Consider the following 229,093-nt stretch of genomic DNA (forward strand, 5'->3'; position numbering starts at 1 on the left):
CGACGTGCTGACGCAAGCTGGCGGCTACGACGGATGCGTCTCGGAGTTCGTCCGCGTGACGGGCTCGTTGCTTCCCGCGCGAACCTACGAACGTGAGACGCCTGAGATTCGCAACGGCGGCTATACGGCCAGCGGCACGCCGATGACCATCCAGCTCCTCGGCAGCGATCCGGAATGGCTGGCCCGCAATGCGGCATACGCGGCAACCCTCACGCCGCATGGCATCGACCTCAACTTCGGGTGCCCCGCCAAGGTCGTGAACCGCCACGGCGGCGGCGCCATGCTGCTCGCCACGCCGGAAGTGCTGTACGACATCGTCCATGCCGTGCGGGCCGCGGTGCCGGCCAATATCTCGGTGACGGCGAAGATGCGGCTGGGCGTTTCCGATACGTCCCGCGCGATTGACTGTGCGACGGCGCTGGCGGAAGGCGGTGCGGAATCGCTCGTCGTGCATGCCCGCACGCGTGACCATGGCTACCGTCCGCCTGCGCATTGGGATTGGATCGCGCGCATCGCCGACGCCGTGAGCATTCCCGTCACCGCCAACGGCGAAGTCTGGACTGTGGCCGACTGGGAGCGCTGCCGCGCCGTCAGTGGCTGTAGTGACGTGATGATCGGCCGTGGCGCCGTGTCCGACCCATTCCTGGCGCAGCGTATCCGCGGGCAGATGGACGAGGCGCCGTCCGCGGCGGAATGGCCGATCGTGCTCGGCTATCTCGCCGATTACCTGAAGAAACTGCATGCGCGCATCTCGGCCAAGCACGAGCATGGCCGCGTCAAACTGTGGCTGAGCTATCTGAAGCGGACGTGGCCGCAGGCCGCAGAGCTGCACGATGCCATTCGCAGGCTGCAGGACGCGCTGGAAATCGAGCGCGTGATTGAACAGATGCAGCTTCGGCTTGGTCGCCCAAACGCGGCGAACGGTTAAAATACGCAACCGCGCGGCACACCCCACGTGCGCAGCGCAAATCCTCTCCCACATCAGGTTGTTCCCATGTCCGACGTCAGTACCCAGAGCCCCAAGGTGGGGTTCGTCAGTCTCGGTTGTCCCAAGGCCTTGGTCGATTCCGAGCAGATCATCACCCAACTGCGCGCGGAGGGGTATGAGATCTCCGGCACGTACGGCGGGGCGGACCTGGTGGTTGTCAACACCTGCGGCTTCATCGACGAGGCCGTGCAGGAAAGCCTGGATGCAATTGGCGAGGCGCTGGCCGAGAACGGCAAGGTGATCGTGACCGGTTGCCTGGGCGCCAAGAAGGACGCCGTGGGCCAGGACATCATCACCAGCGTGCACCCGAAGGTGCTGGCTGTGACGGGCCCCCATGCGCTGGGCGAGGTGATGGAAGCGGTGCACACGCACCTGCCCAAGCCGCATGACCCGTTCATCGATCTGGTACCGCCGCAGGGCATCAAGCTCACGCCCAAGCACTACGCGTATCTGAAAATTTCGGAAGGCTGCAACCACCGTTGCAGCTTCTGCATCATCCCGTCGATGCGCGGTGACCTTGTCTCGCGCCCGGTGGCCGAAGTGATGCTGGAAGCGGAAAACCTGCTGAAGGCCGGCGTCAAGGAGCTGCTCGTCATCTCGCAGGACACCAGCGCCTACGGCGTCGATGTCAAATTCCGCATGGGCTTCTGGAACGGCCGCCCGCTGAAGACGCGCATGACCGAGCTGGTCGGCGCGCTGGGTGAGCTGGCGTCGCAGTACGGCGCCTGGGTGCGCCTGCATTACGTCTACCCGTATCCGAGCGTGGATGAGGTGATGCCGCTGATGGCTGAAGGGAAGGTCCTTCCGTATCTGGATGTGCCGTTGCAGCACGCCCACCCCGACGTGCTCAAGCGCATGAAGCGCCCAGCCAACGCCGAGAAGACGCTGGACCGCATCCGCGCCTGGCGCGAGGTGTGCCCCGAGCTGACCATCCGCAGCACCTTCATCGCCGGTTTCCCCGGTGAAACGGAAGAAGAGTTCCAGACGCTGCTCGACTTCATCGCCGAAGCCGAGCTGGACCGCGTGGGCTGCTTCGCCTATTCGCCGGTCGAGGGCGCCACCGCCAACGACCTGCCGGGCGCATTGCCCGACGAGGTGCGCGAGGAGCGCCGCGCGCGCTTCATGGAAGTCGCCGAGCGCGTGTCTGCACGCCGTCTGCAGCGCAAGGTGGGCAAATCGCTGCGTGTGCTCGTGGATGAGGTGAACCAGGACGGCGGCATTGGCCGTTCGTCGGCTGACGCGCCCGAGATTGACGGCCTGGTCTATATCGCTCCGCCGTCGAAGCCTTACAAGCGCTACAAGGCGGGCGATTTCGTGTCGGTCAAGATTACCGGCGCGGATGGCCACGACCTGTGGGGCGAGGTCTGACCCGCTTAGGTAGTCGTACCTAAATTTTGCGAACGGTCGTGCGTTTATACTGGCCGCCATCCAATTTCGATGGCTCAGGAGACAGCAATGGCACGTGAAGTGGTGGTGGTCAGCGGCGTTCGTACCGCAATCGGGACGTTTGGCGGCAGCCTGAAGGATGTGGCGCCGTGCGAACTGGGCGCGCTCGTTGTGCGCGAGGCGCTGGCCCGCGCAGGCGTGAAGGGCGAGGAAGTCGGCCACGTGGTGTTTGGCCACGTGATCAACACCGAGCCGCGCGACATGTATCTCTCGCGCGTGGCCGCCGTGAACGGCGGGGTGTCGGCCGAAACGCCTGCATTCAACGTGAACCGCCTGTGCGGCTCGGGCCTGCAGGCCGTGGTGAGCGCCGCGCAAACCGTGCTGTTGGGCGACGCCGATGTCGCCATTGCCGGCGGTGCGGAGAGCATGAGCCGTGCGCCGTACCTGGCGCCTGCTGCCCGCTGGGGTTCGCGCATGGGCGACGCTAAGATGGTCGACATGATGCTCGGCGCGCTGCACGACCCGTTCCACACGATCCACATGGGCGTCACCGCAGAAAACGTCGCCCGCGAATTCGGCATTAGTCGCGAGCAGCAAGACCAGACCGCGCTGGAATCGCATCAGCGCGCATCGCGCGCCATCCAGGCCGGCTACTTCAAGGATCAGATCGTTCCGGTGACGATCAAGTCGCGCAAGGGCGATATCCAGTTCGATACCGATGAGCATGTCCGCCACGATGCAACCATCGACGACATGACCAAGCTCAAGCCGGTTTTCACGAAAGAAAACGGTACGGTCACGGCAGGCAACGCTTCAGGCCTCAACGATGCAGGCGCGGCGCTGGTGCTGATGGAGCGTTCGGTGGCCGAAAAGCGTGGCCTCAAGCCGCTGGCCCGGCTGGTGTCTTACGGCCATGCGGGGGTGGATCCGAAGATCATGGGCATCGGCCCGGTGCCGGCGACGCGCAAGGCGCTGGAGCGCGCAGGCCTGTCGGTCAACGATCTGGATGTGATCGAAGCCAACGAGGCGTTTGCCGCCCAGGCCTGCGCCGTGACGAAGGAACTCGGTCTGGACCCGGCCAAGGTCAACCCGAACGGCTCGGGCATCTCGCTCGGCCACCCGATCGGCGCAACGGGTGCGCTTATCACGGTCAAGGCGCTGCACGAGCTGCAGCGCATCGGCGGTCGCTACGCGCTGGTGACCATGTGTATTGGTGGAGGACAGGGCATTGCGGCGGTGTTCGAACGCATCTGAACGCATTTTCTCGATTGAACGTCTGATTCGGCCAACCGGCGCGCTGTTTGCGCTGGTACTGGCCGCAGGCGTGGCGCCGGTGTCTGCGCAGACGCCGGCTGCCGACAACGGCTACGACGTGTCGACCGGCAGCACGAACGTGCAGCCCGGCGACCTGGGCCTGAACCGCGCCATTGCCGATGGCGACAAGCGTCGCGCTCAGGCCAGGAAGGGCGACAACGGATTCTCGGCGCAGACCCCGCCGCTCCGTGTGCTGCAACCCCAGCCCGACTACGCAAAATATCCCGTCTATACCGGCGTGATCGGCGACATGCCGATCCGCATGCGTCTTGGCCGCAAGGCCGGTGAAATTGACAGCGTCCACGGCGAATACGTCCCGGGCAATGCGGCGGGCGTGCGTCTGGTGACCGGTGAATACGAAAACGGCGGCTTTCTCATGGAAGAGTCCGATGACGGTACGCACGTCACCGGCACGTGGGAGGGCGCCATCGACGGTCACGGCGTCGTGCGGGGCACGTGGACGGACGTCGCCCACGACGGCCATACGCTGCCGTTTGTGCTGCGGCCTGTCGCGGTGGTCGTGATTCCGCCGTACGATGCCGCAGCCAACAGCAATGCGGCGACGCCAGCCACGCCAATGACGCCGCTGGTTCCGGCCGGGCCGGGTCAGATCGCGCCACCCCGCGGCAATCCAACACGATCAAGCGCGCATTGGTAAGCCGCCCCAAATCGCTCATACGCCATCAAACAGGAAACCACGTGACCGACGACACCAAGCTCCCGCCGATGTTTCCCGCAACCCAGGTTGTGCATCCGGACCTGCATATCCCGCCGGGCTTCACGGCGTTCTCCCATGCGACGCATCGTGCGTCGACGGTGGTGTTCAAGAATCTCGCCGACATGCGCGCCTTCGGCAGCGGCAGCGTGGTGCACTGGCGCTATGGGCTGCATGCCACACCCACTTCCGACACACTGTGCCAGGCACTGGCGCAGATCGAGGGCGGCTCGCACACGCTGCTGCTCCCTTCAGGGCTGGCGGCGATTTCGCTGGTGTACTTCTCGCTGATCAAATCGGGCGACGACGTGCTGATTCCGGACAACGCCTATGGTCCGAACCGTGACCACGGCGAGTGGATGGCGCGCCAGTTTGGCATCACCGTGCGCTATTACGACCCGATGATCGGCGCCGGCATTGCCGACCTGATGCGCCACAACACCAAGCTCGTGTGGCTCGAAGCGCCCGGATCCGTCACGATGGAAGTGCCCGACTGCACGGCCATCGCCGAGGTGGCGCGCAAGGCCGGCGCCATCACCGCCATCGACAACACCTGGAGCGGCGGCGTGTACTACCAGCCGTTCGAGCACGGCATCGACATCTCCGTGCAGGCGCTGACCAAGTACCAATCAGGCGGCAGCGATGTGCTGATGGGCGCCGCCATCACGAACGACGAAGCGCTGCACCACAAGCTGCTGGCCACGCGGATGCGCATGGGCTGGGGCGTTTCGGCGGACGACTGCTATTTCGTGCTGCGTGGCCTGCCGAGCCTGCCGACGCGCCTGGCCGCCCATGACGCGCATGCCCGCGAAGTGGCCGAATGGCTGGCGGACCGCCCTGAAGTCGTGCGCGTGCTGCACCCGGCCCTGCCCGATTGTCCGGGCCATGAAAACTGGAAGCGCGACTTTACCGGCGCGAGCGGGTTGTTCTCGATCGTGCTGCATGAGCGCTATTCGCAGGCGCAGATCGACGCCTTTATCGAAGGCCTGCGCTACTTTGCGATTGGCTTTTCGTGGGGCGGGGCGCACAGCCTGGCATTGCCGTACAACATCCCGTCGATGCGCACAGCGACCGCTTGGCCTCCGGCCGATTGGGAGAACGCGGGCGGTTTTGTGCGGCTGTATATCGGGCTGGAAGATCCGCGCGATTTGATTGCGGATTTGAAGCAGGCGATGGAGACGCACCTGCGGGCTTGACCTTTCAAACTTTGGAAGGCGGTGATGGCGGGGCGTGCGAGTTGATCGTGACCCCGTTTTCAATGGCCGTGACTACAGCGTTTCAAGCAGGCGCGCAATGGCTTCCGGCGATGGCAACTGGTCTTGTAGCTCCTTCGGCAAGCTCTTGGTGATGGCGTAAGTCGCGACACCGATCGGTTTCCTTGCGTCGCGCAGCGCGTATTCGACGATGGTGCGCTTCTTTTCCTTGCACAGAATGATGCCGATGGACGGGTTCTCATCGTCCTGGCGAACCTGATCGTCGAGGGCGGCGAGGTAGAACTGCATCTTGCCGACGAACTCGGGCTCGAATTTGCCGATTTTCAGTTCGATGGCGACTAGGGAGCGCAAACGGCGGTGGAATAGAAGCAGGTCGATGAAATACTCGTCGCCGTCGACCTCAAGCCGGTATTGGCTGCCCAGGAAGGCGAACATGCCGCCCATTGCGCGCAGGAAGTCTTCGATGCGGATGATGAGTGCACGCTCCAGCTCCCGCTCACTGTGCCGGTCGCCGAGTTCGAGAAAATCGAAGGCGTATTCATCTCTGACCGCCAACTTGGCTTGCGCGCGCAGGGCGGGCGTCAGCGCTTTGTCGAAATTGGTCTGGCCCAGGAGCGATTTTTCGTAGCTCTGGTTATCGATCTGATGAGCCAGAACGTTTTTCGACCAGCCGAATTTGCGGGTCATGCGCAAGTAGAACTCGCGCTCTTGAGCGTCTTTTCAGCGCTCAAGAATGAGCAGGTTATGGCTCCAGCCAATTTCTCGCACCAGTGGTGCGAGTCTTGCCGCGTTGCAGTACGTTTCGAAGAAACCCTTCATCCGCCACAGGTTGGATGCGGAAAAGCCGCCCGTGCCGGGAAAGCTCGCCTGCAGGTCTGTGGCGAGGTGCTGCACGACAGCTTTGCCCCAACCCTCGGTTTGCTGCCGTGCCACGATCAATTGACCGATGTCCCAATACAGGCCTACCAGTTCTTTGTTGACTGCTCGCAGGGCAGCGTATTGCGCAGCCTGAATGCGGGCCCTGATCTCGGTCAGCAGCGCAGCGTAGTCTTGCGCGTCTACCGATTCTCGCACCATCGGTGCGAGTTTCCTGCTGGCAGGTTGGCGTGTCGCCATCGCGGCTTATTGCTGCGGAAACAGATTCAACAACCCATCCAGGCCGACAACGTTGAACGCCACGTCGGCCTGTGCCTGCACGATGGGCTTGGCGCGGAACGCGACCGACAGGCCCGCCACGCCCATCATCTTCAGGTCGTTCGAGCCGTCGCCCATGGCGATGGCGTTATGCGGCGACACGCCCAGTTCCTGGCAGAACGCCTTGAGCGTCTGCGCCTTTACATCCGCGTTGACGATCTCGCCGAGTACGCAGCCGGTCAGCTTGCCGTCCACGATTTCCAGCGTGTTGGCGCGCGTGCGATCCAGCCCAAGGCGCTCCTGCAGGCGCGAGGTGAAGAATTCAAAGCCGCCCGACACCAGCAGTGTGCGAATGCCCAGTGCCTGCACGGCCCTGAGCATCTTTTCCGCGCCGAGGGAGAGCTGCAGGCGCTCGGCGTAGACCCGCTCCAGCACGCTTGCATCCAGGCCTTTGAGCAGTTCGACGCGGCGCGTCAGGCTCTCGTTGAAATCCTTGATCTCGCCGCGCATCGACGCTTCGGTGATGGCGGCTACTTGCGGCTTGAGCCCGCAGAAATCTGCGATTTCGTCGATGCACTCGATGGTGATCAGCGTCGAATCCATGTCCATCGCCAGCACACGGAAATCGCCGAACGTCCATTCGTCGGGAATCCACGCGTAGTCCAACTTCAGGTTGGCGCAGATGGCATCAAGCTGGACGCGCAATTCGCTGGGCAGTTCGTGCACCCATTCGATGGCCGCGACGTTGGGCGCACGCATCTCATAGGTGGCGCTGCCGAACAGGCTGCGGATGGATTCAATGTCGCCGGTCGACAGCGACGACAGGCTTTGCAGAATGACGGGCATGGAGTGACAGGAGCGGGTGCGGCAGTTCGGCGCCGGGGAAGCCCGCTATTGTAGCGAACGCCCCGGGCGGCATGCGCCCCACCAAAAGGTGAGGCGTTGCTGTGTAAGCGTTAGGCGGACGCGGTTTCGACCATCAGGCTGCGTGCCACCTTGGCGAGGAAGCGGTCGCAGGCGTCGAGCTGGGCCAGTTCGACGTATTCGTTGGCCTTGTGCGCCTGTTCGATGTTGCCCGGACCGCACAGCACGGCCGGAATGCCGGCGCGCTGGAAGAGGCCGGCTTCGGTGCCGTAGGCGACCTTGCGCTTGTCGTTATCTTCGGTCAGCACGCGCACAAGCTGCGTGATGGCCGCTTGCTCCGAGGCATCCAGCGACGGCGCGGCGGCAATCTCGTCGAGTTCGATGCGGGCATCCGGGTGCTCGCGCTGCATGGCGGGCTCGATGGTTTCACGCACATAGCGCTCGACGCGCGCGCGGATGGCCGGCGCATCCACGCCCGGCAGGTTGCGGAATTCGAATACCAGCTCGCACAGCGCGGGGATCGTGTTCAGCGCAATCCCGCCGTTGATGAGACCCGTCGATGCCGTGGTGAAGGGCACGTCAAACGCGTCGTCGAACGGGCCCTTGGCGCGGAATTCATCGGCAAGGTCACGTACGAAGCAGATGATGCGCGCGGCGTATTCGATGGCGTTCACACCCTGCGGCGTGAGCGACGAATGCGCGGCGCGGCCGTGCACGCGGCAGCGGTAGGCGTTGATGCCCTTGTGGGCAACGATCGGGCGCATGGAGGTGGGCTCGCCGACGATGCAGCCGGCGGGCTTGATGCCGCGGGCGATCAGGTCTTCGATCATGCGTGGGGCGCCCACGCAGCCGACTTCCTCGTCATACGACAGCGCGAAATGCACCGGCTCGCGCAGCTGGGCCTGCAGCAACGACGGCACCAGCGCCAGCGAGGAGGCGATGAAGCCCTTCATGTCGCAGGTGCCGCGCCCGTACAGCTTGCCGTCGCGCACTTCCGGCGCAAACGGGTTGCTGTCCCATTTCTGGCCGTCCACCGGGACCACATCGGTATGGCCCGACAGCACGATGCCGCCTTGCACGCTGCCGTCCGCGGCCGGAATCGTGGCGAACAGGTTGGCCTTGTTGCCATCGTCGTTGTGCGACAGATGCGATTCGACGCCGACGCCGCGCAGGTAGTCGCGCACGGTTTCGATCAGCGCCAGGTTGGAGCCGCGGCTCGTGGTGTCGAAGCTGACGAGCTTGGTTGTCCAGTCGAGGGTGGAGAACGGGGTGACGGCGGTGCTCATGGTGGTTTCCTTGTTCTGATCGGCGGATGCTACCGGATCACGCCAATTGCCGCATGGCATGGCGAATCGTCTGCGTCAGCGCGGCGAATTCGGCCGGAATGTTCTCGATGCGCAAGCGATCCTGCCCCGCCAGCTTGATCTGCCGGTTCTTCTGTACGAGATCGATGATCTTGATGGCGTCAACGGGCGGGTTCGGGATGAACTGCAGCGTGACGGCATTCGCGCCCGTGTCGATCTTGCGGATACCCAGCGGCGCGGCGGCAATGCGCAGCCGGTGCGTTTCGATGAGCGATTGCGCCTGCGGCGGCAGCTTGCCGAAACGGTCGATCAGTTCCTCCTGGATGTTGTCGATCGTTTCGCTGCTTTCGCAGTTGGCCAGGCGCTTGTACAGCGACAGGCGTTCCTGGACATCGCCGCAATAATCTTGCGGCAGCAGGGCGGGCGTGCCGAGGTTGATCTCTGTCGTGGCCGCGAGGGGCGCCATCAGGTCGGGTTCCTTGCCGGCCTTCAGCGACTTCACCGCCTGGTTGAGCATGTCGGTGTAGAGCTGGAAGCCGATCTCGGAAATCTCGCCCGATTGCTTGTCGCCCAGCACTTCGCCGGCGCCGCGGATTTCCAGATCGTGCATCGCCAGGTAGAAGCCCGCCCCCAATTCTTCCATCTGCTGAATGGCTTCAAGGCGGCGCTGCGCCTGCTTGGTCAGACCGTCGACGTCGTGCACCAGCAAATACGCATAGGCCTGGTGGTGCGAGCGCCCGACGCGGCCGCGCAACTGGTGCAACTGCGCCAGGCCGAACTTGTCGGCGCGGTGGATCAGGATCGTGTTGGCGGTCGGCACGTCGATGCCGGTTTCGATGATCGTCGTGCACAGCAGGATGTTGGCGCGCTGCGCCACGAAATCGCGCATCACGCGCTCCAGCTCGCGCTCGTGCATCTGGCCGTGCGCCACGACCACGCGCGCTTCCGGAATCAGCTCTTCGAGCTTGGCGCGCTTGTTCTCGATGGTTTCGACCTCGTTGTGCAGGAAGTAGACCTGGCCGCCGCGTTTCAACTCGCGCAGGATGGCCTCGCGCAGCACGCCGTCTTCCTCGCGGCGCAGGAACGTCTTGATGGCCAGACGCTTTTGCGGCGCCGTGGCGATCACCGAGAAATCGCGCAGGCCTTCGAGCGCCATGCCCAGCGTGCGCGGGATCGGCGTGGCGGTGAGCGTGAGCACGTCCACCTCGGCGCGCAGCGTTTTGAGCGCTTCCTTCTGGCGCACGCCAAAGCGATGTTCTTCATCGATGATGACGAGCCCCAGACGGTCGAACTTCACGTCCGGCGAGAGCAGCTTGTGCGTACCGATCACGATGTCGATCGTGCCGGCGTTGATGGCTTCGATCGCGGCGTCGATCTCTTTCTTGTTCTTGAAACGCGAAATCTCGGCAATGCGCACCGGCCAGTCGGCAAAGCGGTCGACCAGCGTCTGGTAATGCTGTTCGGCCAGCAGCGTGGTCGGCGCAAGGATGGCCACCTGTTTGCCGCCCATCACCGCAACAAATGCGGCACGCAGCGCGACTTCCGTCTTGCCGAAGCCGACGTCGCCGCAGACGAGGCGGTCCATCGGCTTGCCCGACGTCATGTCGCCGATCACCGCTGCGATGGCGGCGGCTTGATCGGGTGTTTCTTCAAAGCCGAAGCTCTCGGCAAACGTGGCGTAGTCCTCCGGCGTGAGCGGGAACGCGAAGCCCTGGCGCAGCGCCCGTCGCGCGTACAGGTTCAGCAGTTCGGCGGCCGTATCGCGAATCTGCTGCGCCGCCTTGCGCTTGGCCTTTTCCCACTGGCCGGAGCCGAGCGAATGCAGCGGCGCGGTTTCCGGATCGGCGCCCGAATACCGCGAGATCACGTGCAGTTGATGCACCGGCACGTAAAGCTTGCTGCCCTTGTCGTAGTCGAGGTGCAGGAATTCTTCCTCGCCGTTGCCCATGTCGATGGACACCAGCCCCTGGTAGCGCCCGATGCCGTGTTCGCTGTGGACCACGGGGTCGCCGATCTTCAGCTCGGCCAGATCGCGCACCATCGAATCGACGGCGGTGGCCTGTTCCTGCTTGCGGCGACCGGCGCGGCGCACGGTTTGCGCGTACAGCTCGGTTTCGGTAATGAGCGCGATGCGTTCGTCGCCGAGGATGAAACCCTGGTACAGCGGCGCCACGCCCAGCACGAACTTGGCATCGCCGCTCATCAGGTCGGCGAAGTCCGCGACGCTTTCAGGATGCAGACCGCTGGCGGCCAGCATTTGCGCAAGTGTCTCTCGGCGGCCTGCGGATTCGGCGCAGATCATCACGCGGCAATTGCTGCGCATCAGGAACGATTCCAGATTGACCAGCGGGTCTTCCGCGCGGCGGTTGACGGCCACGTTCGGCAACGGCAGCGAAAGCGGTGCATCGCCGGGCTCCGCGCGCAACACCAGACGTGCGTGCGGCTTGGCGGCGACGAAGAACGCCTCTTCGTCCAGATACAGCGCCGACGGCTGCAGCAGCGGCCGCTCGCGGTCGTGGCGCATGAAGTTGTAGCGCTGCGTGGTGTCGGCCCAGAAGCGGCGCACGGCGCCTTCGATGTCGCCAACGAAGGCAAGATGTGTGGCGCCCGGCAGGTAGTCGAACAGCGTCGCGGTCTCTTCAAAGAACAGCGGCAGGTAATACTCGATGCCGGCGCTCGGTACGCCATTGCCGATGTCTTTATAGATAGGCGAGCGCGTCGGGTCACCCTCGAACACCTCGCGCCAGCGACCGCGGAAGGCCGTGCGCGAGGCCTCGTCCATCGGGAATTCGCGGCCCGGCAGCAGGCGGACTTCGTTGACCGGGTAGAGGCTGCGCTGCGTATCGGGGTCGAACGAGCGGATGGTCTCGATTTCGTCGCCAAACAGGTCAAGCCGATATGGCAGCGGCGAGCCCATCGGGAACAAGTCGATCAGGCCGCCGCGCACGGAGTATTCGCCTGGGCGCATCACGGCGCTGACGTGCTCGTAGCCGGCCAGCGTGAACTGCGCTTTGAGCGCCGCCTCGTCCAGCTTTTCGCCCTTTTTGAAGAAGAACGTGTAGGCCGCCAGGAACGATGGCGGCGCCACGCGTTGCAGCGCCGTGGAGGCCGGCACGAGGAGGATGTCGCACGCACCGTTCTGCAGGTCATGCAGCGTCGCAAGCCGCTCGGAGATCAAATCCTGGTGCGGCGAGAAATTGTCGTATGGCAGCGTTTCCCAGTCCGGTAGCAGCTTCACGCGTGCCTGCGGGGCAAACCAGCGTAGCTCCTCCGCCAGGCGCTGAGCATCGACGGCATTGGCGCAGACCACCGCCAGCATCGGCACGGCGGCGCGATGCTGCTCGAGGTAGCGCGCCAGCAGCAGGGCATCTGCCGCCCCCTGCAGGCCGCTGAAGACGAAGCGCGAGCCCGGTTTGACGGCGGGCAGGGCGGAGAGCGAAAAATCGGACATGAGGCGTGAGGTTGTGTGGGGCACGACTGCAAGACAAAGCACGACACCCCGCCGGCATGTGCAGGCGGGGTGTCGTGACGCAGACCGCTATTATAAAATCCGCGCCAGTCGCGCGCTTGGCGAGGGCAAAACCCACGCAAATGCTGCGCCCACGTTCACTTTCCCGCCTGTCATGTCGATTTCCCACCCTGGCCGACGCCGTTTTGCGCTGATTCCCTCGGCCGGCACCGGCTCGCGCGCCGGCGGCGATCTGCCCAAGCAATATCAGGCGATTGCCGGGCGGCCGATGCTCTGGCATACCGCGCAGGCGTTCCTGGCAAGCCCCGAAATCGACACCGTGCTGGTGGTGACGACGCCCGGCGCACAGCCGCTGGTGCAGCGCTTTCCCGACGGTGGTTTCGATGCGCCCAAGCTGGTGGAGGTCGATTGCGGCGGCGATTCACGCCACGCATCCGTCACGCATGGGCTGGCGGCATTGCGCGGCCTGGGTGCACACGATGACGACTGGGTGCTCGTGCACGATGCGGCGCGCCCGGGCCTGACGCCGGGCCTGATCGCGCGTTTGGTCTCGGTGGTGGAGGCCGAAGGCACGCAAGCTGCGGGGGGCATCCTTGCGCTGCCCGTGGCCGACACGCTCAAACGCGCCGACGCAGCCCAGCACATCGACGCGACCGTGCCGCGCGACGGCCTGTGGCAAGCGCAGACGCCGCAGATGTTTCCACTCGGGCTGCTGGAGCGCGCCTTGCGGGAAGCGCTGCTGCAACATCGCATCGTCACCGATGAAGCCAGCGCGATTGAAGCTGCCGGTCACTCGCCGCTGCTTGTGCCGGGGGCGCTGCGCAACTTCAAGGTGACGTATCCCGACGATTTCGCGCTCGCCGAGGCCATCCTCGCGCAGGGCGCACAACCGAACGAGGCATCGCAAGCATGAACTGGATGGACATCCGCATTGGCCAGGGCTACGACGTGCACGCGCTGGTGGAGGGCCGCAAGCTGATCCTGGGCGGCGTGGAGATTCCGCACACACGCGGGCTGCTCGGCCACTCCGACGCCGATGCGCTGCTGCATGCGATTACCGATGCGCTGTTCGGCGCCGCCGGCCTGGGCGACATTGGCCGGCACTTTCCCGACACCGATCCGGCCTTTGCCGGCGCCGACAGCCGCGTGCTGCTGCGCGAAGCCGTGCGCCGCGTGCACAAGGCCGGTTATGCGATCGGCAATGTCGATGCCACCGTCATCGCGCAGAAGCCGAAGCTCGCGCCGCATGTGCCCGGCATGGTGGCCAATCTTGCGGAAGACTTGGGCATTGCGCCCGAGCGTTGCAACGTCAAGGCCAAGACGAACGAGAAGCTCGGCTTCGAAGGCAAGGAGGAAGGCATCGTCGCGCAGGCGGTGGTGTTGATCTATCGCGCAGAAGCCGCCGAGCAGGACTGAGTTCCCGCCGCATCGCGCAACGCAAAACGGCAGCACCGGAGCGAATCGGGCTGCCGTTTTTCGTTTGTGCAATCGGCGCGTTACTCGGCGGCGATGACCTGCGCCGCCGCGTTGATGACAGCCGCAATGCGGCCGACATCGCGCAATTGCTGCGCGCTCATGCCCTGGTGATTCTTCAGCAAGTCGTAGTGCGATTTGATACAGAAATGGCATTTGCCGATGATGGACGCGGCGAGGGCGTACATCTCGAACCTGCGCTTGTCGACGCCGCCATTGTTGGCGTAGGCGTTCATCCGCAACTCGGCTTTCTGCTGCGCCAGGTCGGAATCGTCGGCCATCTCGACGTACGGATACCAGACGTTGTTCATGCCCATCAGGGCAGCCGCGGTCAGCGCGCCGTTCACCTCCTCGGGCGACAGCACCCCGGCATTGCGGATGGCGTCGGTCAGCACCTTGCTCTTCGCGGCAAACGCGGCCGCCAATGCGACGCCGACCGGATCATTGCCTTCCAGCGAAGAGCGTGCAATCGTGCCGTCCAGATTCAGGCGGATGTCTTTGGCGTAGTCGGGAATCCGGCTTTTGAGCGTCTGCAAAAATTCCATGAGTGCCTCCCGTCAGCAGCACCGAAAAGGAAAGCCCGCGGCAAAAGCGGGCTTCGGCTGAGTAGGGCGCCGCGCGGCCGTTACAGCGTCGAGCCGCCGACTGCGCGGTTGCACGGGCACAGTTCGTCCGTTTGCAGGCCGTCGAGAATGCGCAGCACTTCGTCCGGGTTGCGGCCTACGTTGAGGTTGTTGACCGACACGTGCTGGATGACGTTGTCCGGGTCGACGATGAACGTGGCGCGCAATGCCACGCCGGCTTCGTGCTCGCGTACGCCAAGCTGGTCGACCAGGGCACCCGTGGAATCCGCAAAGGACCACTGGTTGAGCTTGTTCAGGTCTTTGTGCTCGCGGCGCCATGCGAGCTTGACGAATTCATTGTCGGTGGAGCCGCCAAGCACGATCGTGTCGCGGTCGGCAAAGTCGTCGTTCAGTTTGGCGAAGGCGACGATTTCGGTCGGGCAGACAAAGGTGAAGTCCTTCGGATAGAAGAAGATGACTTTCCATTTACCGGGGAACGAGGTTTCGGTGATGTCTTCGAACGCCGACTCGCCGTTCTCTTCGTGATTGTTGAACCCGGGCTTGACGCCGACGACCTTGAACGGTTCGAGCTTGTCACCAATGGTCTTCATGAGCTTCTCCTGGAGTTGTGTGGCAATGGGTACGGAACCCAAACGGGGATTTGCAGACACACGCTCACCGGCCGCCCGGGGTCCGATTGGGGAAACGGACGGAGACGAAGAACGCGCAGGCGCGCAGCCTGGCGGCTGGAGTATTGGCGATGATTTCAAAACCGGCCAATTGATATTCTCAACGCCAGCCATAGCGCTGCCTGCCGCCGCACCTTATCGGCGACGCATGACAGTGGTGGGAAGCAGGGGGTGTGCCCGGATGTGCCGGGAAGCGCCAGCCCGGCGGTGTGCGTGATCAGGCGCGCGAGTAGCAGGCGCTGACGAGCAGTCCGGTTTCGGGCGGTGTGCGGTTCTCGAGCGCAAGCCGGCCGCCGCTGCGCTGCAAGATGCGATTGACGATCGACATGCCAAGCCCGGCGCCCTTGGCTTCGCTGCGTGCTGATTCGAGGCGGTAGAACGGCCGGGTGAGCAACGCAAGCTGATCCGTCGGCACACCCGCACCGCGATCGGCCACGCACAATACAACCTCGTTGCCTTGCAGGAACGTGCTGACGGTAATTTCGGCGCGGTTCGTGCCGGGCGTCTTGCCGTAGCGCCGTGCGTTTTCGATCAGGTTGTCGAGAATGCGCTGCGTTTCCATGCGGTTGCAGCGGGCGATGGCTTCGGGCGCGAGTTTGAGCGTGAGGTCGATGTCGTCGTGTGCGGAGTAGACGGGCGCCGTGTCGCGCACGAGTTCGGTCAGGTCGACGTCTTCGAGCATCTCGCCGCTGGGGCGCGCGTAGTCAAGGAACTGGCCGATGATCGCGTCCATCTGCTCGATGTCGGCCACCATCAGTTCGCGCGTCTGCTCGTCGACCGGGCTCATCTCGGTTTCCAGGCGCAGGCGGGTGAGCGGCGTGCGCAGGTCGTGCGAGATGCCGGCCAGCATGACGGCGCGGTCGGCTTCAAGCTGCTTCAGGTCACGCACCATCTGGTTGAAGCTGTGATTTGCCTGCGCCACTTCGGTGCCGCCGCCTTCGGGCAATGCCTTCGGGTCCTCCCCGGCACTGATGGCGCGCGCCGTATCGGCCAGACGCTTGAGTGGCTGGTTCACGCGTGACGTAATGAACGCCGCGCCCAGCACCGACAACACCAGCGCTGCCATCGACCACCACAGCCATTGCAGCCCAGGCACGTGCTCGAAACGGTCCGGGCTGATGGCGACCCAGTAGTCGTCGCCCTCGATCTGGAAGCTCACCCACACGCCCGGGATGTCGTTGACGGCCGTGGCGATCACCGCGTCGGCACCGAGCCGGTTGCGGATTTCCTGCTGGACAAGCTGCGTCAGATACGGGTTGGTGTGCGGTTCGCGGTATTCGTCTTCCTTCTCGCGCGGGTAGACCTTGATGCCCTCGTTCTGCACGAGATCGAGCAAGAGGAAGCGGCGTCGCGACGGATCCGAATACAGCAGTGCCGCCCGCGTGAGCTTGACCACGCTGACCACCTGCATGGCGATCTGCTGCGCGCGCGGCTCACGCTCGAAAATACGGAAGCTCTGGAACCACACGCCCAGAGAGATCGCGATCAGCAATGCGATCAGCATGAAGGTTCGCCAGAACAGCGAACCAAACACACTGATCAGCAGACGCCGCAACGCGGCCGGACGCGGGATGCGCAAGTCGGATGCGGAAAAGAAGGGTTGCCCGGACGCTTACTTGGCGCCGTCGGGAATGAACACGTAGCCCAGGCCCCACACGGTCTGGATGAAGCGCGGGTTGCTGGCGTCGGGTTCGATCAGCTTGCGCAGGCGCGAAATCTGCACGTCAAGGCTGCGGTCGAACACTTCGTATTCGCGGCCGCGCGCCATTTCCATCAGCTTCTCGCGCGATAGGGGTTGGCGCGGATGGCGTGCAAACACCTTGAGCACGGAGAATTCGCCCGTCGTGAGCGTGATCTCTTCGTCGTTTTTCTTGAGCGTGCGCGTGGCCAGGTTGAGGACGAAATCGCCAAAGGCGAACGTTTCCGGCGTCTCCGACGGCGCACCCGGGATTTCGGCCGGGCCGCGGCGGCGCAGCACGGCGTGGATGCGCGCAATCAGTTCGCGGGGGTTGAACGGCTTGGGGAGGTAATCGTCCGCGCCCATTTCAAGGCCGACAATGCGGTCGACGTCTTCGCCCTTGGCGGTGAGCATGATGATCGGCGTCTGATCGTTGGCGCCGCGCAGGCGACGGCAGATCGACAAGCCGTCTTCACCGGGCATCATCAGGTCGAGCACCAGCAGGTCGAAGCGCTCGCGCAGCCAGAGTTTGTTCATGGCCGTGGCGTTTTCCGCCACCAGCACGGTGAAGCCCTGTTCCCCCAGGTAGCGGCGCAGCAAGTCGCGCAGGCGGGGGTCGTCGTCGACGACGAGAATCTTTTGACCGGAATTTTCCATGGCGCTTATGGTAACGACAAAAACATGGGCCCAATCGACAACAGGAGGCAGTAAAAGCCCAATTGAAACAGACGGTTACATTATTTACCGAGTCACGCGAACAGTCTGTAGGACGCGCAGCTACACTGCCTTGGCAGTTCCTCGCAACGGTTTGGGGTCTGTTTCCCCCCTGCGGAGGGGACTGGCGTGCAATGCGGTTGCCTGTTATCGATTGTCGCGCAATGATGCATGGCGCATCGGTTTCCAGCAACAAAGACGTGGCTTCTCAACTCCCTTTTTCGAATCGCTTAGTGATGTTTCGGCGGCGCGCGGCGCTGTTGACCTGTGTTCTTGCCCTCTGTGCGGCCGGCTCGCAGGCGCACGCGCGCGGCGATCGCGGTGGCTTTGGCGGATTCGGCGGCTTTTTCGGCGGCGGGCATGCGATGCAGGCCGGCGCACAGGAAAAAAGGGGCGGGCAGGGTCCGGCGCGCGGCCATGGCGGCGATGAACGTAGCCGCCGCGCCGCTGCGATGGAAAACCGCCGTGGTGAGAATGCCGATCGTGGGTCTGGGCAACGCAAGCTGTCTCCCGAGGAACGCAAGCAATTGCGTCAGAACATCTATGACGTCACGCGGGATATCTACCACCGTGGCGGCTAGATAGGGGCCGAGGAACGGCGCACGAGTCGCTGCCCCGGCAAAGCGGTAGGGTCGTTTCGGGGGACCGACATGCGAATCCGTAGCACCACGATCTTCTTGGCGCTGGCAGCGGCCGGCGCATTCTCACTGCAGACCGCGCATGCGGTCACGCAGGGCAAACAGCATCGCCACACCGCGCAGGGCAAGGCACCCGCTGCCGACGAGCAGCGCCTGGACCGCGACGATGCGCGCTATTTCCTGACCCGCGTCGGCTTTGCGCCTTCCGAGAACGAACTCGATGCCTACGCCGGGCTCACGCACCGCGAGGCTGTCGATCGCGTCCTTGCCCAGACGGGCACCGTCGCCACGCAAGCGCCCCCGGCGTGGGTGAACGAGCCGATCGTCCCCTACAACAAACTGCCCGATGAAGACGCCCGCAAGGCGGCGCGCCAGAAGAATGCCGCGCACGAGCTGGAATTGCGTGCCTGGTGGATGGGCGAGATGATCAAGACGCCGTCGCCGCTGACAGAGCGCATGACGCTGTTCTGGCACAACCATTTCGTTTCCAGCTCGCAGAAGGTGCCGTTCGCGCAGTTGATGTATCGGCAGAACGTGCTGCTGCGGCAGAACGCGGTCGGCAACTTCGGCACGATGCTGCACGCCATCGGCAAAGACCCGGCGATGCTGATTTATCTGGACGGTGCCGAGAGCCGCAAGGGCAAGCCGAACGAGAACTTCGCGCGGGAAGTGATGGAGCTGTTCACGCTCGGCGAGGGGCATTACACCGAGCAGGACATCAAGGAGGCCGCGCGCACCTACACGGGCTGGAGCATCGATCGCGAGCACGATTTCGCCTACATCTGGCGGCCGCAGATTCACGACACGGGCGTGAAGACGGTGTTCGGCCAGAGCGGCGATTACGACGGCGACCAGATGCTCGACATCCTGCTGTCTCGCCCAGAGACGGCCAATTTCATCGTCTCCAAGCTCTGGCGCGAGTTTATTTCGCCCGATGTCGACGCAGCACAGGCGCAGCGCGTGGCCGACGCGTTTCGCGCGAGCGGCTATGACATCAAGGTGGCGCTGCGCGGGCTGTTCTTGACGCCGGCGTTCTGGGCGCCGCAATCGCATGCGACGCTGGTGAAGTCGCCGGTGGAGATGATCGTCGGCACGCTCAAGCAGTTCAACGTGCAGTACACCGACCCGACGCCGTTTGCCATCAAGTCCGCGCAGCTCGGGCAGAACCTGCTGGCCCCGCCCAACGTGAAGGGCTGGCCCGGCGGCGATGCGTGGATCAACGCGACGACGTTGCTGGGGCGCAAGCAGTTTCTCGATCAACTCTTCCGCTCGACGGAGATGAAGGCGCCGTCAGCCCAGCAGCAGGCCCAGCAGCAAGCCCAGCAACAGAAACCCGGCGTGATGATGGCCGCCATGCGCGAAGACCTGAAGCAGGGCGGCGCCGTGCAGGGTCTGGGCCAGGCGCTCAAGGGCATGGGGCAGGAGGGCCGCTTCAAGCTGGCGCAGTCGCAGACGATGGTGTCGTTCAACTCGGCCAAGTGGCTCGCACAGTTTGGCGCGGATGGCGATGATCCACCGCAGCTGGCGCCGCGCATTTCGATCCAGCGCGCCGTGTTGCCCATCGAACCGACCGCGCCGATTCCCGTCAAGCTGGCCGGTACGGCGTACCTGCGTACGCTGATGATGGACCCGGCTTACCAGTTGAAGTAACGCCACCGCCGCAGGAGCACACATCATGGAACGTCGCGATTTTCTGAAGGCAGGCGCCATGCTCGGCATGGGTGGCGCAGTACCGGGGATTGTCTTCGCGCAAGGGCAGGATAAGCGCAAGGGCTACGGCAACCTCCTCATCCTCATCGAACTGAAGGGCGGCAACGACGGACTGAACACCGTGGTGCCGTACACGAGCGCGCAGTATTACGCACTGCGCCCGCGCATCGCCATCAAGCGGGAACAGGTGCTGCAGTTGGATGACCGCTACGGGCTGCATCCGTCTTTGCAGGCGATGATGCCGCTGTGGCAGGCGGGGGAATTGTCGGTGGTGCAGGGGTTGTCGTATCCGCAGCCGAATCTCTCGCATTTCCGCTCGATCGAAATCTGGGACACGGCGTCGCGCTCCGACCAATACTTGCGCGAAGGCTGGCTGACGCGAGCGTTTGCCGCGCAGCCGGTGCCGGCATCGTTCGGCGCCGATGGCGTGATCATCGGCAGTGCCGACCTGGGGCCCCTCGACGGCGGCGCACGCGCGGTCGCACTCGCCAATCCCGATGCATTCCTCAACGAAGCCAAGCTGGCGATGCCTTCGCACGCAATGGGCAACGCCACGCTCGCGCACGTGCTGAAGGTCGAGGCGGATATCGTCAAGGCGGCCGACGGACTGCGCCCGAAATCCGGCAAGTTCGCGTTCCAGACGCGCTTTCCTGACGGCGGTTTCGGCAACTCGATCAAGGCGGCGATGCAGGTGGTGGCGGCCCCGGGCCATGGCGGCGCGGACGTCGCCGTGGTGTGCCTGTCGCTGGGTAGCTTTGATACCCATACCAATCAGCAAGGCACCCAGGCGAACCTGCTGCGGCAGTTGGGCGACGGCATCGCTTCACTCAAGAGCGCGTTGACCGAGTTGGGCCGTTGGAACGACACGCTGATCGTCACGTACTCGGAGTTTGGTCGCCGCCCGCGCGAAAACCTGAACAGCGGTACGGATCACGGCACGGCGGCCGCGCATTTCGTGGCCGGCGGCCGCGTGAAGGGCGGGCTGGCGGGACAGGGGCCAATGCTTGAACGGCTGGACGGCGGCGGCAATCTCGACCCGTCGGTCGATTTCCGCTCGCTTTATGCCACGGTGCTGGAGCGTTGGTGGGGGATGGATTCGCAGCCGGTGCTGGCGGGGCGGTTTGCGCCGCTCGATCTCATCAAGGCCTGATCAACCGCGGATCTGCGTCTTCCAAGCCAGCCACAGCTTGCGCAGCGGCGTCAGGTCCGTGCGCTGCGTGAGCACCTGGAAGCCGTCCGCTTCCACCTCGTCGAGGAGGCGCATGGCGAGCACGCCGCGAATCAGCGCCGAGCGCTGGGCGCGGCGGTCTTCGGCCGGCAGCGCGGCGAGTGCTTCCTTGTACGTTGCCCGGGCGCGCTCAGCCTGAAAGGTCATCAACGGCTTGAAGCCTTCTGCATACCGGCGATTGAACAGATCGGCGGCCGGTACGTTGAAGCGCTGCAGCTCATCCACGGGGATGTAGACGCGGTTGTGCCGCACGTCTTCGCCCAGGTTCCGGATGAAGTGGACAAGCTGTTCGGTCAGCGCCATCAGCCGCGCGAATTCCAGTGTGCGTGCATGCGTCTGTCCGGCAATGCGAGCCATCAGCCGGCCTGCCACGCCTGCTACCTGATCGCCGTGGCGGCGCAGGTTGGGCCAATCCAGATAGCGGTTCTGCATGGCATCCGCCTCGACGCCGGCCAGCAATTCACCCAGATGCACCGCGCCGATGTCGTAGCGGGCCAGATGCGGCTGCAAGGCTTTTGCGGCCGGATGCTCGGGGCGGCCCTCGAACAGCCGCGCAAGCTCCTGTCGCCACCACTGCAGTTTCGATTGCACGACCGCCGGGTCGCTGGCGTCGCGCACGGCGTCTTCCAGCTCACGGCGCACGGCTTCCAGGGCGATCGTCGCGCGGCGGCGTTCGGGCGTCAGAAACAATACGCTGTAGTACACGTCGCTGCCGGGCGGTGCGGCCTTGTCGGCGCAGTAGTCGTCGGGGGTCACGGAAAGGGCCGTCGTGGTGAGGTTTTAAGCAGGGCGGCCATTCTACAGCGCGTTGCGGTGCAGCATGCCGTAAAGCCTTGCCTGAGCACTTGCCAAGAAAAGTCAATCGGACGCGGCCGTGTCGTTGACCCTGCGCATTGCCGTGGGTATATTACTGACCGGTCAGTTATTTACTGAGAGCGTGTCATGCCAGCGTTGCGTTTGCCGTACCCGCATTCCGACTTCACCGGTTTCTCCGACACGCGGTCTCGGCCGCGCCGGCGTTCATTGCCGACAGCGGTATCGGTGGCTTTGCTGACCGGCGCGGCGCTGCTGGCCGGCTGCAGCAAGGATGCGCCCAAGGCGCCCGACGTGCGCCCCGTGCGGACCATGACGGTGACCAGCGAGCAGGGCGCCGGCACCGCGGAATTCTCCGGCGACGTCCGCCCGCGCATCGAATCGCGCCTGGGCTTCCGCGTGCCGGGCAAGATCGTCGCCCGGCTCATGGACGTTGGCGCCACCGTCAAGAAGGGCCAGGTGCTCGCGCGGTTGGACCCGACCGACCTGGCACTCGCCCAGCAATCGGCTCAAGCGCAGTTGTCGGCTGCCAAGACCGACCGCGATCTGGCCGCAGCCGATCTCAAGCGCTATTCCGAACTGTTCGCAAAGGGCTTCATCAGCGCGGCGGAACAGCAGCGCCATCAAGCCAACTATGACGCCGCGCAGGCCCGCTACGAGCAAGCCGGGGCCGGCTATCGCAACCAGGTGAATCAAGCCGGCTATGCCACGCTCGAAGCCGACGCGGATGGCGTGGTGACGGGCGTCGACGCCGAAGTCGGGCAGGTGGTGTCCGCGGGTCAACCAGTCGTGCGTGTGGCCCAGACGGCCGAGAAGGAAGTCGTGGTCGGCATTCCCGAGGATCAGGTCGATACGCTGCGCAAGTCGCCCGAGGTGAGCGTGAAGCTGTGGGCGGATCAGTCGCGCAGCATTCCGGCCAAGGTGCGTGAGATTGCGCCAGCGGCTGACCCGGTCACCCGCACTTACACCGTGAAGATTTCGGTACCGAACCCGCCGCCTGAACTGAAGCTCGGCATGACGGCGGTGGCGACGTTCGTGCGGCCCGGCGGGGGGGGTGATAGCGGCGGCATGGGCGTACGCGTGCCGATCAGCGCGCTACTCCAGGATCAAGGCAAGAACGTCGTGTGGCTGTACGACGCTGCATCGCAGACGGTCAAGCCTGTGCCGGTGACGGTGGGTGCGCCGCGCGATAACGTGCTGCTGGTCACAAGCGGGCTCCAGCCCGGCCAGACCATCGTGACCGCCGGCGTGCACCTGCTCAAGGCAGGTCAGAAGGTGATGCCGATGGCGCCAGCCGATCAGCCGTCGGCGCAGTCCGCCATCACACCGCGCCGGTAAGCCGCAACCGGCTCCCGCCCCAACACGCCAACCTTCGCGCGTATGGAACATTCCCGTTTCAACCTGTCACGCTGGGCGCTTGAACATCAGCCGCTCACGCGCTTCTTGCTGGTGGCGCTGTTGCTCGGCGGCATCTTTGCGTATTCCAAGCTCGGGCAGGATGAAGATCCGCCCTTCACCTTCCGCGCGATGGTCGTGCAGGCCTTCTGGCCCGGCGCCACGGCCGAGCAGATGTCGCGCCAGGTGACCGACAAGATCGAGAAGGCGCTGCAGGAAGTACCGTACGCCTGGAAGATCCGCAGCTACTCCAAGCCTGGCGAAACGCTCGTCACCTTCCAGCTGGCCGACACGTCGCCCGCCAAGGAAACGCAGCAGCTTTGGTACACGGTGCGCAAGAAAGTGGGCGATATCGCGCCGACCTTGCCGCAAGGCGTGCGCGGGCCGTACTTCAACGATGATTTCGGCGACGTGTATGGCTCGATCTATGCGCTGTCCGCCGATGGCTTTACGTACCGCCAGCTCAACGACTACGCCGATGCGATCCGCCAGCAGCTGCTGCGCGTGCCGAACGTCGCCAAGGTGGAACTGCTGGGCGACCAGGACGAAAAGATCTACATCGAGTTCCAGCAGGCGAAGCTGTCGCAGATGGGGCTCGACATCAACAGCATCGCCACGCAGATCAGCCAGCAGAACAACATCGGCCCCAGCGGCGTGCTGGTCACGCCGACTGACAACGTGCAGATCCGCCTGTCGGGCCAGTTTTCGGACATCCGCGATCTGGAAAACCTGACGCTGCGCGGCCCCGGCGGCACGACGAATATCCGCCTGGGCGACATCGCCACGGTCAAGCACGGTTACGTAGACCCGCCGCACGCCAAGATGCGCTTCAACGGCAAGGAGGTGATCGGCCTGGGCATCTCGATGACCAAGGGCGGCGACATCATCCAGCTCGGCAAGGACTTGCGCGCCACGGTCGACAAGATCCGCGCAAAGCTGCCGATGGGCATCGAGATGCAGCAGGTGCAGAACCAGCCGAAATCGGTGCAGAGTTCGGTGGGCGAGTTCGTGCACGTGCTGATCGAGGCGGTGGTGATCGTGCTGGGCGTGAGTTTTCTCTCGCTCGGGTTGCATACCAAGCCGAAGCTGCGCATCGACGTGTGGCCGGGCCTGGTGGTGGGCCTGACGATCCCGCTGGTGCTGGCGGTGACGTTCTTGTTCATGAACATCTTCGACATCGGCCTGCACAAGATCTCGCTCGGTGCGCTGATCATCGCCCTGGGCCTGCTGGTGGACGACGCGATCATCGCGGTCGAAATGATGGTGCGCAAGCTGGAAGAGGGCTTCTCCAAGATGGAGGCGGCCACCTTCGCGTACACGTCGACCGCCATGCCGATGCTGACCGGCACGCTGATCACCGCCACGGGTTTCCTGCCGGTGGGGCTGGCGCGCTCGACGGTGGGTGAATACACGTTCGGCATTTTTGCGGTGACGGCGCTGGCGCTGGTGCTTTCGTGGTTTGCGGCAGTGGTGTTTGTGCCGTATCTGGGTTTCCTGCTGCTGCGGACGAAATCGCATGTGGAGGGCGGCGGGCACCACGAGCTGTTCGACACGCCGTTCTACAACCGCTTCCGCGGCTGGGTGAACTGGTGCGTGGAGTACCGCAAGACGGTGATCGTCATCACGCTGGTGGCGTTCGGGCTGGGCGTGTTCGGCTTCAAGTATGTCGAGAAGCAGTTCTTCCCCGATTCGAGCCGCCCGGAACTGATGGTCGAGCTGTGGCTGCCGGAGGGCTCCAGCTTCAACCAGACCGAAGCCGAAGCCAAACGCTTTGAGGCGCTGATGCGCAAGGAGCAGAACGTTGACAGCGTGACGCTGTTCATCGGCTCCGGCGCGCCGCGCTTCTACCTGCCGCTGGACCAGATTCTTCCGCAGACGAACGTGGCGCAGGCCATCGTGATGCCCACGTCGCTGGAGGCGCGCGAGGGTGTGCGGCAACACGTGATCGGGTTGCTCAAGTCGCAATTCCCGCATCTGCGCGGCCGCGTCAAGCTGCTGCCGAACGGGCCGCCGGTGCCGTATCCGGTGCAGTTCCGCGTGATGGGCCCGGACATTGGCGGGGTGCGCAAGATTGCCGATCAGGTCAAGGCCATCATGAGCGCCAATCCGAACACCGTCGGCGTGAACGACAACTGGAACGAGAACGTCAAGGTGCTGCGCCTGGACATCGACCAGGACAAGGCGCGCGCGCTCGGCGTGTCGACCGGCTCCATCTCGCAGGTCACGCAGACGGTGATGTCCGGCGCGCCCATCGCCCAATACCGCGACGGCGACAAGCTGCTCGACATCGTGATGCGTCCGCAGGAAGACGAGCGCAACACGCTCGACGCACTGCAGCGCGTGCAAGTCCCGACCGGCAGTGGCCGCACGGTGCCTCTGACGCAGGTGGCGCGAGTTGGTTTTGCGTGGGAACCCGGCGTGATCTGGCGCGAGAACCGCGACTACGGCATCACCGTGCAATCCGACGTGGTGGACGGCGTGCAGGGCCCGACCGTAACAGCGCAGATCAACCCCTTGCTGGATAAGATCCGCGCCGACTTGCCGCCGGATTACCAGATCAAGATTGCTGGCGCAGAAGAGGAAAGCGCCAACGCGGGTGCGTCCATCGCTGCGCAGATGCCGCTCTGCATCTTCATCATCTTCACGCTGCTGATGCTGCAGCTGCACAGCTTCTCGCGCTCGGTGATGGTGTTCCTGACGGGGCCGCTGGGGCTGATTGGCGCGGCAGCCACGTTGCTGCTGCTGCGCGCGCCGATGGGCTTCGTTGCGCAACTCGGCATTACTGCGCTGATCGGGATGATCATCCGCAACTCGGTCATTCTGGTGGACCAGATCGAACAGGATGTGGCGGCCGGCGTGCCGACGTGGAACGCCATCGTCGAGGCAGCCGTGCGTCGGTTCCGTCCGATCATCCTGACCGCGGCGGCGGCCGTGCTGGCAATGATTCCGCTGTCGCGCAGCGTGTTCTGGGGGCCGATGGCCGCCGCCATCATGGGTGGTCTGATCATCGCCACGGTGTTGACGCTGTTGTTCCTGCCGGCGCTGTATGCGGCGTGGTTCCGCGTCAAGCGGCCCGAGGCGCAAGCGGCGGCCCCGACGGTCTGACTGACGGTCGAGCCCGGCAGCCGGTGCGAGGGAGGGGACTCGAACCCCTACACCACGCCAAATAGCGCAGGGGATGGAAACCCCCGAACGACTGCGATATAATCGCGGGCTTCCTTTCCGGCGCTCCTGCTCAGGGGCGCCGCGATCCATCCGGCGAGGGTGGCGAAATTGGTAGACGCACCAGGTTTAGGTCCTGACGCCAGCAATGGTGTAGGGGTTCGAGTCCCCTCCCTCGCACCACCGACCTCAACTCGAGGTTTCCCCAATCTGTCTCATTTGCCCGCAAAGCCATATCCTGCAAGGGATCACGGCGGATGTGCCGTTTTGTGCGTTTCCGCTTTTTCTCGCTAAAACACACCTTAGAATCCGCCGCTTTCCCCAAAAATTACCCAAGGCTTACCCATCTGATGGCATCAATCCAAAAGACGGTGACGGGGTGGCGGGCGCAGGTGGCCGTGAAGGGCAAGCGCGACAGCCGCACGTTTGATACGAAGGCGCAGGCGCAGGAATGGTCGGCACGCAGGGAGACGGAGCTGCGTTCGATTCAGACCGGCCTGGGAAGTAAGACGCACACAGTCGGCGACGTGCTCGACCGGTATGAGCTTGAGGTCTGTGATTCGCACCGTGGAGCACGGTGGGAAAAGCTGCGACTGGCCTTAATTGGGCGGCAGATCGTGGAGGGCACGCAGTTCCGGCATATCCGCCTGGCTGAACTCAGGTCGAGCCACATCACAGCTTGGCGCAACGTCAGGCTACGAGATATTTCCGGTGCCAGTGTCTCGCGGGAGATGACGCTGCTGTCCAATGCGCTGCGCTATGCGCGTGAGGAGTGGCACTGGCTTGTGACTGACCCGATGACCGGTGTTCGAAGGCCGCCGGATAACCCACCCCGCGAACGGCTGATATCCAGTGCCGAAATCGACGCGCTTCTGATTGCGATGGGGTACGCGGAAGAGCAGCCCGTTATCCGATCAAGCCAGCGCGTGGCGGTGGCGTTTCTGGTGGCAATTGAGACGGCGATGCGGTCAGGGGAACTGCTTGGCCTGACAAGCCGGACGGTGGACTTCGAGCGGCGCGTCGCCTACCTGCCCATGACAAAGAATGGCAACTCCCGCGAGGTGCCGCTTTCCCGGCGAGCGGTTGAGCTTCTGCAGAAGCTGCCAGCGGTCGAGCCCGGCGAGCCAATGTTTGCCCTGGCCGCTGCGAGTCGGGATGCGCTGTTTCGCAAGGCAAAAGAAAAGGCCGGTATTGCCGACCTTACATTTCATGATTCCCGCCACGAGGCCATCACACGCCTTGCTGCAAAGCTCCAGCCGCTGGACCTCGCGCGGATGACGGGGCACACAAACCTCAACGAACTGCTGACGTACTACAACGCCAGCGCCGCCGACATTGCGCGCCGCTTGGGCTAGTTGTGATCCGGATGGCCACCCAGCGCGCGGCCCCGGTGCGACTCCGCCCAGGCGATGACTTCAGCAGCTTTCCAAAGCGGCTGCCCCTTGTTCCCGGTGGTAGTCGGTAGGCGAATTGCAGTCGGAAAGCCGGGTAGGGTTACAACGCGTTCAAGTACGACAGACGGCGCGCGATGCAGGTACGCCGCTACCAGTTTGCAGTTCCAGAGGCGCACATTGAGAGGCACGGTAGGCTGTACACGCTCTGCCACGGCTTCTGCCAGGCGGTCGATCAGATCAACATTGCTCATGGTGTCTTTCATGGGTGGGACTGAGATTGCGGAAAGAGGGCTTGGGCGCGTTTCAGTACGGCTCCGCGCCCCGAGCGGGGATTAGGGGCGGCTGGCTTCAAACACCCAACACTTCACCGTTTCCGGCCGCTTGGGCTGCGTGATGTATTCCCGGTTGAAGTGCGCATTGATCGCGCTGTTGACGGCGCGGATGTCGACAAACTTGCGTTGGCGCGAGGTCTTGAGCACGCGCTTGAGGTCCGCGATCGGGGGCAGTTCGATGCGGCGTTCGCCGGCGACTTGTTCCATGTGCTGCAGGTTGATGGCGATGAGGCCGTCGCCGCGTGCGTGGTTGAGGATCGGGCGGTCGTCGTCGGCGGACTCGATGTACTCGTACACCTCCCAGAACTGCTGCACGTGCTTGTGATCTGCGCTGATCGCCTGCTGGCGCGCTGCGGCCATGCGGCCCAGCTCGTTCAGGGCGGCGGCGTGCTGCTCGTCGGTGAGCGGCAGCACGTGGCGCATGCTGTCGACCATGGCCATGATTTGCGCGTGGTTCTTGGCGATACGCACGGTCTTGATGTCGGGGCGTGCCATCAACGCCTGTTCGTGGACCGACACGCGGGCGGCGAAGGTTTCCAGCACTTTGGACTCGGCCATGACGGTGGCGAGCAGGAATGCGGACACATCCTCTACGGGGATGCGCTCGAGCGCTTCGGCTGCGGCGCGCGTGGCTGAGGTCTGCGCCGAGCGGTCGCAGTAGATGTGGACGATCCGCTGCAGCACGGCGTCGCTGGCGCTGACTTCCGCGTTTTGGCTGATGACGATGGCGCCACGGAAGGGCGGTTCGTACGTCTCGTTGCCACCGTTCTTCATGCCGCGCGCGCGGGTGCTGCGGCCGTTGTAGGCGGTCTTCAGCTCGTCCCAATCGAAGCCGCGTTGCTTGGCACCTTCGTCGCCGCGGTCGCCCTCGATGAGCACGACGGGCAGGTTGGCCACCTGGGCGAAGTTTCGGGCCCGGGCCGCGAGCGATGACTTGCTCGGGTCAAAGCCTTCGTAGTCGCGCCGGCCGCAGAGCTTCCAGAGGAATTCAATGAGCGTCGTTTTGCCGGCGCCGGGCTCGCCCACAAGCTCCAGGAACGGGTAGCTCTTGTGCTCCTGGCGGATCTGTTCTGCGAACAGGCTGCCGAACCAGAACGCCAGCGCGGCCAGGCCCTTGGCGCCGAAGGCCTGCCAGAGCAGCGGCAGCCAGGTCGTCTGCATGCCCTGCACGTCGGTAGAGAGCGACAGCGTTGCGGCTTGGCTGATGGTCTTGATGGAAAGCTTGCCAATGTCGAAGAAGTCTTCGTCGTTCAAACGGAAGAGCTTGCCGCCTTTGACCGCCACGTCGCCGTAGACGTAGCAGCCGTGTTCCTTGGTGTAGCCCACAAAGTCGATGGTCTGCACGGTTGGGATGCGGGCGAGCTGGCGCGCGAGATAGCCGTCGAGCTGGTGACCGCTGCCGGTGTACATGGCGCCCGGCGCAACGCCCAGCAGGCGCTTCTTGAACTCGCTGCTGCTGGCGATTTGCGCGCTGGTGAAGGTGGCCTTGATGGGCTGGCCATCGTGCGGGAAGGCGACGCGGAAGTAGTACCAGGACTCGTCCGTCTGCGGGCTGGCCTGGTAGTAGAGCGCCGTGGGCAGGCAGTTGGCGATGGGCTGCACGACGCCGGCGCGCAGCAGCGCCTGCTCGCGTATCTGCTCGTCGTTCTCGCAGATGTTGGCCTCGCGCACGGCCGTTGTCTCGCGCTGGAAGGCGTCCAGCTCCAGCTTGAACCAGTAGAGGCGGCTGCGGTGCTCGAATGGGAACTGCGCGTCGCCGGTGCGGTTGTACATTAGCCGCGCCTTGTCTGACGGCGTGGGCGCGGTGAACAGGTCGCCCAGGTAGCGGTATTCCTTCAGGTCTTCGGCCGACAGGCGGTCGCGCATGTGCAGCTCGTTCCAGTCGAGCTTTGCCCGGCCGGTCTGCTTGGGCAGCGCGGCGGATGCTGACCAGCCATCGTTCTGCGCGCGCTCGATGTGCTTGAGCGCGTAGCGGCGGCCGGCGGCGTCGTTGTCCAGGGCGAACACCAAGTGCGGGCGCCGGTGGCCACCGGCGGCGCATTGTTCGGCCAACGCGGCCAGTGCGGCGGTCGGGTAGTGCGAGCAGGAGAACGTGGCGACAGCGGCTACGTCGTGATGCAGCAGGGCGATGGCATCAAAGATGCCCTCTACCAGCCACAACTCCTTTGGCTGGGCCGGCAGGGTGGGCGGTTGCCACCAGGTGCCCGCGTATGACCCGCTGAAGGTGGCCTTGCGGTCCCCAAAGCGCTCGGGCTGGTCGATGATGCGTTCCCAGTAGCGGCCTTCGCTCAAAGGGAATCGGACGGTTGCGCTGCCAATCTTCAGCTCGTGGCTGTAGTAGCTCTCTTGCGTGTACCAGCCGGCGATGCGCGCCAGGTCAAAGCCGCGTGCGTCGCGCATGTAGGCATCGGCTGCAGCGTGGGGCGCTTCCGGTGTTTTGACGTAGCGGTCGCTCCAGGAGGCGAAGAGATCGGGGTACAGCTCTTTGGCGTGGAATTCAGCCGCGCAGTTGTTCAGCCGGTTGCAGCGCACGACCCAGGGCGCATCTGCAAAGGCCCACAGCGAGCGCTTGCCGCACGAGGGACACGTGCCGTTCTCCAGCTTGTTCGATCGTTCCTTGAAGCCGTAGTCGTGCACCAGGCGCGACGCAAGGGCGGAGGAGAGGTCGAGGTTCATTGCGATCAGGGGGATGGGTCAATCGTCGACGTCGCCGGCGGCGCGGCGTTTGAGGTCGACGGTGGATCGGTTGGCGCGGCGGCGCTCGCGCACCGTTGCCATCGCCTTTGCGGCGGCGGTGACAGCGGCGCGCAGCGGCGGCGGCATGGCGTCGTAAGGGGTGGTCAGACGCAGGAAGCGGTGCATCCGGCGCACGTCCACATCGGTCACGACCGGCTCAGGCATGGCGGGCGCTCCTGCAGAAGAAGCCGAGCCACACGCCGCGCCCGTAGCAGACGACAAAGAACACCGACGCAGTGAACATGCCGGCCTCGCCCGTGATGTGCGTGAGGTAAAGCCACGCAGGCTGGCCGAGCAGGCCGACGACAGCGCCCCAGCGCTGCGTGCGCGGGCTGTAGTTGAGCAGCGCCACGGAAACGAAAGCCGTGAGCAGCATCCAGAGATTGACGAGGGCGAGCATTACGCGGCCTCCGCAAAGACGCCGTAGGCCATCAGACCCGCGACGACAAACGCGCCGCCGATGCACACCACAGCAAGCCACAGCAGCACCCGAGCAAGCCCGTTGAAGGGCTTCGGCTGCACCGTGTATCCGTTGACGGTCGGGTCGTTCTTGCTGCGCCAGGCGAACAGGAAGCCCACGGTAGCGGCCTGCACGGCGAGGGTAGCGAACATGGCAACGAGCTGCAGGACGTTCATGCGGGCCTCCCGACCAGGCGGGCCGAGCCGGCGCGTGCGGCCAGGCCGAGTGCTTCAGCCGTGCGCAACACGGTCATGAGTGCATCCGTGCTCGATGCGGCGATGGTGTGGAAGGACAGGCGATGGCCGCCGGCGGCGACGCGGACGAGGTAGGTTTTCATGCCGGCCCCCTTAAGCAATGCCCTGCAGGCTGTTCTGGCGCGCCACTGGCGCGAGCACGCCAATGGGCTGCGTTTGCATGCCCAGCAGCCGGGAGACGTGCTGCAAGTTGGCGTACAGCTCAACCGCGAGCGAAGCCGTACGGGCGTTGGCCAGCTCTTTGGCCAGGGTGCCGCGATAGCGCAGCGCTGCCAGCCGCTGCGGCACGGTCATGCGGCCAGTCTCTTGCGGCACCAGGCGGCCTTCCAGCACGTCGAGCACCCAGCGGCGGAACGCCTTGGCGCGCTCGGTGCGCGCCAGCATGCCGAGCAGGTAGCAGCCGCGCGGGCTGAAGATGCGAACTTGCTGACGGCCGCCAGCGGTATCCAGCTCGACGACCTGCGTCATTTCATCTGTGAACTCGTCAGCGCTACGGGCGTACAGGTTCTGGATGTCCGACGTTGGGTTTCGGTAGCCCAAGGCACTTGCAACTTGCAAGCCCCTTAGCCACGGGGTGTTGTGGATGTCGACCACATCGAAGTCGACGTTCTCAAAGGTCAGAACAGCGTTGGTTTGCATACGGGCCTCGAAAAAAATGGGCAAAAAAAGCCCCCCGCACCCCGGACGGGGAGCGTGCCAAAACGGATGCGAGGGGAAGGGGGTAACTGAAGCCGCTGGCGCCTATTCGGGCAGCAGGCTCAATTGGCCGGTGCCGTTGGGCAGCACACGCGTGCGGCCAACGGGCAGGTAGGCCAGCGGGTTGGGGTTGATGCTGGGCGCGATGGTGCTGATGATCGACAAGATGGCCTTGCCGGTATAAGCGCAATGCTCTTCAGGGCAGCGCACGTAAAGCTCGCGCGACGTGAGAGAAACGGCGCGGCTGGTGCGGATATGCAGGCGGGTGCCGCAGTGGGGGCAGAGGTGTTTCATTTCGTGCCCCCTTGCGGGCGACCGCATTCGCCAAGGCCCTCGCGCGCGCACTCGCAGAACATGCCGACCTCGCCCAGCGTGGCAACGGCATCCATGTACTTGCGCGTAACAAGCACGTAGCCGCAGACGCCAACGAGCGTATCCAGCTTGTCGATCAGCACGCCTTGTTCGCCGCTCAGGAAGCGGCTCATGGCGCCTTTGTCCCAGCCCATAGTCTGCTGCACGTCTTGCCGCGATGGGCCAGAGAGCTTGCGCCGCAAGGCGTGTTCGATTCGGTGTTGGGTGTGCATGGTCAATCCTCCACAACGGATGTTGCGTGCCGTTGGGGCACGTCTTGCTTAAGCTTGTTTGGGCTCGGTTGAGCCAGGGCGCTGAGGATCAGGACGCGGCCCATGTTGCCGAGTGACCGGCCTTCAGTGACGGCGCGGGCTTTGAACTTTTCAAGCTCCTCTGGCCGTAGGCGGATATAGATGGGCTTGTCAGTCACGACGCCAATTGGCGCGCGACGTTTCGCGACATTTCCACGGGGCATGGCGGATATACTCGTGAAAGAGAATCTTGCATAACATGAGCATTCTAGTAATCAAACGAATATCCATGAAGTCAATTTGTGTCAAATTGGTCTTCAAATGAATACTCGACAAATAGCCGAAAGACTCCGCGAGGAGCGCAAGCGCCTTGGCCTTACACAAGAGCGGTTTGGGGCGGAGGGAGGCGTCGGAAAACTGGCGCAGCTCAACTACGAAAAGGGCGAGCGTTCGCCGGACGCTGCTTATCTTTCTGCCATCGCGCTAGCTGGCGTTGACGTGTCATACGTGCTCACTGGCGAACGGGGCGGCGCTTTGGCGCCAGACGAAGCCGCGCTGCTCGCCGCGTATCGCGCGCTTGACACTCGTGGCAAAGCGGCCGCTGTTGGCGCAGTCGCAGGGCTGTCGGTGCAGCCGCATCTCGGTGGCACAGGAAATCATTCGCAGGTCGTTGTCGGCGGCTCCCACAACGTCCAGGTGGGCACCGTAAAAAAATCGACCAAGAGAAAGGCAAAGCGCGATGGTGAATAGGCTCTACGATCCGCTCGAAAAGTTGCCGGACACGCTTGCCGAGCTGCAATCAATTGTGGCTGCGTCGCTTCGCGGATAAAGAGGAGAGGGGAATGGAAAAAGCACCGCGCCATAAATGGCCAGTCGCAGTGTTGTACGTCGCGCCGTTGATCTTGTTTGTTGTCGTCCTGTACTTCCCCGCGATGCTGGACAGGCTCGGAGCTTGGCCCAAGCCACCTGCCGAGTGGCAGTTTCGGATGATGAGGCTGTGGTTCTGGATCGCGGGGGGCGCGCCTATTGCCCTTCACATGTGGCTGGCACACGTAATGGGGGCACGCCGCCATCTTTGGCGTTTGCTCGCCATGCTCGTGGTGCTGCACTACGTGCTGACGCTGATACCTGTCACGGTCGCGCTCAGTGCCGGGGGGCAGCTCTCTTTTGGCGGATTGGGCCAGGTGAGTTTGATGCAGGTTGGCCTGCAGGCCATGGTCGCGGTTGCGTGGGCTTTGTTGATCGGGGTGGCGTTGCTGATTGAGCGAGTTGCGCGAGCTGTTGTTCGTCCTTAGTGAAAGCGAGATGGGCTAGCTATCGACATGAACACCACCACTGTCTTTGACGCACTTGAAGCAACTGTCGACGAAGCATCTTTCTTGCAGTTTGTCGATGCGTTGCTGTCTGAGCGGCGACGTGCCGATGGACTGCCCCTCGAGCTAGATGGCTTTCAGGGGGAGTGGGCAAACAATACGGTTTCCGAGTTCCTGAGCGCTGCGAAGGCATGGGCGGAGGATTCTGATTTCGGTGCGCGACCAGGCCCAAAGAGTCTCAACCCTTGGCGGTTGTTTGCTGACTTTCTGTATGCGGGGCGCGGGTACGAGTAGGTTGCTGGAAATCCGCCCTAGAGCCGCAGAAAGAATATGAAATGGACCCCCGCGCCGCAAGGCGATAACCCAGCGCCTCAGTGGCTTAAGACAGCCGTAACACTGGCCTACCGTGCCTCCCTGGTGCTATTGGCCCTCGCTGCGCTGGTATTCCCCGTGATACAACTTTTCAGACTGCCTATTGAACTGGATTCGCTTCGGTTGGCTAGGTTCGGCGTGCTGGATTGCGGCTTCATGGCGGTGGCACATGCATGGCGAATTTGGCTGTTGCGCTTGCCTGTCCCGATCCGCTTCTCAGCGCCCGTGCCGTATGGCTATCCGGGGTGGCGGACCATTCTCCAATCTCAACTTGTTTCCGGGTGCGTGCTTCTCGCGTTTGGTGCGGTGCTCTTTCTCCTATGACCAAAATCCACTAAGGGTGCCGTCTTGCTCACCGTCAATGAACTGATCGACCGCATAGACGAATTCAACGGCAAGCCTGTCGAAGTGATGGGGCTTTTGACGTTCGAGTTTGAGGACACCTCGCTTAACCACTTTCCGAAGTCAGAGCGTCGCGATGTTACGGAAGAGGCAGATTTGCCGTTCTATCGATCAAGTGTATGGCTGGCGTTTGGGGGAGGGAGTATTCGCCCGAATGAACAGGTGCTCACGCAATGGCACGGCAAGCGCGTACGGGTAACTGGAATCGCCTATAGGCCCCACGTCGGCGGATGTGGCCATTTTGGCGGCCGGGGTTGCGAGATTGAACCCTATAGCATTGAGCGCGTTTGAGGTCTACCGGTCTCGTTCCAGCACAGCAATTCTTATAGAGCAGTAGCCGCGCGGGGGGCGCGGTATACGGCCTTCTTATCAATCTGGAAACGGGGTGATTCAGAGGAGCAGACGTGCAGGATGCGTTTGCCAGCTTTGGCGTTTTCGTCGGCTATGTTTGGCTGACTGTTTGCGGATGGATTGACTTGGTGCGTGGTCACGTTGCCCGAGGTGGGCCACCGTGGCGCGGACACCTAATTGCGCTTTTTGCCGCGCATGTTCCCGGCTTCATGTTTATCTGTGCGGCGGTAGCTTCAAGCGCCGATGATCTGGGCGCTGGCGGTAAGTTGCTAATGTGGCTATGCACCTTCGGAGCTTGTTGGGCATATCACCGATATGGCCAGGGAGAGACGAAGGCTCCAGGACCGGCGATTCAGCCAGTTTTGCGACCCGTTTCAGGGCCATTGCGCGAGCGGCTCGGTGCGTGGTGTCGGGAGCTCAATTACGTGCCCGGCGACGTGCGTCAGATGTCGCCGTCTAGCCTTCCGACCAGCGCAAGTGCAACTGGCACGAAAGCGAGTGGTGCGCCGACCATTCAGTCTGATTCGGTTCAGCCGCCGAGACGGGCTACGCCGGCAGCAAAGTCGAAGGGCAGGGAACCGGAGATCTACCTGTCGGCAACTGTCGAACCGATCCAACTGCCCGACACAATTTCATTCCGGTATCGCAAGGCCGATGGAACGGAGCAGAGACGCACGGTGACAGCGTTTCAGGTGGTGGACATAAAGGGCAGGCCATACATGGACGCGCACGACCATGATCGGAAGGCGACGCGCTCTTTCCTGATCCACCGCATTGTTGGCTCGGTTACCCGCTCAGAGACGGGGGAAGTCATGAGCGCAACCTCTTGGCTTTCCGCTGTAGCGATGTCGCCGGATTCGACCAAGCGGAAGGAAAGAGGCCGGCGCAAAGCAGAGGCATGGGATTGGCAGACAGCGGTGGTATTCGCCGGCCTGCACCCCACTCGACGCGACGCCTTGGAGGCGCGCGCGTTGGATGTCGGCTGGGATGTGCGAGAGAGAATCACTAGGACCGTGACCTATGTGGTTGCCGGGCCGTTGGTGGGACACAAGCAGCTTGCTCAGGCCGAGGCGCTGGGGATTCCTGTAATGAATGAGGACGAAGCGATCGCGCTCATGATGCAGTAGCCGCAGGGCGATGAGGCCCGGCGAGCTTAGTCACCATAGGCGACAGCGTGCGTTCTGAAGCATTCCAATAGAGCAGTAGCCGCGCGGGGGCGCGGCATACAGCCTTTTTATCAATCCACACAGACGGGAAGGTAGAAAGGAGCAGTAAATGAAAGTAGTGAAGTGGCTGTTTGGCCTGGCGATTGCCGCCATCGTGATTGGCATTCTCAGTGACCTGACTGACCCGAAACCGAAGTCGACGAGCGCATCCACACCGGGCAGCGCGATAGAGACAGCAGAAGCGGCCGAGCCACCGTTGCCAGTCAAGGCAGATGCGCTGTTCCGCGCATATGACGAGAACGAGGTGGCCGCCGATCAGAAGTACAAAGGCGAGAGCCTACTGGTGACCGGCACGGTGCAGAGCATCGACAAGGACTTCACAGACAGCATCGTGGTGAAGCTCGCGTCTGGCAACCCGTTCATGGCGGTGCATGCGTATCTGGACGATCAGCATGCGGCCATGGTGGCTTCGCTGAAGAAGGGGACGAAGGTGGCTTGGGTGTGCCAAGGGGATGGGCGGATTGTGGGCAGCCCGATGTTGAAGGGGTGCGGGCCGAAGGGGTAGAGAGTACGAGTCCCCGCATCAGTTGCGGGGCTATTCCTTAGACCGCTTGCGCAAATAGATGCTCATCTGCTCCTGGTTGACAGGCATGGTGCGCGAGAACGCTGAAGGGTCGTCGCAGACCTCTTTGTATGGGCTGCTACCGGAATTGGTCGTAGGCCAGGCACACATCGAAGTGCCTGCACCTCCCCAACCCATCAGGGGCTCGAATATGGTCACGCTGGCAACAGAGGGGCCGCCAAAACAGTCATCGCCGAAGGTCACATCCTTAAGGATTTCCTCGTCATCCCTGGTGAGGTTCAATTTGATTGACGGTTGCTCGCCGCACATCCCGGGGGAGTAAGGGTCTTGTTGTTTCGTTGTGAGACGGTATACGGCGTCTCCTACTTTGCACTCGTAGTGGAGATCCGAGGGTACGTAAAAGCCATGTTGTCTCCAGATGGCCTTCCGCTCTTCCATGCGCTTGTCGTCGTATTGAGCGTCGGACCAAGCGCTGCTGCCGTCGAGTCCAACCCATTCGAAGCGGAAGAAGCGTGCATCCGGGTTGCATGAAATTCTGACGAAGTCTTGTGTCCAGTCTGCCATTGCTGGTTTGGCGGACAGCGTGAGCAAGATGGCCAGGAGGGCAACACGTGCGAACTGTGACATAGCACTGGTCGTCGTTATAAATCAGGGGTGGGGCGCTGCTTCGCAACGCATCGCGGGGAGGCGGGGCTGGGCAGCCTGCATCTTCAACACGGCATCATTCGGAAACCAATTATCTTCACGCAATGGCTGTGTAACGTGCCAAACGATGGTGTCTCCATCCCTGATCAACGTTGCTTGGCCCATTTCGCCTGTACGCGCGCTTTTGAAGGTCAGGGTCACCACGTTTCCCGTGGCAGTGCCTATCACTGACGGCCCCGGTCCGGCGAGGTCTCCTTCGTCGACCCTGTTGCCAAGCTGACCCGTCGCGAGGTGGTACCCGCAGACTCGTCGCCCTTGCTGCAAGAGGCTCAAACGGAATTCGTCGCGCGAGCCTTGCTTGCAGCGGTCCGCGTACGCGCCGGTAGCGGTTTCGCAGGAGTAGGTGAACGCCCATTCGCCGTCAAATGGTGCCGGCGCATTCTGGCCCCACACAGGTGCCGTAGCGAATAGCGTCCCGACAAGGGCTGGTAGAAGCTTGGTGCCAGGCATCGTCGCTGCTGCTCCTGTTGTTGGTTTCTCACCCTACGGCCGGCTACGCTGTATGGACCTGCGCCCAATAATCTCGCCAGTCTGCCACGGTGACCCAGAGTGCTGCTCGCAGTTGCGCGTCTGTCATTGAGCCCAAGCAAGAAGCACCATACCGGCGCTCGCACAGTTCCATTGTGGCGGCCCGCAACCCACCCCGAATACCCCACATCCGCATGATCTCCCGAATCATGCCGGTACGCGGAAGGTTGTCACCACGGGCGCAGGCTAACCAGCCGTCCAGGTAAGACCGAGCCGCCCAAAACTGCTCGTGCGACAACTCGGTGTTGTCTCGCACTTCCTCCAGGCCTCGCCCGTTGAGGTGGTTGCAAAGGGCCTTCCAAACGGTGCCGGCGTCTATGGCACCTTCCTCTGCCAATTCGATCTGCAATGCGATGTGAGTGAGTTCTGCCCGCTGCTCGATGGTCATGCGTTCTTTGGCTGGCGCCGGCGGAGTGGAGCAGCGTGGGCGGGCGGCCGACCCGCATAGGATGACCTGGCCGATTTGCACGTTGCCATTGCCGGCGGAAATGCTCTGCTTGATGTTCGTCTTGTTGCTCACTTACGTATCTCCCACAGCGGCGCGGGGCCGCGTGGGGAGGCTACGGCGGGGTGGCGGGGCTGTGGGTTAACGAGTGTGGCAACGCGTTTGACGTTGAGCTTAGTGCGGGGGTTGGCGAAGTTGAAGGGCGGGGGAGGTGGTGTAACGATGGTTTGCGATTGAGTGAGCCGTTTTGCTGGACGTGAAAGTAGGTGTGTACGCAGATGTCGAGCTTATAGGGCCTTGGAGGCGCGTTCGACGGACGAGCGGCGTGGGAGCCGTTACTGTGTGCTGCCTCGAAGGGAAACGACCTCTGAAGGGCCGGAAGAGGTTAGCAGCGACTGTTACTATCTTGCTCGTCTGTCTCACAACCTGCGCATACAGTCCCAATGGCGACCTTCCACAAAAGCGACATCGCGCGATCTCAGCTAGAGACCGCTGTGGACATTTTTTTTCGCCGCCTTAGCTTCCATTCCGTGATCACCCTTGCAGGAGCAGCCAGTGGGATTCTGAGTGGTCTCGTACACGCTGCGGGCAAGGAGACGTTCGTGGACTATGCGCGGCGCGTTCACGAAGGCATGCGGGGGTTCACCCCTAAGCGGAGCTCATACGCCCACCATATTGAGCAATTTCTTGGGATCTCCGCACACAAGCATCTATCTGAGAGCGACACGGAGACCATCGAGCTGGACTTGGAAGAGCTGGCGTCGGACGCGCTGGCTAGAGCGATCGCGGATTATGTGACGCTGTATGGACAGAGCGAACCCTTCGTGAGGGCGTATCTTCAGTGGGCGTGGGAGACAAAAGATGGCCCCGGACTGATGACTCGGTATGAAGCCGTACCGGCGGGCATGAGGCCCAAGTCAGAATGACTACCAGGACCTACACTCGGCTCGAACTGGCGGCAGATCAGCTCTATGCGGCGGTCTGCCTCTTCGTCGCTGGCCGCGATCGTTTCTCGGTGATCACTCTAGCAGGGGCGGCGGACGTGATTCTTTCCCGTCTCGTCCTCAACACGGGGCGAGAAAACTTCACCGACTCCATCATTCAAATGGAAGTCGAGAAGGGGGAGCCCAAGCGGACGCGGGAAGATGCAGGCAAAGCAGTTAACGACATGCTGCTTATCAACGCATTGAAACACTTCGATCCGGGCGAGGACGGTGTCGTAACAGTGGACGATCTGGAGGAATGCGCGTTTGCCGCGGTCCTCAAGGGGATCGCCAATTACGTCATGCTGGCCGGTCCAAATGAAGACTGGGTAAAGGCGTTCTTACTGTGGGTGAAGCAGAACATGGATCCGAACAAATACAACGTCAATTGTGATCCAAACTGGCAGCCCCCAAAGCGGGCTTAACAACCTCAGCCGTCGAAGGCCGGCGCGGCCGGCAAGCATAGTGCGGGGGTGGTTGACCTTGAAGGGTGGGGGAGGTGGTGTAACGATGAATTGCGACTACCCGGCCACGAGGGGCCGCCGGGGGCCGGACTCATCAGCCTATGCATTCGTGTGTTCGGAGATTATCTCAGATCAGGGCATTCCGAAGCTCCTCAGCAGAGGCGCATGCGTGCCATCCAAATATGGACTTCTGGAGGGTGGCTGCCGTATTCGAGTAGGCGACGAATGGCGTGCATACCACTCCGTGTATTTCGCGGTACCCGGAAAAATCGAAGTTGTCCCCCCTTGGGTTGTTGCGGATGTCCTCAATCTTGGCGTTCCAATCGGCAACGGCCTTGTCAATGGTTGACTGAAGGTTCTTCACCACCCGGAATACGCCTTTGTCATAGTCGCCGTCGTAAACGAGGCTCTTGCACGAAACCAGCAGCAGTTGGCCATCCCGGCAGCCGATGGCGTCGACATCAGTGATGTTGTCTCCATTACGCCTTAGCTGCCTTCGGCGCTGTTGCTTAAGCGCATCCGGCGGCATCCACGAGCTTGCATCGATCATCTCTTGGCACTCATCCTCGAAGATGCCCGCTCGCACGTTCCCTATGGTCGGGTCTCTATCAATTTGCTGCCTAGCAAGTAAGGAATTGGTCGCTGCTGAAAAATCTATGAGCGTAATGTCCCCCAGCTTTCGCAGGACGCCTCCCGATTTCAGAGGCCATAGGGTTGGTTCAACAGAGTTAAGGCTGTTGATCCAGTCGTCGTACTTGCCGGGCCAGGCAATCTCAGCGTAACGCTGTGAGAGCTGCCCAGCGACATGCTCTAAGTTCTTATCTGCCCATGCGCGAAGCTGCGCATCCATAGTTAGAAAGTACCCACGTTGCTGAACGGTCGAAAACGCCCACGGGAATTCAACGAAAAGTGAGGGCAGCAAGATCAGGAGCTGCACCAATGCAGACAGTTGTTGCACATAGGCGGGAGTTGGTCCGTGTCCTGCTAAAAACGGGCGGATGATACGGTCGACACTTGCGGATTGAAGAATAAACCGCGTCGAGACAAGCCCGGCTACAAGCTGTCCTTCATGTGGAAAAATTGTTGGGGCGTCTATCTTGTCGCCATGGAAGGCGAACACAAGGTGCGCTCGAGCTATGTCCGGCTCAGTGAAATGTTCCGGATCCGGGAAGTCAGTATTTCCTTCAGCGATCCCAAGGCGACCACCATTGTGTTGTCTCGCTGCGTCATGCCGCTCGTCATAGAGATTAATGGCGGCCTCTGTTGCAGCATCAGTATGAGCACGTACTTCCTTTGAATTGACCGTCAGTCTTGATCCCTTTCCAACCCGCCGATATGCAATGTGAAGCTGCGAGAGCAGCTTGATCCTTCCGATGAACCTTGCGAGGTGTCTTGCAACTGACTCATCGCATTTGAACGCGAGTGGACTGCCCGAGGGGCTGGCGCCAGCTTGCGGGCAGTACCAAGATAGCGACTCCGCTAATGCGAGGTCGTACGCAAGCGTCGTATGGTAACTACCCATCAAGGGAAACTCAGGCATTCGACGGATGTACCAGAGCCATTGCACGGCGCCGTATGCCTGCTGTTTCTTAATGATGGCGGTTTGCGCTAGAGGAATCAGCCCCTCAAGGAAGGTCGCTGCCAATTCACCTTCCATCTCCTCGGCAGGGGGCGGAGCTTCCTTCAGTATTTCGGCAAGCAACTCGTCACTGGCACTGAAGGCCAAGGATGCGAACTTGATGTCCGAGAAGTGGTGTTCAAGCTTGGTGGCAGCCGAATCAGTAAGACGCATGAGAAAAATCCAACCGAAAGTTGGATTTCATTATCGACTCGTATGCAGAAGTGGAGAATCCCCCACTGCAGGTGGTGTCCAAGCATTGAGCAAACTAAAACGGTTAATACTTTGTTCCTCGATGGTCAACTAGATCCGATGGAAACGTCTGAAGTTCGATGGTTGTCATGAAGCCGGCGTCATTCAAGCTGTGAACGACACGTCCGACAGACCAACCCGTCCCATCAATCTGCGGCTTCCATCCGCTGACCTGCGCATGCAGCGAGGGAAACAACTCCGCCCGCCCACGTGCCAGCGTGATGTTGAACGTCGCCACCCCGCGCTGAATCTTCTGCCACTCTGCACGCGCGGCGCGCTCTGCGTTGAACCGTGACGCGTACGTGTGCCGCAGCACCTTCACGTTGTCCGGGTTCGGGCTGGCCTGCACCATCTCCGGCTTCTTCTTTTTCTTTTTCCCTTTGGCGGTCCGCTGCTCCTTGGTCGCCACGGCGTTGGAAGCGTCGATGACCACCTCGCCGCGCACACCGGCGCGCGTGTCCTGGTAGTGCGCCTTCACGCCGTTGTAGTTCTCCCGATCGGCAACGCTGAAGGTGTGGGTGTCGCCGGATGCGCGGGTGATGCTGACGGTGGGCAGCGGCAGGCCCGATCCGCTGGTCGGCTCGCCGGCGGGAATGAACAGCAGCGTGCCGTTCTTGACGGTGGCAATGGCGTCGAACTCTTTCGCCAGGCGCGAGAGGAAGTTCGCATCTGACTCGCCGGTCTGGTCGACGTGGGTGATGACCTGGCCGGCCAGCTTCTTGCCGACCAACCAGGTGAACGTGTTGCGCAGGGCGATGGCCTGGACGACTTCAGCGACGGTCTTGCCGGCGTAGGAGTCTTCGCGGCGGGTGGTGAGGCCGCCGTCCATGTCGGCGCTGCGGGCGCGGATGACCAGGCGATCCGGCGGGCCGGTGTGCTCCAGCTCGTCGACCTTGTAGGTGCCTTTGTCGACCAGGCCGGTGCCTTCCCACCCGAGCGAGAGCGACAGGCGTACCCCTTTCTCGGGCAGGTCGAGCTTGCCGTCGCTGTCGTCCAGCTCGATGTCGAGCTGGTCCGCCTCGAAGCCGCTGTTGTCGGTGAGCGTGAGCCCGATGAGCCGGCCCTGGAAGCGGCCGGTGATGTCTTTGTCGCCCACCTTGATGCGGTAGGCGGGGCGCGGTGACAGGTCGGCAGCGGTGTTGTCCGTCATTGCAGCAGGCCGGTTGCAACGCTGGCGACCTGGGAAAGCAGGCCATCATCCACGCGAGTCAGCTTGAGGGTGAAGTCGCACGCGCGGGCGGCGCCATCCTGGAAGAAGTAGGTACGGGTGGTGTCCAGGCCGTTGATGACGAACTGGCCGTAGTAGTGGCCGGTGCCCTCGATGAGGGTGTAGGCGTCGCCACTGTCGGCCATCAGCTCCAGGGCAGAGAGGGTCCATTCGCCGCCCGTCAGCTCCGGCAGCAGCTTGCCGGATAGGGTGATGGTTTCTTCGTCTGGCCCGAGAAATTGGTACGACGGCCGGCGGCCGACGCGGTTGTTGCTCGGATGGCGCCAGCCGACCTGGCGTTGGAATTCAGAGTAGGGCGCCGTGTCCAGGCTGAACACGAACAGGCCCAAGGCCATCATCATGGTCAGTCCCTGTCTGCGAGGCGCGAGCGCTGACGGGCGGCTCGCTGGTTTTCGATCTGGCGCAGCTCGTCGCGCACCAGGCGGGCGATGGCCTGCGGGTCTGCGCCGGCGGGCGGGTGGATGTGGATGGTGATGGGCGCGGCTGCAGCAGCCGGCGCCGCGGCTACCGCGCTGGTGGTGAGCGGCGGGCGCGTGTCAAAAGAAATGGGTGCGGCCACCGCTGCCGTGCTGCCGATGGCGATGCCGGCGCCGATGCCGGTCAGCTTGGTGGCCAGGCTGTGCACCGCCTGCAGGGGCGCGTTCTGGCCGTCTTCCAGGCCTTGGGCGAGGCCTGCCATGGTGAAGCCGCCCAGTATGGCGAACACGCGGCTGGGGCTGTGAATGCCGAGCTTTTCCTTGAACCACGTTGCAACGCCGTCCGCCAGCTCGCCCACCTTCTGCTTGAGCGCGGCCCATCGCTCGGAGATGCCGGAGAGCAACCCGTCGACCATGGCGCGGCCGGCGTCGAGCAGCTTGTCTTTGGTGGAGGTGAACCAGTCGGCAATGCCGCTGGCCTTCTCTTTGATCCAGTCCCACGCGCGGCCGAAGGCGTCTTTGATGCCTTGCCAGAGGGCGGCGAGCTTGGGGCCGAGGGTCTCCCAGTTCTGCCAGATGTAGATGGCGCCGGCGGCGATCAGGGCGATGACCGCCAGGAGCGGGTTGGCGAGCGCCAGGCGGGCGACCCACATCAGTGCCTTGGCGAGGCCGCCCGCGCACTTCATGAGCAGGTTGAAGGCGCCGGCAAACAGACGCATGACGATGGAGCCACCCTTTGCGCCGCCGGTGAGCGCGGCCATGATCGTCCGCAGCTTGGCGAGGGGCCACAGCACGGATGCAATGGTGAGCAGGATCGGGCCAATGGTGAGGAGGGTTGCCGCCAGCACACCGACGCCCACCGCCATGGCCTTCGCCACGCCCGGGTTCTCCTGCATGAACTTCGTCACGCGGTCGGCGGCATCGGCGACCCATTCCAGCGCACGCGCGTAGAGCGGCATGACCTTGTCGCCAATCTCCTTCTGCAGGTCGTGCACCTTGGCGAGCATTTCCAGCTCTTTGCCCTGCGGCAGGCGCTTGGCTGCGGTGTCGAGCTGGTCGATGCCGGCGGCGCCCTTGTTGAGGCGCATGTTCTTGTGGATCTGATCGCGCTGCAGATACATCTGCGACATCAGGTTTGACGCCGTGCGGTTGGAGAAGATGCTGCCGATGGCGTCCAGCACCTGGTCTTTCTCGGTGATGCCCTTTTCCTTGAGGGTAGGGAGCAGCACCTGCTCCAGCCAGGCGAATTGATCCTTGCGGAAGATATCGGCGCCCTTGAGCGCGCCGGGGTCCATAAATGAGACTTGGCCGGCCTTGTCTTCCTTGACCTTGCTGCGGTCTGCAATGAGGCCGAAGCGGTCCAGGTTGCCGAGCGTGCGTTTGGTGGTCTTGCCTTGGTAGAGGTTTTGGTACGCGCTCATCATGGCGGTGCCGACGGTGTTGCCGCCCATTTCCTGCACCAGCGGTTCCAGGGTGTAGTAGAAGGCTTCGCTCTCCATGCCCTTGGCGGCTAGGCCGCCGCGCTTGATGACGTTGAGCCATTCATCGGCCTGCACGCGGCCGCCGGTGGCGGTGATGACGCGTTGAACCATATCCGCCTGGTTGCGGAATTCCGCCTCGCTGGCCAGGCCGCCGCGCAGCTCGATGACCTTGAGCAGGTCCATGAACATGCGTTCGTTGTCTGCCCCCTGCGCTTGGCCGAAGACGGCCTTGTTGGCGAACTTCATTTTGGCGAGGGTGGGCAGCACCATTTCTGCATGGTGCGCATCGGCAAACGTGCTCAGGGCGTCGCGCATCAGCTCGGCCTTGTCGACCTGGCTGACGCCGTAGGCCTTCATCTGCTTGGCGAACTCGATGGATTCCTTGGTAGCGGCGTCGCCCAGGCCGAGCGCGCCCATGCGGGTCTTTTCCAGCTCGTAGTGCTTGGCTTCGCCGAGGCCTTTCCAGATGGGGGCGGCGGTGGCGGCGCCCGTAACGGACGCGCCGGCGCCGGCGGCGGCCAAGTTGCCGGCGTGCGTGCGCATGCGCTCGGCCGCTTGCTGACTGGCGGCCATTGCCCGCGCCCGCGCGTTGTGGGTCTTCAACTGTGCGTCCTGCTTGGCAAGCGCCTGTGTCGCTGCCGTCGTGGCCCGCTGTAGGTGCTCCTGGTACTGCGCCATCGTCATGGAGCCACGACCGGCCTGCTGAAGCTTCTGGCGCACCTCCGCGAGCTGCGTCTGCTGCGTGCGAAACTTGTTGGTCAGCCTTTCCGCCGTGGCAGAAGCACGCTTGAAGTTCTCCGCGAGCTGCCCGCTTGGCGCCTTGGCGTTCTTCAGCGCCTGCTCCAACCGCTCCACGCGCTCGCGCGCCTTGCGCATCTCGCCCACGGTTTCGCGGATGCTGCCGCGCAGCCCATCAAACTGACCTGTCAGACCCTTGGCGCGCTCCAGCGCTTTGAGCTGGTCGCGCGTTGCCTTGACTGTGCGGGCCAGGTCTTTGTTGGTGTTCAGCAGGCGTTGAAGCGGCCGCGTGGCCTTGTCGACAGCCTGCAGCACAACCTCCAGGCGCAGGCGGCGGGCGTCGCTCATTCCTGCGCCTCGCTGCGCTCACGGGCGCGCTCCCGCCATTCCATCAGCTCGGTAATGCTCATCGCGTACAGCTCCTCCAGGCGGAAGCCAAAGATCACTGCAACGTCTGCGGCGGCGTTTTCGACTCGGTCAGGAAGGCGTCCTCCCGATCCTGCTTCGAGAGCAAAAAACCGGTCACTTCAGTGGCGATCTTGACCATGTCGGCCAAGTCGAGCTTGCTCACGTCTGCGGTGGTGAGGGTGGGCGCGGTGATGCGCGGTAGGACGGTATGCAGGGCGGAGACGTCCATGCGCATGAGGTCCATGAGGCTGACGCCGCGTAGCTCGCCGCTGCCGGGCTTGCGCAGTGTCAGCACGCTGATGACCTGGTCGCCGCGCTTGATGGGGGTGTCGAGGGTGATGTTGCTGGTGAGTTGGTCCATTGTGGTCAGGGCTCAGAAAGTGGAGGGGATGCCGGGTGGCGGTGTAGTCGCCGATTAGAGGCCGATGGCCTTGCGCTGCTCGGCCAGGCGGTCGACGCCGAACACACGCTCGATGAAGTTGACGTGGTCGATTTCGATCCAGTCTTCGCCGTTGACGGTGAGCTTGTAGTACGAGAGCGACGACTTCACCTTGAAGGGTTCTTTGCCGCCAGCCTTGGCGTTGCCGAATTCAAGTTCGGTATGGCGGCCGCGCACGGTGATTTCCACGGCATCAACGGCGCCGGTGTCTTCGGACTGATAGGCGCCGGCAAAGCGCACGAGGGCGCCGTCCACGGTGGTGGTGCCGTACTGCTTGAGGATGTCGCGCATCAGGCCACCGTAAGTGGTTTCCAGCTCCAGCTTTTCATTGCCGAGGTCGACATCGATCGGGCCGTTCATGCCGCCGGCGCGGTATTCCTCCAGCTTGCGGGTGAGCTTGGGCAGGGTGATCTCTTCCACCTCGCCAGCGTGCGAGTTGCCGTCAGCAAAGACGTTGAAGTGTTTGAGGATGCGAGGGAGTGCCATCGTGGTTCCTTATCAGTTTTGTGCGCCGCTCAGGCCGCGCTGACGGCGTCGGCGAACTGCATGAGGTAGCGGTCTGTGATGCGCTGGCGGAAGGTGAGGTCTTCCAGCGGAGGGACGGGCGTGTAGTCGTAGTCGATGGCGAGCTGGCCAGCTTTGAGCGTGTCTTTGCCGTTGGCGGCGGGGTCGAACCACGCTGTGCCACCGAGCAGGTAGCCGTTACGCACCAGGCTGCGCAGCTTGGCGTTGACGCCGGCTAGGATGTCGCGCACCAGAGATGGCGTCATGGGCAGGTCGTTCGCCCACATGTGCGCTTCGGCCATGGTGTCGGCCAGCACCTGAGCGGTGCGGGTGTAGTTCTCAAAGGCGAAGAGCTTGTCGGCGCTGCAGGTGCGTGAGCCCCAGAAGCGGAAGCCGTTCTGGTGGACGAGCGTGGTGACGTCGTGCGAGTTGAGGTAGCCGGCGTCGGTGGCCGGATTCTGCAGATCCCAGTACACGTCACGCGAGAGCCCCGTGACGCCATTGACGGGCACGTTGGAGAGCGTCTTGTGCCAACCGGTCTCGTTGTCGATTTTGGCGCGCAGGCCGACGGCGCGGGCCGTGGCCCATAGGGTGCGCTCGGCGTTGGCGGCGCTGTCCCAGCCCACAAAGTCGGGCCAGAGCACCATCAGCTCCCGCGCGCCGAAGTTCTGGCGGTAGGCGACGACGTCTTCCTTGGTGTTGCAGCCGGCGGCGCTGACGTAGGCAAAGGCGCGCAGCTTTTGCGCGATGCTGGCCAGCTCGGATGCCACGGGCAGGGAGTCGAGCCCAGGCGCTGCCAGGATGCGCGGCGTGACGCCGAAGCGGTTGCGGGCGGCGAGCAATGCTTTCATGCCGGTGTAGCGGCCCTGGTCGTTGGTGGTGCCGATCAGGTTGCTGGTGGTTTCGCCTTCGGCCTTGCCTTCAGCCACGCGCACGACAACGGTCAGCGGGCTGGTTTGGTCTGCGATGGCCTGCAGCGTGCGGGCGAGCGTGCCCTTGTCGCCGGCCTTGCCGATGGCGCCTTGCACGTCGGTGAGCAACACGGGGGTGTCGAGCGGGAAGGCGGCCGCATCCGCGTCGCTGGCCGTGCACACCACGCCGGCGACGGCGGTTTCAATGGTGCGGATGGGGCGTGTGCCTTCGTTGATTTCGATGACACGGACGCCGTGGTGGTAGTCGGTGGGCATGCATTCCTCCGGGGTGAGCCGACGTTGGATCAGACCCGGCAAGGATGCGGCGCGCGCGCGAGCGTGTCGCGCGCTGGGTGTTGTGGGGGAGGGGGTTACAACAAGACTGGCGTCAGGTGGCGTCCGGCGGGTTCGGCCAGGTGAAGTCGAGCGGGAAGCCGGGCAGCGATGTCACGTCTCGCAGCGCCTTGCGGTATTGGCCGGCCAGGCGCATGCCTTCTGTATCGCCCGCGTCCATCGCCTTGTAGACCAGCGCGTCAGCCTCTGTCAGGCGCCGGTCGCGCTCGATACGTGCGTCGCGCGCTGCAATGTGGGTGCGCGCTGCGTCGCCATGTTTGCGCACCAGCGCCTGCAGTTCTTCTTCGGTGGGCTCTGGCTCCGTGGCGTGCCAAGCGGCGATGCGTGCCGGTTCAATCTGGGCGCCGGTCTCGCGGGAGACGGTGTGGCAGACCCAGAAGTGAACGCCGTGGGTGAGGTGCGGATACTGTTTCGAGATACAGAAGCTGAGTTCGTCGTGCGTGAGCATGGCGTTATTGCTGGGTGAGGTAGGTACCGCGCAGGTAGATGATGGTGGTGTTGCCGACGTTTCGCAGGCCGCACATGACGTAAGGGGCTGGCAAGTCCAACGTCTGGTTCCCGCCCTTTGAGATGTCGATGTAGCTGAATTCGGTCACGGCGTTCACCTGGGCGGTTGCGCCTTTGGTGGCCTTGCCGTTGTTCAGGCTGAAGAGATAGTCGGACAGCCACATTCCAGCCCACTGCATGTAGACATTGCCGTTCTGAGTGAACTTTCCGCCAGTGCTCATGTTCACGTCGCCGCCCAACCATAGGTGCCGGGTCACTGTGGCGTCGCCATAGGCGTCAAATCTGAATGCGTTGGTGTTGGTGCCAACATGGAACGAGATGTATGGCGGCGTGAGACCGTTACCACCCGCATAGCAGTCAATGGCACCCAGGTGTCGCTTGCCCCACTCCGTCCACCGGATGCCCATGTAGGCGGCTTGGTTGCTGGGGCAATCGACTTGCAGGGCGGGCGTCCGGCTGGCGTTCCACTCAACGAAGGCACCGCCGATGGAGTCCGTGCCATTCGAGGACACCTGCAGCGCGTACCTGCCGTAGCCAACGCCAAAATTGAAGCCCCGTTGTGCCGTCAGCCAGCCGCCGTCTGTCGTGAGCGGATTAGGCAGGTTGGCTGAATCCCATGGCGTTGCGCCGTTAAAGGATGGACGCGTCGCAAAAACAAACTTGCCCGACACGTAGTCGATATAGAACGGCTGGTGCCTGTTTGTCCCATCGGTGTTGTAGCTGTTGAGGATGAGATTGCCGCTGGGGCCATGCATGAACAGGCGCCAGATAACGGTATCGCCACCGAACTCCAGGAAGCCCCGTCCGTCGTCGTTGTGAGCCGGTAGGTTGACGTTGGCCTGCGTCCGGATACCGCCTCCGGTGAGCATGCCTGGTGCGGCCACGTTTCCATTGCCGTCAATCCAGCACATTCGCGCGTAGGTGGAGAACGAGCCATCGGGCGCCGTGTTGCGATCAATGATGAGCTGGCCGGAGTTGGAGACAACCCGGAAACGGCCGATCGTGATGGGCTGCTGGTTGTCGGTGAAGCGCAGCTCGTTGGACGGCCCCGTCATGTCGATGATGCCGGTCATGTCACCGCCAGAGCGCGGAAGGGCGGCCTTGGCGGTGGCCAGGGCATCGGTGGCTGTGTCCTTCGCATCTTTGACGGATGCGGGTGTTGCATAGCGTTCGTCAGCCTGGCCGAGTGGCACGGCATGCTCGGTTGACGTCGCCGGCGCCACTGAAAACACCTGTTTGGGGGAGCCGGCAAGGTCGGCCTTCTTGGCGAGCCGCTGCGCCAGCTTCCGGGGTGTGACAGCCTTCCCGTCATCCTTTCCGCTCACGATTTCTGCCTCGGTGGCGAGCTGCACCAGGCCGGTACGGTCTTCGGTGCCTGTGCGGGCGTTCAGGCTTGCCGGCGTCACTGCGCGCTGCGCGTCGGCGCCTTCTACCGTCTCCGCAGCGGTTGCCAGCTCAACGACGCCTTGCCGTTCGGTTGTTGCCGGCGGGTTGGTGAAGGCGGCGTCGCCAAACGACAGGGCGGTCACATCAAGCTGCTTGAAGACCATGTCGACGGCGAGCAGCAGGATAGCCACGGGCGCTTTTTCCATGATGGGCGTGGCCTGGCAGTAGGTGCCCAGCAGCACGCCGTTATCCAGATACAAGCCGAAGCCATAGGTGGTGTACTGGTCGGCGCTGTCGTCGCGGATGGTGGCGTGGACGGTGTCGGCGGCGATGGTCTCGCCGGAGATGGTGGTGAGGCGCTTGAGCTCATTGGGCAGCGCCTGCAGGCCTGCGTCGAACGTGAAGGGCGCGGTGGCGATGCCGGCCTGCACGATCTTGCGGGCGGCGGTGCCGGTGTGGTCTGCGTTGACCAGGGCGGCGCGGCCGGCGTCGGTAATGTTGATGGTGGTTCCAGCCATGTCAAACGTCCGAAAGTGAAAGGCGGGTGAAGAGCGCGGGGCGGATGGCGGCGGCGATGCCGATGCCGCCTGACTGGTTGAAGCCTTGGGTAAAGGTGTAGTGCGCGCGTACGGGCTTGGTGCGGTCGATCTCGGCAACGATGTCGCCGATGAACTCCGCGGTCGGTGGGTTGCCGTCGCGTGCGCTGACGGTCATGACCAGGTCGAAGGTGCCCGGCGGCCCGGGCGGGTCCATCTGCCACCACTCGCGCAAGGCAATGTTGGCGCCGAAGGAGGCGACCACGGCGCGCACGGCTGCTGCGGTGCCCTTCTTGCGGGCGATGGGAATGGCTGCCTTTACGCGCGCGCGCTTGATCTGCTCGGGCCAGTAGTCCTTCCAGGTATCAATGCCGAGATGCCAGGCGAGCCAGGGCAGAAGGCGAGCGGGGATGGCGTCCGGGTCGATGAGGGCGCGCAGCGGCACGGGCAGGTCGCTGATGGCGCTGTTCGTTTCTGCGAGCCGGCGTTCCAGTGGGGTGGCGTTGGGCGGCAGGAGGTTAGCCACGGATGCCCCCGTGCTTGATGTCGGCCGCCGTGCAGTACGGCGCCTGAGTCGCATCGGCAGTGATGTTGGCCGTGGGGGACCGCAGCTCGACGCGTTCCACGCCTTCCACGTGCAACGCGGCGTAGACGCCGGAGAGGGTGACTTCACGGCCAAGGCGATGGCAGGCCTCGACGTAGGCAGCCAAGCGCTTGAGTGCGAGCTGCAGCACGACGCCGGAATCGGGGCCGGGGAACGTGTAGATGGTGGCGTCGACCTGGTACCGCAGGATCTCCGCGCCGCGTACGGTGACGAGGTCTGTGAGCGGGCGCACGTCATCCGCGCGCAGGCTGGCGGCCACGCGTTCCAGAAGGTCCGCCGGCGCGGTGCCGTCGCCTTCGCGCGAGAGCACGGTCACCAGCACTTCGCAGGGGCGCGGACTGGTGGCGGAGGCGTCGAGCACGCGACCGTCTGAGTTGAGCGCGTGCGAACGGTAGGCGCCTTCCGGTCCAGCCACGGAGAACGACTGCGGCGCGAGCTGGACGCGCATGCGCAGGTCGGCGTCGTCTTCCATGACCGCCGGGGTGCCTGTGACAGGATCAGCCGGCTTGACGACCAGGCGCTGCAATTGGAAGAGGGCGGCAACGTGTTCCAGGTCGTTGCCCTTGGCGTAGGCGAGCATCACGGCCTGTGCAGCTTCATTGATGCGCTGGCGCAGGACCAGCTCGCGGTAGGCGTTTTCCTGCAGGGCCTTGGTCAATGGCTCGGATTCCAGCTCCAGCACTGCTGCAACGGCGTCCCGCTGTTCAGGCGGGTGCAGCTCGATGAGCCGCGCTTTACGCCCGGCAAACAAGGTCTCGAAATCCAGGCTTTCCACCACGTCGGGCGGTGGGAGCTGGGAGAGGTCGATCAGGCTGGCCATGTTCACACGCTCCGCAGCGGCACACTCAACGCGCCAAGCGCCTCGCCGCGCGGGCCGTCGACGCGGTCTGCCTCGATGTCGAGCGCTGCGCTGCCGTCAGCGCCCACGGAGAAGCGTACGGACGCAATGCGGATGCGCGGCTCCCAGCGAACGAGGGCGGAGACCGATGCGGACATCAGGCGCAGGCGGGTGGCAGGGTTCGCGGGCTGGTCGATCAGCTCGGGAATGAGCGAGCCGTAGTCACGGCGCATGAGGCGGGAGCCGATGGGCGTGGTGAGGATGTCGCGCACGGATTGGCGGATGTGGGCGACGTCGCTGACGGCGCGGCCGGTGGTGGTGTTCATGCCGGTCATCGTGTGCCGTCCGTCCAGCTTCCGCCTTGCTTGATGCCGCCGTGGCCATGGTCGTCCAGCACGACGCCGTTGGAAGACAGCTTGCCGTCTCGGTGCGTCAGGTCGCCGGTGATGACGTTGCCGTTGTCACCGCCCTGGCCGGCTATGCCGTTCATGAAGGACAGCAGGCCTTTGACCGTGACCGCGCCGTCGAAGGTGGTGTCTGGGCACTTCACCAGCACGCTGGTGGCGGCTTCCAGGAAGACGGTTTTAACGCCCTGCACGGTGAGCAGGCCTGCGGCGTGGTCGTACTTGGTGAGGGCGCCGTCCGGGTAGAGCGTGACGGTTTCATTGGGCGAATGGCTCGGCACGTCGTTGGCGGCTGACGGGATGGCGCAGAGAACGATGCCGTTGGACGGGTCGCCGCTGGGGCAGAGCAGTACGACCTGCTCGCCCTTGGTGGGTGGGTTCCAGGTGCGGGTGCTGCCGGCGCGAGCTTCGCACCACGGGCGCCAGGTGGTGGTGATGCCACCGGTGCGCACGCGTACGGCCGGCGGGTTGCCGTGGCGCACATCGGCCACGGTGCCGATGCGGATCAGGTTTTCGATGAGGCGGGCGAGTTCTGCGAGGTCCATGCCTGCAGAGTGCCGTGCGCGCGCGTGGGGGTCACGCTGGGGATGTTGTGGCAGTACTGGTCACAACGAACGGTCAACAGCTCGACGGGATTGGTCGGAAAATGCAGCTTTACTGAATATCAAACTCGCCCCAAGCCGGAATCTTTCCGGCCTTGATAACGTTGCATAGGATCTGCGCACACAGCCGAATGGCATCATCTACCAACTGCTGCGGCGTGTATGTTGTGTCACCTATCTGCTTGTTTTTGGTCTCGTCGATTCCCGTGTGGACGAGCTTGCTTCGGGCGTTGTATATCCAGGCCATTACTGCGGCATTGTGCTCCCGCTCGGTAGTTGATCCCCCTAGCAACCGAACCGAGCGGACCTTGACTTTGTGCGTCATCTCGCTGTTGCCGCCGTCGCTCAAAATAGTCTCAAACGCTGTTGCTAGTTCGACGCACTGGTCACCGACGCCGTGGCGATATTGCGCGAGAGAGAGGCGCTTTAGCGCGATGCGAACCTTGTTTCTTATTTCCCCACTTAAGCCTAGGAACGCTTGAACCACATCTTTCGCTTCGCCCCCCTCAAGCACCGGGTATGTTGGGGATCGTAGAGGCAATACTTCCATAAGGGGGGAGCGACGGAAGGAGCCATTTATCGCGAGCTCCAGGTCAGGATCGTCGAGGGTAAGCCATTGCGCTGCAATGGTTACGACGCGCGGGCCAACAACTGTCAGCGCTAGCGAGACATCGTTGAGCATCTCGCAAAACTTCACGTATTCTGCGTTTGCCTCGGCTCCATCGTCGTCGGGGCCCGCGATAAAGGGACGAACTGTATGCCGAGCAACTATCGCAGACTCCACGGGTGTGAAATCGAGTGCAGATGCCACTGACGACTGCCTACGATGTTCGCTAAGCCATGTCTTATTTCTGCTTTCCGGAATGTCGTTGATTGGAACGATGGACAAATGAGGCGTCAGCCTGACCTCGCTGGACACTTGCAGACCCCAAAGGGCACACACTACGCTACCACTGGCCTCAGTGGTCGAAAGAACCTTCTGAAGCCATTCAATCGCAAGCCGTGGCGACCGCTTTTGGACGAGGGCGCGCACCATTGGCGCTCCAATAAAATTCGGATAGAACCCCATTCGCCCGGCATCCAAACAGATCATTCGAACGTTGTCGCCGGGAAATCGATCATCCCGCATGAAAAGTGCAGGTATTTCCTGGGCGATGTTGTCCGCCATTAACCAGGCATCAAAGTAATCTTCGTCCAAGTCCGTCGGAGGACGTCGCAATACGTCCATGACGCGTTCTGGAGATCGCTGTATCTGAGCCGCGTCTAGTTCACTATATATGGACGTCAGTTGGGACAACAGTATGTCGTCTTGCTTTTGCATGGTGTTGTCTACCGCAGGCCGAGTTCAAGAATGCTGACTTTACCGCTGTGTTTTATGCAAGTCCCCAAATGCCTGACTAACGCTCTCGTGTTCCCTCAATCTACGCAGCAAAATGGTCTACGACTATGGCAGTGATGTAGTCGATCTCTTTGTCTCTAAGGCCCAAAAGCTCCCGGGTAGGATACTTCGCAGTCAATCCGTTCTTGTTGACTCGATCCCGCAGCCCAAAGTGATGCACCGACGCGATCCGCCGCACCTTCCCAGCGAACGTGATGACCGCCGCGTTCGGACTCGCCTCAACACGCATGTACTTCGCCATCCGCAGCCGCGTGAACATCGAGCGCCGGATGCCGCCGCGCTTGTGCCGTAGCTGCGGCTTGCGAGGCTCGTAGGCGGTGCCATCCGGATTACGCTGCGCGGCGATGCGGGCCGACTGCCGGCGGCGCAGCTCCACTGCAATGGCGCGGGCCAGCGCTCGGCGCTGCGGTGCTTCCAACTTGGTCAGCAGGCCGACCAGGTAGGCGTCCAGTTCGTGCAGGTCGCTCAAGCAGGCCTCCACGTCGCAGGGTCGTCGTATTCATTGACCGGTTCCGGGTGGTGTTGCACCTGGTAGCCCTTGCCGTCCACCTTCACCGTGACCCGCTCGGTCAGCTTCAGCTTGATGGAGATATCGGCCGTGCTGTGGTTCAGGATTTCGGCCTCAAACTTGAAAGCGTCTTCGCGCTTGTCTGGGTTGGTGAAGGCGTCGGGCTGGTTGGTGCGCAGCCAGGCCAGGACAGGCACGACGACGGTGTCGGAGCTGTCCGGGTAGTCCGTCACGATCAATGTGAGCGTGTATCGGTATTCGAAGCCGAGCGACCGCGCGCCGGTGCCGACCACGTTTCCTTCATCGACAAAGACATGCAGTGCATCGGGGTGCGCAGCCAGGTAGGGCACGGCGGCCGTCAGGGCTTCGCGCAGGCTGTTGGGCTTCATCATGGCGCGGCGGGCTCCCCAATGATGGTCACGCCCTGATCGCGCAGCGTCTGCTGCAGGCTGGTCAGTCGCGCGGCGTCGACGTGGCAGTCGGTGTAGTTGGCTGCGACGGTGCCGGCGACGGCAGAGAGCGCAATGCCTGCGGGGGCCGCATCAGCATCTCCGGTATCTGGATTTGGCACGGTGCCGGCGGCTGCGGCGTCGTGCAGGCGCACAAAGCCGCGAGGAACAACGCAGGCAGCGTCAGCTTGAACGGGGACATAGCGAGGCACTTCCTTGATGATGGTGTCGCCCTTGAGGCGGATGACGCGCTCGCGGTCGACGTACTGCGTGACGGTGACGGTGGCGGCCTTGGCGTTGGCGAGCTGTTTGCGCAGGGTGGCTGCGGTGGACTCGGCCAGGGCGGCGCTTTGGACTGCGGCGTTGTAGCTGGTGGTGGCCCACCAGGCGAGGCCTGCGGCGATGGCTAGCAGCGCGAGGACGGCGGCAGCGCGCTTCATGCCGCGACCTCCGCTTCGGCCTGGTAGCGGTCAAACGCTCGGGCGAGCTTGACGTCGTATAGGTTGGCTTCGTAGGCGGGGCCGTTGTACAGCCTGGCAAAGGTGGGCCACTTGCGGGCGCGCAGCGCCTTGAGCAGGGTGGGGTCGGCTTTGACGAAGCGCACGAAGGCATCGAGCTGCGCGGCCTCGCTGGTGCGCATGGAGGCGACGAAGTGCTGCACGCTGGGGTAGTCGAGCAGGTTCCAGTGAAACCCCATGATCTGGAAGGCGCCCCAACTGGCCGAGGCGAGGGCACAGTCTTCGTCTATCTGGATGGCGCGGGCCAGGCGCATGTGCTCGCCGGCATTGCCGACGTAGCCGCCGCGCTTGGGGTTGACCAAGTTGGGGAACTGGCGGGCCAGGGCGTCGGCGTCTTTGCCGGCGCGTGTGAGCTGGCGATGCATGATGTGCCGCTCGAACAGGATGACCGGGCGGCCGTCCGGCAGGAAGCCGTTGCCGAGGCTTTCGACCTCGTTGACGGCGCGGATGGCGGCCAGGGGCACGTCGAGCGTTTCAGCGGCGGCCTGCAGGTCGGCGCCAGTCAGGTGGCGGATGTCGCGCGCGCCGGACTGCAGCGCTGCCATCGTCTTAGGGCCTGCAATGCCGTCGACGACCAGGCCGAAGCGGATCTGTGCCACGCGCACGGCGGCGGCGGTGTCTGCGCAGTAGACGGCGGTGTCCGGGGCAGTGAAGCCGTTGGCGGTGAGCAGCCGTTGCAGCTCCAGCACGGCGGCGCCGACCATGCCTTCTCGCAGGATCGTCATGCGGACCTCCGCAGGATGCGAACAAACCACCCCTGACGCGCACCGCCCATGCGGAACAGCTCGACCACGTTGCCGCGCACGGCGTAGACGGCGATGCACAGCACGGCGGTGATGCCGTTCTGCGCGGCGAGCGCCCAGTCATACCGGCCGAACAGCACGCTGATGGTGACGGCGCCGGCGAGCACGACAAGGCCGTACGCCAGGCGTGACGCCCAGGGCCGGTGCGCGGCGCCGTTGCGCTTGAAGAGCAGCAGGCGCAGGGCGATCAGGGCGCACAACGCGGCCTGCACGATGAAGAGCGTTTTCATGGTTGCTTGCCTCCCTTGTCTGCGCCACCCTTGAGTGCGGCGAAGAGGCGGTCGCTGTTGTCTGCCAGTCGGATGAGGGCCAGGAGCAACTTGACCACTACGGTGGAGGCGACCAGTGCACCCACGGCATGGCTGACTTCGGTGTTGGTGGGCAGCGCCTTGGCGATGAGCGCGGCGGCCAGCGGGGCGGACAGCAGCCCTGCGACGATGGATGCGGCCAGGAAGCCGAGCTTTTTGACGGTGCCAAGCTCGCCGCTGTTGAGGACGAAGACGGCGGCGCCGGCGAAGGCGCCCAGCACGGTGCCGGGGTCGACGCCTGGCAGCAGGGACAACGCGCCCACGCCCGTGACGGCGAGGGTGGCGGTGGAGCCGGTGGAGATGGGTTCAGCCATTGGGTTCCTTGTGGTCAGTCCCAGAGCTGGACCATTTGCATGGCCGGCTGCGGGGAGATGTCGGGCATGACCAGCTCGGTGCCGTGCGGCAGCACGGGGCCAAGGTCGGCAATGCCCGGGTTGGCGGCGAGGACGGCCTCTGTGACGCCTGCGGTGCGGCCGTAGACGCGGTGGCAAATGGCGTCGACGGTGTCGCCCTGGATGGCCCGTACGCGCATCAGATGAGCTCGACGGTGGTGCGGGCGACGCCCTCGATGTCGCTGATGGCCCAGCGGGCGTCACGGCGCAGGTCTTCAACGCCGAGGTTTTCGGCTTCGGCCTTGCGGTCGCCGGCGGCGGTGGCGTCGATGGTGCGGTAGCGCTCGATGAGCCAGGCGGCGGCCAGGCAGTGCACCGCGCGCCGGTAGCGGTGCAGGTGTGCGCTTTCGCCATCGATCTTGGGCGCCGGCACTGCGGCCAGCGTGTTCCGGCCGAACGAGACCTGCGCGACCTTCCAGGCCTGCAGCTCGTCATTGACGGAAATGACCGCCTCGACCAGCGCGGCGCGCATGCGTTGCTGCGTGACGGTGCCATCAAGGCGCATGGCGGCGTAGGCCTGGTCGACGTCGATATCGGGGAAGAAGCCGTCGTTGGCGATGGGCGGGCCGCCTGCCACGGCGGGCTGCGGTACAGATGCGGCTGCGATGAAGGAGGACATGGGTTCAGTGGGCTGGGAGGCGGTGGACGGGGCGAGGCTTCGCGGCACGCCGGAAGACTGCCCCGTGCCGCCTGATGCGCGGGGTCACGCTCGGTGTCAGCTCTTCCCGTCGCCGGGCTTAGCTGCGTTCTTGATGTCGCGCTCGATGCGCTCGATGTCTTTTTTCACGCCGGATTTGTCGTGCAGTTCCAGCGCGCGGCGCAGGTGCGCGAGGGCTTCTTCGCGGCACGCGTTGGCGGTGGCCTGGTCGTGGCCGGTGGCCACCGCCGCGATGACATAGCCCAACGCCTTGTGCAGCTTGGCGCGGACTTCATCGGGCATGTCCTGGTCGCGCACGAGCGCTTCCACCGCGATGAGCGCTTCAACGTCGGCCGACTGGATGGCGGCCGGGTCTTTCAAGACCATGTTGGCGAACTCTTCTGCGATGAGGCAGGCGGTGGTGCGCTGGTACTGGTCGGGCATCGCCAGCTTGTGGCGGATGGCGTAGTCGGCCAACGGCAGGGCGCCGGCGAAGTCGCCCACGTCGATGCGCCAGACGAGCACGGTCATGAAGATGTCGTCTTGCGTGCCGCTGTCGGCCTGCAGGACGCCTTCCACCCACGCCGCGTACTCGGGGAGCATGCGGCGTTTGGTGTCTGCCTTGCGCTCGACGGACTGCACCTGCTTGAGCTGGCGCTTGTGCTCGGCGAGCTGCGCGAGCATGAGTTCGTAGCCGTTGGCGTGGCGCAGCGGGTTGGCTTCCTGCTCGGCCTGCGCCGCCAGGGCGGCGGAGGCCCGCAGGAAGTGGTTGCGGGCGGGGCTGGTCATTGCGCACCGATGGCGATGTTTTCGACCAATGCAGCGCAGCCCAGATCCTCGATGACGTATGCGTCGTTGCTCGACTCATAGTTCTCGATGCGGTCACGCTTGGCGTTGTCGACGATGGTGCGGCGGCGCGCGCCGTCCTGGTAGTAGATGGACAGGTTGTCCAGGCGCGTCACGAGCAGCCCGTTGGCGGGGAAGTACGGCACACGCACGGCGGGCAGATTGCCGATGCGCTTCTGGCTGACGATCATGTCCACCGCCAACGTATCGGTCGGCCGGTTGGGCTGATTGATGATCGGGAAATACTTGTCGGCCAGGAGCTGACGGCCGCACACGACGACCAGCTCCGGGTCCTCTGCATACCACGGCTCGACCAGGTGATTGACCACATCGAAGACGAGCGCGTCGAGGTTGCCGTAGTCGCCGCCGGCGCCGACGATGATCTTTCCCGCGTCCTTGCCGTCTTTCATCACGCGCTGCGGCGCCAGGTCACGCAGGTATTGCAGCCAGCCCCGGTTCACGTCCTGCAGCAGAGGATTGGTGGCGCGGTCGGAGGTGGGCACACGCTTGACGCCGTTGAAGCCGATGGTCATGCGGTCCAGCGCCTGGCGCTTGATGATGGCGTCGCGGATGCGCGTTTGGAAGTCTTTGAACTTCGCCCAGGCATCCAGCTTTTGGTACGTGATGTGTGTATCCGAGTTGGTCTGCTCGCAGCGATAGCGCAGGCCGTCCAGCGTGGAAATGTCGGCGGTCTGGCGGTCTTGCTTGGTGGTGTCCGTGGTGCTGGCCACCGGACCCGAGACGCCCAGGCCGACCTTTTCGGCTTCCTGTTCAGGCACGCCATAGACGTTCACCTTGGACAGGAATTGGCTGGATTCTTGGATCTTCGTTTCGAGGCGCTGCTGCACCGTCGCGTTGACGGAAAACTTGGTGTCGACGCGGTCAACGCCGTTCAGCTTGGCAACTTCGGCGGTGTAGGCATCGTAGAGGCGGCGGGTTTCATTGCGCATGGGGTGCTCCGGGTGTTGGTCGGGGTTGTGCGGCGTCGGCCGGGTCAGCAGTCGGTCTTGATGTCGGCGGTGCCGTCGCCGCCGGTGGCGGGCGGCCGGGCGCTGAAGGCGGGCGTGGTTTCGAGCCCGTGCTTGAGCGTGTTGAAGGCCTTGTCGCGCTCGTCAGCCTGGGCCTTGAACTCGGCCAACTGGTCGTTGATCGTCTTGAGCCCTGCGGTGAACTGGTCGCCCAGCGACTGCACCTGCGTGGCGATGATCTGCACGGCGTCCTGCACGTCAGAGAAGCGGGCATCGTTGCCGGTCTCGGCTTTGGTCTGGCGCGAGAACAGGCGCTTGATGCTGTCGGCCAGGCCTGCGGTAGCGCTGGGCTGCTCGGGGGTGAAGTCAAGGTCGACTTCTACGGCTTCGGTGAAGAGGTTGTCGGGGTCTTGCTTGCGCGCGGCGAGCGGGTTGACCTTGGCGGTGGCGCTGAACTGCAGGACTTCACAGCCGAGGCTTGCCGGGTTGTCGGTGACGGCCAGGCCGACGAGGTAGGCCTCTTTGGTGTCGGCGAAGCTCGGCTGCACTTCCATCGACGAAAAAATCTTCTGGCGTGCCTTGGTGAGCGCGATCAGCTCGTCGGTAGGGTCGAGCTGCGCGTACAGGCCCATCTTGCCGTCTTGCTCTTCCGCTTTCAGTGCGATGACATCGCCGTACGCCTTGAAGGGGCCGGCCGGCGAGTAGCCGCGGATGTGCTCCATGTTGATGCGCGCGGAATACGTCTTCGGGTCGTAGTTGTTCGCCATCTGCACGAGCATGTTGCGATCAATGACGCGGCCGTCGCTGGTGGCGCCTTCGGTGGCGATGCGGAAGAACCTGTTGGCCTTGGTGCCCATGTTGTCCTCGTTGGTCGGTGGTTCGTTGGTGCTGACATCTTCAGCGCCGTGCATCGCGCGGGCAACGCGTTGGTGTTGTGCGAACCCGCGCCACAACAGGCAGCGCGTGGCACGCGCGCGCGCGGCCGGTAGCGTTGCGGCATGACTACGTTGCCGCCTATCGCTTCTCTCTCAATCGACCCGGAAATGGACCCGCGCCGCGTGGCGCGTTCGCTCTACTGGCAGGGCTACCGCGTGGCGCGCATCGCGGAAATGCTCAAGGTGAAGCCGGTGACGGTGCACAGTTGGAAGCGCCGCGATGCATGGTCGGATACGACGCCCGATGAGCGCGTGGCGCTCACGATTGAAGAGCGCTTGATGCGCCTGGTGACGAAGGAGCAGAAGGAAGGGCGCGATTTCAAAGAGATCGACCTGCTGAATCGCCAGCTCAACAACATCGCGCGCCGGGAGCGGTACCGCGACGGCGGCAACGAGACCGACCTCAACCCGAAGGTGGCGAACCGCAACGCAGGGCCGCGCAAGAAGGCGGAGCGCAATGCGATGAGCCCCGAAGAGCAGGAGCAGTTGCAGGAGGCCTTCCGCGATTCTCTGTTCGGGTATCAGGAGGTGTGGCACCGCGTGGGTGAGGCGGAGCGGATTCGCAACATCCTGAAGTCACGCCAGATTGGGGCGACCTGGTATTTCGCGCGTGAGGCGCTGATCGATGCGCTGACGACCGGGCGCAACCAGATCTTCCTTTCCGCCAGCAAGGCGCAGGCGCACGTGTTCAAGCAGTACATGGTCCAGTTTGCGAAGGACGCGGCCGGCGTTGAGCTGAAGGGCGACCCGATTGTGTTGCCGAACGGCGCGACGCTGTACTTCCTGGGCACGAACGCGCGCACGGCGCAGAGCTATCACGGCAACCTGTATTTCGACGAGTACTTCTGGGTGCCGCGCTTCCAGGAGCTGCGCAAAGTCGCCTCCGGGATGGCGATCCACAAGCACTGGCGGCAGACGTATTTCTCGACGCCTTCCAGCCTGGCGCATGACGCGTATCCGTTCTGGTCGGGCGCGCTGTTCAACCGGGGGAAGGCGAAGGACAAGCAGGTCAAGATCGACGTGAGCCATGCGGCGCTGCGCGATGGCCTGCGCTGCGCGGATGGGCAGTGGCGCCAGATCGTGACGGTGGAGGATGCGCTGCGCGGTGGCTGCAACCTGTTCGACCTGGATCAACTGCGCCTGGAGTACAGCGAGCCGGACTACGCGAACTTGCTGATGTGCCAGTTCGTGGATGACACGGCGTCTGTGTTCCCGCTGTCGATGCTGATGCGGGGGATGGTTGATAGCTGGGAGCTGTGGCCGGACTTTCGGCCGTTTGCGCCGCGTCCGTTTGGCAGCCGTGAGGTGTGGCTCGGGTATGACCCGAACGGGGGCGGGCCGACCGGTGACAGCGCTGCGATTGTGGTGCTGGCGCCGCCGGCGGTGCCCGATGGCAAGTTCCGCGTGCTGGAGAAGCACCAGTTCAAGGGCATCGATTTTGAGGAGCAGGCGAACGCCATCCTCCGCGTGTGCGACCGCTACAACGTTGCCTTCATCGGGATCGACCGGACGGGCGTGGGCGATGCCGTCTACCAGCTCGTGACGAAGGCCAGGCCGGATGCCCATGGCTTCTCGTATTCCGTGGATGTGAAGACGAACCTGGTGTTGAAGGCGTACGACGTCATCAGCAAGGGCCGCCTGGAGTTCGATGCCGGCTGGACGGACTTTGCCGCGTCGTTCATGTCGATCAAGAAAACCGTTACTGCCTCCGGCGCACGCGTCACCTACCAGGCGGGACGCTCGGAGGAAACCAGCCATGCCGATCTGGCGTGGGCCTGCATGCATGCGCTTTCCTACGAACCACTCGAAGGCACGACCTCGACCAATACCAGCTTTATGGAGTTCTTATGAGCCGCAAGAAGAATCGGCGCGCCACTGGCACCGCGACGCCCGCCGCGCCCCTCAACGACCACGCGGCCCGCCCGGAGGTCTTTTCGTTTGGTGACCCGATGGAGGTGCTCGACCGGCGTGAACTGCTCGACTATCTGGAGTGCATGCGGATGGGCAAGTGGTTCGAGCCGCCCCTGCCGTGGGATGGCCTGGCGAAGTCGTTCCGGGCCGCTGCGCATCACAGCTCGGCCATCTATGTGAAGCGCAACATCTTGGTGAGCACGTTCATCCCGCATCCGCTGTTCCCGCGCGCGGCATTCGAGCGATTTGTGCTCGATTGGCAGGTGTTTGGCAATGCGTATCTGGAGAACCGGTTGAGCTGGGCGGGCTCCAGCATGGGGCTGGCGCCTGCGATGGCCAAGTACATGCGGCGGGGTGTCGATCTGTCGACGTACTACTTTGTGCAGGGCGCAGGCGAGCCGCATGAGTTCGCGCGTGGCACCGTGTTTCATCTGCAGGAGCCGGACATCAACCAGGAGGTGTATGGGTTGCCGGAATACCTGTCGTCGCTCAACGCGACCTGGTTGAACGAGTCAGCGACGCTGTTCCGCCGGAAGTATTACAAGAACGGCTCACACGCGGGCTTCATCCTGTACATGACCGACGAGGCGCAAAAGATGGAGGATGTGAAGGCGCTGCGCGACGCGATCGCGTCGTCGAAGGGGCCGGGCAATTTCCGCAACGTGTTTATGTATGCGCCGAAGGGGAAGAAGGACGGGATTCAGCTTCTGCCCGTGTCCGAGGTGGCGGCGAAGGATGAGTTCTGGAACATCAAGAGCGTGACGCGCGATGACCAGCTCGCTGCGCATCGGGTGCCGCCGCAGCTCATGGGGATCATTCCGTCGAACACCGGGGGCTTTGGCGATGTGGAGAAGGCTGCGCTGGTGTTCGCGCGGAATGAGGTGAAGCCGCTGCAGGATCGGCTGTTGGCGATTAATGAGTGGGTGGGGGAGGAGGTGGTTAGGTTTGAGGAGTATGGGCTGAAGTGACGGCGCTCTGCGGCGCGTTTGTGCCCCGTATTACTCGCTGTCGGCCGCTAACGGTATGGCGACGGTTGTGCACCGTTCCAGGCTCTCAACCGATCTTGTGATCATCGGTGATTCGTCTACAGTGAAATCAGCACCAGAGCAGCTTGCCCAATAGGCGAAAGCCCCGGGGTCGTTGGCGCGGCCCGGGGCTTTCTGGTGCCAACCACTTGTCGGTTCAAGAGGAGGCTATGGACAAGGATAGCAAAGAGGAGTTGCAAGTAAACCGGTGTCGGAAGGGGTGGACCGCCAAAGCACTGGTATTGGCGCAGGTCTGCTTTGGAATTGCTGCGGTGTTGAAGGCGGCGACACCGATGCTCAATCGACTCTTAGGAGGGTAGTCCGCTTCGGCCGCGACCAGCTTACGCAATTGGTCGTGGCCCTTTCGATCCTATTGCTTTTCCGTTGTTGCCAGCTTCGTCCTGAAAAGATATCGCACGTCAAATGAGGACCATCTCCGGATGGCTTATTGACGTTCGTTCTGAGCCTGCGGAGAGACGAATTCGATCTTTACGAGATAGACACCAAGCGTGCTGACCTTTTCGGTAACGCTGATCGTGCCGCGTTCCGGTAAGGCGTCGAGTTTCCAGAGCGATGCGCAGGTCTGGATAGTTCCGGCACCGCCCGGATCGACAAACTGGAGCGCCCAGTGGCAGCTTTTCGCCCCTCGTACCCTAGTAAATTCCGTTTGGGCGCTGACCACGCGATCTGCGGTGAAACGCGGCAGTGCTGTCGCCCATGTCCACGTCGTGAAGGCCCCGTACAGCGCAAAGAAAACAAATTGCTCCACCGGCCCGATTCTGCGTCTGGACGAGGTGTCCGATGTTGGAAAATCAAGTATGGCAAACAGCGTTGCCACAATTACCCCTCCAGCCAAGGCGATATAGACCCTCGGAAATAGGGACGGCGCGTAGCAATCGCGGGCAAGAAAGAACGCCGGGTAGACCGACAGCAAAAAAAGGAACAGCAGAGACAGGTCTAGGATTGCTTTGTGGCGGGCCAGCATTTCGAGTGTTCAGGGGGAGCGTGTGTCGCCGAAGGCGGAAGGATATGCTGCTGCGCATCTGCCAGTTCTTCGGCCATGGGTCAGCGAGGCCGATAGAGCGCAGCGTGCTCGAGCTCATAGCTCGGCAGAGGGCCCTTGCGAATCAAAGCTGACAACAGTTGATCGTGCGGTTTGACGTATACAAAAGCGCGGGTGAAATCGTTGGCCCCTGCGCTTTGAGCTGGCGTCACGTCTATCTCCCGGCGTCGATAGCCATCTGCCGCGCTGATCCTCTCCAGCCTGTCCATGTCAGCTAGCACTTGGCCGTCGACGATGAACAGCTGACCCGTAATGTGTTCACCTTGCCCGGGAGTGTCGATCATCCACGGGGAGTGACGATCTCCAACCAAGTACAAGGGGTACCGTTGCACCGTTCGATACTCTCCGGGAATGCGCTGGCCCCGATTTGTCGCGAAGTTGGGGAATCCCTCCTTCAAAGTCCCAAATACGAAAACGATGGACTTATCGGATTCGCTCATCTCTCACTCCCTCCGCATTTCGATCAACGTTTATCTGTGAATGATTGTAGCCCCCGGGTTTCGTGCTTCGTGCGCCCGTTGCTTCCCCGGGCCGGCTTCAGGTCAAAACAAGCGTCAAGTCGCAAGCCGGTGTGTGTAATACGGCCGCAGCTTGTCCTCAAGAATCGCGTCTATCGCATCGAGGTCGCGCGGCCCTGGGTTCAACCACGCATCAATGTTCTCCGGCTTGATCGGAATCGGGCAGCGATCGTGCCCGGCCTCGGCAATCTCCGGCGGCGGATCGTCGGTGATGATGGCGAACGACAGCAGATCCTTCTCGCCGGGCTTGGTCGCGCGCCAGTGTGACCACACGCAGGCGACGAGCAGCGTCTGCGGCGGGTCGGGGCGGAATTCGAGGATGACGTTTTTGCCGTCTGGCCCGGTCACGTTCTCATAGAACGCGTCGACCAGGACTAGGCCGTGCGTGTGGCCGTATTGGCCTTTCCAGAAGCCGCGCAGGTTGTCGCGGCGGGCGTTGTAGGTGCCGGGGTACTGTTCGTCGTAGAAGGCGGGCTTGCCGGCGGGGCGGCACTGGTAGCGCATCGGTTTGACGACGCGCCGGCCGTTCTCCATGACCATCACGGGCGCGTACCAGCCGGGGTAGATGCGCGAGTCGCGCGGCTTGAGCTCGGTGCTCTTGAGTTCTTCGAGTTTGCCTTTGGCCGCCGCGATCTTGTTGGTGGCGATGCGGACGTCTTCAGCGGCCTTCTTGGTGGCCTTGGCGGCGAGGCTCTGTTGGGCTTTCTCCAGCCGTTCGGTTTGCCTGGCCAGCTCTTGCAGCAGAGCGATCTCGTCTGCGGCCATGCGCGCGCGGATGACCTCGGCGATCTTCTTTTCTTCGTCAGTCTCGGGCGATTCGAGGAAGTGCACGGTCATCGCCCTGGGCACGCGCATCTTCGGGTTGGCGAAGTACTCCATCACCATCCGCGTGAAATCGTCGAGCGACATGATGGCACCGTACTCGTGTACGAACCGTCGATAGTCGGCTTCGATCTGGGCGGAGTAGCACATTGGCGGCTCCCATAGACTGGGCCATCATAGATCAGCGCCGAGCTTTGGCAATTCGCTCTAACGCGGCTTCCTCATCGGGAAACCATTTTAGTGGCGGCACGTTGGGCGAAGGGTGTTGCCGTAGCGAATCCAGCAAGACCGCGAGACGGAATTGGAATGGTCTTTCGATGCCAGTCACCTCAACCACCGTCGCGACGTAGCGAGCCAAATGAACCTCTTGCCGTAGATACCATATCTCCCAGATAAGCCGATGCACATCCGGTGTTCGGTTCCGGCCCCAAATTTCTTTGATCTCGTCGACCGTGAGCCGAGGCGGTTCTTTGCGCCGGCCACCGCCAACACCCGGTCCGATTTCTGGCGGCGTGTCGGAAATCTCCATCCGCGATTGCTCGATGGGCTCCCATTTCTCCACAACGCGATAGCGCCCAGGTCCAGGCGCAAAAAACTTTGCGGCATCTTCCTCGCTCATGTGGTGGCGAGTGGATTTCCAGTTCTTTTTCCCCGCTTCGAGGTAGCGATAGCGGTGGCGGAAGTGGGACGGAGAGGGCGTTGCCATGATTGCAAAATACTGTATGGATGTACAGTATCTGAGGCGCGATCCTACGAGTCAATGTAGACAATGCAGACGTGGACGGAGAGGCACCTAGCAGGCGGTAGGAGCGCTTCTATGTGCACAGGCTGCCTAGGCGTCATCCCCAGTGGTGAATGTGCCGCTACGCGCGCTCTGCGCAGGCCGGAAGGGTTCTGGTGTCACAGCGGAGGAGGCGGGCGTCGCGACCCGGCGCGCGCCGTTGGGACCCCGCCTCACCTGCGCGCTTCATTGAGTCGTTTTTATGCAGGTGAATCAACGCCTGCACCAGCCCTGCAGCAGGGCGCGGCTGGCCGCGTACAGCGTCGCCATCGCGTGCGGATTTATGCAATTGGCCTATGCGCTATAGGAGCCGCCGTTGCGCCGACAGACCTGGACCCAACTGGCTACTCAAGTCGGCTGTCGCCGGCCGCAGAATGAGACCCGAAGTCGATACATCACGGTCTGCTGCCGTTGACAGGCTCCTGCTATCAACTGTGCGACGAGGCTTGAAGGCTGGATGTCACTAGATCTGATGACTTCGGTCAGGAGGACCTATGTCAGCGCAGTACTATCTTGCTTCAGCGCACATCGTTTTCAGAGTCCCAATATGAAATACATCAAGCTGAAGCGCCGGTACGACCCTGCCGACTTTAAGGCAACGCGATACCGTGTGACTCTATTTCGACCTCTGGGGCTCTATCCTCGCGGCATCTTTTGCTTCCCAGAGGCAATGTTCTACGCGGACGAAGAGATCGTTTTCGCCGTGACATATGGGTCAACATGGATGGGAACGTTTGATGACCTTCCATACAGTGAAGTTGACTGGATGCACCCGAACCTAGTGCGACTGCTTGGTGCCATGATGATGGCCGAACGCTTTGACGAAGGGATGCGCTGCAGATTCTATGTCGTACCCCATACGGCGTTCATCCTGAACGAAGAAATAGTTCAATTCACTCCCAGTGCCGCCCGGGCAATAAAAAAGGCACTACTGCGGACGGTGGACAATCGCTTGTGGCCGAAGCATGTACATGACCGGTGGAAGGAGTGTCGAGGCAATGAGTTCTACCTCTTTGACCGCGAGGAGTTAGAACTCGATGTTCTGCCAAAGCTCTGGGAGAAGGTCTCCATTGAAGACCATCTCTTAATGCGCGGAATCCAGGCGCTAATCAAGTCCGACATGCTTGGACATCATTATGAATTCCAGGAGGAAGGGACGATTGCAACTTTTATCGCCCTGGAGGCTTCCTTCCAAATGGTGCTGCGACATCTCAGAGAAACCGGAAACCCCAACCCGTCAGCAAAGGACGCCGGGAGCTGGCTGTACCAGACGTTCGATAAGTTGCTCGACATACACAGTGGTGCGGAATTCAAGTATTTCGAGTCGTTTTACGATCAGCGTGTGCAGACGGTGCACCCTGGGAGTCGCTTTGGAGACATGCCGTTTGCACCTGTCATGGTCGACGACCGAATCCATCTTAGAGGCGTTCTGCCAAGCATCTTTGCCTACCTGACGCTTGGGGTGCACATGCCTGACTTCTTGAGAGCCGTCGCAGAGCAGCAGCGCTTCAAAGCCCCACATGCTTCTGGGCATGGCCCAGAGGGGGGCCTTGACCTGCAAGTGCAGCCTTTCCCCTTGGTTTAGGGGTTATGCGGGGACCTGGGTCGGAAAAAGGTAATTTCCGTAATCCCATCCCAAAAGCAACGCATCTCTTTGATTTATAACCGCTTTTCGGATTACCTCTAGAAGGTAATGTTCGGTAATCGAAAAGGTAATCCCCTCGTAAGTCCTTGATTCTTATAGGTCCGCGCAAGGCGAGAAGTGACTCTCTACAAAGGTAATGAGATTACCGATAGGTTACCAATAAATTACCTTTGTTTGATGACCTGCAAAGCCTTGTCCCACAACGGTTTGCAGGCGAAACGGCTTGAGGGGTTACCGGGATTACCTTTTTCCGATGGGAGGCCAAGACGCGTAGTGGGCATGTCGTGTCAGCGGCGTTGAGGCGTTGCGTCGATACCAATGCCTATCGACGGGGCAAGAGGGACGTGTGTTGGGGATTTACCCACTGATTCCCCTTGAGTGGTGGAAGCGCTTGATATTCCAAGCATCTTGGGTCCCCTCCCTCGCACCAAAACTCCCTTGAAGATCAACGACTTGAATTTTCAAATCATTGAAGATTCAGCCGTTTTCCCGCGTCCGGCTTTTCGCTCGGTTTGACTTCTTTCTGTCGTTGATGACGGCGGCGGCCTAGCAGACGCCCGCCGTTCTCCAGTCGCCCACACCTCCATCTGGGACCCACCTTGCTGGAGGCTCCGAGGTCATCCGAAACCGAGGCCCGCTCGGCAGCCGATCTGCCAGCTTTTGAGCAAACAAAAAAGGCGACCACCCGGTCGCCCTTTTTGTCGGCTGCCCACATGGGATGGACGCTAGCGCGCCGCGCCCATGCGCACGCCCGTCAGCGGGACTTCTTTGCAATGTCCTTCGCTGCTTCCTTGACGTCTCCCGCATCCTTGCGAGCTTGGCCGCCGGCCTGCTGGAGGTCGCCCTTCAGCTCACGCGCAGGGTTGTTCGTTGCTTTGCCTACGGCCTCGTTGACCTTGCCCTTCATTTTCTCGACAGTACCCTTCACTTGATCCTTGTTCATGGTCTGCTCCTTTGAAAATGCGCTTTTGCGCACTGCGAGTGGTAGCAGGCCGCGTGCCTACGGCGTCGCCAATGCGCGTCGGGCGTGGCGACGCAGCATGAGGACGCCGTATTCGACGGTGCCGAGCAGTTGCGCTACGCGTCCGGCGTTCCGAGCGCTTTATTGATCCGCAGCGCCACCAGCGTCCCGACCACACCTGACAGCAGATACAGGCTCACCGCGCCGAGCCCGAACAACGAAGACAAACCTAGCGCCACGAGCGGCGCGAATGCTGCACCGAACAACCAGCCAAAATCGGTTGTCAGGGCTGCACCCGTATAGCGGAATCGGCTCTCGAAGTTAGAGGTCACCACGCCGGCCGCCTGACCGTAGGACAACCCGAGCAGGCCGAAGCCGACCAGGATGAAGGCGTCCTGGCCCGCGACGCCGCCATCGAGCAGCCAGGGCGCCGCCAGGCTGAAGAGGCCGATCAGCACGGCCATTGCCGCCAACGTGGTGCGTCGACCAAAACGGTCTGCAATCAGGCCGGAAACCAGCGTACCCACAAACGCGATTGCTGCGCCGATGATCTGGACGGTCAGCACGGCGGGCACACTTTGCGTCTTGCGCAGCGACACCCACGACAGCGGAAACACAGTGACCAAGTGGAACAGCGCATAGCTGGCCAGCGCGGCAAAGGCGCCCAAGAAGATGTTGAACCCTTGCGCGTTCACCATCTGCAGGGTGCTGATCGGTTCCAGCTGTTCTTCCTCAAGCAACTGCGTGTATTCGTGGGTGACCACCAGCCGCAGCCGCGCAAAGAGCGCCACCACGTTGATGGCGAAGGCGACGTAAAACGGATAACGCCACCCCCAATCAATGAATTCCTGAAACGTCAGGCTGGTATAGAGGAACAGGAACAGCGCCCCGGCGATGATGAAACCGGTGGGGGCGCCCAGCTGCCCGACCATGGCGTACCAGCCGCGCTTATTTTCAGGCGAGTTCAGCGCCAGCAAGGAGGGCAGGCCATCCCATGAGCCGCCAAACGCGATGCCCTGCATGAAGCGGAAGAGCGCCAGCAAATAGATGGCCGAATGGCCGATCGATGCGTACGAGGGCAAGAACGCAATGCCCACCGTGGCCGTGCCAAGCAGGAACAAGGATGCCGTCAGTTTGGTACTGCGCCCCCATCGGCGCTGGATGCGCATGAACAGCGCCGTGCCGAACGGGCGGCCGATAAACGCGAAGGAGAAGACCGTGAAACTGAACAGCAGCCCGGCCAGTTCACTGGCAAACGGAAAGTAGACTGCAGGGAAAACCAGCACCGAGGCGATGCCGTAGACGAAAAAGTCGAAATACTCCGACGCTCGCCCGATCACGACGCCTATGGCGATCTCGGCCGGGGCAACTTCATGGTGTCCTGGGGCGGGCGGTGCAGTGGGCGACGCGCGATGCTGGTGGGTCAGACTTGCCATCGTGGAGTCTCCATCGGGATTCGGGGGAGGGGATGTCGTACGGCAATCAAAAAGTCCGTCATCACAAGACCAGAATAGCGCCTAAACTGCAACGACAAGTCGAAAGATCGTTGGGCCATCCCAGCGCGACGTTAACCAAACGCCACTTCCGAGACCCATGCCACGCTTCAATGCAGTAGTGACACCCCTTGGAATTACGGGAAGGTCGCTTTGGCGAGGTGCAGCAATTGCCTTGTTGGTGACCCTTACAGGTTGTAGCCACGCCGTGCTGTTGTCGCCGGCTGGCGACATGGCGGTGCGACAGCGGGACTTGATCATCATCGCGACATGTCTGATGTTGCTGATCATCGTCCCGGTGATCGTGCTCACGCTGTTGTTTGCGTGGCGGTATCGGGAAAGCGCTGAAAACGCGCACTACAACCCCGATTGGGATCATTCCACCGTGCTGGAGCTGGCCATCTGGGCCGCTCCGCTCCTGATCATCATCACGCTGGGTGCCATCACGTGGGTCAGCACCCATCAGCTCGATCCGTACCGGCCGCTGACGCGGCTGGATCAGGACCGGCCGGTGCCCGCCGAGACCAAGCCGCTCACCGTCGAAGTCGTGGCAATGGACTGGAAGTGGCTGTTCGTCTATCCCGAGCAGGGCATTGCCACCGTCAACGAGCTGGCCGCCCCGGTCGACCGCCCCATTGCGTTCCGGATCACGGCCACCACGGTCATGAACGCGTTCTTCGTGCCGTCCCTGGCGGGCATGGTCTATGCGATGCCGGGCATGGAAACCAAGCTTCATGCGGTGATCAACCGGCCCGGCGTCTATGACGGGCTCTCTTCCAACTACAGCGGCGCGGGCTTCTCGCACATGCGGTTCAAATTCCACGGACTGTCGAACGACGAGTTCGACCGGTGGGTCCAGCAGGTCAAGTCGTCGGGCACGTCGCTGTCGAAGGACACCTACCTGAAGCTCGCCAAGCCGAGCGAGAGCGAACCCGTGCAGCGCTACGCCAGCGTGGCGCCAGACCTTTACGACCGCATCCTGAACCGCTGTGTGGATGGGCAGGCTTGCCTGGCCGACACCATGGCGAGCAACCGCAACGTGAAGCGCTTCGACCCGTCGGCGGAAATCTGTACCGCCAGCAATACGGTCGATGTCATGCCCATGTTTGCGCCGGATGCGGCCATCAACGATGGTCGAAGGTTGTTGCGGTAAGCCGGAACTCGCCCGTTCGGCTTTCTAGCGCTTTCCGCCCCGTTGATGTTTTTCGCCAACATTGATCGGCCAGAATTGGTCAATACAGGCCCAGGTGACATCCATGCCCGAGCGTTCTGAACTCGCCAACATCATTTTTGGCCGCCTGACGTGGGAGGCCATTCCGTATCACGAGCCGATCCTGCTCGCCACGTTTGCGGTTGTCGCGCTGGGTGGTCTGGTGCTGGTCGGCGCGCTGACGTACTTCCGCGTCTGGGGTTACCTCTGGCGTGAATGGTTCACCAGCATCGACCACAAGAAGATCGGCATCATGTACGTCGTGCTCGGCATCGTGATGCTGCTGCGCGGTTTTGCCGACGCCGTGATGATGCGGATACAGCAGGCGGTGGCCTTTGGCGACAACTTGGGTTACTTGCCGCCGCACCACTACGACCAGATCTTCACCGCGCACGGCGTGATCATGATCTTCTTCGTCGCCATGCCGCTGGTGACGGGGCTCATGAACTTTGTGATGCCGCTGCAGATTGGCGCCCGCGACGTGGCATTCCCCTTCCTCAACAACTTCAGCTTCTGGATGACCACGGGCGGCGCCATCCTGGTGATGATGTCGCTGTTTGTGGGCGAATTCGCGCGCACCGGCTGGCTGGCCTATCCGCCGCTGTCGGGCATCCTGGCCAGCCCCGATGTGGGCGTGGATTACTACATATGGGCGTTACAGATCGCGGGCGTCGGGACTGTGCTATCGGGCATCAACCTGCTGGTCACCATCGTCAAGATGCGTGCGCCCGGCATGACGTTGATGCGCATGCCGATCTTCACCTGGACGGCGCTGTGCACCAACACGCTGATCGTTGCCGCCTTTCCGGTGTTGACGGCCGCCGTGACGCTGCTCGCCCTGGACCGTTACCTTGGCACCCATTTCTTTACGGTCGAGCAGGGCGGCAGCGCGATGATGTATGTGAACCTGATCTGGATCTGGGGCCACCCCGAGGTCTATATCCTGGTGTTGCCCGCGTTCGGTATCTTCTCGGAAGTGGTGGCCACGTTCTCCCGCAAGCGCCTGTTCGGCTACGCGTCGATGGTGTACGCCACGGTCGTGATCACCGTGCTGTCTTACCTGGTCTGGCTCCATCACTTCTTCACCATGGGCTCCGGCGCCAGCGTCAACTCGTTCTTCGGGATCACGACGATGATCATTTCGATCCCGACAGGCGCCAAGATCTTCAACTGGCTGTTCACGATGTACCACGGGAAGATCCGCTTCGAGCCGCCCATGCTGTGGACGATCGGGTTCATGGTGACGTTCGTTATTGGCGGTATGACGGGCGTGCTGCTCGCGGTGCCACCCGCGGACTTCTCGCTGCACAACAGCCTTTTCTTGATCGCGCACTTCCACAACGTGATCATCGGCGGCGTGCTGTTTGGCCTCATGGCCGGCATTACGTACTGGTTTCCCAAAGCCTTTGGGTACCGCCTTGTTTCATCGTGGGGCAAGGCGTCGTTCTGGTTCTGGTTTGTCGGCTTCTACATCGCGTTCATGCCGTTGTACTGGCTGGGCATGCTGGGTGTCACACGCCGGATGAACCATTTCGACGATCCCTCCTTGCAGATCTGGTTCCAGATTGCCGCATTGGGTGCCTTGCTGATCGCCATCGGCATTGCCTGCTTCCTGGTCCAACTGGTGGTCAGCTTCCTGCGTCGAGAAGAACTGCGCGACACGACCGGCGACCCGTGGAATGGCCGCACGTTGGAATGGTCGACCTCGTCGCCGCCGCCGCAGTACAACTTCGCCATGACGCCGCTCGTACATGACGCCGACGCCTGGTGGCAGATGAAGCAGTACGGCTACCGGCGCCCGCAGGAAGGTTTCAAGCCGATTCATATGCCCAAGGGCACCGCTGCCGGCATCGTCCTGGCGGGGCTCTCGACGCTGTGCGGCTTTGCGCTGATCTGGCATATCTGGTGGCTGGCCATCGCGTCGTTCGCGGCCACGATCATCGCGGCGATCATTCACACCTTCAACTACAAGCGCGACTACTACATTCCGGCGGAAGAGGTGATCCGGACCGAAACATTGCGCACCCAACTGATGGCAGGCCATGGCTGAAACGACCGCATCCCTGCATGTGACCGGCCCCAGCGGCACCACCACGGTGGACGACATACCGCCGGGCGGCTACCAGTTCCACGTCACCGAAGAGCCGCACGTGCCAAACGGCACGCTGCTCGGGTTCTGGCTGTACCTGATGAGCGACTGCCTGGTCTTCGCGTGCCTGTTTGCCGCCTATGGCGTGCTGGGCCGCGAATACGCAGGCGGCCCTACCGGGGCGGAAATCTTCGAGCTGCCGCTGGTGGCATTGAATACGTCCTTCCTGCTGCTGTCGTCCATCACCTACGGCTTCGCGATGCTGCAGCTGCAGCAGAACAAGGTCTCGGCCATGCAGATCTGGCTGGCCATCACGTGGGTCTTCGGTGCCGCGTTCCTTGCGGTGGAACTCTATGAGTTCGCGCATCTGATCCACGAAGGTGCCGGGCCGACGCGCAGTGCATTCCTGACTTCGTTCTTCTCACTGGTCGGCACGCACGGGCTGCACGTGACGTTTGGCCTGATCTGGCTGATCGTGCTGATGGTGCAAGTGTCGAAGCATGGTCTGATTACGGCCAACAAGCGTCGCCTGATGTGCCTGTCGATGTTCTGGCACTTTCTGGACGTTGTCTGGATCGGCGTCTTTACCTTCGTCTACCTGATGGGAACGCTGCCATGAGCGCGCAAGATCAAACGATGAACGGCCACGGTCATGGCCACGAAGGTCACCATCACGAAGAAGAGATCGGGCCGCATGCCACGCTGGGCGGTTATCTCACGGGCTTCGTGCTGTCCGTCTTCCTGACGGCGATTCCGTTCTGGCTGGTGATGGCGAACGTCTTTGACAGATCATCGATCACCGCGGTGACGATCCTGCTCATCGGCGCGGTACAGATCGTGGTGCACATGATTTTTTTCCTGCACATGAACGCCAAGTCCGAAGGCGGCTGGAACATGCTGTCGCTGATGTTCACGTTGGTGCTGGTCGTCATCACGCTCAGCGGTTCGCTTTGGGTGATGTACCACCTGAATACCAACATGATGCCGCACATGCGGCCGGCGCAGACGACCCCTGCCGTGTTGCCGGCCCGCACGCAATAGAGGCAATACGGTCTGCATGCGGGCTCCAGAAATCATCGTGACCGACGACGCCGATGACGAATCGATTCAGATCATCGGCAACGGGCTGAACCACTTCAACGATACGCACGTCGGCTATGGTGACCGCCGACCGCTAGCAGTGCTCGTCCGCGACCCCGACAGTGGTGATGTCGTTGGCGGTGCGAGCGGCCGTACATCGCTCGGGCTGCTGTTTCTTGATCTCTTCCATCTGCCCGAAACGTTGCGCGGTATGGGCATTGGCACCGAGGTGTTGCGCAGGTTTGAAGACGAAGGGCGCCGACGCGGTTGTCGCTCGGCCGTGGTCTATACGATCAGCTTTCAAGCCCCGCAGTTTTACCAACGCAACGGCTGGGTACGGTTCGGAGAGGTGCCGTGCGACCCGCCCGGAACGAGCCGGGTCTTCCTCAGCAAGACTTTGTGAGTGAAGCCTTCAAGGTTTCACGTTTTCCTGCGCCGCGGCTTCGAGGTATTCCAGAAAGCGGCTGGCGACTGGCTCTGCATCGCCCGAGCGTCGTAATGACAGCACGGGCGATTCTTTTTTGTCGCCGGCCAGCGGCACAAAGCTGACGCGTGCGTCGCCGGCGTGTTGCAGTGTTTTGGGCACGAGCGCCACGCCCATGCCGAACCCCACCATCGTCACCACCGTTTGCCACAGCCGCGCCTCGTGACGGATCACTGGGCTGAAGCCGGCGTCCACGCACAGCGCGATGATGAGGTCGTGATAGTGCGGCGACACCGTGCGCGGGAAGAGGATGAACGGCTCGTGTGCGAGCGCATCGAGTTTCAGACTCTTGCGACGGGCCAACGGGTGCGCCGTAGGCAGGCAGGCGACAAAAGGCTCCGAGAAGATCGGCGTGGAAACGACTTCCGGCGCGAACGTGCCCCAGTAGGCGCAGCCCAAGTCAATCTGCTGCCGCTGGATGGCCTGGACCTGCTCGCCGGTGTTCATTTCACGCAGGATGATTTCCACGGCAGGGTGATCGGCCTCGAAGCGCTCCACCGCGCGTGGCAGGCCGCGATACAGCATCGAGTTGACGAAGCCGACGCGCAGCCGGCCAGCCAACCCGTGGGCCGAGCGCTGCGTAATGCGCTCGACCTCCGCCGCTTGCTGCAACAGCTTGCGTGCCTCGTCCAATAACACCTGGCCGGCGTTGGTGAGCGCCACGCTTTTGTTGGTGCGCGCGAGCAGTTGCACGCCGAGTTGATCCTCGAACTTGCGGATATCAAAACTGAGCGCCGGCTGCGAGATGAACAGCCGTTGCGCCGCACGTCCGAAGTGCAGCTCTTCCGCCACGGCAACGAAATAGCGCAGCTGTTTCAAGTCCATGGCAATCTCGGTAAACGATAAAGACAAATTATCGTACAGGACAAAACGTGTATTGGACGATTATCGATCCCGTTTCTATGCTGGCCGGACAAAACAGGAGACAGCGAGGCCATACGCATGAACGACATCGCCCGCGAGCCGCTTACGACCCAGCCGAGCGGCCATCAGAACATCCCCGACAGCCGGGGCATCAATTTCTTCCATGTCGATCCTGACCTCGGGCGCCTGTTGCGGCTGCACCTGGGCGAGGCTCGATACCGCGAGCTGGAGCCTCAGCTCCAGTCGCTCGGGCAACGCGCCTCCGACGAACTTGACGCCTGGGCCATCAGCGCGGACCACAACCCGCCGCAGCTACGCCACCGCACTCGCCGTGGCGAAGCCCTGCAGACCATCGACAAGCACCCCGATTACGTTGCGCTGGAGCGCGTGGCCTACGCTGAGCTGGGCCTCGCGTCGATGAGCCATGTGGGCAACGCACCGCCTCCGCTCGTCAAATATGCGCTGACCTATCTGTTCGTGCAGGCCGAGTTCGGTTTGTGCTGCCCGGTCAGCATGACGGATTCGCTCACGCGCACGCTGCGCAAGTTCGGCGACCCGGCACTCGTAGCGCGCTATCTGCCGATGCTGGCGTCGCGCGACTTTGACGTGCTGTACCAGGGTGCGATGTTCATGACCGAGCAGGCTGCCGGTTCGGACGTCGCCCGCATTGCCACGCGCGCCGCGCTGGAAACCGCGCCCGACGGTACGCAAACATGGCGCTTGTACGGCGACAAGTGGTTCTGCTCGAACGCCGATGCCGATCTCGCCATGGTGCTCGCCCGCCCGGACGGTGCGCCGTCCGGCATCAACGGCCTCGCGCTGTTCCTGTTGCCCAAGACGCTGCGCGATGGGGCGCGCAATCACTACCGTATCGTCCGCCTGAAAGACAAGCTGGGCACCCGTTCGATGGCCAGCGGCGAGATCGTGCTTGAGGGCGCCGCCGCTTACCTGATTGGGGAGATCGGCCGCGGCTTCCATCAGATGGCCGACATGATCAACATGTCGCGGCTGTCGAACGGCGTGCGCGCTGCAGGCCTGATGCGTCGCGCCGTCACCGAAGCGTTGCACATCGCGCGCAACCGGGAAGCCTTTGGCCGCAAGCTGATCGACATGCCGTTGATGCAGCGCCAGCTTCTGAAGATGCTGCTGCCGGCGGAGCAGGCGCGGTCGATGTTCATGCAGATCGCGCAACTGCTGCCGTTGGCCGATGCGGGCGACGCGCAAGCCGGCAAATGCGTGCGCATCCTGACGCCGCTCATCAAGTTCCGCGCTTGCCGCGATGCGCGCCGCGTGACGGGAGACGCGATGGAGGTGCGGGGCGGCACCGGCTACATCGAAGAGTGGAGCGATGCGCGCCTTGTGCGCGACGCCCATCTGGGCTCCATCTGGGAGGGCACGAGCAACATCGTCGCGCTCGACATCGCGCGCGCCGTGAAGCGCGAAGGCGCGTTGGAGCCGCTGCGCGCGTATCTCATCGGCCTGCTCGACGGCGTCAGCCTGCCATCGCCAAGCGATGTGTTGTTGCGCGGCACGCTTGATCGCGTATGCCGGGCAATCGCCAAAGTGGCGGAAGACGGCAGCGACGAACTGGTGCGTCAGGCCGGCTCGGCGCTGTATCACATCACCACGGCCATCTCCATGGCAGTGGAGGGCATGCGCTTGGCGCCGGATCATCGGCGTTTGGCATTCGCGCATCTGGTGCTGCGTCACAAGCTACTGCCGATGGATCCGCTGGACCTGCCCACAAACGATGACGCATCGCTGTTTGATGCGCTCGTCAAGCAGCGTGAGGTGCCGCTTGCGCTGGCCATGCAAGCCTTGCCAACTGGAGCCGCGCAATGAGTGGACCCAACGGGGCATTGCACGGCCTGAAGGTCATCGACCTGAGCCGGGTGCTCGGCGGCCCGTATTGCACGCAGGCGCTTGCCGATCACGGTGCGCAGGTCATCAAGCTCGAACCGCCAGTTGGGGACGAGACGCGCACCTGGGGCCCGCCCTTCGACGAAAGCGATACCGCCTGGTACTTCAACGGCGTCAATCGCAACAAGCTCGGTATCTCCGTCGATTTGACGTGTGATGAGGGCCGCGCCGTGCTCTGGCAATTGCTGGAAGACGCCGATGTGCTGGTCGAGAATTTCAAGCCCGGCACGCTCGCCCGCTGGGGCATGGATTTCGAGCGCCACCTGCAACCGCGCTTCCCGCGCTTGATCCACTGCGCCGTCTCGGGTTTCGGCCCGGATGGCCCGCTCGGTGGACTGCCCGGCTACGATGCCGCCATCCAGGCGATGGCCGGCCTGATGAGCGTCAACGGCGAGCGCGACGGTGGCCCAATGCGCGTCGGTCTGCCGATCGTCGACATGGTGACCGGGCTCAACGCGCTGGCCGGCATCTTGCTCGCGTTGGCGGAGCGTGAAAAGAGCGGGCATGGGCAATCCATCGACATTGCGTTGTATGACTGCGGCGTATCGCTGCTGCATCCGCATCTGCCCAATTACTTCGGCTCCGGCAAGGTGCCGCAGCGCAGTGGCAATGCGCATCCAAACATCGCCCCATACGACAGCTACCAGACTGGCACCGCGCCGATCTTTCTGGCGGTGGGGAACGACCGCCAGTTCGCCAAGCTTTGCACGCATATCGGCGCAGCGGAATTGACCCAAGACACGCGCTTTGCCGACAACCGCAGCCGCTGCGCACATCGCGCGGAGCTGAAGCACGCGCTGGAAGCGCAACTGGCACGCTTCGATTGCGAGACGCTTGCCCAAGACCTGATCCATGGCGGCGTACCGTGCGGGCCGGTGTTGACCGTCGATGTCGTGGCGCGCCATCCGCATACGTTGCACCGGCAGATGGTGGTCGAGCTTGGGACCTACCGTGGGACCGGATCACCCATCAAGCTGTCGCGTACGCCGGCAACGTATCGCAACGCACCGCCTGCGCTCGGCGCCGATACCGATGCCGTGCTGGCGTCGATCGGCATTGACGCAGACACCCGGCAACGCTTGTTTGAAGCCGGCGTTCTGAAATGACGTAAGCCAGGTTCACCACCACAAGGCAGACAGCCCAGCAGAGGCTGCGCCAAACCGGCAGTACACCAAGGAGACCAACATGCCTCATCAGCCTGCGCCCCGCGCCATCGCAGCTTCAAACCTGCAGCCGCGGCGCGCCGCGGTTGCCGCGTTCATCGGCACCACCATCGAGTGGTACGACTTCTACATCTACGGTCTTGCTGCCGCGCTTGTCTTCGGCAAGGTGTTCTTCTCCAAGACGCTGGACCCGGGCATCGCCACGCTGCTCTCGTTCGTCACGCTGTGGGCCGGCTTTGCGGCGCGTCCGATCGGCGGGATCATCTTCGGGCATTTGGGCGACAAGATCGGTCGTAAAACCACGCTCATCATCACGCTCATCCTGATGGGCGTAGCGACCATGGGCATTGGTCTGCTGCCGGGCTATGCGCAGATTGGCATGTGGGCGCCAGTGGGGTTGGTCGTGCTGCGCGTGGTCCAGGGTGTGGCCGTGGGCGGCGAGTGGGGCGGCGCGGTGCTGATTGCCAGCGAGAGCGCCCCCAAGCGCAAGAGCATCCTGTACTCGGCGTTTGCGCAGCAGGGCTCGCCTACAGGCAACCTGCTGGCGACGCTGGTGTTCTTTGCGCTGAGCGCGTTGCCGACACCGCAGTTCATGCTGTGGGGCTGGCGCGTGCCGTTCCTGCTGTCGGCGCTGCTGGTCGTGGTCGGCATGGTCATCCGCCTGAAGCTGGAAGAGTCCGACGATATGAAACGCGTGCTGGCGCAGAAAAAGACGGTCAAACTGCCGCTCAAAGACGTGGTGCGTGACCACTGGGGCCTCGTGCTGCTGGGTGCCGGTACGCTGCCGCTCATTCACGTGACGTACCTGAAGAGCAACTTCGCGCTCGCCTGGGCCACGAAGGAACTCGGCTACGCGCAGGACACCTTCCTGGGCATCATCGCGATCGCGCTGGTAGTGCAGTTCATCACACAGCCACTCGGCGCCTGGCTGGTCTCGCGCATGGACATGCGCCGCGCCATCTGCCTGATGGTGCTGCCCGAGTTCCTGCTCATGCCGGTGATGTTCTTTGCCATCGAGACCAAGGTGTATTGGATTGCACTGTTGGGCATGTGCCTGGCAACGGTTCCGCACTCCATGTTCTATGGCGCCATCGGCGGCATTCTGGCGCGCGTGTTCCCGACACGCATTCGCTATACCGGGTTGTCGTTGGCGTATCAGCTGTGTTCGCTCGTGGTGGGCGGGGGCACGCCGGTGTTCGCCCAGTGGATGCTCAACGGTACCGGCAACATCGTTGGCGTGGCGGTGTCGTCGGCGCTGTATGCGCTGGTATCGCTGGCGTGCACGCTGATACTGCTCAATCGCACGGGCTATCGCGCAGACGAGCTGTCCACCGCCGAACGCGCCGATGCCATGGACCTGGGGCAGGGTGATGCCGATGCCTCCCGGGCGCACACCGGTCCAATGGGTAAGCCGGCGGCGGCCGTCTGAGTTGATGGGGCCACCGTCTCCTACGCGAAACGCGTGGTGGCACACCTGGCGCACGTTCCCTACGATGACAAGGCAAGTCACGCACAACGGGGAGGCGCGCCATGTCCATCTTTGACGAGAACGAGCACCGCGAGGCCTTCTGGGAAACCGTGCGCCAAGCCATTGAGGCGCGCGAGCAAGCCGACGAGGCGCGTCGCGCAGGGCGGTTGACCGGCCTGGCGATCGGCTTGTCAGTGGCCGCGCTTGCGGTTGCACTGATGGCTTGGCGGCGCCGGTCTCCAGACGATGTAGCTTGAAGCCTTCGCGCTGGTCCCGGCGCAATCCTTAGCACTTCCTTTTCAATCCACGTTTGCAAACGTGGTTTTTTGTTGCCTAAAATGAGAATGATTCTCATTTGTATGGGCGCGATGTGTGCGTTTCTGTGCGCGGGCGCCCGGTGGATTCCCGGGAGCCTGCATGCCAGCCGTTCAGTCCGAGCCGCGGCACGAGATCGACACAGCGATTGATGCGCTTTATGTGCAGTACAGCGACTGGCTGCTCGCCTGGCTGGGCAAAAAGCTGGCATGTGCGGAGGAAGCGGCGGACGTGTTGCACGACACGTTCATGCGCGTGATGGCCGCGCCGGACAGGTTGGGGGAGTTGCGCGAGCCGCGCGCATATCTGACCACGACCGCCAAGCATTTGATGATCGATCGGGCGCGTCGTCGACGTGTTGAATGCGCATGCCTGGATGAACTGACGTTGCGGTCCGCGCAGTATGGGCATGCGCCATCGCCCGAGCAGCGCCTGGCGCAGATGCAGTCGTTGCAGCACACGAGCGCGATGCTGGAAACCCTTTCGCCCAGCGCGCGCGAAGCGGTGCGGCTGCGCTACATCGAAGGGCAATCCCACGCGTGCATTGCCGAGCAGCTTGGCAAGTCGACGCGCATGGTGCGCAAGTATCTCGTGCAGGCCGTGGAGCGTTGCGCGACATGCGCGATGCGTTGATCGAAAAAAAGATTCCGCGGCGGTTCCGCTTTTGCGGTGTGGGTCGTCGATGGGTGTGGAAACCACACGCATCTTCCAACACACCATGCCAATGCAAACGAACACAACAACGGTTTTTCCATCCGATACGTTCTGCCGTACAACGCTGCGCCCGATGGCGCTTGCCGCGCGGCTGACCTGCGCAGTGCTGCTGGGGGCGGCGCTGCCAACGCAAGCGATCGCGCAAAGTACCACTGGCGAGGTCAGCGCCACGCTGCCCGCAACCACGGCGGTCGGCCGAGGCGAGACGGCGCAAAGTCCGGGCAAAGGCTTCGTTGCCAGGCAGAGCGCGGCCGGTACCAAGACCGATACGCCCATCATCGAAACGCCGCAGTCGATTTCGGTAGTGACGCAGCAGCAGCTGGACGACCAGAAGCCGCGCGGCATTTCGGAGGCGCTCAACTACACCTCGGGCGCATTTACCGCACTGGTCGGCGCGTCCAACCGCTACGACTACGTTGCGCTGCGTGGCTTCAATGACAGCAGCGTCGACAACACGTTGCTCGACGGACTGCGCTTGATGAGCGACCAGGGCAGCTACAGCTCGTTCCAGGTCGATCCGTATTTCCTGCAGCGCATCGATGTGCTCAAAGGGCCGGGTTCGATCCTGTACGGGCGTGCGTCGCCGGGTGGCGTGGTGGCGCTGACGAGCAAGAAGCCGCTCTTCCAGCCGTATCACGAGGTGGAAGTCACGGTGGGCAATCGCAACCGTCTTGAGGGCGCGTTCGATATCTCCGGGCCGATCGACCAGAACGGTGTGATGGCCTTCCGGGTGACCGGTCTGGCGCGCGGCATGGACACGCAATTCGAGCACGTGCGCGAGCAGCGGTTTGCGATTGCGCCGTCGCTCGCCATCAACTTCACGCCCGATACGCATCTGCTGTTGCAGACCTATTTGCAGCACGATCCGGAAGGCGGCTATCACAGCGGCGTGCCGGCGGAAGGCAGCATCTTCCCGCGCAATGGCCGCTACATTTCCCGCTACTTTTTCGATGGCGACCCCACGGTTGAAAAATACCGCCGCACCGAGCGCATGGTCGGCTATCAGTTCGAGCATGCGTTCAACGATCGGCTGACCGTACGCCAGAACTTCCGCTACGTGTTCGGCGATACGCGTTTGCGCCAGATTTACGGCTTCGGCTGGGCCAGCGCCGATGAACTGACGCGGTACTACTCCGGCGCCAAGGAGGCCACGCACGCTTACACGGTCGATAACCAGCTGGAAGGCAAGTTCACCACGGGCGCGGTCAAACATACGATGCTGTTTGGCCTCGATTATCAGAAGCGCCATGTCGATGGCTTCTGGGAGTCCGGCAGCGCTGACCCGATCAACGCGTTCAATCCTGTATATGGCAGCCCGGGGCTCACGGGCGTCACGGCGTCACCGGTCGATCGGTGGCTCGAGCAGACCGGCCTGTATCTGCAGGATCAGATTGCTATCGACCGGTGGCGCTTGACGCTGGGCGTGCGCGAAGACCATGCGAAGGCGTCCAATCTGTACGGTACCGGCACGCCGTCGGAGTGGAGCGGCTCCAAGTTCACCAAACGTGCGGGCGTGGTCTATCTGTTCGACAACGGTATCGCGCCGTATTTCAGCTACTCGGATGGTTTCAACCCGAGCCTGCGCGCGGACCAGCGGGGCAATCTCCTGCAACCGGCCACAGCTAAGCAGTTCGAGGCCGGTGTGCGTTATCAGCCGAAGGGCTCCAGCACGATGCTGTCGGCGGCGGTGTTCAACCTCGATCAGGAAAACGTGGCGACCAAGCCGGTGGGGCAGATCTACTACGTGCCGAGCGGCAAGATCCGCACGCGCGGCGTAGAGCTGGAAGCGCGCACGCAGGTGACGGACACCGTGTCGGTGCTTGCCAACTACACCTTCACCAACATGAAGTTCATCGAGTCGGCAGAAGGCTTCGTCGGCAACACGCCGTATCAGGTGCCGCGCCATATGGCGTCGGCGTGGGTGGACTGGACCTTCATGCCGGGCTACACCGCCGGCATGGGCTTGCGCTACGTCGGCACAAGCTGGGGCGACAACGCCAACAGCTTCAAGGTGCCGCCGTATACGCTGGTGGATCTGATGTTGCGCATTGACCTTGCACGTTGGGATCCGTCGCTCAAGGGCGCCAAGCTGCAATTGTCTGCCAAGAATCTCTTTAATAAGAATTACGTGGCATCCTGCTTGAGCAACGCCTATTGTTATTGGGGTGATGCGCGCAATGTGATGGCCACCATTTCTTATCAATGGTAATTACATTTTCTTCACACAAGCATTCCATTTTCTGTGTAGTATTGTGACTTAGATTGTTGCTCGGCGATGGGCTTGTATGGCATCGCCGGGCATTTCGAATCTGTTCCCGATATCGCGCTTGCGATATTCATGATCATTCAGCAGCCGGCACGCATCGGCTGTGATCAAAACCCCACCTGAATTCACCCAGCCTAGGCGCGGCCCCAAGCCGCCGGCCGACGGAGAGCGCGTGCGCTGCGCTTCCCCGGTCGCGTTCCTGGTGCTGTCGTTTGGTAAATGCAGTCTTTGCAAATCAGGAGGTTCAAGCGTGATGAAGTCCGATGTTTATGATTTTATTGCAATTGGTTTAGGGCCATTCAATTTAAGTCTGGCCTGTCTGGCAGAACCGATTGAAAGTCTGAATGGCCTATTTCTGGAGCGCGCCGAAGAATTCAATTGGCACCCCGGCATGCTGATTGATAAAACCACATTGCAGAATCCATTCCTTGCCGATCTGGTAAGTCTGGCCGACCCGCAAAGCCGCTTCAGCTTCCTGAATTACTGCAAGCAGGAAGGCAAGATCTATTCGTATTACATCCGCGAGAACTTCTATCTGAGCCGCGCGGAATACAACCGTTACTGCAAATGGGTCATCGCGCAACTCCGCAGCGTGCATTTCCACCATGACGTGGACGCGCTGGCCTATGACGCCCAACGCGGCTGCTATGTCGTCACGGGCTTTCGTGGCGCGGAGCGGGAACCGTTCGTGCTGCGTGCACGCAAGCTGGTGCTGGGCGTTGGGTCATCACCGTCGTTTCCCGCATGCGTGCCGCGCGATGGGCATCGCTACCTGCACACCGCCGACTACATCGACGTGCGGGACGCGCTGCGCGAAAAACGCTCCATCACCATTGTCGGCAGCGGGCAAAGCGCGGCGGAGGTCTATTACGACCTGCTCAAGGAGAGCGACAAGCACGATTACAGCCTCGTCTGGATCACGCGTTCTCCGCGCTTCTTCCAGATGGAGAACACCAAGCTGACGCTGGAGATGATCTCTCCGGACTACATCGATTACTTCTTCAATCTGCCGGATGGCCGCAAGGAGAGCATCCTCCGCAAGCAGGACAGCCTCTACAAAGGCGTCAACGCGAGCCTGATCAATCAGATCTACGATCTGCTCGACGACAAGCGCAAGACGGGCGCGCTGCGCACGCACCTCATCACCAACTGCGAGCTGCAAGCCTGCCGGCACGATGCCGCTACCGGCACCTACGAGATCGAATTTCAGCAGCTCGACAGCGGCGCGCGCTATGCACATCGCACAGAGGGGCTCGTGCTTGCCACGGGCTATGAGCAGAACATCCCTGCGTTTATCGATGGCATCCGCCACCGCCTGCGCTGGGACGCCAAGGGCCGCTATCAGCTTTCGCGCAACTACGCGGCCGATTTCAACGGCAACGAGGTCTACGTGCAGAACGCCGGCCTGCACACGCACGGCCTGACCAATCCTGACCTCGGGATGAGCTGCTACCGCAACTCCTGCATCATCCGCGAGCTGACCGGAGTGGAGCACTACAAGATCGAGCGGCGCATTGCGATCCAGGATTTTGCGATTCCGTCCACGCCCGATTTCATTCCGCTGGCGGCCAGGGAGTCAGCCAAGGAAGCAACCAGGGACCGCGTGCCGGAAATGGCGGAAGAGACCGCCGGGGTGGCCGCATGACGTTGCGTGTGTACATCATCCTGATGACGACTTTTGCCGTCATCAGCGATGCCATCCTGATTCCGTTCTATCCGCAGTTCTTTGCTTCGCGTTATGGGCTCGACAGCCCCGTCCACGTGGGCGCATACGTCGCGGCGATCTCCATCGCGGTGATGTGCACGCTGCCGGTCTGGGCGCGCGTAGCCAAACGCGTGGAACCGCTGCACTTGCTGGTCTACACGCAGTGTGCGGCGGGGACATTCAGCCTGCTGAGCGACTGGGCGCCCGACGTGGTGACGTACTGGGTGCTGTCGATGCTGATGTTCATGTGCAAGAGCAGCTACCTGCTGATGTATCCGTACATGATGCGGCTCACGCCCAAAGAGCAGCACGCCGCCACGGTGGGCATTCTGTCTGTGGTGGTGCACTTTGGCGCCATCTTCGGTGCCGTGGTGGGCGGCTTCGTGCTGCAGACGTGGGGGCCGCGTGCCAGCATCGTCGCCATGGCAGCGGGCGATTTCTTCCAGATGGCTGTGTGCCTGTATCTGATCCGCAGCGGCAAGATCGTGCGCGTCAATTCGGGCGAGCACGCAGAAGCCGCGGCCGCGGAGGCGCCGCGCACGCGCTGGCGTGATCGTCTGCCGATCCTGCGCCTCGCACTGGTGATGCTGGTGTTCGATTTCAGCGCATACCTGATTCGCTCGTTTTTTTCCGTGTACTGGCAGCAGGTGTCCGGCCACGACAGCGAGTTCGTTTCAGGCATGGTCTTCGCGATACCGGGTGCCATGGCCATCCTTGCGCTGCGTTTGCATGCCCGTATCCGGGCGCGCGGTGGCAAGTTGCCGGACCACACGCTGGGCAATCTGCTGCTGGGCGCGGCCGGGCTGCTGCTGCAGGCTGCACCCAACCCTGTGCTGATCGTCATCGGGCGCGTGCTCTATGGCTGGGCGTTGTTCCAGATCATCGTGAAGCTCGATGTCAACCTGTTCCGGCTTTCCACACCGCAGCGGTATGCGCACGACTACAGCATCACCAATTTCTTCCAGAACCTGGGTGTGCTGCTGTCTTCGTTTGCGGCCGGGGCGATCGTCAATCGCTACGGATTGCACGTGCCGTTCCTGCTGGCTGCGTGCGGCTTTGTCCTGACGGCGCTGCTCGACCGGCTGATCCTGAACGTGCCGAGCGCCACGCACGCAGGCGAAGCGGGCAGGGCAGGCGAACCCATCAACGTGGAGGAGCCCGCCCATGCCAATTGACCTGCATGCCATTCATCGGCGCGCCGACGCCAGCCGTGCACCGCACACGGATGCCGACGGCTACACCTTCCGTCTGCTGCGCATTCCGGAAGACATCCCGACGCTGCACCGCTGGTTCCAGCCGGAGCGTGCATCGTTCTGGTTGATGCGCGACAAGACCGAAGCTGAGATCGGCCAGATCTATCAAGAGCTGATGGATTCCGGGCATGCCACTGCCTATCTCGTCTGGAAAGCAGGGCGCCCGGTCTTCCTGGCCGAGTGCTACGACCCCGCGCACGACCGCATCCGTGCGTTCTACGACGTGCGGCCCGGCGACTTGGGCATGCACATCTTCATCGGGCCATCGGATGTGCGCGTGCCCGGCTACACACGCGTGGTGTTCTTCGCGTTGATGCGTTTCATGTTCGAACACCTCGGGGCGGCCCGCATCGTGGTCGAGCCCGACGCCAACAACGAACGCATTCACGCCATCAACCGCGCCGCAGGTTTCGTCTACGACCGCAACGTCGCCTTTACCGAAAAGATCGCCAGCCTCGCCTTTTGCACTCGGCGGGATTTTGAGCGGGCTATCGCCGCCACCGCCGCTACCACCGCCACCGCTTAACCAACGACAGGATTCGCCATGAACGTGACGCTTCAGAACCAGCTCTCCCAACACCCGGCACAGGCCGCCGCCCACCTCACGCCCGAAGTGTGGGCACAGGCCAATCGGCTGCTGCTACGCAAGGCCATTGCCGAATATGCGCACGAGATCATCCTGGAACCCGAACACGTGAAAGATGCGGCCAACGGCTTCGCGCTGTATCAGGTGTTTTCTGACGACGGCAAGGTCTGCTACCAGTTTGAGGCCCGGCGGTTGGCGCTGCGCCATTGGTTCATCCGGCCGGAGTCGATTCGCCGCCTGGTCGATGGCGCTGAGCAACCGTTGGATGCGCTGCAGTTCATCATCGAATGCCGCCAGCGCCTTGGCATCCGCGACGACCTGCTGCCCATCTACCTTGACGAAATCAGCAGCACGCTCTTCGGCAGCGCCTACAAGCGCATGAAGGCCGACGCGCCAAGCAGCGCACAACTGGCCGACGCCACCGACTTCCAGACCATCGAGGTCGCAATGATGGAAGGGCACCCGGGCTTTGTCGCCAACAACGGACGCCTCGGCTTCAACGCCGTCGACTACCAGGCCTATGCGCCGGAGGCCGGCTCCGACATCCGCGTGATCTGGCTGGCCGTGCACAAGGACCACGCCACACCGTCGACGCTGTCCACGCTCGACTACGCGCAGCTGCTGGCCGAAGAGCTGGGGCAGGACACGGTGGACGAGTTCACCCGCCAGGTGGCCGCCAAGGGCGTCGACCCCGCCGACTATCACTTCATGCCGGCGCACCCGTGGCAGTGGTTCAACAAGCTTTCCATCGCGTTCGCCGGCTACGTGGCGCAACGCAAGATCATCTGCCTCGACTACAGCGCGGATCACTACATCGCGCAGCAATCCATCCGTACGTTCTTCAACACGAGCGATCGCACCAAGCGCTATGTGAAGACCTCGCTGTCGATCCTAAACATGGGGTTCATGCGCGGGCTGTCGCCGTACTACATGTCCGGCACGCCGGCGATCAACGAATTCATCAAGGAGCTGGTGTCGGGCGATGCTTTCCTGCGCGAGAACGGTTTCACGATCCTGCAGGAAGTGGCGGCCATCGGCTTCCGTAACTTCTATTACGAGGCCGCGATTCCCGTAGATACGCCGTACAAGAAGATGTTCTCGGCGCTGTGGCGCGAGAACCCGCTGCAACTGCTGCAACCGGGGGAACGCCTGATGACGATGGCCGCATTGCTGCACGTCGACAAGGACGGCGTTGCGCTGATGCCGGAACTGATCCGGCGCTCCGGCCTGCCGGCACTGACCTGGGTGCGTCGATACCTGCAGGCGTATCTCACGCCGCTGCTGCATTGCTTCTACGCACACGACCTGAGCTTCATGCCGCATGGCGAAAACCTCATCCTCGTGATGGACAAGCACGTGCCCGTGCGCGCCATCATGAAAGACATTGCCGAGGAATCTGCCATCCTGGAAATCAAGGCACGTGAATGGCTGCCTGAGCGTGTGCAACGCCTGGCCGTGGAGGTGCCGGATAACTTCAAACTGCTCGGCATCTTCATCGACGTGTTCGATGGTGTGTTGCGCCACATCAATCACGTGCTGGTGGAAAACGGCTGCTGCACAGAAGACGAGTTCTGGGGTGCGGTCGCGGATTGCGTGTACGACTACCAGGACGCGCATCCGGAACGCGCCGCCAAGTATGCCCACTACGACATGTTCGTCCCCGAGTTCCTGCATTCGTGCCTGAACCGCCTGCAGCTGGGCAATAACGTGCAGATGGTGAATCTGGCCGACCCCGCATCGAGCCTGAAGATGGCCGGCAACCTGGTCAACCCGATCGCCAAGTTCCGCCGTACAGCGCAGGGCCGTTCGGTCGCGGCGGCCGAAGCAGCGGAAGCGGCTGCATGACGGACGGCATGCGCGCCTTCGTTGAAGACGCCAGCGGGCCGGGCTTCGCCACGGCGGTAGCCTGGCGGCCATCGCCTGCGCCGGATCTCGCACGTGTATGGGCGGCGGTGCAGCGCGTCCTGCCCAGCTTGCGCGGCGAGCAGGGCGGCGTGGCACCGGCGGGCGCGCTGCGCCTCGGAGACGACGATGCATTGCGCGCCCTGTGCGACCACTGGGCGCGTGCCTATCCGGAAGCTGGCGCCCATTACCTCGCCCTGCGGTGCTGGGGCCTGGCGATCTGGCAGCCGATCTATCTCTGCGTGATTGCAGTCCATCTGGATGCGCCTGTGCCCAGCCTGTCAGGTCTTGCACAGCCGATGAAGAACGGTTTTCCGAGCGGCCTGCACTTGCCTGCACAGGTGCCGGTTGAGGGGACGTTCGCTGCGCGAAGGGAAGTCGCCGCCACTGAGCTGCGCGCGTTCTGCGCGGCGATGCGTCGTGCGCTGAAACCGATGGTCTCGTTACACGATCGCGCTGCCGATCGGCTGCAAGCCGAGTGCGTGCTTGGCGCCCTCATGGCCGTGCGTCCGCATGTGCCGCTGTCCGATGCGGCCCTGGTAGCAGCCGGGGAAGACTGGCTCGCGCATCTTGGCATCTCCGGCGGATGCGGCTTCTTTGCCTACCGCGCCCGAGACGGCACGCCCGCACTCGCCCTCGACCGCAAGGTCTGCTGTCACCATTTCCGCCGTCACGACGGAGAGAAGTGCAGCACGTGTCCGAAGCTCTCGCTGGACGCCCGCATCGCCCGCCTGGTGGCGGAAGCGGGCTGACCGTCCCCGCGAGCACATTCCCCCGATACCCGATGGGGCGGATGTGGTTGGGCCCATTGCCAAACCGCCCGCCACACCGTGTTGGAGATTCTCCGATGACTGATGTCGGACGCCTGGCGCACGTGATGCCAGCGCATACCCAATTGCCCGTCGCCGCGTATTTTGATGACGCCTTGTTCGCGTGCGAACTCGAAACGATCTTCAAGCAGTCTGCCTGCTACGTGGGCAGCGAAAAAGCCGTACCCGAATCCGGCGATTGGCGCCGCCTCCCACAGGAAGGCGGCGGCCGCGTGCTCGTTCGCAACGCTGGCGGCGTGGAGTTGATGTCCAACGTCTGCCGGCATCGCCAGGCGCTGATTCTTGGCGGTGAAACGGGCAATGTGCGCGGCCCCGCCAATGCCACCGGCAACTTGCGCACCGCCGGCGGCAATATCGTCTGCCCCTTGCACCGCTGGACGTACACAGACCACGGTGAACTGATCGGCGCGCCGCAGTTTCCCAGCACGCCATGCAAGAACCTGCAGCGCTTCACGCTGCGCAACTGCCATGGGTTGCTGTTCGAAGGCCCGCGCGATCCGGCACGCGATATGGCGCCGCTGTTCGCGCGTCCGGAATTCGACTTCGGTGACTACGTGCTCGATCACGTGGAAGTCCACCAGTGCAACTACAACTGGAAGACGTTCATCGAGGTCTATCTGGAGGATTACCACGTCGCGCCGTTCCACCCCGGCCTCGGCCACTTTGTCACCTGCGACAACCTTGAATGGGAGTTCGCCGACTGGTACAGCATGCAGCGCGTGGGCATCAACGAGGCGCTCAGCCAGCCGGGCTCCGATGTCTACGGCGCGTGGCACGATCGACTGCTGGACTACCGCCGTGGCGCACCGCCCGACTTTGGCGCGATCTGGGTGACGTATTTCCCGACCCACATGATCGAGCTGTATCCGCACGTGCTGGTGCTTTCCACGCTGTATCCGAAAGGGCCGCAGGACACCGTCAACGTGGTCGAGTTCTACTACCCGGAAGAGATCGCCGCGTTCGAGCGCGAATTCGTCGAAGCACAGCGCGCTGCGTATATGGAAACCTGCATCGAGGACGACGAGATTGGCGAACGCATGGATGCGGGTCGCCGTGCGCTGATGGAGCGCGGTGTGTCGGAAACGGGGCCTTACCAGTCGCCGCTCGAAGACGGCATGCAGCACTTCCACGCGTGGTACCGGCGCGTGATGGGCACGCTGCCCGTCGCCGACGTGTAACGCAGAGCCGCTGCTCTAGGTCAAGGCGCCGGGAAGGGGCGGCGTTACAATTCGCCGCTTCTTCCCAGGGTGCTTCATGCCACGCGGCCTTGTTCTCGCTACGCCTCAGCTCACGTCGGACGGCACGCCGTTCTCCGCGCAGTACGACGACGTCTATCACAGCTCCGAAGGCGGTCTGGCGCAGGCGCATCACGTTTTCCTGGGCGGCAACGGCTTGCCAGGTGCATGGCAGGGCAAGCGCGCCTTCACCATCGTCGAAACCGGCTTCGGCCAGGGCCTGAATTTCCTCGCCACGTGGGCCGCATGGCGCGACGATCCGCAGCGTTGTGCGCGGCTCGATTTCGTCTCGATCGAGAAGCATCCATTCGATCGCGCGGGGTTGTCGGTCGTGCATCCAGCCAGCGGCGCGCTGGCCCCGCTCGCCGAGATGCTGCGTCGATCATGGCCCGTGCCGGTGCCCGGCGTGCATCGTTTGACCTTCGACGACGGCCGCGTCACGCTCACGCTGCTGCTCGGTGATGCGATGGAGACGCTGCCGCAACTCTCGTGCGCTGCCGACGCGTTTTATCTCGACGGGTTCTCTCCCGCAAAAAACCCGGATCTGTGGCAGCCGCGCGTGTTCAAGCAGCTTGCGCGGGTGGCACGCGCCGGCGCGACATTGGCGACGTACACCGCCGCAGGATTCGTACGACGCGGCTTGCAGGAAGCCGGCTTCGAGGTACGCAAGGCGCCCGGTTTCGGCAGCAAGCGCGACATGACCGTCGCGCAGTTCCCGACCCATTGGCGCACGCGGCGCGGGCCGGTGGAAGCGCCAGTTTGGGGCCAGCGACACGCCATCGTGCTCGGCGCCGGGCTGGCAGGGTGCCCCATTGCGGAGCGGCTCGCGTCGCGCGGCTGGCGCGTCACCCTGGTCGACGAAAACGACGGCCACGCACGCGGCACCTCGGCGCATCGCGCAGCGGCCATGCATCCGCATGTATCCATCGACGACAGCGTGCTGTCGCGGCTATCGCGCGCAGGCAACCTCCTTGCGCGCCGCCATTGGGACGCGCTGGATTGCGCCGGCTTCGCCACAGGCTTCCAATGCACCGGCGTGCTGCAACTCGCTGAAGACGCCGACGACGCCACCGAGCAGCAACGGATCGTGCAAACGCTCGGCTATCCGACCGATTACATCGACTGGCTCAATGTAGAGGAGGCCGCGCAACGCGTCGGCGCCAGCGTGCCGCAGGGCGGCTGGTGGTTTGCGCAAGCCGGCTGGGTCGCTCCGCCGGATATTTGCCGCGCCAATCTAGCCGCTGCCGGTACTGCAATCGACACACGCTGGAATACGCACGTTGGATCGCTGCGCCAAGACGGCGATCAATGGCAGGCGTTGGATGCGCAGGGCGCTGTGATTGCGAGTGCGCCGGTCATCGTTCTGGCCAATAGTCTCGGAGCGGCACGTCTGGCACCACTGAATTCCGCGTCGCTCAAGCCGGTGCGCGGTCAACTCACGGATGTGCCCGTCGCCGGGTTTGAGGCGGGCCTCGCATGGCCGAAAGCCGTTGTTTGCGGCAATGGCTATCTGCTGCCTGCCGAGCCGGGCGCGCGGTCGGTGCGCATAGGCTCCTCATTCCAACCGGGTGAATCCGATCTGACGGAGCGTGTCGCCGATCATGCCGCCAACCTCCGGCGGCTGGCCGGATTGCAGCCTCAGCAATCGGGCGCGCTGGCGAAGCTCGACGTGGCGCAACTGCATGGCTATGTCGGTGTGCGGTGCGTCTCGGCCAATCGGTTGCCATTGATCGGCCCGCTGGTGGATGAGGCGGCGGCCACGGCGCCCGGCTTCCGTTTGCGTGGTCCGCATGCACAGCTGCCTCGCCTTGCCGGGCTGTATGCAGCACTTGCGTACGGCTCCCGGGGCCTCACATGGTCGGTACTGGGCGCAGAGTTGCTGGCGGCGCAGATCGACGGTGGCCCGCTCCCGCTGGAATCGGACCTGGTTGCGGCGCTTGACCCCGGCCGGTTTGTTCTGCGTGCGTTGCAGCATGGGCACCATCAAGGACAGGGCGCGACACCCCCGGAAAACGAAGCCGCGGAACCGCTGGATTAACACGCGGTTTGAAGGGTTTTCCTAGCGTTCCGACCCAAAAAATCAGGGCCGCCGAACGTTCCATGCCATAATATGCGTTTTGCGTTTGCCAGCCTGAACGCGCCCGTTGTGCCGTGCATTGTCCAGTCAAGCGGCCCTCGCGCCGCATTCCTGCAAGCCCGGCAACACCAAGAACTTTGAACCACGGCTGCTGCTGGCGCTGCGCCGTTCGACGCAACCATCTTCTGAATCTGGAATTACGACCATGTCGACTATCGAAAACCTCGGCAAGCTTGATCGCAAAGTGACCCTGGCTGTCCCGAAGGCCGAAGTGGAGCAAGAGAAGCAAAGCCGTCTGGCGCGTCTGTCCAAGACCGTCAAGATGTCCGGCTTCCGCCCGGGCAAGGTCCCGATGAAGATGGTCGAGAAGCAATACGGCCAACAAGTCGAATTCGAAGTGCGCTACGACAAGGCTGCCCGCCAGTTCTTCGACATCACGAACGAGCAGGGCGTGAAGGTTGCCGGCCAACCGCGCTTCGAACTGAAGACCGAAGGCGTGGCTGACGATCAAGTCGCCTTCGACGCGACGTTCGAGGTGTATCCGGAAGTGAAGCTCGGCGATTTGGCCGGCGCGGAACTGACCCGCACCAAGACCGAAATCACCGACGCCGAGATCGACAAGACTCTCGACATCCTGCGCAAGCAGCGCGTGCACTACCATCCGCGCGGCGAAGCCGGCGACCACGGCGACGGCGGTGCAGCGGTTGCACAGAATGGCGACCGCGTGACGGTCGATTTCGTCGGCACGATCGACGGCGTGGAATTCGCCGGCGGCAAGGCTGAAGGCTTCAGCTTCGTGCTTGGCGAAGGCCGTATGCTGCCCGAGTTCGAGCAAGCCACCCTGGGCCTGAAGCAAGGCGAGTCGAAGAAATTCCCGTTGGCGTTCCCCGAGGACTACCACGGCAAGGACGTCGCCGGTAAGACTGCTGAATTCACGGTCACGCTCAAGCAAGTCGAGTGGGCGCACCTGCCGGAAGTCAACGAAGCCTTCGCACAATCGCTCGGCATCGCCGACGGCAACCTCGACAAGATGCGCGCCGACATCCGCGAAAACCTGGAGCGTGAAGTCAAGCGCCGCACGCACGCGCTGCTCAAGGACCAAGTCATGGAAGCGCTGCTGAAGGTGGCAGAGCTTGACGTGCCGAAGTCGCTGGTCGAGCAAGATCAAGAGCGCCTGGTCGAAATGGCCCGCCGCGACCTCGAATCGCGCGGCATGCCGAACGCCAAGAACATGCCGATCCCGGCCGAAATGTTCACGCAGCAAGCTGAGCGCCGCGTGAAGCTGGGTCTGGTGCTGGCCGAAGTGGTGAAGGCCCACGGCCTGGAAGCCAAGCCGGAGCAGATCAAGGCGGAAATCGAAGAGTTCGCCAAGAGCTACGAAGATCCGAAGGAAGTCATCCGTTGGTACTACGGCGACCAACAGCGCTTGGCCGAGATGGAAGCCTACGTGCTCGAAAACAACGTGGTAAATTTTGTGTGCGACAAGGCCAAGGTCACTGACAAGGTCGTGTCGTTCGAAGAGCTGACCGCCACGCCGGCGCAAGGCTGATTCGATCGATAGAGTTTCCGAAATAAGCACCGGAGAACCGCATGATCCGCAATGAACTGATCGACCAACTTGCCCGTACCCAGGCTTCCGCGCTCGAAACGCAGGGGCTCGGTCTGGTGCCGATGGTGGTCGAGCAGTCGGGCCGCGGCGAGCGCGCCTACGATATCTACTCGCGCCTGCTCAAGGAGCGAGTGATCTTCATGGTGGGCGAGGTCAACGACCAGACTGCCAACCTCGTGGTGGCACAGTTGCTGTTTTTGGAAAGCGAGAATCCGGACAAGGACATCTCGCTGTACATCAATTCGCCGGGTGGTTCGGTCTCGTCCGGCCTGGCGATGTACGACACGATGCAGTTCATCAAGCCTGACGTGTCGACGCTGTGCATGGGCATGGCAGCCAGCATGGGCGCGTTCCTGCTCGCGGCCGGTGCCAAGGGCAAGCGTCTGGCGCTGCCGAACTCGCGCATCATGATTCACCAGCCGCTGGGCGGTGCGCGCGGCCAAGCCTCCGACATCGAGATCCAGGCGCGCGAGATTCTGTATCTGCGCGAGCGTCTGAACACGGTGCTCTCGGAGGCGACCGGTCAGCCCGTCGATAAGATCGCGCGCGACACGGATCGTGATAACTTCATGAGCAGCGAACAGGCCAAGGAATACGGCCTGATCGATCAGGTTATCGCGAAGCGCTGAAGTGTCGATGTAATGCGTCGATGTGTGTAGATGGTGGCTGGTGCGTTTTACGGCACACCGGCTAACCGCACGAAACATGTCAAGCGGTGTCAAAAACGAGGCTTCGCGCCTCGTTTTTGCTTAGAACAACACCTGCGGATCGTCGCCAGATAATTTGGCGTATGATGCTGCCAAGAACTACTGGTAATCGTTATGGCGGACAAGAAAGGCTCGACTGGCGAAAAGCTGCTGTACTGCTCGTTTTGCGGCAAGAGCCAGCATGAGGTCAAGAAACTGATTGCCGGCCCCTCGGTCTTCATCTGCGATGAATGTATCGACCTGTGCAACGAAATCATCCGGGACGAAGCCGCCATCTCCGAAAAGGAAGGTGGTCTGGCGGTCAAGTCCGATCTGCCCACACCGCATGAAATCCGCCAAAGCCTGGACCAATATGTGATTGGTCAGGAGCAGGCCAAGAAGATCCTGGCGGTCGCGGTCTACAACCATTACAAGCGTTTGAAGCACCTCGGCAAGAAGGACGATGTCGAGCTGTCGAAGAGCAACATCCTGCTCATCGGGCCGACTGGCTCGGGCAAGACCCTGCTTGCTCAAACGCTGGCGCGTCTGTTGAACGTGCCATTCGTCATCGCCGACGCCACCACGCTGACTGAAGCCGGCTACGTGGGCGAGGACGTCGAAAACATCATCCAGAAGCTGCTGCAGAACTGCAATTACGAGGTGGACAAGGCCCAGCGCGGCATCGTCTACATCGACGAGATCGACAAGATTTCGCGCAAGTCTGACAACCCTTCCATTACTCGGGACGTTTCTGGGGAAGGTGTGCAGCAGGCGCTGCTCAAGCTGGTGGAAGGAACGATGGCTTCGGTGCCGCCGCAAGGTGGCCGCAAGCATCCGAATCAGGACTTCCTGCAGGTTGATACGACCAACATCCTGTTCATCTGCGGCGGCGCGTTCGACGGTCTGGAAAAGATCATCATGCAGCGCTCTGACAAGACCGGTATCGGTTTCGGTGCAGAAGTGCAGAGCAAGGAAGAGCGCGACGTCAGCGAAGTGCTGCCGCAAGTGGAGCCGGAAGATCTCATCAAGTTCGGCCTGATTCCCGAGTTGATCGGCCGTCTGCCCGTGGTGGCGACGCTGGCCAAGCTCGATGAAGCTGCCTTGATGGAAATTCTGGTCGAGCCCAAGAACGCAATCGTCAAGCAGTACCAGAAGCTGCTGGCAATGGAAGGGGTGGAGCTGGAAATTCGTCCGAGCGCGCTGACGGCAATCGCCCGCAAGGCGATCAAGCGCAAGACGGGGGCGCGTGGTTTGCGTTCCATCGTCGAGCACGCTTTGATGGATGTGATGTATGACCTCCCCAACCACAAGGGTGTGCAAAAGGTGGTGATCGATGAAAGTACGATCTCCGACGAAGGCAAGCCCTTGCTGATTTACGAAGAGCAACCCAAGGTTGCAGGTTCCAACTGACGCGAATGCCCGGCCGGGATGCGCCGTATGCGTCCCATGCAGGAAGCCGTTCGCTCGCGAGCGGCTTTTTTTGCTTCGGGAAACCGGGTCGGCATGCGACTTGCAGCAGCGGTCTTGTAAAACCGTCGCTGTGCCCAATTTAGCCCTTACATGACTTTCTGGGGAAAATAATGTCCGGAACCCAACTTTTACCCGCTGAGCAGATTCGCCTGCCGCTGTTGCCGCTGCGTGACGTGGTGGTGTTTCCGCACATGGTGATTCCGCTGTTCGTGGGGCGCCCCAAATCCATCAAGGCGCTGGAAGCTGCGATGGAGGCGGGCAAGAGCATCATGCTCGTGGCGCAAAAGACCGCCGCCAAGGACGAGCCGACCGACAAGGATCTGTACGAGGTCGGCTGTATCGCCAACATTCTGCAGATGCTGAAGCTGCCGGACGGCACCGTGAAGGTGCTGGTCGAGGGCACGCAGCGCGCCAACATCCTGTCCGTCACCGACGACGAATCGCACTTTTTCTGCGAAGCCGTGCCCGTCGGCCCGGAACCCACTGAATCGGCTGAGACCGAGGCGCTGCGTCGCGCCATCGTGTCGCAGTTCGATCAGTACGTGAAGCTGAACAAGAAGATCCCGCCGGAGATCCTGACTTCGTTGTCGGGCATCGACGAGCCGGGTCGTCTGGCTGACACCATCGCTGCGCACCTGCCGATCAAGCTCGAGCAGAAGCAGAAGATTCTCGAGATGTTCAACGTGACGGAACGCCTGGAGAGCCTGCTGTCGCAGCTTGAGGGCGAGATCGACATTCTGCAGGTGGAAAAGCGCATCCGCGGCCGCGTCAAGCGCCAGATGGAGAAGAGCCAGCGCGAGTACTACCTGAACGAGCAGGTCAAGGCCATCCAGAAGGAACTGGGCGAAGGCGAGGAAGGCGCCGATCTCGAAGAGCTGGACAAGAAGATCAAGGCCGCCCGCATGCCGAAGGAGGCCAAGAAGAAGGCCGAGTCCGAGTTCAAGAAGCTCAAGCTGATGTCGCCGATGTCGGCCGAGGCAACGGTCGTGCGCAACTACATCGACACGTTGGTCGGTCTGCCGTGGCGCAAGAAGAGCAAGGTCAACAACGACCTGTCGAATGCCGAGCAGGTTTTGGATCAGGACCATTACGGCCTGGAGAAGGTCAAGGAACGCATCCTTGAGTACCTTGCAGTGCAACAGCGCGTGGACAAGCTGAAGGCGCCGATCCTGTGCCTCGTGGGGCCGCCTGGTGTTGGCAAGACCTCGCTCGGGCAGTCGGTGGCGCGTGCAACGAACCGCAAGTTCGTGCGCATGGCGCTGGGTGGCGTGCGTGACGAGGCCGAGATTCGCGGTCACCGCCGTACGTACATCGGGTCGATGCCCGGCAAGATTCTGCAGAGCCTGACCAAGGTCGGCGTGCGCAATCCGCTGTTCCTGCTGGACGAGATCGACAAGATGGGTGCGGACTTCCGCGGCGACCCGTCGTCGGCCTTGCTCGAAGTGCTGGACCCGGAACAGAACCACACGTTCCAGGACCACTATATCGAAGTGGACTTCGACCTGTCGGATGTGATGTTCGTGGCGACGTCGAACTCGCTGAACATTCCGGCGCCGTTGCTGGACCGGATGGAAGTGATTCGCCTGTCGGGCTACACGGAGGACGAAAAGGTCAACATCGCCCGTCGCTACTTGCTGCCCAAGCAGATCAAGAATAATGGTCTGAAGGAAGGCGAGATCGAGGTGACCGAAGCCGCGCTGCGCGACATCATCCGCTATTACACGCGGGAAGCTGGTGTGCGTTCGCTCGAGCGCGAGGTTTCGAAGATCTGCCGCAAGGTGGTCAAGCAGTTGCTGCTGAAGAAGGAAGCCGGCACGTCTGTGAAGGTGGATTCGGACAACCTGGACAAATTCCTCGGCGTGCGTCGCTTCGACTTTGGTCTGGCCGGCAAGGAAGATCAGGTCGGCCAGGTGACCGGTTTGGCATGGACGGAAGTGGGCGGCGATCTGCTGACCATCGAAGCCGCGCTGATGCCGGGCAAGGGCAACATCACCCGCACCGGTTCGTTGGGCGACGTGATGAAGGAGTCGGTCGAGGCTGCGCGCTCGGTGGTGCGTTCGCGTTCGGCGCGCCTGGGTATCAAGGATGAGATGTTCGAGAAGCGCGACATCCACATCCACGTGCCCGAAGGTGCGACGCCCAAGGACGGTCCGTCGGCAGGTATTGCGATGACGACGGCGCTGGTGTCGGTGCTGACCGGAATTCCGGTGCGCGCTGATGTGGCAATGACCGGCGAAATCACGCTGCGCGGCGAGGTGTTGCCGATCGGCGGCTTGAAGGAAAAGCTGCTGGCTGCACACCGTGGCGGCATCAAGCTGGCGCTGATTCCGGAAGAGAACGTCAAGGACTTGGCGGACATTCCGGACAACGTGAAGAACAGCATCGAAATTCAGCCGGTGCGCTGGATCGATAAGGTGCTGGAGCTGGCGCTGGTGCGTAAGCCGGAGCCGCTGCCGGAAGAGGAAGCCAAGCCTGCGCCCGCCAAGGGCGACGACGGCAAGTCGCAGGAAATGGTGCATCACTGACACCGCGGCCTGCCAAGGTTGAAGAAGGGCCCGACATGTTCGGGCCCTTTTTCTTTGCACAGGCTACGACGTGTAGCACGCAGTTCTTCGCCTTGACACGTCGATTGACGGCCACTTTAATGAATCCACACTGAGCGGGTGTTCGGGGAGGTGGCACGATGAATAAAACAGATCTCATCGACCATGTGGCGACGCAGACCGACATGTCAAAAGCCGCGGCGGGGCGCGCCATCGACGCGCTGATCGACGGCATCAAGGATGCGTTGTGCGAAGGTGGGTCGGTCACGCTGGTCGGCTTCGGTACGTTCCTGGTCGGCAAGCGGTCTTCGCGTAATGGGCGTAATCCCCGCACGGGAGCGGCCATCACGATCGAAGGCGGTAAAGTTGCGAAATTCAAACCTGGCAAAGCGCTGAAAGATGCGCTAAACTAGCGGGCTTTGGTGCTCGTGGGTGGCAACACGGGCGCCGGACAGTCCGGCTCACGCCGGCAGTACGAACGGGTGCTTAGCTCAGTTGGTAGAGCAGCGCCCTTACAAGGCGCGGGTCGGGAGTTCGAGCCTCTCAGCACCCACCATCGTTCGTATTGCCGCTCACGCGTCGGGTGGTCCAACCCAATCTGGAGCGGTAGTTCAGTCGGTTAGAATACCGGCCTGTCACGCCGGGGGTCGCGGGTTCGAGTCCCGTCCGCTCCGCCAGATTCCTGTACAAAGGCCCGATTCGTTCGGGCCTTTGTCTTTTCGGCGGCGAATGCTTGCAGGTCGTGCCTGTGCGCTGTGCCGCGATTGTCCGGAATGTCGGCGGCACCTGATAGAATCGCCGGATTTTCCATCTTCCATTCACCTCCGGTCCAGCATGCTTGATTTCGTACGTACGCATCGGCGCTTGATGTTTCTGGTGCTGCTGATTCTGGTGTTCCCGTCGTTCGTGTTCTTCGGCGTGCAGAGTTATTCGAGCTTCATGGATAGCTCGCATGACGCAGCCAAGGTCGACGGCAAGGTCATCTCCACCAACGAAGTCGACGCGCGCGTGCGCGAGCAGACGGAGCGCCTGCGCCAGATGCTTGGCGCGCAATATGATCCGCGCCAGTTCGAAGGTCCGCAGATGCGCCGCGACGTGCTCGACGGCATCATCCAGCAGCGCGTGCTGGCCAATGAGGTTATGCGTGCGAACCTGACCATTTCGAACGACAAGATTCGCGACACCATCCTGCAGATTCCCGCTGTGGCAGCGCTGCGCAAGCCGGATGGCTCGTTCGACCAGGAAGCCTACGTGCGGCTGCTCACTGCGCAGAACATGACGCCCGAGCAGTTGGAAGGCAATCTGCGCTTCGAGCTGTCGCAGCAACAGATTCCGCAATCGATCGTGTCGTCGGCGTTTGTGCCGAAGTCGCTGGTGGAGCGCCTGATCCAGGTACGCGATCAGCAGCGCGAAGTTCAGACGCTGCTGTTCAAGCCGGCCGACTACGCTGCAAAGGTCAATGCGGACGAAAGGGCCATCCAGGCTTACTACGATGCGCACCAGCAGGAATTCTCTGTACCGGAGCAAGTCAAGGCCGAGTATGTCGTGTTCTCGGGCGAGGACATGATGAAGCAGATTCCGGTCACGCCCGAGCAGATCAAGGAGTACTACGATCAGAACGCTGCGCGCTTCAAGACACAAGAAGAACGCCGCGCCGCTCACATCCTGATCAAGCTGCCGGACAACGCCAAGCCTGCCGACAAGGACGCCGCCAAGAAGAAGGCCGAAGAGGTCCTGGCCGAGGTACGCAAGAACCCCGCGAGCTTTGCCGAACTGGCCAAGAAGTACTCGGGCGATCCGGGCTCGGCCGCGCAGGGTGGCGAGCTGGGCTTCCTCGGCAAGGGCGCGACCGTGCCGCCGTTTGAGAACGCGCTGTTTGCGCTCAAGCAGCCGGGCGACATCAGTGACGTGGTCCAAAGCGATTTCGGTTTCCACATCATCAAGCTGGAAGAAGTGAAGGGCGGCGGCGTGCAGCCGTTGGAAGCCGTCAAGCCCGAGCTTGAGCGTGAAGTGCGTACGCAGCTCGCCAACAAGAAGTATTCGGAGCTGGCCGACGCGTTCTCCAACACGGTGGAAGACCAGTCCGACAGCCTGAAGCCGGTGGCCGACAAGCTCAAGCTGCAGATCCAGACGGCCGACAACGTCACGCGCACCCCGAGCCCGGCGCAGTCCGGCAGCCCCATCGGCAACGACAAGGTGCTCAAGGCGCTGTTCGCTGACGACGTGATCAAGAACCACCGCAACACGGCCGCCATCCAGGTAGGTCCGACCACGCTGGTTGCAGCGCGCGCGGCGGAGTATCGCCCGGCCACGGTGAAGAAGCTGGCCGACGTGCGGGAACAGGTCAAGGCCAAGGTGATCGCCGAGCAAGCGGCTGCGCTGGCAAAGAAGGCCGGCGAAGAAAAGCTGGCCGCCGTGAAGCAGAGCAACAGCGCCGATGGTTTCAACGCTGCACAGACCCTCTCGCGCCAGCAGGCGCAGGGCACGCCGCCGGCAGCATTGACGGCGATCCTGCGTGCGGATGCGACCAAGCTGCCGGTCACCATCGGCGTCGACCTCGGTGCCCAGGGCTACGCGCTGTATCGCATCAACAAGGTGCTGCCGCCGGCCAATGTGGACGAGGCGCGCCGCACTGCCGATGCACAGCAACTGGCGCAAGCGGCAGGCCAGACGGAGTTCAACGCCTACTACGAAGCGCTGAAGGCGCGCTCGAAGGTGAAGATCAACAGCAGCGCGGTCGACACCAGCAAACCTGCCAATACGGCAGAGGACTGATACCGCGTCCTGCGACTAGCCAGACAAAAAAGCCCCCTCTACAACGAGGGGGCTTTTTCTTTGCCTTTTTTTTGCCGACTAGTCCAGCGGTTTGCCGATGCGCGCCACGCGCGGCATGTACCAGTGATCTGGATCGAACGACAGGGCTACGTGGGAAGCGCGCGCGATCAGGTTCTTGCGAGGGACCAGGCCGAAGTAACGTGAGTCTCGGCTGTTGTCGCGGTTGTCGCCCAGCATGAGGTAATGGTCTTGCGGGACGGTGATGGGTCCGAAACTGCGCAGCGCACGCACCTCCGGCAAGACCATCACGGTGTGCTCGCGGCCGGGTAGCGCTTCCGACCAGAGTTCGTGCGGCAGTGTCGCCGTTGCCTGCGGCAACGTGCCGGGTGCGACGTCTGGCAGCGGCGCATAGGCAATCCGCTCACGATTGATGTAGAGCGCTTCGTCACGCATTTCAACCACGTCGCCGGGCAGCCCGATGAGTCGCTTCACCAGCTTCGTGCCGTCTTCGGGGGAGGAGAAGACGACGACATCACCGCGTTTCGGCTCGCTGCCGCGCTTGAGCCAGACGGTCGTGGCCGGTACGCGTACCCCGTAGGCCAACCGGTTCATCAAAATGTAGTCGCCTTCGATGAGCGTGGGGTTCATTGAGCCGCTCGGCACGACTGCCCAGTCGGCAATGCAGGCGCGGAACGCAAAGAGCAGCGACATGCCGACGAGGAACCGCTTGTTGTCGCGCGCTGCGCGTAGCCCGCTTGCCAGAAGCTTCATGGTGTTCGCCCGAGTGAGAGGTGGCCGCCGTTCCGGAGTAGAGAATCGGATGCGCCGCATGCAATCGGTGCGGCAGAAGGGTCATCTTCCGACCCGCGCTTTAAGGAGAGGTTCCAGTTTGGGCCATACGTTATCGAGCATCGTTGGCTGCGCTGCGGCAATGGGATGGATGCGATCTTCCTGGAACCAGTCGGGCCGTTGCGCAACGCCTTCCAGCAGGAACGGCACCAGCGGCAGCTTGTACTGCTGCGCCAGCTTGCCGAACATGGCGAAGAAGCGCTCGCTGTACTCCGGGCCGTAGTTGGGCGGGATGCGCATGCCGACCAGCAACACCTTCGCGCCTGCGGCTTGCGATGCTTCGATCATCGCCTTCATGTTGGCCTCGCTGGAGGCGAGCGAGAGGCCGCGCAGCGCGTCGTTACCGCCCAGCTCCAGAATCACGACGGAGGGCCTTTCGCGTGCCAGCACGGCGGGCAGGCGTGAGCGGCCGCCGGCCGTGGTGTCGCCGCTGATGCTGGCATTGGCGACGCTATAATCGGGCTTCCGTTCTTTGAGGCGCCTGTCGAGCAACGCGACCCAGCCTGTGCCTTGCGCCAGGCCGTATCCCGCCGACAGGCTGTCACCCAGCACCACCACGCGATGCGATGCCGGCGCGCCTTGTGCTACAGCCGTCTGTGCGAGCGGCAGCATGCCGAACACTGCGCAGCCGAGCGCCGCTGCAAGCCACTTCACGCTGCGCCTTCTACTACCAACCCGTCCAATCATGTCGTCTTCTGCTACCTGGGTGATTGAAGTCGATTCGCTGCACAAGACTGTGCGCGATGCCACCGGTGAGTTGCCTATTCTGAGCGATGTTGCCTTCCGTGTGGAAATGGGCGAGACACTGGCGATTGTTGGCGCCTCCGGCTCGGGCAAATCGACGCTGCTCGGGTTGCTCGCCGGACTGGACTTGCCGACATCGGGCTCGGTCAAGCTGCTGGGCAACGACCTGTTCAAACTGGACGAAGATGGCCGTGCCGCCGTGCGCGGCAGCCACGTCGGCTTTGTCTTCCAGTCATTCCAGCTGCTGCCGCACCTGACGGCCCTCGAGAACGTGATGTTGCCGCTGGAATTGCAGGGCGATGTGAGCACCGCTGAAATGCGTCGTCGTGCCACGGTGCTGCTGGAGCGCGTCGGCCTCGGCGCACGGCTGTCGCACTATCCAAAGACACTCTCGGGCGGCGAACAGCAACGCGTGGCTCTGGCACGCGCGTTTGTGACCGAGCCCGACATTCTTTTTGCCGACGAGCCGACCGGCAGTCTCGACACTGCCACCGGTGAGGCCGTGATCGCGCTGATGTTTGAACTCAACCGCAGTGCCGGATCCACGCTCGTGCTGGTGACGCACGACCGCTCCGTCGCTGCCCGTTGCAGCCGCATTCTCACCATCGAAGCCGGGCATCTTGTCGGCGACGAGATCGTCACCGAACTCTGAACGTTTGCGTCAGAGCGCGACTTTGGCGCGGCGGATCAGTGCCGCCGTCGATGCGTCATGCGCCACCGAGGCCGGTGCACCTTCCAGCTCTGCCTGAATCGGCTTGGCGAGTTTCTTGCCAAGCTCCACGCCCCACTGATCGAACGAGTTGATGTTCCACACCGCGCCCTGCACGAAGGTGCGGTGCTCGGCGCAGGCAATGAGCGCGCCGAGTGAGGCAGCGTCCAGCCGTTCCATCAGGATGGTCGTGCTCGGGCGATTGCCTTCGAACACCATGTGCGGCACCAGCGCTTCGTCGGTGACGCCTCCCGCGCGGACTTCATCGGCGGTGCGCCCAAGCAGCAGCGCCTCGCCCTGCGCGAAGCAGTTTGCGAGCAGTTTGGCGTGGTGGCCAGGCAGGTTGCGCACCGGCTCGAGCGTGGTGATGAAATCCACCGGCACGATCTGCGAGCCCTGGTGGATCAACTGGAAATACGCATGCTGCCCGTTGGTGCCGGCCGTGCCCCAGACGATGGGGCCGGTATCGGTATCGATGGCCGCGCCGTTGCGCTGGACCGATTTGCCGTTGCTTTCCATCTCGAGCTGCTGCATGAAGTCGGTCAGCAGTTCCAGCGGCGCGCAGTAGGGCACCGTGCACGCGCTCGCCGCATCGAAGAAGCCGCGATACCAGACCGAGAGCATCCCGAGAATGAGCGGCAGGTTTTCGCGTGGCGCGGCCGTCGCAAAGTGGCGATCCATCGCGCGAGCACCATCGAGCATCGCTTCGAACTGTTGCGGCCCGATCGCCAGCACGATCGACAGGCCCACCGCCGACCACAGCGAGAACCGCCCGCCAACCCAATCCCAGAACGTGAACATGTTGTCCGGGTCGATGCCGAACTGCACGACGGCCTCGCGGTTGGTGGAGACCGCGACGAAGTGGTGCTTGAGCTGATCTTCCGCCACGCCATGTTCGACAAACCACCGGCGCATGCTATGCGCGTTCGCCATCGTTTCGAGCGTGGTGAACGTCTTCGAGCAGACGATGGCGAGCGTGGTATCCGGATGCAGATGATCCAGCGTTTCGGCCAGGTCCGTGCCATCGACATTGGAGACGAAATGCACGCGCACCTGCGGCACGGCAAGATGGTCGAGGGCGCGGCACACCATGCGGGGGCCGAGGTCCGAGCCGCCAATGCCAATGTTCACGATGTCCGTGATGCGCTGGCCCGAGTGGCCTGTCCAGGCGCCGCTATGCACGCGGTCGGCGAAGTCGTGCATCTGGGCGCGCACGCGCAGCACTTCCGGCATGACGGGCTCGCCGTCGGCACGATAGTCGTCTTCCGCGCGGCCACGCAGGGCTGCATGCAGGACGGAGCGGTGCTCGGTGTTGTTGATGCGGTCGCCACGCAGCATGGCATCGCGCAGCGGGAGCACGCCGGTCTCGTCGGCCAGTTGCAGCAGTAGCGCCAGCGTCTCAGGCGTGATGCGGTTCTTGGAGTAGTCGACCGTCAGGCCAGCTGCCTCTAGCGTGAAGGCGCGTACCCGTTCCTCGGCGTCCGGCGCGGCAAACCAGTCGCGCATATGTGTCGCGCGGATCGATTCTGCGTGTTGCGTCAGGGACTGCCAGGCGGGTAGGGCTGTGGGCATACGGCGTGAGGTGACGTGAGGTTGGTGCGGGAAAACGAATGGGCAGTATAACGGCGCTGTATTTCCTATTTCTATCGGCGAACGTCCGACGCCAGCAAGGCGTTGAGTGCACGTCGCGCCGGCGCGCATAGCTCGCTTGCGTGCAGGCCGATGGGGCCGACGCCCGCCTGGACCAGATCGTCCGCGGCACGACCATGCAGCCACACACCGGCGAGTGCAGCTTCGCGCGCTCCCATGCCTTGCGCAAGCAGTGCGCCGATCATGCCGGTCAGGACGTCGCCCGTGCCGCCGGTGGCGAGCCCGCCGTTGCCGGTGGGGTTGATGGCCGGCGCGATGCCCGGCGCCGCGACGATTGTGCCTGAGCCTTTGAGCACGACCACCGCGCCCGTTCGATTGACCAGCGCCTGGGCGGCGGCCAGCCGATCGTGCTGAACGGCGCGCGCATCGGTCTGCAGCAGGCGCGCGGCTTCCAGCGGATGCGGCGTCAGCACCAACGGCACACCGCTTCTGGCCAACTGCGTGAGGCGGGCGAGCAGCGCGGGCGTTTTCGCAAAGAGATTCAGTGCATCGGCGTCGAACACGGCAGGCGTGTGCGCGGACAGCATGCGGTCCAGCAGATGCTCGAGCGCCGCTTCCGATTCCTTGCCGGTGCCCATGCCGGGGCCCACGGCCAGCGCTTGCATGCCGCCCAGATCGAGTGCGCCCCAGCTGTGCAGCATCAATTCCGGTTGCGCGGGATCGACACGCGGCGCATCGGCGGCCAGCGAGGCCACGTGCACCTTGCCCGCGCCCAGATAGAGCGCGCCGCGCGCCGACAGCAGCGGCGCCCCAACCATGCCTGCGGCGCCGCCCACGATCGCCACGCTGCCGTACGTGCCCTTGTGGCCGTTATGCCGCCGGCGCGGCACGTGCGCGAGCCAGCGTGACGGCGTGTTGACGAAGGCGTCTGCTTCGACCACGCCGTCATAAGCCGGCTGCGCGGCTTGCAGGTCGGCCAGCGCGATGTCGCCGGTGGCGTCACGGCCATCGCCCGTCAGCAAGCCCGGTTTGATGGCGAGGAACGTGATGGTGGCGCGCGCCTGGATCACCGGTGAATCCGGGGCGGGCGGCTGGCCGGTATCGCCGTTCAGCCCGGAGGGAATGTCGAGCGCATACACCGGCAATCCGCTGGCATTGATGGTGTCGACCAGTGCCGCATGCAATCCCGTCAGCGGCCGGGCGAGTCCGACACCAAAAAGGCCGTCGACGATGGCCGAGGTGGCAGCCGGCACTGAAGCCGGGGTGTGCAGCTGTTCGATCGGAACATTCGCGGCACACGCCTCCGTCCAGGCGCGGCGCGCATCGTCGGGCAGCTGTGCCGGGTCGGCGGCAAGCCATACGGTGACGGCGCGCCCGGCCAGATGCAGCACCGTCGCCGCCACGAGCGCATCGCCACCGTTGTTGCCTGGGCCGGCAACGAGCAGCACATGCCCATGTGGCGCGCGCGTCTGCAGCCAGTCCGCGGCGGCGTCGCCGGCGCGGGCCATCAAGGTGAAGGGTTCGAGGGTCCGGTACGCAGCCGCTTCCAGCGCGCGGATTCCGGCCGTGCCGAATAGCAGATCGGCGCCGTGGTGCGCGGCCAGGGCGCCGTCGATCAGGATTTCGCGCCAGGTAGGGTGTGAGGACATGGCAACTACGCCTTTTATCCATGCAGACATGACGATCTATTCTCTTACAATAGCCCGCGTTTCCGGTCCTTTCCCCGCCCGTTGCAATGTCCAAATCGCCGACCACCCCGAAAGCCGATCTGCCGCAATCCGCAGCCAATGAGGATGCAGGGAAGGGCGGGCCGATCGTCTCTTCGTCACACCTGGTGTCGGCGCGCAGTCCGGAGCTGTCGGAGTTCGAGTTTGCGCTCAACACCGCCTACAACGCCTACAACCGCTGGTGCATGCGCTGCATGGCCGCCGCCGGTGTGCGCGACCTGACCTTCCTCGATGTGCTGGTGGTGCATCACGTCAACCACCGTGGCCGCGCCAAGCGCCTGGCCGACATCTGTTTCGTGCTGAACGTGGAAGACACCCACCTTGTCACGTATTCCCTCAAGAAACTGCAGGGGATGGACCTGGTGGAGGGCACGCGCAACGGCAAGGAAGTCACCTACACGACCACCGAAGCCGGCGAAAAGGCCTGCGCCCGGTACCGCGAGATCCGCGAGCAATGTCTGACCAGCAATATTTCGCCCAGCGGCGAGGAAAATGCCGAAATTGGCGAGCTGGCGCGCCTGCTGCGCGTGCTGACGGGCCTGTACGAGCAGGCGGCACGGTCCGCCACGTCGCTGTAAAACGGGCGTTTTCGACAATTTCCGGCCGAGGCAGGCGCATTTCAGGCCGATTTGAGGGTCGGTAACAAGGGCCGGGCAAGGTACAATAGCGGTTTTCCCGCGCACGCCGGGAAATCCCTCCTTCCAGCTACTGCCTGCCTTGCCCACCATGGCGCATTTCTCGTGCTTTCCCGGCGCTCTCGCGCTGTCCGCCTTCCGCCAGCAACGCCTGCTTTCCACCCTCAAGCGCATCGATCCGGACATCGATGCCGTCAGTGCCCAATACCTGCACTTCGTGGCCGCCGACACGCCGCTGTCGACCGATGAAGCCGCCCGTGTGCAAGCGCTGCTGACCTACGGTTCGCCCGCCCCGGCCGATGTCGAGGGCGACCGCTTCGTGGTCATCCCGCGCTTCGGCACGATCTCGCCGTGGGCCAGCAAGGCGACGGAAATCGCCCGCCACTGCGCACTGCCGCAAATCCATCGCATTGAGCGCGGCGTGGAATTCACCGTCACGTGCAAGAAGGGCCTCATCCGCAGCCTGACCGGCGCTGCCAAGCACCTCGACGACGCCACTCGCGCCGCCGTTGCCGAGCATCTGCACGACCGCATGACCGAAACCGTCATCGACTCGCGCGAAGCCGGCTACGGCCTGTTCGACGTGTTGCCCGCCAAGGCATTGCGCTTTGTCGATATCGCCGGTGGCCAGGATGCTGGTCGTCGTGCCTTGGAAGCCGCCAACGTCGAAATGGGCCTGGCTCTGTCCGACGATGAAATCGACTACCTGGTCGACGCCTACCGCAAGCTCGAACGCAACCCGACCGACGTCGAGCTGATGATGTTTGCGCAGGCCAACAGCGAGCACTGCCGCCACAAGATCTTCAACGCCGACTGGACCATCGACGGCGAGACACAGGACAAGTCGCTCTTCGCGATGATCCGCAACACGCACCAGCTCGCGCCGCAGGGCACGATCGTCGCGTATTCCGACAACGCCGCCGTGATGGAAGGCGGCATGGCCGAGCGCTGGTTCCCGCACGCAGGCACGGAAGCCGCGACGGGCGTGCCGCAATACGGCCGCCGCGAAGCGCTTACGCACACGCTGATGAAGGTGGAGACGCACAACCACCCGACAGCCATTTCGCCGTTCCCGGGTGCGTCGACGGGCGCGGGCGGCGAAATCCGCGACGAAGGCGCGACGGGCCGCGGCGCCAAGCCCAAGGCCGGCCTGACAGGCTTTACGGTGTCGAACCTGCTGCTGCCGGAAGCCGTGCAATCGTGGGAAAACGCCCGCGATACCGCCCAGCCCGTGGCACACCGCAATCCGAATGAAGCCGTACCGGGCCCGGTCGGCAAGCCTGACCGCATCGCCTCGCCGCTGCAGATCATGATCGAAGGCCCGATCGGCGGCGCTGCGTTCAACAACGAATTTGGCCGGCCCAACCTCGGCGGCTACTTCCGCGTCTACGAGCAGAACGTCGGCGGCACCGTGCGCGGCTATCACAAGCCGATCATGATCGCGGGCGGCATCGGCAACATCGATGCCGGTCACACGCACAAGCACGGGCTGCCGGCCGGCACGCTGCTGATTCAGCTGGGTGGCCCCGGCATGCGCATCGGCATGGGCGGCGGCGCTGCCAGCTCGATGGCCACCGGCACCAACACCGCCGACCTGGACTTCGATTCCGTCCAGCGCGGCAACCCCGAAATGCAGCGCCGCGCGCAGGAAGTGATCAACGCGTGCTGGGCGCTGGGCGAAGACAACCCGATCCTGTCGATCCACGACGTGGGCGCGGGCGGCATCTCCAACGCCTTCCCGGAAATTGTCGACGGCGCCGGGAAGGGCGCGCGTTTCGACCTGCGCCAGGTGCATCTGGAAGAGTCGGGCCTGAGCCCGGCGGAAATCTGGTGCAACGAATCGCAAGAGCGCTACACGCTGGCGATTGCCCCCGGCGATTTCCCGCGCTTCCAGGCCATGTGCGAGCGCGAGCGCGCGCCGTTCTCGGTGGTCGGTTTCGCCACGGACGAGCAGCAGCTGCAAGTGGTCGACAGCGATACCGCAGCGGATCTCCCCGAGCACTTCCCGGTCAACATGCCGATGGACGTGCTGCTCGGCAAGCCGCCGCGCATGCACCGTGACGTGCGCCGCGTTGCGCAGGAACTGCCGGAAGTCGATGTCACCGGGCTGGACCTGGAAGTCGTCGCACGCGACGTGCTGCGTCACCCGACCGTTGCCAGCAAGTCGTTCCTGATCACCATCGGCGACCGCACTGTGGGCGGCCTGAACACGCGCGACCAGATGGTCGGCCCGTGGCAGGTGCCGGTGGCCGACGTGGCCGTCACCACGCTTGACTACAAGGGCTACGCCGGCGAGGCGATGACGATGGGCGAGCGCACGCCGCTGGCTGTCATCAACGCACCGGCATCGGGCCGCATGGCCATCGGCGAGTCCATCACCAACATCGCCGCTGCGCCGATCGACTCGCTCACGCAGCTGAAGCTGTCGGCCAACTGGATGGCTGCCTGCGGCGTGAACGGTGAAGACGCCCGCCTGTACGACACCGTCAAGGCCGTCGGCATGGAGCTGTGCCCGGCACTGGGCATCAGCATTCCGGTGGGCAAGGATTCGCTGTCGATGCGCACCAAGTGGGAAGACGAAGGCGCAGCAAAGGAAGTCGTCGCGCCGGTCTCGCTGATCGTCTCGGCGTTTGCCCCGGTGACGGATGTGCGCAAGACGCTCACGCCGCAGCTCAAGCAAGTCGAATCGGCGAACGCGCCGGCCGACAGCACGCTGATCCTGATCGACCTGGGCCGTGGCAAGAACCGCATGGGCGGCAGCATCCTGGCGCAGGTCACGGAGCAGATCGGCAACAGCGTGCCCGACGTGGACGACGCCGAAGACCTCAAGCGCTTCTTCGCGGCCATCCAGCAACTGAACGCGAGCGGCTCTCTGCTGGCGTATCACGACCGTTCCGACGGCGGCCTGTGGGCGACCGTCTGCGAGATGGCCTTCGCCGGCCACTGCGGCGTGTCGATCAACGTCGACATGCTCACGCTCGACGATGCAGCCGATCATGGCGACGCCAAGAACTGGGCGCAGCAAGTCTCCGGCCGCCGCGCCGACCTGACGCTGCGGGCGCTGTTTGCCGAAGAACTCGGTGCCGTCATCCAGGTGCCGCTGGCTCAGCGCGACGCCGTCTTTGCGGTGCTGCGCGAGCACGGCCTGGCCGGCTGCAGCCACGTGATCGGCGCGCCCAACGCCAACGACCACATTGAAATCTGGCGCGACGCCAAGAAGGTGTTCAGCGCGTCGCGCATCGAACTGCAACGCACCTGGACGGATGTCTCCTGGCGCATCGCCAGCCTGCGCGACAACCCCGAGTGCACGCAAAGCGAATACGACCGCATCCTCGACGCTGAAGACCCGGGCATCTCGCCCAAGCTCACGTTCGATATTGCGGAAGACGTGGCCGCACCGTTCATCGCCACGGGCGCCCGCCCGCGCATGGCGATCCTGCGCGAGCAGGGCGTGAACTCGCAGATCGAAATGGCCTATGCGATGGACAAGGCCGGCTTCGACACCTACGACGTCCACATGAGCGACCTGCTGGCAGGCCGCACGAACCTCGCCAGCTTCAAGGGCTTCGTCGCCTGTGGCGGTTTCAGCTACGGCGATGTGCTCGGCGCGGGCGAAGGCTGGGCGAAGACAATCCTCTTCAACAGCATGCTCGCCGAGCAGTTCGCCGCCTTCTTCAACCGCACCGATTCGATCGCGCTGGGTGTGTGCAACGGTTGCCAGATGATGGCGAACCTCGCCCCGATCATCCCGGGCGCCGGCGCATGGCCGAAGTTCACGCGCAACCAGTCGGAGCAATACGAAGGCCGCCTGGTGACCGTGCAGGTCGAAGCATCGCCGTCGATCTTCTACGCGGGCATGGAAGGCAGTCGCATTCCCATCGTCGTTGCGCACGGCGAAGGCTATGCCGACTTCTCGCAGCAGGGCGACATCGGCAAGGTGGCCGTTGGCCTGCGTTACGTCGACAACCGCGGCGAAGTCACGCAGACCTATCCGCTGAACCCGAACGGCTCGCCGCAGGGCATTGCCTCGGTGACGACGCACGACGGTCGCTTCACGGCCCTGATGCCGCATCCGGAACGCGTGTTCCGCGCCGTGCAGATGAGCTGGCATCCGAAGGAATGGGAAGCCGCCGGCGACGGCAGCAGCCCGTGGATGCGGATGTTCCGCAACGCGCGGAAGTGGATGGCGTAAGCAGTCCGCTCAGCAGCAAAACGAAAAACGCGCCGGGGCGACTCGGCGCGTTTTTTTTTTGCGCTCCGTTGGGACGACGAGGCCGGACAACAACCCTTACCGACAGCCCGGGCAATATTTCCTAGGCAAATGTTATATTTCGCGCGCATGCGCCCCGGCCGATGAGCCTAAAACGCGGTTCCCGCAGCCGGCGCGCCAGAGAACGACAACACAAAGAACGGGTCATTCGCGCCACGGTCCTGCCTCTCCATGATCAGCGCCCGACCCATGGGTCTATGCGACGAGGGGATCAACATGAACCGGGTCTATCGGCTGGTCTGGAGCCGCACCTTGCGTGCTCCGCAAGTGGTATCGGAACTGACCAAGGCATCGCACGGGGGCGTTGACGCCAGCGGCGACACGACGCATGCGCGTCGGCGCGCTTCCATCATTTCAATCAGCGTATCGCTTGGGCTGGCCGGTGCGGCGCTCCCCGGCTGGGCCGCGACCTGCTCGTCGAGCACGATCGCAAACTGCAGCGCCGCTGGCGGCGCCGGCATCCCGGACCGCAGCGGCAATGGGGGTAGCGGCAACGGCGGTGGCGGCGGTTCTTCGACGCTGGGCGGCGGCTCGGCCACTGTCCAAGTTCCGGGCGGGCCGACTTCGGGCGGGACGGGCGGTACCGGTGCCACGAATGACAGCGGGCAGGGCGGCGCGGGAGGCTCACCGGCCGTCGTGCTCGCTGGCGATGCCGTGGTCAATGCAAACGCGCAGGGCGGGTCCGGCCAAGCGTTCGACGGATTCAATTTTGCAGCCGGCGCGGGTGGCGGCGGTGCGGGCGTGTATTCCACGGGCATCAGCGTCACTGTCAGCAATGGCGTAACTGTGCAGGGCGGCGCGGGCGGAAATGGCGGTGCCGGCACATCGGGGCCGGCCTCCAACGGCGGCGGCGGCGGCGGCGGCGGCGCAGCGTTGGTCATGGTGACGCCGGCTGCTGACGTGAACAACCAAGGCACGCTGATCGGTGGCAACGGCGGCAACGGAGGTTCTGCCGGGAACCCGGGCGGCGGCGGTGGCGGCGGCGACGGGTTGCTGACCTTGGGCTCCGGTACTCAGGTGACCAACATTGGATCGATCGTGGGCGGTGTAGGCGGTGCCAGTGGTGGCGGTGGCAGCACGGCCGGTGCCAGCGGTGCCGGCGTCAATCTGGCTGCCGGGTTCAACGTGCTTTCCAACGTGGGCACGATCACTGGCGGGGCCGGCAATGGCGGTGCCGCGGGCGCGGGTGTCATTGCCAACGGCGCCGTCATCGTCAATGGCGGCACGATCAGCGGCGGGTTGTTCAGCGACGGCGTGACGCGTGCGGCCGCCATCCAGTTCAACGGGACGAACAACACGCTGCAACTGCTAACGGGTTCCAACATCATCGGAAACCTTGACGTGGCGGCGGGCGCAGCAGCCAAGATCACGGCCGGCAGTGCAGGGCTCTCGCTGTCCAACAACGTCACGCTGGCAGACGCCACGTCGCGTGTCACGCTCGATTCGACCACGACGAACCTTGTGGTGTCAGGCGTCATATCGGGCGCGGGCAGCGTGGGCGTCACCGGCAGTCGAACGATCACGCTGACGGGCGACAACACCTACACAGGCGCGACCACCATCACCACCGGCACGCTGCAGATTGGCAACGGCGGCACCACCGGTTCGGTGGCCGGCAACATCGTCAATAACGGCACACTGGCTTTCAATCGCAGCGACGCTGTGACGTACGCCGGCACCATCAGCGGCGCCGGCAATCTGGTGCAGGCCGGGGCCGGCACGTTGACCATCTCGGGCACGGCGGGCTATGGCGGCAGCACGGCCATCAATGCGGGCACGCTCGCATTGTCTGGCGCGGGCAGCATCGCGGCTTCGAGCGGTGTCGTGAACAACGGCACGTTCGATATTTCGGGGACGACCGCAGGCGCCACCATCAACGCATTGACCGGCTCGGGCGCCGTCGCCCTGGGTGGCCGGACGCTCACGCTTGCCAACGCAGCCGGCACGTTCAGCGGCACGATCGGGGGGGCGGGCGGCCTCACGGTCAGCGGTGGCGCGCAAACGCTGTCGGCGATCAATGGATTTACCGGCGCAACGACGATCAGTGGCGGCACGCTCGTGCTGTCCGGCGCTGGGAGCATTGCCGCGTCGAGTGGCCTGGTGAACAACGGCACCTTCGATATTTCGGGGACGACGTCCGGCGCCACCATCAACGCACTGACGGGTTCGGGCACCGTCGCCCTGGGCGGCAGGACGCTCACGCTCGCCAACGCAGCCGGCACCTTCGGCGGCGCGGTCGGCGGCACAGGCGGGTTCACGATCGCAGGCGGAACACAAACACTGTCGGGTACCAACGGCTTTACCGGCGCGACGACGATCAGTGGCGGCACGCTCGCCCTGTCCGGCGCCGGCAGCATCGCTTCGTCCAGCGGCGTGGTGAACAACGGCACCTTCGATATTTCGGGGACGACGTCCGGCGCCACCATCAACGCATTGACCGGCTCCGGCACCGTCGCCCTTGGTGGCCGGACGCTCACGCTTGCGAACGCAGCCGGCACGTTCAGCGGCACCATCGGGGGGACAGGCGGCCTCACGGTCAGCAGCGGCGCGCAAACGCTGTCGGCGATCAATGGATTTACCGGCGCGACGACGATCAGTGGCGGCACGCTCGCGCTGTCCGGCGCTGGCAGCATCGCGGCTTCGAGCGGCGTAGCGAACAACGGCACGTTCGATATCTCTGGGACGACGTCCGGCGCCACGATCAACGCATTGACCGGGTCGGGCACCGTCGCCCTGGGCGGCAGGACGCTCACGCTCGCCAACGCAGCCGGCGCCTTCAGCGGCGCAATCGGCGGCACAGGCGGCCTCACGTTGAATGGCGGCACGCAAACGCTGTCCGGCGTGAACACCTATGGCGGTGCAACGACGATCAACGCCGGCACGCTGGCGTTGACGGGTGCCGGCCGACTGGCCTCGGGCACGACCGTCACGCTCACGGGCGCAACGTCGGCACTCGATCTGTCCGCAGGAGCCAGCCAGACGGTCGCCCATCTGTCTGGCGTCGCTGGCAGCCGCGTGGTGCTGAATGGCAGCGCGCTGACGCTGGCTGACGACTCGTCCCAAGCCTTCGGCGGCAGCCTGAGCGGCAGCGGGTCGTTGATCAAGCAGGGCACGGGCACGCTCACGTTGAACGGTGTCAGCAGCAGCTTCTCTGGGTCGACCACGGTGGCAGGCGGCACGCTGGCCGTCGGCGATGCGGCAAACGCCAGCGCCGTGCTTGGCGGCAATGTCCTGGTGAACGCGCTGGGCACGCTGCGCGGCCACGGCACGGTTTCGGGCGATGTGAGCAGCAGCGGGGTGGTGGCGCCGGGCGGCTCCATCGGCACGCTGTCCGTTGGCGGCAATTACACGCAAGCGTCGGGCGGGACGCTCGCCATCGAGGTCAGCCCGACGGACGCCTCGCAACTGCGCGTGGGCGGTGCCGCAGCGCTCGGCGGGTCGCTTGCCATCGTGTTTGATCCGGGCACCTATACCGCGCGCCGCTACACCGTGCTGAGCGCGGCCAACGGCGTGACGGGCCGCTTCGCCAACGTCAGCACCGCCACGGCCGGCGCCAGCCTCGGCACGCTGCAGACCTCGGTGGACTACGGAGCAAATGCGGTCGATCTGCTGCTCGCGGAAGCAACGGCGCCCGGTGCACCTGGCGCACCCGGTGGCGGGACCGTCGTCGCTCCGACACAAACCTCCATCTACACGGCGCTTGGCACGACGGCGCTGCTGCAGGCGCAAAGCGCCAACGCCGCGCTGCTCGGCCGGTTGTCCGGACCGCAATACGCGCTGGGCGGCGCCAACAACGTTTGGGCTACGGCCAGCGGCTCCAGTACGAAGGTGGGCGGCACAGGCAATGCGCCGGGCTTCCTCACGCACGCCTACGGGTTCCTGGCGGGAGCGGAGGGCCGCATGGGCGCGGCCACCGTCGGCGCGGCGGGCGGCTACACGCACACCACGCTCGGCGAGGACACCACCGGCGCATCGGGCGCCATCGACACGTTGCGCGTGGCGCTTTACGGCGCGCAGCCGATGGGCGCCATCAATCTGTCGGCCACGGTCGGCTATGGGCTCGATTTCTTCTCGCAGAAGCGGCCGTTCGGCAGCGTGGGCACCGCCGAGGGCGACCATCTCGCGCACGAATTCACGGCTGCCACGCAAGCCAGCTTGCCCCTGGAGATGGGCGGCCTCCGCCTTGCGCCGCACCTGGGCCTGCGCTACGCCTACGTGCGCGGCAGCGGCTTCGGAGAGGACGGCGCCCACGGCCAGAACCTCCAGGTCGGCCCGGACAGCGCGCGCAGCCTCCAGCCGTATGTGGGCGTCACGCTCGACAAGGCCTTCGGAGACGTGCGCCCCGTCAACGTGCAACTTCGCTTGGGCTATGCGCATGAGCTGATGAACGCTGGCCGCGTCGTCCAGGTGCAGAGCCAGGACGGCACTGTGTTCGCGGCCCCGGGCACCGATCTGCCGCGTTCGTTCCTGACGACGGGGGCGAGCGTCACGCTTCAGGCGGCCAAGGCAACCACGGTGTCCTTGGGTGTGGATGCCACCATCAATACGAGCCACGTGTCTGCGCAGTCTGCGTATGTGCGGGTCAACCATCGGTTTTAACGGAAGCCGCGTGCTGAAAGAAAAAACGCGCCGACGTGATCTCGGCGCGTTTTTTTTCACCAGCACCAGCGGCGCGTCTAGCGGCCAAACTTCTCGACAACGCCGCGCCACAACGCATCACGCTCGGCGCCAAGGTGCGCGCCGCTTGCATCGCCCGACGCGTCCTGGCCCACCGCAAGATGGACCATGGTGAGCCCGGATTGCGGGTCCACGTAGATCGCCTGCCCATGGACGCCGAGCAGCACGAATCGCCGTACTTGTCCCGGCAAAAGCCAGACCTGGAAGCCGTAGCCGTAATAGCGGCTGCCGTGATACGTCATCTGCCCCGGGCGAAACGCATCGGGCTGGCGCGCTGCGTCGGTCATGTCGAGCAGGAAGTCGCGCGGCACGACTTGCCGGCCTTGCACCACGCCATCGTTGGCCAGCATCGACCCGAGGCGCGCGTAGTCCCGCGCCGTTGCATTGAAGCCGCCTTGTGCAAACGCCGATCCGTCGGATTGGCGCAGGAGGTAGGCCGCCTTGGCTTCGGCCCCCATCGGTTTCCATAGCTTGTCGTCAACGAAGTCGCACAGGCTGCGGTGCGTCGCCGCCTGCAGCACGAGCGCCAACACTTCGGTTTGCGCGCCTGCGTAGTTGAAGCGCGTGCCCGGCGCATCGGCGCGTTCGTTGACCTGGGCCGCGGCCGCGAGCACGCCTTGCTTTGCTGCCGTCTTGAGAAAACGTGCACGGTCGTCAGTGGGGGTGTAGTCCTCGACGTACTTCGCGCCGGAGGCCATGCGCAGCAGATCGACGATGCGCGTTCCACCGTACAGCGTGCCTGCAAGGTCCGGCACGTACTGGTCAACACGGTCATCCAGCGAGTGCAGGCTCCCGTCTTCCAGCGCCTTGCCGATGGCCAGTGCAACCAGCGTCTTCGCCATCGAGTTAGACAGCATGCGCATGTCGCGCGTGCGGTCGTAGCCGTAATGCTCGGCCAGGATGACGCCGTCCTGAACGATCAGCACAGCGGTCGCGCGCTGATGCTCCATGTAGTCGGCCAGCGTGTAGTCATGGTTGCGGAAGCGATACCGGACATCCGCCTCCTTGTCTGCGATCTTGAGCTGCACCGGTTGGTCGGCCGGCGCCAGTTCGCAAGACGGCGAGATGCGGTCCATGCCGCTGAAGGTGCCCACGATGTACTGGGCCTCGTGGATGCGCGCCGCGCTAGGCGCAAGCGGATAGCCTTGCGCCTTGCCGAGTCGATCTTCATCGGGAGAGGCGACGGCGACGCTGCAAGCGAGCAGCGCGCACATCGCGCAGTGTTGGAGAGCGTTCATTGGCTGGGTCGGGGGTGAGATTGCTGGCGGCGGCAAGCCGTGAGACTACACCGGCCGCATGGCGGAGCGCCTACGCATTCGTGCCCAGCGGTTCCAGATACGGGCCCAACAACTCGCTCATCCAGTTCATGAAGACCTGCACCCGAACCGGCAGGTTTCGCCGGTTCGGATACACCAGCGAAACCGGCATTGGCGGCGGCCGGAAGTCGGGCATGACGTCAAGGAGCGTACCGTCCGCAATCGCCGAGGACAGCCCCGCGTACACCGGTGCCTGGATCATCCCCAGCCCCGCGCGGCACGCTGCGTCGTAGCTCTCGGCCGAACTGACGGTCACCGCGCCTTTCATCGGCCGGAACGCGGAGCGGCCGTCCACCGTGTATTCCCACCCCGGCGACTTCGTGCCCAACGTCTGCACGTAATGGACGATGCGATGGTGGTCGAGGTCGTCGAGCGTTTTCGGCATGCCATAGCGCGCGATGTAGGCTGGGCTGGCGCAGTTGACCTGATGCAACTGGCCGAGCGGGCGGGCGATGAGGCTGCTGTCGGTCAGGGTGCCGATGCGCAGTACGCAGTCGAAGCCTTCGCGCACCGGGTCCACGCGGCGGTCGGTGCTGGAGAGTTCGATTTCCAGCTCGGGGTGCGCATCAAGCAGCGCGGGCAGGGCGGGGATGACGATGCGGCGCGCAACGCCCACCGGCATGTCGACGCGCAGCCGGCCGCGCAGCGCCTGCGGGCTCTGGCGGAACATGGTCTGCAGTTCGTCCATGTCGGCCAGCAGATCCTGGCAGCGCTCGTAGAACGTCTGGCCGTCCTGCGTGAGCTGCACCTTGCGGGTAGTCCGGTGCAGCAGACGCGTGCCGAGCATCGTCTCCAGCTGCTGCACCGCCACCGAGGCGGCCGGCTTGGGAATGCTCAAGGCTTCTGCCGCGCGCGTGAAGCTGGCAAGTTCAGCCACGCGCACAAAAATCTGCATGGCTTCGAGTCGGTTGGTGGACATGGCGGGTGAGTTGATTGTTATCTGTGAGCAAACACAGCGATAGGATAAGCGAGATTTATTCTTTGTTTGTCGCCCAATACCATGCTCTCACGGTGTTCGACACCCACCCCGAAACCAACCGGAGAGCAAACATGACGCAGACCCACACCCCCATCGCGATCGTCACCGGCGGCAGCCGCGGCCTTGGCAAGAACATGGTGCAGAAGCTGGCCCAGCGCGGCACCGACGTGATCTTCACCTACCGCACCAACCGCGCGGAAGCCGATGCCCTCGTCGCTGAACTGACTGCCCAGGGCCGCCGCGCCGCCGCCTTGCAGCTGGACGCCGGCAAGATCGCCACGTTCCCGGCCTTTGCCGAAGCCGTGCGCGGCGTGCTGGCGCAGTGGAAGGTTGAGCGCTTCGATTACCTCGTCAACAACGCCGGCGTTGGCGTGCATGCCGCCGTGGCCGAAACCACCGAAGCCCAGTTCGACGAACTGATGAACGTGCATTTCAAGGGCGTGTTCTTCCTCACGCAGATGCTGCTGCCGCTCATGGCGGACGGCGGGCGCATCGTGAATATCTCGTCGGGGCTGGCCCGCTTTGCGCTGCCGGGCTACGGCGCGTATGCGGCAATGAAGGGCGCGGTGGAAGTGCTGACGCGCTATCTGGCGAAGGAACTCGGCCCGCGCGGCATTGCCGTGAACGTGGTGGCGCCGGGCGCCATCGAGACGGACTTTGGCGGCGGTGCGGTGCGCGACAACGCGAGCCTCAATGCGATGGTGGCGTCCAATACGGCGCTGGGGCGCGCTGGGCTGCCGGACGATATTGGCGGCGTGGTGGCCTCGTTGCTGTCGCCGGATAACCGGTGGATCAATGCGCAGCGCATTGAGGCATCGGGCGGGATGTTCCTGTAAGCAGAGCACGTCCCTGCGCATGGGGTTCAGAACGTCAACTGTGGGGTTTTGAACGCCGCGCGTGGGGTTCTGGACTTCATGTGTCGGGTTCGGAACGCCATGCTGTGGGGTTCCGAACTTCATGTGAGGAGTTTTGAACGTCATATGCCGGCGTTCTGGACCTCATTTGTCGAGTTCGGAACCCCATGCGGCGGGTTTTGAACCTCATGCGTGGAGTTCTGAACTCCATGTGTGGGGTTCGGGAACCGCATGCGTGGGGTTTTCGGCTCGGTGTGTGGGGTTCGGGACTCGGAAACGTTGGGGCTTGAGGTGTGGCGCGGCGGCGCAGCGCTTGTTTCTCCCCCTGCCGGGGGCAACTTACTTTCTTTGTCTTGCCAAAGAAAGTAAGCAAAGAAAGGCGCGCCCGAGATGGCGACTTCCCCTTGGATTTTTGTAACCGGGCGGAGACGGGGAAAACTCGCTGCGCTCAGACAGTTCCCCGTCTTTTTTCCGCCCGCTTACAAAAATCCAAGGCGCCATCAAGGGCAGGAAAGTCAAAGGCCACACCGTCGGTGTGCTGGCCTGGGTGGCACTGGTTTGCTGCTGGTGTTGCTCGCTTTGCTTCGCGTTGTGCTGTTGGTGCCTGCTGCACGGGTGATCGATGGTCTGGCCTTTGACGTTCCTGCCCTATGCGGCGCCTTGAATTTCTGTTGCAAGGAGGAAAAAGAGGGGAGGCCTGTCTGAGCGCAGCGAGTTTGCCTCCCCTCCCTCCTTGCGACATAAATTCAAGGAGGGGGTCGCCGCATCGGGCGCGCCTTTCTTTGCTTACTTTCTTTGGCAAGACAAAGAAAGTGAGTCAGCCCCGGCAGGGGATGAAACAAGAGATGCACCACAAGAAACAACCCAAAACCAACAACCCCAAAACTAACAACCCTTACGCCACCGCCTTAGCCGCAGCCCGCCCCCGCAGCCATTCAAACGTCAAAAGCAGACACGTCGAAAACACAATCAGAATCGTCGCCAGCGCCGCAATCGTCGGCGAGATGTTTTCGCGAATCCCGGTAAACATCTGGCGCGGCAGCGTCACCTGATCGGCCCCCGCCAGGAAGAGCGTCACCACCACTTCGTCAAACGACGTGGCAAACGCAAACAGCGCACCGGAAATCACGCCCGGTGCGATGACGGGCAGGGTGATGCGGAAGAACGTCATGACCGGGTTGGCACCCAGCGACAGGCTCGCCCGCACGAGGTTGTGATTGAAGCCCTGCAGCGTCGCCAGCACGGTCGTCACCACAAACGGCACGCCCAGCGCCGCATGCGCGAGGATCAGCCCGATATACGTGTTGGCCAGGCCCAGCGGGGCAAAGAACAGGTACATGCCGACGCCGACCACCACCACTGGCACGATCATCGGCGACACCAGTACCGCCATCAGCAGGCCCTTGCCGCGAAAGTCTGCCTTGTTCAGCCCGATGGCGGCCAGTGTGCCGAGCACCGTTGCGACGATCGTGGCGGCGGGCGCGACGATGAAGCTGTTCTTGGCGGCCATGCGCCATTCATCCGACGTGACGAGGTTCTGATACCAGCGCAGCGAATAGCTGGGAATCGGGTACGACAGGAACGTGCTCGACGAGAACGACAGCGGCACGATCACCAGCACCGGCAGCACGAGGTACAGCAGCGTCAGCACGGCCAGGCCGCGCAGCGCGAAGTACCACAGGCGCTCGATGAGGGAGGTGTGCGGGGCGAACATCGGTTTGGCGAGTTTCATGTTCGATGGGCTCCGTTCAACCAACGCGGACCTTGGACCGCGTGAAGCGTCCATACACGGCGTACAGCACCAGCGTGGCCAGCAACAGCAGCGCCCCCAGCGCGCACGCCATGCCCCAGTTGATCGTGACGTTGGTGAAGTACGCCACGTAGTAGCTGACCATCTGGTCGTTCGGCCCGCCCAGCAGCGCGGGGGTGATGTAGTAACCGAGCGCGAGGATGAACACCAGCAGCGCACCGGCGCCGATGCCCGGATACGTCTGCGGCACATACACGCGCCAGAAGGCGGCAAACGGATGGCTGCCCAGCGACACGGCCGCGCGCTGGTACGTGGGCGGGATCGACTTCATTACGCTGTAGAGCGGCAGGATCATGAACGGCAGCAGGATGTGCGTCATCGAGATGTACACGCCCACGCGGTTGAACAGCAGCGCCAGCGGCTCCTTGATGATGCCGAGGTCGATCAGGCCGTGGTTGATCAGGCCTTCGGTCTGCAGGAGCACGATCCACGCCGCCACGCGCACGAGGATGGACGTCCAGAACGGGATCAGCACCATCACCATGACGAGGTTGGCGCGGCGCTCCGGCAGCGAGGCAATCCAGTACGACAGCGGATAGCCGAGCAGCAGGGCGAACAGCGTCACCATCGCGCTGATGACGAAGGTGCGCACGAACACCGTCACGTAGATCTGCTCGTCGGGGTCGGTGGCTTCGATGTGGCCGAAGGCGTCTTGCCGGTGGTCCAGCGCGGCCAGCAGGTAGAACGGCGACGTGCGGCTGCTGTTCTTGGCGATGGCCTGCCAGTACGTGACATCGCCCCAGCGCTCGTCGACTTCAAGCAGCTTGGCGCGGGTCTGGCCGGGCGTGAGCGTCAATGCCTTGCCCTGGTCATCGGTCAGCGGCATGGCGCGCGCGGTCTTGGCCACCAGCGAGCGGAAGCCTGGAATTTCTGTGTTGAGGCGGCGGGCCAGTGCGCCCATCGCCTCGCCTTCGCTCACGGTCGTGAGGTCGGCGGCGAGCGCGGCGTAGGCGGCGTCGGCCGGCGGGCTCTTGCGGTCCCAGCCCTTCAGGGCGACGACGGTTTTGGGCAGCGCGTCGGCCACCTCGGGGTTCTGCACGGCGCGTGTGAGCAGGGCGCCGATCGGCACGACAAAGATCAGCAGCAGGAAGATGGCGAGCGGCGCCACCAGCGCCAGCGCCATGGCACGCCTGCGCGCCTCAGCGCTCTTCAATTCGCGTTTGAGTTTGGCCGTCGATTCCGGAACCGATTCAGCCGCGATCGTCATGGTGTTCAATGCTGCCTCGCCATCGCTACGGGAATTCATCCGGCGGATGCCTCGCCAAACCTGCAGGGCATCCGCGCGGTCACTGCGTTACACCGCTATGCGGTTACTTCGACGCCCACGAGGCGAAGCGCTGTTCCAGCTCGTCGCCGTGGTCGGTCCAGAACTGCAGGTTCTGCAGCACCGCGTTCTTGCTGTTCTCGGGCGAGTTCGGCATGTTGGCCTGCGTCTTGGCATCGAGCGCCTTGATGGCCGCCACGTTGGCCGGGCCATACGCGATGTGCTTGGCGTATTCCTGCTGCGGCTTCTGCGACAGTGTGTAGGCGATGTACTGCTCGGCCAGGGCCTTGTTGGGCGAGCCCTTCGGGATGGCCCAGTAGTCGAGGTCGTAGATGCTGCCGTTCCACACCACCTTGAGGTTCTTGCCTTCGCGCTGCGCGGCGTCGATGCGGCCGTTGAAGGCGGTGGACATCACCACGTCACCCGCCACCAGGAACTGCGGCGGCTGTGCGCCGGCTTCCCACCACTGGATGTACGGCTTGATCTGATCGAGCTTCTTGAACGCGCGGTTCTGGCCATCCTTGGTGGCCAGCACCTTGTAGACATCCTTGACCGGCACGCCGTCGGCCATCAGCGCGAATTCCAGGTTGTAGCGCGCGCCCTTGCGCATGCCGCGCTTGCCCGGGAAGGTCTTCACGTCCCAGAAATCGGCCCAGCCCTTGGGGGCGGTCTTGAGCTTGTCGGCGTTGTAGGCCAGCGCGGTGGACCACACGAAGAAGCCCACGCCGCAGGTTTGCGGTGCTTCCGGGATCAGGTCGGTCTTCTTGGCGATCTTGCTCCAGTCGAGCTTCTCGAACAGGCCTTCGTCACAGCCGCGGCCGATGTCGCCGGATTCGACTTCCACCACGTCCCAGTTGACGTGCTTGGCTTCGACCATGGCCTTGATCTTGGCCTGCTCGCCGTTGTACTCGACCACGGTGACCTTGTTGCTGGTCTGTGCCTCGAACGGCTTGTTGAAGGCCGCCTTCTGCGCGTCGCCATTGGCGCCGCCGAAGTTGACGACGGTGATTTCCGCTGCATGCGCGCCGAATGCAATGGCGAACGCGCCGGCAAGCACGGACAGACGCGTCTTTGTGGTGTGTTTCATTCCTGGCTCCTCTTATTGGCGTGTGGGTACAACGTGTGGTCGTGGCATGCGGGCAGGGCTGCCCGCGTGCGTCATGCAAAAACGCGCAGGTGTTCCGGTGCGAACTCCAGCTGGATCGGCGCGCCCGGCGCGAAGCCTTCGAGCGCGCGCGTGCCCAGCGGCACCTTCACGAAACATTCGGGTTGGTCGGGCAGGGCGCAGCGCATGCGCACGTGGTCGCCAAAGTAGACGAGGCCGCGCGTCTGCCCGGTGATCGCATTGCCGGCGGCGGAAGCGCCTTCGGCCAGACGCATGCGTTCGGGGCGGATGCAGCCCGTGGCCGTGGCCCCGACGTTGGCGCCGGCCACGTTGCGGCCGACCACGCGGGCGCCGTCGTTGAGCTGAAGTTCGCAGTACTCGCCGTCAACGCGGGTGACGGTGCCGCGCAGCGTGTTGCTGTCGCCGATGAAGTTGGCGACGAACTCGTTGCAGGGGCGCTCGTAGAGGCTGTCGACCGTGTCGAGCTGCTGCACGATGCCCTTGTCGAACACGGCGACGCGGTCGGACATGGTGAGCGCCTCGCCCTGGTCGTGCGTCACGTAGACGAAGGTCACGCCCAGCTTTTCGTGCAGCGATTTCAACTCGTACTGCATGTGTTCGCGCAGTTGCTTGTCGAGCGCGCCCAGCGGTTCGTCCATCAGCACGAGCTTGGGCTCGAACACCAGCGCGCGGGCCAGGGCAATGCGCTGCTGCTGTCCGCCGGAGAGCTGCGCGGGGTAGCGCTTGGCAAAGCCTTCCATGCGGACCATCTGCAGGGTCTTGTGCACGCGCTCGGCACGTTCGGCGGCGGGCAGCTTGCGCACGGTCAGCGGGTATTCCACGTTTTGCGCCACTGTCATGTGCGGAAACAGCGCGTAGTTCTGGAACACCATGCCGATGTTGCGCTTGTGCGGCGGCACGTTGTTGAGCAGCGCGCCTTCGAGGCGGATCTCGCCGCCGGTCGGGAATTCAAACCCGGCCAGCATCATCAGGCATGTGGTCTTGCCCGAGCCGGAGGGGCCGAGCAGGGTGAGGAACTCGCCCTGGTAGATGTCCAGGTCCAGGTGCTTGACCACGAGGGTCTCGCCGTCATACGTCTTGCGTACACCGCGAAAGCTGACGATCACGTCGTCGGTCTTCATTGCTGCTTCCTCCATACCATGTCGGTCATCGGGCTGAGCGCTGCCGGCTGCAGGCGGCATTTGCTGGCTTGCCCCACGCTGCCCGTCGCGCCGTTCCCCGATCCGTTCGGGTCGGCCAACATGCCGTGTTGTGACGAATTGTTGATGGACTATAGCGGCTCATTGTTCTGCCAAGTGGACCCAATCCTGGTTATTTGATGGAGCCATTTATCGCCGCCGCGCAGGCACATCCCATGGGCGTGCGGGCCCGCGGCACCACAATAGGGAAAACCCCGGATGCCTTGCCCGAGCAAGCTCGGCGGCCGATCGTGTGGTCGTCGCGATGTGTTTCAGTTTAGGTCGTGCGCCAGCCCACGTGCGGCGGGCATAACAGAGCCAGGATGGAACCAATTTGGCCGGAACAGCAGCCCGTCCGGCCCGCGCGGAAATGGTGCGCCGCGTCTTCACGTAAACGGTGCATCGCCTGGGGGCACGCGCAACCGCTACACAACGATGTTGTCGTGCAGCAACCGGTTTTTTTCAGGCCGTCGGCTCTTCCATCAAGGCCAGCGCCAGGTAGACGGAGACGGTCAGCCCTCCGCCGGGCGTTTCCGACAGCGCCACCGTGCCGCCATGCAGGCGAGCAATCTCGCGGACGATCGCCAGGCCCAGGCCGCTGCCGTCGTGGCCTTCCGATGCCGCGCCACGATAGAAACGGCCGAAGACCGCATCGCGCTCCGGCACGGCAATGCCGGGGCCGTCGTCTTCCACTTGCAGCACGGCCTGCTCGCCGAGCATCGCCATCGCCTGCCGCTTGACCCGCAGCGTGACGCGCGCGCCGTTGCCGGCATACAGGATGGCGTTGTCGAGCAGGTTGCCGACCAGTTCCTGCAGCCATTGGGGTTCGCCGGCCACCGTCACCGGCTCGCTTTCAAAGCCGAGGTCGACGCCGGAGCGGCGCGCAACGGGCGCCAGTTCCAGCGCGACATCGCCGGCCAGTGTGTCAAGGCGTAGCGGCTGGAGTTGTGGCGCGTAGCCGCTGTCGGTCTCCAGGCGCGAGAGCGACAGCAGTTGCTGCACGCCGCGCGCGGCCTGGCGCACGGTGCCGTGCAGCGGCTCAAGGTGGCGGCGAATGCGTTCTCCATCGGGCTCCCGCAGGGCCAGTTCGGATTGCGCCTGGATCACGGCCAGCGGCGTCTTCAATTGATGTGCGGCGTCGGCAAAGAAGCGCTTGCGGGCCTGCACCATGCGCAGCAGGCGCGCCACGTACTGATTGATGGCCTCGACCAGCGGCGCGACCTCTGCCGGCAGGCCCTGCTGCGGTAGCGGTGCAAGCTCATCGGTGCCGCGGCTGGCGACGGTTTCGCTCAACTGGCGCAGCGGCCGCAGGCCGCGCCGCACGCCCAGCCAGACGATGCCCACGGCCAGCACCACCAGCAGCACTTCCTGCTGCAATGAACCCGCCAGGATCTCGTGCGCCAGCGCCTCGCGCGGCTCCAGCGTTTCGCCCACCAGCAGCCAGATGACCTGCGTTTCGGCCGACTGCGCATCGCGCACCGGCAGCGGCTGCGCGGCCATGCGCACCTGCATGCCGCGAAACTGCGTGTCGTAGAACAGGGTGCGATAGGGCGTGGGGCGCCGCCCGCCCGGCATGGGCAAATCGTCGTAGCCGGTGAGCGTGCTGCCGCCGGCATCGACGATCCGGTAGAAGATGCTGCTGCCGGTTTCCGATTCGAGAATGTCCAGCGCGAGGTAAGGCAGGTCGATGGCGAATTGCTTGTTGCGCAGTCGCACGCCTTCGCGCATGGCCTTGAGCGAGGCTTCGAGCGTGCGGTCGAACGCGGCGTTGGCGGCCGTCATGGCGCGCGTGTAAGTCAGCCACGCATCGAGCGCGAGCAACCCCAGCAGCGGCAGCAGCAGCCAGAACGAAAGCTGCCGGCGCAGGCTCGACGGGTTCATGGCGCCGCGCCTTCCGTGGCTTCCAGCAGATACCCGAGCCCGCGCAGCATGACGATGGCCACGCCGCTGCCGTCGAGCTTCTTGCGCAGGCGGTGCACGTAGATCTCGATGGCGTCGGCGTTGACGGATTCGTTGATGCTGAAGATCTTTTCCGAGATGGCGGCCTTGTTGACGGCGCGACCGTCGCGCAGCATCAGGACTTCCAGCACGGCGCGCTCGCGGCCGGTGAGGGCGAGCAGTTCGCCATGGAGCGTGAAGGCGCCGCTGATGCCGTCGTAGTGCAGCGGGCCGCATTGCAGCTGCGTGCTTTCGTGGCCGTGGCTGCGTCGGATGAGCGCGCGGGCGCGGGCTTCGACTTCAGTCAGGTCGAACGGTTTCGCAAGGTAATCGTCAGCCCCGAGGTTGAGGCCGCGCACGCGCTCTTCCACGGCGCCATGTGCGGTCAGGATCATCACCGGCAGCGGGTTCTTGCGGGCGCGCAGGCGGCGCAGCACTTCCAGCCCGTCCAGGCGGGGCAGGCCAATGTCGAGAATGGCCAGCGCGTAGTCCTGCGTGGTGAGCAGCAAGTCGGCCGCGTGGCCGTCATGCACGCAATCGACCGTGAAGCCGGCCTGGCCCAGGGCTTCTTCCAGCGTGCTGGCCAGCTTCAGGTTGTCTTCCACCAACAGGATGCGCATATCGGGACGTCTCTCAATCAGCCGCAGAGGAATACAGACATCGCCGCATGTTTTGAAGCTAGGGAAACCCCCGAGAACGCCGCGACACACCCGGGCAATTTCCCGTCAATCGAAAGTGAACTGAAAGTGCGTCCCTCATACGATCCGTCCCGCCCAACGGCCCTGTGACTGGGCCTTTGCGCAAGGACAACGAATAAGGGAGACCTGATGAACAAGACTTCGATGGCGCTGGCCGTGGTGGCGCTCGCCACCGCGACGACGGCTGGCACGGCCGCCGCACAATCCTCCAACGTGACCCTGTACGGGATCATGGATTCGGGCATCGAGTATGTGAACCACGCCGGTCCGAACGGCGGCAGCGCCACGCGCCTCGTCTCGGGCGGCAAGAACACGTCGCGCTGGGGCATGCGCGGCACCGAAGACCTGGGCGGCGGCCTGAAGGCCGTGTTCAACCTGGAAAGCGGCATCGCCATCGACACCGGCAAGCTCGACACGGACAACACGCTGTTCGATCGCCGCGCGGTGGTGGGGCTGGCGGGCGGTTTCGGCCAGGTGGTCGCCGGTCGCACCTTCACCACCACGTACGACTTCATGCTGCCGTACGACCCGATGGGCTACGCGCCGAACTACTCGTGGGCGACGTCGTCCACGGCAACGGGTGACCGCAAGGACGGTCTGTTCTCGCGCGCTTCCAACGCCGTGCGTTATGACGGCACGTTTGGCGGTCTGAAGCTCGGCGCCACCGTGGGCTTTGGCGAAGCAGCGGGCAACTTCAAGAGCAGCTCCAAGTACGACCTGGGCGTCGGCTACAGCGTGGGCGGCTTCTCGGCAGCCGTCACGTGGGATCGCCAGAACGGCGCAGGCACCAGCACCACGCCCGCAGACACGACCGATTACATCCAGGGCATTCACGCCGGTGCCAGCTACGACTTCGGCGCACTGAAGCTGTTCGCGGGCTACCGCAATTACAAGCGCGCGTTCACCCCGGCCACCGCCAGCCTGCGCAGCGACATGTATTGGGCGGGTGCCAGCTACGACGTGACGCCGGCCTTCACGCTGTACGGCGCGGTGTACAAGCAAAACATCAAGGACGGTACCGATGCCGATCCGATCCTGTTCTCCGTGCGCGGCCAGTACGCGCTGTCCAAGCGCACGACGGCGTATCTGTCTGCCGGTTATGCCAAGGCCAAGAACGGACAGAACGTGAGCCTGTCGCGCGACGTGGTGGGTTATGGCAACAACCAGGTCGGTGTGACGGCGGGCCTGCAACACCGCTTCTGATCGACCGATCGCAGTCAAAAACACGGGCACCTTCGGGTGCCCGTTTTCTTGGATCGGCGCGCGGCTCGGCAGGCTGTCAGTCGAGCGTCGTGCGGGATTTCAGCATGCGCCGCACGTCGCGGAAATCGTCGAAGGCGGCAAGGTCCTGCTCGATGTTGCGCACCTGTTGGCGCAGCGCTGCGATGTCGAGATCCAGCTTTTGCAAGACGGCGTCGGGTGGCAGCGCTTCGAACCGCTGATACCCGTACGTGTATCGGAACGTGGTCTCGACGCGATGGATCCGCCGGTCAAGCTCCCGCACCTGGTCTTTCAGGATCTGGTTGTAGTGCGTCAGCCGCGCTTCACTGATCCGGTTGATCGAGTGCTGGTCGATGTGCTCCAGCTCAAGCTGCAATTCCAGTAATTGCAGCAGGTTGTTCTTGTCGTAGGCCTCGTTGACGCGCTGCATGAGCCGCGTCTTGCGATCTCGCTCCTGCGGATCGGTTTCGCGGTCTGGGTGCAGGGCGCTGGCGAGCTTGCGATAGACCTCGCGAATGGACAGGGTGACCTGCGCCTGCTCGTCTTCTTCCCGCGCTTCTGCCGCAAGCTGCTTCGGAGATTTCTTTCGCGCGGCCCGGCGGGCTTCACGTTTGGTTGCGGCGGCGGCCTTTTTCTCAGCCCGTTGTGCGAGGTGCTCGCGGGCGCGTTGCAGTAGCGCCTCTTCCGAATGCACATCCGCGTCGTCGCCCAGGCCGACGCCGAGTGCGGCCTCCAGCCTTGCCTTCATCTCGGCAGCTTGCATTGCGGCTTCCCGGTCGAAGTCCGTGCCGCTGTACTTGTTGTAGAGCGCCTTCAGGCTCGCGTCTTCGTCGATCAGGTCTCGTGCAAGGTCGATGATGAGCGCGGACATCTTGCGGCGCTCGGCCTTGGTGAAGGCCTCGTGCTCGTAGACCTGGTCCAGGCTGCGCACAAAGCGGATCTGCAATGCGATGCGGCTACGCTCCAGCGGCAACAATTCGCTGGCATATCGGCTCTGGAACTGAACGGTGGCCGTTTCCCAATCCGACAGCCGCTTGCGCCGATTCTCGATCTGCTTGATCAGTGCGTTGAACGCTCGCTGACCCTTTGACAGCGTCGGCGAATCGTCCGCGTGCGGATTGGGCGCGATGCTGATGGCAGGGCGGTGGGCCTTGGTCATGGAGCGGAAATGTCGCGGGCTCCGCTAAGGGAGCCCGTCGATGTGATGTTGATACGATGGATCAGCCCAGCAACAGCGCGTCGTCGTCCACCTTGGCGCCGCGCGTTTCCTCGAACTTCTGCAGCAGGTGCGGCACGTCCAGGCCACGGCGTTCCTCGCCTTGCACGTCGAGGATCACGTTGCCCTGGTGCAGCATCACCGTGCGGTCGCCGTAGTCGAGCGCCTGGCGCATGGAGTGCGTCACCATCATCGTCGTCAGCTTGCTCTCCGAGACGATCTTGGCAGTCAGCTCCAGCACGAAGGCGGCCGTTTTCGGGTCGAGCGCGGCGGTGTGCTCATCCAGCAGCAGGATGCGCGACGGCTGCAGCGAGGCCATCAGCAGGCTCACGGCCTGGCGCTGGCCCCCCGAGAGCAGGCCGATGCGATCGGTCAGGCGGTTTTCCAGGCCGAGGTCCAGCCGGCGCAGTTGCTCGCGGAAGATCTCGCGCCACTTGCGGTTGGTGGCGAACGAGAAACCGCGACGCTGCCCGCGGCACATGGCCAGCGACATGTTCTCTTCGATGGTCAGGTTTTCGCACGTGCCGGCCATCGGATCCTGGAACACGCGGGCGACCTTGTCGGCGCGTTGCCACGCGGTCTTGCGCGTGACGTCTTCACCGTCGATCGTGATGCGGCCGGAGTCGACGAGCTGGTCGCCGCTGATGGAGTTCAGGAACGTCGACTTGCCGGCCCCGTTCGAGCCGATCACGGCGACGAACTGGCCCGCCGGAATCTCCAGCGACAGGCCGCGCAGCGCGCGCGTCTCGATGGGCGTGCCGGGGTTGAAGGTGAGGGTGAGTCCTTGTGCGCTCAGCATGTCAGTTCCCCTTGGTACCGTTCTTGGCCAGCTTGCCGAACACCTTGCGGCGCACACCGGGAAGCACGAGCGCGATCACCACCAGCGCGGCGGTCACCATGTTCAGGTCCTGCGCCTGCAGGCCGATGAAATCGCTGTTGAGCGCGAGGGCGATGAAGAAGCGATACAGGATCGCGCCCACCACCACGGCCAGCGTGGTCAGCACCAGGCGGCGTGCCGGCAGCACGGTCTCGCCGATGATGACGGCGGCCAAGCCGATGACGATGGTGCCAATGCCCATCGACACGTCGGCGCCGCCCTGCGTTTGCGCGTACAGCGCACCAGCAAGCGCCACCAGTGCGTTGGACAGCGCCATGCCGGCCAGCGTGGCCGCGCCCGTGGCGACGCCCTGCGCGCGGGCCATGCGCGGGTTGGCGCCGGTCGCGCGCAGCGACAGACCGATCTGCGTCGAGAAGAACCAGTCCACCAGCAGCTTGACGACCACCACGACCACACCCAGCAGCACCGGGCGGAACACGTAGTCGGGCATCCACTCCGGCTGCAGCAGAGAGAAGATCGTCGGCTCGGAGATGAGCGGCACGTTCGGCTTGCCCATGATGCGCAGGTTGACCGAGTACAGCGCGATCATCATCAGGATACTGGCGAGCAGATCCATGATTTTCAGGCGCACGTTGAGCCAGCCCGTGATGAAGCCGGCAACGGCGCCGGCCAGCGTGCCGCCCAGCGTCGACATGAACGGATCGTGTCCGCCGGCGATGAGCGTGGCCGCCACGGCGCCGCCCATCGGGAAGCTGCCGTCGACTGTGAGGTCAGGGAAGTTGAGGATGCGGAAGGAGATCAGCACCCCGAGCGCCACGAGACTGAAGATCAGACCGATCTCCAGGGCGCCGAGCAATGAAAACAGTGACATGACGGAATAGGGCGCGGCGATTGGGCACCGGCCGGTGTGCAATGAACGGGGACGCTTTCGGGTAGGAGCGTAAGCGCCCGGCCATGATGCGGCGGATAGCCGCGTCGGGGCTCGGGCAGGCAGACCCGCGCCGGGACGGCTCCGTCGGGCGGAGGCCGGCCCGGCGCCTTGCGAGTTACTTGATGACTTCCTTGGCGTCCTTCAGCAGGTCCGCCGACAGGGCCGCACCTTGCTTCTTGGCCGCGCCTTCGTTCACGAACAGCTCTAGGTCGGTGCTGCCGGCAGAGGCAATCGCGCCCGGCTTCTCACCCTTCAGGATGCGGGCGACGACCTTGCCGGTCTGCTGGCCCAGCTTGTAGTAGTTGATGCCCAGCGCTGCGATGGCGCCGCGCTTGACGCTGTCGGTATCGCCGGCCACCAGCGGGATCTTCGCTTCGTTGGCCACCTTCACCAGCGATTCGTACGCCGACACCACGTTGTTGTCGGTGTTCGTGTAGATCACGTCGACCTTGCCGATCAGGTTCTTGGCCGCCGGCCCGATATCCACCGTGCGCGGAGCCGCCGATTCGACCAGCGTCATGCCTTGCGCCGACAGCAGCTTCTTCAGCTCGGTGACCACCACGACCGAGTTGGCTTCGCCCGGGTTGTAGACCATGCCCACGCGCTTGGCATTGGGCACCACGCGCTTGATCAGGGCGATCTGCTTGTCCAGCGGCAGCTTGTCGGACACGCCGGTCACGTTGGTGCCGGTCGGCTCCCAGCTCTTGACCAGCTGTGCGGCCACAGGATCCGTCACGCCCGAATACACGACGGGGATCGACTTGGTGGCAGCCACAACGGCCTGCGCCGACGGCGTGGCGATGGCGATGATGGCGTCCGGCTTGTCGCCGATGAACTTGCGGGCGATCTGTGCGGCGGTGGCCGTGCTGCCCTGCGCGCTCTGGTATTCCCACTTCAGGTTCTTGCCTGCGTCGAAGCCTTCGGCCTTGAGCTGCTCCTTGGCGCCGTCGCGGATGGCGTCCAGCGCCGGATGCTCGACGATGGCCAGCACTTCGACCGACTTGGTGGCTTGCGCCAGCGCCGGTGCAGCTTGCAGCAGTGCCATCGGAATGGCAGCAAGCGCGGCAATGCGGAAGGCGTGCTTGAACGTGGACATAAGGATCTCCTGTTTCCTTTTGGGTGGTTTCGCTCTGGCAGCGGGCGGGATAGGCCTGCGCCGGCGTGGTTGGTTTTTCAGACTCTCTTGATTCTTGAGTGCACCGAAGCAGTGCAATGTCGGCGCACGTGGGCGCACATTATGGGACAAATCGCAATGCTTTTCAGCAAACACTTCAAAAGAACTTGAGGGGTGCCGGTGGGGTATTCCGGTTGCGTGCGATGCAACCCGGCCATCAAATCAAAAAGGGGCACGTGGCCCCTTTTTTCACTGCCCCAACGGGCGGCTGCTTACTGGATCTTCGCTTTTTCGCGCAGCTCTTTCAGCATCGCCTGGAACTTGCTGCGTTGCCAGTTCTGGTCGCCCATCATCATCTCGAGCAGCTGCGGCTTGACGTCTTCGTACGACGGGATCTTGGCGTCGCGCGTGTCATCCAGACGGATCACATGCCAGCCGAATTGCGTCTTGACCGGCGTCTGCGTGATCTGGCCCTTCTTCAGGCCCGTGAGTGCGGCCGAGAATTCCGGCACGTAGGTGCCCGGGTTGGCCCAGTCCAGATCGCCGCCGTTGGCGCCCGATCCCTTGTCCTTGGATTGCGCCTTGGCGATGTCCTCAAACTTGGCGCCGGCCTTCAGCTTGGCGATGATCGCCTTGGCGTCGGCTTCCTTGTCCACCAGGATGTGGTGGGCGTGGTATTCCTTGCCGTTGCCGAACTGCGCCTTGATCTTGTCGTACTGCTTGTGCAGTTCGTCTTCGGTGGCGGGGCTGTTCTTGACGTAGTCCTCGAACTCGGCGGCCACCAGCACGTTCAGGCGTGCCGAAGCCAGCTGCTCCTGAACGTCGTCGCGCTCCAGCAGACCGCGCTTGGCGGCGTCCTGCTCGATCAGTTCACGGTCGACCAGCATGTCGCGGGCCTTGGCACGCAGCTCAGGCGATTCGGGCTGGCCCGACTTCTTGATCAGCGCGTCCACCTTGGCGCTCGGGATGGCTTTGCCGTTGACCACTGCGGCATTCTGCGCCATGGCGGGAGCAACGGTCGCGGCAAGGGCAACAGCCAGCAGGCTGGCAGTGAGGCTGGAAATCTTCATGGGATTGCGTTCGAGGGAAGGACGAGTGAGCGTGGAATGCGCTTACGTGTTTTCTTCGGGAGTGACCGCGCGGATCGCCAGGGCATGGATTGCCGCCGGCCACAGCGTGTGCAGCGCATCATACACCATGCGATGACGCGCCAAACGGTTCTTGCCGGCAAAGGCCGCGCTGACGATTTCGACGTTGTAATGCCCGCCGCCGGAGGCTGCGCCGGCGTGTCCGGCGTGCTTGGCGCTGTCGTCTTCAACGACCAGTTGGACGGGCTGGAAAGCCTCGCGCAGGAGGCGTTCGATTTCTCGCGGATCTGCAGCCATCAGCGGTCGTCTCCGATGTTGGCGTCGTTCGCCGCATTGGCGGGGCGCTCCTGCATGTGGCGCGCCAGCCAGACACTTTGCGCAAGGATGAACACCACCATCAGGCCCATCGAGCCGAACAGCTTGAAGTTGACCCACACGTCGGTGTCGAAGTTGTAGGCCACGTAAAGGTTCAGGCAGCCCATGACCAGGAAGAACAGCGCCCACACCAGGTTCAGGCGGCCCCACATCGGCTCGGGCAGCGATACTTGCTGCTCCATCATGGCGCGGATGAGGTTCTTGCGAACGAACGCCACGCTGCCCAGCAGCACCACGCCAAACAGCCAGTACAGCACCGTCGGCTTCCACTTGATGAAGGTTTCGTTGTGGAAGATGAGCGTGGCGCCGCCGAACACACCGATGATGAGCAGCGACAGCCACTGCATGGCGTCGACCTTGCGGTGCTTGAACCACACCCAGGCGATCTGCAGCACGGTGGCGACCATCGCGACGGTGGTCGCCACATAAATACCGGCCACCTTGAAGGCAGCAAAGAACAGGATGACCGGGAACAGATCGAACAGGAATTTCATGCGGGAACGCGCTTGTGCGGGCCTTTGCGGGCCATTAGAGAGATCAATCGCCGAATTTTAGCGCAGCCGAGTTGATGCAATACCGCAGCCCGGTAGGTGCAGGGCCATCTTCGAACACGTGGCCAAGGTGCGCGCCGCAGTTCTTGCACTGCACTTCAATACGCAACATGCCGTGCGAGCGGTCGGTCTTCTCGGCGATCACCTCGCCGTTGATGGGCTGGAAATAGCTCGGCCAGCCGCAACCGGCGTCAAACTTGGTCGACGATTCAAACAGCGGCGTGCCGCAGCAGACGCAGTTGTAGACGCCGCGCTCCCAGTGGTCCCAGTACTTGCCGGTGAAGGGGCGTTCGGTCGCCGCTTCGCGGGTGACGCGGTATTCGATGTCGGAGAGTTGGTCGCGCCACTCGGCGTCGGATTTCTTGACGGTCATGGTGATGAGACTCCTTGTTGGATTCGGCCACCGCAAGGTGAGAACGACTGGGCGGCTGATGTTGTTTGTCGTGCTGCTGCGGCAATCCTGACAGGCGCGGATTAGAGCACGGTGTCAGTTCCGGCGCATCACGACGAGCAGCTCACTTCCAATGACGATGCCCAGTCCGGTGCCGGCTGCGCGTAGTGCTCGAAGCCGGGGTGGTCGTCAAACGGGCGGCCCAGTACCGCGCGCAGGTTTTCGACTTCGGAAAAATCCTTTTCCTTGGCGCGTCGGATGGCGATTTCGGCCAGGTGGTTGCGCAGTACGTATTTCGGATTGACGCGGTGCATGGCGGCCGCGCGCTCGTCGTCGGGTTGCGGTTCGGCCTGCAAGCGCTGGCGATAAGCGGCAAGCCACACGTCTGCGGCGGCGCGATCGAAGAAGACATCGCGGACGGTGCGCGCTTCTGCCGCGGCGGCCGTGTCGTCGCGGCGTACCTCGGCGAGGTGGCGGAAGAACAGCGTGTAGTCGGCGCGCTGATTGTGCAGCAGCTTGAACAGGTCGCCGAAGAGCGCCTCGTCTGCGTCCTGTGCGGTGGAAAGTCCGAGCTTGGCGCGATAACGTGCGTAGAAGGCTGCGCCGTAGACGTCGCGGTAGGTCAGCAACACGTTTTGCGCGGCGTCGATGGCGGGTTGGGCCTGCGCTTCGTCGCTCAAATCGACAAAAACGTCGGGATCTTCGCCAAACAGCGGCAGCAATGCCTGCGCGAGGCAGAACAGGTTCCAGTAGCCGATCTGCGGCTGCTGCGCGTAGGCGTAACGCCCGCCGGTGTCGGAGTGGTTGCAGATGTGGTTGGCGTCAAAACCGTCCAGGAAGCCGAACGGGCCGTAGTCGAGCGTGAGGCCGAGGATCGACATGTTGTCGGTGTTCATCACGCCGTGGCAGAAGCCGACGGCCTGCCAGTCGGCCATCAGTTCAGCGGTGCGGCGGGCCAACTCGCGTAGCAGGCCGAGATACGGTTGCGGTTCGCTGCGGCAGGCGGGGTAGAAGCGGTCGATGACGTAATCGGCAAGTGCGCGCAGTTGTGGCAGTTGTTCGCTGGCCGCAAAGTGCTCGAAGTGGCCGAAGCGCACGAACGACGGGGCAAGGCGTGTGACGACGGCGGCGGTTTCGATCTCTTCGCGGCGCACGGGGGCGTCAGCGCCAGTCACGCACAAGGCGCGCGTCGTCGGAATGCCCAAGCCTGCCATGGCTTCCGAACAGAGGAATTCGCGGATGGACGATCGCAGCACGGCGCGCCCGTCGCCCATGCGCGAATACGGCGTACGGCCAGCACCTTTGAGCTGGACTTCGCACGGGCCATCGGCGGTCTGGAATTCCGCCAGCAGCAGCGCACGGCCGTCGCCCAACTGGCCCGCCCACACGCCGAACTGGTGGCCCGAATAGACGGTGGCGAGCGGGTCGCTCCAGGCGGCGACGGCGTTACCGGTGAATACGGCCAGCCCCGCAGCGGTACCGAGTTCGGCGCGTGTGATGCCCAGCGGCGCCGCGGCATCTGGCGAGAAGCCGACCAGGTACGGTTCGCCAATCGCTCCCGAAGGCATGGGCATCGGGGGCAGGCGTGTCAGAAAGCGTTCGCCCAGTGCCGAGAAACCGGGGGCAGTGGCGGGGCGGCCGGGCCAGTCGAAATGGCTCGCAAGGGAATCGTCAGGCAAGGCGGCGGGGGAGGCAGTCATGAGATGGGGCGGCAGGCCAGAGGCCGGTAACACAAGAAAGGGCGCAAAAACAGTGCCGAATCCTCAAATGTTGTGCGCTTTGCAGCGCAGCAAAACGCACGCTGCGTAGGGGAAAACGCCATGTTGAGACGCAGCAACGCTATCGCGTATTGTACTTGCGAGTAAAGAAAGCTGCAGCCTGCGAACCCTTGCACCACAACGATTCGCAGGGTTTTACAGATGGCCGGGTAAACATGGGGGCCGATGTGGCAGCGCACAACAATATCCCGTTGACGTGCTTGGCGATCACGGGAACAATCGGCCAAAAAATAGAACGGTTGTTCAGTTTTTTCTAGGAGACACCATGGCCCTGATGGGACAAATGATGAGCGCCCCTTTGCTCATCTCGACCATCATCGAACATGCAGCGCGCAATTCCGGTTCGACTGAAGTCGTGTCGCGCCGTGTCGAGGGCGATATCCATCGCACCACGTACCGGCAAGTGCGAGACCGTTCCAAGCAACTGGCGAATGCGCTGGCCGCACTGGGCGTGCAGCCCGGCGAGCGCGTCGGTACGCTGGCCTGGAACGGCTATCGCCATCTTGAAATCTATTACGGCGTCTCCGGCTCGGGCTCGGTGTGTCACACCATCAACCCGCGGCTGTTCCCAGACCAGATCGCCTACATCGTCAATCACGCAGACGATCAGTACGTCTTCTTCGACCTGACGTTCGTGCCGCTTGTCGAGGGCATCGCGCCGCATTGCCCGAACGTGAAGGGCTGGGTGGCGATGACCGATCGCGCGCACATGCCCGCCTCCAGCGTGCCGATGCTCTGCTACGAAGAGCTGCTCGACGCGCAGAGCGCCGATTACACCTGGCCGCAGTTCGACGAGAACACCGCGTCCAGCCTGTGCTACACGTCGGGCACCACGGGCAACCCCAAGGGCGCGCTGTATTCGCATCGCTCCACGGTGCTGCACTCGTATGCGTCGGCCATGCCGGATGCGCTCGGGTGCTCGGCGCAGGACGTGATCCTGCCGGTGGTGCCGATGTTCCACGTCAACGCGTGGGGGCTGCCGTATTCGGTGCCGCTGGTAGGCGCCAAGCTCGTCTTCCCTGGCCCGAAGCTGGATGGCGCTTCGCTGTTCGAACTCTTCGAGCAGGAAAAGGTGACGTTCTCGGCTGGCGTGCCAACGGTGTGGCTCGGTCTGCTGCAACACGTGCAGGCCAACAAGCTGAAGTTTTCGACGTTCCGCCGCACGGTCATCGGTGGTTCTGCAGCGCCTCCGGCCATGATCCGCACGCTCAACGAGCTGGACGTGGAGGTCATCCACGCGTGGGGCATGACGGAGATGTCGCCGCTGGGCACCACGTGCAAGCTGATGGGCAAGCACGCCGATCTGCCGGATGAGGCCAAGCAGCATGTGCTGGAGCGCCAAGGCCGCGCCATCTACGGTGTCGAGATGAAAATTGTCGATGCCGAGGGCCACGAACTGCCGTGGGACGGCAAGGCTTTCGGCGACCTCTACGTGCGCGGGCCTTGGACCATCCAGAGCTATTACCGCAACGAGGTGTCGCCGCTGGTGGATGGCTGGTTCCCGACCGGCGACGTGGCCAACATCGATGCCGACGGCTACATGCAGATCACCGATCGCAGCAAGGACGTGATCAAGTCGGGCGGCGAGTGGATTTCGTCCATCGACGTGGAAAACGTGGCGGCAGCGCACCCCGGCGTGCACATGGCCGCATGCATTTCGTGCCATCACCCGAAGTGGGACGAGCGCCCGTTGCTGGTGGTGATGAAGAAGCCCGGCGTGGAACTCACGCGTGAGGAGATGCTCAAGTTCTTCGAGGGCAAGGTTGCCAAGTGGTGGATTCCGGACGACGTGGTGTTCGTCACCGAAATTCCGCTCACGGCCACCGGCAAGATGCAAAAGCTCAAGCTGCGCGAGCAGTTCAAGGATTATCAGTTTCCCGCTGTACAGGCTTAGCTAGATATAGAAACCGCCGCCCGTGCAGGGGAGCCACTCCGGCACGAGGACGGCGGACGTAAGACAACCGGATCAGGGCCGGCCGCTGTGTATCGATGACGGATGCAGCGGAATGAAGCCCGGGCGCGTTGCAACCTGGAGACGCAAGCAGCCGCAAGCCCACCAGAGGCACGCGGAGAGTGACTCGCCGGCGGCTCCACCACATGAAGGAGACACGCATGACGAAGTTCCGTCCGTTGGTTGTGGCTGTTGCATGTGTTGCGGCAATGGGTGGGGCACTCGGGCCCACCGCAGCGTCCGCCGCCGAAATCGTGAAGATCGCCTGGATCGATCCGTTGTCCGGCCTGATGGGCGCACTGGGCCAGAACCAGTTGCGCAGCTGGCAGTACATCGCCGATCTCGCCACGCAGAAGAACTGGGCCGGCGACGGCACCAAGTTCGAAGTGGTCGGCTTCGACAACAAGCTCTCGCCGCAGGAGAGCCTGACCGTGCTCAAGCAGGTCGCCGATCAAGGCATCCATTACATCGTGCAGGGCAACGGCTCGAGCGTCGGCATGGCGCTGGAAGACGCCGTGGCCAAGTACAACGAGCGTAATCCGGGCAAGGAAATCGTCTACCTGAATTACGCCGCGGTGGACCCGGACATGACCAACAGCAAGTGCAACTATTGGCACTTCCGCCTGGACGCCAACTCCGACATGAAGATGGAAGCCCTGACGAGCTTCCTGGCGAAGGATCCGAAGGTCAAGAAGGTCTACCTGATCAACCAGAATTATTCGTTCGGGCATCAGGTGGCGCGTGCGGCCAAGGAATACCTGAAACGCAAGCGTCCGGACATCGAGATCGTGGGTGAAGATCTGCACCCGCTGGCGCAGGTGAAGGATTTCTCGCCGTATGTGTCGAAGATCAAATCGTCCGGCGCCGATACCGTCATCACCGGCAACTGGGGCAGCGACCTGGCTCTGCTCATCAAGGCCGGCAAGGATGCGGGCCTCAACGCCAACTTCTATACCTACTATGCCGCCACGACGGGCGTGCCGACAGCCATGGGTTCGGCCGGTGCCGACCACGTGAAGTTCGTCGCCTACTGGAACGTCAACAACGACGGCTACAAGGGCGCCGATATCGTCGAGGGCTACAAGAAGAAATACAACGACGACTACTACCTCATGGCGTCGTACACCGGCATCGCCATGCTGGCCAAGGCCATCAAGCAGACCAAGTCGGCAGAACCTGCCAAGGTGGCCAAGGCCTTCGAAGGCATGAAGGTCGACAGCCTGAATGGCACCTTCGAGATGCGCGCGTCTGACCACCAGGGCCAGCAGCCGCTCTTCATCGCCACCTGGCAAAAGACCGACGGCAAGAGCGTCAAGTTCGACCAGGAAAACACCGGCTACGGCTGGAAGACCGACGCGGTGCTCGATCAGTACGTCGCGTCGCAGCCGACTTCCTGCCAGATGAAGCGTCCTCAATAGCGCGGCGGGTGGTGTGCCGAAGGGCCGCCCGATGCTATCGTGCGGCGATGTTTTAAACGGAGTCCATGGGCCAGCGCCTTGATGCGTGCGGCCCATGCTTCGCCGAATCTGCTGGAAGGGCTGCAGCGTGGAATTTCTAGTCATCAATCTCTTGAACGGCATCAGCTACGGGCTGCTGCTGTTCATGCTGTCTTCAGGCCTGACGCTGATCTTCAGCATGATGGGCGTGCTCAATTTTGCGCATGCCAGCTTCTACATGCTGGGCGCGTATTTCGCCTATGTCGTCAGCGGCTATCTGGGTTTCTGGTCCGCGTTGATCGTGGCGCCGCTGCTGGTGGGTGCGCTGGGTGCAGTGGTTGAGCGCTTCGGCCTGCGCACGGTGCACCGCTATGGCCACGTTGCCGAACTGCTGTTCACCTTCGGGCTGGCCTACCTGATTGAAGAGGGCGTGAAGCTGGTGTGGGGCCTGCCCGCCGTGCCGTATCGCGTGCCGGACGCACTCGATGGCCCGCTGTTCACGCTGTTCACGTCGTCGTTTCCGAAGTACCGCGCCTTCATGATGCTGGTGTCGCTGCTGATGCTGCTGGGCATCTTCCTGTTGCTCACACGCACGCGGATCGGGCTTGTCATTCAGGCCGCGCTGACGCACCCGGACATGGTGGAAGCGCTGGGCCACAACGTGCCGCGCGTCTTCATGCTGGTGTTCGGTGGTGGTTGCGCGCTGGCTGGCCTGGCAGGCGTGATCGGCGGCAATGCCTTTGTGACCGAGCCCTCGATGGCGGCTGCGGTCGGCTCCATCGTCTTCGTGGTGGCGGTCGTGGGCGGCATGGGATCGCTGGTGGGCGCATTCATTGCGTCGTTGCTGATCGGCTGCATCCAGACCTTTGCCGTGACGCTCGATATTTCGGTGACCAGCCTGCTCGGGAAGATCGGCGTCACGCTCAACCCGGACGTGCCGCTCATCTCGGTCTGGAACCTGACGATTGCGCAAGTCGCACCGGTGCTGCCGTATCTGCTGCTGGTGCTGATGCTGATCTTCCGCCCGCGCGGGCTGATGGGAACGCGGGAGAGCTAAATGGAACGCACCATGCACCAACAAGCGCAACAACAAGCCGCGCTGCCGGCCAACGATCGTGCGCGGACAATGAAGTTCAAGCCGGTCAATCTTGCCCGCTGGCTGCTCTGGGGCACGACGGCACTGGTGATGATCGTGCTGCCGCTCATCTGGCCGCAGGGTTTTGCCATCACGCTGCTCTCGCAGATGGGCATCATGATCATCTTCGCCCTGTCGTACAACATGCTGCTCGGACAGTCCGGCATGCTGTCGTTCGGGCACGCGGTGTATTCCGGTCTGGGCGCCTTCATGGCCGTGCACCTGCTCAACAAGATCGGCGCCATGCAGGCGCTGGGCATTGGCGGCCCGCTGGCCGTAGCCCTGCTGCCGATTGCCGGCGGCCTCGGTGGCGCGCTGTTCGGCGTCATCTTCGGCTACGTCACCACCAAGAAGGCCGGCACGACGTTCGCCATGATCACCATGGGTATCGGCGAGATGGTGTTCGCCAGCGCCTTGATGTTCCCGGACTTCTTTGGGGGCGAGGGCGGCGTGTCGACCAATCGCAGCATCGGGGAAGGGCTGCTTGGCGTGACGTTTGGCCCTGCGCGGCAGGTGTATTACCTGATCGCCGCGTGGTGCCTGATTTCGATGGCGCTGATGTACGCATGGACGCAGACGCCGCTGGGCCGCATCGCCAACGCGGTGCGCGACAACCCCGAGCGCGTGGAATTCATTGGTTACAACACGCAGCGCGTGCGCTTCCTGGTGGTGATTCTGTCGGCGTTCTTCGCGGGCATTGCGGGTGCGCTGTCGTGCATCAACTTCGAGATCGTGACCGCCGAGAACGTGTCGGCCGTGCGCTCGGGCTCGGTGCTGCTGGCGGCATTCATTGGCGGCATGGGCAGCTTCTTCGGGCCGATCATCGGCGCGGTGCTCACGGTGTTCTTCACCGTGGCGCTGTCTGGCATCACGAAGGCATGGCTGCTCTATCTGGGCTTGTTCTTTGTGCTGATGGTCATGTACGCGCCGGGCGGCATTGCCAGTCTTCTGGTCATGCATCTGCCTATCCTGCGGCGCGGCAAGCTGAAGACGCTGCTGCCGGCTTATGGCGTGGCGATCGTGCCGGCGGTCATCCTGCTGATTGCGTTGATTTCCACCGTGGAAATGATCTACGCCGTGCAGGACGATGCCTCCGGTGGTGTGGCGAAGCTGTTTGGCCTGACCGTCGAACCGACAACCTTGAAGCCGTGGATTGCCGCCGCCGTGCTGTGGCTGGCGGGCGCCTTCGGCCTGCGCGCCGCAGCGGGCAAGCTGCGCGCCGCTTGGGACAACGCATTGCAGGAGCCGCAACCATGAGCCAACCGACATCCGGTCCGACCGCAGCGCTCGAGTTGCGCGATGTTCGCAAGCGTTTCGGCGCAACGGAAATCATTCGAGGGGTCAACCTCACCATCGGCAAGGGCGAGCGCCATGCACTCATCGGCCCGAACGGTGCCGGCAAGTCGACCACGTTCAACCTGATCTCGGGCCGCTTCCCGGCCAGCTCGGGCAGCGTGCGACTGAACGGTGAAGAGATCAGCGGCCTGGCGCCGTTCGAGATCAACCGCAAGGGCCTGTCGCGCAGCTTCCAGATCACGAACATCTTCCATCGCCTGTCGGTGTTCGAGAACCTGCGTTGCGCGGTGCTCTGGTCCCTCGGCTACAAGTATTCGTTCTGGCACAAGCTGGCCGAATTGCGCGACGCACGCGAACGCGCCGAAGAAGTGCTCGAGCAGATCGGCATGACGCACCGGCGTGATGCCGCTGCGGGCCTGCTGACGTACGCCGAGCAACGCGCGCTGGAAATCGGCATCACCATTGCGGGCGGTGCCGATGTGATCCTGCTGGATGAACCGACCGCCGGCATGAGCCGCTCCGAATCGGACCACGCGGTGGATCTCATCCGCAAGGTCACCGTCGGCAAGACGCTGGTGATGGTCGAGCATGACATGAGCGTGGTGTTTGGCCTCGCTGATCGCATCTCGGTGCTCGTCTACGGCGAAGTGATCGCCACCGACACGCCCGAAGCCATTCGCAACAACCGTCGCGTGAAAGAGGCCTACCTCGGCACCACGCTGGACGAACCCGCAGGAGCGCATTGATGGCAACGAATACTCCGATGTTGGAGGTGCGCGACCTGCACGCGTACTACGGCAAGAGCCACATCCTGCACGGCGTCGACATGCACGTGGGCGAGGGCGAGATCGTTGCGCTGCTCGGCCGCAACGGCGTCGGGCGTTCGACCCTGGCCAAGTCCATCATGGGCATGGTGCGGCACGAAGGCGAAATTCTGCTGCGCGGCAAGAACGTGAGCGGCCTGCGAACCTTCGAAGTGGCGCACAAGGGCATCGGCTATGTGCCCGAGAACCGGGATATTTTCCCCACGCTGACGGTGCGGCAGAACCTGCTGCTTGGCGAGAAGCGCAACCCCAGTCAGCCCAAGCCGCGTTGGCAGGTGGAAGACATGTACCAGATGTTCCCGCGCCTGAAAGAGCGCGAGAACACGGCCGCCGGTGTGCTGTCGGGCGGCGAGCAGCAGATGCTGACGCTGTGCCGCACGCTGATGGGCGATCCCGATTTCATCATCATCGACGAGCCCACCGAAGGTCTTGCGCCGCTGGTCGTGACGCTCGTGGGCGAGTATCTGAAGACGCTCAAGGAGCGGGGGATCTCCGTACTGCTGGTCGAGCAGAAACTCGCCATTGCCCTCGACATTTCACAGCGGGTGTATGTGATGGGCCACGGGCAGATCGTGTTTGAAGGAACGCCCCAGCAGTTGAAGGCGGACGCCAAGGTCCGGCAGGAGTGGCTGGAGGTTTAAACGCCGCTGGTCGATTCACTGCGTACAGATGGCCCGCATGGACAACCGTGCGGGCTTTTTATGGCGCTCAGTTGACGACAGTGCGCGCCGCAGCGGCTTCCTTGGTCGCCTCGGCTTGTTGCAGATGCGCGGCGCTGAACTGCATTTCCGAATACTTCACAAACCGCGTCTTGAACTTCCAGCGGTAAGCCAGCCAGATCGCCACGAACAGGATCACGCCGCAATAGGTTGCGATGAAGGCACCGAAGTTGTCGATCGGCGCAAACAGCGCCTTGGTGTTCTGCCCAAGAATGATCACCACGCAAAGGATCGCCACCATGATCGGCCCGAATGGGAAGAACGGCGACCGATACGCCAGTTGGGCCACGGAATGCCCCTGGCTGGTAAACCCCTTGCGGAAGCGGTAGTGCGCCAGCGCAATGCCGAACCAGGCAATGAAGCACGTCACTGCAGACGTATTCAGCAGCCACAGGTAGACGACCTGATCGCCAAACAACGAGCTGAAGAAGCACAGCGCGCCAACGGCCGACGTGGCGACGAGCGCGCGATGCGGCACGCCGTTGCCCGACACCTTGGCAAACCAGCGCGGCGCCTGACCTTCTAGCGACAGGTCGTACAGAATCCGCGTCGATACATAGAGGCTCGACGTGCCGGACGACAGCAGCGCGGTCAGCACCACCGCATTCATCATCCCGGCCGCAAACGCGAGGCCCGCATGCTGAAACACCAGCGCGAACGGGCTGACGCCGACGTCCGTCGCTTCATTGCGCAGCAGGTTCGGGTCGGTGTACGGCAGCAGCACGCCGATGATCAGGATCGCCAGCACGTAGAACAGCAGAATGCGCCAGAACGTCTGGCGGATGGCGCGCGGGATCGTGCGGGAGGGGTTCTCCGCTTCGCCGGCGGCCACCCCGATGGTCTCGACGCCCTGGAACGAGAACCCGGCAATCATCGCTACCCCGACCATGGCGGGCACACCGCCCACGAAGGGTGCATCGCCCACCGTGAAGTTCTGCCAACCTGACTGCGGCCCGCCGTGCATGATGCCGAAGATCATCGCCAGGCCGATCAGCAGGAACACGACGATGGTCACCACCTTGATCATCGAGAACCAGTATTCCGCCTCGCCAAAGCCGCGCACGGAAAAGGCGTTGAGGCCAAACATCAGCAGCAGGAATGCGGCGCTCCAGACCATGCCCGACACGCCCGGGAACCAGTACTTCATCACGAGTTGCGCGGCGGCCAGTTCCACGGCAACGGACACGGCCAGCGCAAACCAGTAATTCCATCCGAGCGCAAAGCCGAAGCCTTCTTCCACATACAAACGGCTGTATGTCACGAACGAGCCCGAGACCGGCAGATGCACCGCCAGCTCGCCCAGACTCGTCATCAGGCAATAGACCATCACGCCGATCAGCGTGTAGGTCAGCAGTGCGCCGCCGGGGCCAGCCTGGGCAATGGAGGCGCCGGATGCAACGAACAGCCCCGTGCCGATGGCGCCGCCCAGGGCGATCATCATCAGGTGGCGCGAGCGCAGGCGTCGGCGCAGTTCGGATTGGGCTTCGAGGCCGGTGGGGGTGATGGGTGTATGCATAGCCGGTGGCGCCGGAGCGGGCGCCCCAATAAAAACGCCGGCCGGATGCTGAGCAAACGGCAGGCGGAGCGGGTGTAATTACTGCGTGTGGTTCGGGGCGGTCGGCAATTCAGGGCCGGGGTCTTGGCCGGCCAGCGAATCGCGCAGCACGGGCGGGCGCGGGAAGTGCATGTCCTGGTAACGGACGATGCCGCCGCCACGCACCAGCCGGTAGCCGATCCAGATCAGGAAGAAGACCGGGATACCGATGTAGGTTGCGATGACCGCCGGCCAATCGACGGTGCCGCTCGTGAACGCCTGGTAGTTCTGGCCGAGCGTGATGACCAGGCACAGCCCGAACGCGAACAGCGGACCATACGGGAAGAACTTGGAGCGATACGGCAATTGCGCCGGATCATGCCCCTGCGCCACCAGCCCCCTGCGGAATCGGTAGTGACTGATGGCAATGCCAAGCCATGCGACGAAGCCCGTCATGCCGGACGTATTCAGCAGCCACAGGTAGACCGTCTTGTCGCCATACAGCGAACTCAGGAAACACAGCGCGCCGACGGCCGTCGTCGCCAGCAGCGCGTTGCGCGGCACACCGTTCCGCGTCAGTTGCGCAAAGATGCGCGGTGCGCGGCCCTCGGTGGCCAGGTTGTAGAGCATGCGGGTGGATGCATACATGCCCGAGTTGCCCGCCGACAGCACGGCCGTCAGGATCACCGCATTCATCAACCCCGCCGCAAACGCCAGGCCGGCATGCTTGAACACCAGCGTGAACGGGCTCACGCCAATGTTGGTGACTTCCGTCGAGAGCAGATTCGGATCGGTGTACGGGACCAGCACGCCGATGATGAAGATGGCCAGCACATAGAACAGCAGGATGCGCCAGAACACCTGCTTGACCGCACGCGGAATGGTGCGTGCCGGGTCGGCCGATTCGCCAGCCGCCACGCCGATCAGCTCCGTCCCCTGAAACGAGAACCCCGCGATCATCGCCACGCCGATCATCGCCGGCAGCCCGCCCACGAACGGCGCATCACCGATCGTCAGATTCTGCAGGCCCGACTGCGGACCGCCCTTCATGATCCCGAAGATCATCGCCAGGCCAATGCCGATAAAGAAGATGACCGTGACGACCTTGATGAGCGCGAACCAGTATTCCGCCTCGCCAAAGCCGCGCACCGAGATGGCGTTGAGCAGGAACATGATGGCGAGGAACACGGCGCTCCACAGCACACCCGGCACATCGGGAAACCAGTAATGCATGACGAGCTGCGCGGCCGCCAGCTCCACGGCAATCGTCACGGCCCAGTTGTACCAATAGTTCCAGCCGAGCGCGAAGCCGAAGCCTTCGTCCACGTACAGCGCGCCGTAGGTGGCAAAGGAGCCGGAAACCGGCATGTAGGCTGCAAGCTCGCCCAGGCTGGTCATCAGGAAATAGACCATCGCCCCGATCAGGATGTAGGCGGCAAGGGCGCCTCCGGGGCCGGCCTGCGAGACCGACGCGCCCGAGGCCACGAAGAGCCCGGTGCCGATCGACCCGCCGATGGCGATCATGGTGAGATGGCGCGCGCGCAAGGTGCGGCGCAAGCCCGGCGTCTCTGAGGACGGGGTAGCGTGTTCTGACATGGATACAGAGTGGTCGATTTTGCTCGGATCGCGAATCAAATCGACGAAATGTGACGAGACGTCCCCGCGCCTGATGGGCACCCGGCGAACGAAATGCGCGACTCTATCAAAACCGTCGCGTAGCGGGCAAAAAATCCGTGCTGCAGCACACGCGTTTGAACCCGCCGGGCCGTGCCGCATCGCCCGCCAGACGGCGCCGTGCAGCGCAAAAATAAAAATTGAACGACCGTGCTATTTTGTGTATTCTGTGTCGAGTCGCGGCCTTACCGCGCGTTAAAAAAACGATACTTAAGAGACAGTTCAACCGCGAGGCACGGTGCGCCTGATCTGCCGGCCCTCGCATCACCAAAGGAACCAGCATGACTGCGGAGTACAAGGTCCAGGACGGCGTTGCCGTCATCACGCTCAGCAACCCGCCCGTCAACGGCCTTGGCCACTCCACGCGCCTGGGCATCGTTGAAGGCATGGTGAAAGCGGGCGACGACGCCAACGTCAAGGCCATCGTCATCACCGGTGCGGGCAAGGCCTTCTCGGGCGGCGCCGATATCCGCGAGTTCAATACCCCCAAGGCCACGCAAGAGCCGACGCTGCACGCTGTCATCAAGGCAGTCGAGTCGAGCAGCAAGCCGGTCGTGGCGGCCATCCATTCGGTGGCGATGGGCGGTGGGCTGGAACTGGCGATGGGCTGCCATTTCCGCGTGGCCGCACCGGGCGCGCAGATCGCGCTGCCGGAAGTGAAGCTGGGCATCCTGCCGGGCGCAGGCGGCACGCAACGTCTGCCGCGCGCCATCGGCTTGGAGCCGGCGCTGAACATGATCGTTTCCGGCAACGCCATCCCGTCGGAAAAGCTGGCAAAGAGCGGCCTGTTCGACCAGATGATCGAAGGCGACCTGATGGCCGGAGCCATCGACTTCGCACTGAAGGCCGCGGCCGAGGGCAAGCTGCCCAAGCTGCGCGATCGCAAGGTCGAGCACGACAACCCACAAGGTTTCCTGCAATTCGCGCGGAACACCGTCGCGGCCGTCGCCAAGAATTTCCCGGCGCCGGGCAAGTGCGTTGACGCCGTGCAGGCCGCCGTGGAAAAGCGTTTTGACGACGGCATCAAGTTTGAGCGTGACCTGTTCATCGAACTGGTGAATACGTCCGAATCGCGCGCACTGCGCCACGCCTTCTTTGGTGAACGCGCTGCGAGCAAGATTCCGGACGTGCCGGAAGACACGCCGGTGCGCAAGGTCGAGAAGGTTGCCGTGATCGGCGCCGGCACGATGGGCGGCGGCATCTCGATGAACTTCCTGAACGCCGGCATTCCGGTGACGATCCTGGAAACCAAGCAGGAAGCGCTGGACCGCGGCGTCGCCACCATCCGCAAGAACTACGAGAACAGCGCCAAGAAGGGCAAGCTCACGCAAGAGAAGGTCGAGCAGCGCATGGCTCTGCTGACCCCGACGCTGTCCTACGACGACATCAAGGACGCCGACCTCGTCATCGAGGCCGTCTTTGAAGAAATGGGCGTCAAGGAAGTCGTATTCAAGAAGCTGGACGAAGTCGTCAAGCAGGGCGCGATCCTGGCGTCGAACACCTCCACGCTGGACGTCGACAAGATCGCCAGCTTCACCAAGCGCCCGCAAGACGTGGTCGGCATGCACTTCTTCAGCCCGGCCAACGTGATGAAGCTGCTGGAAGTCGTGCGCGGCAAGGACACCGCCAAGGACGTGCTGGCCACCGTCATGAAGCTGGCCAAGGCCATCAAGAAGACGGCGGTCGTTTCCGGCGTGTGCGACGGCTTCATCGGCAACCGCATGATCGAGCAATACAGCCGCCAGGCCGGCTACCTGCTAGACGAAGGCGCGCTGCCCGAGCAGGTCGACAAGGCCATCGAAAAGTTCGGCTTTGCCATGGGCCCATTCCGCATGGGCGACCTGGCCGGCAACGACATCGGCTGGGCCATCCGCAAGCGCCGCGCCGTGGACAAGCCGGACATCGTCTATTCGAAGACGGCCGATCTGCTGTGCGAGATGGGCCGTTTCGGCCAGAAGACGGGCGGCGGCTGGTACGACTACAAGGCGGGTGACCGCAAGCCGTATCCGAACCAACAGGTCAACGACATGATCGTCCAGCACTCGAAGGATCTGGGCATCACGCGTCGCAAGATCTCGGACGAGGAAATCGTGGAGCGCCTGGTGTTCGCGCTGGTCAACGAAGGCGCGAAGATCCTGGAAGAGGGCATTGCCTCCAAGGCTTCCGACATCGACATGGTGTACCTGACCGGCTACGGCTTCCCGCTGTTCCGCGGTGGCCCGATGCTCTACGCAGACACCGTCGGCCTGTACAACGTCGCACAAGCCATGCACCGCTACAGCAAGGGCTACCACGGTGAAGCGTGGAAGGTTGCCCCGCTGCTGCAGAAGCTGGCCAATGAAGGCAAGGGCTTTAACGGCTGAATGAACGGCGAATCAACCGACTCACGCGACTGAACCACCATGCAACTGACGCCCACCGATTGCCTGCTGATCATCGACGTGCAGAACGACTTTCTGCCCGGCGGTGCGCTGGCCGTGCCGGACGGCGACCAGGTCATCCCGGTCGTCAACCGGCTCGCCAAGGCATTCGGGCCCGTTGGTCGTACTGTGCTGACGCAGGACTGGCACCCGGCCGAGCACGTGTCGTTCGCGGCCAACCATCCTGGCACGCAGCCGTTCGGCATGATCGACCTGCCATATGGGCAGCAGGTGCTGTGGCCGGTGCATTGTGTGCAGCACAGCGCGGGCGCCGCGCTGGCCGATGGGCTCGACGTGCCGCATGCGCAGTTGATCGTCCGCAAGGGCTATCACCCGCACATCGACAGCTACTCCGCATTCTTTGAAGCGGATCGCAAGACGCCGACCGGCCTGCTGGGCTACCTGCGCGAGCTTGGGGTCAAGCGCGTGTTCTGCGTTGGCCTTGCCACGGATTTTTGCGTGGCATGGTCGGCGCTGGATGCGCGTGCTGCGGGGCTGGACGTCGCTGTCATCGAGGATGCCTGTCGCGCGATCGACCTCAACGGTTCGCTGGCGCAGGCGTGGCAGCGCATGACGGATGCGGGCATCGCGCGGTTGCAGTCGCACACAGTCTTGAACGGATAACGGAATACATCGGGCGCTGCCGAAGCCGCGCCCGCCACCAGATACGAGGAGCAACACCATGACCGAAGCAGTCATCGTTTCCACCGCACGTACCGGCCTGGCCAAGAGCTGGAAGGGCGCCTTCAACATGACGCACGGCGCCACGCTGGGCGGCCATGCGGTTCAGCACGCGATCGAGCGCGCCAAGATCGAGCCGGGCGAAGTGGAAGACATCCTGATGGGCTGTGCGAACCCGGAAGGCGCCACGGGCGCCAACATCGCTCGCCAGATCGCTCTACGTGCCGGCTGCCCCGTGACGGTGCCGGGCGCGACCGTCAACCGCTTCTGCTCCTCGGGCCTGCAGACCATCGCCATGGCCGCGCAGCGCGTGATTGCCGATGAAGGCGACATCTTCGTGGCTGGCGGCGTGGAATCCATCTCGTGCGTGCAGCAGGAGATGAACCGCCACATGATGACCGAAGGCTGGCTCAACAAGCACAAGCCGGAAATCTACTGGAGCATGCTGCAGACCGCCGAGAACGTCGCCAAGCGCTACAACATCGCCAAGGAGCGCATGGACGAATATGGCGTGCAAAGCCAGCAGCGTGCAGCCGCTGCTGCTGCGGCCGGCAAGTTCAACGACGAAATCGTTCCGATGACCACGGTGATGGGCGTGGCTGATGCCAAGACCGGCCAGCTCATGACGCGCGAAGTCACGATCTCGGCAGACGAAGGCATCCGCGCTGACACCACGCTCGAAGGCGTGTCGAAGATCCGCACGGCCATGCCCGGCGGCGTGATCACTGCCGGCAACGCCAGCCAATTCTCCGACGGCGCATCCGCTGCCGTGGTCATGAATGGCAAGGTGGCCGCTGCCAAGGGCCTGCAGCCGCTGGGCGTGTTCCGCGGTTTTGCCGTGGCCGGGTGCGAGCCGGACGAAATGGGCATCGGCCCCGTCTTTGCCGTGCCCAAGCTGCTGAAGAAGGCCGGCCTGAAGGTGGAAGACATCGGCCTGTGGGAACTGAATGAAGCGTTTGCCGTGCAAGTGCTGTATTGCGCTGACAAGCTCGGCATCCCGATGGACCGCCTGAACGTCAACGGCGGCGCCATCGCCGTGGGCCACCCGTACGGCGTGTCGGGTGCGCGCCTGGTCGGCCACGCGCTGATCGAAGGCAAGCGCCGCGGCGTCAAGTACGTGGTCGTGACCATGTGCATCGGCGGCGGCCAAGGCGCAGCCGGCCTGTTCGAGGTGCTCTAAACAGACAGGCTCCCGCTCAAAACGGGAGCCTGTTTTGTTTCTGCCAGAGCTGGCTTGATCGCCATCTCGGGCGCGCCTTTCTTTGCTTACTTTCTTTGGCAAGACAAAGAAAGTGAGTCGGGCCCAGGCAGGGCACGAAACACAGGATGCACCACCAACATCATGTCCTCGAAACTGCTATCCCGCCGCGACCTCAGCTTCCTGCTCTACGAATGGCTCAACGTCGAATCGCTCACGCGCATTCCGCGTTACGCAGACCACTCCCGCGAAACCTTCGACGCCGCACTCGACACCTGCGAGCGGATCGCAACGGATCTGTTTGCTCCGCATAACAAGAAAAACGACCAAGAAGAACCGCACTTCGACGGCAACAAGGTCCACATCATTCCGGAGGTGAAGGTCGCGCTGGACGCCTTCAACAAGGCGGGCTTGATGGCAGCCGGGCAGGACTTCGAACGCGGCGGCATGCAGCTGCCGACCGTGGTCGAGAAAGCCGGTTTCGGTTTCTTCAAGGCCGCCAACGTCGGCACCAGCTCCTACCCGTTCCTCACCATCGGCAACGCGAATCTGCTGCTTGCGCATGGCACGCCCGCGCAGATCGAAACGTTTGTACAGCCCGAGATGGAAGGCCGCTTCTACGGCACGATGTGCCTGTCGGAGCCGCAGGCCGGTTCGTCGTTGTCGGACATCGTCACGCGCGCGGAATACGAAGGCGATTCGCCGCTCGGCGCGCAATACCGTTTGACCGGCAACAAGATGTGGATCTCCGCCGGCGAGCATGAACTGTCGGAGAACATCGTCCACCTCGTGCTGGCGAAGATTCCCGGGCCGGACGGCAAGCTGATTCCCGGCGTGAAGGGCATTTCGCTGTTCATCGTGCCGAAGTTCCTCGTCAATGCGGATGGCTCGCTCGGCGAACGCAACGACGTGGTCCTCGCCGGCCTGAACCACAAGATGGGCTATCGCGGCACGACCAACTGCCTGCTGAACTTTGGCGAGGGCACGCAGTTCCGGCCAAAGGGCGCAGACGGCCAGCCGCGCGCCGGCGCCATCGGCTACCTCGTCGGCGAGCCGCACAAGGGCCTCGCGTGCATGTTCCACATGATGAACGAGGCGCGCATCGGCGTCGGCATGGGCGCGACGATGCTTGGCTACACGGGATATCTGCATGCGGTCGACTACGCGCGCAATCGCCCGCAGGGGCGTCCGGTCGGGCCGTCGGGCAAGGATGCCGCGTCTGCGCAGGTCCGCATCGTCGATCACGCCGACGTGCGTCGCATGCTGCTTGCACAAAAGGCCTACGTGGAAGGCGCGCTCGGCCTGAACCTGTATTGCGCCAAGCTCGTCGATGAAGAGCGCGGTGAAACCGACGCGGCCAAACGCGCCAAACTCGGTCTGCTGCTCGACATCCTGACGCCGATTGCCAAGAGCTGGCCGTCGCAGTGGTGTCTGGAGGCCAACAGCCTGGCGATCCAGGTGCACGGCGGTTACGGCTACACGCGCGAATACAACGTCGAACAGTTTTACCGCGACAACCGCCTGAATCCGATTCACGAAGGCACGCACGGCATCCAGGGCCTGGACCTGCTGGGCCGCAAGGTCGTGATGCAGGACGGCGCTGCGTTCGCCGCGCTGGGTGAGCGTGTGCAGGCCACCGTCGGCCGCGCGTTGGAAACCGACGACGAAACGCTGGTCGGCTACGGCCGCGCACTCGGCATGGCGACGCAGAAACTGGCCAAGGTCACGCAGACGCTGTGGGCCGCTGGCGACCCGCGCGTGACGCTGGCGAATGCCTCCGTCTATCTGGAAGCGTTCGGCCACGTGGTCGTCGCGTGGATCTGGCTGGAGCAGGCGCTGGCCGCCGCCAAGGCATTGCCGAACGCCCAAGGCGAAGACGCCGATTTCTACCGCGGCAAGCTGCAGGCCGCACGCTATTTCTTCCAGTGGGAACTGCCGAAGATCGACCCGCAGATCGTGCTGCTGGGCTCGCTCGACACGACCACGCTGGACATGCAGGACGCCTGGTTCTAACTACGACAACGACTGGAGACACCATGGGTACGCTGAAACACCTCTTCGATCTTTCCGGCAAGACGGCGCTGATCACCGGCGGCTCGCGCGGGCTTGGCCTGCAGATTGCCGAGGCACTGGGCGAGCAGGGCGCGCGCATCGTCTTGTCTGCCCGCAAGGCCGATGAGCTGAAGGAGGCGCAGGCGCACCTGAAGTCACTTGGCATCGAGGCGGACTGGATTGCCGCCGACGGCGCCGTCGAAGCCGACATCCAGCGCCTGGCCGATGAGGCGCTGGCCAAGCTCGGCCACGTCGACATTCTCGTCAACAACGCGGGCGCGACGTGGGGCGCACCGGCAGAAGACCACCCAGTCGAAGCGTGGGACAAGGTGATGAACCTGAACATCCGCGGGCTGTTCCTGCTCACGCAGCAGATCGGCAAGCGTTCGATGATCCCGCGCAAGTACGGAAAGATCGTCAACGTGGCATCGATTGCGGGCCTGAAGGGCAATCCGCCGGGCTCGCTGGACACGATTGCCTACAACACCAGCAAGGGCGCGGTGGTCAACTTCACGCGCGCGCTGGCGGGCGAGTGGGGCGAGCACAACATCACCGTCAACGCGATTGCGCCGGGCTTCTTCCCCTCGAAGATGACGCGCGGCTCGCTGGAAAAGCTCGGCGTGGACAAGCTGACGGAAAAATCCCCGCTGCACCGCATTGGCGACGATGAAGACCTGAAAGGCGTGGCCGCGCTGTTTGCGTCGGATGCGTCCAAGCACATCACCGGCCAGATCCTCGCCGTCGACGGCGGCGTGAGCGTGGTCTAATTTCGGCTGCTTCTCACTCTTTCTGACGCAGCATGAACGCAGACAACAACGGTTTTCCGATCGACATTCCTTTCCTGAAGCTTCTCGGCATGCGCTGCCTGAAGGTGGCCGACGGCGAGGGCGTGGTCGAACTCGCCCTCGAAGCGCAGCACATGAACAGCTGGGAAATGGCCCACGGCGGCGTGACGATGACGATGCTCGACGTCGCCATGGCCATGGCCGGGCGCTCGGCCGACGTGCATGGCCGCGGCGTGGTGACCATCGAGATGAAGACGGCGTTCATGCAGCCCGGGCGCGGCACCCTCAAGGCGAGCGCGCGTTGCGTGCATCAGTCCACGACCATGGCGTTCTGCGAAGGCGAGGTGCGCGATGCAGATGACAAGCTCGTCGCACGCAGCTCGGGCACGTTCAAGTTCGTCAAGCGCATGCCACCGCCGCGCACGCCCGAACCCGGTGCGGACGGCTGACGCGTCAACACCGCAATTGCTGTACCCGAGTACCCAGTTGCACACCGGACAGCGTCCGGCACACAAGAAGAGCAACCACGGAGACAACCATGCAACAACCCGCGCGGCGGACGGCGTCCGCCCTTGCCGTCACTCTGCTTTGCTGCACCGGACTGATCATGACCTTGGAAGGATGCGCCTCCAGCTCCGCGCCTGCTGCCGCGCCGGCCGCTGACACGAAAACCACGGTGCAGGCGCCGCCCGCACCGACACCGCCGATGCAGAAGCCGTTGACGGCCGACGAATCCGACCCGAACAAGATGGGCTGGATGCAGGGCTTCCCACCGCCGCCCGATCGCACGATCCGTTTTGATCTGGCGGGCAACATGTTCCCGCGCACGCGCTACGGCTACAGCCACGTGCGCGAGTTCGTGCCGACGCGCGTGGTCTGGCACGGCGACGGCCCGGTCAGCAAGTTGCCGCGTGCCGAGCGCGATATCAGCGGCGTGCTGTTTACGGATCCGAACGGCACGCGCCGTACGTTTGCCGAGGCGCTCAAGCTGACCTACACCGACGGCATCCTCGTCATGCACAAGGGCAAGGTGATCTACGAGCGCTACTTTGGCGCGCTCGATGCACATACGCAGCACATCGCCATGTCGGTCACGAAATCGTTTGTCGGCACGCTGGCCGCCATGCTGGTGGCGGACGGCAAGCTCGACCCTGCAGCGCCCGTGACGCAATACGTGCCGGAGCTGAAGGACACCGCCTACGGGGACGCCACCGTGCGCCAGGTCATGGACATGACCGTGGGCGTGCGTTACTCAGAAAACTATGCCGACCCGAACGCCGACGTCTGGGCCTACGCCCGCGCCGGCGGCATGCTGCCGCGTCCCGCTGGTTACAAGGGCCCGGACAATTTCTACGACTACCTGACGACGCTGCGCAAGGAAGGCGAGCACGACGCGGAGTTCTCGTACAAGACCGTCAACGCGGAAACACTGGCGTGGATCGTGCGCCGTGCGTCGAACAAATCGCTGGCGGCGCTGCTGTCCGAGCGCATCTGGCAGCCGATGGGCGCACAGGACGATGCGTACTTCTCAGTCGACAGCATCGGTACGGAATCGGGAGGCGGTGGCCTGAACACCACGCTGCGCGACCTGGCGCGCTTTGGCGAGATGATCCGCAACGACGGCCGCTTCAACGGCAAGCAGATTCTGCCCAAGAGCGTGATCGACGACATTCGCCGCGGCGGCGATCCGGCCAAGTTTGCCAAGGCAGGCTACGCGACGCTGCCCGGCTATTCGTATCGCAACATGTGGTGGGTTTCGGGCAATGACCATCACACGTTCGAAGCGCGCGGCATCCATGGCCAGCGCATCTATATTGATCCGGTGGCCCAGATGACGATCGTGCGCTATGCCTCGCACCCGGTCGCTGCCAATGCTGCCAATGACCCGGTCACGCATCGCGCCTATGCGGCGCTGGCCGAGTACTTCATGCAACACAAGTAACAACCTGACCCAACACCGATATCCGATATTCAGGAGCGTTTTTCATGTCGAAGACCTATCAGCGCATCGTTCTGGCTTCGCGCCCGCAAGGGGCCGTGACGCCCGACAATTTCCGCCTGGAGACGGTGGACCTCCCCGAGCTGCAGGACGGCCAGGTACTGGTGCGCAACCATTTCCTGTCGCTCGATCCGTACATGCGCGGCCGCATGAACGACAGCAAGTCGTATGCGCAACCGCAGCCGCTGGATGAAGTGATGATCGGCGGCACGGTGGGCGTGGTGGAAGCATCCAGGAACCCGTCCTTTGCTGTGGGCGATGCCGTGGTCGGCATGTTCGGCTGGCAGGAAGTGGGCGTGTCGGACGGGCGCGGCATTCAGAAAGTTGATACGCGCCACATTCCGCTGTCGGCGTATCTCGGTTCGGTCGGTATGCCGGGCGTGACGGCGTGGTACGGCCTGAACAAGATCATGCATCCGAAGCCCGGCCAGACCGTGGCGGTAAGCGCCGCTTCCGGCGCCGTGGGCAGCGTGGTCGGCCAGCTTGCCAAGCTCAAAGGCTGCCGCGTGGTCGGCTTTGCCGGCGGCAAGGACAAGTGCGATTACGTGGTCAACGAACTCGGCTTTGATGCCTGCATCGACTACAAGGCCGCGAAGGACCCGAAGGAGCTGTACAAGATGCTCAAGGAAGCGACGCCCGACGGCATCGATTCGTACTTCGAGAACGTCGGTGGCGCGATCCTGGATGCGGTGCTCTCGCGCATGAACGCGTTCGGCCGCATCGCCATGTGCGGCATGATCGCCGGCTACGACGGTCAGCCGCTGCCGCTGCAGAACCCGCAGTTGATCCTGGTGTCGCGCCTGACCATCGAAGGCTTCATCGTCTCCGAGCACATGGACGTGTGGCCTGAAGCACTGCGCGAGCTGGGCGGTTTCGTGGCGCAGGGCAAGCTGAAGTTCCGCGAGAGCGTGGCGCAGGGCCTGGCGAGCGCACCGGAAGCGTTCATAGGCCTGCTCAAAGGCAAGAACTTCGGCAAACAACTCGTCAAGCTGGTTTGAGCTGAGCTGCACGCGGACTGTCAATCGCTTGACAGTCCGCCGGGCGAGGGCCGCCACAGAATGGCCCCACCCACAACAAACGCGTGAAGGAGACACCATGAACGCACCTGAAACCACGCAAGCGAAGCGGCCCGACAGCATGGCCGCCAGCCTCAGCCCCGAGGCCGCTGCCCGCTATCGCAACCTGCCGCGTCCGCCGCAATTTGCCACCGTGGCCGAAGAGCGTCTGCATCGCAAACAGCGCCTGGCGGCAGCGTTCCGGCTGTTCTCCAAATTCGGTTTCGACGAAGGCGTGGCCGGGCACATCACGGCGCGCGATCCGGAGCATCAGGACAGCTTCTGGGTCAACCCGTTCGGCGTGCATTTCGGCCAGGTGACGGTGTCGAACCTGATTCGCTGCGATCACCACGGCAACGTGGTGGAAGGCGATTACCCGGTCAACGCCGCCGCGTTTGCGATTCACTCGCGCGTGCATCAGGCACGGCCCGATGCGGTGGCCGCTGCGCACTCGCACAGCACGTACGGCCGCGCGTGGTCGACACTCGGCCGCAAGCTCGATCCGCTTACGCAAGACGTGTGTGCCTTTTATGGCGACCATGCCGTGTATGACGATTTCGGCGGCGTGGTGGTCGAGCTGGACGAAGGCCAGCGCATTGCAGAAGCGCTGGGCGACAACAAGGCCGCCATCCTGCAAAACCACGGCCTGCTGACGGTGGGCAAGACGGTCGACGAGGCCGCGTGGTGGTTCATCACGATGGAGCGCTCCTGCCAGGTGCAGTTGCTGGCCGAAGCCGCTGCCGCCCGCACCGGCGATGCACCGCGCACGATTTCCGATGCCGCTGCCCGGCAGGCGTACTCGATCGTCGGATCGGCGCAGGCGGGGTGGTTCCAGTTCCAGCCGCTGTATGCGCGCATCGTCAAAGAACAACCCGATCTGCTCGACTGATCGGCAACGCACATTTCTGGAGCCCGCATGACGGACTTGATCCTGCATCACTACGCCACCTCGCCGTTTTCTGAGAAGGTGCGTTTGATCCTCGGCTACAAAGACCAGCCGTGGAAGTCCGTCACGGTGCCGCCGATCTTGCCCAAGCCCGATGTGATGCCGCTCACCGGCGGCTACCGGCGCACGCCGTTCCTGCAGATCGGCGCCGACATCTACTGCGATACGGCGCTGATCGCGCAGGTGCTCGAATCGATTCATCCGCTGCCGCGGCTCGTGCCGTCCGAACATGCAGCGGCGGTGTTCGCCATGGCGCAGTGGGCCGATACGACGCTGTTCTGGGCCACGGCGACATTCGTGACGCAGCCGGCGGGCTTTCAAAGCCTGTTCGGCGATGCGCCGGAAGCCTTCGTCAAAGCCTTCGTGGAAGACCGCAAGGCGATGCGTGTGGGCGGTACCGGCTTGCGCACGCCACTGCCGGAAGCCACCTCCACGCTGAATGTCTTTCTGGCACAACTGCAGCGCCAGCTGGCCACGGGTGAACGCATCTTCTTGTTTGGCGAGCAGCCGACCGTGGCCGACTTTTCCGTCTACCACTGCCTGTGGTTCATCCGCCGCGCGACGGCGGTGGCGGGCGTTCTCGATGCGCACCCCGAAGTGGTGGCGTGGATGCATCGCGTTGCCTCGTTCGGCCACTCGCAGGCGCAACCGATGACGTCGGCCGAGGCGCTGGACATTGCCAAGGCCGCCACGCCGCATGCGCTGACGGAACCTGAAGCGAAGGCCACCTTCGACGACAGCTACGGCCTGCCCAAAGGCACGCGCGTGACGGTGGCGGCAGTCGACTACGGCGTAGACCCGGTCGAAGGAGACCTCGTCGTCTCCACGCGCGACAGCGTCGGCGTGCTGCGCGAAGATGCGCGCGTCGGCCAGGTGGTGGTGCATTTTCCGCGCGTGGGCTATGCCGTGCGCAAGGTCGAGGCGGCAGGCTGACACGGCTTTGCCATCTCGATCGCCTTTCCTACTACAACGACATCAGTGAGACACGTATGAAGCAATTCGCAGGCGGTGTGGCCGTCATCACGGGCGGTGCGTCGGGTTTCGGCAAGGAATTCGCCAAGATCGGCGCGGGGTTGGGCATGAAGCTGGTGCTGGCCGATATCCAGCAGGATGCGCTGGATGCCGCCGTGGCGGAGTTCTCGGCGCAGGGCGTGGAAGTGATCGGCCTGCGTGTCGACGTGTCGAAGGTGGAAGACGTCCAGGCGCTGGCCGATGCAGCCATCAAGACATTCGGCAAGGTCAACCTGCTGTTCAACAACGCCGGCGTGGGCGCGGGCGGCCTGATCTGGGAAAACTCCGAGCGTGACTGGGATTGGGTGCTCGGCGTGAACCTGCACGGCGTCATCCACGGTGTCCGCATCTTCACCCCGCTGATGCTCGAAGCCGCGAAGAAGGATCCGTCGTACGAGGGCCATATCGTCAATACAGCGTCGATGGCGGGGCTGCTGAATGCGCCGGCCATGGGCATCTACAACGTGTCCAAGCACGCGGTGGTGGCGCTGTCCGAATCGCTGTACCAGGACTTGAGCCTGGCCACCGAACAGATCCATTGCTCGGTGCTGTGCCCGTACTTCGTGCCGACCGGCATCACGCAGTCTGACCGCAACCGCCCACAGGATCTGGCGAACACGGCGCCGCCCACCAAGTCGCAGCTCGTTTCGCGCGCCATGTCGGAAAAGGCGGTCAGCTCCGGCAAGGTCACCGCCGAGCAGGTCGGCCAGATGACTTTCGATGCAATCCGCAACGCGGGCTTCTACATCTATTCGCATCCGCACGCGCTGGCGCCCGTGCAGCATCGCTTTGAAGACATCATCTCGCAGCGCAATCCGTCCGATCCGTTTGAAGGCAAGCCGGACGTGCGCGCGCGTCTGGTCGATGCGCTGCGCGGGTAACTCCATCTCCACGACTGCCACAACGCCGAGATCGCCATGAACACTGCAACGGCTGCCGCCATCACGGAATCGCAATTCGCCGATCTGCCCAACGGCACGCGGCTGCATTACGCCAGCGCCGGCAAGCGTGGCGCGCCGCTGATGCTGTTCGTGCACGGCTTTCCGGAATTCTGGTACGAGTGGGAAGCGCAACTGGCTGCCTTTGGCGACACGCACTTTGCCGTAGCGCCCGACATGCGCGGCTATAACCTGTCGAGCAAGCCGGCTGCGGTAGATGCGTATCGCCCGAAACTGCTGGTGCAGGATCTGACGCAGTTCATCACGGCGCTGGGCTATGAGCGTGCGGTTGTGGTCGCGCATGACTGGGGCGGGGCGATCTGCTGGAACCTCGCCATTCAGCATCCGGAGTTGGTCGAGCGGCTGGTGATCGTCAATTCGCCGCACCCTTGGGTGTTTGCGAATGCGCTGCTGAGCGATCCGGCGCAGCAGGCCTCGTCGGCGTATATGAACTGGCTGCGCAAGCCGGGCTCGGAGGAGGCGCTGGCCGCCAACGACTTCGAAAAGCTTGAGGGCTTCTTCAGCGGCATGGGCCAGCCCGTGGCTGAATGGTTCACGCCCGAGGTGCGGGCGCGCTATCACGCGGCCTGGAGCCAGCCGGGCGAGGGCGGCTCGCATAGCCTGACAGGCGGCGTGAACTATTACCGCGCATCGCCGCTGCACCCGCCCACCGAAGGCACGGCGCCGCTGCGCATCGACCAGATGCCGCCCGAGGCGTTTGTCGTTAAAGTGCCCACACTCGTGATCTGGGGCGAGATGGACATGGCGCTGCCGAAAAGCCTGCTCAACGGGCTGGAACGCTTCATTCCGGACATGCGCCTCGAGCGCATTCCCGACGGCACGCACTGGGTCGTGCACGAACAACCGGAGCGCGTTACCGCGCTGATTCGGTCGTTCGTTTCCTGAGCGCCTGGGTTACATCGATTCCGCCAGCATGCGGCGGTAGTCGTCCGCCGTGGCAATGCGCGGGTTGGTCTTGTGGCAGTGGTCGAGCAGGGCGCCTTCCACGACATGTTCCAGCGCATCTTCGGGCACGCCCATCTGGCGCAGGCCGGTCGGCAGGCCCAGACGCGCCGTCAGGTCATGCACGGCCTGGGCGAGGTCAGCGCCCGCCGGCAGGTTCATCACGCGGCGCATGCGGGCGTAGCGGTTGTCGCGCACCACCGTCTCGGCCGTTTCGTTGAAGCGCAGCACGGCCGGCAACACCACCGCATTCAGCGTGCCGTGATGCAGCCCCGTCTTGCCGTCGACCTTCACGCCGCCCAGCGGGTGCGACAACGAATGCACGCATCCCAAGCCCTTCTGAAACGCCATCGCGCCCTGCATCGACGCGCTCATCATGTTCAGGCGCGCATCGCGGTCAGCGCCATCGCGCGTGGCACGTTCGATGTTGGCCCATGCGCGCTCCAAACCATCCAGGGCGATGCCGTCCGCAGGCGGGTTGAACGCCGGCGCCAGGAAGGTCTCGATGCAGTGCGCGATCGCGTCCATGCCGGTGGCGGCCGTCAGCGCGGGCGGCAGGCCCAGCGTCAGTTCCGCATCGCAGATGGCCGACTTGGGTAGCAGGTGCCACGAGTGGAAGCCGAGCTTGCGGCCGTCTTCCAGGATGATGATCGCGCCGCGCGCCACCTCGCTGCCGGTACCAGCCGTGGTGGGAATCGCAATCAGCGGCGCCGCCGCTTCCGTGATCTTTGTGCTGCCGCCCTCGATGGTCGCGTAGGTGGTGAGCGGCTCCGGATGCGTGGCCGCAATGGCGATGCCCTTGGCCAGGTCAATCGACGAGCCGCCGCCAATGGCGATCAGCCCGTCGCAGCCGGTGTCCTTGTACTGCGCCGTGGCCTTCAGCACCATCGCCTCGGTCGGGTTGGAAGGCGTTTCGTCGAACACGGTGACGGGCAGGCCGCCCGTGGCGTCAATGGCGCGCTGTGCGAGTCCTGCGGCGGCCACGCCCTTGTCGGTCACGATCATCGGCCGGCGGATGCCGACGCGTGCGCATTCGCTTTTCAGTTCGTTGACGGTGCCGAAACCGAGGTGAACGTGGGTGAGGTAAAAGATGAGGGCCATGCTGTCTCCGGAGGGTGTTTGCCTGCGTCGCCCGTCTTGTCGCGCGGGCGTGGTTCAATGGATACTCCGATGATAGCCAAATTAGAACGATCGTTCAGTTCCCGCCCCGCATGCAGCACCCATCTCTCGACCCGCACGTTGCCCAGTTGCTCGATCTGGTGGCGCGTGCCAAGCGTCCGCCGCTGAACGCCCTTGACCCAGCCGACGCCAAGATCGCCTACGAAAAAAGCAGCCCCATCGTCGATATCCCGGCCATCCCGCTGGAGGCCGTGCACGACCTGACGGTGCCGGCGCGCGACGGCCATGCCATCCCCGTTCGCACATACGCGGCGCGTGAGGCCAGTTGGGCCGATCCGCTGCCGTTGCTGGTGTATTTCCACGGCGGCGGTTTTACGGTAGGCAGCATCAAGACGCACGACCAGCTTTGCCGGTCGCTGGCGGCCAAATCGGGCGCGATGGTGTTGTCGGTGGACTACCGGCTTGGCCCCGAGTGGAAATTCCCCACCGCAGCGAACGACGCATTCGACGTGCTGCAGTGGGTGTTCGACGAAGCCGCCACCATCGGCGCCGACCCGGCGCGCATCGCGTTCGGCGGCGACAGCGCGGGCGGAACGCTGGCCGCAGTGACCGCCATCGAGGCACGCAATCGCGGCCTGGCGCCGGTGCTGCAATTGCTGATCTATCCGGGCACCACCGCACGCGAATCCACGCCGTCGCACCGCGAGTTTGCCGAGGGCTACCTGCTGACGCACGAGATGATCCGCTGGTTCTTCTCGCAATACCTGCGCAGCGATGCCGACCGCGACGACTGGCGTTTCGCCCCGCTCGATGCAGGCGGCCACGGCGCGGACGTGACCGGCGTATGCCCCGCATGGATTGCGGTGGCGGGCTTCGACCCGATCCGCGATGCCGGCATCGGCTACGCCAACAAGCTGCGCGCAGCCGAGGTGCCGGTCGAGCTGAAACTGTACGAAGGCATGATTCACGACTTCTTCAAGATCGGGCGCTTCGTGCCGGCCGTGGAAGACGCGCACCGCGACGCCGCCAACGCGCTACGCCGCGCCTTCGGCACCGAGACCGAATCCCCATAACCAGAGCAAAGAAAGGAGACCGCATGGCGATCGAGGATTTCCGCCACAGCACACCCCTGCGCGTACGCTGGGCCGAAGTCGATGCGCAGAGCATCGTCTTCAACGGCCACTACCTGCTGTACGCCGATGTGTGCATCACCGAATACTGGCGCAGCATCGGCGTGCGGTATCCGGTGGATGTGGTCGATACCTTCGGCGTGGATTTCTACGTGGTCAAATCCACGCTCGAATACCACGCCTCCGCGCGCTTTGACGACGAGCTGGACTTGCGCTGCCGCGTGGCGCGCCTGGGCCGCTCCAGCATCCGCTTTATCATCGAGATGTATCGCGCAGACGAACACCTCGTCAGCGGCGAAGTCATCTACGTGTGTGCCGACCCTGCCACGCAGACCTCCGCGCCGATTCCCGACACGCTGCGCGAGCGCATCCTCAATTTCGAAGTCCTGAAGCCTGAAGTGTGAGAACCGAGCATGACTGCCCCTGAATCTGTCCGCCCGCTTGCCGGTGTTGAAGTTGCCCGCTGGGACGCCGTGCGCGAAGAAGCCCGCGCCATCCGCTACGACGTGTTCGTCACTGAACAAGGCGTGCCCGTTGAACTGGAATGGGACGAATGGGATGACGAGTGCTGGCATGCGCTGGCACACGACACGGCCGGGCGTGCCGTCGCCACGGGCCGCCTGCTGCCTGACGGCCATATCGGCCGCATGGCGGTGCGCAAGGAGGCACGGGGCACGGGCGTCGGGGCGCGCGTGCTGGACGCCTTGATCGACAAAGCGCAGTCGCTGGGCTACCCCGAGCTGATCCTGAACGCGCAAACGCACGCCATGCCGTTCTACGTGCGCGCGGGCTTTACAGCCGAGGGCGAGGAGTTCGAGGAGGCCGGCATTCCGCACCGGACCATGCGCCGCGTGCTTACACGTTGATGCCGTGGGCGGCCCGCACAATCGCTGCGATGGCTGCCTGCGCTGCCGGCGACGCGGTTCTGCCGTGCAGTCGCACAATCCCCGTGGTCGACGGCGGCGATAGCCAACCCTTCACCGCCAGCCGCACCAGCGCGCCGGTTTCCAGCTCCTCCCGCACCGCTGCATCCGTGGCACCGAGCACGGTGTCCGTCGTGAGTGCCACTGTCTTCAATACGCCGTAGTTGTCGCACTCCAACGCGATGCTGGCTTCCTGGCCTGCCGGCAGACCAAGCAGCATCGCCAGCTCCACCTTTGACGGGCTCAGGAGCTTCGGTACCGCAATACCGTATTCCCAGACCTCGCGCAGCGTGTGCGTGTGCCCCGCAAGCGGGTGGCCAGCCCGCACGTACAGGTGAGGGGGCTGGCCGCCGATCGGTTGGATATCCAGCGCAGCGTCTTTCGGCATGTCGCGCACATCGGCGGCAAAGAATTCGATGCTTTCGCTGCGCAGGCTCTCCAGCAGTTGCACCCAATTGCCGACTTCCATGCGCAGCGCGACTTGGGGATGCTGCCGCCGCAGTTCCTGCAGCGCTTGCGGCATCAGCGTGGCCGTCAGGAGCGGCCCGACGCCGAACGCCGTGCCGCCGAGCTGGCTGTCGCGATACAGATCGACATCGCGTTGCAGGCAGCGCGCTTCGAACAACAGGCGCCGCGCACGTTCGATGACGAATTCGCCGGCCGGTGTGGGGCGCACGTCGCCGGTTTCGCGATCGAACAGGCGGATGCCGAGATCCTCCTCGATCGCCTGGATGCTGCGGCTGAATGCGGGCTGGCTCAGATGCACCGCCTGCGCGGCCCGCGCGAAGTGCAGCGTGTCGGCGAGGGCAACCACGTGGCTGAGACGTCGCAAATCCATAACGTTGCGTGCTATGCATTGAACGGATGTTCATTATGCATTGGACGCATTGATGTGGCACTCCTAGGCTTGTCTCCACAACAAAAGCGAGGAGACACCAATGAGTTCGCACATGGAGCACGCGCTGATCGTCGCCTGCATCCTTGGATTTGCCGCCATGGAATTCGTGACGCGGCGCTATCAAGCCAACGTGCGCGGCCGCGCCACCGCCAACGATGCGTGGCTGGAAGCGCTGATGTTCATCAGCCTTGTCGCCGTCACGCAGCCGATCGCGCTGCTGGGCAGCAACGCATTGTGCAAGTGGCTCATTCCGGCGCAGCACAACGCCTGGGCCGATCTGCCCTGGTGGGCGATGACCGGGTTGCTGCTCGTTGGCGATGACCTGACGCAATACCTCTGGCACCGCGCCTCGCACACACCGCTGCTGTGGCCGCTGCACCGTGCGCACCACAGCGCGTCGTACATGAGCGTGCGCGTGACGTACCGCAACAACTTCTTCTACTACCTGATGATGCCGGGGCTGTGGATTGGCGGCGTGGCCGTGTACCTCGGCTTTGGGCCGGTCTATGCGGCGTACCTGGTCGTCAAGCTGACCGTCATTGTGGGCGCGCATTGCGCCTGGCCTTGGGATGCGCCGCTATACCGCATCCGCGTACTGCGCCCGCTGATGTGGGTGATCGAGCGGACGATTTCCACACCCGCCACGCACTGGGCGCATCACGCACTCACCAACGCCGACGGCATTGGCCACTACAAAGGCAATTTCGGCAATCTGCTGTTCTTCTGGGATGTGCTGTTCGGCACCGCGCATATCACGCGCAAATATCCCGCCAAGATTGGTCTGCAGGACGACGTGCTGTTCGGCGCCGAGCCGTGGACGGCGCAGATGTTCTATCCGCTGGTGCAGTCCAAGCGCGAACATTCGGCGTTGCGCCCGGGCGGCGCGGCCATCACCGAAATGGAAGTGGATCAGGCCAGCAGCGCTGGGCAGGAAGCGGCCTGAGCGACGCAGCGCTTACGTATCGGCGTGCGTGACGGTATCGAGCACGCCGAGATAGCGCGTCTCGCCGATCTGGCCCTGGGCGTCGAAACGGCGTTCGGTCACGTCGAAGCAGCCGTCGTGGCGGATGCGCAGGATGGTGCTGGCACGCGTGCCGTAGCGCGGCGAGCGGATGAAGGCGGCGGACAGCAGCTTCTCCCACTCAGGCGCCACGCCTGTGGCGGGCAGGGCGCCGGTCGGTGCTTCACGCGTTTCCGACAGCAGATCGAGATAGCGCGCCACGTCCAGCGCGTTGCCGTGCCGGCCCGTATCTGCGGCCAGCGCTTCGGCAAAGGCGGCCATGCGATGCCGCACCTTGAACCACGGCGTATCGAGCAGTGCGTTGGACAGCCCGTAGAGGCCCGGCGCGAGCTTGCGCGGTGCTTCGGCGCGGTTGCTTGTCCACCAGAGTTCGTCGCGCGTGGCGGTCAGCAGGTTGTAGCCGTTGTAGGCTCGGTCGCGGGCGGCGAGGCTGTCGAGATACGCGGGCACCGACATGTCGTCCGCCATCAGGAAGTTGGAGACAAGTTCGCCGCGCGAGCGTGCATCGGGCCGGCGCTCGGACGGCGCGCGGTAATTTGTCAGCGCGGCAAAGCGGCCGTCGCGCGTCATGCCCATCCACGTGCCTGCGTGACCGACCACCTGGGCCATGTCACGCCCGGCCAGCACATTGGGCGCGTCGCTCCACCACGCCAGGGGCGCGGCAGGGCGGTCATAGAATTCGTCCCGGTTGGCGGCCACCACCAGCGCGTAGGCGGGGTGGGCGTGCCAGGCCGTGAGAATCAAACACATGAGCACTTCCTTTGAACATGCCGCGCAACGAACGACCAATGGTCAATGTGACGACCTGTGTCGCGCGGGCTTCGGCCAAGCATAGCAGCCTGCCGGATTTTTGCGATGAGGATTGCGGCAGGGCGCCGTCAGCTGTTTTCCAGATCGACAAACAGCTCTGCGTGGCGTTCACCCGCGACGAATTCGCGCGGGCCGCCGGTTTCCCACAGCGCCGCCAGCGTGGCGGCAAATGCGGGCGGGACGTCGTCGTAAGACTCCATCCAGGTGGCCTGGCCGTCGCGTGTTTCGGGGCGGCGCATCAACGCGCCGGCCACGCCGGTCGCTTCTTCCACGGTCTCGAGCCAACGCTGCCAGCGCGGCAGGGCAGCGGCAGCGTCACGCTCGGCGATGCGGAAGTAGACGAACAGGTGGTCGGCCATGATGAGGGCGGTATCAGGCGTTTTCTGAAACGGGAATGACGTACGGCAGCGCCTGCAACGTCAGCGCCGGGCCGTCCGGCGTGGCGAGATGGATCGCGGTGTCGAGCGCGTCCAGCTTCAACTCGACGAGCAGGTCGGTCCCGCCATCAGGCGCCATGGCTGCGTTGACCACCATGCCGCACGGTTGGTTCGGATCGGCTGCGCTGTAGACCTCGGCTCCGGCCGAGGTGGGGGCGTTGACGTGCGCGCGCTGCATGCGCCGCTTGAGCGTGCCGCGATACTGGCTGCGCGCCACGACTTCCTGCCCGGGGTAGCACCCCTTGCGGAAATCGACGCCGCCGAGCAGCTCCAGGTTCACCATCTGCGGGACGAACTGCTCCTGGGTCGGCAGGGTGATGTGCGGCACACCTGCTTGCAGGCTCAGCCAATCCCACACCTCGGTGCCGACCAGCGACAGGCGCGACGACAGGGTCTTCCAGGCGTCCTGGAAGTGCTCGGCATGCACCATCCATTGATAGCGGGGGCGGCCGCCGGCATCCGGCAGGCGGACGACCGCGCCGAATTGCTGGCCGACCGTGGCAGGCTGCTGCGCCACCGCGTTGACGGTATCCGGCTCCGGCAACACGGCACCGGCCTCACGCAGCGCGTCCGCCGCGTCCGGCCCGGCGACGCCGATGGCGATGAACTCGTCCATCGGGCGCAGCTTGGCCTTGGCGCGCAGCACGAACATCGACAGGCGCTTGGTCAGCGCCGGCGCGATGGCCTTGTCGGTCTGCAGCACGATCGTATCGGCCTGACGCCACACCAGCAGCGTGGCCAGCAGCCGTCCCTTGGGCGAGCAATAGCCCGCCAGGCGCGCCTGGTTCAGGCCCAGGCCCGTGACGGCGTTAGTCAGCTGGTTATGGAGAAACTCGGCGGCATCGGCGCCTTCGACGGCGATGCGCGCCAGATCGGTCGGCGCACACAGCACGCTGCCGCGCGTAGCGGCATCAAATTGCACGTCGAGCGGGGGAAAGCTCAGCGTATCGACAAAATCGTGGAAGACATCGTTCATGGTGCGGGGGCGGCCTGAGATTGACCCGGTATTATATTGGGCTGTCTGAAGGGCAGCTTGTGCCCTGTCTATCCATTTCAAGAGTGCGGAAATCGCCGGTGTCGGCCGGTTCCTCACACAGATTCGCAACAGAATGCTCTCTTTTCTCAAGCGCCTGGTCCTGCTGGCCATCCTGATTGTGCTGGCAGCGGCAGGCGGCGTGGTGTGGTGGGCCCAGCAACCGGTGAGCCTGGCGGCGTCGCCGCTGGAGGTGGTGATCAAACCGAACTCGAGCGTGATCTCGGTGGGCAAGCAGTTGGCCAATGCCGGTGTCGGCGTGCAGCCGCAGTTGTTTTCGCTGCTGGCGCGCGCCACGGGCAACGCCAAGAGCCTGAAAGCCGGCGGATATGCGCTGGAAACCGGCGCGACGCCCATGTCCATCCTGGACAAGATGGCGCGCGGCGACGTCACGCATTACGTCGTCACGGTCATCGAGGGCTGGTCGATGCGGCAGATGCGGGCAGTGGTCGACGCCGAGCCTGCGCTCAAGCACGACACGGCGGGCATGTCGGATGCAGACCTGATGCGCAAGATCGGCGCGCCGGAGGCCAACCCCGAAGGCCTGTTCTTTCCCGACACCTACCTCTTTGCGCGCGGCAGCAGCGATGTGGAGCTGTATCGCCACGCCTACCAGGCCATGCAGAAGCGCCTGAACGATGCCTGGGCCAAGCGCTCGCAGGATCTGCCATACAAGACGCCGTACGAGGCGCTGACCATGGCTTCGATCATCGAAAAGGAGACCGGCCAGAAGCTGGAGCGCCCGATGATCGCCGCCGTGTTCGTCAACCGCCTGCGCAAGAACATGCTCCTGCAGACCGACCCGACGGTCATCTACGGCCTCGGTGCCGGCTTTGACGGCAATTTGCGCAAGCGCGACCTGCAGACGGACACGCCGTACAACACCTACACGCGGACCGGCCTGCCACCCACGCCGATCGCGCTGCCGGGCATGGCGTCGCTGCAGGCGGCGCTGAACCCGGCGTCGTCCGACGCGCTGTATTTCGTGGCCCGCGGCGACGGCAGCAGCCAGTTTTCGACCAACCTGACGGACCACAACCGGGCCGTCAACAAATATCAGCGCGGCCAACCATGACCGGCAAGTTCATCACATTCGAAGGGATCGACGGGGCAGGCAAGAGCACGCACCTGGCGTGGTTTGCACAGCAACTGCAGGCGAAACTCGCGCCCCTGGGCAAAAAGGTTGTCGTCACCCGGGAGCCGGGCGGCACGCCGCTGGGCGAGCGGCTGCGCGAACTGCTGCTGCACGAGCGCATGCACCTGGAAACCGAAGCGCTGCTGATGTTTGCCGGCCGCCGCGAGCACATTGCCGAAGTGATTCAGCCGGCCCTGGACGCCGGCGATTGGGTCATCTCCGACCGCTTCACCGATGCCACGTTCGCCTATCAGGGCGGGGGCAGGGGCTTGGCGATCGACCGGCTGGAGGTGCTGGAGCACTGGGTGCAGCGGGGCTTGCAGCCGACCAAGACCATCCTCTTCGACCTCGCGCCCGAAATTGCCGCTGCACGCCTGGCCGATGCCCGTACGCCGGACAAGTTCGAAGCCGAGTCCGCGCAGTTTTTCCTGCGCACGCGTGCCGAATACCTGCGCCGCGCAGCGGCGGAGCCGGATCGATTTGTCGTGATCAACGCCAACCGCGAGCGCACCGATATCCAGAAAGACTTAGAGAATGTGCTTGCAACACTCTGATTCTGCGGGCAATTTCGGATACGGAAATAATGGTTTCACGGCGAGTTTCTGCATCAACAATCTAACGTAACCCATTGATTCATGATGCTTTATCCCTGGCAATCCGCTGACTGGTCTCGTCTGCAAGCAATGCGGGCCAAGTTGCCGCATGCGATTCTGCTCAACGGCCAGGCTGGTACCGGCAAGCGCGATTTCGCCATGCATTTCGCGCAAAGCCTGCTGTGCGATACGCCGGCGGCCGACGGCCAGCCGTGCGGCACGTGCGCGGCGTGCAACTGGTTTGCGCAGGGCAACCATCCGGATTTCCATCTCGTGCGTCCTGAAGCAATGGAAGACGCGCCCGAGACAGAGAAGGACGCCGACGGCAAGAAGAAGGCGCCCAGCAAGATCATCCGCATGGAGCAGGTCCGCAACCTCATCGAAGGGGTGGGGGTCGGCACGCACCGCGCCGGGTTGCGGGTGGTCGTGCTGTATCCGCTCTACGCGTTGCAGACCGAAGGCGCCAACGCACTGCTCAAGACGCTGGAAGAGCCGCCCCAGAACACCATCTTCCTGCTGGTGACGGATTGCATCGACCGCATCCTGCCGACCATCCTGTCGCGCTGCAGGCAGTTTCCGCTGCAGCCGCCCCAGCCCGAGGCGGCGCGCCAGTGGCTGGAGCAGCAAGGCGTGCCGCATGCGCAAAATCTGCTGGCCGAGTTCGGCAATGCGCCGCTGGCCGCGCTGGTCGCCGCCGAATCCGAAGACCGCCCGCTGCTGCAATTCCTGCTCGAACAACTGGGCCAGGGCGCAAAGCTGGACGCACTCGCCACGGCAGATCATTTACAGAAATTGTCGGTGCCTGCCGTTCTCAGTACCATGCACCGGTGGGTCTTTGACCTGATGGCGGCAAGACTGGCGGGGCGTCCGCGTTATTTCCCGGGGCAACGCGATGCGCTGCAACGTTGCGCAAATACCATCCCGCTGGATCGCCTGGAACGTTTTGCGCGTGCCTTGCCGGAGCGGCGCCGCACCGAGCAGCATCCGCTTGCCGCGCGGCTTGTCATCGAAAGCCTGTTGATGGATTACCGGCAGCTGTTTCCCGCTGCCTGAATCCGAACCTGCACCTGAACGTTTGCACTTTGTGGACACCCTGTGAGCACTGCACCTCTTCGTACGCCCGGCACTCCCGTCACCCCTGGCACACCCGCTGCAGCCGGCACGGCCCCGGGCGCACCGACCCGTCCGGGCATCGTCTCGCTGGCCATCAAGGATGAAGCCGGCCTGCATGCCGCGTATATGCCGTTCCTCAAGAACGGCGGCATTTTCGTACCGACGCAGCGCCCTTACCGGATCGGCGAGGAGGTCTTCCTCGTGCTCTCGCTGCTGGACCGCCCGCAGAAGTATCAGGTGGCCGGCAAGGTGGCCTGGATCACGCCCGTAGGCACGCCGGCCAAGACGCCGGGCATTGGCGTACATCTTGGCGAAGATGAGCAGTGCCGCGTGCTGCGCCGTGTGATCGAAGAAGTGCTGGGCAAGCAGATCAACTCGCAGCGGCCCACACAAACCCTCTGATTTTTACCTGATACGGCGCACGAAGTTTGCGCCGTAACTTTCTGATTATTCGATGTTTGTCGATTCCCACTGCCACATCAATTTCCCTGACTTGCGCGCGCGCCTGCCTGAGCTGCTGACGCGCATGCGCGAGAACCGCGTCACCCACGCGCTGTGCATTTCCGTCACGCTGGAAGACTTCCCGAGCGTGCTGGAGATCGCCGAGCAGGAGCCGAACGTGTACGCCACCGTGGGCGTGCATCCCGATGCCGAGGCGGACGTTGAAGACGGCCGGTCCATTGAAGAGCCCACGCTCGAGCGTCTGCTGACGCTGGCCGATCATCCGCGCGTGGTCGGCATCGGTGAAACCGGGCTCGACTACTACCGCCTAGGCGACCGCACCGTGGCCGACATGGAGTGGCAGCGCGATCGCTTTCGTACACACATTCGCGCGTCGAAGCAGACCGGCAAGCCGCTGGTGATCCACACGCGCTCGTCGGCCGACGACACGCTGGCGATCATGCGCGAGGAAGGCGCCGAGGCCGCGCGCGGTGTCATGCACTGCTTTACAGAGACCTGGGACGTGGCCAAGGCCGCGCTGGACCTCGGTTTCTATATCTCGTTCTCGGGCATCGTGACGTTCAAGAATGCCGTGGACCTGCAGGAAACCGCCAAGAAGGTGCCGCTGGACCGCATGCTGATCGAGACCGACTCGCCTTACCTGGCGCCGGTACCGTTCCGCGGCAAGACGAACGAGCCGGCGTACGTGCGCCACGTGGGCGAATTTCTGGCAACGCTGCGCGGCGAACCGCTGGACCGGATTGCCGGCGTTACCACCGAGAATTTCTTCAATCTATTCAATGCGATACCGCGATAACTTGAAGCAAGCAATGAACAAAATCGCCCTCGCTGGTGCGTTGACGATGGCGTTGTCGGGTGTCGCACTCGCCACGCCGCAGGACGATCTGCGCAACGCCGTCGAATACAACCGTCCGGCGCTGGTGCAGAAATATGTCGCGCAGGGCGTCGACCCGAACCTGAAGACCCGCGATGGCACACCGCTGCTGGTGGATGCGCTCAAGGAGAAGAACATCGAGGTGGCCGAGGCGCTCATCCGCGCCAAGAACATCGATTTCGAGCGCACCAACGCCGCTGGCGAAAACGCGTTGATGATGGCTGCCTACCAGGGCCTGCTGCCCATGGTGAAGCTGATGGTGGAAACGTACGACGTGGAGGTCAACAAGACCGGCTGGACCGCGCTGCATTACGCCGCCACCAACGGGTATGACGACATCGTCAAATACCTGCTCGACCACGCGGCCTATATCGATGCCGAAAGCCCCAACGCGACCACGCCGCTGATGATGGCGGCCATGGGCGGGCACATCACGACCGTCAAGCTGCTGCTGGACGAGGGCGCCGACATGAACCTGCGCAACCAGCAGAAGATGGACGTGATCGACTTCGCCAAGCGGTATCACCAGGATGAGATTGCTGCGGGGCTGGAATCGCGCCGGCGCAAGCTGGCGGAGCAATCCGGCAAGCCTGCTGCAGCACCGGCGCCTGCGGCCGCAGTCTCGCAGCCTGCCAAGCCTGCAGCGCCGGATGTGCCGACGCCGATGCCGCCCGCCAAGCGCGATGCGGCGGCGCCTAGCCCGGCCGGGCAGGATACGATCGGCACGCCGACCAACATGCTGTTTGACAGCAACCGCTAGACGCAGCCCGAACGGCCCGGCACGTCGTCAGCGCCGGTGCCGGGCGTGATGCGCGTCACGCCCGCCGCGCCAGCCGCACTCCAGTGAACTGCCACCGTTGGTGCGGATAGAAGAAGTTGCGATACGTCGCCCGCAGATGCCCCTCGGGCGACACGCACGATCCGCCGCGCAGCACCATCTGGCTGCACATGAACTTGCCGTTGTATTCGCCCACGGCGCCTTCGGCCGGCTCGAAGCCCGGATAGGGGCCATAAGGGCTGGCAGTCCATTCCCACACATCACCGAACAATTGACGCAGGCTGCCGGCCTCGGCGATGCCATGGTCAGGCAGCGGGCGTAGCGCGCCCCGGCCGGCGAAGTTGCCTTGCACGGGCAGGCCCTCGGCGGCGTGCTCCCATTCGGCTTCCGTCGGCAGGCGGGCGCCGGCCCAGCGGGCGTAGGCATCGGCCTCGTAAAAGCTGACGTGCGTGACCGGCGCGTCCAGATCCACCGGCTGCAGGCCCTGCAGCGACATCTGCTGCCACCCCTCGGCCTCGTCCATGCCGGCGCGCCAGTAGAGCGGGGCATCAATGGCTTCGCGCTGCACCCACGCCCAGCCGTCGGACAGCCACAGCGTTGGCTGCCGATAGCCGCCGTCCTGCATGAAGGCGAGCCATTCACGGTTGGTGACAGGGTGCGTGGCCAACGCATAGGGCTCCAGCCAGACGGTGTGGCGCGGGCCTTCGCAGTCGAACATGAAATCGGTGTCGGCTCCTGTCTCGGTTTTGCCGATCTGCACGGCACCGCCCTGGAAACTGACCCAACCCGGTTGCGCCGGGGCCGCATGCACGCGTGCTGCAGGCGCTTCGGCATAGGCCGGGCACAGCGGATTCTGCGCAAACAGGTGGAGAAGATCGGTCAGCAGCAACTCCTGGTGCTGCTGTTCGTGGTGCAGGCCGAGGGTCACCAGGCGGGCAAGATCGTCCGATACGCCGCCGGCCAGCAAGCGCTGCATGGCCGCATCGACATGGGCGCGATAGGCGCGCACCTCGTCGAGGGTCGGGCGCGTGAGCATGCCGCGACGCGGGCGCGGATGCCGCGCACCAACCGTTTCGTAGTACGAATTGAACAGGTACCGGTAGCGCGCATCGGGCGAGCGATAGCCCGGCACGTTGGGGCCGAGGATGAATTCTTCAAAGAACCACGTCGTATGGGCGAGATGCCATTTGGCGGGGCTGGCGTCGTCCATGGACTGGACGGTGGCGTCGGCGTCGGACAGCGGCGCAGCCAGGGCCAGCGATTGCGCTCGCACCACGCCGTAGTGCTGCATCAGCGCGGGCAGGGCGGTGGTCGGCACATCAAGAACGGGCGATACGCGCATGGGGTCTCCAGAGCAGGCAGCGAGGACAGCACAGCAGCAACTGGGCCATGCCGCGGCGCGTGCAATGACGCACGCCGCTTGCCCATGTTCGTAAGAAGCATATGCGAGCTTTGTAACTTTGGCATGCGCAACACTGGCGATGCTGCGTTGCGACGATGGCTGCACCGCAGCATCGATTGTCATGAAACAGTCACCGCGGCCACCTAGGATGTAAACGTTTACAAATTCCAAGGGGCGCGCAGTGGGCAGCAGCATCAAGGATGTCGCGACACATGCCGGCATTTCGATTGCCACCGTGTCGCGGGCAGTCAACACGCCGGAGCGGGTGAGTGCCTCGACGCTGGCCCGGGTGCAGGCCGCCATGGACGCGCTGCACTATCGACCGAATGCGCTCGGCCGCCAACTGCGCGCCGAGCGCACGGGCCTGTTGGGCGTGGTGCTGCCGTCACTGGCCAACCCGGTGTTTGCCGAATGCATGCAGGGCATCGAGGAAGCCGCGTCCATCACGGGCCAGCGCGTGATGCTCATGACCACCGCCTACGACCGCGAGCGTGAAGCCCGCGCCATCGAGACCATGCTCGAGCAACGTGTCGATGGCCTGATCCTGACCGTAGCCGATGCCGCTGCCAACCCGCACCTCGATCGCCTGGACGCCGAGCACGTGCCTTATGTGCTGGTCTACAACGACACGGTCGGCCAGGCGCGCATTCCCGCCCGCTGCTGCGTGACCGTCGACAACCGCGCCGCCGCACGCGACGCCATTCGCGCGTTGCTCGCGCAGGGCCACCGCCAAATCCGCATGCTGACGGGCACGCTGGCGGCGTCGGACCGCGCGGCGCTGCGCCACGACGGCTACCGAGAAGCGCTGGAAGCAGCCGGCATTGCACCGCAGCCGCCCGTCGAAATTGATTTCAATGCCGACGCCATGCTGCCGGCCGAGCTGGCCCGCCTGCTGGCGCCGCCACGCCCGACCGCCATTTTCTGCAGCAACGACCGCCTTGCCTTGCTCACTATCCGCTCGCTGCGCGAGATGGGCCTGCGCGTGCCTGAAGACGTGAGCGTGGTCGGCTTCGATGGCCTCGCGATGGGGCAGTGGCTTTCGCCGACGCTGGCCACCGTGGCCCAGCCGCATCGCCGGATCGGCGCCGACGCGGCCACCGCACTGGCCCGCCGCATCGCCGGCGAGGTGGTGCCCTCGATTACGTTGCCGCACCGCCTGCTGGCGGGCGGCACGCTGGCCCGTGCGCCGGCTGAAGCGTCTCTCTCCGTTGTTTCTTCCCTCACGTCTGATACGCAAGGAGCGTCTCGATGAAACGTCTCGTTCAATGGCTGCGCGTGTGCGGCCTCGTGGCTGCCGGCGCGTTCGCCGTGGCTGCGCCAGTGCAGGCACAGCCGGCCGGCCAGCAAGTCGCCATCTGCTACAACTGCCCGCCCGAATGGGCCGACTGGGCCAGCCAGATCAAGGCCATCAAGGACAAGACCGGCATTACCGTGCCGTTCGACAACAAGAACTCCGGCCAGGCCATCGCGCAGATGCTGGCCGAGAAGTCGCACCCCGTGGCTGACGTGGCCTACCTGGGCATCACGTCTGCGTATCAGGCCAAGGAAAAGGGCCTGGTCGCCAACTACAAGCCCAAGCATTGGGAAGACATTCCGGCCGGCATGAAAGACCCGGACGGTGCGTTCTTCTCGATCCACTCCGGCACGCTGGGCTTTTTCGTCAACAAGGATGCGCTGGAAGGCAAGCCCGTGCCGCGCTCCTGGAAAGACCTGCTCAAGCCCGAATACAAGGGCATGGTCGGCTACCTGGACCCGAGCAGCGCCTTCGTCGGCTACGTGGGCGCCGTGGCGGTCAACCAGGCCCTGGGCGGCACGCTTGACGACTTCAGCCCCGCCGTCGAATGGTTCAAGCAGTTGAAGAAGAACGCGCCGATCGTGCCGAAGCAGACCGCCTACGCGCGCGTCGTGGCCGGCGAGATCCCCATCCTGCTCGACTACGACTTCAACGCCTACCGCGCCAAGTACAAGGACCACGCAAATGTGGAATTCGTGATTCCGCAGGAAGGCACGATTGCCGTGCCGTACGTGATGAGCCTGACCGCCGGTGCGCCGCACACCGACAACGCCAAGAAGGTGCTGGATTTCGTGCTGTCGGACGAAGGCCAGACGCTGTGGGCCAACGCCTACCTGCGCCCCGTGCGCGCCAATGCGATGAGCAAGGAGGCCGCCTCGCGCTTCCTGCCGGCCAGCGAATACGCCCGCGCCAAGACGGTCGACTTCAACAAGATGGCAGCCGGCCAGCAGGCGTTTGGCGCGCGCTACCTGAACGAGGTCCGCTGAGCATGAGCACCGTCACCCGATCCACCTTGCCCGACGATGCGGTGTTGCCCGCTCGGTGGCGGGTGGCGTTGCTGGCACCGGCCGTCGCGCTGTTCTGCGCGTTCTGGCTGCTGCCGATGGCGGCGTTGCTGCGTGTGAGCGGCAGCGAAGGGCTGGTCGCCACGTACACGGCGGCGCTTACCACGTCGCGCTATCTGGGTAGCCTGTTTTCGACGGTGGTGCTGTCGGCGGCAGTCACGCTGGCAACGCTCATCCTCTCGACCATCGCCGGGCTGTTCCTCGTGCGTCACAACGTGCCGGGCAAGCGGATGATTACCGCCATGCTGACGTTTCCGCTGGCGTTTCCCGGCGTGGTGGTCGGCTTCATGGTGATCCTGCTGGCCGGGCGCCAGGGCCTGCTGGGCGACGTCACGCACAAGCTCGTCGGCGAGAAATGGGTCTTCGCCTATTCCATCGGCGGGCTGTTTCTCGGCTACCTGTATTTCTCGATCCCGCGCGTGGTGCTGACGGTGATGGCGGCGGCGGAAAAGCTCGATCGTTCACTGGAAGAAGCGGCGCGCTCGCTGGGCGCATCGTCGTGGCAGGTGACGCGCGATGTGCTGGTGCCGGGGCTGGCGCCAGCGCTGATCGCCTCCGGTGCGATCTGCTTTGCCACGTCGATGGGCGCATTCGGCACCGCCTTCACGCTCGCCACCGATATCGACGTCTTGCCGATGACGATCTATACCGAGTTCACGCTCAACGCCGGCATTGCGATGGCGGCGGCGCTGTCGGTGGTGCTGGGCGTGGTGACGTGGCTGGTGCTGGCAATTGCGCGTACGGCGAGCGGTAGCCCGACGGGGGCGGCAGCATGAGCAGCAAGCAGGGGCCCCGCGCAGCGGGGATGCGCGCGTCCGCGAATGCTGCCGGCCGCCGACACCAATGCAGAGCGATGAACGACAACCCTGGCGAGGCGGCAGCATGAAACGCATGCTTTCTCTTTCGCAGTGGCTCATCACGCTGCTGCTGTGCCTGTTCCTGATCGTGCCGGTCGTGCTGTCGATGGCCGTGGGCCTGACGCGCAACTACATCCGCGGTTTCAAGAGCGGCTGGACGCTGGATTGGGTCGCCCAGGTGTGGGACATGTATCACGGGTCGATCTGGATGTCGCTGCTGGTGGCGCTGTGCACGCTGGTGATTGTGCTCGCGGCCGGCGTGCCGGCGGGCTATGTACTGGCGCGGCGTCAGAGCCGTGCGAGCCGCCTGATCGAAGAATTCCTGACGCTGCCCGTGGCGCTGCCGGGCCTGGCGACGGCGCTAGGCTTGATCGTGGCCTACGGCGGTTTTGGCGGCTTTCGCGAGAGCCTCTGGTTCATCGTCGTCGGGCACGTGGTGTTCACGCTGCCGTTCATGGTGCGCTCGGTCGCAGCCGTGGCGGCAGGCCAGAACCTGAAGACGCTGGAAGAGGGCGCCGCCAGCCTGGGCGCGTCGTTCTGGCAGCGTTTTCGCACGATTGTGCTGCCCAACGTCCAGCCCGGCATCCTGGCCGGCGCGCTGACGGTGGTGACGCTCTCGGTGGGCGAGTTCAACCTCACCTGGATGCTGCACACGCCCGAAACCAAGACCCTGCCGGTCGGCCTGGCCGATACCTATGCGTCGATGCGTCTGGAAATCGCCAGCGCCTACACGCTGATCTTCTTCGTCATGATCGTGCCGCTGCTGGTGCTGATGCAGCGCTTTGGCGGCCTGCGGGTGAACAACGGAAAGGCTTCCCGATGAGTACCGAACCTCTACATCTCGCGCCCGTGCCGATCCGGCTGCGTGGCTGTGGCAAACACTTTGGCGGCCAACGCGTGCTGGAGTCGATGGACCTCGACATCGCCGCCGGCGAGACCGTCGTGCTGCTCGGCCCCTCGGGCTGCGGCAAGACCACCACGCTGCGCATCGTTGCGGGGCTGGAGGCGCCGGATGCCGGCGGCACCGTGCACTTTGGCGACGAAGACGTCACCGCACGCCCGATCGAGCGTCGCCGCGTCGGCATGGTGTTCCAGAACTACGCGCTGTTCCCCAACCTGAGCGTGCGGGGCAATGTGGAATACGGCCTGCGCATCCAGCGCCGGCAGAACGGCTTGTCCGACACGCAGATCAGCGCCCGGGCAAACACGCTGCTGGAGATGATGCACCTCACGCCCTATGCGGATCGCGGTGTGGCGCAGCTTTCCGGGGGGCAGCGCCAACGCGTGGCCCTGGCGCGCGCGCTGGCACCCGAACCTCGCGTGCTGCTGCTCGACGAACCGCTCACGGCGCTCGACGCCAAGCTGCGCGAATCCGTGCGCGCCGAGATGGACCGCCTGCTGCGCGGTCTCGGCATCACGACGATTTACGTGACGCACGACCAGGAAGAAGCGATGGCCCTGGCCGATCGCATCGTCGTCATGAAAGCCGGCCGCATTGCGCAGATCGGCACCCCGCGCGAAATCTACTTCCAGCCGGCCAACCGGCACGTGGCAGACTTCATCGGCATCATGAACCGGCTCGACGGCACTCGCGAGGACGGCGCATTCGTCTGCGCGGGCGGTCGCGTGCGCGTGCCGGACGGCGACGGCAATGCCATCTTCTTCCGCCCCGAAGATGCCGTGCTGGCAGACCCGGCCCAGGCGGCGCTCAAGGGCACGGTCGAATCGGCGGTGTTTCTGGGCTTCCGCACCCGCGTGCGCGTGGCGGGCGTCTCCTCCACGCCGCTCTTTATCGATGTGCCCGGTCGCCAGCACTTTGCGCCGGGCCATGCGGTCGGCTTCGATATCCCGGCAGACCGCCTCCTGACCTTGCAAGCCTGATGCCGATGCACTTCCTGCAACTGACTGATCTTCATATCAAGCGCCCGAGGCGACTGGCTTATCGGCGCGTGGATTCGGCGGCGTATTTGGCGCGCTGCGTGGCCCATATCCTGGCGCAGCCGGAGAAACCGGACGCCATCGTCCTGACCGGCGACCTGGTCGACGCCGGCGCGCCCGAGGAATATGCGCACCTGCGCGCGGTGCTGGCGCCGCTCGATGCGGCTGGTATCCGCATGCTGCCGGTGCTCGGCAACCACGACGGCCGCGACGCCGCGCGCGAAGCCTTTGCCGATTGGCTCGCGCCCATTCCGGCCGATGCGCAAGACACACGCGCTTTCCAGTACTGGACCGACATTGGCGACGTTCGCCTGATCGCGATCGACACGCTCGACACCGGCCATCCGGGCGGTCGCCTGGGCGTGCAGCGTCTGGATTGGCTGGCCGAGGCGCTGGCGCATGAAACGCAACGCCCGACCGTCATCGCGATGCATCACCCGCCGTTTGCCACGGGCATCGGCCACATGGACGTGCAATCGCTCGCCCCCGAAGACATCCCGGCTTTCGCGCAGATCGTGCGTGCCGCCGGCAACGTCGAGCGCATCATCTGCGGCCATCTGCATCGCTCCATTGACGTGCGGTTTGCCGGGACGGTGGCCTCGACTTGTCCGTCGCCGGCGCATCAGGTGGCGCTGGATCTCGACCCGGACGGCGAGCCCGGCTTCGTCATGGAACCGCCCGCCTACAAGGTGCACGCGTGGGTGCCGGGGCAGGGCCTGGTGAGCCACCTCGCCTACGTGGGGCAATTCGATGGCCCGCATCCGTTCTTCGAGCCGGACGGGCGGCTGATCGACTAAGCCGCTTCCACGGCGGCCGCCATCCGCGCGACCAGTGCATCGACGTCGTTTTCTGCCGATGCGATGGACGCGCGTAACCGCTCGTCGGCAAACTCGTCGTATTCGACGGCGACGGATGCCACATCGGTGATGCCGATGTAGCCGAATGCCGTGGCGACGCCGGCCTCGACGTGGTTCAGGTGCGCAATGCGCTGGCCGGGGCCGTAACCGAAATCGCCGCGCGCGCTGAGGATGACGAGGCGCTTGTTCATGCCGGCGAGCAGCGGCCAATAGGGCTCGCCGGAGCGGCTGCGGTCGAAACCGAATGTGCGGCCCACGCGCACGATGTTGTCGATGTACGCCTTGAATTGCGCGGGCATGCCGAAGTTGTACATCGGCACGCCGGCCACGATCACGTCGGCGGCCAGCAATTCGTCGATCAGTGCATCGCTTTGCGCAAGCCGGTCGTGCATCCACGGTTCGCGCTGCGCGGGCGGCGTGAACGCGGCATGGACCCAGCGGCCATCCACGGGGGCTGGCGGTTCGGCCCCGATGTCGCGATAGACGACCTGCGCGTCGGGCTCATGCTCAAGCCAGCGCTGCACGAAGCGCGCGGAGAGCCGGCGCGTGTGCGAGCCATGGCGCGAAGTCTCCGAGCTGCCCGGCCGGGCGCTGGAATCAAGATGTAGCAGACGAGTCATGTTGAATCGTTGATGAGTGGAGGTGTGCCCACTCTACGAACCGCGCTGCACTGCGACAAACGACATGTTTTGCGCGCGATGGCTGACATGGATTCATCCATGCCGTCCACGCGGGAAATCCGACCATGACACAATCCCGCGCATGCGAAAACTGCCACCCCTGAGCGCGCTGCGGGCCTTTGAAGCCACCGCGCGCCACCTCAGCATGAAGCGCGCTGCCGACGAGCTGTCGGTCACGCCCACGGCCGTCAGCCATCAGATTCGCCGCCTGGAAGATGCGCTCGGCGTGGTGCTGTTCGAGCGCCACGTGCGCGCGCTGCGCCTGTCGGCTGCCGGCGAGCAGCTGTACCCGGTGCTCAATACCGGCTTTGACGCGTTTGCGCAGGCCATCGATGCCATTCGCGGCACGCAGGCACAACCGGGGCGTCAGCGCGTGACGCTCACGGCACCGATGGGGCTTGCGGCGCGCTGGCTGGTGCCGCGGCTAGGCGAATTTACGACGCAGCATCCGGAGGTGGATCTGCGCATTCATGCGTCCGACACCGTGGTCGATTTGCATGGCGGCAGCGCAGACCTTGCCGTGCGGTATGGCGATACGCCGGCCATGGGGAATGGGCTCGTCACCGAACGGCTCTTTGGCGACGCCTATGCGCCCGTCTGCCACCCGGGCCTGAAAGTGCAGTCGCACGACGATCTGACGCGCGTGCCGCTCATCCACTCCGAATGGCAGCGCACGCTGCCGCAGGCGATCGGCTGGCCGATGTGGGCGCGCGCGGCGGGTATCGAGCACACGCTGAAGACGGACGCGGGCATTGTGCTGTCCGACGACGGGCATGCCATGTCGGCGGCAATGGCCGGGCAGGGCGTGATCCTGGCGAACCTGCCGCTGGTGCGCGATGCGCTGGAGGCGGGCACGCTCGTCCAGCCTTTTGCAGCGCCCGTCATTCAGCGCTATGCCTTCTGGGCGGTGGCGCCATCTACGCGGCTTGAAGACGCTGCCGTGCGCGCGGTGTGGGATTGGCTATGCGCGTGCCGCGAAAACACGGCACGTCTGCATCGCTCAGCCCAATAGCGGCAATAGCGGCGGGGCTGCACGCGCCGGCGCAAACGCTTCGTGCCACGCGGCTGCAAGCTGCAGCAGGGCAAATTCCGACCGGGGCGGCGCAATCACCTGCAGGCCCAGCGGCAAGCCGTCGGCGGTCAAGCCGGACGGCAGGCTCGCGGCCGGCACGCCCGCCAGCGTGGCGCCAATCACGACTTCCATCCAGCGGTGATACGTGTCCATCGCGCGGCCTGCGACGGTCCTGGGCCAGTGTTCTTCGGCAGGGAAGGGCGCAACCTGCGTGCAGGGCAGGACAAGGAAATCGTAGTGCGCAAACTGCCGCAGCAGCGCCTGGTACCAGCTCGCACGCGTGGCGATGGCACGGTTGATGTCGATGGCGGTGCGGCTGCGTCCGTGCTCGATTTCCCAGATCGCTTCGGGCTTGAGCAGATCGCGCGTGGCGGCGTTGGCGTACAGCAGGCCGAGGTTGCCGGACACGCTCAGCGCGCGCAGCGTGCACCAGCACTCCCATAGCGCGTCCATGGCGAAGAAGGGCCGCACGGTCTCGACATGGCAGCCCAGCGTGTCGAACGTGTCGAGCGCATGCTCGTTGACGGCCAGCACTTCGGCGTCGATGGCAAGGTAGCCACCGAAATCGCCCAACCAGCCTATGCGGGCTTGCCGGAAGTCACGGTGCAGCGGCTGCATGAAGCACGCCGGATCGTCGCTCAGCGACAGCGGCGCACGCGGGTCGTAGCCGGCCTGCGTGGCGAGCAACCAGGCAAGGTCGTGCGGATTGCGCGCCATCGGGCCTTCGGTGCCGAGTTGCTGAAAGAACACGTCGCCGGTGGGGCCGTACGGCACGCGACCGAGGCTCGGACGCAGGCCGTAGATGTTGTTCCAGGCCGCGGGGTTGCGCAGCGAGCCCATCATGTCGCTGCCGTCGGCCACGGGCAGCATGTTCAGCGCCAGCGCGGCGGCCGTGCCACCGCTGCTGCCGCCGGCCGAGCGCTCGGGGTTCCAGGCGTTGCGCGTCGTGCCGTACACGCGGTTGTAAGTATGCGAACCGAGCCCGAACTCCGGCGTATTGGTCTTGCCGATCAGCACGGTGCCCTGCCGGCGAATGCGCTCGACGACGATGCTGTCATGCGTCGGCACATTGCGCGCCATGGCGAGACTGCCCATCGCCGTCACCATGCCTGCGGTGGCCGCAAGATCCTTGGGCGCCTGCGGAAAGCCGTGCATCCAGCCGCCGGACAAGCCCTGCGAGAGCAGCACATCGCGCTCGCGTGCCTGGTCGATGGCCGATTCGGCATCGATGCGGGCCACGACCGCGTTCACCGTCGGGTTATGACGATCGATCTGCGCAAGGAACGCTTCCATGACTTCCACGCACGACACATCGCGCGCGTGGATGCGCCGGGACAGTTCGATCGCGCTCCATTGCACGATCTCTTCGTTGGCGGCCGCAGGTATTGCAGCGTGGCTAGGATTCGCTTGCATCGCTTGACTCGAAGTTCACTTCACGCGGTCAGGTACGTCTGCGCCAGACGCACCCAGGCGGCGGCGCCCAACGGCAACACCTGGTCGTTGAAGTCGTAGCCGGGGTTGTGCACCATGCAGCCGCCGAATTCGCCTTCGCCATTGCCAAGGATCAGGTAGCAGCCCGGCACTTCATTGAGCATCCAGGCAAAGTCTTCGCTGCCGTTGAGCCCTTTGGGCGCCTGCGTGACGACGTTGGCCGCGCCCACCAGTTCGGTGCAGACCTGCTGCGCCAGTTGCGTCTCGGCCTCGGTGTTGACCATGGGCGGCGTCAATTGACGATAGTCGATCTGCGCCTCGACGCCATGGGCCTGTGCAGTGAGGCTGACGATCTCGCGAATGCGCATTTCCACCAGCGCACGCGTCTCGGGCCGCGCCGCACGCACATTCAGTCCGATCGTCACCGATTCGGGAATCACGTTGTGCGTGGCCCCGCCGCGAATGAATCCGACCGACACCACCGCCGTGTCGTCGGGCGCGACGTTGCGTGCGACCACGGTCTGCAACGCGGTGATGATGGCGGCCGATGCGGCAATCGGATCCCGCGCGCGATGCGGCATCGCGCCGTGTCCGCCCATGCCCTTGATGGTGACGTCGGCCACATCGGAAGACAGGCTCACCGGCCCCGGCAGCACGCGGAAGCTGCCGGCCGGCACGCCCGGCATGTTGTGCAGGGCATAGACGGCATCGCAGGGGAAGCGCTCGAAGAGGCCGTCTTCGATCATGGCGCGCGCACCGCACAGGTTTTCTTCATCGGGCTGGAAGATGAGGTTCAGCGTGCCGTCAAAGTCGCGGCTCTCGGCCAGTGCCTTGGCCGCGGCGAGCAGGATGGCGGTGTGCCCGTCGTGGCCGCACGCGTGCATCTTGCCGTGGTTGCGGCTGGCGTAGGGCAGGCCGGTCGCTTCCACGATGGGCAGGGCGTCCATGTCGGCGCGAATGCCAAGGCGGCGCGTGCCGTTGCCGAGTTTCAGCTGCCCCACGACGCCGCTCTTGCCGATGCCGGTGTGGACCTCGTACCCCCAGCTCTTGAGCAGATCGGCCACCAACGTGCTTGTGGCGCCCACCTCGAAACCGAGTTCAGGCTGCGCGTGGATCTGGCGGCGGATGTTGACGAACGTTTCTGCATCGATATGAACGGGCGGCAGCAGATGCGGCAGCAGTTGGAACGGCGTGAGCGTGGGGGCTTTCGTCATGTCGGGGCTCCGGGGTTGGACGTTGGAGATGGGAATCCGGTGTCAGTGGGTGTCGCGCGCTTCGCGCAGGCTCAGCACCGTCAGCAGCGTGATGGCGCTGCACGCCATCATGTAAAAGGCAGGGGAGAGCGGATTGCCGGTGCGGGCCAGCAGCCACGTCACGACAAACTGGCACGAACCGCCAAACACCGTGACGCCGATCGCGTAGATGACCGACAGGCCGCTGGCGCGCACCTTGATGGGCAGCAGCTCCATCATCATGAGCAGCATCGGCGTGGTGCCCAGGTACAGCGTGCCGGTCAGCAGCGCCGACAGCACCAGCACCAGCGGCACGCTCGGGTAATGCGTCATCATCCAGAAGGCCGGATACAGCGCCGCCACGGTGACCAGCGTTGCGCCCACCACCAGCGGCTTGCGGCGCGGCAGGCGGTCGGCCAGCCAACCGGAAAGGAGCGACGCGCCAAAGCTCGTCAGCCCCGTCACGCAACCAGCGAGCAGCGACAGCGAAGGCGGCAGATGCAGCTCGCGGATCATGTAGGTCGGCATGAAATAGATCACCAGGTATGTGCCGACCGTCCCGCCGATGATCGTCAGCACGCCTTTGACGACAAGCCCGCCATGGTCGCGGAACAGGGTGCCGAGCGGGCTCGGCGCATGCGCCTCGGCGGTGTGCGTTTCATCCAGGTGCGAGCGGATATAGAGGCCCACCGGCGCGATCAGCAAGCCGAGGAAGAACGGCACGCGCCAGCCCCAGCTCTGCAGCGCTTCTGGCGACAGGCCGCCGTACAGAATGGCCGCAGTCAGCGCGCCGCACAGCGCCGCAATGCCCTGGCTGCCCAATTGCCAGCTCACGCGAAACCCGCGCCCACGGACGCCGCCGGACTCCATCAGCATCGCGGTCGACGCACCGATTTCGCCGCCCAGCGAAAAGCCCTGCAGCAACCGCCCGGCCAGAATGACCACCGGGCCGAACAGGCCTGCGGTGGCGTACGTGGGCGCTACCGCCAGGCACAGCGTGCCGATGACCATCAGCCCGATCGTCAGCGTCATCGCGGCCTTGCGCCCGTGGCGGTCTGCGTAGTTGCCGATCACGAAACCGCCCAGCGGGCGCATCACAAAGCCGATGCCGAACGTCGCCACCGCCAGCAGCAGCGAGCCATACGCGCTGTCGGACGGAAAGAACAGCTTGCCGATCATCAGCGCGAAGAAGCTGTAGACCGTGAAGTCGTACATCTCCAGCGCATTGCCGATCGAGCATGCGGCGATCAACCGTGCCTGACCGACAGGCTTGGGCGCAGCAGCAACCGAGGCGGGCAACGGCGTCTGCAGGGTGGCGTCATTCATGTGGATCTCCATCCGGGGGATTGGCGAGAGGGCTTCTGCGAACCCTTGGGCGCTTGCAGTATTCCGCCAAGCCGCTGTCCGGAAAAAATCGTAAATATTCATCCCGATAACCAAATAGAATCGCCGTCATAACCGGCCTGCATCCGCTATCGGGGAAAGCCCGCGAATCCTGGGGGCGACGTCGCGTGACACGCCGAGTGCCGGGCATGGCGCCCAACAATGGGGAGAGCGACGTGAAGCTGCACCAATTGCGCATCCTGCTGGCCGTGGCACAGCACGGCAGCATCCACGAAGCGTCTCGCGGGCTGCATATCTCGCAGCCGGCGCTGTCGAAGGCGATTGCGGAACTGGAAAGGGAGCTTGGCGTCACGCTGCTGTCGCGTTCGGTGCGCGGCGTGAGCCTGACCGCCTATGGCATGGCGCTGGTCAAGCGCGCGAGTGTCGTCGAACAGGAACTGCGTCACGCGCTGGAAGACATCGAAGCCATTCGCGGCCATGCGGAGGCGGAACTCAACATTGGCTTTACCGCCGTGGCGTCGAGCGGGCCACTGCCGGATGCCATGGCGGCGCTGCGCAAGCGGTTTCCCAACGTCGCGCTACGCGGCTTCGAACAGCGTCCGCAGCAGATTCTGGAGGGGCTGCGAGAGGGGCGGCTCGATATCGGCTTGATCTCCAGCAACAGCGGCCCCGGCACGGGCAGTTTTCAGTGGGAGCCGCTGTTTTCGGTGCCGATGCGCCTGGCGGTACGCCCCGGCCATCCGCTGCGCCGCGTGCGCCGGCTGCGTCCGCTGCTGGATGCCGACTGGCTCGTGCTCGACCCGCTGGAGGATCCGGGCAGCCCGATGGTCAGCCTGATGCGTCTGCATCGCCTCGACATCCCGCGCCGGATTGTGCAAAGCGCGTCGAACCTGCTGGGGCTGCAGCTGGCCACGAAGACGGACGTCGTCAGCATGTGGTCGGAATTTGTCTTCAGCGGCACCGGCGGGCCGCTGCGCATGGTGCCGGGCTCGCTCGAAACCTTGCCGATGGAAGATGAGCTGCCGGATTTCAACGTCTACATGGTCTACCGTTCGGCCGACCTGATGACGCATGTGTGCGCGGAATTCAGCAAGGAGATCCGGCACGCGGCACAGCACTATCGCCAGCGCTGAACATCACGCGTCAAGTTCGGCGCCTTCCGCGCGCATGGCACCCGGCGGCCGCCCAACCACCCGCTTGAATGCGCGGCTGAACGCAGCGAGCGACCCGTAGCCGAGCCGGTACGCGACGGCTTCGATCGCCTCGCGGTCGCGCGTGATCCATTGCGCGGCGAGCCGCATCCGCAGCTCGGTCAGATAGCGCACGGGCGTCATTCCGGTCGCCGCCAGGAAGCGCTCGGCAAACACCGAGCGCGAGACACCGGCTTGCGCTGCCAGCTCCGCGACGCTCCAGTTGCGGCCCGGGTCACGATGCAGGGCGACGATCGCGCGACCGAGTTTCGGCTCGCGCAGCGCCTGCACCCAGCCCGTGGCGTCGCCGCAGCCGCATTCCACCCAGCCGCGCACGATGAAGGCGGCCACCACGTCCGCCAGCCGCGCCAGGATGCCGGCAAAGCCTGCGCGCTCGGAGCACGATTCGCGCTCCATCGCGTCGAGCATCGGGCGGATTTCCGGGTAGCGCGCAAGCAGGGTGCCGACGTGCATGAACTCCGGCATCGTGCCGACAAGGGGCTGCATGCCGCCCAGGTCCAGCTCCATGCACGCGCTGAAAATGAGCGCATCGCCGGGAGCCGCTTCCGTACCGGCACCCACCGACGCCACCGTGTCGCAGATCTTCGCGGCTTCAAAGCCGGCGATCTCGCGGCACGGCGCATCCGGATCAGACAACAGCGCATGCGGCGTGCCCTGCGGCAGCAACACCGCATCGCCGGCTTCGAGTTGCATCGTTGCGCCCGACGCGTCGCGCAGCAGCACGGGCCCGCGGCCAACGAAGTGAAATTGCGCACGCCCCGGCGCCTCGCCAAAGCTGAGCCCGAAGGGCCGCGCCACGTGGATACGGCGGTACTGGACACCGCTCAGCCGCATGCCCAGCAGCAGCTCGCTGACAAGGTCGTGCACGTCGGGGAGGGGAGTGGGCATCGCAACTATTCGGACGAATGATCAACAAGATCGGATTGTATGTCATAGACCGTCCGATTGACGGGCCCTACCATGCGGCCTTATTGGTACTTTCCCTGACTCTTTCTACGGAACGACGCATGAATCCCGGAACCTCTACGGCCGCCTCAGTCGCGGCCCCGCGTGAACCCGCCTGGGGCGCCGTCTTCGCGATGGCGCTGGGCGTGTTCGGGCTCGTCACGGCCGAATTCCTGCCTGCAAGCCTGCTGACGCCCATGGCGGAAAGCCTCGGCGTGACCGAGGGCGTGGCAGGGCAGGCCGTCACGGCCACCGCAACGGTCGCCCTCGTCACCAGCTTGCTGACCGCTGCCGTCACGCGCGCCATCGACCGGCGGCGCGTGCTGCTGGCGTTTTCGGTGCTGCTCGTGGCATCCAATCTTGCCGTGGCGTTTGCGACCAACCTGACAACGATCCTGATCGGCCGCGTGGTGCTTGGCATTGCACTCGGCGGCTTCTGGACCATGGCCACCGCCACCGCAATGCGCCTCGTGCCTGCTGCGCTCGTGCCGCGGGCGCTGTCGATCATCTTCAGCGGCGTAGCCGTCGCCACGATTGCCGCCGCGCCGCTGGGCAGCTACTTCGGCCACCTGATCGGCTGGCGCAATGTGTTCCTTGCTGCGGCCGCGCTCGGGGTGCTGGCGTTCGTATCGCAAGTCGCGACGCTGCCATCGATGGCGCCAAGCGGCACGACGCGGCTGCGCACGCTGATCGACGTGCTGCGCCGCCCGAGCGTCGGCATCGGGATGTTCGCGACGATCCTCGTGTTCACCGGGCACTTTGCGTTCTTTACGTACCTGCGGCCGTTCCTGGAGCAGGTGGCGGGCGTTGGCGTGAACGGGCTGTCGGCAATCCTGCTGGGCTACGGCATTGCCAACTTCGTCGGCACATCGTTGGCCGGCCGCGTGCTGGAACATCGGCTGCGCCCAATGCTGATCGCAATGCCGGCGCTGATGGTGGTGCTCGGCATCGCACTCGTGGCGCTGGGCCGCGCGCCCGTCATCGATGCTGTGCTGATCGCACTGTGGGGCATGGCGTTTGGCGGCGTGCCGGTGGCTTGGTCGACATGGGTGACACGCACCGTGCCCGACGAAGCCGAAAGCGCGGGCGGCCTGATCGTCGCAGCCGTGCAGCTCGCGATTGCCACCGGCGCGGCAGCCGGCGGCGTGGTGTTCGACGCGAACGGCGCGGCCGGTGTGTTCATTGGCGCCGCCGTGGTGCTGGCCATTGCCGTCGCGACCATCGTGACGGGCGTGCCGAAACGCGTTGAGGTGGTGCCGGCGATGGCCGAGTGATATGGCGAATGCGCGCCGCTGGGTTGGCCGGGTGATGTGACACCGCCACCTCAGCGCGCGTCTGTATATTTCTCATAATTTGCATTATGTTAAATAGAAGATCGACCAGCCTCAGCCGGTCTCGATCCAACGCCCTCCACTAAGCCTTCTTCAAAAACTCCGGCTTGAGCAGATAGCTGACGCCATCGATCTTGCAGTCGATCGGATGATCGCCCGCCATCAGCCGGATGCTCTTGATCTTCGTGCCCGCCTTGAGCGTGCCCGAGCCACCCTTGAGCTTCAGGTCCTTCACCAGCGTTGCGGAGTCGCCCGCATTCAGCGGATTGCCGTTGGCGTCCTTGATGACCAGCGCTGCCTCTTCTTCATCTTCCTGCGCCGACGGATTCCATTCGTGCGCGCAATCCGGGCAGATATAAAGCTCGCCGTCTTGATAGGTGTTTTCAGAGGCGCATTCTGGGCAGGCAGGAATCGTAGACATGTGAAAGCCGTGAATCTGGTCAAAGGGGCCGCACTATATCAGCCGCGATCAGCCGAGATGTGCGCGATGGTTGCCGACTGCCACCGCTTGCCTGTACCTTGCAGCCCGATCCGCCGCGATCTCTTCCATGGCAGCGCCGCCATGGACGGTTGCGAGCCGACACGTCAAATAACATCCGGACAGATTTTCCCGACATTCTGGCCGAACGCTGAGCGACCCGCGCGAACTGGCAGGCGTGCCGCGCCGTTCGGTATGATCCACCCTCCAATCATCTGAATCAGGAAGAACATCATGGGCGAAGCCAAACGACGCGGCTCACAGGCCGACCGCATTTCTCAGGCACACGCCCGGCTGGAGGCGCTCCGCCCTGAAAAGCTTGTCTGCGGCGCCTGCCAGACCGCCTTTACCGAATTCGAAGGGATGGAGCCGCGCGACATGCCCGGCATCCACGCCATCTTCGGCGGCGAATGCCCGAACTGCGGCGAGAGCGTGATTTCCTTCAACGGCGAACCCGAAGCCGTGGCCGCCGCCATGCTGGCTTACCAGGACGCCATGGAAGACGCCAAGCTCGGCGCGCAGACGCAGGAAGGCAAGCACGTCCCCTACGTCGACGAAGAAGACAAGCCCACGCAACACTGAACCACCATGCAAGACACGTCAACGCGCCGCTACCGGCACTACAAGGGCGGCGAATACGAATGGCTGTGCGAGGCCACGTACGAACCCGATCCCGCCATCAAGATGACGGTCTATCGCGCCGCCAACGGCACGATCTGGACACGCCCATCGACGATGTTCCACGAGATGGTTGAAGTCGACGGCCGGCAGGTGCCGCGCTTTGCGCTGATCGACTGAATGCCGGCGGAAACTTTCTCCTTGCGAGCGGGCCTGCGGGCCCGTTTTACGTATTGGCGTGACCGCAGCGGCGCCTGGGCTGCGCGCCACGGCCAATTGGCTGCGGGGCTGCATGAGTTTGTCGTCTTCGGGATTAAGCAGGCGTGGGCATGCCTGTTCGGCGGGCTGATGGTCGCCCTGCTGATCGGCACGCATTTCTGGTATCCGGCCGACGCACCGATTGCCCGTTACGACGCCCTGACGATGGCCGCGGTCATCATCCAGATTGCGTTGCTGTGGCTGAAGCTGGAGACGTGGGACGAGGCCAAGGTGATCTTGATGTTCCATGTGGCCGGTACGGGCATGGAGGTGTTCAAGACGGCCGTCGGCTCGTGGATTTACCCCGAGGCGTCGGTGCTGCGCATTGGCGGCGTGCCGCTGTTCACCGGCTTCATGTACGCCTCGGTGGGCAGCTATATCGCGCGGGCGTGGCGCGAATTTGACCTGCGCTTCACGCATCATCCGCCGTTGGCGGTGACGGCCCTGCTCTCGCTCGGCATCTACGTGAATTTCTTCCTGCACCACTATTGGTGGGACTTGCGCTACGTGCTGATGGCGCTCATTGCGATGGCATTCCGGCGCTGCTGGATCCATTTCCGCATCGATCGCGTTCACCGCCGCATGCCCTTCCTGCTGGGCTTTACGCTGGTCGCCCTCTTCATCTGGCTTGCAGAAAACATCGGCACGTTCACGCGCACGTGGCTCTATCCGAACCAGCTGCAAGGCTGGGAAATGGTGTCGATCGCCAAGCTGGGCGCCTGGTTCCTCCTCACCATCATGAGCTACGTGATGGTCACGCTCGTCAACCCGCCGCGGCCCGTTTCTGACGCTTGAACCAGGCATGCTCGCCAGGCGCCCGGTCGCGTAGTTCGAAGGTGATGTGCACGCGGCGCGAAGCCTGCAGGTAGACGCCGCACGTCAGCGTCAGTGCCACGGCAACGGCCACGCCGTCGATGAAGGTGGAGCGTGCCCCTGGAATGCCGCCCGCCATCAGCATTAGACCAATCAGCGGCGGCAGCAGCGCCATGTGCACGAGCATGGCCGGGCGGAATGCGCTGTCGTGCGTGGTGGCCAGCACCAGCACCGTCACGCTGGAAATCAGATACAGCAACGTGGTGAGGTTGATGGCCCCGCTGCCCGGCGCGTTGGCATCAAACAGGTCGGCGCCGGCCAGTTGCAGCGCATCCATCGACAGCCCCTGCCAGAACACCCACGTTGGCCCCGCGATGGCAATGGCCAGCACCCACGGCAGCCATCCGGCAATGCCGTACAGCGGATGTTGACCCGCTGCGATCGGGTCGATGTCGACCCAGCGATGCGTCAGCATGATGCACCCCCAACAATGCGCGTCCGTTCTGATGACGGTTGCTCTCGGCAAGCGCCGGCGGCGTCTGCCTCCCCTGCTCTCTAGCTTAGGTCGCCGCGCAAGGCGCGCAATGCAGGAGGAACCCTGAGCGCACAATCGGATTGCGCTACCTCAACTGCCGGCCAACTAGCGTCGGAACAGCCGGGGGCGGTCCGGATCGTAAAGCGGGTCGGGCGTGATCTGCGTCAGTTGCAGGACGCCAGCGGGGTCGAAGTAGAAATGCATCAGCGACGGCCAGACGTCGTCCGCCTTGAAGCGGTACGACCAGACCAGCCGTTCCATGCGTGGGAAATACGCGGTCTCGACCGGCTGGCCGAAATGCCGCAGCACGTCGTCGCGGGTCCAGACGCCGATCTTGGCCTGGGCAAATTCGAGACTGCTCAGGACTTGCTTGAAAGCGACGAGCTTGCCGCCGGCATCAAAGTCGGCCGCGTAGGTGAACTGGCCGTACGGTTTGGTCGGATAGAGCCAGCGGGTGCCGCCATCGAGCGGATACGTTTCGCGCGGCGGCCCGAACTGCGCCTGCACGGCGGGCTCGTCGGCGCCGACCAGTCGCTGCCCCTTGGTGACGGGGGACTCCAAGGCCGCACATCCCGCCGTCGCTGCCACCACAATCGCTACCGCCAGCCAACGCATCGCCCGCATCACAATCGTCCCTGTTGCACTGAGTGAAGCGCGTAGTTTACCGCCGCGTTTCGGCCGGGCGCGCGAGTAGCGGCGCGATGTCGACGTGGGCCGCGGCGAGCCGTGCATCGGCGTGCGGCAATCGCGGAATCGTGCCCAGATGCGGTGCGTTGATCCACCGGCGCAGGGTGGCGACATTGTCGTCAAGCCCCGCCATGGACGCGTCAACCACGTTGCCGACCCAGCCGGTCAGATGCAGCCCGCGCGCGGCAATCGCCTCGGCAGTGAGTGCGGCGTGATTCAAGCAGCCCAGGCGCAAGCCCACAACCAGCACCACCGGCAAGCCCAACGCCACGGCCATCTCGGCCGTATCAAAGTTGTCCGACAGCGGCACGCGGAAACCACCGACGCCCTCCACCACGACGGCATCCGCCAACGACCTGGCGTGCGCAACCGCATCGAGAATCGGCGGCAGCGTGATCGTCACGCCTTCGCGCGCGGCAGCCAGATGCGGAGACATCGGCGCATCGAGCAGCCATGGGCAAACGGTGTCGAGCGGCAGATCCACCGATGCCGCGGCGCGCAGTTGCTCGACGTCTTCATTGGTGCGCGTGGGCGCGCCCGCCAGCGTGCCTGCCGCAATCGGCTTGAGGCCCGCGGCACGGTAGCCGGCGTCCGCCAGCTTGGTCAGCAGCGCCGCGCTGACGAGCGTCTTGCCGATCTCCGTATCGGTGCCGGTGACAAAGCAATCGAAGCGTGCGGGCATGTCAGGCTGCCTTGGCGGGCTGGAGGGATTGGCCGGCCGCTTCCAGCGCCTGCGCCAGACGCTCGATGTCGGCATCGGTATGTGCCGCCGACAGCGTGATGCGCAGGCGTGCCGTTCCGGCCGGCACCGTCGGCGGGCGGATCGCGGCGATGCGGATGCCTTCGCGTTCGAGCGCAGCGGCCAGTTCAAGCGCGGGTGCGTTCTCTCCAATCACGATCGGCTGGATGGCCGTCGGCGACGGCATCCACCGCCAGCCGAAGCGTGCAGCCAACCGCTGCGCGTGCGAAGTCCACACGGCGATGTGGCGGTCAAGGCGGGCACGACGTTCCGCGCCCTCCTCGCTTGCAATCAGGTCCAGCGCGGCTTCCACGGCAGAGGCGATGCCCGGCGGCGTGGCCGTGGTGAAGATGTACGTCCGTGCGCGCTGCACCAGCCAGTCAATCACCAGCCGATGTCCGACAATGGCCGCGCCCGAGCCGCCGGCCGCCTTGCCGAACGTGCCGACATAGATGATGCGCTGCGAGCGCAGCCCGAAGTGCGACAGCACACCCGCGCCGTTCTCGCCCAGCACGCCAAGGCCATGGGCGTCGTCCACGATCAGCCAGGCGTCGTAGCGTTCGGCCAGCGCAAGCAGTTCGGGCAGCGGCGCGATGTCGCCATCCATGCTGAACACGCCATCCGTGACGATCAGCTTGTTGCGACTGGTGCTCGCGGCCAGAAGCGCTTCCAGCGCAGCGAGGTCGACGTGCGGATAGACCTTGATCGGCGCCCGCGACAACCGCGCACCGTCGATGAGCGAGGCGTGGTTCAGCGCGTCGGAAAAGATCGTGCAATCCTCCGCCGGGCGGATGCCGCCGGCCTGCGCCATGGCACTCACCACGGCCAGATTGGCCATGTAGCCGGTGCAGAAGAACAGCGCGTCCGCCTCGGGAATGTGCGCGGCTTGCAGCGCCGCCATGCGTGCTTCCAGCCGCGCGTGCGCGATTGAATGGCCGCTGACAAGGTGCGATGCGCCGCTGCCAAAGCCATATTGCTGGGTAGCCTGCGTCATTGCCTCGGCCAAGGCGGGATGCGCTGCCAGGCCGAGATAATCGTTGCCGCAAAAGCCCAGAATGTCGCGCGGCTCTTCGCCGGGCACGCTGATGCGTTGGCTGCGGTCGGTCGGGCTGTACGCGGTGCGGCGCACGCGGCGCAGGTGCGCGGCGTCAATGGCGTCGAGGCCGGCCTGCAGGTCGTCAAGCAATCGCATAGGTGTGTCCTTCAGTTTCGCCCGTGGCTTGGGCGAGCGTGTCTTCAAGCGTCTGCAGCGTGCGCTCGACCAGCGTGTCGGTCTCTTCGTCGCTCAGCACATACGGCGGCAGCAAATAGACGGTGTTGCCGATGGGACGCAGCAGCAGCCCGTGCGTGCGCGCCGTCAGCGCAAAGCGTTCGGCAAAGCGTGCACCGGCCACGTCGGGGTGCACGTCGAAGGCGGTAATCATCCCGGTCTGCCGCAGATGGGCGAATCGCGCATCGTGCGACAGCGGCGCCAGCCCCTGGGCGATGCGTGCCGCGGTCACGCGATTGCGCGCAAAGACATCTTCTTCAGCAAACAGATCGAGCGTGGCGAGGGCCGCGCGGCACGCGAGCGGATTGCCCGTATACGAATGCGAATGGAGGAAGCTGCGCACCGGCGCATCGTCGTTGAAGGCGTCGTAGATGGCATCGCGTGACAGCACGATCGACAGCGGCAGATAACCGCCGCTGATGCCCTTTGAGAGGCACAACAAGTCCGGCCACACGCCAGCCTGCTCGCATGCGAAGAACGTACCGGTGCGGCCGCAGCCGACGGCAATTTCATCCGCAATCCAGTGCACGCCAAATTCGTCGCACAGCGCACGCACGCCGCGCAGATAGCTCACGTCGTGCATGGCCATGCCGGCCGCGCATTGCACCAGCGGTTCGATGATGACGGCGGCGATGGTGCCGGCGTGGGTGCTTAGGCAATCGCGCAGTGCGGCCAGCGCGCGTTCGGCTACGTCGGCGGCGGTTTCGCCTGGGCCGGCCAGACGCGCGTCTGGGGACGGCACGCGATGCGATTGCAGAATCAGGGGGTCGTACGCATCGCGGAAGATCGCCACGTCGGTCACGCCCAGCGCACCGAGCGTTTCACCGTGGTAGCCGTGTTCCAGGCAGACGAATCGGCTGCGTGCGCCCTGCCCTGCATTGCGATGGGCGTGAAAGCTCATCTTCAGCGCGATTTCCACGGCAGAAGCGCCGTCGGAGCCGAAGAAGCTGTGGCCCAGCACGCCGCCCGTCAGCTCGATCAGGCGCTCGGCCAGTTCCACGGCCGGGCGGTGCGTCGCGCCCGCCAGCATGACGTGCTCCAGTGAATCGAGCTGCGTCTTCAGCGCCGCGTTGATGTGCGGATTCGCATGGCCGAACAGGTTGACCCACCAGGAGCTGGTGCCGTCCAGGTAGCGCTTGCCGTCAAAGTCGATCAGCCACGGCCCCTGACCGCGCGCGATCGGCAGCGGCGGCATGGCATCGAGCCGCGCATTTTGCGTGCACGGATGCCAGACGGCCGCGCGGCTGCGCGCCTGCCACGCCGTGTTGGCGCTGGGCGCGCCGTCGGCCGGCACCGGGATTGGGGGATACGCCATACGAGGCCTCCTCGGAACAGAAGCAGAAGCGGGGGATTCGGCGGCGTATGGTAGAGGGCATGTGGATCAAACAACAAGCCCGCACGTTGAAAGAAAATGGCGACATATAGACGAATAATGGGCGAGGAAGCGCACTTCTTCTTGGGATTTTCCACCTCCTGCTCGGAACGTGCCGCTAAAAAATCTTTTCCAGCGCAGAAAAATATGCCCCAAAAGTCACATAACGAGTCGTTCGATTTCGCCTGGGCCGGGCGCGGAGCGGGCGCCAAGCGCACCGATTATTTACATTGAGTGATATTGAGAATGGACCGCAGGTTTGCTTTGCCTCATTGCTCAGCCCTAGGGATAACCCTATACTCGGGAAAACCCTAGATCACGCACTGAGAGAGAACATCATGGTCCAGCAAGCCTATTTCACCCCCAAGTTCGCCGGCGAAATCCAAGTTCAAGCCGCCAACCGCACATCGCTGCTGCGCGCGGTCATCAATTTCCTCCGTAACGGTTGGGACGACAACCTCGCGTACGCAGAGGTGGTTGGCAAGTCCGGTTCGTACCTGGGCTGAACGGCGCGGCCGAATGTTCGGCTATCCCGCGAAGGCATAAAAAAACGGCGCATCGGCGCCGTTTTTGTTTGGGGAGCCGGGTGGTGCGCTCAGCCCAGATCCCCGCCACCCACCGGCAACACCGTCCCGGTGATGTACGACGCGTCGTCCGACGCCAGAAACAGAATCGCCTTTACCTGCTCGTCTATCGTGCCGTAGCGGCGCATCAGGCTGCTGGCAATGGTCTGGTCGACGATGCCCTGATACCAAACTGCTTCCTGCTCCGACATGGGCGCCGTGTTGCGCGGGATCTTCCGCGGCGGCGCTTCGGTGCCGCCCGTGGCGACGGCGTTGACGCGAATGTTGTCCTGCGCGTGCTCCATGGCGAGGCTGGCCGTCAATGCGTTCACGCCGCCCTTGGCTGCCGAATACGGAATCCGATAGATACCGCGCGTGGCAATCGACGACACGTTGACGATCACGCCCTGCCGGCGCTCCACCATGTGCGGCAGCACGGCGCGGCAACACCACAGCGTGGGAAACAACGAGCGGCGGATCTCCGCTTCGATTTGCGCTTCTTCATAGTGCTGATACGGCTTCGCCCAGATCGTGCCGCCGACGTTGTTGATGAGCACGTCGATGCGGCCGAAGGCATCCAGCGCAGTTTGTACGGCATGTTGAGCGCCGGCGTAGGTTTCAAGATCCGCCGTGGTGGCGTGGGCTTGGCCGCCCGCTGCAGCAATCTCGGCCTGCACTTCGTAGACCAGCTCGGCCCGGTCCACCAGCAGCACCTGGGCACCCTCTTCTGCCGCAGCCAATGCCACGCCGCGCCCGATACCTTGCGCTGCCCCCGTCACGACGACGGTTTTGCCTGAGAATCGTTGCATGCTCATGCCGCCTTCGCCTCTGGTACTGCATTGGGCGTGAACTTCTCGTAGTAGAAGCTGCTCGGCTTTACGCCTTCGTCGTCAAAGTACTTGCGCACCGCATCGACCATCGGCGGCGGCCCGCACAGATAGACGTCGACGTCGCCATCGTTCAGCGCATCGGCCGGCACGTGCTGCGTCACCCAGCCCTTGCGCGGATGATTCGACGCGGCGTCGGCGACGACCGTGGCGTAGCTGAAGTTCGGCAGCCGCGCTGCATAGGCATCGATCGCATCGACCTGCACCAGGTCGAGGTCACGCGTCACGCCATAAATCAGGTGCACCTTCTGCTGCGAGTTGACGCGCGCCAGCACTTCAAGCATCGACAGGAACGGCGCCAGCCCCGTGCCGCCGGCAAGGAACAACAGCGGCCGCTGCACATCGCGCAGATAGAAACTGCCCAGCGGGCCGTGCAGGTTGAGCTTGTCACCGGGTTGTGCGGTTTCGAGCCAGCGGCTCATCACGCCGTCGGGAATTTTCTTGATGAGGAAGCTGATCTTCGACTCGCCCGGCGCGGATGAGAACGAATACGAACGGTGCTGCCCGCTGCCCGGTACGCCGATGTTGACGTACTGGCCCGGCAGAAACACCGGCGCCTCGGCATCCACGTCCAGTTCCAGAACGACCGCTGCATCGTTGTGCAGCTCGACGTTCGACACCGTTGCGGCGAAAGCGCTCTGCCCCGTTTTGCAGGCCGTCGACGAGGTCGGCACCGCGATCACGCAATCGCTGTGCGGCACCATCTGGCACGTCAGGACGAGGCCGGTGTTTTTCTCGTCTTCGCTCAGGGCGTCGTCAATGTAATCGTCACCGAGGTCGTAGCTTCCGCTTTCGGCGCGGCACTTGCAGGTTCCGCACACACCGTCGGAGCAATCCATCGGCAGGTTGATCTTGGCGCGGAAGGCGGCATCGAGCACCTTCTCGCCCGCTTTGCAATCGATGAAACGGGTCACCCCGTCCTCGAAATTCAGTGCGACTGTGAAACTGGACATGGAATACCTCCGCTGCCTCTTGCGTGTCCTATACGGGTGTGCGCATCAGACGTGATAGACGTCGAGCACCTGCCGGATGTAGTCGTTCTTCAGGACGATCTTCTTGGATGCGATCAGGAAGCCGTCGCCCGCGCGGCGCAGGGTAACGAACATCGTGCCGAAGAAGTGGTCGGTGGTTTTGTACCGGTGGCTGAGCGTGTGGAAGTTGTAGCGCACGTCGACTTCATCGCCGCGTTCGGCCAGGACTTCGACATTGGCGACGGTGTGGCTCGTTCGCGGCTCGGGTGTGGAGGCCCCGCTGCGCTCGGTCTTGATGCGGAAGACGCGATCCTCCAGCCCGCAGCGATTGGCGTAGTACATCAAGGAAATCTGGCTCTGCGGATCGTCGGTCAGCTGGTCGTCGTCATCCCAGGCGGGCATCCAGTACGTGACGTCTTCGGCGTAGCAGTCGAGCCACGCGTCCCACTGCCGATCGTCCAGCAGGCGCGCCTCGCGGTACAGGGCGGCGCAGATGTTCTGGTAATCCGCGCTCATGCCGGCACTCCTTCGCATTCGTGCTTGAGCGCCTCACGCATGATGCGCACCCAGTATTCGTGCTGGCAGACGAACAGGCCTTCGTCTTCGCTGCGCTCGCCAGAGATGAGGGGCTTCAATCCCATCTTCGTTGCATTCTCGTCGGGGCCGTGCACCCACAGCGGCGCCCCGCGTGACAGGTCGTTCCACAGCGCAGTCGTGCCGGCGTAGCCGTTTTGGCAGGCGCGGAATTCCTCCAGGTCGTCGGCGGTGCCCATGCCGGTGACGTTGAAGAAATCCTCGTACTGGCGGATGCGCGTTGCGCGGTCCGTTGCGCTTTCGCCCTTCGGCGCGAAACAGAAGATCGAGACCTCGGTCTTGTCGACGCTGATCGGCCGTACCACGCGAATCTGCGTGCTGAACTGATCCATCAGGAACACGTTCGGATACAGGCACAGGTTGCGCGTCTGGTTGACGATGAAATCGGTCTGGGTTTCACCCACGCGCGCCTTGATTTCGTCACGGTGCGCATAGACGGGTCGCACTTCCGGGTTCATCGTCTGCGTCCACAGCAGGATGTGGCCATGCTCGAAGCCATAGACGCCCGCCACCGACCTGCTCCAGCTGTTTGCATCCACGGCCTGCGTGCCGCCTTCCTTGCGTCGCCCCATCGTGGCGGCGTAGTTCCAGTGCACGGTGCTGACGTGGTAGCCGTCGCAGCCGTTTTCCATCTGCATCTTCCAGTTGCCGTCATAGACGTAGGAAGAATTGCCGCGCAGCACTTCCAGGCCTTCGGGTGCCTGGTCGACGATCTGGTCGATGATCACGCGCGCTTCGCCAAGGTACGCCTCGAGCGGCTGCACATCGGCGTTGAGGCTGCCGAACAGGAAGCCGCGATAGCTCTCGAACCGCGCAACCTTCTTGAGATCGTGCGAGCCATGCGTGTTGAATTGCACCGGATACTCGGTGGTCTTTTCGTCCTTCACTTTCAGCAGCTTGCCGGTGTTGGAGAACGTCCAACCGTGGAACGGACACGTGAAGCTGCCCTTGTTGCCGTGCTTGCGGCGGCACAGCATCGCACCCTTGTGCGCGCACGCATTGATGACCGCGTGCAGCTCGCCGGTCTTGTCGCGCGTGATGACGATCGGCTGGCGGCCAATCCACGTGGTGTAGTAGTCGTTGTTGTTTGGAATCTGGCTTTCGTGCGCCAGATACACCCAGTTGTTCTCGAAGATGTGCTTCATCTCCAGCGCGAACAGATCGGGGTGGGTGAAGATGTCGCGGCGGCAGCGGTAAATGCCGGCCGCTTCGTCATCCACCACGGCGGTTGACAGCAGTTGGTCCAGTTCGCGGGCTTTGTCGATCAAGGCGGACATGGTCGTCTCCACGGTGAGGCAGTCGGCCTCAGGCCTCGGCCGAAGCGCGCAGACGATTCACGCGCTGGTTGTCCTTGCCCTGAACCAGCGGCGTGAGCACGAAGTTGAATTCGATGTCCTTGTACGCATCGGCTTTCAGGCCGAGCGCGCTCCCGCCGGTTTTTTCCACCACGTGCGGAATCAGCTCTTCGCGGGTGGCATAGGCGAAGTCGTCCCAGATCAGCGGATCGCCTTCGATGTTGAATTGCGTCGTCAGCTTGCGGTGGCCGTCGCTCGTGACGAAGAAGTGCACATGCGCCGGCCGGTTGCCGTGGCGGGCAAGGCCGTTCAGCAGTTGCTGCGTGGCACCTTGCGGCGGGCAGCCGTAGCCGACGGGCATGAGCGTGCGGAATTCATATTGGCCATCGGCACCGGTCCTGACGGCACCCCGCAGGTTGAACGCGGTCTGCGCGCCGGTCGGGTCGAAATGCGAATAGAAGCCGTTCGAATTCGCGTGCCAGCACTCGACCACGGCGCCGGCCACCGGCTTGCCGTCCGGGCCCGTCACCGTGCCGTGAATGACGAGCGGGCCTGCCGCTGGGTCCGGATCGATGTCGATCCTGGACACGCCATCGCGCACCGTTGTGCCGGCAACGTACAAGGGCCCTTCAATCGTGCGCGGCGTACCGCCGTTGATGCCCAGCGCCGCATCCGCAGCATCCATGCGGATGTCGAGGTACTTCTCCAGGCCCACGCCGGCCGCCAGCAATGCCGCTTCCCCGTCCTGCCCGAGCTTGTTCAGGTAGTTGATGCCGGCCCAGACCTCGTCCGGCGTGATGTCGAGGTCGTCGATGGCCTTGAACAGGTCGGCCAGCAGCCGATGGGTGACCTGCTTCAGGCGGGGGTTGCCGTCCTTGCCGTCCAGGTTGGTGGCGGCCTTCAGCAGGTCCTGCACTTCTTTTGTTTGGAATACGCGTGCGGTCATGATGGGTGTCTCCTCGTGGTTTTCTGGGGGGATGTGGAATGTCTCAGGCATCGTCGCCATGAACTGACGACGGGTGACGGCACAGCGGCGTCACGGCGATCTGCATGTACGGAAACAGCGGCAGCGCCGTCAGGATGTCGTGCAGTTCTGCATTGCTCTGCACGTCGAAGATGCTGACGTTCGCATACTCGCCAACCAGGCGCCAGATGTGGCGCCACTTGCCGCTGCGCTGCAGATCCTGCGAATAGGCCTTCTCGCGCGCCTTGATCTCGTTGGCGACATCGGCGGGCATGTCGGCCGGCAGGCGAACATCCATGCGGACGTGGAACAGCATCGTGGTCTCCTTTGGTCTCGTTCGTTTTGGATTTATTGCCGGCGCAGGCGTGCCAGCTTGTCTTGATCGATGTCGATGCCCAGCCCCGGGCGGGTCGGCACCTGCAACATGAAGTCGCGGTACTGCAGCGGTTCGGTCAGCAGTTCTTGCGTGAGCAACAACGGGCCGAACAGCTCGGTGCCGAACTGCAGCTCGCCAAAGGTGGAAAACACATGGGCCGATGCGGCCGTGCCGACCGCGCCTTCGAGCATCGTCCCGCCGTACAGGCCGATGCCCGCCAGCTGCGCGATGGCTGCCACCTGCATCGCCGCCACAAGGCCGCCGGATTGCGCGATCTTCACGGCGAAGACATCGGCACTGGCACAGCACGCCAGCTCAAACGCGTCGAGCGGACCGTGCAGGGCTTCGTCGGCCATCATCGGCACCGCGAACTGGCGGGCCAGGCGCTCCAGCGCGGCGCGGTTTTCTGCGCGCACCGGTTGTTCGATCAGGTCGACGCCACCGGCTTGCAACGCGGCGATGCCATTGGCTGCGTCCAGTTCGCTCCAGGCCTGGTTGACGTCCACGCGCACACTCACGGCGTCGCCCAGCGCGCGCTTGATGGCCAATACGTGGGCCACATCGTCTGCCACCGGGCGCAGGCCGATCTTCAGCTTGAAGATGCGATGGCGGCGCTCGGCGAGCATCGCTTCTGCCTCGGCAATGTCCTTGCGGGTGTCGCCGCTGGCGAGCGTCCAGGCCACCGGCAGCGCATCGCGCAGGCGGCCGCCCAGCAGCTCCGACAGCGGCACGCCGAGCCGGCGGGCCTGCGCATCGAGCAGCGCCGTTTCCAGCGCGCACTTGGCAAAGCGGTTGCCCTGGATGGTCTTGCGCACGCGTGCCATGGCAGCCGCCACATTGCGCGCCTCCATGCCGATCAGCAGCGGCGCAATGTGCGTGTCGATGTTGACCTTGATGCTTTCGGGGCTCTCCTCGCCGTAGTTGAGGCCGCCAATGGTGGTGGCCTCGCCCCAGCCTTCGATACCGTCTTCGCAGCGCACCTGCACGAGGACGAGCGTCTGCGTGTGCATGGTGGCGACGGACAGCTTGTGCGGACGGATGGTGGGCACATCCACTAGAATGGCCTCGATCGAGCGAATCATGTTTTCCAGGTATCAGAAGAACAGCTATCAACGTGGAAACCAGATTACGCAGCCCGATTTACTGCGTCCAACACCGATTTAGTATCAGTTTCATACCTGAAAGGTATAAAAATGGAGCTGCGTCACCTGCGCTATTTCGTTGCCGTTGCTGAAGAGCTGAACTTCACGCGCGCCGCAGAACGGCTGCACATCGCGCAGCCGCCGCTCTCGCGGCAGATTCAGCAGTTGGAAGAGGAAGTGGGCGTGCTGCTGTTCGAGCGCGGCAGCCGCCCCCTCAAGTTGACCGAAGCGGGCCGCTTTTTTCACGCGCATGCGCGGCAATTGCTGGCGCAGACGGCAGAACTTGCGTCGATGACGCAACGCGTCGGCCAGATCGAGCGACGCATGTCGGTCGGCTTCGTGGCTTCAACGCTGTACGGGATGTTGCCGAAGGTCATCCGGCGCTTTCGGGCGGAGTACCCGATGGTCGATCTGACGATGCACGAAATGACGACGATGGACCAGATCCAGGCGCTCAAGGACGGCCGCATCGACGTCGGTTTCGGCCGCATCCGTTACGAAGACCCGAACGTGCGGCGGATCCTCCTGCGTGATGAACGACTGATCGTCGCGCTGCCCTCAGGCCATGCGCTGCTGGACGGCAGGACAACCGCCTCGCTGCGTGACCTTGTCGGCGACACGCTGATCATTTACCCGCGCACACCGCGCCCGAGTTATGCGGACCAGGTGCTCGCCCTCTTCCACGATCGCGCGCTGGAACCCAGCAAGATTTACGAGGCACGGGAATTGCAAATCGCCTTGGGGCTGGTGGCTGCGGGCGAAGGCGTATCGGTGGTGCCGCGCAGTGTGGCGGGCCTGCGGCGCGAAGATGTCTGCTACATGGAACTCGACGATCCGCAATTGGTCTCGCCCATCATCTTCAGCACGCGCCTGCTCGACGAGTCTGAAGACATCCGCGCCATGCTGGCGCTGACGTATCGGTTGTACGACGAGCAGAAGATTCCGTATTACGCACCCTCGTAAGGCTTGCAACGGCGGCCCCAAAGTTACAAGCCGCTGGACACGACGGCCGCATGGGCTAGATTGAAGCAAGGCGCCCGTTCGCCTGCGATTGGAGCGCAAGCGAGTGAAAAGAATACGCCGCCCCATCATCATCAAGTTGGCCCTCGTCGTGGCGCTGGTGCTTGCGGTGGCCGCCTTGCTTGTCGCTCACGAATTCCGCACCTCCGCCTGGCAGGCCCGCTACTTCGCGCACCTGGCGCAATCGCAAACCTTTCCCGTCAAGCCGGGGCCGAACACGTCGGCCCGCTATCCGAACTCCGGCCCTTACGACGAGCGGCTCGGCTATCACGACCTCCCCACGTTTCTGGACCGCCTGCGCTCGCGCGGCTACATCGTCGCGCAGCAGGCCGTGCCATCCAAAGAGATGGTCGCGCGCATGGACAGCGGCATGAACCCGCCCTATCGCGAGAAGGACCAGGCCGGCCTGGAGCTGCTCGACGACGACGGCCGCCCGATCTACCGCGTGCGACACCCTGAACGCGTATATGACAGTTTTGCGTCGGTGCCGCCGCTGCTGGTGAACTCGCTGCTGGCGATTGAAAACCGCACGCTGCTGCAGACCGAGTACCCGAAGCGCAATCCGGCCGTGGAGTGGTCGCGCCTCGCGCGTGCGGTGTGGGACCGCGCCCTGCATGTCGTCAATCCGGCGCATGAATCGCCCGGCGGCAGCACGCTCGCCACGCAGATCGAAAAGTATCGCCACTCGCCCGAAGGCCGCACCGAATCGCCCAGCGAAAAGCTGCGTCAGATGTTCTCCGCATCTGCCCGCGCCTACCTGAACGGCGAAGACACCACTGCCGCCCGCCATCAACTCGCGGTCGATTACCTGAACACCGTTCCGCTGGGCGCGCGCGCCGGCTTTGGCGAGATTCAGGGCATTGGCGATGCGCTGTGGGTCTGGTACGGGCGCGACTTCGCCCAGGTGAATGCGCTGCTCGCGGCTCAATCGACGGCGCCCCTCCCAGACCGTGCGCTGGCTTACAAGGAGGCGTTGAGCCTGCTCGTCTCGCAGCGGCGGCCTTCGTATTACCTCGAGAATCTCGATGAACTGGAAACGTTGACCAACGCCTACCTGCGTGTGCTGGCGGCCTCCGGCGTGATCCCGCCCGCGCTGCGCGATGCGGCGATTGCGCAATCGCTCAAGCAGCAGGCGCTGAACACGCGCGTGCCGCCTCCGCCGCTGGAGCACAAAGGCACAAACGCCGTACGCGTGAATCTGGCGGGCATGCTCGGCATCTCGCGCATGTATGCGCTCGACCGGCTCGACCTGACCGCCAGCAGCACGCTCGATGCGCCGTTGCAGCGCGATGTTTCCGCCGAACTGCGCAAGCTGCGCGACCCGGCCAACGCCAAGGCCGCCGGCCTCGTCGGCGACATGATGCTGGAGCGCGGCGACCCGCGCGGCGTGACCTACAGCTTCACGCTCTACGAACGCGCGCCGGGTGGCAACCGCGTGCTGGTGCAAGCCGATACGTTCGACAAGCCCTTCGACATCAACGAAGGCGTCAAGCTCGATCTGGGCTCCACGGCCAAGCTGCGCACGCTCGTGACGTATCTGCAGATCGTGGCCGAGTTGCACAAGCGCTACGCCGATCAACCTGTGGCGGCGCTGCGCAAGGTCAATATTCCCGTGCAGAACCCGATCGAGCGCTGGGCCGTCGATTACCTCGCCCACACGCAAGACCGCTCGCTCGCGGCGATGCTCGATGCATCGATGGAGCGCAAATACTCCGGCAACGCCGGCGAGTGGTTTGCCACCGGCGGCGGCATGCAGAGTTTCGAAAACTTCGAGAAATGGGAAGGCACTCAAAACTTCACGGTGCGCGAGGGGCTCAAGCACTCCGTCAACCTCGTCTTCGTCCGGATCATGCGCGACATCTCGCGCTACTTTCAGCACCAGTTGCCCAATGCCGGCGCCGAGGCGCTGACCAATCCGGAGTCTCCGCAGCGGCAGATTTACCTGCGGCGCTTTGCCGATCGCGAAGGCAAGCTCTTCATGGGCCGTTTCTACGCCAAGTACAAAGGCAAGACCGACCAGGAGCGCGAAGCCATCCTGGTGCAAAGCACGCGCGCGACGCCGGTGCGGCTGGCCACGATCTATCGCAGCATCGACCCCGAAGCCGGCCCCGGCAAACTCGCCGCGTTCATCCGCAGCTACCTGCCCGGCGCAAAGCTGGATGAGGCGGAACTCACCAACCTGTATGAGAAGTATTCCGTCCAGCGCTTCGATCTTGCCGACCGCGGCTACATCGCCAAGCTGCATCCGCTGGAGCTGTGGCTGGTGGCGTATCTGCGCACCCATCCGCAAGCCACGCTCGCGCAGGTGAACGAGGCCAGCGCCGATGAGCGCTTGTCCGTCTACAAATGGCTGCTGCAATCGCACCGCAAGGGCGCGCAAGACAAGCGCATCAAGCAGATGCTGGAGATCGAAGCGTTCCAGCAGATTCACGCCATGTGGAAGCGGCTGGGGTATCCGTTCGAATCGCTGGTGCCGTCATACGGAACCGCCATCGGCGCGTCGGCAGACCGGCCGGCATCGCTGGCGGAGCTGATGGGCATCATCGAAAACGACGGCATCCGCCTGCCCAGCGTGCGCATCGACCGTCTGCGCTTTGCCGCCAACACCCCTTACGAAGTCATGCTCTGCCGCGATCCCAACGCCGGAGAACGCGTGCTGCCGCCCGAGATTCCGCCCCTGGTCAAATCCGCGCTGGCCGGCGTCGTCGAAGGCGGCACCGCCAAGCGCATCTCCGGCACGTTCGTCCAGAAGGACGGCAAACCCATCGCCATCGGCGGCAAAACCGGCACCGGCGACAACCGCTTCAAAACCTTCAGCCGCGGCGGCGGCCTCATCTCAGAACGGGTCGTCAGCCGCTCTGGCGCCTTCGTCTTCTACCTGGGAGACCGCTACTTCGGCACCGTCGTCGCCTACGTGGCCGGCGCCGACGCCGCCAAATACAAATTCACCAGCGCACTGACCGTTCAAGTGCTCAAGGTCCTGGCCCCCACGCTGATGAACCACCTGGACCTGCAAGACGAGGCGCCCGCCTTCAACTGCAAGATGCCGCAAGCCACAGCGCCGGAACAGAAGCTGGATTGAGCCAAGCCTGCACAACAGACGGCGACAACGCAGGCCGCCAGACGGTGTGGCCGTACCCTGCCCTAGATGGCGCCTTGAATTTCTGTTGCAGGGAGGAAAAAGGAAGGAGGCCTGTCTGAGCGCAGCGAGTTTGCCTCCTTCCCCTCCCTGCGACATAAATTCAAGGGGAAGTCGCCATCTCGGGCGCGCCTTTCTTTGCTTACCTTTCTTTGGCAAGACAAAGAAAGTAAGTCGTCCCGCCAGGGACGAAACACCCGGCCCACAGCACTCTCACCGCAATGACCGCTGCAACCAAATCCCCCCCGCACACCCCAACGCCACCACCGCGCCCCAGGCAAACAAATCCCCCACCGCCAACAACGTGGCCTGCCGATCAATCTCCGCCGAAATCCGAATCAACTCAGAACCCTGCAACGCATGCGGCCACTGCCAGGCCGGCGTCAGCGCGCTCACATGCCCGACCAGGTCGGTGCGGTGCTGCGCCTGCCCGCGCTGCAGCAACAACGTCGCCCCCATCGTCCCAAAGGCCTGCGCCCAGGCTCGCATGATTCCCTTGAACTGATAGGCATGGCCAAAATCCTTGGCCGGCAGATCCACGTAAGTCAGCCCCGCCACCTGGATCACCACGAACATCCCGACCATGCCTTCGATCATGAACCCCGGCGCTACCGCCGCCACCGACGCGCCCGGCATGGCCACATGCGACATCCACAGCAGCGCAGTCGCCATCAGCACAAAACCGATGGAAATCAACACGCGCTTGGTCGGCAGCACATTGGTCAGCTGAAAGTTCAGGATGCCTAGCGCCACCGTCACCAAGCCGCCCAGGCTCATCAGCTGCGCGGTGGTTTCGTAGCGAAAGCCCAGACCGTTCTGCAGCAGGCTCGACGAGAGAAAGCCCCAGGCGCTCGCAAACATGTAATAGATGGCGTAGAACACCATGCCCATCAGGAAGCGCCGCTGCAGCGTGGCCCGCAAGTCCACCCACGGCAACGGATGGCCCGTCTGGCGAATGCCGACCCAGAGGATGAGCGCCACCACCGCAATGATCGGCACCACCTGCGCGGGAGAACCGTCGGGGTGAATGAACCGCGCCTGCTGAAAGCCGTGCAGCGCAATCAGCGCCGCCAGCCCAAACGCGATGGCCGAGGGCCAGTCGAGCGAGGCGAAATCGCCCTTGCGCTCGTGCATCTGCGGATGCGGATAGAACGCCGCCACCAGCCCACACACCACCACGGCCACCAGCAACTGCGCGACGAAGATGGCGCGCCAGCCGAATTGTTCGGTGAGCGCCGCCGACAGCATCGGCGACACGCAACTCAGCCCGAAGATGCCGTAGATCATGCCCTTCATCATCGTCCGGCGTTCGTGCGCGGGGCTGTGCTGCACAAAGATGCGTGAAGTCGACAACATCGGGCCGCCGCCGAACCCCTGCACCGCCCGGCCGACAATCAGCATCGTGCCGCCCTCGGCCGCGGCGCACATCAGCGTGCCGGCAATGAACACCAGCAGCGACAGCAGCGTGTGCCTGCGATACGTCATGTGATCGGCCAGCCGGCCCATCACCAGAATCGCCAGGCTGGCCGCGGCCGCATACGCCGTCACGGCCCAGAGATACACATCCTGCGACGCCAGCACCCCACCTTCGATATGCGGTCCGGCAATCGAAAACATCAGGTTGGACATGTAGTCCACGCCCGTCGCCAGGCCGATCACCATGCCCACCATGCGCAGTTCCATCCGGCTGCCGACGGTCGACTCGGCAGCGGGTTTGCGTGGTGCAGGCGGTGGAGAAACCGTGTGGTCTGTGCTTGGCGTGTTCATGCAGGGATGGTAATTTGCCGCGAAACCGGCGGAAATCGCCTGCCAACAAATTCATTGTTCAATTATGCGAACGACCGACTGGAACGACTGGGACACTTTTTGCACCGTGGCCACGCTCGGCAGCTTCACGCGCGCGGCCGATCGGCTGGGGTTGCCCAAGTCGTCGGTCAGCACAGCGGTGTCGCGGTTGGAAGGCAAGATGGGCGTACGCCTGTTCGAGCGCAGCACGCGCCGCCTGCGCCTGACCGACGCCGGCGAAGCCCTGCTGCGCGACGCCGGACCATTGTTCCAGCGGCTGCGCGAAGTTTCGGAAGACGCCGCAGCGACGTTCCAGTCGCCCGCCGGCACATTGCGCATCGCCATGCCCTACGAATTCGCCGCCCGGCAGCTCGCCGAAGTGGTGCTGGAAGTCATGCGCGAGCACACCAGCCTGCGCATCGAAGTGGACGTTGCGCCGCGTCAGATCGACCCGCTCGCCCAGGGCTACGACATCATGCTGACCGTGCCGCGCGGGCCGCTGCCTGATTCCGGCCTCGTCGCCCAGCGCGTCTTCGATCTGCGCCGCGCGGTGGTCGTCGCCCCACAATTGCTGGAACGCCTCGGGCCGCTGACGCACCCAGATCAGCTCGCCGACTGGCCCTGCCTCGGCACCTCCAACGAAGCCGAATGGCAGTTCCGCACGCCCGGCGGCGAAACGATCAACCTGCCGCTCGACTTCCGCATGCGCACCTCCAATAGCGAATTGCGCATGCAGGCCGCCATTGCCGGCCTGGGCGTTGCGCGCATCACGTCCGTGTTCGCAACCGAGCTGATCGCTTCGGGCACGCTGCAAGAGGTGCTGACCGATTTCCAATCTCCGCCGATGCGCGTGTATGCCGTCTTCCCGGGCCGTCGCCTGATGCCCGCCAAGGTCAAGGTTTTCATGGATGCCCTGCACCGCCGCATAGAGCATTCCCGCCAGCACACCGACATGCGGCCCACCTTCGTAGACGAGGCCGCGGCATCCTGGCCGCCCGAATCGCTGCTCTGACTGACAAACCCTCTTTTTACCAACGCAAAGCCATGCGCCCGTTCACCAAATTCCCCCTCTTGATTGCCGCGCTCGCTCTGAGCACTGTCGGATGCTCCCGCGCCGAGGACATCGGCAGCGTCAGCACCAATTTCCGCATCACCGGCTCCGACAAGATCGTCATCGAAGCCTTTGACGACCCGCTCGTGCAGGGCGTGACCTGCTATGTCTCGCGGGCCCGCACCGGCGGCATCAAGGGGACGCTGGGCGTGGCCGAAGACGTGAGCGAGGCCGCGGTGGCCTGCCGACAGGTCGGCGAGATCAGCTTCGCCAAGCCGCTGCCCCAGCAGGACGACATGTTCACGCAGCGCTTGTCGCTCGTCTTCAAGACGCTGCACGTGGTGCGCACGGTCGACCGCAAACGCAATGTGCTGGTCTATCTGACGTATTCGGACAAGGTCATTTCGGGCAGCCCGAAGAACAGCGTGACGGCGGTGCCGATCCCGGCCAGCCAGCCCATTCCAGTCAAATAAGCGATGTCCGCACCACATTGGTGCGGCGCAACGCAAGCGTGGTGGCGGAGCAACGGGAGACGGCGCAAAAGGGGTGCATACGTAAGCCTACGTATGGTGCATTGCATCATCTGGTGTATAGTCAGGGTATTCCCTAACCGGGATTTCCCTAAGAGGCCAATCATGCAAAACACGAACGACCTGAAGCTGACCGATCAACTCGAACGCGAACTGATCGAGCGCGAAATGTCCGAAGGTATCTACTACTATCGCCGTCCGAGCGGCCAATCGTTCTCGTTCGCCCAGTTCTTCTCGGCAATCGCGAACCTGTTCGGCACGCAACGCACCGCCAAGGCCTAACCCGCCGCGCTATTGTCGATGGGCGTGTGCCCAAGCTAGCTGTATATAGCAATCGTAGTTTCAGTAGCACCGTGCGCCGGCCGTGTGTCATCACACCCGCCGCCACACCCGCCAGGTCATGACCGCCTGGTGCCAATCGAGGGCCGGATTCCGGCCCTTTGTCATTTCTGCGGCATTTGTATGGGTTGTTGCATGCCGCAGCATCGCCCTGACGCCTCCGACGCTCTGGCCGCCCAGCGGTTGTCTTCTGTTTAGCCTGTGCTTTACTGAGTAAAGCCGCGACCACCGATATCCAGACCACGCGCACGTCTTCACAGCCAGGGAGACGCACAGCATGGCACCCGGCGCCCATCCCCCAAGGAGACTCCCATGGCGATCAGCCTCAAGCTGTCGGTCAACGGTGCGCCTGTCACCGTCAGTGTCGAACCCCATACCCTGCTGGTCCAATTGCTGCGCGAGCACCTTCGCCTCACCGGCACGCACGTCGGCTGCGATACCGCGCAATGCGGTGCGTGCACGGTGCACATGAACGGGCGCGCAGTGAAGTCGTGCAACATCCTGGCCGTGCAGGCCGATGGCGCCGAGGTGACGACCATCGAAGGCCTGTCGAAAGATGGTGCGCTGCACCCGATGCAGGAAGCCTTTCGCCAATGCCACGGCCTGCAATGCGGCTTCTGCACGCCCGGCATGGTGATGGCGGCGACGGCGTTGGTTGCGCAGCATCCGCATCCCGATGAACACACGGTGCGCGAGCAGCTCGACGGCAATCTCTGCCGCTGCACGGGTTATCACAACATCGTGCGCGCCGTCATGCATGGTGCCGAAGCCATGGCCGCAGCCGAAGGCGACGATGCCTCGCTGCAGAGCCTGGCCGCGGCGCGGGCCCACGCCGCCTGACCCACGCGAGGAGACCACCATGAACGCTCCCGCAGAACCCAACAACCACCTGATCGGCGCGGCCGTCAAGCGCAAGGAAGACTTCCGCTTCCTGACGGGCGCCGGGCAGTACACGGACGACGTTGTCCAGGCGCACCAGTCCTACGCGGTGTTCCTGCGCTCGCCGTATGCGCACGCCCGCATCAAGCACATCAATGCGGAGGCGGCACGCAATCATCCGGGCGTGCTGGCCGTGCTCACGGGCGACGACCTCGCTGCCGACAAGGTGAACGGCCTGCCGTGCGGCTGGCTCATCCACAGCATTGACGGCACGCCGATGAAGGAGCCGCCCCACCCCGTGCTCGCGCAAGGCAAGGTGCGCCACGTGGGCGACCAGGTCGCGCTGGTGGTGGCTGAATCGGTGAAGATCGCCAAAGATGCGGTCGAGATGATCGACGTCGAATACGACGAACTGCGCGCCGTGGTCGACACCGCCACCGCCGATACCGCCGGCACCGCCGTCCACGACGACGTGCCCAACAACACCTGCTACACCTGGGGCCACGGCGACAAGGCCGCCACCGATGCGGCGTTTGCCAAGGCCGCGCACGTGACGCAGCTCGACATCGTCAACAACCGGCTGATCCCGAATGCGATCGAGCCGCGCGCCGTCAACGCCAGCTATTCGCGCCAGGACGACAGCTACACGCTCTACGTTGCCAACCAGAACCCGCACGTCGAACGCCTGCTGATGTCGGCATTCGTGCTGGGGCTGACCGAAGCCAAGGTGCGCGTGATTGCGCCGGATGTGGGCGGCGGGTTCGGCTCGAAGATCTTCCTGTACCCGGAAGACGTGGCGCTCACGTGGGCATCGAAAAAGGTCGGCCGACCGATCAAGTGGACGGCCGAGCGCTCCGAATCCTTCCTGACCGATGCGCATGGCCGCGACCACGTCACGCATGCGGAACTGGCGCTCGATGCGCAGGGCAATTTCCTCGCCATGCGCGTGCATACGACGGCCAACATGGGCGCGTATCTGTCGACGTTTGCCAGCAGCGTGCCGACCATCCTGTATGCAACGTTGCTGGCCGGCCAGTACAAGACGCCAGCCATCTATGCCGAGGTGAAAGCGGTCTTCACGAACACCGCGCCCGTCGATGCGTATCGTGGCGCCGGGCGGCCGGAAGCAACGTATGTGGTCGAACGGCTCGTTGAAACCGCTGCGCGCGAATTGCAGATCGACCCGGCTGAACTGCGCCGCCGCAACTTCATCCGCACGTTCCCGTATGCCACGCCGGTGGGCCTGACGTATGACACGGGCGACTACGAGCCGTGCCTGGACCGCGCCATCGAGCTGGCTGACGTGAAAGGCTTTGCCGCCCGACGCGATGCCTCCCGCGCCAAGGGCCGGCTGCGCGGCATGGGCTATTCCTGCTACATCGAGGCCTGTGGGCTCGCGCCGTCGAACATCGCGGGGGCATTGGGCGCGCGGGCCGGCCTGTTTGAAGCCGGCGAAATTCGCGTGCACCCGACCGGCTCCGTCACCGTCTTCACCGGCTCGCACAGCCACGGCCAGGGCCACGAGACGACGTTCGCGCAAGTGGTGGCCGATCGCCTGGGCGTGCCCATCGACAACATCGAGATCGTGCACGGCGACACCGGCCGCATTCCGTTCGGCATGGGCACGTACGGCTCGCGCTCGATTGCCGTGGGCGGCTCGGCCATCATGAAGGCGCTCGACAAGATCGAGGCCAAGGCCAAGAAGATTGCCGCGCATCTGCTGGAGGCATCGGCGGAAGACATCGAGTTCAAGGATGGCGTCTTCCGCGTGGCCGGCACCGACCGCACCAAGACGTTTGGCGAAGTCGCGCTCACGGCGTACGTGCCGCACAACTATCCGCTCGACAAACTCGAACCCGGGCTGGACGAAAACGCTTTCTACGATCCGACCAACTTCACCTACCCGGCCGGCGCGTACATCTGCGAGGTGGAAGTCGACCCCGACACCGGCGAGGTGCACATCGACCGTTTCGTTGCCGTGGATGACTTCGGCAACATCATCAATCCGATGATCGTCGAGGGCCAGGTGCATGGCGGGCTTGGTCAGGGGATCGGCCAGGCGCTGCTCGAAGCGTGCGTATACGACGAAAACGGCCAGCTGCTGACCGGCTCGTACATGGACTACGCCATGCCGCGCGCCAACGACCTGCCCAGCTTCACCGTGGAAACCGCCAAGGGCACGCCGTGCACGCACAACCCGCTCGGCGTCAAAGGCTGCGGTGAGGCGGGCGCGATCGGCTCGCCGCCGGCGCTGATCAACGCCATCGTCGACGCGCTTGCGCCGCTGGGCGTGAAAGACATCCAGATGCCCGCGACGCCGCACCGCGTCTGGCAGACCATTCAAGCGGCCAAGGCCTAGGCAGAGGAGCGAACCATGTACGACTTCGAGTACCAGAAAGCCACCGACGCCCAGACCGCCGTCACCGCGCTCAAGACGCACACCGACGCCAAGTACCTCGGCGGCGGCCAGAGCCTGCTGGCGGCGATGAAGCTGCGGTTGGCGCAGCCGTCAACGCTGGTGGATGTCACGCGCATTCCGGGCATGTCAGGCATTCGCACGCAGCCGGGCGTGATTACGGTGGGCGCAGCCACACGCCATGCCGATGTGGCCGACAGCGCCGAGATCGCCCGCATGCTGCCCGCGCTGGGCGAACTGGCCAGCGGCATCGGCGACAAGCAGGTGCGCGCCATGGGCACGCTCGGCGGGTCACTTGCCAACAACGACCCGGCCGCGTGCTACCCGGCCGCTGTGCTCGGCCTGAACGCCACCGTCGTCACCGAGCGGCGCAACATCGCGGCGGACGATTTCTTCCTTGGCATGTATGAGACCGCGCTGGCTGCAGATGAACTCATCACCGAGGTGCAGTTTCCGGTGCCGGACCAGGCGGCCTACGTGAAATTCCGCAACCCCGCGTCGCGCTTTGCGCTGGTGGGCGTGTTCATCAGCCGCAAGGGCAACAACGTGCGCGTGGCGGTGACGGGCGCGGCGCCGTGCGTGTTCCGTTGCACGCCGCTGGAGCTGGCGCTGGCGGCCAGCTTTACATCGGAAGCGGCGCGCAAGGTGGTGGTGCCGGCCGACGATCTGGTGGGCGATCTGCATGCCTCGCCGGAATATCGGGCGCACCTCATTCCGGTATTGACGGCGCGCGCGGTTGAGCAGGCGTTGGCGCACCATCATTGAGCGCACCGCCCAAGGAACGGCATGCCGGTCGATTCCATCGACGACTGCATCGCGCAACTGCAAGGTCAGGGCTATTTCGCCGGCCGCGAGCTGGCCACGGCCTTGTTCCTCGCGCTGCGCATGCAGCGGCCGCTGTTTCTGGAGGGCGAGCCCGGCGTCGGCAAGACGGAGCTGGCGAAGGCGGCGGCGGGGCTGCTCGGCACGTCGCTGCTGCGGCTGCAGTGCTACGAGGGGCTCGACACCGCCAGCGCGCTCTACGAATGGGACTACCCGCGCCAGATCATGGCGCTGCGCCTGGCCGAGGCCGCCGGTGAGAAGCCCCGCGCCGACACCCTCTACCGCGACGAATTTCTCCTCAAGCGGCCGCTGCTGCAGGCGCTGCTGCCCGACCTACTCCATCCCGACACACCGCGCGTTCTCTTGATCGACGAGATCGACCGCGCCGACGAGCCGTTCGAGGCGTTTCTGCTGGAACTGCTGTCCGACTTTCAGGTGTCGATTCCCGAATTCGGCACGGTGCGCGCGCAGGTGATTCCGCTGGTCATCATGACGTCCAACCGCACGCGGGAGGTGCACGACGCGCTCAAGCGGCGCTGCCTGTATCAATGGATCGGCTATCCCGACAAGGCGCGGGAGCTGCAGATCGTGGCGCAGCGCGCCCCCGAAACCGCCGCCCGCCTGCAACAGCGCGCCGTCGATTTCGTGCACCGCCTGCGCGGCATCGACCTGTTCAAGGCGCCGGGCATTGCCGAGGCCATCGACTGGTGCCGTGCATTGGCGGCGTTGAACGTGACGGAGCTGGATCCGCAGTCCGTGCAGGACACGCTGGGCGTGCTGCTCAAATACCAGGACGACCTGGCCCGCGTGGATAGGCCGACCATCGAGCAACTGCTGGCCGCCCCCGCGCTGCCGGAGTAACGCATGCAAGCGACCGTGCCGACGCAGTTGCCCATGCTCGCGCGCAACGTCACGCATTTCGTGCGGCTGCTGCGCAATGCCGGCATGCCGCTGGCGCCCTCGCGCGCGGTGGACGCCATCGAAGCCCTGAGCCATATCGACATTGGCCGCCGCGACGACGTCAAGGCCGCGCTGTCTGCCCTGCTCGTCTCGCACCCCGACGAGCGCACGCTGTTCGATGCCGCCTTCAACGTGTTCTGGCGGGATCCGGATTGGGAAGGCAAGCTGCGCGCCCTGCTGCTGCCCAAGGTGCGTGGCGGTATTCCCGCGCCGCGCAGCAACCGCTTGGCCGATGCCTTGCGCGCGCAGCCATCGACGAATCTGCCCCCGGGCCCCAAGCCCGACGGGGAGCGCCATGACATCGTGGCGCCGCTGGCGTTTTCTGCCAACGAAGCCTTGCGCACGCGCGACTTCGACACGCTCAACGCTGCCGAATGGCGCACGTTGCAACACATGATCCGCCGCCGGCGCGTGCATCTCGCCCAGGAGCGGACACGCCGGTTGAAGGCCGCCTCGCGCGGGCGCCATCCGGACCTGCGCGCCACCGCCCGGCAGGCCGTGCGCGCCGGCGGCGAGTGGACCGGCTGGAAATACCGCCAGCCCGTCGACCGCACGCCGCCGCTGGTGCTGCTGCTCGACATTTCCGGATCGATGAGCCGCTATTCGCGCGCCGTGCTGTATTACTGCCACGCGCTGGTGCAGTCGCGCGAGCGCATCCAGGCCTTCCTGTTCGGCACGCGGCTGACGAACGTCTCGCGGCAACTGCGCGAGCGCGATCCGGATGTCGCCGTGCAGGCCATCGCCGAGCTGGTGCCCGACTGGTCGGGCGGCACGCGCATCGGCGCGGCGCTGGCGGAGTTCAATCGCCAATGGGCGCGCCGCACGCTGTCCGGCCGTGCCACCGTCCTGCTGGTGACCGACGGCCTAGACCACGAGCACATCGACGTGCTCGACGCCCAGATGGCCCGCCTGGCGCGCTTCGCCCACCGCATCGTCTGGCTCAACCCGCTGCTGCGCTTTGCCGGCTTCGAGCCGCGGGCACGTGGCGTGCGGGCCATCCTGCCGCATGTCGACGTGATGGTGCCGGCGCACCATTTCGACAGCCTGGCTGCGCTGGAGCACGAACTGGCGCATGCCCGCCGCACGCGTGCGCCGCGTCCCCCCACCCCCGTCCAATCGACCGCCCAATCGACCGCCCCATGGAACTGACCCAGACCCATCTCTTGCCCGTGCCCCTGCAGACCGCCTGGGATGCGCTGAACGACCCGGCCGTGCTGCAGCGCTGCATTCCCGGCTGCGAGAGCATCACCGCCGCCGAGGCCGGCGCCAACCCCGCCTACGACATCGCCATGACCGCCGCTGTCGGGCCCGTCAAGGCGCGCTTCAAAGGACGCATGGAACTGGCCGACGTGGCGCCGCCGCGCAGCTACACGCTGCATTTCGACGGCCAGGGCGGCGCGGCCGGGTTCGGCAAGGGCAGCGCGCAGGTGCAGCTCACGCCCGAAGGCCCCACGGTAACGCGGCTCTCTTACACCGCGACGGCGCAGGTGGGAGGCAAGCTTGCGCAGATCGGCTCACGGCTTGTCGACGGCGCCGCCCGCAAACTGGCCGACGAGTTCTTCCAGCGCTTTGCGGCAGAATTCGGCCCCGCAGAGACGGCGGGCATCGACGGACACGCCGCGCCAGTCGACGGCATGCAGGCCACACAGGCGATTCCCGATTTGGCCGCCGCCCAGCTGCAGGCCCACGGTGCGCCGCCCGGCCACCCAACCAACGTCAGCCCTGCGCTGCAGCCGCGCAACCCATGGCCGTGGATCATCGTGGCGGTGGTCGCCGTGGCGGCCGCCTACCTGTTTTTGCACCACGGGGCATAATCGGTCCCTTCCCCCGCAACACATTACTCAAGCGCGCGAAAGCGCAGCCAACGCATCATGGACAGCGTCGATCTTGAAGTCTTGAAAACCAGCGTGCGCTGGCTGGAACAAGGGCGCCGCGTGCTGCTCGTCACCGTGGTCAAAACGTGGGGCTCGTCGCCGCGGCCCGAAGGCGCGATGCTCGCGCTGCGCGATGACGGCGTCGTCATCGGCTCGGTCTCGGGCGGCTGCATTGAAGACGACCTCATCGACCGCGTGCGCCGCGAGGGCCTGCATTACACGAAGCCCGAAGCCGTCAAATACGGCATCAGCGCTGAAGAAGCGCACCGCTTTGGGCTGCCCTGCGGCGGCACGCTGCAGCTCGTGCTCGAACCGCTGAACGCCTCCAGCGGCATCGACGCCCTGCTGCGCGCCGTGGAGGCCGGCCAGCTCGTCGCGCGCACGCTCGACATGGCGACCGGCGCCTCAACGCTGCAGCACGCCACCGTCACCGACGGCCTGCAGTTTGACGAAGCGCGCCTCGTGACGATTCACGGGCCGCGCTACCGGATGCTCGTCATCGGTGCGGGACAGCTCTCGCGCTACCTGTGCCAGATCGCCGTGGGGCTCGACTACCAAGTCACCGTCTGCGACCCGCGCGAGGAATACAGCGAGGAATGGTCGATCCCGGGCGTGGCCATGGTCCGCACCATGCCCGACGATACGGTGATGGCCATGAAGCTCGACGAGCGCTGTGCCGTCATCGCCCTGACGCACGACCCGAAGCTCGACGACCTCGCGCTCATGGAGGCGCTCAAGACGCCCGCGTTCTACGTCGGCGCGCTCGGCAGCCGCCGCAACAACGCCAATCGCCGCGAGCGCCTGAAGGAATTCGACCTGAGCGACGCCGAGCTGGCGCGCCTGCATGGGCCGGTCGGCATTTACATCGGCAGCCGGACGCCGCCGGAAATCGCCATCTCCATCCTGGCCGAGGTAACGGCCGCCAAGAACGGCGTGTCGCTGCCGACCATCCTGCAGGTGGAAGGCGCCAAGGCGGCGCGCGAGATTGCCGCCAACGCCGCTTCGAGCTGCGCGGTGCCGCAAACCTGAGTCAACCCTCTGATCGAATGGGATGCCGAAAGGCGGCTGAAAGGTTACATTCTTATAAATCGCTGATTGCCCGCAGGTTTTGGCCGCATCGCCTCGCGCGAACGCTGCGGCCCACGAGCCTTGTTTCGTGTGCGCGGCTTCATTTGCATGATCTGCCGGCCCCTTGCACCTGAGCGGGGCGGCGGCGGTCGTGTAGTTTGCAAGCGGGACGGTCGCCCGTTTTGCCACCTAGGAAATTCAAGTTTTCTCGCATGAGTATTTTGCTGACCGGTGCCACCGGTTTCGTGGGCGGCGCCATTGCCGCCAATCTGGCAGCCAAAGGTTTGCTGGCCGACACGCGCTTTGCCGTGCGCGGCGACACGCCTGCTGAAGGGTTGGCGCGCCTGCGCAGCAACCTGCGGCGTTTTGAATTCGCACAGGGCACGCTGGAAGGCATTACGGAATCGCAAATCGTGCCGTTCGACCTGCGCGAGGCCGGCGCGGCCAAGCTGGGCGATCCGGAAATCATCATCAACTGCGCAGCGCTGGCAACGTTCTCGAACCACCCGTCGCTGTGGGAAACCAATGTGGAAGGCGTGCTGGCGCTGGGCCGGCTGGCTGCGCAGGGCAAACGCCTGAAGCGCTTCCTGCAGATCGGCACGGCCATGTCGTGCGGCCAACTGGCGGATCGCCACGTCAGCGAGAGCTGGGATGTGCCCGGGCTGGAGCAGCACGCCGTGCCGTACACGTATTCCAAGGGCATGGCCGAGCTGAAGCTGCGTGAAGCCGTGCCGGAGCTGCCGCTGGTGGTGGTGCGGCCGTCCATCGTGGTGGGCCACAGCACGCTGGGGTGCGAGCCCTCGGGCAGCATCTTCTGGATGCTGCGCATGGTGGCGATGCTCGAAACGTTCAGCTGCCGCCTGTCCGACCGCGTCGACATCCTGCCCGTGGACGACTGCGCCGAAGCCATCGTGCAACTGTCGACCAAGCCCACGCTGGCGCACGACCTGTATCACATCAGCGCCGGCGATGCGAACTCCGAGCGCATCGAAACGCTGTACCCGCGCTTCAAGCGTTGCAAGACGCCCGAAGAAGACGCTCAGGCGCTGGCGGGCTACGTGTACCAGGAAAAAATCGCCGAGAAAGCATTGGCGCGTAAATTCCTGAGCCTGACGGGCGATGGCAACGTGCGACTGGTCGCGCGCTGCATCCACCTGTATGCCAAGTTCGCCAGCATGAGCTACGTGTTCGACAACACGCGGCTGGTGCAGGAGACCGGCTTCCAGCCGCGCTCCCTGCTCGCTTACCTCGACCGCTGCCTCGAGACGTCGGACGCCGTGCCGATTCCCGAGCAGATGCAGTGGGACTATAAGTAGCCGTCCGGCCTCCCCGGCCTGCACGGCGTGTCATGGCGCCGTGCTATAACCCTCGGCGCCCTTTACCAAGACTCCGGTCACCACAACAAGGAGCCTCCGATGACGCTGCAAGCTCTCGTCCATCTCAATGTCGCCACGCTGGTGGATTCGTTCATCAGCCTTGCCTCGGCCTTTGCGCTCGGGTCGCTGATCGGCTTCGAGCGGCAGGTCAGACAGCGGACTGCGGGGCTGCGTACCAACGCGTTGGTGGCGGTCGCGGCATCGGCATTCGTCGACATGGCCGCGCAGATCGGCACCGCATCGGACACCACACGCGTGATCGCCTATGTGGTGTCGGGCGTCGGCTTTCTGGGTGCCGGCACGATCATGAAGGAAGGGCTGAACGTGCGCGGGCTGAACACCGCCGCCACGCTGTGGGGCTCTGCGGCGGTGGGCGCGGCGGCGGGCTCCGACCTGGTGGGTCAGGCCATTCTCATTACACTATTTGTGCTGGCGTCGAACATCCTGCTGCGGCCGGTGGTCGATCGCATCAACCGTACGCCACTCGACAATCAGGCCAGCGAAGTCACGTACACGATGTGCGTCATCTCCACCAGCGAGCGTCAGAAGGAGGCACTGGCCGATCTGGAACGCCTGCTGGAAGAAGCCAGCTACCCGATCAGCGATCTGTCGGTCGAACCCTTTGGCGACGACCACGTGGAAATTGAAGCCATGCTGATGTCGACGGCTGTGAACGCGGCCGAGCTGGACCGCATCGTCACGTCGCTGCAGTCGCAGCCGCACGTGGCGCAGGCTTTCTGGAACCCGAGTACGACGGAATAATCGGGATCAACGCGCGGGTCAAAGCTCCTGGCTTGCCGCCAGCGCGAAGATCTTCGCCCAGCGCTTCGCTTCCTGGCGGTTGCGCATCGGGATCTGCCACTCTGCTTGCGACTGATGCTTCAGGCGCAGTGCCAGCGTCCAGGCGCCTTCGCGTTCGACCGCATCGGCCCCGGCAATATCGGCGAAGAGAAAACGGGCGCCCTGCCCGTGCAACTGCAGCGTCCCGCGCTTTTGTTCGGCATCGACCGCGACCTGCCCCCAGCTTCCGCTGAGCGACACAATCCGCTCGCCTTTCACGTTCACGCCATGCACGGCGCGGTAACGCCGGACGAAGGTGACGACCGCGCCGGCCAGCAGCGCCACGGCCAGCAGCACAGCCGCGCCACCCGCCACGGCGCCATAAGCGGCTGCAACCAGCGCATACAGCCGGACTGCGCCGTAGATCAGCAGACCCACCAGCGCGAACGCGGCAATGATGAACGGCATGAGGCGACTCCTTGAATAGACCCGTCGGTTATATCAACCAAAACGGCATTCAAGGCAAGCCATTGCCATGCCCGTACGACAACGGCGGTGAAATCAACCTCAGGCGAGGCGGAATGCTGCGATGGCGGCGTTCAGCGCTTCGGCCTGTTCTTCCAGCGATTCAGCCGCCGCTGCGGCCTGCTCGACCAGCGCAGCGTTCTGCTGCGTGGCTTCGTCCATGAGCGTGACAGCCTTGTTGACCTGCTCGATGCCCGAGCTTTGTTCGTTCGAGGCTGCAGCGATTTCGCCCATGATGTCGGTCACGCGGCGGATGGACGACACGATGTCTTCCATCGTGCTGCCTGCGCGTTCGGCCAGCGCGCTGCCGGTCTCGACCTTCGACAGCGACGCCTCGATCATTTCCTTGATTTCTTTCGCGGCCGCGGCGCTGCGCTGCGCGAGGTTGCGCACCTCACCGGCCACCACGGCAAAGCCGCGGCCTTGTTCGCCGGCGCGCGCGGCTTCCACCGCGGCGTTGAGCGCAAGGATGTTGGTCTGGAACGCAATGCCGTCAATCACGCCGATGATTTCCGACACCGTGCGCGACGACGCGCTGATCTCGCGCATGGTCGCCACCACGTCCGTCACCACGGCGCCGCCCTGGCTGGCAACTTCCGAAGCGCTGTCGGCCAGCTGGCTGGCCTGGCGCGCGTTGTCGGCGTTCTGGCGCACGATGGAGGTCATTTCTTCCATGCTGGACGCCGTTTCCTCCAGCGAGCTGGCCTGCTCTTCCGTGCGTTGCGACAGGTCGGCATTGCCGGCGGCAATCTGCTTGGTGGCCGCGCCGATCGACTCTGAGCCCGTGCGCACGCGACGCACGGTGTCGGTCAGTGCAGTTTGCATGCGACCCAGCCCTTCGAGCAGGCGGCCCATTTCGTCGTGACGATCGATGCGCACGCGCTCGGTCAGGTCACCCGCGGCAATGCGGTCGAACTGCGCCAGCGCCGCGTTCAGCGGCCCGACAATCGCGCGCAGCAGCGACCACGCGCACCACAACGCAACCACCAACGCGATGATGATGGCGGCAACCACGATCAGGCGGAAGCGCGCATAGGCGTCGCGCGATGCGTCGTAGTTGGCCTGGGAGAATGCGAGTTGCTTCTTGCTCAGCGCGAGGCTGGAATCGTTGGAGTCACGGAAGGCCTTGGACACTTCCTTGTCCATGATCTTGTCCGCCGTTGCACGATCACCCGCACGCAGCGCCTTGATGATGTCGCGCAGGGTGGCGGAAGCCGCTTCGCGCTTGGTGGCGACGTCCTTGGCCAGACGCTCTTCTTCGTCGTCGCGCGGCAAGGCCAGGTATTTCTTCCACGCGCCATCCGCCTCGCCAATCAGCTCTTCGGTGCGGTCCAGCAGCTTCATCGCGCCCTTGTCTTCCGGATACAGCATCGCCTTATCGAGCGCGGTGCGGGCGCGCGTCAGGCTCAGATCGGACTCGCCCAGCGCAAGGGCAGACGGAAACTGGTTGGTGAAGGTCTGTTCGTGCGCGCGGTTGGCATCGCGCAGCCCAAGCAAGCCCGCCACGCCGATCAACAAGGCGAGCAGGAAGAGAACAGAGACCGAAAGCACCAGGCGGGTGCGGATGTTCAGGCGGAGGGACATGGGCGCGGCGAGAGTGGTGTGCGCGGCTCTTCACGCGGGCGCGACCATCGCGCCGGGCGGCCGGCTACCTGAGCACTATCGGCTCCGTTGCCCGCCAACTTAAGGGCGGCGAGGCAAATGCATGTCTGCTGCCCTCCACCTTGGCCGGCATACGAATATGGCTACAGCCCAGTCTCGGTTGGTAAGCCGTAGTTTCAACGCCTGCCCCCGTCACGTTACCCGTCGTACGAATACGCGCGCCGATGCCGCACCGCCTCGGCGAGTATGTCGAGCACGGGCTCGGTCTGGGCCCAGCTCAGGCACGCATCGGTGATCGACACGCCGTACTTGAGCGGCACACCCGGTTTCAGGTCTTGGCGGCCGGCTTCGAGATTGCTTTCGACCATCACGCCGACGATCCGGCGCTCGCCCTGCGAGAGTTGCCGCGCCAGATCCTGCGCCACATCAATCTGACGTTCATGCGACTTGTTTGAATTCGCGTGCGAGCAGTCCACCATCACCTGTTCGCGCAACTTTGCCGTGCGCAGCGCCGCGCAGGTCGCCTCGATGTGCTCGCTGTCGTAGTTCGGCCCGTTCTTGCCGCCGCGCAGGATCACGTGTGCGTCGTCGTTGCCGCGCGTCTCGAAGATCGCGGCCATGCCCATCTTGGTCATCCCCATGAACGCATGGCTGGCGCGCGCCGCAATGATCGCGTCTGAGGCCACCTGCACGCCGCCGTCGGTGCCGTTCTTGAAGCCAATCGGGCAGCTCAGGCCCGACGCAAGCTGTCGATGGCTCTGGCTTTCTGTCGTGCGCGCGCCAATGGCGCCCCACGCGATGAGGTCGGCAATGTATTGCGGGCTCAGCAGGTCGAGGAACTCAGTCCCGGCGGGCAGACCGAGCGCGTTGACGTCAAGCAGGAGTTGCCGCGCGGCGCGCAGCCCTTCATTGATGCGGAAGCTGCCGTCCAGACGCGGGTCGTTGATGTAACCCTTCCAACCGACCGTCGTGCGCGGCTTCTCAAAGTAGACGCGCATCACGATCAGCAGGTCGTCCTGCAGTGCATCAGCCGCAGCCTTGAGGCGGCGCGCGTATTCGAGCGCCTGGTCGTGATCGTGGATCGAGCACGGGCCGACGATGAGCAGCAGCCGATCGTCGCGGCCGTGCAGGATATTGCTGATGGCGCGGCGGGTGTCTTCAACGAGCGTCTGCGTATCGGCAGGCACGGGCAGCTCGTCCAGCAGCAGCGCAGGGGAAATGAGCGGACGCACCGCGCCGATGCGGGTGTCGTCGATGCGCGTCGTGTCTTGCGTGGCGTCGGCAACGCCCACCTCGCGATCATGTGAGGGGTTGTCGAGGTTTTTCATTGCGATCTCAGAGGGATTTCAAATAGTACGCAGGGGCGTGACGTCAACGGCGCGCCATCGCTGCCTTACACCGCGCACTTAAGCGGACTTGCCACCGCGCGCTTGGCGATAATCCTCCGCAAACTCGCGCCATTGCTGCAGCGACACCTTGCGGCCCTGCGCTGCCAGCTTCAGCGCCGATTTGCGCCACGCCGTGCCGGCCGCATAGTCCTGCACCTTTTCCACCAGATCGGTCCCGTGCCGGCCGCAGCCGCGCAGGTGGCACCAGGCCGCCACGCGCGCCATGGTCTGCAGCGCGTCGTCCAGATCGGCGACGACGTTCTTGCCGGCGCCCAGCGCCACACGGTCCGCGGTCGGCTGCAGGCTTTTGACGACGTACGACTTCGGCTTCTCGCCCTTGGCCCCGTAGACGACGCCACGCAGCAGCGCCGGCGAGATGGCCTGCGACAGGCGCTGGATATCGACCACGCGCCCGGCCTCGCTACGCCACGGCGCCACGCTACAGGCGTCGCCCAGCACATCGTCCCAGACACTTGGGATGGAGAGCTTGATGTCGATCAGGCGCAGCGTAGCGGGGTCGTTTTCAGGGCGCGCGAGGACGGAATAGCGCTCAAGGCCCAGGCTGCCGGTGCCCGCAATGCGCCGCGCCACGTCCACGGCGACAAAGCGCTGGCCATTGCCCTGCTCGCCATAGGCCTGCAGGATGCGGCGCGCACGGCGGGCCTCTTCCTTGCTAGCCCGCAACGTGCGTCGGCCGTCGATGCGCAGGTGAATGCGGTTGCCATCGCGCTCGGTGCGTTGCGCGAGGTAGGCCGCGCGATTGCGCTTGCGCAGGCCGCGCAGCAGATCGCGCACGATGCCGGTGGCGGTCGACCGTTCG

213 protein-coding genes, 3 tRNA genes and 1 pseudogene (2 of these 217 only partly in view) are annotated in these 229,093 nt (G+C 64.0%); 112 read left to right on the forward strand and 105 right to left on the reverse strand.

Annotated features, from left to right (window positions below; translation table 11 throughout):
- The 5 genes from N511_RS0122410 to N511_RS0122430 all read left to right on the forward strand — a co-directional run.
- Positions 1–928: the 3' portion of a tRNA dihydrouridine synthase gene (locus N511_RS0122410; RefSeq protein WP_027681301.1), read on the forward strand. The gene continues 53 nt to the left of window position 1, outside the view; only the last 928 of its 981 coding nucleotides appear in the window; its start codon lies beyond the left edge, outside the window; the stop codon is at positions 926–928.
- 66 nt (positions 929–994) lie between these two features.
- Positions 995–2,356, forward strand: a complete 1,362-nt coding sequence (rimO, locus tag N511_RS0122415; protein ID WP_027681302.1) for a 30S ribosomal protein S12 methylthiotransferase RimO — start codon at positions 995–997, stop codon at positions 2,354–2,356.
- Positions 2,357–2,443: 87 nt separating this feature from the next.
- Complete coding sequence (bktB, locus tag N511_RS0122420; protein WP_027681303.1) at positions 2,444–3,628, forward strand: beta-ketothiolase BktB; 1,185 nt, start codon at positions 2,444–2,446, stop codon at positions 3,626–3,628.
- A complete protein-coding gene (locus tag N511_RS0122425) occupies positions 3,603–4,346 on the forward strand; it encodes a hypothetical protein (RefSeq protein WP_027681304.1) in 744 nt (247 codons plus the stop codon). Before bktB ends, N511_RS0122425 begins: the two co-directional genes overlap by 26 nt.
- Positions 4,347–4,387: 41 nt before the next feature.
- Complete coding sequence (locus N511_RS0122430) at positions 4,388–5,599, forward strand: cystathionine beta-lyase (protein WP_027681305.1); 1,212 nt, start codon at positions 4,388–4,390, stop codon at positions 5,597–5,599.
- A gap of 72 nt (positions 5,600–5,671) precedes the next feature.
- Here N511_RS0122430 and N511_RS25650 read toward each other — a convergent pair.
- The 4 genes and pseudogenes from N511_RS25650 to mfd all read right to left on the reverse strand — a co-directional run bounded on the left by N511_RS25650 (position 5,672) and on the right by mfd (position 12,370).
- A pseudogene (locus N511_RS25650) lies at positions 5,672–6,733 on the reverse strand (PDDEXK nuclease domain-containing protein).
- Between the two features lie 6 nt (positions 6,734–6,739).
- Positions 6,740–7,597 carry a phosphoserine phosphatase SerB gene (serB, locus tag N511_RS0122440; RefSeq protein ID WP_027681306.1) on the reverse strand — a complete coding sequence of 286 codons (858 nt, stop codon included), beginning with the start codon at positions 7,595–7,597 and terminating at the stop codon, positions 6,740–6,742.
- Between the two features lie 110 nt (positions 7,598–7,707).
- Positions 7,708–8,901: an acetylornithine deacetylase gene (argE, locus tag N511_RS0122445; RefSeq protein ID WP_027681307.1), complete on the reverse strand. Its 1,194-nt coding sequence runs from the start codon at positions 8,899–8,901 to the stop codon at positions 7,708–7,710.
- 37 nt (positions 8,902–8,938) lie between these two features.
- Positions 8,939–12,370 (reverse strand): transcription-repair coupling factor, encoded by a 3,432-nt coding sequence (gene mfd, locus N511_RS0122450; RefSeq protein ID WP_027681308.1) that lies wholly within the window; start codon positions 12,368–12,370, stop codon positions 8,939–8,941.
- Positions 12,371–12,542: 172 nt separating this feature from the next.
- On the opposite strand from mfd, the gene ispD reads away from it, so the two are divergent.
- Positions 12,543–13,301 (forward strand): 2-C-methyl-D-erythritol 4-phosphate cytidylyltransferase, encoded by a 759-nt coding sequence (gene ispD, locus N511_RS0122455; protein WP_027681309.1) that lies wholly within the window; start codon positions 12,543–12,545, stop codon positions 13,299–13,301.
- The gene (gene ispF, locus N511_RS0122460; protein WP_027681310.1) at positions 13,298–13,804 is read left to right on the forward strand and encodes a 2-C-methyl-D-erythritol 2,4-cyclodiphosphate synthase; all 507 of its coding nucleotides are present in this window, start codon (positions 13,298–13,300) and stop codon (positions 13,802–13,804) included. The genes ispD and ispF overlap by 4 nt, the downstream gene beginning before the upstream one ends.
- 80 nt (positions 13,805–13,884) lie before the next feature.
- On the opposite strand, the gene N511_RS0122465 is transcribed toward ispF, so the two are convergent.
- The 4 genes from N511_RS0122465 to ompR all read right to left on the reverse strand — a co-directional run bounded on the left by N511_RS0122465 (position 13,885) and on the right by ompR (position 17,448).
- A complete protein-coding gene (locus N511_RS0122465; protein ID WP_027681311.1) occupies positions 13,885–14,406 on the reverse strand; it encodes a carboxymuconolactone decarboxylase family protein in 522 nt (173 codons plus the stop codon).
- An 80-nt stretch (positions 14,407–14,486) separates the two neighbouring features.
- A complete protein-coding gene (locus N511_RS0122470) occupies positions 14,487–15,035 on the reverse strand; it encodes a peroxiredoxin (RefSeq protein WP_027681312.1) in 549 nt (182 codons plus the stop codon).
- 295 nt (positions 15,036–15,330) lie between these two features.
- Positions 15,331–16,692 (reverse strand): ATP-binding protein, encoded by a 1,362-nt coding sequence (locus N511_RS0122475; RefSeq protein WP_027681313.1) that lies wholly within the window; start codon positions 16,690–16,692, stop codon positions 15,331–15,333.
- 33 nt (positions 16,693–16,725) lie between these two features.
- Positions 16,726–17,448, reverse strand: a complete 723-nt coding sequence (ompR, locus tag N511_RS0122480; RefSeq protein WP_004627064.1) for an osmolarity response regulator transcription factor OmpR — start codon at positions 17,446–17,448, stop codon at positions 16,726–16,728.
- A gap of 191 nt (positions 17,449–17,639) precedes the next feature.
- Here ompR and N511_RS25120 point away from each other — a divergent pair, with 191 nt between their 5' ends.
- The 3 genes from N511_RS25120 to N511_RS0122495 all read left to right on the forward strand — a co-directional run bounded on the left by N511_RS25120 (position 17,640) and on the right by N511_RS0122495 (position 21,003).
- Positions 17,640–18,086, forward strand: a complete 447-nt coding sequence (locus tag N511_RS25120; protein ID WP_081785417.1) for a hypothetical protein — start codon at positions 17,640–17,642, stop codon at positions 18,084–18,086.
- A 69-nt stretch (positions 18,087–18,155) separates the two neighbouring features.
- Positions 18,156–19,793: a DUF1800 domain-containing protein gene (locus tag N511_RS0122490; RefSeq protein ID WP_027681315.1), complete on the forward strand. Its 1,638-nt coding sequence runs from the start codon at positions 18,156–18,158 to the stop codon at positions 19,791–19,793.
- 25 nt (positions 19,794–19,818) lie between these two features.
- Positions 19,819–21,003, forward strand: coding sequence for a DUF1501 domain-containing protein (locus N511_RS0122495; protein WP_027681316.1), 1,185 nt, complete (start codon positions 19,819–19,821; stop codon positions 21,001–21,003).
- Here N511_RS0122495 and hpnD read toward each other — a convergent pair whose 3' ends face one another.
- Positions 21,004–21,837: a presqualene diphosphate synthase HpnD gene (gene hpnD / locus N511_RS0122500; protein ID WP_027681317.1), complete on the reverse strand. Its 834-nt coding sequence runs from the start codon at positions 21,835–21,837 to the stop codon at positions 21,004–21,006.
- A gap of 186 nt (positions 21,838–22,023) precedes the next feature.
- On the opposite strand from hpnD, the gene N511_RS0122505 reads away from it, so the two are divergent.
- From N511_RS0122505 to N511_RS0122520, 4 genes are all read left to right on the forward strand, one after another.
- Positions 22,024–23,232: an efflux RND transporter periplasmic adaptor subunit gene (locus N511_RS0122505; protein WP_027681318.1), complete on the forward strand. Its 1,209-nt coding sequence runs from the start codon at positions 22,024–22,026 to the stop codon at positions 23,230–23,232.
- A gap of 42 nt (positions 23,233–23,274) precedes the next feature.
- Complete coding sequence (locus tag N511_RS0122510) at positions 23,275–26,394, forward strand: efflux RND transporter permease subunit (protein WP_027681319.1); 3,120 nt, start codon at positions 23,275–23,277, stop codon at positions 26,392–26,394.
- A gap of 153 nt (positions 26,395–26,547) precedes the next feature.
- Positions 26,548–26,634 (forward strand) — tRNA-Leu (locus N511_RS0122515).
- Positions 26,635–26,801: 167 nt separating this feature from the next.
- On the forward strand, positions 26,802–27,806 hold the full coding sequence (locus tag N511_RS0122520; RefSeq protein ID WP_027681320.1) for a tyrosine-type recombinase/integrase: 1,005 nt from the start codon (positions 26,802–26,804) through the stop codon (positions 27,804–27,806).
- Here the strand turns inward: N511_RS0122520 and N511_RS25125 are convergent.
- The 9 genes from N511_RS25125 to N511_RS24460 form a co-directional block, all read right to left on the reverse strand.
- Complete coding sequence (locus N511_RS25125) at positions 27,803–28,108, reverse strand: hypothetical protein (RefSeq protein ID WP_231479664.1); 306 nt, start codon at positions 28,106–28,108, stop codon at positions 27,803–27,805. The genes N511_RS0122520 and N511_RS25125 overlap by 4 nt on opposite strands.
- A gap of 69 nt (positions 28,109–28,177) precedes the next feature.
- The gene (locus N511_RS0122525) at positions 28,178–30,853 is read right to left on the reverse strand and encodes a toprim domain-containing protein (RefSeq protein WP_027681321.1); all 2,676 of its coding nucleotides are present in this window, start codon (positions 30,851–30,853) and stop codon (positions 28,178–28,180) included.
- Between the two features lie 18 nt (positions 30,854–30,871).
- Positions 30,872–31,078 carry a hypothetical protein gene (locus N511_RS0122530; protein ID WP_027681322.1) on the reverse strand — a complete coding sequence of 69 codons (207 nt, stop codon included), beginning with the start codon at positions 31,076–31,078 and terminating at the stop codon, positions 30,872–30,874.
- Positions 31,071–31,313 (reverse strand): hypothetical protein, encoded by a 243-nt coding sequence (locus N511_RS0122535; protein ID WP_027681323.1) that lies wholly within the window; start codon positions 31,311–31,313, stop codon positions 31,071–31,073. Before N511_RS0122535 ends, N511_RS0122530 begins: the two co-directional genes overlap by 8 nt.
- A complete protein-coding gene (locus tag N511_RS0122540; protein ID WP_027681324.1) occupies positions 31,313–31,549 on the reverse strand; it encodes a hypothetical protein in 237 nt (78 codons plus the stop codon). Before N511_RS0122540 ends, N511_RS0122535 begins: the two co-directional genes overlap by 1 nt.
- Positions 31,546–31,710 carry a hypothetical protein gene (locus tag N511_RS25315; protein ID WP_155954087.1) on the reverse strand — a complete coding sequence of 55 codons (165 nt, stop codon included), beginning with the start codon at positions 31,708–31,710 and terminating at the stop codon, positions 31,546–31,548. Before N511_RS25315 ends, N511_RS0122540 begins: the two co-directional genes overlap by 4 nt.
- Positions 31,711–31,720: 10 nt before the next feature.
- On the reverse strand, positions 31,721–32,266 hold the full coding sequence (locus N511_RS0122550) for a BRO-N domain-containing protein (RefSeq protein WP_027681325.1): 546 nt from the start codon (positions 32,264–32,266) through the stop codon (positions 31,721–31,723).
- Between the two features lie 102 nt (positions 32,267–32,368).
- On the reverse strand, positions 32,369–32,617 hold the full coding sequence (locus tag N511_RS0122555) for an ogr/Delta-like zinc finger family protein (protein ID WP_027681326.1): 249 nt from the start codon (positions 32,615–32,617) through the stop codon (positions 32,369–32,371).
- Entirely contained in the window at positions 32,614–32,907 is a 294-nt protein-coding gene (locus N511_RS24460; RefSeq protein ID WP_037027206.1) for a hypothetical protein, read from the reverse strand. Before N511_RS24460 ends, N511_RS0122555 begins: the two co-directional genes overlap by 4 nt.
- A gap of 339 nt (positions 32,908–33,246) precedes the next feature.
- On the opposite strand from N511_RS24460, the gene N511_RS24470 reads away from it, so the two are divergent.
- From N511_RS24470 to N511_RS0122590, 6 genes are all read left to right on the forward strand, one after another.
- On the forward strand, positions 33,247–33,675 hold the full coding sequence (locus N511_RS24470; protein ID WP_051530979.1) for a helix-turn-helix domain-containing protein: 429 nt from the start codon (positions 33,247–33,249) through the stop codon (positions 33,673–33,675).
- A gap of 92 nt (positions 33,676–33,767) precedes the next feature.
- Positions 33,768–34,220, forward strand: a complete 453-nt coding sequence (locus tag N511_RS0122570; RefSeq protein WP_027681327.1) for a hypothetical protein — start codon at positions 33,768–33,770, stop codon at positions 34,218–34,220.
- 27 nt (positions 34,221–34,247) lie between these two features.
- A complete protein-coding gene (locus N511_RS0122575) occupies positions 34,248–34,532 on the forward strand; it encodes a DUF7660 family protein (RefSeq protein ID WP_037027208.1) in 285 nt (94 codons plus the stop codon).
- 426 nt (positions 34,533–34,958) lie between these two features.
- A complete protein-coding gene (locus N511_RS25320; protein WP_155954088.1) occupies positions 34,959–35,303 on the forward strand; it encodes a hypothetical protein in 345 nt (114 codons plus the stop codon).
- Positions 35,304–35,416: 113 nt separating this feature from the next.
- Complete coding sequence (locus N511_RS25130) at positions 35,417–36,490, forward strand: WYL domain-containing protein (RefSeq protein ID WP_155954089.1); 1,074 nt, start codon at positions 35,417–35,419, stop codon at positions 36,488–36,490.
- 148 nt (positions 36,491–36,638) lie between these two features.
- On the forward strand, positions 36,639–37,094 hold the full coding sequence (locus tag N511_RS0122590) for an OB-fold protein (protein WP_027681331.1): 456 nt from the start codon (positions 36,639–36,641) through the stop codon (positions 37,092–37,094).
- Positions 37,095–37,124: 30 nt separating this feature from the next.
- On the opposite strand, the gene N511_RS24475 is transcribed toward N511_RS0122590, so the two are convergent.
- Together N511_RS24475 and N511_RS0122605 are read right to left on the reverse strand one after the other, a co-directional pair.
- On the reverse strand, positions 37,125–37,739 hold the full coding sequence (locus tag N511_RS24475; protein WP_051530980.1) for a hypothetical protein: 615 nt from the start codon (positions 37,737–37,739) through the stop codon (positions 37,125–37,127).
- A 571-nt stretch (positions 37,740–38,310) separates the two neighbouring features.
- Positions 38,311–38,865: a hypothetical protein gene (locus tag N511_RS0122605; RefSeq protein ID WP_155954090.1), complete on the reverse strand. Its 555-nt coding sequence runs from the start codon at positions 38,863–38,865 to the stop codon at positions 38,311–38,313.
- 368 nt (positions 38,866–39,233) lie between these two features.
- Here N511_RS0122605 and N511_RS0122610 point away from each other — a divergent pair, with 368 nt between their 5' ends.
- Together N511_RS0122610 and N511_RS0122615 are read left to right on the forward strand one after the other, a co-directional pair.
- A complete protein-coding gene (locus N511_RS0122610) occupies positions 39,234–39,716 on the forward strand; it encodes a hypothetical protein (protein ID WP_027681334.1) in 483 nt (160 codons plus the stop codon).
- Complete coding sequence (locus N511_RS0122615) at positions 39,713–40,198, forward strand: hypothetical protein (RefSeq protein WP_027681335.1); 486 nt, start codon at positions 39,713–39,715, stop codon at positions 40,196–40,198. The genes N511_RS0122610 and N511_RS0122615 overlap by 4 nt, the downstream gene beginning before the upstream one ends.
- 166 nt (positions 40,199–40,364) lie before the next feature.
- On the opposite strand, the gene N511_RS0122620 is transcribed toward N511_RS0122615, so the two are convergent.
- The 26 genes from N511_RS0122620 to N511_RS0122750 all read right to left on the reverse strand — a co-directional run bounded on the left by N511_RS0122620 (position 40,365) and on the right by N511_RS0122750 (position 61,148).
- Positions 40,365–42,029, reverse strand: coding sequence for a hypothetical protein (locus N511_RS0122620; protein WP_027681336.1), 1,665 nt, complete (start codon positions 42,027–42,029; stop codon positions 40,365–40,367).
- Between the two features lie 103 nt (positions 42,030–42,132).
- Entirely contained in the window at positions 42,133–43,257 is a 1,125-nt protein-coding gene (locus N511_RS0122625) for a phage late control D family protein (RefSeq protein ID WP_027681337.1), read from the reverse strand.
- Entirely contained in the window at positions 43,254–43,676 is a 423-nt protein-coding gene (locus N511_RS0122630) for a phage tail protein (RefSeq protein ID WP_027681338.1), read from the reverse strand. Before N511_RS0122630 ends, N511_RS0122625 begins: the two co-directional genes overlap by 4 nt.
- A 2-nt stretch (positions 43,677–43,678) precedes the next feature.
- Entirely contained in the window at positions 43,679–46,318 is a 2,640-nt protein-coding gene (locus N511_RS0122635) for a phage tail tape measure protein (protein ID WP_027681339.1), read from the reverse strand.
- On the reverse strand, positions 46,315–46,416 hold the full coding sequence (locus N511_RS24480; RefSeq protein WP_037027209.1) for a GpE family phage tail protein: 102 nt from the start codon (positions 46,414–46,416) through the stop codon (positions 46,315–46,317). Before N511_RS24480 ends, N511_RS0122635 begins: the two co-directional genes overlap by 4 nt.
- Entirely contained in the window at positions 46,413–46,739 is a 327-nt protein-coding gene (locus N511_RS24485) for a phage tail assembly protein (protein ID WP_051530981.1), read from the reverse strand. Before N511_RS24485 ends, N511_RS24480 begins: the two co-directional genes overlap by 4 nt.
- A gap of 54 nt (positions 46,740–46,793) precedes the next feature.
- Complete coding sequence (locus N511_RS0122650; RefSeq protein WP_027681340.1) at positions 46,794–47,303, reverse strand: phage major tail tube protein; 510 nt, start codon at positions 47,301–47,303, stop codon at positions 46,794–46,796.
- A gap of 29 nt (positions 47,304–47,332) precedes the next feature.
- Entirely contained in the window at positions 47,333–48,508 is a 1,176-nt protein-coding gene (locus tag N511_RS0122655; RefSeq protein WP_027681341.1) for a phage tail sheath protein, read from the reverse strand.
- A gap of 112 nt (positions 48,509–48,620) precedes the next feature.
- Complete coding sequence (locus tag N511_RS0122660; RefSeq protein WP_027681342.1) at positions 48,621–49,034, reverse strand: XkdW family protein; 414 nt, start codon at positions 49,032–49,034, stop codon at positions 48,621–48,623.
- Positions 49,035–49,038: 4 nt separating this feature from the next.
- A complete protein-coding gene (locus N511_RS24635) occupies positions 49,039–50,997 on the reverse strand; it encodes a hypothetical protein (protein ID WP_027681343.1) in 1,959 nt (652 codons plus the stop codon).
- A 1-nt stretch (position 50,998) separates the two neighbouring features.
- Positions 50,999–51,541 carry a phage tail protein I gene (locus N511_RS0122670; protein ID WP_027681344.1) on the reverse strand — a complete coding sequence of 181 codons (543 nt, stop codon included), beginning with the start codon at positions 51,539–51,541 and terminating at the stop codon, positions 50,999–51,001.
- Positions 51,534–52,439, reverse strand: a complete 906-nt coding sequence (locus N511_RS0122675) for a baseplate J/gp47 family protein (RefSeq protein WP_027681345.1) — start codon at positions 52,437–52,439, stop codon at positions 51,534–51,536. The genes N511_RS0122670 and N511_RS0122675 overlap by 8 nt, the downstream gene beginning before the upstream one ends.
- Before the next feature lie 2 nt (positions 52,440–52,441).
- Positions 52,442–52,792, reverse strand: coding sequence for a GPW/gp25 family protein (locus N511_RS0122680; RefSeq protein WP_027681346.1), 351 nt, complete (start codon positions 52,790–52,792; stop codon positions 52,442–52,444).
- Positions 52,789–53,406: a phage baseplate assembly protein V gene (locus tag N511_RS0122685; RefSeq protein WP_027681347.1), complete on the reverse strand. Its 618-nt coding sequence runs from the start codon at positions 53,404–53,406 to the stop codon at positions 52,789–52,791. Before N511_RS0122685 ends, N511_RS0122680 begins: the two co-directional genes overlap by 4 nt.
- A gap of 109 nt (positions 53,407–53,515) precedes the next feature.
- Positions 53,516–54,661, reverse strand: coding sequence for a HEPN domain-containing protein (locus N511_RS0122690; RefSeq protein ID WP_155954091.1), 1,146 nt, complete (start codon positions 54,659–54,661; stop codon positions 53,516–53,518).
- A 223-nt stretch (positions 54,662–54,884) separates the two neighbouring features.
- On the reverse strand, positions 54,885–55,331 hold the full coding sequence (locus N511_RS0122695) for a phage virion morphogenesis protein (protein WP_027681349.1): 447 nt from the start codon (positions 55,329–55,331) through the stop codon (positions 54,885–54,887).
- Entirely contained in the window at positions 55,328–55,762 is a 435-nt protein-coding gene (locus N511_RS0122700; protein ID WP_027681350.1) for a phage tail protein, read from the reverse strand. The genes N511_RS0122695 and N511_RS0122700 overlap by 4 nt, the downstream gene beginning before the upstream one ends.
- Positions 55,759–56,259, reverse strand: a complete 501-nt coding sequence (locus N511_RS24495) for a hypothetical protein (RefSeq protein ID WP_037027210.1) — start codon at positions 56,257–56,259, stop codon at positions 55,759–55,761. The genes N511_RS0122700 and N511_RS24495 overlap by 4 nt, the downstream gene beginning before the upstream one ends.
- On the reverse strand, positions 56,256–57,062 hold the full coding sequence (locus N511_RS0122715; protein ID WP_027681351.1) for an N-acetylmuramidase domain-containing protein: 807 nt from the start codon (positions 57,060–57,062) through the stop codon (positions 56,256–56,258). Before N511_RS0122715 ends, N511_RS24495 begins: the two co-directional genes overlap by 4 nt.
- The gene (locus N511_RS0122720) at positions 57,059–57,370 is read right to left on the reverse strand and encodes a phage holin family protein (RefSeq protein WP_027681352.1); all 312 of its coding nucleotides are present in this window, start codon (positions 57,368–57,370) and stop codon (positions 57,059–57,061) included. The genes N511_RS0122715 and N511_RS0122720 overlap by 4 nt, the downstream gene beginning before the upstream one ends.
- Positions 57,367–57,762, reverse strand: a complete 396-nt coding sequence (locus tag N511_RS0122725) for a putative holin (RefSeq protein ID WP_027681353.1) — start codon at positions 57,760–57,762, stop codon at positions 57,367–57,369. Before N511_RS0122725 ends, N511_RS0122720 begins: the two co-directional genes overlap by 4 nt.
- Before the next feature lie 14 nt (positions 57,763–57,776).
- Positions 57,777–57,980 (reverse strand): tail protein X, encoded by a 204-nt coding sequence (locus N511_RS0122730; RefSeq protein WP_027681354.1) that lies wholly within the window; start codon positions 57,978–57,980, stop codon positions 57,777–57,779.
- Entirely contained in the window at positions 57,980–58,459 is a 480-nt protein-coding gene (locus tag N511_RS0122735; RefSeq protein WP_027681355.1) for a head completion/stabilization protein, read from the reverse strand. The genes N511_RS0122730 and N511_RS0122735 overlap by 1 nt, the downstream gene beginning before the upstream one ends.
- 96 nt (positions 58,460–58,555) lie before the next feature.
- On the reverse strand, positions 58,556–59,266 hold the full coding sequence (locus N511_RS0122740) for a phage terminase small subunit (RefSeq protein ID WP_027681356.1): 711 nt from the start codon (positions 59,264–59,266) through the stop codon (positions 58,556–58,558).
- Positions 59,263–60,273 carry a phage major capsid protein, P2 family gene (locus N511_RS0122745; protein ID WP_027681357.1) on the reverse strand — a complete coding sequence of 337 codons (1,011 nt, stop codon included), beginning with the start codon at positions 60,271–60,273 and terminating at the stop codon, positions 59,263–59,265. Before N511_RS0122745 ends, N511_RS0122740 begins: the two co-directional genes overlap by 4 nt.
- A 44-nt stretch (positions 60,274–60,317) precedes the next feature.
- A complete protein-coding gene (locus tag N511_RS0122750; protein WP_027681358.1) occupies positions 60,318–61,148 on the reverse strand; it encodes a GPO family capsid scaffolding protein in 831 nt (276 codons plus the stop codon).
- 141 nt (positions 61,149–61,289) lie between these two features.
- Between N511_RS0122750 and N511_RS0122755 the strand changes: the two genes are divergently transcribed.
- Entirely contained in the window at positions 61,290–63,077 is a 1,788-nt protein-coding gene (locus N511_RS0122755; protein WP_027681359.1) for a terminase ATPase subunit family protein, read from the forward strand.
- Positions 63,074–64,105 (forward strand): phage portal protein, encoded by a 1,032-nt coding sequence (locus N511_RS0122760; protein ID WP_027681360.1) that lies wholly within the window; start codon positions 63,074–63,076, stop codon positions 64,103–64,105. Before N511_RS0122755 ends, N511_RS0122760 begins: the two co-directional genes overlap by 4 nt.
- A gap of 502 nt (positions 64,106–64,607) precedes the next feature.
- On the opposite strand, the gene N511_RS0122765 is transcribed toward N511_RS0122760, so the two are convergent.
- From N511_RS0122765 to N511_RS25325, 4 genes are all read right to left on the reverse strand, one after another.
- Positions 64,608–65,147 (reverse strand): hypothetical protein, encoded by a 540-nt coding sequence (locus tag N511_RS0122765; protein ID WP_027681361.1) that lies wholly within the window; start codon positions 65,145–65,147, stop codon positions 64,608–64,610.
- A gap of 80 nt (positions 65,148–65,227) precedes the next feature.
- A complete protein-coding gene (locus tag N511_RS0122770) occupies positions 65,228–65,665 on the reverse strand; it encodes a gamma-glutamylcyclotransferase family protein (protein ID WP_027681362.1) in 438 nt (145 codons plus the stop codon).
- Between the two features lie 114 nt (positions 65,666–65,779).
- A complete protein-coding gene (locus N511_RS0122775; protein WP_027681363.1) occupies positions 65,780–66,715 on the reverse strand; it encodes an SOS response-associated peptidase family protein in 936 nt (311 codons plus the stop codon).
- Positions 66,716–66,746: 31 nt separating this feature from the next.
- Complete coding sequence (locus tag N511_RS25325) at positions 66,747–67,271, reverse strand: hypothetical protein (protein ID WP_155954093.1); 525 nt, start codon at positions 67,269–67,271, stop codon at positions 66,747–66,749.
- Between the two features lie 622 nt (positions 67,272–67,893).
- Between N511_RS25325 and N511_RS0122780 the strand changes: the two genes are divergently transcribed.
- Positions 67,894–68,931 carry a hypothetical protein gene (locus N511_RS0122780; RefSeq protein WP_027681364.1) on the forward strand — a complete coding sequence of 346 codons (1,038 nt, stop codon included), beginning with the start codon at positions 67,894–67,896 and terminating at the stop codon, positions 68,929–68,931.
- Between the two features lie 814 nt (positions 68,932–69,745).
- Here the strand turns inward: N511_RS0122780 and N511_RS0122785 are convergent.
- Together N511_RS0122785 and N511_RS0122790 are read right to left on the reverse strand one after the other, a co-directional pair.
- Positions 69,746–69,934: a CsbD family protein gene (locus tag N511_RS0122785; RefSeq protein WP_027681365.1), complete on the reverse strand. Its 189-nt coding sequence runs from the start codon at positions 69,932–69,934 to the stop codon at positions 69,746–69,748.
- A gap of 134 nt (positions 69,935–70,068) precedes the next feature.
- On the reverse strand, positions 70,069–71,388 hold the full coding sequence (locus tag N511_RS0122790) for an MFS transporter (RefSeq protein ID WP_027681366.1): 1,320 nt from the start codon (positions 71,386–71,388) through the stop codon (positions 70,069–70,071).
- 157 nt (positions 71,389–71,545) lie between these two features.
- On the opposite strand from N511_RS0122790, the gene cyoA reads away from it, so the two are divergent.
- The 5 genes from cyoA to N511_RS0122815 all read left to right on the forward strand — a co-directional run bounded on the left by cyoA (position 71,546) and on the right by N511_RS0122815 (position 76,227).
- Entirely contained in the window at positions 71,546–72,598 is a 1,053-nt protein-coding gene (cyoA, locus tag N511_RS0122795) for a ubiquinol oxidase subunit II (RefSeq protein ID WP_027681367.1), read from the forward strand.
- 103 nt (positions 72,599–72,701) lie between these two features.
- Positions 72,702–74,705 (forward strand): cytochrome o ubiquinol oxidase subunit I, encoded by a 2,004-nt coding sequence (cyoB, locus tag N511_RS0122800; protein ID WP_027681368.1) that lies wholly within the window; start codon positions 72,702–72,704, stop codon positions 74,703–74,705.
- Entirely contained in the window at positions 74,698–75,363 is a 666-nt protein-coding gene (cyoC, locus tag N511_RS0122805; protein WP_027681369.1) for a cytochrome o ubiquinol oxidase subunit III, read from the forward strand. The genes cyoB and cyoC overlap by 8 nt, the downstream gene beginning before the upstream one ends.
- Positions 75,360–75,785 (forward strand): cytochrome o ubiquinol oxidase subunit IV, encoded by a 426-nt coding sequence (gene cyoD, locus N511_RS0122810; RefSeq protein ID WP_027681370.1) that lies wholly within the window; start codon positions 75,360–75,362, stop codon positions 75,783–75,785. Before cyoC ends, cyoD begins: the two co-directional genes overlap by 4 nt.
- Positions 75,786–75,801: 16 nt before the next feature.
- Entirely contained in the window at positions 75,802–76,227 is a 426-nt protein-coding gene (locus N511_RS0122815) for a GNAT family N-acetyltransferase (protein ID WP_027681371.1), read from the forward strand.
- 9 nt (positions 76,228–76,236) lie between these two features.
- Here the strand turns inward: N511_RS0122815 and N511_RS0122820 are convergent, their stop codons facing one another.
- The gene (locus N511_RS0122820) at positions 76,237–77,133 is read right to left on the reverse strand and encodes a LysR family transcriptional regulator (protein ID WP_027681372.1); all 897 of its coding nucleotides are present in this window, start codon (positions 77,131–77,133) and stop codon (positions 76,237–76,239) included.
- 117 nt (positions 77,134–77,250) lie between these two features.
- Between N511_RS0122820 and N511_RS0122825 the strand changes: the two genes are divergently transcribed.
- From N511_RS0122825 to N511_RS0122930, 21 genes are all read left to right on the forward strand, one after another.
- On the forward strand, positions 77,251–79,014 hold the full coding sequence (locus N511_RS0122825) for an acyl-CoA dehydrogenase family protein (RefSeq protein WP_027681373.1): 1,764 nt from the start codon (positions 77,251–77,253) through the stop codon (positions 79,012–79,014).
- Positions 79,011–80,198, forward strand: a complete 1,188-nt coding sequence (locus N511_RS0122830; protein ID WP_027681374.1) for a CaiB/BaiF CoA transferase family protein — start codon at positions 79,011–79,013, stop codon at positions 80,196–80,198. The genes N511_RS0122825 and N511_RS0122830 overlap by 4 nt, the downstream gene beginning before the upstream one ends.
- 79 nt (positions 80,199–80,277) lie before the next feature.
- Positions 80,278–81,684, forward strand: a complete 1,407-nt coding sequence (locus N511_RS0122835) for an MFS transporter (protein ID WP_027681375.1) — start codon at positions 80,278–80,280, stop codon at positions 81,682–81,684.
- A gap of 101 nt (positions 81,685–81,785) precedes the next feature.
- Positions 81,786–81,980 (forward strand): hypothetical protein, encoded by a 195-nt coding sequence (locus N511_RS0122840; RefSeq protein WP_027681376.1) that lies wholly within the window; start codon positions 81,786–81,788, stop codon positions 81,978–81,980.
- A gap of 160 nt (positions 81,981–82,140) precedes the next feature.
- The gene (locus N511_RS0122845; RefSeq protein WP_027681377.1) at positions 82,141–82,671 is read left to right on the forward strand and encodes a sigma-70 family RNA polymerase sigma factor; all 531 of its coding nucleotides are present in this window, start codon (positions 82,141–82,143) and stop codon (positions 82,669–82,671) included.
- Positions 82,672–82,825: 154 nt separating this feature from the next.
- Positions 82,826–84,961, forward strand: coding sequence for a TonB-dependent siderophore receptor (locus tag N511_RS24500; protein WP_231479665.1), 2,136 nt, complete (start codon positions 82,826–82,828; stop codon positions 84,959–84,961).
- A gap of 229 nt (positions 84,962–85,190) precedes the next feature.
- Positions 85,191–86,663, forward strand: coding sequence for a lysine N(6)-hydroxylase/L-ornithine N(5)-oxygenase family protein (locus N511_RS24505; protein WP_231479666.1), 1,473 nt, complete (start codon positions 85,191–85,193; stop codon positions 86,661–86,663).
- Positions 86,660–87,898 carry an MFS transporter gene (locus N511_RS0122865; protein WP_027681378.1) on the forward strand — a complete coding sequence of 413 codons (1,239 nt, stop codon included), beginning with the start codon at positions 86,660–86,662 and terminating at the stop codon, positions 87,896–87,898. The genes N511_RS24505 and N511_RS0122865 overlap by 4 nt, the downstream gene beginning before the upstream one ends.
- Positions 87,888–88,502, forward strand: coding sequence for a GNAT family N-acetyltransferase (locus tag N511_RS0122870; RefSeq protein ID WP_027681379.1), 615 nt, complete (start codon positions 87,888–87,890; stop codon positions 88,500–88,502). Before N511_RS0122865 ends, N511_RS0122870 begins: the two co-directional genes overlap by 11 nt.
- Positions 88,503–88,520: 18 nt before the next feature.
- A complete protein-coding gene (locus N511_RS0122875) occupies positions 88,521–90,407 on the forward strand; it encodes an IucA/IucC family protein (RefSeq protein ID WP_027681380.1) in 1,887 nt (628 codons plus the stop codon).
- Complete coding sequence (locus N511_RS24510) at positions 90,404–91,216, forward strand: siderophore ferric iron reductase (protein ID WP_081785422.1); 813 nt, start codon at positions 90,404–90,406, stop codon at positions 91,214–91,216. The genes N511_RS0122875 and N511_RS24510 overlap by 4 nt, the downstream gene beginning before the upstream one ends.
- A gap of 95 nt (positions 91,217–91,311) precedes the next feature.
- Positions 91,312–92,472, forward strand: a complete 1,161-nt coding sequence (locus N511_RS0122885) for an aromatic ring-hydroxylating oxygenase subunit alpha (protein WP_027681381.1) — start codon at positions 91,312–91,314, stop codon at positions 92,470–92,472.
- 76 nt (positions 92,473–92,548) lie between these two features.
- On the forward strand, positions 92,549–94,567 hold the full coding sequence (mnmC, locus tag N511_RS0122890; protein ID WP_027681382.1) for a bifunctional tRNA (5-methylaminomethyl-2-thiouridine)(34)-methyltransferase MnmD/FAD-dependent 5-carboxymethylaminomethyl-2-thiouridine(34) oxidoreductase MnmC: 2,019 nt from the start codon (positions 92,549–92,551) through the stop codon (positions 94,565–94,567).
- Between the two features lie 244 nt (positions 94,568–94,811).
- A complete protein-coding gene (gene tig / locus N511_RS0122895) occupies positions 94,812–96,155 on the forward strand; it encodes a trigger factor (protein ID WP_027681383.1) in 1,344 nt (447 codons plus the stop codon).
- A gap of 41 nt (positions 96,156–96,196) precedes the next feature.
- On the forward strand, positions 96,197–96,844 hold the full coding sequence (gene clpP, locus N511_RS0122900; protein ID WP_024975598.1) for an ATP-dependent Clp endopeptidase proteolytic subunit ClpP: 648 nt from the start codon (positions 96,197–96,199) through the stop codon (positions 96,842–96,844).
- A gap of 192 nt (positions 96,845–97,036) precedes the next feature.
- Entirely contained in the window at positions 97,037–98,311 is a 1,275-nt protein-coding gene (gene clpX, locus N511_RS0122905) for an ATP-dependent Clp protease ATP-binding subunit ClpX (RefSeq protein WP_009238059.1), read from the forward strand.
- 170 nt (positions 98,312–98,481) lie between these two features.
- Positions 98,482–100,896 (forward strand): endopeptidase La, encoded by a 2,415-nt coding sequence (gene lon, locus N511_RS0122910; protein WP_027681384.1) that lies wholly within the window; start codon positions 98,482–98,484, stop codon positions 100,894–100,896.
- Positions 100,897–101,054: 158 nt separating this feature from the next.
- Positions 101,055–101,327, forward strand: a complete 273-nt coding sequence (locus N511_RS0122915; protein ID WP_004627009.1) for an HU family DNA-binding protein — start codon at positions 101,055–101,057, stop codon at positions 101,325–101,327.
- 67 nt (positions 101,328–101,394) lie between these two features.
- Positions 101,395–101,470, forward strand: a tRNA-Val gene (locus N511_RS0122920).
- Between the two features lie 44 nt (positions 101,471–101,514).
- Positions 101,515–101,591, forward strand: a tRNA-Asp gene (locus N511_RS0122925).
- 157 nt (positions 101,592–101,748) lie between these two features.
- The gene (locus N511_RS0122930) at positions 101,749–103,689 is read left to right on the forward strand and encodes a SurA N-terminal domain-containing protein (RefSeq protein WP_027681385.1); all 1,941 of its coding nucleotides are present in this window, start codon (positions 101,749–101,751) and stop codon (positions 103,687–103,689) included.
- Between the two features lie 78 nt (positions 103,690–103,767).
- Here N511_RS0122930 and lepB read toward each other — a convergent pair whose 3' ends face one another.
- Both lepB and N511_RS0122940 read right to left on the reverse strand, forming a co-directional pair.
- Positions 103,768–104,460 (reverse strand): signal peptidase I, encoded by a 693-nt coding sequence (lepB, locus tag N511_RS0122935; protein ID WP_027681386.1) that lies wholly within the window; start codon positions 104,458–104,460, stop codon positions 103,768–103,770.
- A gap of 81 nt (positions 104,461–104,541) precedes the next feature.
- On the reverse strand, positions 104,542–105,150 hold the full coding sequence (locus N511_RS0122940; RefSeq protein ID WP_037027254.1) for an arylesterase: 609 nt from the start codon (positions 105,148–105,150) through the stop codon (positions 104,542–104,544).
- 73 nt (positions 105,151–105,223) lie between these two features.
- Between N511_RS0122940 and N511_RS0122945 the strand changes: the two genes are divergently transcribed.
- The gene (locus N511_RS0122945) at positions 105,224–105,934 is read left to right on the forward strand and encodes an ABC transporter ATP-binding protein (protein WP_027681388.1); all 711 of its coding nucleotides are present in this window, start codon (positions 105,224–105,226) and stop codon (positions 105,932–105,934) included.
- 9 nt (positions 105,935–105,943) lie between these two features.
- On the opposite strand, the gene pgi is transcribed toward N511_RS0122945, so the two are convergent.
- Together pgi and N511_RS0122955 are read right to left on the reverse strand one after the other, a co-directional pair.
- Positions 105,944–107,563: a glucose-6-phosphate isomerase gene (pgi, locus tag N511_RS0122950; protein WP_027681389.1), complete on the reverse strand. Its 1,620-nt coding sequence runs from the start codon at positions 107,561–107,563 to the stop codon at positions 105,944–105,946.
- 71 nt (positions 107,564–107,634) lie between these two features.
- Entirely contained in the window at positions 107,635–109,230 is a 1,596-nt protein-coding gene (locus N511_RS0122955) for a bifunctional ADP-dependent NAD(P)H-hydrate dehydratase/NAD(P)H-hydrate epimerase (RefSeq protein ID WP_027681390.1), read from the reverse strand.
- Positions 109,231–109,316: 86 nt separating this feature from the next.
- Here N511_RS0122955 and N511_RS0122960 point away from each other — a divergent pair, with 86 nt between their 5' ends.
- From N511_RS0122960 to N511_RS0122970, 3 genes are all read left to right on the forward strand, one after another.
- Positions 109,317–109,886, forward strand: a complete 570-nt coding sequence (locus tag N511_RS0122960; RefSeq protein ID WP_027681391.1) for a winged helix DNA-binding protein — start codon at positions 109,317–109,319, stop codon at positions 109,884–109,886.
- 148 nt (positions 109,887–110,034) lie between these two features.
- Positions 110,035–114,135, forward strand: a complete 4,101-nt coding sequence (gene purL, locus N511_RS0122965) for a phosphoribosylformylglycinamidine synthase (protein ID WP_027681392.1) — start codon at positions 110,035–110,037, stop codon at positions 114,133–114,135.
- A gap of 294 nt (positions 114,136–114,429) precedes the next feature.
- Entirely contained in the window at positions 114,430–118,812 is a 4,383-nt protein-coding gene (locus N511_RS0122970; RefSeq protein ID WP_027681393.1) for an autotransporter-associated beta strand repeat-containing protein, read from the forward strand.
- Positions 118,813–118,889: 77 nt separating this feature from the next.
- Here N511_RS0122970 and N511_RS0122975 read toward each other — a convergent pair whose 3' ends face one another.
- Both N511_RS0122975 and N511_RS0122980 read right to left on the reverse strand, forming a co-directional pair.
- On the reverse strand, positions 118,890–120,128 hold the full coding sequence (locus N511_RS0122975) for a serine hydrolase domain-containing protein (RefSeq protein WP_231479667.1): 1,239 nt from the start codon (positions 120,126–120,128) through the stop codon (positions 118,890–118,892).
- A gap of 70 nt (positions 120,129–120,198) precedes the next feature.
- Positions 120,199–121,125 carry a LysR family transcriptional regulator gene (locus N511_RS0122980; RefSeq protein WP_027681395.1) on the reverse strand — a complete coding sequence of 309 codons (927 nt, stop codon included), beginning with the start codon at positions 121,123–121,125 and terminating at the stop codon, positions 120,199–120,201.
- Positions 121,126–121,256: 131 nt separating this feature from the next.
- Between N511_RS0122980 and N511_RS0122985 the strand changes: the two genes are divergently transcribed.
- On the forward strand, positions 121,257–122,021 hold the full coding sequence (locus N511_RS0122985) for an SDR family NAD(P)-dependent oxidoreductase (protein WP_027681396.1): 765 nt from the start codon (positions 121,257–121,259) through the stop codon (positions 122,019–122,021).
- 913 nt (positions 122,022–122,934) lie between these two features.
- On the opposite strand, the gene N511_RS0122990 is transcribed toward N511_RS0122985, so the two are convergent.
- The 6 genes from N511_RS0122990 to N511_RS0123015 all read right to left on the reverse strand — a co-directional run bounded on the left by N511_RS0122990 (position 122,935) and on the right by N511_RS0123015 (position 129,975).
- Positions 122,935–123,771 carry an ABC transporter permease gene (locus N511_RS0122990; RefSeq protein WP_027681397.1) on the reverse strand — a complete coding sequence of 279 codons (837 nt, stop codon included), beginning with the start codon at positions 123,769–123,771 and terminating at the stop codon, positions 122,935–122,937.
- 16 nt (positions 123,772–123,787) lie between these two features.
- Positions 123,788–125,056: an ABC transporter permease gene (locus tag N511_RS0122995; RefSeq protein ID WP_027681398.1), complete on the reverse strand. Its 1,269-nt coding sequence runs from the start codon at positions 125,054–125,056 to the stop codon at positions 123,788–123,790.
- 103 nt (positions 125,057–125,159) lie between these two features.
- Positions 125,160–126,200 carry an ABC transporter substrate-binding protein gene (locus N511_RS0123000; protein WP_027681399.1) on the reverse strand — a complete coding sequence of 347 codons (1,041 nt, stop codon included), beginning with the start codon at positions 126,198–126,200 and terminating at the stop codon, positions 125,160–125,162.
- A gap of 71 nt (positions 126,201–126,271) precedes the next feature.
- Entirely contained in the window at positions 126,272–127,360 is a 1,089-nt protein-coding gene (locus N511_RS0123005; protein WP_027681400.1) for an ABC transporter ATP-binding protein, read from the reverse strand.
- Positions 127,361–127,879: 519 nt separating this feature from the next.
- Positions 127,880–129,298: a sensor histidine kinase gene (locus N511_RS0123010; RefSeq protein ID WP_027681401.1), complete on the reverse strand. Its 1,419-nt coding sequence runs from the start codon at positions 129,296–129,298 to the stop codon at positions 127,880–127,882.
- Positions 129,295–129,975, reverse strand: coding sequence for a response regulator (locus N511_RS0123015; RefSeq protein WP_027681402.1), 681 nt, complete (start codon positions 129,973–129,975; stop codon positions 129,295–129,297). Before N511_RS0123015 ends, N511_RS0123010 begins: the two co-directional genes overlap by 4 nt.
- Before the next feature lie 207 nt (positions 129,976–130,182).
- Between N511_RS0123015 and N511_RS0123020 the strand changes: the two genes are divergently transcribed.
- Positions 130,183–131,256, forward strand: a complete 1,074-nt coding sequence (locus N511_RS0123020) for a porin (RefSeq protein WP_027681403.1) — start codon at positions 130,183–130,185, stop codon at positions 131,254–131,256.
- Positions 131,257–131,332: 76 nt separating this feature from the next.
- Here the strand turns inward: N511_RS0123020 and N511_RS0123025 are convergent, their stop codons facing one another.
- The 9 genes from N511_RS0123025 to N511_RS0123065 all read right to left on the reverse strand — a co-directional run bounded on the left by N511_RS0123025 (position 131,333) and on the right by N511_RS0123065 (position 139,478).
- Positions 131,333–132,433 carry a J domain-containing protein gene (locus N511_RS0123025; RefSeq protein ID WP_027681404.1) on the reverse strand — a complete coding sequence of 367 codons (1,101 nt, stop codon included), beginning with the start codon at positions 132,431–132,433 and terminating at the stop codon, positions 131,333–131,335.
- Between the two features lie 61 nt (positions 132,434–132,494).
- Positions 132,495–133,289, reverse strand: a complete 795-nt coding sequence (locus N511_RS0123030; RefSeq protein ID WP_027681405.1) for an ABC transporter ATP-binding protein — start codon at positions 133,287–133,289, stop codon at positions 132,495–132,497.
- Between the two features lies 1 nt (position 133,290).
- Positions 133,291–134,199: an ABC transporter permease gene (locus tag N511_RS0123035; RefSeq protein ID WP_004626972.1), complete on the reverse strand. Its 909-nt coding sequence runs from the start codon at positions 134,197–134,199 to the stop codon at positions 133,291–133,293.
- Between the two features lie 175 nt (positions 134,200–134,374).
- Complete coding sequence (locus tag N511_RS0123040; RefSeq protein WP_027681406.1) at positions 134,375–135,355, reverse strand: ABC transporter substrate-binding protein; 981 nt, start codon at positions 135,353–135,355, stop codon at positions 134,375–134,377.
- Positions 135,356–135,645: 290 nt separating this feature from the next.
- Entirely contained in the window at positions 135,646–136,443 is a 798-nt protein-coding gene (locus N511_RS0123045; RefSeq protein ID WP_027681407.1) for a peptidylprolyl isomerase, read from the reverse strand.
- A gap of 42 nt (positions 136,444–136,485) precedes the next feature.
- A complete protein-coding gene (locus tag N511_RS0123050; protein WP_009238095.1) occupies positions 136,486–136,758 on the reverse strand; it encodes a BolA family protein in 273 nt (90 codons plus the stop codon).
- On the reverse strand, positions 136,758–137,330 hold the full coding sequence (locus N511_RS0123055) for a septation protein A (protein ID WP_027681408.1): 573 nt from the start codon (positions 137,328–137,330) through the stop codon (positions 136,758–136,760). The genes N511_RS0123050 and N511_RS0123055 overlap by 1 nt, the downstream gene beginning before the upstream one ends.
- 43 nt (positions 137,331–137,373) lie before the next feature.
- On the reverse strand, positions 137,374–137,760 hold the full coding sequence (gene msrB, locus N511_RS0123060; protein ID WP_027681409.1) for a peptide-methionine (R)-S-oxide reductase MsrB: 387 nt from the start codon (positions 137,758–137,760) through the stop codon (positions 137,374–137,376).
- A gap of 128 nt (positions 137,761–137,888) precedes the next feature.
- On the reverse strand, positions 137,889–139,478 hold the full coding sequence (locus N511_RS0123065) for a protein adenylyltransferase SelO (RefSeq protein WP_027681410.1): 1,590 nt from the start codon (positions 139,476–139,478) through the stop codon (positions 137,889–137,891).
- A gap of 343 nt (positions 139,479–139,821) precedes the next feature.
- Here N511_RS0123065 and N511_RS0123070 point away from each other — a divergent pair, with 343 nt between their 5' ends.
- From N511_RS0123070 to N511_RS0123095, 6 genes are all read left to right on the forward strand, one after another.
- The gene (locus N511_RS0123070; RefSeq protein WP_027681411.1) at positions 139,822–141,450 is read left to right on the forward strand and encodes a 3-(methylthio)propionyl-CoA ligase; all 1,629 of its coding nucleotides are present in this window, start codon (positions 139,822–139,824) and stop codon (positions 141,448–141,450) included.
- 218 nt (positions 141,451–141,668) lie between these two features.
- Positions 141,669–142,925, forward strand: coding sequence for a branched-chain amino acid ABC transporter substrate-binding protein (locus N511_RS0123075; protein ID WP_027681412.1), 1,257 nt, complete (start codon positions 141,669–141,671; stop codon positions 142,923–142,925).
- 127 nt (positions 142,926–143,052) lie between these two features.
- Positions 143,053–144,000 carry a branched-chain amino acid ABC transporter permease gene (locus tag N511_RS0123080; RefSeq protein ID WP_027681413.1) on the forward strand — a complete coding sequence of 316 codons (948 nt, stop codon included), beginning with the start codon at positions 143,053–143,055 and terminating at the stop codon, positions 143,998–144,000.
- Entirely contained in the window at positions 144,001–145,335 is a 1,335-nt protein-coding gene (locus tag N511_RS0123085) for a branched-chain amino acid ABC transporter permease (protein ID WP_027681414.1), read from the forward strand. It abuts the gene before it with no gap.
- Positions 145,332–146,120: an ABC transporter ATP-binding protein gene (locus tag N511_RS0123090; RefSeq protein ID WP_027681415.1), complete on the forward strand. Its 789-nt coding sequence runs from the start codon at positions 145,332–145,334 to the stop codon at positions 146,118–146,120. Before N511_RS0123085 ends, N511_RS0123090 begins: the two co-directional genes overlap by 4 nt.
- Complete coding sequence (locus tag N511_RS0123095; protein WP_012435575.1) at positions 146,120–146,839, forward strand: ABC transporter ATP-binding protein; 720 nt, start codon at positions 146,120–146,122, stop codon at positions 146,837–146,839. Before N511_RS0123090 ends, N511_RS0123095 begins: the two co-directional genes overlap by 1 nt.
- Before the next feature lie 67 nt (positions 146,840–146,906).
- Here the strand turns inward: N511_RS0123095 and N511_RS0123100 are convergent, their stop codons facing one another.
- Entirely contained in the window at positions 146,907–148,433 is a 1,527-nt protein-coding gene (locus N511_RS0123100) for an amino acid permease (protein ID WP_027681416.1), read from the reverse strand.
- Between the two features lie 78 nt (positions 148,434–148,511).
- Positions 148,512–150,047, reverse strand: coding sequence for an amino acid permease (locus N511_RS0123105; protein ID WP_027681417.1), 1,536 nt, complete (start codon positions 150,045–150,047; stop codon positions 148,512–148,514).
- A 359-nt stretch (positions 150,048–150,406) separates the two neighbouring features.
- On the opposite strand from N511_RS0123105, the gene N511_RS0123110 reads away from it, so the two are divergent.
- From N511_RS0123110 to N511_RS0123165, 12 genes are all read left to right on the forward strand, one after another.
- The gene (locus N511_RS0123110; protein WP_027681418.1) at positions 150,407–152,488 is read left to right on the forward strand and encodes a 3-hydroxyacyl-CoA dehydrogenase NAD-binding domain-containing protein; all 2,082 of its coding nucleotides are present in this window, start codon (positions 150,407–150,409) and stop codon (positions 152,486–152,488) included.
- Between the two features lie 39 nt (positions 152,489–152,527).
- Positions 152,528–153,169: a bifunctional nicotinamidase/pyrazinamidase gene (gene pncA / locus N511_RS0123115; protein WP_027681419.1), complete on the forward strand. Its 642-nt coding sequence runs from the start codon at positions 152,528–152,530 to the stop codon at positions 153,167–153,169.
- Positions 153,170–153,227: 58 nt separating this feature from the next.
- On the forward strand, positions 153,228–154,406 hold the full coding sequence (locus N511_RS0123120; protein WP_027681420.1) for an acetyl-CoA C-acyltransferase: 1,179 nt from the start codon (positions 153,228–153,230) through the stop codon (positions 154,404–154,406).
- Positions 154,407–154,568: 162 nt separating this feature from the next.
- Positions 154,569–156,437, forward strand: a complete 1,869-nt coding sequence (locus tag N511_RS0123125) for an acyl-CoA dehydrogenase (RefSeq protein ID WP_027681421.1) — start codon at positions 154,569–154,571, stop codon at positions 156,435–156,437.
- A gap of 23 nt (positions 156,438–156,460) precedes the next feature.
- Positions 156,461–157,243, forward strand: a complete 783-nt coding sequence (locus tag N511_RS0123130; RefSeq protein WP_012762008.1) for an SDR family oxidoreductase — start codon at positions 156,461–156,463, stop codon at positions 157,241–157,243.
- A 32-nt stretch (positions 157,244–157,275) separates the two neighbouring features.
- Positions 157,276–157,710, forward strand: a complete 435-nt coding sequence (locus tag N511_RS0123135) for a PaaI family thioesterase (protein WP_027681422.1) — start codon at positions 157,276–157,278, stop codon at positions 157,708–157,710.
- A gap of 89 nt (positions 157,711–157,799) precedes the next feature.
- Positions 157,800–159,203, forward strand: coding sequence for a serine hydrolase domain-containing protein (locus tag N511_RS0123140; protein ID WP_027681423.1), 1,404 nt, complete (start codon positions 157,800–157,802; stop codon positions 159,201–159,203).
- A 44-nt stretch (positions 159,204–159,247) separates the two neighbouring features.
- Positions 159,248–160,258, forward strand: coding sequence for an NADP-dependent oxidoreductase (locus N511_RS0123145; protein ID WP_027681424.1), 1,011 nt, complete (start codon positions 159,248–159,250; stop codon positions 160,256–160,258).
- Between the two features lie 97 nt (positions 160,259–160,355).
- Positions 160,356–161,204: a class II aldolase/adducin family protein gene (locus tag N511_RS0123150; RefSeq protein ID WP_027681425.1), complete on the forward strand. Its 849-nt coding sequence runs from the start codon at positions 160,356–160,358 to the stop codon at positions 161,202–161,204.
- A gap of 27 nt (positions 161,205–161,231) precedes the next feature.
- On the forward strand, positions 161,232–162,194 hold the full coding sequence (locus tag N511_RS0123155) for a glutathione S-transferase family protein (protein WP_027681426.1): 963 nt from the start codon (positions 161,232–161,234) through the stop codon (positions 162,192–162,194).
- 56 nt (positions 162,195–162,250) lie between these two features.
- On the forward strand, positions 162,251–163,153 hold the full coding sequence (locus N511_RS0123160; protein WP_027681427.1) for an SDR family oxidoreductase: 903 nt from the start codon (positions 162,251–162,253) through the stop codon (positions 163,151–163,153).
- Positions 163,154–163,189: 36 nt separating this feature from the next.
- Complete coding sequence (locus N511_RS0123165) at positions 163,190–164,116, forward strand: alpha/beta fold hydrolase (protein ID WP_027681428.1); 927 nt, start codon at positions 163,190–163,192, stop codon at positions 164,114–164,116.
- Positions 164,117–164,125: 9 nt separating this feature from the next.
- Here N511_RS0123165 and N511_RS0123170 read toward each other — a convergent pair whose 3' ends face one another.
- Positions 164,126–165,274, reverse strand: a complete 1,149-nt coding sequence (locus N511_RS0123170; RefSeq protein WP_027681429.1) for an iron-containing alcohol dehydrogenase — start codon at positions 165,272–165,274, stop codon at positions 164,126–164,128.
- A gap of 110 nt (positions 165,275–165,384) precedes the next feature.
- On the opposite strand from N511_RS0123170, the gene N511_RS0123175 reads away from it, so the two are divergent.
- Genes N511_RS0123175 through N511_RS0123185 form a run of 3 tightly spaced genes read left to right on the forward strand, consistent with a single transcriptional unit; the run spans position 165,385 to position 167,288 of the window.
- Entirely contained in the window at positions 165,385–166,365 is a 981-nt protein-coding gene (locus N511_RS0123175; RefSeq protein ID WP_027681430.1) for an alpha/beta hydrolase, read from the forward strand.
- Between the two features lie 23 nt (positions 166,366–166,388).
- Positions 166,389–166,826: an acyl-CoA thioesterase gene (locus N511_RS0123180; protein WP_027681431.1), complete on the forward strand. Its 438-nt coding sequence runs from the start codon at positions 166,389–166,391 to the stop codon at positions 166,824–166,826.
- 9 nt (positions 166,827–166,835) lie between these two features.
- Positions 166,836–167,288 (forward strand): GNAT family N-acetyltransferase, encoded by a 453-nt coding sequence (locus N511_RS0123185; RefSeq protein ID WP_027681432.1) that lies wholly within the window; start codon positions 166,836–166,838, stop codon positions 167,286–167,288.
- Here the strand turns inward: N511_RS0123185 and N511_RS0123190 are convergent.
- Entirely contained in the window at positions 167,278–168,183 is a 906-nt protein-coding gene (locus N511_RS0123190) for a LysR family transcriptional regulator (protein ID WP_027681433.1), read from the reverse strand. The genes N511_RS0123185 and N511_RS0123190 overlap by 11 nt on opposite strands.
- 100 nt (positions 168,184–168,283) lie before the next feature.
- On the opposite strand from N511_RS0123190, the gene N511_RS0123195 reads away from it, so the two are divergent.
- A complete protein-coding gene (locus tag N511_RS0123195; protein ID WP_027681434.1) occupies positions 168,284–169,186 on the forward strand; it encodes a sterol desaturase family protein in 903 nt (300 codons plus the stop codon).
- A gap of 12 nt (positions 169,187–169,198) precedes the next feature.
- Here the strand turns inward: N511_RS0123195 and N511_RS0123200 are convergent, their stop codons facing one another.
- From N511_RS0123200 to ygfZ, 3 genes are all read right to left on the reverse strand, one after another.
- Entirely contained in the window at positions 169,199–170,014 is an 816-nt protein-coding gene (locus N511_RS0123200) for an NRDE family protein (protein WP_027681435.1), read from the reverse strand.
- A 128-nt stretch (positions 170,015–170,142) separates the two neighbouring features.
- Positions 170,143–170,433, reverse strand: a complete 291-nt coding sequence (locus N511_RS0123205; protein WP_027681436.1) for a DUF4936 family protein — start codon at positions 170,431–170,433, stop codon at positions 170,143–170,145.
- A 13-nt stretch (positions 170,434–170,446) separates the two neighbouring features.
- Positions 170,447–171,487, reverse strand: a complete 1,041-nt coding sequence (gene ygfZ / locus N511_RS0123210) for a CAF17-like 4Fe-4S cluster assembly/insertion protein YgfZ (RefSeq protein WP_027681437.1) — start codon at positions 171,485–171,487, stop codon at positions 170,447–170,449.
- A gap of 133 nt (positions 171,488–171,620) precedes the next feature.
- Between ygfZ and mltG the strand changes: the two genes are divergently transcribed.
- The 6 genes from mltG (at position 171,621) to N511_RS0123240 (ending at position 176,481) form a co-directional block, all read left to right on the forward strand.
- Positions 171,621–172,619: an endolytic transglycosylase MltG gene (gene mltG, locus N511_RS0123215; protein WP_027681438.1), complete on the forward strand. Its 999-nt coding sequence runs from the start codon at positions 171,621–171,623 to the stop codon at positions 172,617–172,619.
- Complete coding sequence (gene tmk, locus N511_RS0123220) at positions 172,616–173,233, forward strand: dTMP kinase (RefSeq protein ID WP_027681439.1); 618 nt, start codon at positions 172,616–172,618, stop codon at positions 173,231–173,233. Before mltG ends, tmk begins: the two co-directional genes overlap by 4 nt.
- 81 nt (positions 173,234–173,314) lie before the next feature.
- A complete protein-coding gene (locus N511_RS0123225; RefSeq protein WP_027681440.1) occupies positions 173,315–174,325 on the forward strand; it encodes a DNA polymerase III subunit delta' in 1,011 nt (336 codons plus the stop codon).
- A 42-nt stretch (positions 174,326–174,367) separates the two neighbouring features.
- On the forward strand, positions 174,368–174,787 hold the full coding sequence (locus N511_RS0123230) for a PilZ domain-containing protein (protein ID WP_027681441.1): 420 nt from the start codon (positions 174,368–174,370) through the stop codon (positions 174,785–174,787).
- 52 nt (positions 174,788–174,839) lie between these two features.
- Positions 174,840–175,643 (forward strand): TatD family hydrolase, encoded by an 804-nt coding sequence (locus tag N511_RS0123235; RefSeq protein WP_027681442.1) that lies wholly within the window; start codon positions 174,840–174,842, stop codon positions 175,641–175,643.
- The gene (locus N511_RS0123240; protein ID WP_027681443.1) at positions 175,627–176,481 is read left to right on the forward strand and encodes an ankyrin repeat domain-containing protein; all 855 of its coding nucleotides are present in this window, start codon (positions 175,627–175,629) and stop codon (positions 176,479–176,481) included. The genes N511_RS0123235 and N511_RS0123240 overlap by 17 nt, the downstream gene beginning before the upstream one ends.
- Positions 176,482–176,536: 55 nt before the next feature.
- On the opposite strand, the gene egtB is transcribed toward N511_RS0123240, so the two are convergent.
- Positions 176,537–177,841, reverse strand: coding sequence for an ergothioneine biosynthesis protein EgtB (gene egtB, locus N511_RS0123245; protein ID WP_027681444.1), 1,305 nt, complete (start codon positions 177,839–177,841; stop codon positions 176,537–176,539).
- 241 nt (positions 177,842–178,082) lie between these two features.
- Between egtB and N511_RS0123250 the strand changes: the two genes are divergently transcribed.
- From N511_RS0123250 to N511_RS0123275, 6 genes are all read left to right on the forward strand, one after another.
- Positions 178,083–179,153 carry a LacI family DNA-binding transcriptional regulator gene (locus N511_RS0123250; RefSeq protein WP_027681445.1) on the forward strand — a complete coding sequence of 357 codons (1,071 nt, stop codon included), beginning with the start codon at positions 178,083–178,085 and terminating at the stop codon, positions 179,151–179,153.
- The gene (locus N511_RS0123255; RefSeq protein WP_027681446.1) at positions 179,150–180,181 is read left to right on the forward strand and encodes an ABC transporter substrate-binding protein; all 1,032 of its coding nucleotides are present in this window, start codon (positions 179,150–179,152) and stop codon (positions 180,179–180,181) included. The genes N511_RS0123250 and N511_RS0123255 overlap by 4 nt, the downstream gene beginning before the upstream one ends.
- A 2-nt stretch (positions 180,182–180,183) precedes the next feature.
- Complete coding sequence (locus N511_RS0123260; RefSeq protein WP_037027218.1) at positions 180,184–181,035, forward strand: ABC transporter permease; 852 nt, start codon at positions 180,184–180,186, stop codon at positions 181,033–181,035.
- Between the two features lie 106 nt (positions 181,036–181,141).
- The gene (locus N511_RS0123265; protein WP_027681448.1) at positions 181,142–181,939 is read left to right on the forward strand and encodes an ABC transporter permease; all 798 of its coding nucleotides are present in this window, start codon (positions 181,142–181,144) and stop codon (positions 181,937–181,939) included.
- A complete protein-coding gene (locus N511_RS0123270) occupies positions 181,936–182,997 on the forward strand; it encodes an ABC transporter ATP-binding protein (RefSeq protein ID WP_027681449.1) in 1,062 nt (353 codons plus the stop codon). Before N511_RS0123265 ends, N511_RS0123270 begins: the two co-directional genes overlap by 4 nt.
- A gap of 5 nt (positions 182,998–183,002) precedes the next feature.
- On the forward strand, positions 183,003–183,851 hold the full coding sequence (locus tag N511_RS0123275; RefSeq protein WP_027681450.1) for a phosphodiesterase: 849 nt from the start codon (positions 183,003–183,005) through the stop codon (positions 183,849–183,851).
- Here the strand turns inward: N511_RS0123275 and N511_RS0123280 are convergent.
- A complete protein-coding gene (locus tag N511_RS0123280) occupies positions 183,848–184,531 on the reverse strand; it encodes an FMN-dependent NADH-azoreductase (RefSeq protein ID WP_027681451.1) in 684 nt (227 codons plus the stop codon). The two genes, N511_RS0123275 and N511_RS0123280, sit on opposite strands and share 4 nt — an antisense overlap.
- 142 nt (positions 184,532–184,673) lie before the next feature.
- Here N511_RS0123280 and N511_RS0123285 point away from each other — a divergent pair, with 142 nt between their 5' ends.
- Positions 184,674–185,603 (forward strand): LysR substrate-binding domain-containing protein, encoded by a 930-nt coding sequence (locus N511_RS0123285; RefSeq protein WP_081785424.1) that lies wholly within the window; start codon positions 184,674–184,676, stop codon positions 185,601–185,603.
- On the opposite strand, the gene N511_RS0123290 is transcribed toward N511_RS0123285, so the two are convergent.
- The 3 genes from N511_RS0123290 to N511_RS0123300 are packed head-to-tail and all read right to left on the reverse strand — an operon-like array spanning position 185,592 to position 189,652.
- On the reverse strand, positions 185,592–187,076 hold the full coding sequence (locus tag N511_RS0123290; protein WP_027681453.1) for an amidase: 1,485 nt from the start codon (positions 187,074–187,076) through the stop codon (positions 185,592–185,594). The two genes, N511_RS0123285 and N511_RS0123290, sit on opposite strands and share 12 nt — an antisense overlap.
- 20 nt (positions 187,077–187,096) lie before the next feature.
- A complete protein-coding gene (locus tag N511_RS0123295) occupies positions 187,097–188,308 on the reverse strand; it encodes a M20 aminoacylase family protein (RefSeq protein ID WP_027681454.1) in 1,212 nt (403 codons plus the stop codon).
- A 42-nt stretch (positions 188,309–188,350) separates the two neighbouring features.
- Entirely contained in the window at positions 188,351–189,652 is a 1,302-nt protein-coding gene (locus N511_RS0123300) for an MFS transporter (RefSeq protein WP_027681455.1), read from the reverse strand.
- 233 nt (positions 189,653–189,885) lie between these two features.
- Between N511_RS0123300 and N511_RS0123305 the strand changes: the two genes are divergently transcribed.
- Positions 189,886–190,803, forward strand: a complete 918-nt coding sequence (locus N511_RS0123305) for a LysR family transcriptional regulator (protein WP_027681456.1) — start codon at positions 189,886–189,888, stop codon at positions 190,801–190,803.
- Positions 190,804–190,806: 3 nt separating this feature from the next.
- Here the strand turns inward: N511_RS0123305 and N511_RS0123310 are convergent, their stop codons facing one another.
- On the reverse strand, positions 190,807–191,769 hold the full coding sequence (locus N511_RS0123310; protein WP_027681457.1) for an AraC family transcriptional regulator: 963 nt from the start codon (positions 191,767–191,769) through the stop codon (positions 190,807–190,809).
- A 119-nt stretch (positions 191,770–191,888) separates the two neighbouring features.
- Here N511_RS0123310 and N511_RS0123315 point away from each other — a divergent pair, with 119 nt between their 5' ends.
- On the forward strand, positions 191,889–193,100 hold the full coding sequence (locus tag N511_RS0123315; RefSeq protein ID WP_027681458.1) for an MFS transporter: 1,212 nt from the start codon (positions 191,889–191,891) through the stop codon (positions 193,098–193,100).
- A 139-nt stretch (positions 193,101–193,239) separates the two neighbouring features.
- Here N511_RS0123315 and N511_RS0123320 read toward each other — a convergent pair whose 3' ends face one another.
- A complete protein-coding gene (locus tag N511_RS0123320) occupies positions 193,240–193,578 on the reverse strand; it encodes a zinc ribbon domain-containing protein YjdM (RefSeq protein WP_027681459.1) in 339 nt (112 codons plus the stop codon).
- Positions 193,579–193,869: 291 nt separating this feature from the next.
- Here N511_RS0123320 and N511_RS0123325 point away from each other — a divergent pair, with 291 nt between their 5' ends.
- From N511_RS0123325 to N511_RS0123335, 3 genes are read left to right on the forward strand one after another with little or no spacing between them, the layout of a single operon-like run.
- Positions 193,870–194,217 (forward strand): hypothetical protein, encoded by a 348-nt coding sequence (locus tag N511_RS0123325; protein WP_027681460.1) that lies wholly within the window; start codon positions 193,870–193,872, stop codon positions 194,215–194,217.
- A 6-nt stretch (positions 194,218–194,223) separates the two neighbouring features.
- The gene (locus N511_RS0123330) at positions 194,224–194,433 is read left to right on the forward strand and encodes a DUF1653 domain-containing protein (RefSeq protein WP_027681461.1); all 210 of its coding nucleotides are present in this window, start codon (positions 194,224–194,226) and stop codon (positions 194,431–194,433) included.
- On the forward strand, positions 194,434–195,306 hold the full coding sequence (locus N511_RS0123335; RefSeq protein WP_027681462.1) for a DUF817 domain-containing protein: 873 nt from the start codon (positions 194,434–194,436) through the stop codon (positions 195,304–195,306). It begins immediately after the preceding gene.
- Here N511_RS0123335 and N511_RS0123340 read toward each other — a convergent pair.
- The 5 genes from N511_RS0123340 to bioA form a co-directional block, all read right to left on the reverse strand.
- Positions 195,275–195,799, reverse strand: a complete 525-nt coding sequence (locus N511_RS0123340; protein WP_027681463.1) for a hypothetical protein — start codon at positions 195,797–195,799, stop codon at positions 195,275–195,277. The two genes, N511_RS0123335 and N511_RS0123340, sit on opposite strands and share 32 nt — an antisense overlap.
- Before the next feature lie 165 nt (positions 195,800–195,964).
- A complete protein-coding gene (locus tag N511_RS0123345; RefSeq protein WP_027681464.1) occupies positions 195,965–196,483 on the reverse strand; it encodes a hypothetical protein in 519 nt (172 codons plus the stop codon).
- A gap of 37 nt (positions 196,484–196,520) precedes the next feature.
- Complete coding sequence (gene bioD, locus N511_RS0123350; protein ID WP_027681465.1) at positions 196,521–197,228, reverse strand: dethiobiotin synthase; 708 nt, start codon at positions 197,226–197,228, stop codon at positions 196,521–196,523.
- Between the two features lies 1 nt (position 197,229).
- Positions 197,230–198,477, reverse strand: coding sequence for an 8-amino-7-oxononanoate synthase (gene bioF / locus N511_RS0123355; RefSeq protein ID WP_027681466.1), 1,248 nt, complete (start codon positions 198,475–198,477; stop codon positions 197,230–197,232).
- Positions 198,464–199,870 (reverse strand): adenosylmethionine--8-amino-7-oxononanoate transaminase, encoded by a 1,407-nt coding sequence (gene bioA / locus N511_RS0123360; RefSeq protein ID WP_027681467.1) that lies wholly within the window; start codon positions 199,868–199,870, stop codon positions 198,464–198,466. The genes bioF and bioA overlap by 14 nt, the downstream gene beginning before the upstream one ends.
- Positions 199,871–200,265: 395 nt before the next feature.
- On the opposite strand from bioA, the gene N511_RS25420 reads away from it, so the two are divergent.
- Complete coding sequence (locus N511_RS25420) at positions 200,266–200,433, forward strand: hypothetical protein (protein WP_197032069.1); 168 nt, start codon at positions 200,266–200,268, stop codon at positions 200,431–200,433.
- A gap of 89 nt (positions 200,434–200,522) precedes the next feature.
- On the opposite strand, the gene N511_RS0123370 is transcribed toward N511_RS25420, so the two are convergent.
- From N511_RS0123370 to N511_RS0123400, 7 genes are read right to left on the reverse strand one after another with little or no spacing between them, the layout of a single operon-like run.
- Complete coding sequence (locus tag N511_RS0123370; RefSeq protein WP_027681468.1) at positions 200,523–201,305, reverse strand: 1,6-dihydroxycyclohexa-2,4-diene-1-carboxylate dehydrogenase; 783 nt, start codon at positions 201,303–201,305, stop codon at positions 200,523–200,525.
- Complete coding sequence (gene benC / locus N511_RS0123375; RefSeq protein WP_027681469.1) at positions 201,302–202,330, reverse strand: benzoate 1,2-dioxygenase electron transfer component BenC; 1,029 nt, start codon at positions 202,328–202,330, stop codon at positions 201,302–201,304. Before benC ends, N511_RS0123370 begins: the two co-directional genes overlap by 4 nt.
- A gap of 45 nt (positions 202,331–202,375) precedes the next feature.
- Positions 202,376–202,864 (reverse strand): benzoate 1,2-dioxygenase small subunit, encoded by a 489-nt coding sequence (gene benB / locus N511_RS0123380; protein ID WP_027681470.1) that lies wholly within the window; start codon positions 202,862–202,864, stop codon positions 202,376–202,378.
- Entirely contained in the window at positions 202,861–204,219 is a 1,359-nt protein-coding gene (locus N511_RS0123385) for a Rieske 2Fe-2S domain-containing protein (RefSeq protein WP_027681471.1), read from the reverse strand. Before N511_RS0123385 ends, benB begins: the two co-directional genes overlap by 4 nt.
- 28 nt (positions 204,220–204,247) lie before the next feature.
- Positions 204,248–205,183, reverse strand: a complete 936-nt coding sequence (catA, locus tag N511_RS0123390; protein WP_027681472.1) for a catechol 1,2-dioxygenase — start codon at positions 205,181–205,183, stop codon at positions 204,248–204,250.
- Positions 205,184–205,226: 43 nt separating this feature from the next.
- Positions 205,227–205,517: a muconolactone Delta-isomerase gene (catC, locus tag N511_RS0123395; RefSeq protein ID WP_027681473.1), complete on the reverse strand. Its 291-nt coding sequence runs from the start codon at positions 205,515–205,517 to the stop codon at positions 205,227–205,229.
- Positions 205,518–205,549: 32 nt separating this feature from the next.
- Positions 205,550–206,659: a muconate/chloromuconate family cycloisomerase gene (locus tag N511_RS0123400; protein ID WP_027681474.1), complete on the reverse strand. Its 1,110-nt coding sequence runs from the start codon at positions 206,657–206,659 to the stop codon at positions 205,550–205,552.
- Between the two features lie 111 nt (positions 206,660–206,770).
- Here N511_RS0123400 and N511_RS0123405 point away from each other — a divergent pair, with 111 nt between their 5' ends.
- A complete protein-coding gene (locus N511_RS0123405) occupies positions 206,771–207,682 on the forward strand; it encodes a LysR family transcriptional regulator (RefSeq protein WP_024975701.1) in 912 nt (303 codons plus the stop codon).
- Between the two features lie 103 nt (positions 207,683–207,785).
- Positions 207,786–210,821 (forward strand): transglycosylase domain-containing protein, encoded by a 3,036-nt coding sequence (locus tag N511_RS0123410; protein ID WP_027681475.1) that lies wholly within the window; start codon positions 207,786–207,788, stop codon positions 210,819–210,821.
- Between the two features lie 270 nt (positions 210,822–211,091).
- Here N511_RS0123410 and N511_RS0123415 read toward each other — a convergent pair whose 3' ends face one another.
- The gene (locus N511_RS0123415) at positions 211,092–212,645 is read right to left on the reverse strand and encodes an MFS transporter (protein ID WP_027681476.1); all 1,554 of its coding nucleotides are present in this window, start codon (positions 212,643–212,645) and stop codon (positions 211,092–211,094) included.
- A 64-nt stretch (positions 212,646–212,709) separates the two neighbouring features.
- Between N511_RS0123415 and N511_RS0123420 the strand changes: the two genes are divergently transcribed.
- The 12 genes from N511_RS0123420 (at position 212,710) to N511_RS0123475 (ending at position 224,740) form a co-directional block, all read left to right on the forward strand.
- The gene (locus N511_RS0123420; protein WP_027681477.1) at positions 212,710–213,675 is read left to right on the forward strand and encodes a LysR family transcriptional regulator; all 966 of its coding nucleotides are present in this window, start codon (positions 212,710–212,712) and stop codon (positions 213,673–213,675) included.
- A 32-nt stretch (positions 213,676–213,707) separates the two neighbouring features.
- Positions 213,708–214,187, forward strand: coding sequence for a CreA family protein (locus N511_RS0123425; protein ID WP_027681478.1), 480 nt, complete (start codon positions 213,708–213,710; stop codon positions 214,185–214,187).
- 162 nt (positions 214,188–214,349) lie between these two features.
- A complete protein-coding gene (locus N511_RS25425) occupies positions 214,350–214,526 on the forward strand; it encodes a hypothetical protein (RefSeq protein WP_180815273.1) in 177 nt (58 codons plus the stop codon).
- A 369-nt stretch (positions 214,527–214,895) separates the two neighbouring features.
- The gene (locus N511_RS0123435) at positions 214,896–215,423 is read left to right on the forward strand and encodes a (2Fe-2S)-binding protein (RefSeq protein WP_012761956.1); all 528 of its coding nucleotides are present in this window, start codon (positions 214,896–214,898) and stop codon (positions 215,421–215,423) included.
- Positions 215,424–215,442: 19 nt separating this feature from the next.
- Positions 215,443–217,821 carry a xanthine dehydrogenase family protein molybdopterin-binding subunit gene (locus N511_RS0123440; protein ID WP_027681479.1) on the forward strand — a complete coding sequence of 793 codons (2,379 nt, stop codon included), beginning with the start codon at positions 215,443–215,445 and terminating at the stop codon, positions 217,819–217,821.
- Between the two features lie 15 nt (positions 217,822–217,836).
- Positions 217,837–218,643 (forward strand): FAD binding domain-containing protein, encoded by an 807-nt coding sequence (locus N511_RS0123445; RefSeq protein WP_027681480.1) that lies wholly within the window; start codon positions 217,837–217,839, stop codon positions 218,641–218,643.
- A 21-nt stretch (positions 218,644–218,664) separates the two neighbouring features.
- A complete protein-coding gene (locus N511_RS0123450; protein ID WP_027681481.1) occupies positions 218,665–219,561 on the forward strand; it encodes an AAA family ATPase in 897 nt (298 codons plus the stop codon).
- 3 nt (positions 219,562–219,564) lie between these two features.
- Entirely contained in the window at positions 219,565–220,809 is a 1,245-nt protein-coding gene (locus N511_RS0123455) for a vWA domain-containing protein (RefSeq protein ID WP_027681482.1), read from the forward strand.
- Positions 220,800–221,474 carry an SRPBCC family protein gene (locus N511_RS0123460; protein ID WP_027681483.1) on the forward strand — a complete coding sequence of 225 codons (675 nt, stop codon included), beginning with the start codon at positions 220,800–220,802 and terminating at the stop codon, positions 221,472–221,474. Before N511_RS0123455 ends, N511_RS0123460 begins: the two co-directional genes overlap by 10 nt.
- Before the next feature lie 57 nt (positions 221,475–221,531).
- Positions 221,532–222,563 carry an XdhC family protein gene (locus tag N511_RS0123465; RefSeq protein ID WP_027681484.1) on the forward strand — a complete coding sequence of 344 codons (1,032 nt, stop codon included), beginning with the start codon at positions 221,532–221,534 and terminating at the stop codon, positions 222,561–222,563.
- Between the two features lie 251 nt (positions 222,564–222,814).
- Positions 222,815–223,918: an SDR family oxidoreductase gene (locus tag N511_RS0123470; protein ID WP_037027222.1), complete on the forward strand. Its 1,104-nt coding sequence runs from the start codon at positions 222,815–222,817 to the stop codon at positions 223,916–223,918.
- Positions 223,919–224,017: 99 nt separating this feature from the next.
- Entirely contained in the window at positions 224,018–224,740 is a 723-nt protein-coding gene (locus N511_RS0123475) for an MgtC/SapB family protein (RefSeq protein ID WP_081785425.1), read from the forward strand.
- 18 nt (positions 224,741–224,758) lie between these two features.
- Here the strand turns inward: N511_RS0123475 and N511_RS0123480 are convergent, their stop codons facing one another.
- The 4 genes from N511_RS0123480 to N511_RS0123495 form a co-directional block, all read right to left on the reverse strand.
- Positions 224,759–225,226, reverse strand: coding sequence for a hypothetical protein (locus tag N511_RS0123480; protein ID WP_027681487.1), 468 nt, complete (start codon positions 225,224–225,226; stop codon positions 224,759–224,761).
- Between the two features lie 99 nt (positions 225,227–225,325).
- Complete coding sequence (locus tag N511_RS0123485) at positions 225,326–226,867, reverse strand: methyl-accepting chemotaxis protein (RefSeq protein ID WP_027681488.1); 1,542 nt, start codon at positions 226,865–226,867, stop codon at positions 225,326–225,328.
- Between the two features lie 215 nt (positions 226,868–227,082).
- Positions 227,083–228,213 (reverse strand): 3-deoxy-7-phosphoheptulonate synthase, encoded by a 1,131-nt coding sequence (locus tag N511_RS0123490; RefSeq protein WP_027681489.1) that lies wholly within the window; start codon positions 228,211–228,213, stop codon positions 227,083–227,085.
- Between the two features lie 78 nt (positions 228,214–228,291).
- Positions 228,292–229,093, reverse strand: partial view of a DUF2252 domain-containing protein gene (locus N511_RS0123495; protein ID WP_027681490.1) — the 3' portion only. Its footprint extends 425 nt past the window's final position; the window shows 802 of its 1,227 coding nt (coding positions 426–1,227); the start codon falls outside the window, past its right edge; it ends in the stop codon at positions 228,292–228,294.

It is taken from the genome of Ralstonia sp. UNC404CL21Col (assembly GCF_000620465.1).
Classification (GTDB): domain Bacteria; phylum Pseudomonadota; class Gammaproteobacteria; order Burkholderiales; family Burkholderiaceae; genus Ralstonia; species Ralstonia flatus.

Coding starts and splice junctions, on each gene's coding strand:
- rimO (WP_027681302.1), top strand. CDS start 995: ATGTCCGACGTCAGTACCCAGAGCCCCAAGGTGGGGTTCGTCAGTCTC.
- bktB (WP_027681303.1), top strand. CDS start 2,444: ATGGCACGTGAAGTGGTGGTGGTCAGCGGCGTTCGTACCGCAATCGGG.
- serB (WP_027681306.1), bottom strand. CDS start 7,597: ATGCCCGTCATTCTGCAAAGCCTGTCGTCGCTGTCGACCGGCGACATT.
- argE (WP_027681307.1), bottom strand. CDS start 8,901: ATGAGCACCGCCGTCACCCCGTTCTCCACCCTCGACTGGACAACCAAG.
- mfd (WP_027681308.1), bottom strand. CDS start 12,370: ATGTCCGATTTTTCGCTCTCCGCCCTGCCCGCCGTCAAACCGGGCTCG.
- ispD (WP_027681309.1), top strand. CDS start 12,543: ATGTCGATTTCCCACCCTGGCCGACGCCGTTTTGCGCTGATTCCCTCG.
- ispF (WP_027681310.1), top strand. CDS start 13,298: ATGAACTGGATGGACATCCGCATTGGCCAGGGCTACGACGTGCACGCG.
- N511_RS0122465 (WP_027681311.1), bottom strand. CDS start 14,406: ATGGAATTTTTGCAGACGCTCAAAAGCCGGATTCCCGACTACGCCAAA.
- N511_RS0122470 (WP_027681312.1), bottom strand. CDS start 15,035: ATGAAGACCATTGGTGACAAGCTCGAACCGTTCAAGGTCGTCGGCGTC.
- ompR (WP_004627064.1), bottom strand. CDS start 17,448: ATGGAAAATTCCGGTCAAAAGATTCTCGTCGTCGACGACGACCCCCGC.
- N511_RS25120 (WP_081785417.1), top strand. CDS start 17,640: ATGCGGTTGCCTGTTATCGATTGTCGCGCAATGATGCATGGCGCATCG.
- N511_RS0122490 (WP_027681315.1), top strand. CDS start 18,156: ATGCGAATCCGTAGCACCACGATCTTCTTGGCGCTGGCAGCGGCCGGC.
- N511_RS0122495 (WP_027681316.1), top strand. CDS start 19,819: ATGGAACGTCGCGATTTTCTGAAGGCAGGCGCCATGCTCGGCATGGGT.
- N511_RS0122505 (WP_027681318.1), top strand. CDS start 22,024: ATGCCAGCGTTGCGTTTGCCGTACCCGCATTCCGACTTCACCGGTTTC.
- N511_RS0122510 (WP_027681319.1), top strand. CDS start 23,275: ATGGAACATTCCCGTTTCAACCTGTCACGCTGGGCGCTTGAACATCAG.
- N511_RS0122520 (WP_027681320.1), top strand. CDS start 26,802: ATGGCATCAATCCAAAAGACGGTGACGGGGTGGCGGGCGCAGGTGGCC.
- N511_RS25125 (WP_231479664.1), bottom strand. CDS start 28,108: ATGAAAGACACCATGAGCAATGTTGATCTGATCGACCGCCTGGCAGAA.
- N511_RS0122525 (WP_027681321.1), bottom strand. CDS start 30,853: ATGAACCTCGACCTCTCCTCCGCCCTTGCGTCGCGCCTGGTGCACGAC.
- N511_RS0122530 (WP_027681322.1), bottom strand. CDS start 31,078: ATGCCTGAGCCGGTCGTGACCGATGTGGACGTGCGCCGGATGCACCGC.
- N511_RS0122535 (WP_027681323.1), bottom strand. CDS start 31,313: ATGCTCGCCCTCGTCAATCTCTGGATGCTGCTCACGGCTTTCGTTTCC.
- N511_RS0122540 (WP_027681324.1), bottom strand. CDS start 31,549: ATGAACGTCCTGCAGCTCGTTGCCATGTTCGCTACCCTCGCCGTGCAG.
- N511_RS25315 (WP_155954087.1), bottom strand. CDS start 31,710: ATGAAAACCTACCTCGTCCGCGTCGCCGCCGGCGGCCATCGCCTGTCC.
- N511_RS0122550 (WP_027681325.1), bottom strand. CDS start 32,266: ATGCAAACCAACGCTGTTCTGACCTTTGAGAACGTCGACTTCGATGTG.
- N511_RS0122555 (WP_027681326.1), bottom strand. CDS start 32,617: ATGAAACACCTCTGCCCCCACTGCGGCACCCGCCTGCATATCCGCACC.
- N511_RS24460 (WP_037027206.1), bottom strand. CDS start 32,907: ATGCACACCCAACACCGAATCGAACACGCCTTGCGGCGCAAGCTCTCT.
- N511_RS24470 (WP_051530979.1), top strand. CDS start 33,247: ATGAATACTCGACAAATAGCCGAAAGACTCCGCGAGGAGCGCAAGCGC.
- N511_RS0122570 (WP_027681327.1), top strand. CDS start 33,768: ATGGAAAAAGCACCGCGCCATAAATGGCCAGTCGCAGTGTTGTACGTC.
- N511_RS0122575 (WP_037027208.1), top strand. CDS start 34,248: ATGAACACCACCACTGTCTTTGACGCACTTGAAGCAACTGTCGACGAA.
- N511_RS0122590 (WP_027681331.1), top strand. CDS start 36,639: ATGAAAGTAGTGAAGTGGCTGTTTGGCCTGGCGATTGCCGCCATCGTG.
- N511_RS24475 (WP_051530980.1), bottom strand. CDS start 37,739: ATGTCACAGTTCGCACGTGTTGCCCTCCTGGCCATCTTGCTCACGCTG.
- N511_RS0122610 (WP_027681334.1), top strand. CDS start 39,234: ATGGCGACCTTCCACAAAAGCGACATCGCGCGATCTCAGCTAGAGACC.
- N511_RS0122615 (WP_027681335.1), top strand. CDS start 39,713: ATGACTACCAGGACCTACACTCGGCTCGAACTGGCGGCAGATCAGCTC.
- N511_RS0122620 (WP_027681336.1), bottom strand. CDS start 42,029: ATGCGTCTTACTGATTCGGCTGCCACCAAGCTTGAACACCACTTCTCG.
- N511_RS0122625 (WP_027681337.1), bottom strand. CDS start 43,257: ATGACGGACAACACCGCTGCCGACCTGTCACCGCGCCCCGCCTACCGC.
- N511_RS0122630 (WP_027681338.1), bottom strand. CDS start 43,676: ATGATGATGGCCTTGGGCCTGTTCGTGTTCAGCCTGGACACGGCGCCC.
- N511_RS0122635 (WP_027681339.1), bottom strand. CDS start 46,318: ATGAGCGACGCCCGCCGCCTGCGCCTGGAGGTTGTGCTGCAGGCTGTC.
- N511_RS24485 (WP_051530981.1), bottom strand. CDS start 46,739: ATGGACCAACTCACCAGCAACATCACCCTCGACACCCCCATCAAGCGC.
- N511_RS0122650 (WP_027681340.1), bottom strand. CDS start 47,303: ATGGCACTCCCTCGCATCCTCAAACACTTCAACGTCTTTGCTGACGGC.
- N511_RS0122655 (WP_027681341.1), bottom strand. CDS start 48,508: ATGCCCACCGACTACCACCACGGCGTCCGTGTCATCGAAATCAACGAA.
- N511_RS0122660 (WP_027681342.1), bottom strand. CDS start 49,034: ATGCTCACGCACGACGAACTCAGCTTCTGTATCTCGAAACAGTATCCG.
- N511_RS24635 (WP_027681343.1), bottom strand. CDS start 50,997: ATGGCTGGAACCACCATCAACATTACCGACGCCGGCCGCGCCGCCCTG.
- N511_RS0122675 (WP_027681345.1), bottom strand. CDS start 52,439: ATGGCCAGCCTGATCGACCTCTCCCAGCTCCCACCGCCCGACGTGGTG.
- N511_RS0122680 (WP_027681346.1), bottom strand. CDS start 52,792: ATGACCGGCATGAACACCACCACCGGCCGCGCCGTCAGCGACGTCGCC.
- N511_RS0122685 (WP_027681347.1), bottom strand. CDS start 53,406: ATGGACCTCGCAGAACTCGCCCGCCTCATCGAAAACCTGATCCGCATC.
- N511_RS0122700 (WP_027681350.1), bottom strand. CDS start 55,762: ATGATGAAGCCCAACAGCCTGCGCGAAGCCCTGACGGCCGCCGTGCCC.
- N511_RS24495 (WP_037027210.1), bottom strand. CDS start 56,259: ATGAAGCGCGCTGCCGCCGTCCTCGCGCTGCTAGCCATCGCCGCAGGC.
- N511_RS0122715 (WP_027681351.1), bottom strand. CDS start 57,062: ATGACGATCCTGCGAGAAGGCATGGTCGGCGCCGCCGTGCTGGAGCTG.
- N511_RS0122720 (WP_027681352.1), bottom strand. CDS start 57,370: ATGAAAACGCTCTTCATCGTGCAGGCCGCGTTGTGCGCCCTGATCGCC.
- N511_RS0122725 (WP_027681353.1), bottom strand. CDS start 57,762: ATGGCTGAACCCATCTCCACCGGCTCCACCGCCACCCTCGCCGTCACG.
- N511_RS0122730 (WP_027681354.1), bottom strand. CDS start 57,980: ATGCGCGTACGGGCCATCCAGGGCGACACCGTCGACGCCATTTGCCAC.
- N511_RS0122735 (WP_027681355.1), bottom strand. CDS start 58,459: ATGTCCTCCTTCATCGCAGCCGCATCTGTACCGCAGCCCGCCGTGGCA.
- N511_RS0122740 (WP_027681356.1), bottom strand. CDS start 59,266: ATGACCAGCCCCGCCCGCAACCACTTCCTGCGGGCCTCCGCCGCCCTG.
- N511_RS0122745 (WP_027681357.1), bottom strand. CDS start 60,273: ATGCGCAATGAAACCCGCCGCCTCTACGATGCCTACACCGCCGAAGTT.
- N511_RS0122750 (WP_027681358.1), bottom strand. CDS start 61,148: ATGGGCACCAAGGCCAACAGGTTCTTCCGCATCGCCACCGAAGGCGCC.
- N511_RS0122755 (WP_027681359.1), top strand. CDS start 61,290: ATGACTACGTTGCCGCCTATCGCTTCTCTCTCAATCGACCCGGAAATG.
- N511_RS0122760 (WP_027681360.1), top strand. CDS start 63,074: ATGAGCCGCAAGAAGAATCGGCGCGCCACTGGCACCGCGACGCCCGCC.
- N511_RS0122765 (WP_027681361.1), bottom strand. CDS start 65,147: ATGCTGGCCCGCCACAAAGCAATCCTAGACCTGTCTCTGCTGTTCCTT.
- N511_RS0122770 (WP_027681362.1), bottom strand. CDS start 65,665: ATGAGCGAATCCGATAAGTCCATCGTTTTCGTATTTGGGACTTTGAAG.
- N511_RS0122775 (WP_027681363.1), bottom strand. CDS start 66,715: ATGTGCTACTCCGCCCAGATCGAAGCCGACTATCGACGGTTCGTACAC.
- N511_RS25325 (WP_155954093.1), bottom strand. CDS start 67,271: ATGGCAACGCCCTCTCCGTCCCACTTCCGCCACCGCTATCGCTACCTC.
- N511_RS0122780 (WP_027681364.1), top strand. CDS start 67,894: ATGAAATACATCAAGCTGAAGCGCCGGTACGACCCTGCCGACTTTAAG.
- N511_RS0122785 (WP_027681365.1), bottom strand. CDS start 69,934: ATGAACAAGGATCAAGTGAAGGGTACTGTCGAGAAAATGAAGGGCAAG.
- N511_RS0122790 (WP_027681366.1), bottom strand. CDS start 71,388: ATGGCAAGTCTGACCCACCAGCATCGCGCGTCGCCCACTGCACCGCCC.
- cyoA (WP_027681367.1), top strand. CDS start 71,546: ATGCCACGCTTCAATGCAGTAGTGACACCCCTTGGAATTACGGGAAGG.
- cyoB (WP_027681368.1), top strand. CDS start 72,702: ATGCCCGAGCGTTCTGAACTCGCCAACATCATTTTTGGCCGCCTGACG.
- cyoC (WP_027681369.1), top strand. CDS start 74,698: ATGGCTGAAACGACCGCATCCCTGCATGTGACCGGCCCCAGCGGCACC.
- cyoD (WP_027681370.1), top strand. CDS start 75,360: ATGAGCGCGCAAGATCAAACGATGAACGGCCACGGTCATGGCCACGAA.
- N511_RS0122815 (WP_027681371.1), top strand. CDS start 75,802: ATGCGGGCTCCAGAAATCATCGTGACCGACGACGCCGATGACGAATCG.
- N511_RS0122820 (WP_027681372.1), bottom strand. CDS start 77,133: ATGGACTTGAAACAGCTGCGCTATTTCGTTGCCGTGGCGGAAGAGCTG.
- N511_RS0122825 (WP_027681373.1), top strand. CDS start 77,251: ATGAACGACATCGCCCGCGAGCCGCTTACGACCCAGCCGAGCGGCCAT.
- N511_RS0122830 (WP_027681374.1), top strand. CDS start 79,011: ATGAGTGGACCCAACGGGGCATTGCACGGCCTGAAGGTCATCGACCTG.
- N511_RS0122835 (WP_027681375.1), top strand. CDS start 80,278: ATGCCTCATCAGCCTGCGCCCCGCGCCATCGCAGCTTCAAACCTGCAG.
- N511_RS0122840 (WP_027681376.1), top strand. CDS start 81,786: ATGTCCATCTTTGACGAGAACGAGCACCGCGAGGCCTTCTGGGAAACC.
- N511_RS0122845 (WP_027681377.1), top strand. CDS start 82,141: ATGCCAGCCGTTCAGTCCGAGCCGCGGCACGAGATCGACACAGCGATT.
- N511_RS24500 (WP_231479665.1), top strand. CDS start 82,826: ATGGCGCTTGCCGCGCGGCTGACCTGCGCAGTGCTGCTGGGGGCGGCG.
- N511_RS0122865 (WP_027681378.1), top strand. CDS start 86,660: ATGACGTTGCGTGTGTACATCATCCTGATGACGACTTTTGCCGTCATC.
- N511_RS0122870 (WP_027681379.1), top strand. CDS start 87,888: ATGCCAATTGACCTGCATGCCATTCATCGGCGCGCCGACGCCAGCCGT.
- N511_RS0122875 (WP_027681380.1), top strand. CDS start 88,521: ATGAACGTGACGCTTCAGAACCAGCTCTCCCAACACCCGGCACAGGCC.
- N511_RS24510 (WP_081785422.1), top strand. CDS start 90,404: ATGACGGACGGCATGCGCGCCTTCGTTGAAGACGCCAGCGGGCCGGGC.
- N511_RS0122885 (WP_027681381.1), top strand. CDS start 91,312: ATGACTGATGTCGGACGCCTGGCGCACGTGATGCCAGCGCATACCCAA.
- mnmC (WP_027681382.1), top strand. CDS start 92,549: ATGCCACGCGGCCTTGTTCTCGCTACGCCTCAGCTCACGTCGGACGGC.
- tig (WP_027681383.1), top strand. CDS start 94,812: ATGTCGACTATCGAAAACCTCGGCAAGCTTGATCGCAAAGTGACCCTG.
- clpP (WP_024975598.1), top strand. CDS start 96,197: ATGATCCGCAATGAACTGATCGACCAACTTGCCCGTACCCAGGCTTCC.
- clpX (WP_009238059.1), top strand. CDS start 97,037: ATGGCGGACAAGAAAGGCTCGACTGGCGAAAAGCTGCTGTACTGCTCG.
- lon (WP_027681384.1), top strand. CDS start 98,482: ATGTCCGGAACCCAACTTTTACCCGCTGAGCAGATTCGCCTGCCGCTG.
- N511_RS0122915 (WP_004627009.1), top strand. CDS start 101,055: ATGAATAAAACAGATCTCATCGACCATGTGGCGACGCAGACCGACATG.
- N511_RS0122930 (WP_027681385.1), top strand. CDS start 101,749: ATGCTTGATTTCGTACGTACGCATCGGCGCTTGATGTTTCTGGTGCTG.
- lepB (WP_027681386.1), bottom strand. CDS start 104,460: ATGAAGCTTCTGGCAAGCGGGCTACGCGCAGCGCGCGACAACAAGCGG.
- N511_RS0122940 (WP_037027254.1), bottom strand. CDS start 105,150: ATGCTGCCGCTCGCACAGACGGCTGTAGCACAAGGCGCGCCGGCATCG.
- N511_RS0122945 (WP_027681388.1), top strand. CDS start 105,224: ATGTCGTCTTCTGCTACCTGGGTGATTGAAGTCGATTCGCTGCACAAG.
- pgi (WP_027681389.1), bottom strand. CDS start 107,563: ATGCCCACAGCCCTACCCGCCTGGCAGTCCCTGACGCAACACGCAGAA.
- N511_RS0122955 (WP_027681390.1), bottom strand. CDS start 109,230: ATGTCCTCACACCCTACCTGGCGCGAAATCCTGATCGACGGCGCCCTG.
- N511_RS0122960 (WP_027681391.1), top strand. CDS start 109,317: ATGTCCAAATCGCCGACCACCCCGAAAGCCGATCTGCCGCAATCCGCA.
- purL (WP_027681392.1), top strand. CDS start 110,035: ATGGCGCATTTCTCGTGCTTTCCCGGCGCTCTCGCGCTGTCCGCCTTC.
- N511_RS0122970 (WP_027681393.1), top strand. CDS start 114,430: ATGAACCGGGTCTATCGGCTGGTCTGGAGCCGCACCTTGCGTGCTCCG.
- N511_RS0122975 (WP_231479667.1), bottom strand. CDS start 120,128: ATGAACGCTCTCCAACACTGCGCGATGTGCGCGCTGCTCGCTTGCAGC.
- N511_RS0122980 (WP_027681395.1), bottom strand. CDS start 121,125: ATGTCCACCAACCGACTCGAAGCCATGCAGATTTTTGTGCGCGTGGCT.
- N511_RS0122985 (WP_027681396.1), top strand. CDS start 121,257: ATGACGCAGACCCACACCCCCATCGCGATCGTCACCGGCGGCAGCCGC.
- N511_RS0122990 (WP_027681397.1), bottom strand. CDS start 123,771: ATGAAACTCGCCAAACCGATGTTCGCCCCGCACACCTCCCTCATCGAG.
- N511_RS0122995 (WP_027681398.1), bottom strand. CDS start 125,056: ATGACGATCGCGGCTGAATCGGTTCCGGAATCGACGGCCAAACTCAAA.
- N511_RS0123000 (WP_027681399.1), bottom strand. CDS start 126,200: ATGAAACACACCACAAAGACGCGTCTGTCCGTGCTTGCCGGCGCGTTC.
- N511_RS0123005 (WP_027681400.1), bottom strand. CDS start 127,360: ATGAAGACCGACGACGTGATCGTCAGCTTTCGCGGTGTACGCAAGACG.
- N511_RS0123010 (WP_027681401.1), bottom strand. CDS start 129,298: ATGAACCCGTCGAGCCTGCGCCGGCAGCTTTCGTTCTGGCTGCTGCTG.
- N511_RS0123015 (WP_027681402.1), bottom strand. CDS start 129,975: ATGCGCATCCTGTTGGTGGAAGACAACCTGAAGCTGGCCAGCACGCTG.
- N511_RS0123020 (WP_027681403.1), top strand. CDS start 130,183: ATGAACAAGACTTCGATGGCGCTGGCCGTGGTGGCGCTCGCCACCGCG.
- N511_RS0123025 (WP_027681404.1), bottom strand. CDS start 132,433: ATGACCAAGGCCCACCGCCCTGCCATCAGCATCGCGCCCAATCCGCAC.
- N511_RS0123030 (WP_027681405.1), bottom strand. CDS start 133,289: ATGCTGAGCGCACAAGGACTCACCCTCACCTTCAACCCCGGCACGCCC.
- N511_RS0123035 (WP_004626972.1), bottom strand. CDS start 134,199: ATGTCACTGTTTTCATTGCTCGGCGCCCTGGAGATCGGTCTGATCTTC.
- N511_RS0123040 (WP_027681406.1), bottom strand. CDS start 135,355: ATGTCCACGTTCAAGCACGCCTTCCGCATTGCCGCGCTTGCTGCCATT.
- N511_RS0123045 (WP_027681407.1), bottom strand. CDS start 136,443: ATGAAGATTTCCAGCCTCACTGCCAGCCTGCTGGCTGTTGCCCTTGCC.
- N511_RS0123050 (WP_009238095.1), bottom strand. CDS start 136,758: ATGGCTGCAGATCCGCGAGAAATCGAACGCCTCCTGCGCGAGGCTTTC.
- N511_RS0123055 (WP_027681408.1), bottom strand. CDS start 137,330: ATGAAATTCCTGTTCGATCTGTTCCCGGTCATCCTGTTCTTTGCTGCC.
- msrB (WP_027681409.1), bottom strand. CDS start 137,760: ATGACCGTCAAGAAATCCGACGCCGAGTGGCGCGACCAACTCTCCGAC.
- N511_RS0123065 (WP_027681410.1), bottom strand. CDS start 139,478: ATGACTGCCTCCCCCGCCGCCTTGCCTGACGATTCCCTTGCGAGCCAT.
- N511_RS0123070 (WP_027681411.1), top strand. CDS start 139,822: ATGGCCCTGATGGGACAAATGATGAGCGCCCCTTTGCTCATCTCGACC.
- N511_RS0123075 (WP_027681412.1), top strand. CDS start 141,669: ATGACGAAGTTCCGTCCGTTGGTTGTGGCTGTTGCATGTGTTGCGGCA.
- N511_RS0123085 (WP_027681414.1), top strand. CDS start 144,001: ATGGAACGCACCATGCACCAACAAGCGCAACAACAAGCCGCGCTGCCG.
- N511_RS0123090 (WP_027681415.1), top strand. CDS start 145,332: ATGAGCCAACCGACATCCGGTCCGACCGCAGCGCTCGAGTTGCGCGAT.
- N511_RS0123095 (WP_012435575.1), top strand. CDS start 146,120: ATGGCAACGAATACTCCGATGTTGGAGGTGCGCGACCTGCACGCGTAC.
- N511_RS0123100 (WP_027681416.1), bottom strand. CDS start 148,433: ATGCATACACCCATCACCCCCACCGGCCTCGAAGCCCAATCCGAACTG.
- N511_RS0123105 (WP_027681417.1), bottom strand. CDS start 150,047: ATGTCAGAACACGCTACCCCGTCCTCAGAGACGCCGGGCTTGCGCCGC.
- N511_RS0123110 (WP_027681418.1), top strand. CDS start 150,407: ATGACTGCGGAGTACAAGGTCCAGGACGGCGTTGCCGTCATCACGCTC.
- pncA (WP_027681419.1), top strand. CDS start 152,528: ATGCAACTGACGCCCACCGATTGCCTGCTGATCATCGACGTGCAGAAC.
- N511_RS0123120 (WP_027681420.1), top strand. CDS start 153,228: ATGACCGAAGCAGTCATCGTTTCCACCGCACGTACCGGCCTGGCCAAG.
- N511_RS0123125 (WP_027681421.1), top strand. CDS start 154,569: ATGTCCTCGAAACTGCTATCCCGCCGCGACCTCAGCTTCCTGCTCTAC.
- N511_RS0123130 (WP_012762008.1), top strand. CDS start 156,461: ATGGGTACGCTGAAACACCTCTTCGATCTTTCCGGCAAGACGGCGCTG.
- N511_RS0123135 (WP_027681422.1), top strand. CDS start 157,276: ATGAACGCAGACAACAACGGTTTTCCGATCGACATTCCTTTCCTGAAG.
- N511_RS0123140 (WP_027681423.1), top strand. CDS start 157,800: ATGCAACAACCCGCGCGGCGGACGGCGTCCGCCCTTGCCGTCACTCTG.
- N511_RS0123145 (WP_027681424.1), top strand. CDS start 159,248: ATGTCGAAGACCTATCAGCGCATCGTTCTGGCTTCGCGCCCGCAAGGG.
- N511_RS0123150 (WP_027681425.1), top strand. CDS start 160,356: ATGAACGCACCTGAAACCACGCAAGCGAAGCGGCCCGACAGCATGGCC.
- N511_RS0123155 (WP_027681426.1), top strand. CDS start 161,232: ATGACGGACTTGATCCTGCATCACTACGCCACCTCGCCGTTTTCTGAG.
- N511_RS0123160 (WP_027681427.1), top strand. CDS start 162,251: ATGAAGCAATTCGCAGGCGGTGTGGCCGTCATCACGGGCGGTGCGTCG.
- N511_RS0123165 (WP_027681428.1), top strand. CDS start 163,190: ATGAACACTGCAACGGCTGCCGCCATCACGGAATCGCAATTCGCCGAT.
- N511_RS0123170 (WP_027681429.1), bottom strand. CDS start 165,274: ATGGCCCTCATCTTTTACCTCACCCACGTTCACCTCGGTTTCGGCACC.
- N511_RS0123175 (WP_027681430.1), top strand. CDS start 165,385: ATGCAGCACCCATCTCTCGACCCGCACGTTGCCCAGTTGCTCGATCTG.
- N511_RS0123180 (WP_027681431.1), top strand. CDS start 166,389: ATGGCGATCGAGGATTTCCGCCACAGCACACCCCTGCGCGTACGCTGG.
- N511_RS0123185 (WP_027681432.1), top strand. CDS start 166,836: ATGACTGCCCCTGAATCTGTCCGCCCGCTTGCCGGTGTTGAAGTTGCC.
- N511_RS0123190 (WP_027681433.1), bottom strand. CDS start 168,183: ATGGATTTGCGACGTCTCAGCCACGTGGTTGCCCTCGCCGACACGCTG.
- N511_RS0123195 (WP_027681434.1), top strand. CDS start 168,284: ATGAGTTCGCACATGGAGCACGCGCTGATCGTCGCCTGCATCCTTGGA.
- N511_RS0123200 (WP_027681435.1), bottom strand. CDS start 170,014: ATGTGTTTGATTCTCACGGCCTGGCACGCCCACCCCGCCTACGCGCTG.
- N511_RS0123205 (WP_027681436.1), bottom strand. CDS start 170,433: ATGGCCGACCACCTGTTCGTCTACTTCCGCATCGCCGAGCGTGACGCT.
- ygfZ (WP_027681437.1), bottom strand. CDS start 171,487: ATGAACGATGTCTTCCACGATTTTGTCGATACGCTGAGCTTTCCCCCG.
- mltG (WP_027681438.1), top strand. CDS start 171,621: ATGCTCTCTTTTCTCAAGCGCCTGGTCCTGCTGGCCATCCTGATTGTG.
- tmk (WP_027681439.1), top strand. CDS start 172,616: ATGACCGGCAAGTTCATCACATTCGAAGGGATCGACGGGGCAGGCAAG.
- N511_RS0123225 (WP_027681440.1), top strand. CDS start 173,315: ATGATGCTTTATCCCTGGCAATCCGCTGACTGGTCTCGTCTGCAAGCA.
- N511_RS0123235 (WP_027681442.1), top strand. CDS start 174,840: ATGTTTGTCGATTCCCACTGCCACATCAATTTCCCTGACTTGCGCGCG.
- N511_RS0123240 (WP_027681443.1), top strand. CDS start 175,627: ATGCGATACCGCGATAACTTGAAGCAAGCAATGAACAAAATCGCCCTC.
- egtB (WP_027681444.1), bottom strand. CDS start 177,841: ATGCGCGTATCGCCCGTTCTTGATGTGCCGACCACCGCCCTGCCCGCG.
- N511_RS0123255 (WP_027681446.1), top strand. CDS start 179,150: ATGAAACGTCTCGTTCAATGGCTGCGCGTGTGCGGCCTCGTGGCTGCC.
- N511_RS0123260 (WP_037027218.1), top strand. CDS start 180,184: ATGAGCACCGTCACCCGATCCACCTTGCCCGACGATGCGGTGTTGCCC.
- N511_RS0123265 (WP_027681448.1), top strand. CDS start 181,142: ATGAAACGCATGCTTTCTCTTTCGCAGTGGCTCATCACGCTGCTGCTG.
- N511_RS0123270 (WP_027681449.1), top strand. CDS start 181,936: ATGAGTACCGAACCTCTACATCTCGCGCCCGTGCCGATCCGGCTGCGT.
- N511_RS0123275 (WP_027681450.1), top strand. CDS start 183,003: ATGCACTTCCTGCAACTGACTGATCTTCATATCAAGCGCCCGAGGCGA.
- N511_RS0123280 (WP_027681451.1), bottom strand. CDS start 184,531: ATGACTCGTCTGCTACATCTTGATTCCAGCGCCCGGCCGGGCAGCTCG.
- N511_RS0123285 (WP_081785424.1), top strand. CDS start 184,674: ATGCGAAAACTGCCACCCCTGAGCGCGCTGCGGGCCTTTGAAGCCACC.
- N511_RS0123290 (WP_027681453.1), bottom strand. CDS start 187,076: ATGCAAGCGAATCCTAGCCACGCTGCAATACCTGCGGCCGCCAACGAA.
- N511_RS0123295 (WP_027681454.1), bottom strand. CDS start 188,308: ATGACGAAAGCCCCCACGCTCACGCCGTTCCAACTGCTGCCGCATCTG.
- N511_RS0123300 (WP_027681455.1), bottom strand. CDS start 189,652: ATGAATGACGCCACCCTGCAGACGCCGTTGCCCGCCTCGGTTGCTGCT.
- N511_RS0123310 (WP_027681457.1), bottom strand. CDS start 191,769: ATGCCCACTCCCCTCCCCGACGTGCACGACCTTGTCAGCGAGCTGCTG.
- N511_RS0123315 (WP_027681458.1), top strand. CDS start 191,889: ATGAATCCCGGAACCTCTACGGCCGCCTCAGTCGCGGCCCCGCGTGAA.
- N511_RS0123320 (WP_027681459.1), bottom strand. CDS start 193,578: ATGTCTACGATTCCTGCCTGCCCAGAATGCGCCTCTGAAAACACCTAT.
- N511_RS0123325 (WP_027681460.1), top strand. CDS start 193,870: ATGGGCGAAGCCAAACGACGCGGCTCACAGGCCGACCGCATTTCTCAG.
- N511_RS0123330 (WP_027681461.1), top strand. CDS start 194,224: ATGCAAGACACGTCAACGCGCCGCTACCGGCACTACAAGGGCGGCGAA.
- N511_RS0123335 (WP_027681462.1), top strand. CDS start 194,434: ATGCCGGCGGAAACTTTCTCCTTGCGAGCGGGCCTGCGGGCCCGTTTT.
- N511_RS0123340 (WP_027681463.1), bottom strand. CDS start 195,799: ATGCTGACGCATCGCTGGGTCGACATCGACCCGATCGCAGCGGGTCAA.
- N511_RS0123345 (WP_027681464.1), bottom strand. CDS start 196,483: ATGCGGGCGATGCGTTGGCTGGCGGTAGCGATTGTGGTGGCAGCGACG.
- bioD (WP_027681465.1), bottom strand. CDS start 197,228: ATGCCCGCACGCTTCGATTGCTTTGTCACCGGCACCGATACGGAGATC.
- bioF (WP_027681466.1), bottom strand. CDS start 198,477: ATGCGATTGCTTGACGACCTGCAGGCCGGCCTCGACGCCATTGACGCC.
- bioA (WP_027681467.1), bottom strand. CDS start 199,870: ATGGCGTATCCCCCAATCCCGGTGCCGGCCGACGGCGCGCCCAGCGCC.
- N511_RS25420 (WP_197032069.1), top strand. CDS start 200,266: ATGGTCCAGCAAGCCTATTTCACCCCCAAGTTCGCCGGCGAAATCCAA.
- N511_RS0123370 (WP_027681468.1), bottom strand. CDS start 201,305: ATGAGCATGCAACGATTCTCAGGCAAAACCGTCGTCGTGACGGGGGCA.
- benC (WP_027681469.1), bottom strand. CDS start 202,330: ATGTCCAGTTTCACAGTCGCACTGAATTTCGAGGACGGGGTGACCCGT.
- benB (WP_027681470.1), bottom strand. CDS start 202,864: ATGAGCGCGGATTACCAGAACATCTGCGCCGCCCTGTACCGCGAGGCG.
- N511_RS0123385 (WP_027681471.1), bottom strand. CDS start 204,219: ATGTCCGCCTTGATCGACAAAGCCCGCGAACTGGACCAACTGCTGTCA.
- catA (WP_027681472.1), bottom strand. CDS start 205,183: ATGACCGCACGCGTATTCCAAACAAAAGAAGTGCAGGACCTGCTGAAG.
- catC (WP_027681473.1), bottom strand. CDS start 205,517: ATGCTGTTCCACGTCCGCATGGATGTTCGCCTGCCGGCCGACATGCCC.
- N511_RS0123400 (WP_027681474.1), bottom strand. CDS start 206,659: ATGATTCGCTCGATCGAGGCCATTCTAGTGGATGTGCCCACCATCCGT.
- N511_RS0123405 (WP_024975701.1), top strand. CDS start 206,771: ATGGAGCTGCGTCACCTGCGCTATTTCGTTGCCGTTGCTGAAGAGCTG.
- N511_RS0123415 (WP_027681476.1), bottom strand. CDS start 212,645: ATGAACACGCCAAGCACAGACCACACGGTTTCTCCACCGCCTGCACCA.
- N511_RS0123420 (WP_027681477.1), top strand. CDS start 212,710: ATGCGAACGACCGACTGGAACGACTGGGACACTTTTTGCACCGTGGCC.
- N511_RS0123425 (WP_027681478.1), top strand. CDS start 213,708: ATGCGCCCGTTCACCAAATTCCCCCTCTTGATTGCCGCGCTCGCTCTG.
- N511_RS25425 (WP_180815273.1), top strand. CDS start 214,350: ATGCAAAACACGAACGACCTGAAGCTGACCGATCAACTCGAACGCGAA.
- N511_RS0123435 (WP_012761956.1), top strand. CDS start 214,896: ATGGCGATCAGCCTCAAGCTGTCGGTCAACGGTGCGCCTGTCACCGTC.
- N511_RS0123440 (WP_027681479.1), top strand. CDS start 215,443: ATGAACGCTCCCGCAGAACCCAACAACCACCTGATCGGCGCGGCCGTC.
- N511_RS0123445 (WP_027681480.1), top strand. CDS start 217,837: ATGTACGACTTCGAGTACCAGAAAGCCACCGACGCCCAGACCGCCGTC.
- N511_RS0123450 (WP_027681481.1), top strand. CDS start 218,665: ATGCCGGTCGATTCCATCGACGACTGCATCGCGCAACTGCAAGGTCAG.
- N511_RS0123455 (WP_027681482.1), top strand. CDS start 219,565: ATGCAAGCGACCGTGCCGACGCAGTTGCCCATGCTCGCGCGCAACGTC.
- N511_RS0123460 (WP_027681483.1), top strand. CDS start 220,800: ATGGAACTGACCCAGACCCATCTCTTGCCCGTGCCCCTGCAGACCGCC.
- N511_RS0123465 (WP_027681484.1), top strand. CDS start 221,532: ATGGACAGCGTCGATCTTGAAGTCTTGAAAACCAGCGTGCGCTGGCTG.
- N511_RS0123470 (WP_037027222.1), top strand. CDS start 222,815: ATGAGTATTTTGCTGACCGGTGCCACCGGTTTCGTGGGCGGCGCCATT.
- N511_RS0123475 (WP_081785425.1), top strand. CDS start 224,018: ATGACGCTGCAAGCTCTCGTCCATCTCAATGTCGCCACGCTGGTGGAT.
- N511_RS0123480 (WP_027681487.1), bottom strand. CDS start 225,226: ATGCCGTTCATCATTGCCGCGTTCGCGCTGGTGGGTCTGCTGATCTAC.
- N511_RS0123485 (WP_027681488.1), bottom strand. CDS start 226,867: ATGTCCCTCCGCCTGAACATCCGCACCCGCCTGGTGCTTTCGGTCTCT.
- N511_RS0123490 (WP_027681489.1), bottom strand. CDS start 228,213: ATGAAAAACCTCGACAACCCCTCACATGATCGCGAGGTGGGCGTTGCC.